Source organism: Corynebacterium lehmanniae, from assembly GCF_043161975.1.
GTDB lineage: Bacteria > Actinomycetota > Actinomycetes > Mycobacteriales > Mycobacteriaceae > Corynebacterium > Corynebacterium lehmanniae.
This window is the reverse complement of the sequence record NZ_CP170998.1, coordinates 626,281-852,581: the sequence shown is the minus strand read 5'-3', so window position 1 is coordinate 852,581 and position 226,301 is coordinate 626,281. Positions and strand designations below refer to the sequence as shown.

At 65.9% G+C, this 226,301-nt stretch carries 211 protein-coding genes, 8 tRNA genes and 2 pseudogenes (2 of these 221 only partly in view); 75 read left to right on the top strand and 146 right to left on the bottom strand.

Annotation, left to right across the window (positions count from 1 at the left end; genetic code table 11):
- The 8 genes in view from ACF3NP_RS04085 to dop are tightly spaced (at most 35 nt apart) and all read right to left on the bottom strand, a layout consistent with a single transcriptional unit that may run on beyond the window.
- Positions 1–632 carry the start of a DEAD/DEAH box helicase gene (locus tag ACF3NP_RS04085; RefSeq protein WP_181888417.1) on the bottom strand. It extends 2,131 nt beyond the left edge of the window, so only the first 632 of its 2,763 coding nucleotides appear in the window; its start codon is at positions 630–632; its stop codon lies off the left edge, out of view.
- 5 nt (positions 633–637) lie between these two features.
- Positions 638–1,648 (bottom strand): twin-arginine translocase subunit TatC, encoded by a 1,011-nt coding sequence (gene tatC, locus ACF3NP_RS04080; protein ID WP_236883401.1) that lies wholly within the window; start codon positions 1,646–1,648, stop codon positions 638–640.
- A 9-nt stretch (positions 1,649–1,657) separates the two neighbouring features.
- Complete coding sequence (tatA, locus tag ACF3NP_RS04075) at positions 1,658–1,921, bottom strand: Sec-independent protein translocase subunit TatA (protein ID WP_181888418.1); 264 nt, start codon at positions 1,919–1,921, stop codon at positions 1,658–1,660.
- A 35-nt stretch (positions 1,922–1,956) separates the two neighbouring features.
- Positions 1,957–2,901, bottom strand: a complete 945-nt coding sequence (locus ACF3NP_RS04070; RefSeq protein ID WP_181888419.1) for a helix-turn-helix transcriptional regulator — start codon at positions 2,899–2,901, stop codon at positions 1,957–1,959.
- Positions 2,901–3,872: a helix-turn-helix transcriptional regulator gene (locus ACF3NP_RS04065; protein WP_338026575.1), complete on the bottom strand. Its 972-nt coding sequence runs from the start codon at positions 3,870–3,872 to the stop codon at positions 2,901–2,903. The genes ACF3NP_RS04070 and ACF3NP_RS04065 overlap by 1 nt, the downstream gene beginning before the upstream one ends.
- Before the next feature lie 6 nt (positions 3,873–3,878).
- Entirely contained in the window at positions 3,879–5,246 is a 1,368-nt protein-coding gene (pafA, locus tag ACF3NP_RS04060; protein WP_181889582.1) for a Pup--protein ligase, read from the bottom strand.
- A gap of 28 nt (positions 5,247–5,274) precedes the next feature.
- Entirely contained in the window at positions 5,275–5,466 is a 192-nt protein-coding gene (locus ACF3NP_RS04055; protein WP_181888420.1) for a ubiquitin-like protein Pup, read from the bottom strand.
- Between the two features lie 10 nt (positions 5,467–5,476).
- On the bottom strand, positions 5,477–6,976 hold the full coding sequence (gene dop, locus ACF3NP_RS04050) for a depupylase/deamidase Dop (protein WP_181888421.1): 1,500 nt from the start codon (positions 6,974–6,976) through the stop codon (positions 5,477–5,479).
- Positions 6,977–7,042: 66 nt separating this feature from the next.
- On the opposite strand from dop, the gene ACF3NP_RS04045 reads away from it, so the two are divergent.
- Entirely contained in the window at positions 7,043–8,527 is a 1,485-nt protein-coding gene (locus tag ACF3NP_RS04045) for a peptide MFS transporter (protein ID WP_181888422.1), read from the top strand.
- A gap of 104 nt (positions 8,528–8,631) precedes the next feature.
- On the opposite strand, the gene pdxS is transcribed toward ACF3NP_RS04045, so the two are convergent.
- On the bottom strand, positions 8,632–9,507 hold the full coding sequence (gene pdxS, locus ACF3NP_RS04040; RefSeq protein WP_181888423.1) for a pyridoxal 5'-phosphate synthase lyase subunit PdxS: 876 nt from the start codon (positions 9,505–9,507) through the stop codon (positions 8,632–8,634).
- A 70-nt stretch (positions 9,508–9,577) separates the two neighbouring features.
- Here pdxS and pdxR point away from each other — a divergent pair, with 70 nt between their 5' ends.
- Positions 9,578–10,948 (top strand): MocR-like pyridoxine biosynthesis transcription factor PdxR, encoded by a 1,371-nt coding sequence (gene pdxR, locus ACF3NP_RS04035; RefSeq protein WP_181888424.1) that lies wholly within the window; start codon positions 9,578–9,580, stop codon positions 10,946–10,948.
- 19 nt (positions 10,949–10,967) lie between these two features.
- The gene (locus ACF3NP_RS04030) at positions 10,968–11,990 is read left to right on the top strand and encodes an NAD(P)/FAD-dependent oxidoreductase (protein ID WP_392398986.1); all 1,023 of its coding nucleotides are present in this window, start codon (positions 10,968–10,970) and stop codon (positions 11,988–11,990) included.
- 19 nt (positions 11,991–12,009) lie between these two features.
- On the opposite strand, the gene arc is transcribed toward ACF3NP_RS04030, so the two are convergent.
- Genes arc through ACF3NP_RS04015 form a run of 3 tightly spaced genes read right to left on the bottom strand, consistent with a single transcriptional unit; the run spans position 12,010 to position 15,608 of the window.
- A complete protein-coding gene (gene arc, locus ACF3NP_RS04025) occupies positions 12,010–13,530 on the bottom strand; it encodes a proteasome ATPase (RefSeq protein ID WP_181888426.1) in 1,521 nt (506 codons plus the stop codon).
- A gap of 29 nt (positions 13,531–13,559) precedes the next feature.
- Positions 13,560–14,393: a tRNA (adenine-N1)-methyltransferase gene (locus ACF3NP_RS04020; RefSeq protein ID WP_063936707.1), complete on the bottom strand. Its 834-nt coding sequence runs from the start codon at positions 14,391–14,393 to the stop codon at positions 13,560–13,562.
- Positions 14,394–14,408: 15 nt separating this feature from the next.
- Complete coding sequence (locus ACF3NP_RS04015; protein ID WP_181888427.1) at positions 14,409–15,608, bottom strand: M18 family aminopeptidase; 1,200 nt, start codon at positions 15,606–15,608, stop codon at positions 14,409–14,411.
- Between the two features lie 26 nt (positions 15,609–15,634).
- Here ACF3NP_RS04015 and ACF3NP_RS04010 point away from each other — a divergent pair, with 26 nt between their 5' ends.
- Positions 15,635–16,483: a RecB family exonuclease gene (locus ACF3NP_RS04010; RefSeq protein ID WP_181888428.1), complete on the top strand. Its 849-nt coding sequence runs from the start codon at positions 15,635–15,637 to the stop codon at positions 16,481–16,483.
- Here the strand turns inward: ACF3NP_RS04010 and ACF3NP_RS04005 are convergent.
- From ACF3NP_RS04005 to ACF3NP_RS03975, 7 genes are all read right to left on the bottom strand, one after another.
- Positions 16,480–18,147: a formate--tetrahydrofolate ligase gene (locus ACF3NP_RS04005; RefSeq protein ID WP_181888429.1), complete on the bottom strand. Its 1,668-nt coding sequence runs from the start codon at positions 18,145–18,147 to the stop codon at positions 16,480–16,482. The two genes, ACF3NP_RS04010 and ACF3NP_RS04005, sit on opposite strands and share 4 nt — an antisense overlap.
- Before the next feature lie 5 nt (positions 18,148–18,152).
- Positions 18,153–19,463, bottom strand: coding sequence for an anaerobic C4-dicarboxylate transporter family protein (locus ACF3NP_RS04000; RefSeq protein ID WP_181888430.1), 1,311 nt, complete (start codon positions 19,461–19,463; stop codon positions 18,153–18,155).
- A gap of 111 nt (positions 19,464–19,574) precedes the next feature.
- Complete coding sequence (aspA, locus tag ACF3NP_RS03995; RefSeq protein WP_181888431.1) at positions 19,575–21,014, bottom strand: aspartate ammonia-lyase; 1,440 nt, start codon at positions 21,012–21,014, stop codon at positions 19,575–19,577.
- 54 nt (positions 21,015–21,068) lie between these two features.
- Complete coding sequence (locus ACF3NP_RS03990; protein ID WP_272899112.1) at positions 21,069–21,737, bottom strand: HAD family hydrolase; 669 nt, start codon at positions 21,735–21,737, stop codon at positions 21,069–21,071.
- Positions 21,730–22,128 carry a hypothetical protein gene (locus ACF3NP_RS03985; RefSeq protein ID WP_005296305.1) on the bottom strand — a complete coding sequence of 133 codons (399 nt, stop codon included), beginning with the start codon at positions 22,126–22,128 and terminating at the stop codon, positions 21,730–21,732. Before ACF3NP_RS03985 ends, ACF3NP_RS03990 begins: the two co-directional genes overlap by 8 nt.
- 23 nt (positions 22,129–22,151) lie before the next feature.
- On the bottom strand, positions 22,152–23,366 hold the full coding sequence (gene mshC, locus ACF3NP_RS03980) for a cysteine--1-D-myo-inosityl 2-amino-2-deoxy-alpha-D-glucopyranoside ligase (RefSeq protein ID WP_181888432.1): 1,215 nt from the start codon (positions 23,364–23,366) through the stop codon (positions 22,152–22,154).
- A gap of 16 nt (positions 23,367–23,382) precedes the next feature.
- Positions 23,383–24,228 carry an undecaprenyl-diphosphate phosphatase gene (locus tag ACF3NP_RS03975; protein ID WP_181888433.1) on the bottom strand — a complete coding sequence of 282 codons (846 nt, stop codon included), beginning with the start codon at positions 24,226–24,228 and terminating at the stop codon, positions 23,383–23,385.
- A 70-nt stretch (positions 24,229–24,298) separates the two neighbouring features.
- On the opposite strand from ACF3NP_RS03975, the gene ACF3NP_RS03970 reads away from it, so the two are divergent.
- Together ACF3NP_RS03970 and ACF3NP_RS03965 are read left to right on the top strand one after the other, a co-directional pair.
- Positions 24,299–25,351 (top strand): YncE family protein, encoded by a 1,053-nt coding sequence (locus ACF3NP_RS03970; RefSeq protein WP_131771928.1) that lies wholly within the window; start codon positions 24,299–24,301, stop codon positions 25,349–25,351.
- 41 nt (positions 25,352–25,392) lie between these two features.
- Positions 25,393–26,442, top strand: a complete 1,050-nt coding sequence (locus ACF3NP_RS03965) for a quinone-dependent dihydroorotate dehydrogenase (protein WP_202032151.1) — start codon at positions 25,393–25,395, stop codon at positions 26,440–26,442.
- Here ACF3NP_RS03965 and ACF3NP_RS03960 read toward each other — a convergent pair.
- The 4 genes from ACF3NP_RS03960 to tetA are packed head-to-tail and all read right to left on the bottom strand — an operon-like array spanning position 26,439 to position 30,729.
- Positions 26,439–26,795 (bottom strand): hypothetical protein, encoded by a 357-nt coding sequence (locus tag ACF3NP_RS03960; RefSeq protein ID WP_392398985.1) that lies wholly within the window; start codon positions 26,793–26,795, stop codon positions 26,439–26,441. The two genes, ACF3NP_RS03965 and ACF3NP_RS03960, sit on opposite strands and share 4 nt — an antisense overlap.
- Before the next feature lie 10 nt (positions 26,796–26,805).
- Entirely contained in the window at positions 26,806–27,339 is a 534-nt protein-coding gene (locus ACF3NP_RS03955; RefSeq protein WP_070432493.1) for a YbhB/YbcL family Raf kinase inhibitor-like protein, read from the bottom strand.
- 21 nt (positions 27,340–27,360) lie between these two features.
- Positions 27,361–29,166, bottom strand: a complete 1,806-nt coding sequence (locus tag ACF3NP_RS03950) for an ABC transporter ATP-binding protein (RefSeq protein ID WP_181888437.1) — start codon at positions 29,164–29,166, stop codon at positions 27,361–27,363.
- A complete protein-coding gene (tetA, locus tag ACF3NP_RS03945) occupies positions 29,167–30,729 on the bottom strand; it encodes a tetracycline efflux ABC transporter TetAB subunit A (protein WP_392398984.1) in 1,563 nt (520 codons plus the stop codon). It lies immediately after the preceding gene.
- A gap of 108 nt (positions 30,730–30,837) precedes the next feature.
- On the opposite strand from tetA, the gene ACF3NP_RS03940 reads away from it, so the two are divergent.
- Positions 30,838–30,926 (top strand) — tRNA-Leu (locus tag ACF3NP_RS03940).
- 194 nt (positions 30,927–31,120) lie between these two features.
- On the opposite strand, the gene ACF3NP_RS03935 is transcribed toward ACF3NP_RS03940, so the two are convergent.
- The gene (locus tag ACF3NP_RS03935) at positions 31,121–31,705 is read right to left on the bottom strand and encodes a hypothetical protein (protein ID WP_181888438.1); all 585 of its coding nucleotides are present in this window, start codon (positions 31,703–31,705) and stop codon (positions 31,121–31,123) included.
- A 71-nt stretch (positions 31,706–31,776) separates the two neighbouring features.
- On the opposite strand from ACF3NP_RS03935, the gene ACF3NP_RS03930 reads away from it, so the two are divergent.
- Both ACF3NP_RS03930 and ACF3NP_RS03925 read left to right on the top strand, forming a co-directional pair.
- Complete coding sequence (locus ACF3NP_RS03930) at positions 31,777–32,472, top strand: TVP38/TMEM64 family protein (protein ID WP_181195005.1); 696 nt, start codon at positions 31,777–31,779, stop codon at positions 32,470–32,472.
- A 176-nt stretch (positions 32,473–32,648) separates the two neighbouring features.
- The gene (locus tag ACF3NP_RS03925) at positions 32,649–33,218 is read left to right on the top strand and encodes a MarR family transcriptional regulator (RefSeq protein WP_181888440.1); all 570 of its coding nucleotides are present in this window, start codon (positions 32,649–32,651) and stop codon (positions 33,216–33,218) included.
- Here ACF3NP_RS03925 and ACF3NP_RS03920 read toward each other — a convergent pair.
- Genes ACF3NP_RS03920 through ACF3NP_RS03910 form a run of 3 tightly spaced genes read right to left on the bottom strand, consistent with a single transcriptional unit; the run spans position 33,190 to position 35,771 of the window.
- Positions 33,190–34,479, bottom strand: coding sequence for an SPFH domain-containing protein (locus tag ACF3NP_RS03920; RefSeq protein ID WP_181888441.1), 1,290 nt, complete (start codon positions 34,477–34,479; stop codon positions 33,190–33,192). The genes ACF3NP_RS03925 and ACF3NP_RS03920 overlap by 29 nt on opposite strands.
- On the bottom strand, positions 34,480–34,908 hold the full coding sequence (locus ACF3NP_RS03915) for an NfeD family protein (RefSeq protein ID WP_181888442.1): 429 nt from the start codon (positions 34,906–34,908) through the stop codon (positions 34,480–34,482).
- A 20-nt stretch (positions 34,909–34,928) separates the two neighbouring features.
- The gene (locus tag ACF3NP_RS03910; protein ID WP_181888443.1) at positions 34,929–35,771 is read right to left on the bottom strand and encodes a DUF3097 domain-containing protein; all 843 of its coding nucleotides are present in this window, start codon (positions 35,769–35,771) and stop codon (positions 34,929–34,931) included.
- Between the two features lie 40 nt (positions 35,772–35,811).
- On the opposite strand from ACF3NP_RS03910, the gene ACF3NP_RS03905 reads away from it, so the two are divergent.
- Positions 35,812–36,564, top strand: coding sequence for a hypothetical protein (locus tag ACF3NP_RS03905; protein ID WP_181888444.1), 753 nt, complete (start codon positions 35,812–35,814; stop codon positions 36,562–36,564).
- Here the strand turns inward: ACF3NP_RS03905 and ACF3NP_RS03900 are convergent.
- The 3 genes from ACF3NP_RS03900 to ACF3NP_RS03890 all read right to left on the bottom strand — a co-directional run bounded on the left by ACF3NP_RS03900 (position 36,561) and on the right by ACF3NP_RS03890 (position 40,330).
- Complete coding sequence (locus ACF3NP_RS03900) at positions 36,561–37,598, bottom strand: ferrochelatase (RefSeq protein WP_392398983.1); 1,038 nt, start codon at positions 37,596–37,598, stop codon at positions 36,561–36,563. The two genes, ACF3NP_RS03905 and ACF3NP_RS03900, sit on opposite strands and share 4 nt — an antisense overlap.
- Before the next feature lie 18 nt (positions 37,599–37,616).
- Positions 37,617–39,317, bottom strand: coding sequence for a DIP1281 family NlpC/P60 protein (locus ACF3NP_RS03895; RefSeq protein ID WP_392398982.1), 1,701 nt, complete (start codon positions 39,315–39,317; stop codon positions 37,617–37,619).
- Positions 39,318–39,865: 548 nt separating this feature from the next.
- Positions 39,866–40,330 carry an Rv1476 family membrane protein gene (locus ACF3NP_RS03890; protein WP_181888447.1) on the bottom strand — a complete coding sequence of 155 codons (465 nt, stop codon included), beginning with the start codon at positions 40,328–40,330 and terminating at the stop codon, positions 39,866–39,868.
- A gap of 209 nt (positions 40,331–40,539) precedes the next feature.
- Between ACF3NP_RS03890 and acnA the strand changes: the two genes are divergently transcribed.
- From acnA to ACF3NP_RS03875, 3 genes are all read left to right on the top strand, one after another.
- Entirely contained in the window at positions 40,540–43,317 is a 2,778-nt protein-coding gene (acnA, locus tag ACF3NP_RS03885) for an aconitate hydratase AcnA (RefSeq protein ID WP_181888448.1), read from the top strand.
- 92 nt (positions 43,318–43,409) lie between these two features.
- On the top strand, positions 43,410–43,961 hold the full coding sequence (locus ACF3NP_RS03880; RefSeq protein WP_181888449.1) for a TetR/AcrR family transcriptional regulator: 552 nt from the start codon (positions 43,410–43,412) through the stop codon (positions 43,959–43,961).
- A gap of 37 nt (positions 43,962–43,998) precedes the next feature.
- On the top strand, positions 43,999–44,721 hold the full coding sequence (locus ACF3NP_RS03875; RefSeq protein ID WP_181888450.1) for a glutamine amidotransferase-related protein: 723 nt from the start codon (positions 43,999–44,001) through the stop codon (positions 44,719–44,721).
- Here the strand turns inward: ACF3NP_RS03875 and ACF3NP_RS03870 are convergent.
- A complete protein-coding gene (locus ACF3NP_RS03870; RefSeq protein ID WP_181888451.1) occupies positions 44,718–45,386 on the bottom strand; it encodes an NAD(P)H-binding protein in 669 nt (222 codons plus the stop codon). The two genes, ACF3NP_RS03875 and ACF3NP_RS03870, sit on opposite strands and share 4 nt — an antisense overlap.
- 41 nt (positions 45,387–45,427) lie before the next feature.
- On the opposite strand from ACF3NP_RS03870, the gene ACF3NP_RS03865 reads away from it, so the two are divergent.
- Together ACF3NP_RS03865 and ACF3NP_RS03860 are read left to right on the top strand one after the other, a co-directional pair.
- Complete coding sequence (locus tag ACF3NP_RS03865) at positions 45,428–45,697, top strand: ACT domain-containing protein (RefSeq protein ID WP_181888452.1); 270 nt, start codon at positions 45,428–45,430, stop codon at positions 45,695–45,697.
- 9 nt (positions 45,698–45,706) lie between these two features.
- Complete coding sequence (locus ACF3NP_RS03860) at positions 45,707–47,071, top strand: PFL family protein (RefSeq protein WP_181888453.1); 1,365 nt, start codon at positions 45,707–45,709, stop codon at positions 47,069–47,071.
- On the opposite strand, the gene ACF3NP_RS03855 is transcribed toward ACF3NP_RS03860, so the two are convergent.
- The 3 genes from ACF3NP_RS03855 to ACF3NP_RS03845 form a co-directional block, all read right to left on the bottom strand.
- Complete coding sequence (locus ACF3NP_RS03855) at positions 47,068–47,313, bottom strand: PLDc N-terminal domain-containing protein (protein WP_181888454.1); 246 nt, start codon at positions 47,311–47,313, stop codon at positions 47,068–47,070. The genes ACF3NP_RS03860 and ACF3NP_RS03855 overlap by 4 nt on opposite strands.
- Before the next feature lie 256 nt (positions 47,314–47,569).
- Positions 47,570–47,866: a hypothetical protein gene (locus tag ACF3NP_RS03850; RefSeq protein ID WP_148363845.1), complete on the bottom strand. Its 297-nt coding sequence runs from the start codon at positions 47,864–47,866 to the stop codon at positions 47,570–47,572.
- 73 nt (positions 47,867–47,939) lie between these two features.
- Positions 47,940–48,353 carry a hypothetical protein gene (locus tag ACF3NP_RS03845; protein WP_181888455.1) on the bottom strand — a complete coding sequence of 138 codons (414 nt, stop codon included), beginning with the start codon at positions 48,351–48,353 and terminating at the stop codon, positions 47,940–47,942.
- Positions 48,354–48,581: 228 nt separating this feature from the next.
- On the opposite strand from ACF3NP_RS03845, the gene ACF3NP_RS03840 reads away from it, so the two are divergent.
- The gene (locus tag ACF3NP_RS03840; RefSeq protein WP_181888456.1) at positions 48,582–49,274 is read left to right on the top strand and encodes a hypothetical protein; all 693 of its coding nucleotides are present in this window, start codon (positions 48,582–48,584) and stop codon (positions 49,272–49,274) included.
- 128 nt (positions 49,275–49,402) lie between these two features.
- Entirely contained in the window at positions 49,403–51,004 is a 1,602-nt protein-coding gene (locus ACF3NP_RS03835; RefSeq protein ID WP_181888457.1) for an HNH endonuclease signature motif containing protein, read from the top strand.
- 24 nt (positions 51,005–51,028) lie between these two features.
- Here the strand turns inward: ACF3NP_RS03835 and ACF3NP_RS03830 are convergent, their stop codons facing one another.
- The 8 genes from ACF3NP_RS03830 to ACF3NP_RS03795 all read right to left on the bottom strand — a co-directional run bounded on the left by ACF3NP_RS03830 (position 51,029) and on the right by ACF3NP_RS03795 (position 58,964).
- The gene (locus ACF3NP_RS03830) at positions 51,029–52,657 is read right to left on the bottom strand and encodes an ABC-F family ATP-binding cassette domain-containing protein (RefSeq protein ID WP_181888458.1); all 1,629 of its coding nucleotides are present in this window, start codon (positions 52,655–52,657) and stop codon (positions 51,029–51,031) included.
- A gap of 207 nt (positions 52,658–52,864) precedes the next feature.
- Complete coding sequence (locus tag ACF3NP_RS03825; RefSeq protein ID WP_181888459.1) at positions 52,865–53,239, bottom strand: metal-sulfur cluster assembly factor; 375 nt, start codon at positions 53,237–53,239, stop codon at positions 52,865–52,867.
- Between the two features lie 2 nt (positions 53,240–53,241).
- The gene (sufU, locus tag ACF3NP_RS03820; protein WP_181888460.1) at positions 53,242–53,709 is read right to left on the bottom strand and encodes a Fe-S cluster assembly sulfur transfer protein SufU; all 468 of its coding nucleotides are present in this window, start codon (positions 53,707–53,709) and stop codon (positions 53,242–53,244) included.
- Positions 53,706–54,938 carry a cysteine desulfurase gene (locus ACF3NP_RS03815; RefSeq protein ID WP_181888461.1) on the bottom strand — a complete coding sequence of 411 codons (1,233 nt, stop codon included), beginning with the start codon at positions 54,936–54,938 and terminating at the stop codon, positions 53,706–53,708. The genes sufU and ACF3NP_RS03815 overlap by 4 nt, the downstream gene beginning before the upstream one ends.
- Positions 54,938–55,693 (bottom strand): Fe-S cluster assembly ATPase SufC, encoded by a 756-nt coding sequence (gene sufC / locus ACF3NP_RS03810; protein WP_181888462.1) that lies wholly within the window; start codon positions 55,691–55,693, stop codon positions 54,938–54,940. Before sufC ends, ACF3NP_RS03815 begins: the two co-directional genes overlap by 1 nt.
- Positions 55,694–55,705: 12 nt before the next feature.
- A complete protein-coding gene (gene sufD / locus ACF3NP_RS03805) occupies positions 55,706–56,869 on the bottom strand; it encodes a Fe-S cluster assembly protein SufD (protein ID WP_181888463.1) in 1,164 nt (387 codons plus the stop codon).
- Positions 56,870–58,276: a Fe-S cluster assembly protein SufB gene (gene sufB / locus ACF3NP_RS03800; protein ID WP_181889585.1), complete on the bottom strand. Its 1,407-nt coding sequence runs from the start codon at positions 58,274–58,276 to the stop codon at positions 56,870–56,872.
- A gap of 31 nt (positions 58,277–58,307) precedes the next feature.
- Positions 58,308–58,964: a helix-turn-helix transcriptional regulator gene (locus tag ACF3NP_RS03795; RefSeq protein ID WP_181889586.1), complete on the bottom strand. Its 657-nt coding sequence runs from the start codon at positions 58,962–58,964 to the stop codon at positions 58,308–58,310.
- A gap of 197 nt (positions 58,965–59,161) precedes the next feature.
- Between ACF3NP_RS03795 and mptB the strand changes: the two genes are divergently transcribed.
- The 5 genes from mptB (at position 59,162) to ACF3NP_RS03770 (ending at position 64,517) form a co-directional block, all read left to right on the top strand.
- Positions 59,162–60,874 carry a polyprenol phosphomannose-dependent alpha 1,6 mannosyltransferase MptB gene (mptB, locus tag ACF3NP_RS03790; RefSeq protein ID WP_370642059.1) on the top strand — a complete coding sequence of 571 codons (1,713 nt, stop codon included), beginning with the start codon at positions 59,162–59,164 and terminating at the stop codon, positions 60,872–60,874.
- Entirely contained in the window at positions 60,867–61,793 is a 927-nt protein-coding gene (locus ACF3NP_RS03785; protein WP_181888464.1) for an ABC transporter ATP-binding protein, read from the top strand. The genes mptB and ACF3NP_RS03785 overlap by 8 nt, the downstream gene beginning before the upstream one ends.
- The gene (locus ACF3NP_RS03780; protein ID WP_181888465.1) at positions 61,793–62,557 is read left to right on the top strand and encodes an ABC transporter permease; all 765 of its coding nucleotides are present in this window, start codon (positions 61,793–61,795) and stop codon (positions 62,555–62,557) included. The genes ACF3NP_RS03785 and ACF3NP_RS03780 overlap by 1 nt, the downstream gene beginning before the upstream one ends.
- A 135-nt stretch (positions 62,558–62,692) precedes the next feature.
- A complete protein-coding gene (locus ACF3NP_RS03775) occupies positions 62,693–63,556 on the top strand; it encodes a COX15/CtaA family protein (RefSeq protein WP_181889588.1) in 864 nt (287 codons plus the stop codon).
- A 1-nt stretch (position 63,557) separates the two neighbouring features.
- Positions 63,558–64,517 carry a quinone oxidoreductase family protein gene (locus tag ACF3NP_RS03770; RefSeq protein WP_181888466.1) on the top strand — a complete coding sequence of 320 codons (960 nt, stop codon included), beginning with the start codon at positions 63,558–63,560 and terminating at the stop codon, positions 64,515–64,517.
- On the opposite strand, the gene ACF3NP_RS03765 is transcribed toward ACF3NP_RS03770, so the two are convergent.
- On the bottom strand, positions 64,514–65,428 hold the full coding sequence (locus ACF3NP_RS03765; protein ID WP_181888467.1) for a heme o synthase: 915 nt from the start codon (positions 65,426–65,428) through the stop codon (positions 64,514–64,516). The two genes, ACF3NP_RS03770 and ACF3NP_RS03765, sit on opposite strands and share 4 nt — an antisense overlap.
- Positions 65,429–65,587: 159 nt before the next feature.
- Between ACF3NP_RS03765 and tkt the strand changes: the two genes are divergently transcribed.
- Genes tkt through pgl form a run of 5 tightly spaced genes read left to right on the top strand, consistent with a single transcriptional unit; the run spans position 65,588 to position 72,020 of the window.
- The gene (tkt, locus tag ACF3NP_RS03760; RefSeq protein WP_181888468.1) at positions 65,588–67,759 is read left to right on the top strand and encodes a transketolase; all 2,172 of its coding nucleotides are present in this window, start codon (positions 65,588–65,590) and stop codon (positions 67,757–67,759) included.
- 9 nt (positions 67,760–67,768) lie between these two features.
- On the top strand, positions 67,769–68,860 hold the full coding sequence (gene tal, locus ACF3NP_RS03755; protein WP_392398981.1) for a transaldolase: 1,092 nt from the start codon (positions 67,769–67,771) through the stop codon (positions 68,858–68,860).
- 1 nt (position 68,861) lies between these two features.
- Positions 68,862–70,400, top strand: a complete 1,539-nt coding sequence (gene zwf / locus ACF3NP_RS03750) for a glucose-6-phosphate dehydrogenase (RefSeq protein WP_392398980.1) — start codon at positions 68,862–68,864, stop codon at positions 70,398–70,400.
- A 17-nt stretch (positions 70,401–70,417) separates the two neighbouring features.
- Positions 70,418–71,347, top strand: coding sequence for a glucose-6-phosphate dehydrogenase assembly protein OpcA (locus tag ACF3NP_RS03745; protein WP_392398979.1), 930 nt, complete (start codon positions 70,418–70,420; stop codon positions 71,345–71,347).
- Positions 71,337–72,020: a 6-phosphogluconolactonase gene (pgl, locus tag ACF3NP_RS03740; RefSeq protein WP_392398978.1), complete on the top strand. Its 684-nt coding sequence runs from the start codon at positions 71,337–71,339 to the stop codon at positions 72,018–72,020. The genes ACF3NP_RS03745 and pgl overlap by 11 nt, the downstream gene beginning before the upstream one ends.
- Positions 72,021–72,032: 12 nt before the next feature.
- On the opposite strand, the gene secG is transcribed toward pgl, so the two are convergent.
- From secG to ACF3NP_RS03650, 18 genes are all read right to left on the bottom strand, one after another.
- Complete coding sequence (gene secG, locus ACF3NP_RS03735) at positions 72,033–72,269, bottom strand: preprotein translocase subunit SecG (protein ID WP_070473991.1); 237 nt, start codon at positions 72,267–72,269, stop codon at positions 72,033–72,035.
- Positions 72,270–72,350: 81 nt separating this feature from the next.
- Positions 72,351–73,124: a triose-phosphate isomerase gene (tpiA, locus tag ACF3NP_RS03730; RefSeq protein ID WP_269509770.1), complete on the bottom strand. Its 774-nt coding sequence runs from the start codon at positions 73,122–73,124 to the stop codon at positions 72,351–72,353.
- A gap of 14 nt (positions 73,125–73,138) precedes the next feature.
- On the bottom strand, positions 73,139–74,350 hold the full coding sequence (locus ACF3NP_RS03725; RefSeq protein WP_181888476.1) for a phosphoglycerate kinase: 1,212 nt from the start codon (positions 74,348–74,350) through the stop codon (positions 73,139–73,141).
- A gap of 90 nt (positions 74,351–74,440) precedes the next feature.
- Positions 74,441–75,451 (bottom strand): type I glyceraldehyde-3-phosphate dehydrogenase, encoded by a 1,011-nt coding sequence (gene gap / locus ACF3NP_RS03720; RefSeq protein ID WP_269951920.1) that lies wholly within the window; start codon positions 75,449–75,451, stop codon positions 74,441–74,443.
- A gap of 239 nt (positions 75,452–75,690) precedes the next feature.
- A complete protein-coding gene (whiA, locus tag ACF3NP_RS03715) occupies positions 75,691–76,659 on the bottom strand; it encodes a DNA-binding protein WhiA (protein ID WP_239306434.1) in 969 nt (322 codons plus the stop codon).
- Positions 76,660–76,709: 50 nt separating this feature from the next.
- Positions 76,710–77,633 carry a gluconeogenesis factor YvcK family protein gene (locus ACF3NP_RS03710; protein ID WP_239406319.1) on the bottom strand — a complete coding sequence of 308 codons (924 nt, stop codon included), beginning with the start codon at positions 77,631–77,633 and terminating at the stop codon, positions 76,710–76,712.
- Positions 77,634–77,709: 76 nt separating this feature from the next.
- Positions 77,710–78,621, bottom strand: coding sequence for an RNase adapter RapZ (gene rapZ / locus ACF3NP_RS03705; protein WP_239355801.1), 912 nt, complete (start codon positions 78,619–78,621; stop codon positions 77,710–77,712).
- A 54-nt stretch (positions 78,622–78,675) separates the two neighbouring features.
- Positions 78,676–80,736, bottom strand: a complete 2,061-nt coding sequence (gene uvrC / locus ACF3NP_RS03700; RefSeq protein ID WP_392398977.1) for an excinuclease ABC subunit UvrC — start codon at positions 80,734–80,736, stop codon at positions 78,676–78,678.
- Between the two features lie 3 nt (positions 80,737–80,739).
- Complete coding sequence (locus tag ACF3NP_RS03695; protein ID WP_181888481.1) at positions 80,740–81,282, bottom strand: PH domain-containing protein; 543 nt, start codon at positions 81,280–81,282, stop codon at positions 80,740–80,742.
- Positions 81,283–81,359: 77 nt separating this feature from the next.
- On the bottom strand, positions 81,360–81,845 hold the full coding sequence (gene ribH, locus ACF3NP_RS03690; protein WP_181888482.1) for a 6,7-dimethyl-8-ribityllumazine synthase: 486 nt from the start codon (positions 81,843–81,845) through the stop codon (positions 81,360–81,362).
- A gap of 22 nt (positions 81,846–81,867) precedes the next feature.
- The gene (locus ACF3NP_RS03685) at positions 81,868–83,133 is read right to left on the bottom strand and encodes a bifunctional 3,4-dihydroxy-2-butanone-4-phosphate synthase/GTP cyclohydrolase II (protein ID WP_181888483.1); all 1,266 of its coding nucleotides are present in this window, start codon (positions 83,131–83,133) and stop codon (positions 81,868–81,870) included.
- 11 nt (positions 83,134–83,144) lie between these two features.
- Positions 83,145–83,732 (bottom strand): riboflavin synthase, encoded by a 588-nt coding sequence (locus ACF3NP_RS03680; RefSeq protein ID WP_181888484.1) that lies wholly within the window; start codon positions 83,730–83,732, stop codon positions 83,145–83,147.
- Entirely contained in the window at positions 83,713–84,711 is a 999-nt protein-coding gene (ribD, locus tag ACF3NP_RS03675) for a bifunctional diaminohydroxyphosphoribosylaminopyrimidine deaminase/5-amino-6-(5-phosphoribosylamino)uracil reductase RibD (RefSeq protein ID WP_392398976.1), read from the bottom strand. Before ribD ends, ACF3NP_RS03680 begins: the two co-directional genes overlap by 20 nt.
- Entirely contained in the window at positions 84,708–85,370 is a 663-nt protein-coding gene (rpe, locus tag ACF3NP_RS03670) for a ribulose-phosphate 3-epimerase (protein WP_181888485.1), read from the bottom strand. The genes ribD and rpe overlap by 4 nt, the downstream gene beginning before the upstream one ends.
- Positions 85,371–85,375: 5 nt before the next feature.
- The gene (locus ACF3NP_RS03665) at positions 85,376–86,854 is read right to left on the bottom strand and encodes a transcription antitermination factor NusB (RefSeq protein ID WP_181888486.1); all 1,479 of its coding nucleotides are present in this window, start codon (positions 86,852–86,854) and stop codon (positions 85,376–85,378) included.
- On the bottom strand, positions 86,851–87,780 hold the full coding sequence (fmt, locus tag ACF3NP_RS03660; RefSeq protein WP_181888487.1) for a methionyl-tRNA formyltransferase: 930 nt from the start codon (positions 87,778–87,780) through the stop codon (positions 86,851–86,853). The genes ACF3NP_RS03665 and fmt overlap by 4 nt, the downstream gene beginning before the upstream one ends.
- A gap of 13 nt (positions 87,781–87,793) precedes the next feature.
- Positions 87,794–88,285, bottom strand: coding sequence for a peptide deformylase (def, locus tag ACF3NP_RS03655; protein ID WP_181888488.1), 492 nt, complete (start codon positions 88,283–88,285; stop codon positions 87,794–87,796).
- Positions 88,286–88,313: 28 nt separating this feature from the next.
- Complete coding sequence (locus tag ACF3NP_RS03650; protein WP_181888489.1) at positions 88,314–90,323, bottom strand: primosomal protein N'; 2,010 nt, start codon at positions 90,321–90,323, stop codon at positions 88,314–88,316.
- A 134-nt stretch (positions 90,324–90,457) separates the two neighbouring features.
- On the opposite strand from ACF3NP_RS03650, the gene ACF3NP_RS03645 reads away from it, so the two are divergent.
- From ACF3NP_RS03645 to ACF3NP_RS03635, 3 genes are read left to right on the top strand one after another with little or no spacing between them, the layout of a single operon-like run.
- Positions 90,458–91,441, top strand: coding sequence for a polysaccharide deacetylase family protein (locus ACF3NP_RS03645; RefSeq protein ID WP_181888490.1), 984 nt, complete (start codon positions 90,458–90,460; stop codon positions 91,439–91,441).
- A gap of 17 nt (positions 91,442–91,458) precedes the next feature.
- Positions 91,459–91,818: a hypothetical protein gene (locus tag ACF3NP_RS03640; protein ID WP_181888491.1), complete on the top strand. Its 360-nt coding sequence runs from the start codon at positions 91,459–91,461 to the stop codon at positions 91,816–91,818.
- A gap of 3 nt (positions 91,819–91,821) precedes the next feature.
- Positions 91,822–92,673, top strand: a complete 852-nt coding sequence (locus ACF3NP_RS03635) for a hypothetical protein (RefSeq protein WP_181888492.1) — start codon at positions 91,822–91,824, stop codon at positions 92,671–92,673.
- Here the strand turns inward: ACF3NP_RS03635 and metK are convergent.
- From metK to pyrR, 11 genes are all read right to left on the bottom strand, one after another.
- Positions 92,670–93,887: a methionine adenosyltransferase gene (gene metK / locus ACF3NP_RS03630; protein WP_181888493.1), complete on the bottom strand. Its 1,218-nt coding sequence runs from the start codon at positions 93,885–93,887 to the stop codon at positions 92,670–92,672. The two genes, ACF3NP_RS03635 and metK, sit on opposite strands and share 4 nt — an antisense overlap.
- A gap of 122 nt (positions 93,888–94,009) precedes the next feature.
- Complete coding sequence (gene coaBC, locus ACF3NP_RS03625; protein ID WP_181888494.1) at positions 94,010–95,245, bottom strand: bifunctional phosphopantothenoylcysteine decarboxylase/phosphopantothenate--cysteine ligase CoaBC; 1,236 nt, start codon at positions 95,243–95,245, stop codon at positions 94,010–94,012.
- 100 nt (positions 95,246–95,345) lie between these two features.
- Positions 95,346–95,642, bottom strand: coding sequence for a DNA-directed RNA polymerase subunit omega (gene rpoZ / locus ACF3NP_RS03620; RefSeq protein WP_202032159.1), 297 nt, complete (start codon positions 95,640–95,642; stop codon positions 95,346–95,348).
- Between the two features lie 35 nt (positions 95,643–95,677).
- A complete protein-coding gene (gene gmk / locus ACF3NP_RS03615; RefSeq protein WP_181888496.1) occupies positions 95,678–96,265 on the bottom strand; it encodes a guanylate kinase in 588 nt (195 codons plus the stop codon).
- A 2-nt stretch (positions 96,266–96,267) separates the two neighbouring features.
- On the bottom strand, positions 96,268–96,591 hold the full coding sequence (mihF, locus tag ACF3NP_RS03610; RefSeq protein WP_181888497.1) for an integration host factor, actinobacterial type: 324 nt from the start codon (positions 96,589–96,591) through the stop codon (positions 96,268–96,270).
- Between the two features lie 223 nt (positions 96,592–96,814).
- On the bottom strand, positions 96,815–97,642 hold the full coding sequence (gene pyrF / locus ACF3NP_RS03605; protein ID WP_181888498.1) for an orotidine-5'-phosphate decarboxylase: 828 nt from the start codon (positions 97,640–97,642) through the stop codon (positions 96,815–96,817).
- Complete coding sequence (carB, locus tag ACF3NP_RS03600) at positions 97,642–100,998, bottom strand: carbamoyl-phosphate synthase large subunit (protein WP_392398975.1); 3,357 nt, start codon at positions 100,996–100,998, stop codon at positions 97,642–97,644. The genes pyrF and carB overlap by 1 nt, the downstream gene beginning before the upstream one ends.
- Before the next feature lie 23 nt (positions 100,999–101,021).
- The gene (locus tag ACF3NP_RS03595; RefSeq protein WP_181888500.1) at positions 101,022–101,492 is read right to left on the bottom strand and encodes a carbamoyl-phosphate synthase domain-containing protein; all 471 of its coding nucleotides are present in this window, start codon (positions 101,490–101,492) and stop codon (positions 101,022–101,024) included.
- Positions 101,493–101,495: 3 nt separating this feature from the next.
- Positions 101,496–102,779, bottom strand: a complete 1,284-nt coding sequence (locus tag ACF3NP_RS03590; protein ID WP_392398974.1) for a dihydroorotase — start codon at positions 102,777–102,779, stop codon at positions 101,496–101,498.
- Positions 102,776–103,726, bottom strand: coding sequence for an aspartate carbamoyltransferase catalytic subunit (locus ACF3NP_RS03585; protein WP_181888502.1), 951 nt, complete (start codon positions 103,724–103,726; stop codon positions 102,776–102,778). The genes ACF3NP_RS03590 and ACF3NP_RS03585 overlap by 4 nt, the downstream gene beginning before the upstream one ends.
- Complete coding sequence (gene pyrR / locus ACF3NP_RS03580; protein WP_181888503.1) at positions 103,727–104,287, bottom strand: bifunctional pyr operon transcriptional regulator/uracil phosphoribosyltransferase PyrR; 561 nt, start codon at positions 104,285–104,287, stop codon at positions 103,727–103,729.
- A 130-nt stretch (positions 104,288–104,417) separates the two neighbouring features.
- Between pyrR and ACF3NP_RS03575 the strand changes: the two genes are divergently transcribed.
- Genes ACF3NP_RS03575 through ACF3NP_RS03565 form a run of 3 tightly spaced genes read left to right on the top strand, consistent with a single transcriptional unit; the run spans position 104,418 to position 106,731 of the window.
- Entirely contained in the window at positions 104,418–105,749 is a 1,332-nt protein-coding gene (locus ACF3NP_RS03575) for a TIGR01777 family oxidoreductase (protein ID WP_181888504.1), read from the top strand.
- Positions 105,746–106,228: a YbjN domain-containing protein gene (locus ACF3NP_RS03570; RefSeq protein WP_181888505.1), complete on the top strand. Its 483-nt coding sequence runs from the start codon at positions 105,746–105,748 to the stop codon at positions 106,226–106,228. The genes ACF3NP_RS03575 and ACF3NP_RS03570 overlap by 4 nt, the downstream gene beginning before the upstream one ends.
- Entirely contained in the window at positions 106,228–106,731 is a 504-nt protein-coding gene (locus tag ACF3NP_RS03565) for a YbjN domain-containing protein (RefSeq protein WP_181888506.1), read from the top strand. The genes ACF3NP_RS03570 and ACF3NP_RS03565 overlap by 1 nt, the downstream gene beginning before the upstream one ends.
- Here the strand turns inward: ACF3NP_RS03565 and ACF3NP_RS03560 are convergent.
- The 16 genes and pseudogenes from ACF3NP_RS03560 to aspS form a co-directional block, all read right to left on the bottom strand.
- Positions 106,728–107,570 (bottom strand): PPK2 family polyphosphate kinase, encoded by an 843-nt coding sequence (locus ACF3NP_RS03560; protein WP_181888507.1) that lies wholly within the window; start codon positions 107,568–107,570, stop codon positions 106,728–106,730. The genes ACF3NP_RS03565 and ACF3NP_RS03560 overlap by 4 nt on opposite strands.
- Positions 107,571–107,808: 238 nt before the next feature.
- Positions 107,809–108,315: pseudogene (nusB, locus tag ACF3NP_RS03555) on the bottom strand (transcription antitermination factor NusB); the annotation flags it as partial.
- Complete coding sequence (efp, locus tag ACF3NP_RS03550) at positions 108,315–108,878, bottom strand: elongation factor P (RefSeq protein ID WP_181888509.1); 564 nt, start codon at positions 108,876–108,878, stop codon at positions 108,315–108,317. The gene efp and the pseudogene nusB, both read right to left, overlap by 1 nt.
- Before the next feature lie 51 nt (positions 108,879–108,929).
- The gene (locus tag ACF3NP_RS03545) at positions 108,930–110,021 is read right to left on the bottom strand and encodes an aminopeptidase P family protein (protein ID WP_181888510.1); all 1,092 of its coding nucleotides are present in this window, start codon (positions 110,019–110,021) and stop codon (positions 108,930–108,932) included.
- The gene (gene aroQ, locus ACF3NP_RS03540) at positions 110,021–110,455 is read right to left on the bottom strand and encodes a type II 3-dehydroquinate dehydratase (protein WP_181888511.1); all 435 of its coding nucleotides are present in this window, start codon (positions 110,453–110,455) and stop codon (positions 110,021–110,023) included. The genes ACF3NP_RS03545 and aroQ overlap by 1 nt, the downstream gene beginning before the upstream one ends.
- A gap of 2 nt (positions 110,456–110,457) precedes the next feature.
- A complete protein-coding gene (gene aroB / locus ACF3NP_RS03535; RefSeq protein WP_181888512.1) occupies positions 110,458–111,510 on the bottom strand; it encodes a 3-dehydroquinate synthase in 1,053 nt (350 codons plus the stop codon).
- A 24-nt stretch (positions 111,511–111,534) separates the two neighbouring features.
- Entirely contained in the window at positions 111,535–112,014 is a 480-nt protein-coding gene (locus ACF3NP_RS03530) for a shikimate kinase (RefSeq protein WP_236883491.1), read from the bottom strand.
- Between the two features lie 191 nt (positions 112,015–112,205).
- Positions 112,206–113,429 carry a chorismate synthase gene (gene aroC, locus ACF3NP_RS03525; protein ID WP_181888514.1) on the bottom strand — a complete coding sequence of 408 codons (1,224 nt, stop codon included), beginning with the start codon at positions 113,427–113,429 and terminating at the stop codon, positions 112,206–112,208.
- A 37-nt stretch (positions 113,430–113,466) separates the two neighbouring features.
- Positions 113,467–113,892 carry a prepilin peptidase gene (locus ACF3NP_RS03520; RefSeq protein ID WP_181888515.1) on the bottom strand — a complete coding sequence of 142 codons (426 nt, stop codon included), beginning with the start codon at positions 113,890–113,892 and terminating at the stop codon, positions 113,467–113,469.
- A 10-nt stretch (positions 113,893–113,902) separates the two neighbouring features.
- Positions 113,903–114,721 carry a shikimate dehydrogenase gene (locus ACF3NP_RS03515; protein ID WP_392398973.1) on the bottom strand — a complete coding sequence of 273 codons (819 nt, stop codon included), beginning with the start codon at positions 114,719–114,721 and terminating at the stop codon, positions 113,903–113,905.
- A 3-nt stretch (positions 114,722–114,724) separates the two neighbouring features.
- Positions 114,725–115,852 carry an endolytic transglycosylase MltG gene (mltG, locus tag ACF3NP_RS03510; protein WP_392399128.1) on the bottom strand — a complete coding sequence of 376 codons (1,128 nt, stop codon included), beginning with the start codon at positions 115,850–115,852 and terminating at the stop codon, positions 114,725–114,727.
- 23 nt (positions 115,853–115,875) lie between these two features.
- On the bottom strand, positions 115,876–116,364 hold the full coding sequence (gene ruvX, locus ACF3NP_RS03505) for a Holliday junction resolvase RuvX (protein ID WP_181888518.1): 489 nt from the start codon (positions 116,362–116,364) through the stop codon (positions 115,876–115,878).
- Positions 116,365–116,510: 146 nt separating this feature from the next.
- Positions 116,511–119,174: an alanine--tRNA ligase gene (alaS, locus tag ACF3NP_RS03500; protein WP_181888519.1), complete on the bottom strand. Its 2,664-nt coding sequence runs from the start codon at positions 119,172–119,174 to the stop codon at positions 116,511–116,513.
- A gap of 73 nt (positions 119,175–119,247) precedes the next feature.
- Positions 119,248–120,609 carry a replication-associated recombination protein A gene (locus tag ACF3NP_RS03495; protein ID WP_269509656.1) on the bottom strand — a complete coding sequence of 454 codons (1,362 nt, stop codon included), beginning with the start codon at positions 120,607–120,609 and terminating at the stop codon, positions 119,248–119,250.
- Between the two features lie 11 nt (positions 120,610–120,620).
- Positions 120,621–121,883, bottom strand: coding sequence for a phosphotransferase (locus ACF3NP_RS03490; protein ID WP_181888520.1), 1,263 nt, complete (start codon positions 121,881–121,883; stop codon positions 120,621–120,623).
- 7 nt (positions 121,884–121,890) lie between these two features.
- Positions 121,891–123,711, bottom strand: a complete 1,821-nt coding sequence (aspS, locus tag ACF3NP_RS03485; protein ID WP_181888521.1) for an aspartate--tRNA ligase — start codon at positions 123,709–123,711, stop codon at positions 121,891–121,893.
- A gap of 157 nt (positions 123,712–123,868) precedes the next feature.
- Between aspS and ypfJ the strand changes: the two genes are divergently transcribed.
- From ypfJ to ACF3NP_RS03470, 3 genes are read left to right on the top strand one after another with little or no spacing between them, the layout of a single operon-like run.
- A complete protein-coding gene (gene ypfJ, locus ACF3NP_RS03480; protein ID WP_181888522.1) occupies positions 123,869–124,792 on the top strand; it encodes a KPN_02809 family neutral zinc metallopeptidase in 924 nt (307 codons plus the stop codon).
- Positions 124,793–124,845: 53 nt separating this feature from the next.
- Complete coding sequence (locus tag ACF3NP_RS03475) at positions 124,846–125,568, top strand: CBS domain-containing protein (protein WP_181888523.1); 723 nt, start codon at positions 124,846–124,848, stop codon at positions 125,566–125,568.
- Positions 125,569–125,622: 54 nt separating this feature from the next.
- Complete coding sequence (locus ACF3NP_RS03470) at positions 125,623–127,017, top strand: L-serine ammonia-lyase (protein ID WP_181888524.1); 1,395 nt, start codon at positions 125,623–125,625, stop codon at positions 127,015–127,017.
- Between the two features lie 3 nt (positions 127,018–127,020).
- On the opposite strand, the gene hisS is transcribed toward ACF3NP_RS03470, so the two are convergent.
- Together hisS and ACF3NP_RS03460 are read right to left on the bottom strand one after the other, a co-directional pair.
- A complete protein-coding gene (hisS, locus tag ACF3NP_RS03465; RefSeq protein ID WP_181888525.1) occupies positions 127,021–128,307 on the bottom strand; it encodes a histidine--tRNA ligase in 1,287 nt (428 codons plus the stop codon).
- A 47-nt stretch (positions 128,308–128,354) separates the two neighbouring features.
- Positions 128,355–128,990 (bottom strand): MBL fold metallo-hydrolase, encoded by a 636-nt coding sequence (locus tag ACF3NP_RS03460; protein ID WP_181888526.1) that lies wholly within the window; start codon positions 128,988–128,990, stop codon positions 128,355–128,357.
- Between the two features lie 105 nt (positions 128,991–129,095).
- On the opposite strand from ACF3NP_RS03460, the gene ACF3NP_RS03455 reads away from it, so the two are divergent.
- A complete protein-coding gene (locus ACF3NP_RS03455; protein WP_181888527.1) occupies positions 129,096–130,055 on the top strand; it encodes a peptidylprolyl isomerase in 960 nt (319 codons plus the stop codon).
- 142 nt (positions 130,056–130,197) lie between these two features.
- A complete protein-coding gene (locus ACF3NP_RS03450) occupies positions 130,198–130,497 on the top strand; it encodes a hypothetical protein (RefSeq protein WP_070843972.1) in 300 nt (99 codons plus the stop codon).
- A 225-nt stretch (positions 130,498–130,722) separates the two neighbouring features.
- On the opposite strand, the gene ACF3NP_RS03445 is transcribed toward ACF3NP_RS03450, so the two are convergent.
- The 20 genes and pseudogenes from ACF3NP_RS03445 to ACF3NP_RS03350 all read right to left on the bottom strand — a co-directional run bounded on the left by ACF3NP_RS03445 (position 130,723) and on the right by ACF3NP_RS03350 (position 152,743).
- Positions 130,723–132,975: a 5'-nucleotidase C-terminal domain-containing protein gene (locus tag ACF3NP_RS03445; RefSeq protein WP_181888528.1), complete on the bottom strand. Its 2,253-nt coding sequence runs from the start codon at positions 132,973–132,975 to the stop codon at positions 130,723–130,725.
- 185 nt (positions 132,976–133,160) lie between these two features.
- A complete protein-coding gene (locus tag ACF3NP_RS03440) occupies positions 133,161–135,437 on the bottom strand; it encodes a RelA/SpoT family protein (RefSeq protein WP_181888529.1) in 2,277 nt (758 codons plus the stop codon).
- Between the two features lie 47 nt (positions 135,438–135,484).
- Entirely contained in the window at positions 135,485–136,060 is a 576-nt protein-coding gene (locus tag ACF3NP_RS03435) for an adenine phosphoribosyltransferase (RefSeq protein ID WP_181888530.1), read from the bottom strand.
- 16 nt (positions 136,061–136,076) lie between these two features.
- Positions 136,077–137,699 carry an ABC transporter substrate-binding protein gene (locus ACF3NP_RS03430; RefSeq protein WP_181888531.1) on the bottom strand — a complete coding sequence of 541 codons (1,623 nt, stop codon included), beginning with the start codon at positions 137,697–137,699 and terminating at the stop codon, positions 136,077–136,079.
- Between the two features lie 14 nt (positions 137,700–137,713).
- A complete protein-coding gene (secF, locus tag ACF3NP_RS03425; protein WP_181888532.1) occupies positions 137,714–138,904 on the bottom strand; it encodes a protein translocase subunit SecF in 1,191 nt (396 codons plus the stop codon).
- 2 nt (positions 138,905–138,906) lie between these two features.
- Positions 138,907–140,832 carry a protein translocase subunit SecD gene (gene secD, locus ACF3NP_RS03420; RefSeq protein WP_338026580.1) on the bottom strand — a complete coding sequence of 642 codons (1,926 nt, stop codon included), beginning with the start codon at positions 140,830–140,832 and terminating at the stop codon, positions 138,907–138,909.
- A gap of 157 nt (positions 140,833–140,989) precedes the next feature.
- On the bottom strand, positions 140,990–142,066 hold the full coding sequence (gene ruvB / locus ACF3NP_RS03415) for a Holliday junction branch migration DNA helicase RuvB (RefSeq protein ID WP_181888534.1): 1,077 nt from the start codon (positions 142,064–142,066) through the stop codon (positions 140,990–140,992).
- A 10-nt stretch (positions 142,067–142,076) separates the two neighbouring features.
- Complete coding sequence (gene ruvA, locus ACF3NP_RS03410; protein ID WP_181888535.1) at positions 142,077–142,691, bottom strand: Holliday junction branch migration protein RuvA; 615 nt, start codon at positions 142,689–142,691, stop codon at positions 142,077–142,079.
- Positions 142,688–143,221 carry a crossover junction endodeoxyribonuclease RuvC gene (gene ruvC / locus ACF3NP_RS03405; RefSeq protein WP_181888536.1) on the bottom strand — a complete coding sequence of 178 codons (534 nt, stop codon included), beginning with the start codon at positions 143,219–143,221 and terminating at the stop codon, positions 142,688–142,690. The genes ruvA and ruvC overlap by 4 nt, the downstream gene beginning before the upstream one ends.
- A 101-nt stretch (positions 143,222–143,322) precedes the next feature.
- Entirely contained in the window at positions 143,323–144,075 is a 753-nt protein-coding gene (locus tag ACF3NP_RS03400) for a YebC/PmpR family DNA-binding transcriptional regulator (RefSeq protein ID WP_181888537.1), read from the bottom strand.
- 66 nt (positions 144,076–144,141) lie between these two features.
- On the bottom strand, positions 144,142–144,597 hold the full coding sequence (locus ACF3NP_RS03395) for a hypothetical protein (RefSeq protein WP_181888538.1): 456 nt from the start codon (positions 144,595–144,597) through the stop codon (positions 144,142–144,144).
- Complete coding sequence (locus ACF3NP_RS03390; protein ID WP_181889592.1) at positions 144,594–145,682, bottom strand: glycosyltransferase; 1,089 nt, start codon at positions 145,680–145,682, stop codon at positions 144,594–144,596. Before ACF3NP_RS03390 ends, ACF3NP_RS03395 begins: the two co-directional genes overlap by 4 nt.
- A gap of 5 nt (positions 145,683–145,687) precedes the next feature.
- Positions 145,688–146,631, bottom strand: a pseudogene (locus ACF3NP_RS03385) (phosphatidylinositol mannoside acyltransferase).
- Entirely contained in the window at positions 146,632–147,267 is a 636-nt protein-coding gene (pgsA, locus tag ACF3NP_RS03380) for a phosphatidylinositol phosphate synthase (protein WP_181888540.1), read from the bottom strand.
- A complete protein-coding gene (locus tag ACF3NP_RS03375; RefSeq protein WP_236883403.1) occupies positions 147,260–147,868 on the bottom strand; it encodes an HIT family protein in 609 nt (202 codons plus the stop codon). The genes pgsA and ACF3NP_RS03375 overlap by 8 nt, the downstream gene beginning before the upstream one ends.
- The gene (gene thrS / locus ACF3NP_RS03370; protein WP_181888541.1) at positions 147,852–149,906 is read right to left on the bottom strand and encodes a threonine--tRNA ligase; all 2,055 of its coding nucleotides are present in this window, start codon (positions 149,904–149,906) and stop codon (positions 147,852–147,854) included. Before thrS ends, ACF3NP_RS03375 begins: the two co-directional genes overlap by 17 nt.
- 109 nt (positions 149,907–150,015) lie before the next feature.
- On the bottom strand, positions 150,016–151,233 hold the full coding sequence (locus tag ACF3NP_RS03365; protein WP_181888542.1) for a Dyp-type peroxidase: 1,218 nt from the start codon (positions 151,231–151,233) through the stop codon (positions 150,016–150,018).
- 13 nt (positions 151,234–151,246) lie between these two features.
- Complete coding sequence (locus ACF3NP_RS03360) at positions 151,247–151,831, bottom strand: copper chaperone PCu(A)C (RefSeq protein ID WP_269509625.1); 585 nt, start codon at positions 151,829–151,831, stop codon at positions 151,247–151,249.
- Between the two features lie 9 nt (positions 151,832–151,840).
- A complete protein-coding gene (locus ACF3NP_RS03355; RefSeq protein ID WP_181888544.1) occupies positions 151,841–152,413 on the bottom strand; it encodes a copper resistance CopC family protein in 573 nt (190 codons plus the stop codon).
- Between the two features lie 258 nt (positions 152,414–152,671).
- A tRNA-Val gene (locus ACF3NP_RS03350) sits at positions 152,672–152,743 on the bottom strand.
- A gap of 236 nt (positions 152,744–152,979) precedes the next feature.
- Between ACF3NP_RS03350 and ACF3NP_RS03345 the strand changes: the two genes are divergently transcribed.
- The 6 genes from ACF3NP_RS03345 (at position 152,980) to ACF3NP_RS03320 (ending at position 153,573) form a co-directional block, all read left to right on the top strand.
- Positions 152,980–153,055: transfer RNA gene (locus tag ACF3NP_RS03345), tRNA-Gly, on the top strand.
- A gap of 19 nt (positions 153,056–153,074) precedes the next feature.
- Positions 153,075–153,146 (top strand) — tRNA-Val (locus ACF3NP_RS03340).
- Between the two features lie 35 nt (positions 153,147–153,181).
- A tRNA-Gly gene (locus ACF3NP_RS03335) sits at positions 153,182–153,257 on the top strand.
- A 44-nt stretch (positions 153,258–153,301) separates the two neighbouring features.
- Positions 153,302–153,375: transfer RNA gene (locus ACF3NP_RS03330), tRNA-Cys, on the top strand.
- Between the two features lie 15 nt (positions 153,376–153,390).
- Positions 153,391–153,462, top strand: a tRNA-Val gene (locus ACF3NP_RS03325).
- Positions 153,463–153,497: 35 nt separating this feature from the next.
- Positions 153,498–153,573, top strand: a tRNA-Gly gene (locus tag ACF3NP_RS03320).
- Positions 153,574–153,616: 43 nt separating this feature from the next.
- Here ACF3NP_RS03320 and ACF3NP_RS03315 read toward each other — a convergent pair.
- The gene (locus ACF3NP_RS03315) at positions 153,617–154,591 is read right to left on the bottom strand and encodes an asparagine synthase C-terminal domain-containing protein (protein WP_181888545.1); all 975 of its coding nucleotides are present in this window, start codon (positions 154,589–154,591) and stop codon (positions 153,617–153,619) included.
- A gap of 2 nt (positions 154,592–154,593) precedes the next feature.
- Positions 154,594–156,054 carry a hypothetical protein gene (locus ACF3NP_RS03310; protein WP_392398972.1) on the bottom strand — a complete coding sequence of 487 codons (1,461 nt, stop codon included), beginning with the start codon at positions 156,052–156,054 and terminating at the stop codon, positions 154,594–154,596.
- 114 nt (positions 156,055–156,168) lie between these two features.
- On the opposite strand from ACF3NP_RS03310, the gene ACF3NP_RS03305 reads away from it, so the two are divergent.
- Genes ACF3NP_RS03305 through msrB form a run of 3 tightly spaced genes read left to right on the top strand, consistent with a single transcriptional unit; the run spans position 156,169 to position 158,505 of the window.
- Complete coding sequence (locus ACF3NP_RS03305; RefSeq protein ID WP_236883404.1) at positions 156,169–156,831, top strand: pyrimidine reductase family protein; 663 nt, start codon at positions 156,169–156,171, stop codon at positions 156,829–156,831.
- Between the two features lie 28 nt (positions 156,832–156,859).
- Positions 156,860–158,107 (top strand): glycosyltransferase family 87 protein, encoded by a 1,248-nt coding sequence (locus ACF3NP_RS03300; protein WP_338026581.1) that lies wholly within the window; start codon positions 156,860–156,862, stop codon positions 158,105–158,107.
- Positions 158,104–158,505 carry a peptide-methionine (R)-S-oxide reductase MsrB gene (gene msrB / locus ACF3NP_RS03295; protein WP_181888548.1) on the top strand — a complete coding sequence of 134 codons (402 nt, stop codon included), beginning with the start codon at positions 158,104–158,106 and terminating at the stop codon, positions 158,503–158,505. The genes ACF3NP_RS03300 and msrB overlap by 4 nt, the downstream gene beginning before the upstream one ends.
- A 54-nt stretch (positions 158,506–158,559) precedes the next feature.
- Here the strand turns inward: msrB and hemQ are convergent, their stop codons facing one another.
- Complete coding sequence (gene hemQ, locus ACF3NP_RS03290) at positions 158,560–159,261, bottom strand: hydrogen peroxide-dependent heme synthase (RefSeq protein ID WP_181888549.1); 702 nt, start codon at positions 159,259–159,261, stop codon at positions 158,560–158,562.
- 150 nt (positions 159,262–159,411) lie between these two features.
- Here hemQ and ACF3NP_RS03285 point away from each other — a divergent pair, with 150 nt between their 5' ends.
- Complete coding sequence (locus ACF3NP_RS03285) at positions 159,412–160,026, top strand: DUF3000 domain-containing protein (RefSeq protein ID WP_236883496.1); 615 nt, start codon at positions 159,412–159,414, stop codon at positions 160,024–160,026.
- Positions 160,027–160,038: 12 nt separating this feature from the next.
- The gene (locus ACF3NP_RS03280) at positions 160,039–161,244 is read left to right on the top strand and encodes an HRDC domain-containing protein (RefSeq protein ID WP_181888550.1); all 1,206 of its coding nucleotides are present in this window, start codon (positions 160,039–160,041) and stop codon (positions 161,242–161,244) included.
- 7 nt (positions 161,245–161,251) lie between these two features.
- Here ACF3NP_RS03280 and dxs read toward each other — a convergent pair whose 3' ends face one another.
- From dxs to dut, 4 genes are all read right to left on the bottom strand, one after another.
- Positions 161,252–163,177 (bottom strand): 1-deoxy-D-xylulose-5-phosphate synthase, encoded by a 1,926-nt coding sequence (dxs, locus tag ACF3NP_RS03275; protein WP_392398971.1) that lies wholly within the window; start codon positions 163,175–163,177, stop codon positions 161,252–161,254.
- A 106-nt stretch (positions 163,178–163,283) separates the two neighbouring features.
- Complete coding sequence (locus ACF3NP_RS03270) at positions 163,284–164,546, bottom strand: class I SAM-dependent RNA methyltransferase (RefSeq protein WP_392398970.1); 1,263 nt, start codon at positions 164,544–164,546, stop codon at positions 163,284–163,286.
- Positions 164,547–165,548 (bottom strand): DUF3710 domain-containing protein, encoded by a 1,002-nt coding sequence (locus ACF3NP_RS03265; RefSeq protein ID WP_181888552.1) that lies wholly within the window; start codon positions 165,546–165,548, stop codon positions 164,547–164,549.
- A 75-nt stretch (positions 165,549–165,623) separates the two neighbouring features.
- Positions 165,624–166,019, bottom strand: a complete 396-nt coding sequence (dut, locus tag ACF3NP_RS03260; RefSeq protein WP_181888553.1) for a dUTP diphosphatase — start codon at positions 166,017–166,019, stop codon at positions 165,624–165,626.
- A 207-nt stretch (positions 166,020–166,226) separates the two neighbouring features.
- On the opposite strand from dut, the gene ACF3NP_RS03255 reads away from it, so the two are divergent.
- Complete coding sequence (locus tag ACF3NP_RS03255; protein ID WP_239306938.1) at positions 166,227–166,769, top strand: DUF3093 domain-containing protein; 543 nt, start codon at positions 166,227–166,229, stop codon at positions 166,767–166,769.
- An 81-nt stretch (positions 166,770–166,850) separates the two neighbouring features.
- On the opposite strand, the gene ACF3NP_RS03250 is transcribed toward ACF3NP_RS03255, so the two are convergent.
- Positions 166,851–167,144: a DUF4193 domain-containing protein gene (locus tag ACF3NP_RS03250; RefSeq protein WP_181888555.1), complete on the bottom strand. Its 294-nt coding sequence runs from the start codon at positions 167,142–167,144 to the stop codon at positions 166,851–166,853.
- Positions 167,145–167,321: 177 nt separating this feature from the next.
- On the opposite strand from ACF3NP_RS03250, the gene ppgK reads away from it, so the two are divergent.
- Positions 167,322–168,080: a polyphosphate--glucose phosphotransferase gene (gene ppgK, locus ACF3NP_RS03245; RefSeq protein WP_181888556.1), complete on the top strand. Its 759-nt coding sequence runs from the start codon at positions 167,322–167,324 to the stop codon at positions 168,078–168,080.
- Positions 168,081–168,284: 204 nt separating this feature from the next.
- Entirely contained in the window at positions 168,285–169,757 is a 1,473-nt protein-coding gene (locus tag ACF3NP_RS03240; protein WP_392398969.1) for an RNA polymerase sigma factor, read from the top strand.
- Positions 169,758–169,835: 78 nt separating this feature from the next.
- Here the strand turns inward: ACF3NP_RS03240 and ACF3NP_RS03235 are convergent, their stop codons facing one another.
- Genes ACF3NP_RS03235 through ACF3NP_RS03225 form a run of 3 tightly spaced genes read right to left on the bottom strand, consistent with a single transcriptional unit; the run spans position 169,836 to position 172,531 of the window.
- Positions 169,836–170,465 (bottom strand): DUF4190 domain-containing protein, encoded by a 630-nt coding sequence (locus tag ACF3NP_RS03235; RefSeq protein ID WP_181888558.1) that lies wholly within the window; start codon positions 170,463–170,465, stop codon positions 169,836–169,838.
- Positions 170,466–170,513: 48 nt separating this feature from the next.
- Positions 170,514–172,280, bottom strand: a complete 1,767-nt coding sequence (locus ACF3NP_RS03230) for a DEAD/DEAH box helicase family protein (RefSeq protein WP_181888559.1) — start codon at positions 172,278–172,280, stop codon at positions 170,514–170,516.
- On the bottom strand, positions 172,277–172,531 hold the full coding sequence (locus ACF3NP_RS03225) for a DUF3039 domain-containing protein (protein WP_063936916.1): 255 nt from the start codon (positions 172,529–172,531) through the stop codon (positions 172,277–172,279). The genes ACF3NP_RS03230 and ACF3NP_RS03225 overlap by 4 nt, the downstream gene beginning before the upstream one ends.
- A gap of 51 nt (positions 172,532–172,582) precedes the next feature.
- On the opposite strand from ACF3NP_RS03225, the gene ACF3NP_RS03220 reads away from it, so the two are divergent.
- The 6 genes from ACF3NP_RS03220 (at position 172,583) to galE (ending at position 177,985) form a co-directional block, all read left to right on the top strand.
- On the top strand, positions 172,583–173,008 hold the full coding sequence (locus ACF3NP_RS03220; RefSeq protein WP_181888560.1) for a DUF3099 domain-containing protein: 426 nt from the start codon (positions 172,583–172,585) through the stop codon (positions 173,006–173,008).
- A 26-nt stretch (positions 173,009–173,034) separates the two neighbouring features.
- The gene (locus tag ACF3NP_RS03215) at positions 173,035–174,594 is read left to right on the top strand and encodes a DUF7782 domain-containing protein (protein ID WP_181888561.1); all 1,560 of its coding nucleotides are present in this window, start codon (positions 173,035–173,037) and stop codon (positions 174,592–174,594) included.
- A 16-nt stretch (positions 174,595–174,610) separates the two neighbouring features.
- On the top strand, positions 174,611–175,045 hold the full coding sequence (gene dtd, locus ACF3NP_RS03210; protein ID WP_181888562.1) for a D-aminoacyl-tRNA deacylase: 435 nt from the start codon (positions 174,611–174,613) through the stop codon (positions 175,043–175,045).
- Positions 175,046–175,158: 113 nt separating this feature from the next.
- Entirely contained in the window at positions 175,159–176,160 is a 1,002-nt protein-coding gene (locus ACF3NP_RS03205) for a sigma-70 family RNA polymerase sigma factor (protein ID WP_181888563.1), read from the top strand.
- A gap of 137 nt (positions 176,161–176,297) precedes the next feature.
- Positions 176,298–176,975: an iron dependent repressor, metal binding and dimerization domain protein gene (locus ACF3NP_RS03200; RefSeq protein WP_181888564.1), complete on the top strand. Its 678-nt coding sequence runs from the start codon at positions 176,298–176,300 to the stop codon at positions 176,973–176,975.
- Positions 176,976–176,995: 20 nt separating this feature from the next.
- Positions 176,996–177,985: a UDP-glucose 4-epimerase GalE gene (gene galE / locus ACF3NP_RS03195; RefSeq protein ID WP_181888565.1), complete on the top strand. Its 990-nt coding sequence runs from the start codon at positions 176,996–176,998 to the stop codon at positions 177,983–177,985.
- Between the two features lie 108 nt (positions 177,986–178,093).
- On the opposite strand, the gene ACF3NP_RS03190 is transcribed toward galE, so the two are convergent.
- Positions 178,094–179,179, bottom strand: a complete 1,086-nt coding sequence (locus tag ACF3NP_RS03190) for a DUF4192 domain-containing protein (protein ID WP_392398968.1) — start codon at positions 179,177–179,179, stop codon at positions 178,094–178,096.
- Positions 179,180–179,362: 183 nt separating this feature from the next.
- Between ACF3NP_RS03190 and ACF3NP_RS03185 the strand changes: the two genes are divergently transcribed.
- From ACF3NP_RS03185 to ACF3NP_RS03170, 4 genes are all read left to right on the top strand, one after another.
- Complete coding sequence (locus ACF3NP_RS03185; protein WP_392398967.1) at positions 179,363–180,418, top strand: PAC2 family protein; 1,056 nt, start codon at positions 179,363–179,365, stop codon at positions 180,416–180,418.
- Positions 180,419–180,451: 33 nt separating this feature from the next.
- On the top strand, positions 180,452–182,992 hold the full coding sequence (locus ACF3NP_RS03180; RefSeq protein ID WP_181889597.1) for a DEAD/DEAH box helicase: 2,541 nt from the start codon (positions 180,452–180,454) through the stop codon (positions 182,990–182,992).
- A 98-nt stretch (positions 182,993–183,090) separates the two neighbouring features.
- A complete protein-coding gene (locus ACF3NP_RS03175; protein WP_392398966.1) occupies positions 183,091–184,338 on the top strand; it encodes an NAD(P)/FAD-dependent oxidoreductase in 1,248 nt (415 codons plus the stop codon).
- A gap of 147 nt (positions 184,339–184,485) precedes the next feature.
- Entirely contained in the window at positions 184,486–187,917 is a 3,432-nt protein-coding gene (locus ACF3NP_RS03170) for a bifunctional proline dehydrogenase/L-glutamate gamma-semialdehyde dehydrogenase (protein WP_181888569.1), read from the top strand.
- 210 nt (positions 187,918–188,127) lie between these two features.
- Here ACF3NP_RS03170 and ACF3NP_RS03165 read toward each other — a convergent pair whose 3' ends face one another.
- From ACF3NP_RS03165 to ACF3NP_RS03125, 9 genes are all read right to left on the bottom strand, one after another.
- Complete coding sequence (locus ACF3NP_RS03165; protein ID WP_392398965.1) at positions 188,128–189,372, bottom strand: hypothetical protein; 1,245 nt, start codon at positions 189,370–189,372, stop codon at positions 188,128–188,130.
- Positions 189,373–189,541: 169 nt separating this feature from the next.
- Positions 189,542–190,309, bottom strand: a complete 768-nt coding sequence (locus ACF3NP_RS03160; protein WP_181889901.1) for an ATP-binding protein — start codon at positions 190,307–190,309, stop codon at positions 189,542–189,544.
- Positions 190,306–190,995, bottom strand: a complete 690-nt coding sequence (locus tag ACF3NP_RS03155; protein ID WP_236883592.1) for a Mu transposase domain-containing protein — start codon at positions 190,993–190,995, stop codon at positions 190,306–190,308. The genes ACF3NP_RS03160 and ACF3NP_RS03155 overlap by 4 nt, the downstream gene beginning before the upstream one ends.
- A gap of 38 nt (positions 190,996–191,033) precedes the next feature.
- Positions 191,034–192,383 carry an IS256 family transposase gene (locus ACF3NP_RS03150; RefSeq protein ID WP_181889902.1) on the bottom strand — a complete coding sequence of 450 codons (1,350 nt, stop codon included), beginning with the start codon at positions 192,381–192,383 and terminating at the stop codon, positions 191,034–191,036.
- A gap of 22 nt (positions 192,384–192,405) precedes the next feature.
- Positions 192,406–193,398 carry an IS21 family transposase gene (istA, locus tag ACF3NP_RS03145; RefSeq protein ID WP_236883593.1) on the bottom strand — a complete coding sequence of 331 codons (993 nt, stop codon included), beginning with the start codon at positions 193,396–193,398 and terminating at the stop codon, positions 192,406–192,408.
- A gap of 100 nt (positions 193,399–193,498) precedes the next feature.
- Positions 193,499–193,972 carry an FtsX-like permease family protein gene (locus ACF3NP_RS03140; protein WP_392398964.1) on the bottom strand — a complete coding sequence of 158 codons (474 nt, stop codon included), beginning with the start codon at positions 193,970–193,972 and terminating at the stop codon, positions 193,499–193,501.
- A 3-nt stretch (positions 193,973–193,975) separates the two neighbouring features.
- Positions 193,976–194,617, bottom strand: a complete 642-nt coding sequence (locus ACF3NP_RS03135; protein ID WP_392399127.1) for an ATP-binding cassette domain-containing protein — start codon at positions 194,615–194,617, stop codon at positions 193,976–193,978.
- A gap of 258 nt (positions 194,618–194,875) precedes the next feature.
- Positions 194,876–195,400: a carboxymuconolactone decarboxylase family protein gene (locus ACF3NP_RS03130; protein ID WP_181888572.1), complete on the bottom strand. Its 525-nt coding sequence runs from the start codon at positions 195,398–195,400 to the stop codon at positions 194,876–194,878.
- Positions 195,401–195,440: 40 nt separating this feature from the next.
- Positions 195,441–196,037 (bottom strand): peroxiredoxin, encoded by a 597-nt coding sequence (locus ACF3NP_RS03125; protein WP_181888573.1) that lies wholly within the window; start codon positions 196,035–196,037, stop codon positions 195,441–195,443.
- A 117-nt stretch (positions 196,038–196,154) separates the two neighbouring features.
- On the opposite strand from ACF3NP_RS03125, the gene ACF3NP_RS03120 reads away from it, so the two are divergent.
- Positions 196,155–197,111 (top strand): hydrogen peroxide-inducible genes activator, encoded by a 957-nt coding sequence (locus ACF3NP_RS03120; RefSeq protein ID WP_181888574.1) that lies wholly within the window; start codon positions 196,155–196,157, stop codon positions 197,109–197,111.
- A 15-nt stretch (positions 197,112–197,126) separates the two neighbouring features.
- Positions 197,127–201,092: an ATP-dependent RNA helicase HrpA gene (hrpA, locus tag ACF3NP_RS03115; RefSeq protein ID WP_181888575.1), complete on the top strand. Its 3,966-nt coding sequence runs from the start codon at positions 197,127–197,129 to the stop codon at positions 201,090–201,092.
- A 15-nt stretch (positions 201,093–201,107) separates the two neighbouring features.
- Here hrpA and nrdR read toward each other — a convergent pair whose 3' ends face one another.
- Both nrdR and ACF3NP_RS03105 read right to left on the bottom strand, forming a co-directional pair.
- A complete protein-coding gene (nrdR, locus tag ACF3NP_RS03110) occupies positions 201,108–201,566 on the bottom strand; it encodes a transcriptional regulator NrdR (RefSeq protein ID WP_034998765.1) in 459 nt (152 codons plus the stop codon).
- A gap of 56 nt (positions 201,567–201,622) precedes the next feature.
- On the bottom strand, positions 201,623–202,003 hold the full coding sequence (locus ACF3NP_RS03105; protein ID WP_181888576.1) for a hypothetical protein: 381 nt from the start codon (positions 202,001–202,003) through the stop codon (positions 201,623–201,625).
- 210 nt (positions 202,004–202,213) lie between these two features.
- On the opposite strand from ACF3NP_RS03105, the gene lexA reads away from it, so the two are divergent.
- From lexA to ACF3NP_RS03090, 3 genes are all read left to right on the top strand, one after another.
- A complete protein-coding gene (gene lexA, locus ACF3NP_RS03100; RefSeq protein ID WP_181888577.1) occupies positions 202,214–202,894 on the top strand; it encodes a transcriptional repressor LexA in 681 nt (226 codons plus the stop codon).
- Positions 202,895–202,965: 71 nt separating this feature from the next.
- On the top strand, positions 202,966–203,754 hold the full coding sequence (locus tag ACF3NP_RS03095; RefSeq protein WP_181888578.1) for a DeoR/GlpR family DNA-binding transcription regulator: 789 nt from the start codon (positions 202,966–202,968) through the stop codon (positions 203,752–203,754).
- A 133-nt stretch (positions 203,755–203,887) separates the two neighbouring features.
- Positions 203,888–204,157: an HPr family phosphocarrier protein gene (locus ACF3NP_RS03090; protein WP_181888579.1), complete on the top strand. Its 270-nt coding sequence runs from the start codon at positions 203,888–203,890 to the stop codon at positions 204,155–204,157.
- Between the two features lie 77 nt (positions 204,158–204,234).
- Here ACF3NP_RS03090 and ACF3NP_RS03085 read toward each other — a convergent pair whose 3' ends face one another.
- Positions 204,235–205,545: a solute carrier family 23 protein gene (locus ACF3NP_RS03085; protein WP_181888580.1), complete on the bottom strand. Its 1,311-nt coding sequence runs from the start codon at positions 205,543–205,545 to the stop codon at positions 204,235–204,237.
- 99 nt (positions 205,546–205,644) lie between these two features.
- On the opposite strand from ACF3NP_RS03085, the gene nagB reads away from it, so the two are divergent.
- Positions 205,645–206,370, top strand: coding sequence for a glucosamine-6-phosphate deaminase (gene nagB, locus ACF3NP_RS03080; protein WP_181888581.1), 726 nt, complete (start codon positions 205,645–205,647; stop codon positions 206,368–206,370).
- Here the strand turns inward: nagB and hflX are convergent, their stop codons facing one another.
- Positions 206,371–207,906, bottom strand: a complete 1,536-nt coding sequence (hflX, locus tag ACF3NP_RS03075; protein ID WP_181888582.1) for a GTPase HflX — start codon at positions 207,904–207,906, stop codon at positions 206,371–206,373.
- A 70-nt stretch (positions 207,907–207,976) separates the two neighbouring features.
- Between hflX and ACF3NP_RS03070 the strand changes: the two genes are divergently transcribed.
- A complete protein-coding gene (locus tag ACF3NP_RS03070; RefSeq protein ID WP_181888583.1) occupies positions 207,977–208,729 on the top strand; it encodes a hypothetical protein in 753 nt (250 codons plus the stop codon).
- Between the two features lie 19 nt (positions 208,730–208,748).
- Complete coding sequence (locus ACF3NP_RS03065) at positions 208,749–209,264, top strand: hypothetical protein (protein WP_181888584.1); 516 nt, start codon at positions 208,749–208,751, stop codon at positions 209,262–209,264.
- 9 nt (positions 209,265–209,273) lie between these two features.
- On the opposite strand, the gene dapF is transcribed toward ACF3NP_RS03065, so the two are convergent.
- From dapF to ACF3NP_RS03050, 3 genes are read right to left on the bottom strand one after another with little or no spacing between them, the layout of a single operon-like run.
- A complete protein-coding gene (gene dapF, locus ACF3NP_RS03060; RefSeq protein WP_181888585.1) occupies positions 209,274–210,083 on the bottom strand; it encodes a diaminopimelate epimerase in 810 nt (269 codons plus the stop codon).
- Positions 210,080–210,979 (bottom strand): tRNA (adenosine(37)-N6)-dimethylallyltransferase MiaA, encoded by a 900-nt coding sequence (gene miaA, locus ACF3NP_RS03055; protein ID WP_181888586.1) that lies wholly within the window; start codon positions 210,977–210,979, stop codon positions 210,080–210,082. Before miaA ends, dapF begins: the two co-directional genes overlap by 4 nt.
- Positions 210,976–211,542 carry a hypothetical protein gene (locus ACF3NP_RS03050; RefSeq protein WP_181888587.1) on the bottom strand — a complete coding sequence of 189 codons (567 nt, stop codon included), beginning with the start codon at positions 211,540–211,542 and terminating at the stop codon, positions 210,976–210,978. Before ACF3NP_RS03050 ends, miaA begins: the two co-directional genes overlap by 4 nt.
- Before the next feature lie 127 nt (positions 211,543–211,669).
- Here ACF3NP_RS03050 and ACF3NP_RS03045 point away from each other — a divergent pair, with 127 nt between their 5' ends.
- The gene (locus tag ACF3NP_RS03045) at positions 211,670–213,031 is read left to right on the top strand and encodes a DUF349 domain-containing protein (RefSeq protein ID WP_181888588.1); all 1,362 of its coding nucleotides are present in this window, start codon (positions 211,670–211,672) and stop codon (positions 213,029–213,031) included.
- A gap of 13 nt (positions 213,032–213,044) precedes the next feature.
- Positions 213,045–214,124 (top strand): GNAT family N-acetyltransferase, encoded by a 1,080-nt coding sequence (locus tag ACF3NP_RS03040; RefSeq protein ID WP_181888589.1) that lies wholly within the window; start codon positions 213,045–213,047, stop codon positions 214,122–214,124.
- A 140-nt stretch (positions 214,125–214,264) separates the two neighbouring features.
- Here the strand turns inward: ACF3NP_RS03040 and ACF3NP_RS03035 are convergent, their stop codons facing one another.
- From ACF3NP_RS03035 to ACF3NP_RS03005, 7 genes are all read right to left on the bottom strand, one after another.
- Positions 214,265–214,879, bottom strand: coding sequence for an Rv2732c family membrane protein (locus ACF3NP_RS03035; protein ID WP_181888590.1), 615 nt, complete (start codon positions 214,877–214,879; stop codon positions 214,265–214,267).
- A gap of 17 nt (positions 214,880–214,896) precedes the next feature.
- Positions 214,897–216,354: a tRNA (N6-isopentenyl adenosine(37)-C2)-methylthiotransferase MiaB gene (gene miaB / locus ACF3NP_RS03030; RefSeq protein WP_236883500.1), complete on the bottom strand. Its 1,458-nt coding sequence runs from the start codon at positions 216,352–216,354 to the stop codon at positions 214,897–214,899.
- A 93-nt stretch (positions 216,355–216,447) separates the two neighbouring features.
- Positions 216,448–217,596, bottom strand: a complete 1,149-nt coding sequence (locus ACF3NP_RS03025) for an aminotransferase class I/II-fold pyridoxal phosphate-dependent enzyme (RefSeq protein ID WP_181888592.1) — start codon at positions 217,594–217,596, stop codon at positions 216,448–216,450.
- A complete protein-coding gene (locus ACF3NP_RS03020) occupies positions 217,593–218,309 on the bottom strand; it encodes a 6-carboxyhexanoate--CoA ligase (RefSeq protein ID WP_181888593.1) in 717 nt (238 codons plus the stop codon). Before ACF3NP_RS03020 ends, ACF3NP_RS03025 begins: the two co-directional genes overlap by 4 nt.
- A 47-nt stretch (positions 218,310–218,356) precedes the next feature.
- Positions 218,357–218,938, bottom strand: a complete 582-nt coding sequence (gene recX, locus ACF3NP_RS03015) for a recombination regulator RecX (RefSeq protein ID WP_181888594.1) — start codon at positions 218,936–218,938, stop codon at positions 218,357–218,359.
- A complete protein-coding gene (gene recA / locus ACF3NP_RS03010) occupies positions 218,939–220,066 on the bottom strand; it encodes a recombinase RecA (protein ID WP_181888595.1) in 1,128 nt (375 codons plus the stop codon). It abuts the gene before it with no gap.
- A gap of 229 nt (positions 220,067–220,295) precedes the next feature.
- The gene (locus ACF3NP_RS03005) at positions 220,296–220,511 is read right to left on the bottom strand and encodes a DUF3046 domain-containing protein (RefSeq protein WP_063936922.1); all 216 of its coding nucleotides are present in this window, start codon (positions 220,509–220,511) and stop codon (positions 220,296–220,298) included.
- A 43-nt stretch (positions 220,512–220,554) separates the two neighbouring features.
- On the opposite strand from ACF3NP_RS03005, the gene ACF3NP_RS03000 reads away from it, so the two are divergent.
- The 3 genes from ACF3NP_RS03000 to ACF3NP_RS02990 are packed head-to-tail and all read left to right on the top strand — an operon-like array spanning position 220,555 to position 222,418.
- A complete protein-coding gene (locus ACF3NP_RS03000; RefSeq protein ID WP_181888596.1) occupies positions 220,555–221,121 on the top strand; it encodes a biotin transporter BioY in 567 nt (188 codons plus the stop codon).
- Between the two features lie 5 nt (positions 221,122–221,126).
- On the top strand, positions 221,127–221,816 hold the full coding sequence (locus tag ACF3NP_RS02995) for an energy-coupling factor ABC transporter ATP-binding protein (RefSeq protein WP_181888597.1): 690 nt from the start codon (positions 221,127–221,129) through the stop codon (positions 221,814–221,816).
- The gene (locus ACF3NP_RS02990) at positions 221,813–222,418 is read left to right on the top strand and encodes an energy-coupling factor transporter transmembrane component T family protein (RefSeq protein WP_181888598.1); all 606 of its coding nucleotides are present in this window, start codon (positions 221,813–221,815) and stop codon (positions 222,416–222,418) included. The genes ACF3NP_RS02995 and ACF3NP_RS02990 overlap by 4 nt, the downstream gene beginning before the upstream one ends.
- Before the next feature lie 76 nt (positions 222,419–222,494).
- Here the strand turns inward: ACF3NP_RS02990 and ACF3NP_RS02985 are convergent, their stop codons facing one another.
- On the bottom strand, positions 222,495–226,301 hold the 3' portion of the coding sequence (locus ACF3NP_RS02985) for a lamin tail domain-containing protein (RefSeq protein WP_392398963.1). It continues 1,020 nt past the right edge of the window; only the last 3,807 of its 4,827 coding nucleotides appear in the window; the start codon falls outside the window, past its right edge — the gene reads right to left on this strand; the stop codon is at positions 222,495–222,497.

Here is a 226,301-nt window from a genome sequence, read left to right as displayed (position 1 = left end):
GGGAACATCTTGCGGCCGACCATCATGTACTGGCTCAGCGGCACCGGCCGGTGCTCGGAGACGATGACTTCGGTGTCGCCTCGCACCGCGTCGAGCCACTCGCCGAACTCCTCGGAGTTGGACACGGTGGCGGACAGGCCGATCAGGCTCACGGAATCGTCGAGGTTGAGGATGATCTCCTCCCACACCGCACCCCGGTCGCGGTCCGCCAGGTAGTGGATCTCGTCCATCACCACGTGCGTGAGCCGGTCCAGCTGGGGCGACTCCGCGTACAGCATGTTGCGTAAGACCTCGGTGGTCATCACCACGATCTCGGCGGAACCGTTAATGCTGGTGTCGCCGGTGAGCAGGCCCACCGCGTCCTCGCCGTGCGCTGCAACCAGGTCGTGGTACTTCTGGTTGCTCAGCGCCTTGATCGGCGTGGTGTAGAAGCACTTCGTGCCGCGGTTAAGAGCGAGCGCGACAGCGAACTCGCCGACGATGGTCTTGCCCGACCCGGTGGGCGCGCACACCAGCACGCCGCGGTCCTGCTCCACCGCCTGGCAGGCCTGGAGCTGGAAGTCGTCGAGAGCAAATGGCTTCGCCTCGGCGAATTCCCGCAGAAACGATGTACCAGGATCGGGGGAAAGCATGCCCCCTACAGTACGTCCCTGAAATCTGCTCCGCCCGCGTAGCCCCGCGGCGAGGAATTCTGCTGGCGCTCCGGCGCGCGCTGCACCGGCGCCGGGTGCGCAATCGGCTCCGCACCGATGCTGCTGGCGGGACCGACGGACGTCGGCGCCTCAATCGGGCCGGAGGCTTCCTCGTCGTCCAGATCCATCCAGTCGGGGCGCTCGCGCTTCTGCTTGCGGTCGTTCCAGCGACAGAACTGGAAGGCCATCTCCACCAGCAGACAAATGGAGATAGCCAGCGCCACCATGGAAAACGGGTCCTGGCCCGGCGTCATCACCGCAGCAAAAATGAAAATGCCCACGATGATCACGCGCCGTTTGCCTTTGACATGTTCGTAACGCAGCACACCCAACAGGTTGAGCATAATGATGATCAGTGGCACCTCGAAGCTGACGCCGAAGATGACGACGAGCGCGAGGAGGAAGTTGTAGTACTCCCCGCCTGTCAGCGCGGCGACCTGGAACTCGCTACCGATGGTCATCAGCACGTACAAACCCTGATCTAGCACAAAGTACGCCAGCAGCGCGCCGGAGACGAACAGCACCACCGCGATGGTGACGAAGCTGAACGTGTAGCGGCGCTCGTTTTTGTGCAGGCCCGGGGTGATGAAGTTCCAGATCTGCATCAGCCACACCGGTGAGGCGAGGACAAGCCCGGCGAGCGCGCCGACTTTCAGACGCAGCATGAACATCTCAAATGGGCTGGTGGCCAGCAGGCGGCACTCGCCGTCGCCGGTGAAATCCGCCCGGAGCTCGGACGGCAGGTTGCAGTAGGGGCCGCGGATGATCTCGCCCAGCGGCATCATGCGCGGCGGGGCGGCTTGGTACCAGATGAACCCGATGATGGTGCCCACCACAATGGCAGCGAGCGAAATGATGACGCGGCGGCGCAGCTCCTGGAGGTGCTCCACCAGCGACATCTCGCCGGTCGGGTTCTTCGGTCTCTTCGGCCTCTTGGGGGTTTTCGTGCGTGCCATCAGGCGGACTTAGCGCGGATTGTTCTCCGGGCGCTCCCAGAAGTCCGCCTCCTGGGCAGCGCTGCGGGTCTCCTGCGTCGGCGCGGCGTCGATTTGACGCTGCTGCGCCGGGGTTTCCGCCCCGTCTTCGTTGCGCATCTCCTTGACCTCGGACTTGAAGATGCGTGCGGAGCGACCCATGGAACGCGCTAGGTCCGGCAACTTGTTTGCGCCGAACAGCAGCAGCACGACGAAGATGACGATAATGAGCTCGGTCCATCCAATATTTGGCATGGGTTGTCCTTTCCGAAAACGGTCTAACGCGCAGATTAGTCTAACGCGTCGAGCCCGCGTTGCACGCGGGACGTGGCCTCGTCCGCGAGAGATGCGGGTTCGACGATGCGCACCCGGTCCGCCTGGCTCAGGCAGAAGCGCACCAGCCAGTCGTCGCTGCCGTAGCGCATCGTGGCGGGGATCCACTCCCTTGGCGCGCCAGCATGCTCCGGGGCATTGTCCAGCTCGATCTCCCAGTAGTCAGCCAGCCAAGTCGCGTCCGGGTGGATCAGCAACTTCGCTTGTGCTCGATCGGCCATGCCGAACGGGTCCGCTGGGTCAAAGTCAGTGTCGAAGTCGGTGGCGGCCGAGGGGGCGTCGAGAAGCTCGGCGCTTTGGATCCTGTCCAAGCGGAACGTACGCATCTCGCCGTGCTGCGCGGCGTGGAGGTAGGTCGCCCCGGATTGGTGGAACAGGCTCGCGGGGTCAATTTCGCGCTCGGTGACTGTGTCCGAAGACGCAGAGAAATACGTGATGCGCAGCTTGCGCTTGGTCGCCAGCGCTTCGGCGACGGTGCCGGCGACACCCGCCTCACCGGTGTGTTCCGCGTCGCCGACCGCCTGCGACTTGGTCACCGCGCGGATCTTCTCGGCGGCGGTGCGCACGGCGCGGCCGTCCACGAGCCCCGGCATGGTCTCCAGGGAATCCAGCAGGATCAACAGCGCGCTGGCTTCCGCGGGCGACAGGCGCAGCGGCGTGGTCATCCCCTGGTCGTCTTTGATGTTGACGCCCTTCCAGGAGTATTCCAGGTCGATCATCTCGCCCGGTCCGGTGCCCACGCCGGAGAGGAACAGCAGCTCGAAATCGTCGCGCACCTGCATCGGGTCTGCGCCCAGGTCGCGGGCGATTTCCATCGGGGTCAGCCCCGGGTGGTTCGAGGAATAGGCCAGCAGGTTGAGCAGGCGCACGACGCGCTCTTGGCGCTTGAAGTCCACAGCCATTAGTTCTCCCCTTCCAGCGCGGTGCGCAGCAGCTTCACGACGTCCTCACGGACCTCCACTGGCTCCACCGCGAGCACGTTTCCGGCGAGGCTGGCGATGGTGCGCACGGCCCAGTCGCGGTCCACGCCGCGCAGCGTGATGGTGTCGGCGGCGGTGTCGCCTCCGTCCGCCTCCCCTTCCGTGCCGACTTTGGAGGTACGGGAGCCGCGCTGGGCGAGTTCCTCGCCGGTGCCGTGGGTGACGGTAACGGTGGCGTCGATAAGCTCGCCGCGAAGCGTTTCCTCCACCAGTGCCTGCAGGTCGCCCGCACGTTCGTGGAACGCGTCCGAGTGGCGCACTTTCTTCAGCTTGGAGATCTTTTTGAGGCGGAACACGCGCACGTCGTCGCGGTCGATGTCGTAGCCGACGAAGTAGGCGCGGTTGTTCAAGGACACCACGCCCCACGGGTCGGCGACGCGGCGCTCCGGGTCCTTGCCGGGGGCGCGGACGAAGTCGAAGGAGATGCGCTGCTTGGCCTGCACGCACTTCACGATGGCGCGCAGCGTGTCGGGGCGCAGCTGGAAGATGTCGTTGGACACGTTCATCAGCGCTGGCGCGTCCATGGAGCGCGTCGCTCCGGACGCGGCGAGCTTGGTCCAGCCGGAGCGTGCGAATTCGCCGAGCGAACCCGGCTTGCTCAGGTCCGCGGCGAGGCCCACCACGGAGGCCTCCTCGGCGGTGAGGTCCACGGCCGGCAACTCGTAGAGGTCCTTGACCACCCACACTTCGCCGTCCTGGTAGCGCGCGGGCACGCCGAGGTCGCGCAGCTCGCGCACGTCGCGCTCAATGAGGTGGGTGGCGGCGTCGCGGGTGCGGCCGCCGTAACCGTCCACGTGTTTTTGCACCCAGCTGACGTCGCGTTTTGCGGGCGAGGCCAGCAAGGCAAACGTGAGCCCGACCTGGCGCACGACCATGTCGTTGTCGTTGGCCACCGCGACCTACCCTTCTTCGGTTTCCTGCGCCCGCACCCAGCTGATCAGGTCGGCTGCGGCGTCGTCCGTGGTGGCGAACGGGTCCTGCAGCTCCACCGTGCGGGGTTCCGGGCGGTTGACCTTCAAGTGCACCCAGTCGACATTATGCGCAAGGCCACGCTCGCGCACGGCGGAAAGGAACTTCCCGCGGATGGCGGCGCGCGTCGTCGCCGGCGGGTTGTCCACCGCCTGCTCAATGGCCGCGTCCTCGATCCAGCGCGCTGCCAGCCCCTTGCGTTCCAGCACGTAGAACAAGCCGCGATCGGGGTTGATGTCGTGGTAGGTCAGGTCGATCTGGGCGAGCTTCGGGTGGTCCCAGCCGCAGCCGAGGCGGTCCTTGAACTGGGTGAGCAGCTTGCGCTTGATCACCCAGTCAATCTCCGTGTCCACGCCCGAGAAATCCTGCGTGGCAATGGCGTCGAGCACGCGGCCCCACAGGTCCACCACCCGCGCCATCTCCTCGTTCGGCGTGCCCTCGTCCGGACGCTGCTTCAGCCAGCGCTTCGCGGCTTCGAGGGTGCGCTGCTGCACCTCGAGCGCGGTAACGGTGCCGCCCGCTGCAAGGGTGAGTTCGGTGGCGCCCGTGGGGTCGGCGGCGATGTCACGGATGTGCGCGATCGGGTCCGCAAGCTCCATGTCCGGCAGGTCGAAGCCGGCCTCCAGCATCTCGATGACCAGCAGCATCGAGCCGACCTTCAGCGCGAACGTAGGCTCGGACATGTTGGAATCGCCCACGATGACGTGCATGCGGCGGAAGCGGTGTGAATCCCCGTGCGGCTCGTCGCGGGTGTTGATGATCGGCCGGGTGCGCGTGGTGGCCGAGGACACGCCCTCCCACACCTGGTCCGCGCGCTGGGAGATGACGAACTTGTCCCCCGCGATCTTTCCCGCGCCGCAGATCAGCTGGCGCGTGATCAGGAATGGCAGCAGTTGCTGGCCGAAAGATTTCAACGCGAGCTCGCGACTGATCAGGTAGTTCTCGTGCGCGCCGTAGGAGTTCCCGCGCGAATCCACGTTGTTTTTGAACAGGTAGGTCGAACCCGCGAAGCCGTCGTTACGCAGCGCCTCATCGCACTGCTGCGACAACCGGTGGAAGATCCGCTCCCCCGCCTTGTCGTAGGCCAGAAGCTGGCTCAGCGAGTCGCATTCCGCGGTCGCGTACTCCGGGTGCGAACCCACATCCAGATACAAACGCGAAGCGTTAGCGGTGAAGACGTTGGAGCTGCGGTGCCGCGCAACCACCGGGCGAAACAGGTAGCGCGCCACCTCCTCGGGCGTGAGTACCTGCCGCGAGCCGTCGTAGGCGGACACTCCGAACTCTGTTTCCACGCCCATCACGCGGCGCGGGTAGCTGGTTGCCAGCTTACTGCCCGCCCTTCTGCACGAACGACTTCACAAACTCCTCCGAGTTGGAGTCCAGCAGCGCGTCAATCTCGTCGAGCAGGTCGTCGGTGCCGGAGGTGTTGATCTGGGCCTGGCCGGCAGATTCCGCGGAGACGTCCTCGCCGTGGTTGTCCCCGCCGCCACCGGAAGCGTGTGTCTGTTGCGTAGCCATAGATGCAACCTTAGCGCTCTGGAGCCAGCCCCAGGCCGGAAAGCAGCTCGCGAGTTGTCGCAGACGTTTCAATCAGCTCGCCCACGTCCGCCCTGGTGTGGCTGCCCAGCAGGTCCAGCGGCACCCGGTAGAGCTGCCCGTCCACGGTGAACAGCATGGACTGCCAGTTCGAGGCTGTTAGGTCCTCGGCGAACTTTTCGCCCGCGCGACCCCGGAAGTACGCGCGGGTGTCCTCCGGCGGGTGGACCGCAGCTTCTGCGATCTTCTCCGCGCTGACCATCGTGCGCATCGCTCCCTTGCGCACCAGCGCGTGGTACAGGGAGCTTTCGGGGTCGATGTCCGCGTACTGCAAATCAATCGCCTGCAGCTTGGCCTGGGTCGCCCCGCGCTGCTCAAACCTGCGCACCAGCGCCCACTTCGCCGTCCAATCCAGCCGGTCGGCGGTGGACAGCGGGTCGCGCTCAAGGTCGTCGAGGACCTCGCCCCACAGTTGGAGCACTTGCTTATCGACGTCGCTCCGCCCCTCACACCTTCTCCTGTATTCACGGAGGATGGAGATCGCGGTCAACCTTTGGCCGTCGAGAAGCTCGAGCTCATGTGTGAGCGTGGGATCGTGGCTGACCGCCTTGATTTCCTCGACCGGGTTTTTCAGTCGCAGGTCCGAGAAATCCACACCGGCCTCGATGGCGTCGAGCACCAGCGAGGTCATGCCGAGTTTGAGGAAGTTGGAGAACTGGCTCATGTTCGCGTCACCCACGATGACGTGCAGGCGGCGGAAGTCCTCCTCCGGTGCGTGCGGCTCGTCGCGCGTGTTGACGATGCCGCGGTTGAGCGTGGTCTCCAGCGAAACCTCCTGCTCGAAGTAGTCCGCGCGCTGCGAGATCTGGAAGCCCGGTGTCTCCGACTCCTGGCCGATGCCCACGCGTCCCGCGCCGATGATGACCTGGCGGGTGACGAAGAACGGGATCAGCGCCTGGGTGAGGTTTTCGAAGTTGGTGTGGCGCGAGTACAGGTAATTCTCGTGGCTGCCGTAGGAGCGGCCCTTGCCGTCGACGTTGTTCTTGTAGAACTTCAGCGGCGGGCACGGTTCGTGCTTGGCCAGCACGGAAACCTGCTGCTCCCACAGCTCGCGGATGCACGCGGCGGCGTCATTGAGGACGATGTCGCCGGCGGCGTCGTAGACCATCGCGTCAAACGCGTTCGAGCACTCCGGACTGGAGTATTCCGGGTGCCCGTGGTCGACGTAGTAGCGCGCGCCATTGGTGGTGACCACGTTGGCCACCCCGATCGCGTTCGCGTCCACAACCGGCACGCTGCGGTAGCGCTGCAGGTCGAAGCCGCGGGCATCCTTCAGCGGGGCCTCCTCCGCATAGTCCCAGCGGGTGCGGGCCTGGGTGCGCAGCGCCGCGTACGCAACCACCGCGTGCGTGGAGGTGACCAGCGGGCTGATTTGCGGGTTGTCCGGGCAGGTGATGCCATACTCCGTCTCGGTTCCCAAGTAACGCGTCATAGATGTCGAGCCTACAGGCGTGTCCGTGTTTGGAAGATAATACGATCAGACGTATTTTATTTAGCTATGACTTCCGCAACACAGCCCGGTGCGGCCGCGCCGCAGACCGAGCGCAAGTTCTTCGGCCAACCCTGGGGGCTGGCCAACCTCTTCGGCATTGAACTGTGGGAGCGCTTCAGCTTCTACGGCATGCAGGCGCTGTTGGCCTACTATATGTACTACTCGACGACCGAAGGTGGCCTCGGCATCGACAAATCCACCGCGCTGAGCCTGGTCGGCGCCTATGGCGGCTTCGTGTACATGATGGCGCTCGTCGCCTCCTTCGTCGGCGACCGCCTCCTCGGCGCGGAACGCACCCTGTTCTACTCGGCAATCCTGGTCATGATCGGCCACATCGTGCTCGCTCTCGTGCCGGGCGCCGCCGGCCTGGCCATTGGTCTGGTGTGTGTGGGCATCGGCTCCGGCGGCGTGAAGACGGCGACCCAGGTGGTTCTCGGCGACCTGTACACCCGCGAGGACCCGCGCCGCGACGCAGGCTTTTCCATCTTCTACATGTCTGTCAACATCGGCGGACTGCTCGGCCCCGCGATTACGGGCCGGGTGTGGGGCATGGCCGGCTTCCACTGGGGCTTCGGCCTCGCCGCCATCGGCATGGCCATCGGTCTGGTGCAGTACACGCTCATGCGCAAGTCCACCATCGGCGCCGCCGGCTCCGAGGTGCCCAACCCGCTGCCGCGCTCGAAGTGGGCTCCGGTTGGTTTCGGTGCGCTGGCAGTCGTGGCAATCGTCGTCGGGTTGCTCACCACCGGCATTCTGCCGCTGGACATGCTGAGCTGGGTCGTTTTCGCCATCGCCCTTGCTGCGACGGTCATCCTGCTGTGGGAGATGTTCGCGTCCGACAAGGTCACCGCCCACGAGAAGTCGCGCCTGACCGGCTACATTCCGCTGCTCGCGGGCTCCGTGGCGTTTTTTGCCATCTTCCAGTCGCAGTTCACCGTGGTGGCGCTGTACACCGACCAGCGCGCGAACCTGGACTTCTTCTGGACTGAGCTCGAGCCCGCGCAGGTGCAGTCCTTCAACCCGCTGTTCATCATCATCTTCGCCCCGATCTTCGCCGCCATGTGGACGAAACTCGGCGAGCGCCAGTGGGCGTCTGCGACCAAGTTCGGCGTGGCCAACATCATCATCGGCCTGTCGCTGTTCATCTTCCTGCCGTACGTGGGCAAGGGCGAGAACTCCACCCCGCTCGCAGTGCTGGTGCTGATCCTGTTCCTGTTCACCATGGGTGAACTCCTGCTGTCGCCGGTCGGCAACTCGCTGGCCACCAAGGTCGCCCCGGTGGCGTTCAAGTCGCGCCTGTTCGCGGTGTGGCTGATGTCGGTGTCCATGGGCACCGCGCTGTCTGGCGTGCTCGGCTCGCTGTACAACCCGGACGACGCGGCCGCGGAGCGCATCTTCTTCCTCACGCTGTCCGCGATCACTATCGTGCTCGGGTTGGTCCTCATCGCGATCAGCCGTTGGGTCGTGCGCAAGTTCGGGGACGTGCGCTAGGCGGAGCTGACGTCGCAAAGCTAAAGCTCGTTACTCGCACCTCGTTATTCGCCTCTCAGAGGAGACTAATGAGGTGAGGTAACGAGCTTTACGCGTTTAATGCCCTACCAGCCGCGCTCGGCCAGGCGGTGCGGCGCCGGAAGGTCAGCGACGTTGATGCCCACCATCGCCTCGCCCAGGCCGCGGGAAGCCTCGGTGACCACTGCGATGTCGTTCCAGTTCTTCGTGGCCTTGACCACGGCCTTCGCGCGGGCCTCAGGGTTACCGGACTTGAAGATGCCGGAGCCGACGAACACACCGTCCGCGCCGAGCTCCATCATGAACGCGGCGTCCGCCGGGGTGGACACGCCGCCGGCGACCAGCAGCGGCACCGGCAACTTGCCGTTTTCCGCCACCTGCGCCACCAGCTCGTACGGCGCCTGCAGTTCTTTGGCGGCGACGTAGAGCTCGTCGCGGTTGTTGGCCCAAATGGCCTGCAGCGCTGCGATCTCACTGGTGATCTTGCGGATGTGCTTGGTGGCCTCGGAAACGTCGCCGGTGCCGGCCTCGCCCTTGGAACGGATCATGGACGCGCCCTCGTTGATGCGGCGCAGCGCCTCGCCGAGGTTGGTCGCGCCGCAGACGAACGGCACGGAAAAGCCACGCTTGTCGATGTGGTTCACGTAGTCCGCGGGGCTGAGCACCTCGGATTCATCGATGTAGTCCACACCCAGGTGCTCGAGGATCTTCGCCTCCACCGCGTGGCCGATACGCGCCTTGGCCATGACCGGGATGTCGACGGTCTCGATGATGCCCTCGATCAGGTCCGGATCCGACATGCGGGCCACGCCGCCCTGCGCGCGGATGTCGGCCGGCACGCGCTCAAGCGCCATGACGGCGGATGCGCCGGCGTCCTCGGCGATCTTGGCCTGCTCGGGCGTGACCACGTCCATGATCACGCCACCGATGAATTTCTGGTTCAGCTGTTCTACATCAGACATACCGCTTAGTCTTCCCCGGCAACTGGTAGATTCCAAGTGCCAGTTCTATTTAGTTTCTTTGGACCAGTTGATGCTGCTGCACATCTCCCGCGACCGCCCAACGCCCATCCCCGCGCAGATCGCCGCGGGCATCCGCGACGCTGTCGCCAGCGGGGCGCTCTCACCTAACGACGCCATCCCGTCCACTCGAGCCCTCGCCGAGAAGCTCGGCGTGTCCCGCGGCAGCGTGGTCACCGCGTACGACCAGCTCGAAGGTGAGGGCTACCTTCTGACCAGCCAGGGCGCCCCGACGCGGATCCACCCGGACCTCACCGTCGCGGCGCCGTTACCCCAACCCACCGCCGGCACGCCTGCCCGCACAACCCTGAAGGCCCGAATCTCGCTCAAGCCCTCGCCCGGCAGCGCGGGCACCATCCGCCCCGCAACCTGGCGTAAGGCGTGGCGCGAGGCCGCAGCGGAACCCAGCAACGCGGTGGACAAGTCCGGTGAGCCGGAGCTGCGCCACGCCGTTGCCGAGCACCTCCGCCTCGCCCGAAGCATGCGCGTGTCCCCGGACCAGATCGTGGTCACCGGCGGCTCACGCGAGGGGCTCATGTGCATCCTGACTGCTCTCGGCCCTAGCCTGCGGGTCGGCGTGGAAGACCCCGGGCACCCGGGACTGCGTCGCGTGATCCCGCTCGCCGGCCACGAGATCGTGGAATGCGCAACCGACACCGACGGCGTCGTAGTGGGCGCACTCCCCGACTCCCTCGACGCCCTACTGGTCACCCCCTCGCACCTCTACCCCTTCGGCGGCGCCATGCCCGCAGCCCGTCGTGTGGAGCTGCTCGAGTGGGCCGCGCGCACCGACACCGTGGTAATCGAAGACGACTTCAACACCGAGCTGCGCTACCGCATCTCACCGCAGCCAGCGCTGTCCTCGCTGGCCACCCGCGCGGACGTGCTCACCCTCGGCACGTTTTCCACGCTGCTCTCCCGCGAGCTCGCCGCCGGCTACGTCGTCGCCTCGCCAGCGACCGCCGAGGCTTTGCGCGAGGTCCGCAGCGTCCTCGGCATGCCGGTCTCCTCCGTCACCCAGCGGGCCATCGCGCACTTGCTTAACGACGGCGTCGCCCGCCTCGCATCCCGCGCCGTCCACCGTGGATTAGCGCAGCGACGCGAGGTCTTGAACGAGCGACTAGTCCCGCTGTTCGATGGCGCCCGACTCGCGCCCGGCGACGGCGCGGACCTCACGGTGCGCTTCAGAACCCGAGAAGAGCGGGACGAGTTTGAAACGCGTCTGCTTGAGGCCGGTATCGAATCCGGGCACGAATCCACCTTGTGGACCAACAGCGGAGACGGCTTAGTGCTGAGCTTTGCTCACCTCAACTCCGGCGATTTCGATGTTGCTGTCGACACAGTTGCGCAGACGCTCGCTACCCTGGGCCGAGCCCAGACGTGAAGCGAAAGAGGGAACGGATATGGACGAGACCAACTACCTACTGAACTCACCTGCAAATGCACGGGCGCTGCGCGAGCGTCTCGTTCGTCTTGAAGGCAACGTCGCCGAGCGCAAGGAACTCGCATCCGACGCAACAAGCTTTGCGGGTCAACACTTTGATGTCGTTGTCGTCGGAGGCGGATTCGCCGGGACCGCGGCAGCGATCAATCTCGCGCGAGCGAACAGGAAGGTATGCCTCGTGGACGCGGGAGAGCCTAGGAACCGCAACAGTGAGCACATGCATGGCGTGATCGGCCTCGACGCAGCGAATCCCTCCGCACTTCTTGCCCGCGGCCACGCCGAGTTCGTGTCGTACGGGGGTCTACTTATCGACGGACGCGTAGAAAGCCTAGAGCACATGGCCACGGGCGATTGGTCCGTGAAGCTCGCGATAGGCGAAGCTTCCACAGCTTCGCAGGTGCTGGTTGCAACCGGAATCACGGATGTGCTTCCCGACGTCCCTGGGTTGAGCGAGATGTGGGGAACCCAAGTCTTTCACTGCCCCTACTGCCACGGGCACGAAGTCAACAGCAAGAACCTCGGTGTCGTCGGAGGCAAGAATCCAGGGTTCACCACCAGGATCGCAACGTTGCTGACCAAGTGGGCGGCGAGCGTCACGCTGCACGTCAACGGGATGGACCTGAGCCCAGAACAGCGCGAACGCCTTGAACAGTGCGGGGTAGCTCTCGTCGTCGATGACGTATCGCGAGTATCGCCAGTCACTGACGACGACCACGCCGTCGAGATCACCACTGGCTCCGGGCCGATTCGCTATGAAGCCTGCTTCACTGGTCCGGAGTTCAAGCCGAACGACGAACTCCTCCGGGGAGCTGGATGCACTGTTGCAGACGGCTGGGTCGAGGTTGAGGGAGGAAAGACCTCGCAGCCTGGACTGTGGGCGGTCGGCAACGTCGTCAGCTCGCCGGATCAGGTCTCTCAAGCGCTCGGATCGGGTGCCGCCGTGGCTATCGCCATCGACCAGCATCTCTTCGACCAGCGCTAAACGAAGGTCAGCGCCGTTCCTAACCGATAACCTCCGCGGCTAAGACGCGTTTTCCGTGGCGGCCGGTGATGCGCGCCCACTCGTCCGGGTTGGCGGTGTTCGGCATGTCCTCGCTCTCGTCCTGCTCGGCGCGGACAGCCTGGCGCAGGTGCTCCTCGGTCAGACCCGCGGTAGATACGCCCGAGAGGTGGTCCTTGATCGCCAACTTCTTGGCGCGGTCCACCACGTTGGCGATCATCGCGCCGGAGACGAAGTGGTAGTAGTGCAGGGTTTCGGCGGAGCCGTCGACAAGCTCTAAGCGCACATAGGGGCGCGGGGCGAACATGGCGTCGGCGGTGGCGTCGATAAGCAGCTCGCGCGGGGACGCGAGCGGGACCTCGTCGGTGATGTAGCGCGCGAGGATGTCTTTGGCCTCGTCCTTGTTGGGGCGGGAGACGCGGATTTTGATGTCCAGGCGGCCCGGGCGCAAAATCGCCGGGTCTATGAGTTCCTCGCGGTTGGTCGCGCCGATGACGATGACGTTGGCGATGTCCTCCACGCCGTCGATTTCGGTGAGCAGCTGCGGCACCACCGTGGTCTCCATGTCGGAAGATACGCCGGAGCCGCGGGTGCGGAAGATGGACTCCATCTCGTCGAAGAAGACGATCACCGGGTTGCCTCCGGCGGCCAGTTCCCGGGCGCGCTCGAAGATCAGGCGGATGCGGCGCTCGGTTTCGCCGACGAACTTGTTTAAAAGCTCGGGGCCTTTGACGTTGATGAAGTGCGCCTGTCCCCCGTCGCCGATGCGCTGCGACAGCGAATTCGCCACCGCCTTGGCGATGAGCGTCTTGCCGCAGCCGGGCGGGCCGTACAGCAGCAGGCCCTTCGGCGGGCGTAGGTCGTAGGCCTGGTAGAGCTCCGGATGGGAAAACGGCAGCTCCACCGAATCCTGGATGGTCTCGATCTGGGAGCTCAAACCGCCGATGTCGGCGTAGGTGACATCCGGGACCTCATCCAACGACAGCTGATTGACCTCGGTTTTCGCGATGCGCTCAAACGCGTAGCCGGCAGAGGAGTTGACCAGCACCGTGTCGCCGGCGCGGGCGGATTCGCGCAGCGGCTCGGCGAGCATGACGATCGATTCAGCGCCCTGCTGGTCCGCCACAATCGCGCGGTCCCCGCCGACGCGCTCGACCATGGTGGCCAACTGCCCGGTCGGATCGAACCCGCATGTCTCCACCACGATCGTGCCTTCGCCCAGTCGCACCAGCGTGCCGGGAACAAGCTTGGATGGATCCACCAGCGGCGACACCTTCAGCCGCATCCGGCGGCCGGTGGTGTGCACCTCCGCCTCCCCGTCGCGGGGCGCGGGTGCGAGGAAAATCCCGTACGTCGATGCCGGCTCGTTGAGTTCCTCGACCTTCGCGTACAAGTCGTTGAGCTTGTCGCGGCTGACCTTCAGCAGCTCAGCGAGCTTCTCGTTGCGCGACCCGAGATCGCGGTTCTTCCGCTTGAGCTCGCGCAGCTCCGGTCCGAAAGCATCGTCGTGGATTTCAGGCATGCGTTCGAGCCTACATAGGAGCGGGAGGCTTATCGACGAGCTTTGCGCTGCGGCCGCGGCGGCGTCACCCCGTCCGCAAGCCGGCGCGTCCACACGAGGAATGCCGTGTGGGCGTTCATGCGGTGCTCCGGGCGCGTGGCAAGGCCGTCGACTTTCCACTCGCGCAGCAGGGTTTCCCACGCGCGCGGCTCGGTGAAGCACTTCGCCTCGCGGATGGCCTCCATGATGTTCATCAGCTGCGGCACGGTAGCCACGTAGGTCATGAACACGCCGCCCGGGATGAGCACGTTTTTCACGGTGTCGATGAAGTGCCACGGCTCCACCATGTCCAAAATGACGCGGTCGACCTGCCCATCCAGGTCCTCCGGGGTGACCTCGCCGAAGTCGCCGAGACGCGGGGTCCACCACTCGGGCTCGCCGCCGAAGTAGTCGGCGACGTTGTCTTTGGCGAAGGCCAGGTGGTCGTCGCGGATCTCGTAGGAGTAGACGTGGCCCTCCGGGCCCACGGCGCGCAGCAGCGACATGGTCAGCGCGCCGGAGCCTGCGCCCGCCTCGAGCACCCGCGCGCCCATGAAGATGTCGCCCTCGACCAGGATCTGGGCAGCGTCCTTCGGGTAGATCACCGCGGCGCCGCGGGGCATGGACAGCACGTGGTCCACCAGCAGGTGGCGGAAGCACAGGTAGTCGGAGCCGAGCGTCGACTTCACCACGGTGCCCTCATCGGCGCCGATGATGTCGTCGTGGCTGACTATGCCTTTGTGCGAGTGGAACTGCCCGCCCTCTTTGAGCTCGATGGTGAAGTGGCGGCGCTTCGCGTCTGTGAGCTGCACCTTGTCGCCTGGCTGGAACGGTCCCGAATACATGGCGGTAAGTATGCCCTACTGCGCGGCCGCATAAAAAGCCGTCAGCGCGCGCACGAAGTAGTCCATGTCGTCCACGCCGCACAGCTCGCGCGCCGAGTGCATGGACAACAGCGGCACGCCGACGTCCACCGTCGGCAGGCCCAGGCGTGTCGACGAAATCGGCCCGATGGTGGACCCGCACGGCACCGCATTGTTGCCCACGAACGTCTGGTGCGGCACGCCCGCCGCACGGCAGGCCAGGATCCACTCCGTCTCCGTGGCGGCGTTGGAGGCGTAACGCTGGTTCGCGTTGATCTTCAGCACCGGACCCTTGTTCACCAGCGGGTGGTGTGTGGGGTCGTGCTTGCCCGGGTAATTCGGGTGCACGGCGTGGGCCGCGTCGGCGGAGACTTGGATGGAACCCGCGATGATCTCGGCCGGGTCGCCGAAGCCTTGCGCCACCTTGGTCAGCACACGCTCCAGCAGCGGGCCTCCGGCGCCGGCGGTGGATGCGGAGCCGACCTCCTCGTGGTTGAAGGCCGCCAGCACCAGGATGTCCTCGGCGTCGTCCTTCGCCGCGAGCATCGCTTCCATGGAGGCCCACACGCTGGTGAGGTTGTCCAAGCGGCCGGCTGCCAGCAGGTCGCCGATGACCTCGCCGCGCTGGGCGTCCGCAGTGATGAGCTCGTGCGCCACCACGTCCCCGGCGCTGATGCCTGCGGACTCCGCCGCGAGCTCCAGCAGCGGGCGGTCCACGCCCAGGATGGGCTGGGTGTGCACCTGACGGTCGATCTCCGGCACGTCGCCGCGATACAGGTGAATGGCCAAATTCGGCACGCGCGCGACCGGGCCCGTGTTGACCAGGTGCTCGGTGCGGTCCGTGGTGACCACGCGGCCGGCGAACGTGAGGTCGCGGTCGAACCAGCTGGCCAGAATCGGCCCACCGTAGACCTCCACCGCAACCTGGCGGAAGCCTTCGCGCACCACGTCCGGGTCCGGCTTGGCCATCAGCCCCGGCGAATCGGTGTGGGAGCCGACCACCCGGAAACGCGGGCGGGCATTTTCGGGTACCCACCAGGCAACCACGGCGCCGTCGCGCACGATGAGGTGGCCGCCGGGGGCGTGTGCGTCGTCGTCAAGCGAAAAGCCCTCCGCCTGCAACCTTGAGGCGACGTTGCTCGCGGCGTGGAATGCGGAGGGACTCTCGGCGATGAAATCGATGAACGGCTGTGTCATGGCTCCACTCTATGATGTTGGGCACCATGTCTGATGCCAGCACTCCCCCACGCCCACTAGCCATCTCGCCCTCGCGCGCCTCCGACTACAAGCGCTGCCCGCTGCAATACCGACTGCGCGCCATCGATAGGATCCCGGAGCCGTCCTCGGAAGCGCAGGTCAAAGGCACGCTGGTGCACGCCGTGCTGGAGGAGATGTTCGCCTGGCCGCGCGAGGAGCGTACATACCCGGCGGCGGTGAAGCGGCTGAAGCCGAACTGGGAGAAGATGCGCGAAGAGGATCCCACTTGTGCGGAGCCGGTGAAGGACGAGTACCAGTTGCTTGTGGACGCCCGCACGTTGCTGCGCGGCTACTTCACCATGGAAAACCCGCTGGGCTTCGACGCGCACGCCCAAGAAATGCCAGTGGACTTCACGCTGCCGAACGGGGTGCCGGTCCGCGGATTCATCGACCGTGTGGATATCGCCCCCACCGGGGAGGTGCGCGTGGTCGACTACAAAACCGGCAAGAAGCCGCTGCCGCGCTACTCCGAAGACGCGCAGTTCCAAATGCGCTTTTACGCGCTGGTGTACTGGCGCATGTTCGGCGTTGTGCCCACGCAGCTGAAGCTGATGTATCTGAAGGTGATGGACTCGATGATCCTCGCCCCCTCGCGCGAGGAGCTGGAGTACTTCGAGCGGGACTTGGCGGAGCTGTGGTGGAAGATCGAGGCCGACGGTAAATCAGGCAACTTCCGCCCGCAGCAGTCCAAGCTGTGCGGGTGGTGCGCCTTCCAGCACCTGTGCCCGGTCTTCGGCGGCACTCCCCCAGCCTACCCCGGGTGGCCGGGGTCGCGGGCGGAGGCGCGTAGCGACGGCGGCGCCCCCGAGGCCTAGAACAGGCCGGAGACCACGCCGTCGGCGTCGACGTCGATGTTGTTGGCGGCCGGCTGCTTGGGCAGGCCCGGCATGGTCATCACGTCGCCGGTGAGCACGAGCACGAAACCGGCGCCGGTGCGCGGGACGATGTTGCGCACGTGCAGCGTGTGGCCCTCCGGTGCGCCGAGCTGGGTCGGGTCGTCCGAGAAGGAGTACTGCGTCTTGGAGATGCACACCGGCAGATTGTCAAAGCCGTTGTCTTTGAGCGTCTGCAGGTCCTTCAGCGCCGCGGCCGAGTACTGCACGTCGGCGGCGCGGTAGATCTCCTTGGCGATGGTCTCGATGGACGCCTCCACGCCTTCGGCCGGATCGTAGAGCGGGTGCGAGGTGCCCTCGGTGAGGTTGTCCAGCAGAGTCTGAGCGAGCTCGAGCGCACCGTCGCCGCCCTTGGCCCACACGTCCGCCTCAGCCAGCGCGATGCCGTTAGCCTTGGCCCAGTTCTTCAGGAAGTCCAGCTCGGCCTCGGAATCGGTGGAGAAACGGTTGAGCGCAACCACCGGGGTCACGCCGAACTTGCGCACGTTTTCCACGTGGCGCTCGAGGTTGACAATGCCCTCCTCCAGCGCGGCGACGTTCTCGTTCGAAAGCTCCGCCTTGGCCACGCCAGCGTTGTGCTTGATGGAGCGCACCGTGGCCACGATGACGGCGCCGGCGACGTCGAGCTCGCCGTAGCGTGCCTTGATGTCGAAGAACTTCTCCGCGCCCAGGTCGGAGCCGAAGCCGGCTTCCGTGAGCACGATGTCCGCGTACTGCTGGGCGGTGCGGGTGGCAATCAGGGTGTTGCAGCCGTGGGCGATGTTGGCGAACGGCCCGCCGTGGATGAACGCCGGGGTACCGCCGAGGGTCTGCACGAGGTTCGGGTTGACAGCGTCCTTGAGCAGCGCGGCCATCGCGCCCTGGGCGCCGAGGTCGCCGGCGGTGACCGGCTTCTTGTCGTAGGTCAGGCCGATGGTGATGTCGGCCAGGCGCTGCTTGAGGTCATCCAGGTCCGTGGCCAGACCCAGAATCGCCATGATCTCGGAGGCGGCGGTGATGGTGAAGCCGGTCTCCGCCGGCACACCGTGCGCCGGGCCGCCCAGGCCGGTGACCACGTTGCGCAGCGCGCGGTCGTTGACGTCCAGGCAGCGCTGCCAGGTCACCCGCCGCGGGTCGATGCCGAGGGCGTTTCCCTGGTGGATGTGGTTGTCGATGAGCGCGGCCAGCGTGTTGTTGGCGCTGGTGATCGCGTGGAAATCGCCGGTGAAGTGCAGGTTGATCTGCTCCATCGGTACCACCTGGGAGTATCCGCCGCCCGCGGCGCCGCCCTTGATGCCCATCACCGGGCCGAGCGACGGCTCGCGCAGCGCGACCATGGCGTTCTTGCCCAGCTTCGCCAGCGCGTCCGTCAGGCCGATCAGCGTGGTGGACTTGCCCTCGCCCGCAGGCGTCGGCGAGACACCGGTGACCACGACGAGCTTGCCCGGCGTGTTCCCCGGGTTCTGGGCGATGTCCACCTTGGCCATGTGCTTGCCGTACGGGATCAGCGCATCGTCGGACACACCTGCCTTCGCGGCGATCTCCGTGATTGGGGCGAGCGAGTGGGCCTGGGCAATTTCGACGTCAGTCAACGGTTGTGCAGTCATGCACCTCACACTACAACGGCGCCGATGGCATAACCCAGAATCACGCTGACAAAGATGCACACCACACCCGGAACGAGGAACGGGTGGTTAAACACATACTTGCCAATGCGGGTGGAGCCGGTGTCGTCCATCTCTACCGCGGCGAGCAGCGTCGGGTACGTCGGCAGCACGAACAGCGCGGAGACGGCCGGGAAGGCGGCGAGCGCGGTCAGCGGGCTCACGCCAATCGCCAGCGCCGCCGGGATGAGCGCCTTGGCCGTCGCGGCCTGCGAGTACAAAAGCGATGCGGCGACGAAGAGCACGACCGCGAGCAGCCACGGCTTCGCGGTGAGCACGTCGCCGGCGATGCTTTGGATGTCTTCGATGTAGTAGTTGATAAACGTCGTGCCCAGCCAGGCCACGCCGAGTACGCACACGCAGGCGGACATGCCGGAGCGGAACACCTGGGTGTTTAAGATCTCCGCCGCTGTCGTGCGCGTGACCAGCACGATGGCGGCCGCGGCGCCAAGCATGATGGCCATGATCGCTTCGTTGCGCGGGATGGTCGGGTCCGCAATCAGCCCAACCTGCTCCGAGATCAGCGTGGCGTAGACCATCACGATCACGATCGCGGCGAGGAAGATGCCCACCGAGGCCTTTGCGCCTTGGGGCGGGACGTAGTGCTCGCGCGATGCGGGCTTTGCGACGAGACCGTCGGCCACCCGCTGGCGGTAGACCGGATCATCCTCCAGCTCCGCGCCGGACTTGTTGGCAATCCACGCCATGGGGAAGATCGCGAAGAACGTCGCCGGGATCATTACCGCCAGCAGCTGGAGGTAGCCCACCCCGAGTGGCTCGAGCGCGGACGCCATGAACACCACTGCGGCGGAAATCGGCGAGGCGACGATGGCCATCTGCGAGGCAATCACCGCAGCCGACAGCGGGCGCGAGGGCCGCACCTTGCCTTCCTTTGCCACCTCGACGATGACGGGCATCGTGGAAAAGGCGGTGTGGCCGGTGCCGGCGAGCACCGTCATCAGCCAGGTGACAATCGGGGCGTAGACCGTGATGCGCTTCGGGTTGCGCCGCAGGAAGCGCTCGGCCAGGTCCACCAGGTAGTCCATGCCTCCGGCGAGCTGCATCGCGGAAATCGCGGCGATGACGCACATGATGATGCCGATGACATCGAATGGGATGGCCTCTGCACTGACCGGCATCCCGGTTGCGCCGAGCAGCAGCACCCCGAGACCGCCGGCGAAGCCGATGGCGATAGAGCCCATCCGAGCGCCCACCACAATCGCCCCAAGGAGGATGATGATGTGGACGGCGAGTAACACGGCGGGCTCCTTCAGACAGTTATTAGGTCATCCCATTATCTGTCCGAAGGAGCCCGAAATGAAAATGCAGCCGGTGTGATGTTGCCTACCCGGCTGCGCTAAGCGCTGAGCCTAGGCCTCCAGGCCCGGCTCGTCGTCGACGTAGAGCTTGCCCCGGTACTCGGGGTGCATGAGGTTTTCCTTGCTCAGCAGCTTCTTCAGGTCCTCTTCCTCGATGAGCCCCTTCTCCAGCACCAAGTCGTAGACGCTCTTGCCGGTCTCCGCCGCCTCGCGGCCGATGAGGTCGCCGTTGTGGTGGCCGATCACCGGGTTGAGGTAGGTGATAATCCCGATGGAGTTGGTCACGTACGCCTCGCACACATCTTGGTTGGCAGTGATGCCGGTGACGCACTTCTCGCGAAGGGTCTTCGCCGCGTTGGCGAGCAGACTGATGGACTCGAACAGGGACTGGCCGATCACCGGCTCCATCACGTTGAGCTGAAGCTGGCCCGCCTCGGAGGCCATGGAGATGGTCACGTCGTTGCCGAAGACCTTGAAGCAGACCTGGTTGACCACCTCGGGGATCACCGGGTTGACCTTCGCCGGCATGATCGAGGAACCCGCCTGCCGCTCCGGCAGGTTGATTTCGTTCAGACCAGCGCGCGGGCCGGAAGACAGCAGGCGCAGGTCGTTGCAGATCTTCGACAGCTTCATCGCGGCGCGCTTGATAGCGCTGTGCATCATCACGTAACCGCCGGTGTCAGAGGTCGCCTCGATCAGGTCCGGCGACGCCTGGATGTCCAGACCGGTGACCTCGCGCAGCGCGGAGACCACCTGGTCACGGTAGCCGCTCGGGGTGTTGATGCCGGTGCCGATGGCGGTGGCACCGAGGTTGACCTCCAGCAGCGAGTCGGCCGCGCCGCTGATGGTGCGCTGCTCCTCGGCGAGGTTGGCGCCGAAGGCGGTGAACTCCTGGCCCAGGGTCATCGGGACGGCGTCTTGCAGCTGAGTGCGGCCCATCTTGATGATGTCGGCGAACTCGTCGCCCTTCGCACGCAGCGCCTTCTGCAGCTCGTCGAGCTCCTCCAGCAGCCCCTGCACCGCGTAGTACACGCCGAGACGGAAACCGGTCGGGTACGCGTCGTTAGTGGACTGCGACATGTTGACGTCGTCGTTCGGGTTGATCACCGAGTAGTCGCCCTTTTCGCGGCCGATCAGTTCGAGCGCGAGGTTGGCCACCACTTCGTTGGTGTTCATGTTCAGCGATGTGCCGGCGCCGCCCTGGAAGACGTCGATCGGGAACTGGTCCATGCACACGCCCTCGTCCAGGATCTTGTCGCAGGCCGCGATGATGGCCTCGGACTTGTCCTTGGGCAGGGCGTGCAGGCGGCGGTTCGCCATCGCGGTGGCTTTCTTCACCTGCACCATGCCGCGAATGAACTCCGGTACGTCGTTGACGGTGCTGCCGGAGATCTGGAAATTATCCTTGGCGCGCTGGGCGTGGATGCCGTAGTAGACGTCGGCGGGGACCTCGGCGGTGCCGAGGAGGTCTTCTTCAGTACGAGTGCTCATGAGCGCCACTATACGTAGCAAGAAGCTTCTCGACGGGCGCTGCGTACCCCCGTTTTATGCCTGTCGAGCTGCAGAAAACCAACCGTCCACGTCATCGGCACCCGCGCCGACGAAATTGTCCGGGTCGAACTTCATCACACCCGCGGGTACCTCGCCGGCCAGGCCCAGCACCGCGCAGCCGGCGGCGGCACCTGCGGACATGCCGTGCCAAGAGTCTTCCACCACCAAGCACTCCCCCGGTTCTGCGCCCGCGCGCCGGGCTGCCTCGAGGTACATGTCCGGAGCCGGCTTGGAGCGCTTCACCTCGTCGCCGGTAATCGTGCCGGCGAAAAACTCACGGCTGATCGCGTCAATGCACGGATCCGCCACCACCCGTTCCGTGTTGGTGCAGATGAACATCGGCGTGCCCCGCCGCGCGAGCGACTCGAGCACGCCGCCGATGCCGGGGTTGAGCTCGATGCCGTCGGCGAACAGCTCCGCCATGCGGTCGAACATCCAGGTGCGGTAGCGCTCCAGGTCGCCGTCTTTAAGCTCGTAGCCCGCCCACTCGGCCACCACGCTCAAGGTGTTGGGGAAGCTGCCGCCGATGGTTCTAGCGCGCACCTCCGGGGTGAGCGGGCGGCCTAGCAGCTCGCCGAGCTCGAAGGTGGCCTTACCCCACAGCGGTTCGGTGTCGATGAGGGTGCCGTCCATGTCCCAGAGGACGGCCTTCGGCCTACTCAAGTTCCGGAAGCTCGTTGAGAGCCTCGTCCGTGGCGCCGGTGGCGGCCGCCGCACGGAACACCAAGGTCTCGATGTCGGCCTTCTCCTCCGGTTCAAGCACCGCGTTGGCGTGCTTTTCGTTGAACTCCTCGAGGTTCTCGTAGAACGGCGCCACGACCTTCACCAGCGCGTCGCCCTCAGGGTCGTCGCCAAGCAGATCGAGGGCGTCAAGGAACATCTCAAGCCGCTTCTTCAAATCCGGCAGCACCGCCGGGTCGAAAGGCTCTTCCCACAGGTCCTTGTCCTCGTCCTGCAGGTAGGAACCGGTGGCGAAGGTGTTCAGGTCGTCGATGAATTCGTCTACCTCGGGCTGAAACTGGGCCCGAATCGAGTTGTCCGCAGCTGCGCTCATGGGCCCATTGTGCGTGAGGCGCGCTAAATGCGCACCCCGAGCAGCCCGTCGAGGGCGGTGGCGATGATCTGGTTGCAGTCGCCGGCTGCGCCGTCGAGAAGCGAAAGTGCCTCCGGGGTGTTCAGATCGTCCGCAAGAATCGCGCGAAGCTTATCGACGACTTCCGTCGCCTCCGCCTCAGAAACCTCGCCGGCGAGCTGCTCGCGCCAACGCGTAAGGCGCTCCTCGGCCTCGGCCAGGATCGCGTCGGAGAAGTCCCGGTCCTCGCGGTAGTGGCCCGCAAAGACAGCCAGGCGGATCGCCGACGGGTCGTGGCCTGCCTCCGAGAGCTTGTGCACGAACACGAGGTTGCCCAGGGACTTGGACATCTTCACACCGTCGAGGGCGATCATGCCGGCGTGGACGTAGTGCCCGGCCATGCGCTCGACCTTTAGCGCGGCCTCAGCGTGGGCCGCGGAGAACTCGTGGTGCGGAAACGCCAGGTCAGACCCGCCGCCCTGGATGGCGAAGTGGCTGCCCAGGCGGTTGGTGGCAATCGCGGAGCACTCGACGTGCCAGCCCGGACGGCCCGGGCCGAACGGTGAGTCCCAGGCGGGCTCGCCCTCGCGGTGGCCGCGCCAGATCAGCGCGTCCAGCGGATCGCGCTTGCCCTCTCGATCCGGGTCGCCGCCACGTTCCGCGAAGTACTCCTCCATGGTGGCGCGGTCCAGGTTGGACTCGTAGCCGAACTGCTCGGTGGCGTCGATGGAGGCGTAAATGTCGCCCTGGTCGAGCTCGTAGGCGGCGCCGGCGTCGAGAAGCTGCTGCACCATCGCGATCACCTCGTCGACTGACTCCATCGCGCCGATGTAGTCGCGCGGCGGGATCACGGACAGGATCTCCATGTCGCTGCGGAACAGGTTGATCTGGCTGGTGCCGAGTTCGCGCCAGTCCACGCCGTCGCGCTCGGCGCGCTCGAACAGCGGGTCGTCCACGTCGGTGATGTTCTGCGCGTAGTGGACCTTGTGGCCGTTGGCGAGCAGCTGGCGCTGCGCCAGGTCGAAGGTGAGGTAGGTCGCGGCGTGGCCGAGGTGGGTGGAGTCGTACGGGGTAATGCCGCAGACGTACATCCCCACCTCCCCGTTCGCATCCGGGGTGGTGTCTACTTCCTTGACGCGCTGATCGGCGGTGTCGAAGAGCTTCAGCGGCACCGGGGTGCCAGCGACTGCGGGTACGGACGGGTCGGGCCATGCATGCATGCGGACAACCCTACAACTAGGCGGCCATCACGCCAGTGCCGAGCAGCGCCATCACGAGAAGGCCCAGCGGAATGCGGTAGGCGGCGAACCACGCGAACGAGTGGTTGGACACGAATTTCAGCAGCCAGGCAATGGAGATGTAGCCGACCACAAACCCGATGCCGGAGCCGACGAGCAGCTGCAGCCCGCTTGCCGCCTGGCCCGCCTGGGGGTCGAAGGCGTCCGGCAGCGAGAACAGCCCGGAGGCCAGTACTGCCGGGATGGCCAGCAGGAAGGAAAAACGGGTGGCAACCTCGCGGTCGAGGTTGAGGAACAAACCGCCGGAGATGGTGCCGCCGGAGCGCGACACACCCGGGATGAGCGCCAGGCACTGCCACAGGCCCATCAGAACCGCGTCTTTCATGGTCAGTTCTTCGAAGCCGCGGGTCTTTTTGCCGCGGCGCTCGGCCAGGATGAACACCAGTGAGAACAGGATCAGCACTGTGGCGGTGATCCAGAGGTTGCGGAAGTTCTCGCGGATTAAGTCCTTGAGCAGCACGCCCGCAAGACCGACGGGGATGGTGCCGGCGATGACCATCCAGCCCATGCGGTAGTCGAAACCGCGCTTGGACTTGTCCGCGAGGCCGGCGAACCAGGCGGTGAGGATGCGCCAGATGTCTTTGGCAAAGAACACCAGCACGGCCAGCTCCGTGCCCAGCTGGATCACAGCGGTGAAGCTGGCGCCGGCGTCTTCGCCCCAAAACAGTTGGGAGACGATGCGCAGGTGGCCCGAGGAAGACACGGGCAGAAACTCGGTGAGGCCCTGGACAATGGACAGGACGATCACCTGAACCCAGGACATTGTGGTGGCGGGATCAGTCATGGCGAAAGACACTACCCCGCCTACTTAGCCATCGCGGTGCGCGACGGGCGCGTTGCTAGGCTTTGACCTTGTGAATGCTCGTTTGTTTGCCCCCAGTTCCCGCCTCCGCTTTGCCGCAGTTTCCGGTGCCGTCTCGGCTGCCCTGGCGCTGAGCGCCTGCGGCGCGTCTCCTTCCGCCAAGATCGAGGAAGCCGGCGGTGAGGCGGCTGCGAACATGGGCAGCGCAGAGCCTGTGCAGTCCCCGCAGTCGTCGGACCCGGCGGGCGCGGTGGTGGACTTCGAGCCAGTGAGCGATGTGGACGTCACGAACGGCCGCATCGGCGTCCGCACGGAAAACGCGCTGACGATCGGCACGCTCGAGGAGATCCAGCAAGGCAAGGCCGCCCGCCACGAGCTGGACCAATCCTGCGGCGAGGCATCCGCCAACGCCGGCACCTTCGCGCTTGCCTGCGCGGGCGAGATCAAGCTCTTCGGCGACCGGGAGGAGACTATCGCCACGGATAAGCCGGTCACGGTGGCCACGGTGGCGTCGACAGGCGAGGTGCTCGCAGGCAGCGACACTGAGCGCAAGGTGTGGGTCTTCGACGGCGGAGAGCTGAAAGACACCATCGACGTCGCACGCGAGACCGATCAGCTCCAAGCGGTGCAGGTGGACGGCCAGCGCGACTCCGTGGTGCGAACCAACCGCTTCGACACCACCATCCAGGACATCGACTGGAACGGCTCGCGCCAAGGCGGCACCCTGCGCGTCGGCCTGGGAGTGGGCAAGGTGCGCGGCGGCGAGCACGGCCTGGTGCTGGCTGCGGATTCCACCGGCAACCAGCTCCACGTCTACACCACCGACGACATCATCCGCCTCCAGCAGTCCGCGCCGGTGCCGGAAGGACCCTGGGATGCCGCGTGGGACCCCGCGCAGCGCCTCGCATGGGTCAGCTCGCTGGCCAGCAACACCGCCACCGGCTACGACATCTCCCAGGGCATTCCGGTGAAGCGCAAGCACTTCGCCACCGTCGCAGATGCCCAGAGCATCATTACGCTTGACGACGGCACCGTGGTCGCCGCCTCCGCATCCGGCGACGGCATCCAGATCGTCTCCCCCGCCGACCAGACCGAGAGCAACTAGGAGATTCACCCGTGACGCTCTACGACCGCGCACTCAAGCTCATGTTCCTGCTGCCGCCGGAGCGCATCCACGGCATCATCAGCGGCGCCCTGCAGACGCTGCACCTGGCCACCCCTGTCAACCGTGTTATGGAAAAGGCCGTGCGCGTGCACGACCCGGTGCTGCGCCAGACCGTTTTCGGCGTGGATTTTCCCGCCCCGCTGGGGCTGGCGGCCGGCTTTGACAAGAACGCCGAGGCGATCGACGCGTGGGGCGCGATCGGTTTCGGTTACGCCGAGATGGGCACCGTGACCCCGAAGTCCCAGCCGGGCAACCCCACTCCCCGCCTGTTCCGCCTGCCGGAGGACAAGGCGATTTTGAACCGCATGGGCTTCAACAACAAGGGCGCGCTCGTGGTCGCCGACAACCTCCGCGCGCGGCGCTCCCGCGACGTGGTGGGCATCAACATCGGCAAGAACAAGACCTCCGAGGATGCCGTGGCGGACTACCGCGCCACCGCGACGCTTCTGGGCCAGCTTGCGGACTACCTGGTGGTCAACGTCTCCTCCCCCAACACGCCGGGCCTGCGCGACCTGCAGGCGGTGGAGGAACTCCGCCCGATTTTGGAAGTGGTGAAGAAGTCCACCACCACCCCGGTGCTGGTGAAAATCGCGCCGGACCTTTCCGACGAGGACGTCGACGCCGTGGCCGACCTCGCCGTGGAGCTGGACTTGGCCGGCATCGTGGCCACCAACACGACCATTTCCCGCGACGGGCTGAACACGCCGGCCTCCAAGGTGGAAAGAATGGGCGCAGGCGGCATCAGCGGCGCTCCGTTGGAGAAGCGTTCGCTCGAGGTGCTCAAGCGCCTCCACGAGCGAGTCGGCGACAAGCTGGTGCTCGTCAGCGTCGGCGGTATCTCCACGCCCGAGCAGGCGTGGGAGCGCATCGCCGCGGGCGCGAGCCTGCTGCAGGGCTACACGCCGTTCATCTACGGCGGGTTGGGCTGGATCCGCGGCATCCACCGCGGGATCGCCACGCAGATCAAAGCCCACGGCCTGGACTCGATTGAGCAGGCCGTGGGCAGCGGGCTGGAGTGGAAAGCGCTCTAAGCGTGTCCGGCTGCGCTGCGGCGCAGCACCACCGCGCAGAGTCCGGCGGCGAGCGCCCAGCCGATCAGCCAGAACGGCGTGGTGGCCATCAGCTCGGTGTCGGGCGCGATGAAGCCGAGCCCGATGAGCACCACGGCCACGATTAGCGCGCCGACCTGGGTGCGTGAGCCTTCCTGCTTGGTGTTGTAGGTGGCGAAGGCGCCGACGATGGCCACCGCCGCGATGACGGAGAGCACCTGCGGGGTGACGGGGAACGCGGCGTCGCCTCGAAGCAGCGCCAGCACGGCGTAGAGCACGAGCACGAGTGCGATGCCCATGAACGCGCCGCCGACGCGGAGTTGCACTGGAACCATTCGGCGAATCTTACTGGTTTTCGTACCAGCCCCAGATGATTGCTCGGCCGAGCGAGTGGAAGTTCAGGTTGAAGCCGAGCTGGGTGGGGTTGGCAATCTCGTCTGCGGGCAGCTCCGTGTCCACCGCGTGGACGGCGAACAGGTAGCGGTGCGGGCCGTGGCCGGCCGGCGGGTTCGCACCGTAGTAGCCCTTAACCCCGCTGTCGCCGGTGAGCACCACCGCGCCGACACCGAGGTCGTCCTTCGCGCCTGCTCCGGCTGGCAGCTCGGTAACGTCCGCGGGGATGTTGAACGCGGACCAGTGCCAGAAACCAGAGGCGGTCGGCGCGTCCGGGTCGAAGCAGGTCACCGCAAAGGTCTTGGTGCCCTCCGGGGCGCCGGACCAGGAAAGCTGCGGGCTGGTGGCGTTGTCGCCGGCAAGCGTGTCGGCGAGGCGCTCGCCGTCGACGATGTCCTCGGACGTGATGTCGAAGGACGGCACGTCCGCCAGCGGGGCGTACGGGTCGGGGCCGGGGAAACGGTCGGAAACATAATTTGCAGTCATGTCCCCATTCCTACCGGAGAGTTAGTGACCGCCGCCACTCCACGCAGCGAACAGTTGCGCGTATCTCCCGTCGGCGGCGACGAGTTCGGTGTGGGTGCCGTCCTCGATGATGCGCCCGGCGTCCATGACCAGGATCCGGTCCGCGGCCGCCGCCTGGTCTAGGCGGTGCGCCACCACCAGTGCCGTGGTGTCTGCGGTGATCCGCGCGGCGGCGTCCTCCAGCGCGTTGGTGGCGTCGCTGCCAGCTTCTGCCGTCGCCTCGTCCAGGATGAGCACCTTCGGGCCTGAGAGCGCCACGCGTGCGAGCGCGAGCTGCTGCTCCACCTCCGGGGGCAGCTCCTCCGCGCCTGCGCCGACGGCGGTGTCCAGCCCCTTCGGGAACAGGCGCGCGAACTGGGTGCCTTCAGGGTCGAGCCCGACACTTGCCAGCGCCCGCAGCAGGTCCGCGTCGGTCGCATCCTGTGCGGCCATCGAGAGGTCCTCGCGCAGGGTGCCGGCGAACAGGTGGACGTCCTGGGTGAGCAGGGTGACGTTCTTGGCGGTCCACGTGTCGCTGACCTGCGAGGTATCTACTGCGCCTACCCGGATGCACCCAGACGTGGGCTCCACCAGCCCCGCAATGAGCGCGGCGAGCGTGGACTTGCCGGCGCCCGAAGTCCCCACCAGTGCGGTAGTTGTTCCCGCCTCGAGCGTGACAGAGAGGTCCTCCAGCACGTTGGCGCCGCCCGGGTAGGCAAACGAGACGTGGTCGACTTCCACGTCCACCGGCTCCGCCAGATCCTCCGGAACGGCCGTAGCTTCACGCCCGTCCGCGAGCTTGGCCAGGCTCACCGCGCGGCCCACTGCGGTGGCCGCGCTCTGCAGCTCGCCGACGAAGAACAGGGCGTTGAACACCGTGACCTCGGCGCGGATGACCATGAACACGGCGGCACTCGCCTGGCCCGGGCTGACGGCACCGGCCGTCGCGAGCCACGCGCCGACGCCAAGCGTGAGCAGCACCCACGCGGCGAAAGCGACCTGGCCGATGCCTGTGAGCCGGATGAACCAGGGCACACGGTCCATCTCCGCCTCCACCGCGCCCCACGAGGTCCGCCGCATCCGTGCCAACGCCCAGCGCTCCAAGTCGAAGGCGCGCAGCGTGGGCAGGCCCCGGACGGTATCCAGCAGCACCGCGTTGCGACGCGCCTCCGCCACGCTCACCGCGTTGGAGGCATCCGGGATGGCGCGGACCACCGCGCGGGCGAACGGGTACGTGCAGATGCAGATCAAAAGCAGGATCAAGGCGAAGCGGACGTCGATAAGCAAAAGCCCGATAAACGTGATCGGAAAGACGAACACGGTGGTGAGCACGCGCGAGCCGATGGCGGTGATGGTTTGGACGACGTCGTCGATGTCCTTGGTCATGCGTGTGATCACGTTGCCGGTGCCGAGCTCCATCACCCGCGGCACAGGTGCGCGCAGGATCGCGTCGAGGCAGCGACGGCGCAAGTCGATGGACGCGCGGGCGACCTTGAGGCCCACCACGTAGTTACCGAGGGCGCGCAGGAATATCTCGACGAGCATGCAGGCCAACGCCAGTCCAACAGTCCACACAAAGGCGCGGGTGCCGGTGCCCAGTAGCGGCACCTCGCCTCCGGTGAGCGGGTCGACGCTGCGCCCGAACAGGTTCGACTGCGTGGTGTACACGGCGACGATGAGCGCCTGGATGAGCAGCAGACCCGCCCACCAGCGTCTGTCCAGCGCGTTGGGCAGCGCCGAGAGGTACGCGAAGGTCTCCTTCACACTTGCGGGTGCGACCGCGTCTGTGCGTGCGTAATCGGGCGCCATCTACGCCACCTCCAATTCGGTTCCAGCGTGCTGCCACGCGGCGTTTCCGGTGATGACCACGGTGGTTTTGTCTGCTCTGAGCGCGGCGACGGCTGCCACGACGTCCGCCTGTGTCACGGAATCGAGCCCCGTGGTCGGGTCGTCCAGGATGAGCACCTCCGGGTCGGCGGCGAGCGCCCTGGCAAGCGCGACGCGCTGGCGCTGCCCGCCGGAAAGGTTCAGGCCGGCCTCCCCCAGCGGCGCGTCCGGCAACTCGCCTGCTTCGTTGATACCGCCGAGCCTGCGGAGGATGTCTTGGCAGTGGGCGGCGGCGAGCGCCTGCTTGACGACGTCCTCCGGCACATCCCCGCGCGGGTTCACGTTGTCTGCGATGGTGCCCTCAAACACGTTGACGGTGTGCGGCGGGAACAGCACGTCTGCGCGCTGCGCCCACGCGGCGGCGGTGGCGTAGGAACGCTCCGCCGGCTCGAGAATCCACAGCCCCGCGCCTGGGACCGGTGTGTCTGTTAGCTCGGGCCCCGCGGTGTCGTCGCCCGCGTGGTGCAGCTGCTCGATGCGCTGGCCACTCGCGACGGCCCTGCCCCACCCGCTGGCCAGGTCGCCGAACGCTAAGCCCGCCATGGTCAACGCAGGCTGCACCAACAGTGCCACGGATGTCAGCTGCCCCGGGGTGATCTCCCCGCGCAGCGTCATCCACGCGCTCAAGCCCACGATGCCAAGGTTGCACAGCCACGCCACGCAAAACCTGGCGAAACCGAGCCACACCTCCACACGCAGGTGCGTGAGCATCAAGCGCTTCGCCTTCGCCGTTTCGGCGTGAAAACGTGTTGCCACGGTTGCACCCGCGCCTAGGCCTTTGACGGTGCGAATGCCTTGCGACGCATCCGTGGCCAAGCCAGCGACATCCGCCTCCGCGGCGCGACGCTTCAACGACACCCGCGTCACCGGCCCCGCGGTCCACGCGGCGAACAGAGCGATGATCAGCGCGCTGGCCGGGATGGCCAGTGAGATCCACGGGGAGACCGACCACATCGCCACCATCGCGCAGACCGCGTAGCCGATGGCCATGAGCGGAAACGACAGCAGCTCGCGGTAGCGGCCGACGGTGTTCGCGTCCGCGTCGATGGTGTTGAGTACGGTGCCGGGGCTCATCGCTCCCGCCCCGCGGCGCAGCACGCCCGAGGACAGGTGCTGCTGCGCGTTGTGGGTCACGCGGCGCACCGAGGCTGTGGCCAGGCCGTCGCCGGTGGCCTCGCCGATGAATTGGATGATGAAGATGCCGACCAGCACCGCGAAGAGCCACCATGCGTTGAACTTTTCTTCCCCCACCAGGCCGTCCACGATCATGCCCACCACCACCGGCACAAACGCGGCGATGCCGGAGCCGATGAGGTAGCTCAGAATGTGCAGCACCAGCACGCCCGGGTAGGCGCCAACCATGTCCCTGACCACGCGGTTCCCGCTGCTCCAGCGCGCCGGGTGGAGCCGCGCCGGATCGTCCGCTGGTGGGACGGGCGGGACGAACCAGCTGTACGTCTTCATTCTGCGCGGCGGTGGGATCATTCTGGAAAATCTAGCAAATATTCAGGGTTGTACTGGCGATTTGGCGGTTCATTCGCCCCGCCCTATAGTTATGCGAGTGCCCAGCCGAGAGGCTGAAAATCACCCTAAGCCCGGGTGGCGGAATGGCAGACGCGCTAGCTTGAGGTGCTAGTGTCCTATTAACGGACGTGGGGGTTCAAGTCCCCCTCCGGGCACCACCGGAACACCCCGACGCAGATCTTGCGGCGGGGTGATTTTAATTTTTCCGCCCACAGCTACGTCCAGCCGGGCCCGTTCATCGAGCCGATCGATCCCCCACCGAAGATGCCCAGCAGCATATTGGCAAACTCACTCATCCCTGGCGTCTCCGATTCGGGTGCGGAGACCAGCCCGGGTACCGCGACTGCAGTGCTCAGTTTTGCTCATCCGGCATCATCACCTTTGTCTGTGCAGCTGGGCGACGGTTCTCGGTTCCGCGGTTGAGCACCACAATGAGCAGGAAAAACCCAACGGCGAAGGCGATTACCACTGCGGCCCAGATGTACCCGAACAGCGGGGTTTCCCAAAGCAGGTGGGCCACATGAACCATGAGTTTGTGTGGAGCAGCGACCAACACGGCGGCGAGCACCACCGCTGCTATGTACGGCCAGGGCTTGCTGGAACGCGCAGTGAGATACGCCCAGGACATGGCCAAGAAAGAGATGGCAGGTCCGTAAATCCCGATGACGATAGCGTAACCGGCAGGCTCCCCTTTCAGTATTGGGAGGATCCACGGAGACGCGACTGCCACAACGACGAACCCGCAGGACACCGCTGTGCGTACGGCGCCGCCCGTCGATGCCCGCGCAGCCGCTATGCACCCGACGACGAGCGCAGTGCCATAAAACACCAGTGACAGCACCATCGGCCCATAGGTCACCCCGATTCCAAGAAATGTCAATATCAGTGAAAGTAGAAACAGGCCGACGGACGATGCATAGCGTTGATTTGAGCTCATGAGCCCCCCTCCTCAAGTTGGTTCCAGGCTACAGCCCGATCCTCCTCAAGTTGGTTCCAGGCTACAGCCCGATGGAAGATAGCGTGGTGAATCGTTTGCGGAAGGCACCCCGGAACCGGATCGCACTCATCGTTGCGGCCGGCGCGTTGTTCGTCGCAGCATGGATGCTTCTCGACGTTCCCCCGCTTTCGACCTTGCGCACCTGGTCCGATCAGACCGGTGCCTGGTTCCCCGTCCTGTTCTGGCTGCTGTACGTGCTGATCACCCAGTTCCCCATCCCGCGGACCCTGATGACGGTTTCCGCCGGCATCCTGTTCGGCACCGCCCGTGGGATCCTCATCGCGCTGACGGCGACGACGGTCAGCGCAATCATCTCGCTACTCATCGTCCGTACGCTGCTGCGGGATTGGGTGGAGCCGCGCCTGACGCACCCGGCCGTGGAGAACATCAACCGGCGACTCGAGGAACGCGGGTGGTTGGCCATCTTGAGCTTGCGCATGATCGCGGCCGTGCCGTTTTCCATCATGAACTACGCCGCCGCGCTCACCCGCGTACCGGTGATGCCGTTCGCGTTGGCGACGTTGGTGGGTTCCGCCCCGGGCACGATCCTGGTCACCCTGTTCGGCGACACGCTCACCGGCGAGGCGGACCCGGTGTTCGTGGCCATTATGGCGGTGCTCGCCGTCGTTGGCGTCGCTGGGCTGGTGCTGGACGCTCGCATGCCGACCCGCTCACCTGATCGTCTAGCAACCACTGATCCCCGCTAGACGAACAGCCCGCTATCGACACTCGCATTCAATATCACCTGGGAAAATGTCGAGCTCAACTCCGAATCGTCTAGCAAACTGAAGCAAACCGCTAGACGATCCGGCTGTAGGGCCTGGCCCCACCGTCTACGTGTCGGAGTCAAGCCCCAAGGGTAGACCGGAGTACGCTACGGCCTATGATTGCCGTGCATGCGAGGTACCGGGGCCGCGAGAAGGCCCGCGCCGCCGTGGTTGAGCGCTCCGCTGAGGCGCTCAGTGGCCTGCCCGGTGTTGCAGGCTTCGAGGTGCTCGGGGTGGAAGACATCCGCTCGAAGGTCGAGGACGCCGAAGCTGCGCTGAACCTGATCATGGCGCTGCTTTCGGACGGCAACTGGGCCATCGGGCTCGGCATCAGCGACGGCGAGGGCTCCACGCGCGACGCTTCTGCCACCGCGACGAAAGCTGTCGGAACGAGGGCGGGCCAGGTGCGGGTGATCGTCGATAGGCAACAAGCGACGACTGAGGCCGCGGACATCGCGGCGACCTTCGCGCTGATGGCGCACGTGCTGCACAAGCGCACCTACGAGGGGCGCGAGGCGACATCGCTGGTGCGGCGCGGCATGAACCAAAATGAGGCCGCCGCAACCCTGGGCATCTCCAAACAGGCGATGAGCCAGCGGTTGCAGGCGGCCGGGTGGCCCGCGGAGCAGGCCGGGTGGCAGCTAGCGCTGAATTTGATTACTCGGGCTGCTGGTCAGGGCGAGTAACGGGGCGCGAGACCGGCTCGGACACGTCAGTGTCGCGGCCGAAATCCTGCTCGAAGCCGGTGCGCTCCGGCTCGCCCGCGGTGATCTCGCGGCGGGTGGCGCCGCTGGGTTCCGGCTTGATCGAATCCTGCGCTGACCCCTGTGCCGCATCCTGGGTCGGATCCGGGTCGTCGACGTGCTTGTTGGCCACCGCGCGCGCCTCGGCGAGAGCCTTTGCCAGCTCCGGGTCGGTGGAAGTGTCGAACCAGCGGTCGGTGTTGTCCGCCTGGGCCATCTCCCGGTCGCGGTCGTTCGGGGACTCGGACTCGTAGCGGAACACGCCGTCGTCGTCCTTGTTGGCGAAGGCGCGGGCGAACTGCTGCAGGGAGTCGCCGAACTGGGACGGGATCATCCACATCGTCGCCGCGTCGTTGTTCGCGATCTTCGGCAGCTGCTCCAGGTACTGGTACGCCAGCAACTCCGGGGTCACGCCGGAAGACTTGATGGCGGCGTTGACCTTCTGGATCGCGCGGGCCTCACCCTGCGCGGCCAGGTACTTGGCGGCGCGCTCACCCTCGGCGCGCAGCATCATCGCCTGACGCTCCGCCTCAGCCGCGAGGATGGCCGCGTGCTTCTCGCCCTCCGCGGAGAGGATGCGCGCCTGCTTCTCACCCTCTGCGGTCTTGATGTCGGACTCGCGCTTACCTTCAGCAGTGAGAATCATGGCGCGCTTTTCGCGGTCCGCCTTCATCTGCATCTCCATGGACTGCTGGATGGACGGCGGCGGATCAATCGCCTTCAGCTCCACTCGGCTGATGCGAAGGCCCCACTTGGCGGTGGCCGCGTCCAGCTCGCCGCGCAGGCGGCGGTTGATGGTCTCGCGCGAGGTCAGCGTCTCCTCGAGCGTCATGCCGCCGACGACGTCGCGCAGCGTTGCCACGGAAATCTGCTCCACGCCCACGAGGTAGTTGTCCACGCCGTAGATGGCCTTGGCCGGGTCGTTGATCTGGAACGTGACCACCGTGTCGATCGCCACGGTCAGGTTGTCCTGGGTGATCACGGCCTGTGGCGGGAAGGACACCACGCGCTCACGGGTGTCCACGCGCTCGCGCACGCGGTCAATGTAGGGCACGAGGAACGTCAGCCCGCCGGACGCGGTGCGGGTGTAGCGGCCGAGGCGCTCAATAACCGCCGCTTCCCCCTGCGGGATCAGCTTGATAGACGCGGTGAGAACTGCCACCACCAGCGCGATGATGACGAAGAATGTGATAAACCCTCCCATTTAGGGCTCCTTCCACACGACAGCGACGGGGCCGTCAATATCGTAAACGGTCACGCGGGATCCCGCCGGGATGGTTTCCGCCGGGTCGAGGCCGCGGGCGGACCACAGGGAGCCGTCGAGACGCACCTGGCCGTTACCGCCCACGATGTCCTCGACGACCTCGGCCGTGCTGCCCACGAGCGCCCGCGGCGAGTCGTCCAACACCAGCGGCTTTTCCATCCGGCGGCGCAGCGGCGGGCGCAGGAAGAACCAGAACAGCGCGGACGAGGCGGCGAACACAGTGACTTCCGCCCACATGGGCACGCCTGCGAGCGCCACGAGCGCGGTGGTCAGGGCGCCCGCGCCGAGCATGAGCAGCGTCAGCTCGCCCACGGTCAGTTCCAGCAGCGCCAACAGCGCCGCGGCCAAAAACCAAAGCAAAGGTCCCACGTGTTTTACCTTACATCTGTCTAGAGGTCGTGTTTCGACAATTCGGGGTTGGTGACGAAGTCCACCAGCCGCTCAACTGCCCCGATGAGCGTGGAATCGAGGTCGCGGAAGGTGCTCACCGAGGACGACACGTGGCGCCACCCCTCCTTCGGGTCCGACCATCCGAGGCGGCGGCACACGCCCGTCTTCCAGTCCTCGCCGTAGGGCACCTCCGGCCACGCGGGGATGCCCACGCTCGCGGGCTTCACCGCCGCCCAGATGTCGATGTAGGGGTGGCCGGTGACCAGCACGTGCGGGCCGACGTGTTCCACCAGCCGGGATTCCTTCGTGCCCTCAATCAGGTGGTCCGCCAGCACCCCGATGCGCCGGCCGGGGCCGGGCTGGAACTCATGCAGTCGCTCCTGCAGGTTGTCCAGGCCCTCGAGGTACTCCACCACCACGCCTTCGACGCGTAGGTCGTGGCCCCACACCTGCTCCACAATCGCAGCGTCATGGATACCCTCGACCCAGATACGCGACGGCATGGCCACTTTCGCCTGCGCGTTCTCCACCTTGCGCGAGCCCGAGTTGGACCGCTTCGGCCCCTCGTCGCGCGGCGCGACGTAGCGGGTCAGCGTCACCCGCTGGCCTTCCACCATGAACGCGCCGGGGAGCATTTTGAACAGGCGCTGCGTGCCGTAGCGGTCCTCCAGGCGCACGAAGTCGCCGTCGTAGGTGCGCTCGAACCCGACGACGGCGCCGACAAAATCGTTGCCCACGATCTCCACGATAATGCCGGGTTCCGCCGGCATCTCCGGGTAGCTCGGGCGCTTACTACGCACGTGTCCGCTGAAAATGTCTCCGCTGTACCGGCTATCTCGCATAATGCGTCCGCATTGTATCGGCCCCGTTACACTGGCCCGGATGCACACGCGCGCCGAAGTCTATTCACCCCTGCAAAACACCGCCGTCTGGCTGGCGGCCTGGCTCTACAACGTCGAATCCGCCGACGACACCGTCGACGCGCTCACGGACCTCGGAGGCGCACATTCGTACGGCAGCCTGCCTATGGTGCATTTGCTTCACGACGTCCGCTCCGCCGCCGACCTTTCCACCCCCGGCCCCGCAGTCAGACTCGTCCTTTGGGGCCCGGGCCAGGCGCCGCGGCTTCGGGCAGGCTCGCCCGCGATGGAGGCGCTGACGCAGGCCGGGGCGCTGGTCGTGCGCGGTGCCGGCATGCACCACATCCTGGTGCCGGAGTATTCGGGCAGCGGCGTGAACTGGCGCTGGTTCGAGGACCCGGAGCCGCTGCCCGAGCCGGAGTGGCTCTCGCCTGGCGAGGCCGACCAGCTGCTGTCGCGCGCGACCGAGCAGGCGGCGGTGCTGATCGAGGCCGCAGGCGGGACCCGCAAGGAGCTGCCGAACCCGCGGCTTGCAGTGGGCACGCTCGCGGACTTCTACGACACCCCGGGCCTGCCCGCCGGCGTCACGCCGCGCGCGGCGAAACTGTTCGCGCGGGCAGACCGCGTGGCCGCGACGATTGAGACGGTGACCGACCGCCTGGGCGACCACTCCTTCGACCCCCAGCTTTTCGCCCTGTGGCGCCACGTCCGCTCCGCCCGCATGGCCGGTGTGGCCGATGCGGTGGTGGACTACCAGCGCGAGTGGTCGCGTTAGCGCTGCGGGCGCTTCGCCGGAGCGCAGCAGCCTTCCTTGCACGGCGCGCCGTTGACGGTGCAGCCCTGCACCGAGACCGAAGACAAGGTTTTAGGCTTGACATTCGCGCCAACAGCCTCGGCGATTTCGACCACCATCCCTGCGAACGCGGGCTCGAGCCCGACGGTCGGGGTACGCTCTAAGGTCACGCCCATCTCCTCGCACGCCTGCTTCAGCTCGGTGTCGAGGTCCCAGACCACCTCCATGTGGTCGGTGATGAACCCGATGGGCACGCAGATGAGGTGCTCCATGCCGTCGGCCTTGAGCTCCTGGGCGCGGTCCACCACGTCCGGTTCCAGCCACGGCGTCGCGGGGTTTCCGGAGCGCGACTGCCACACCACTTCAAAGCTGTCTACGCCTGCGTGCTTTGCGACGAGCTCCGCCGCCTCCGCAACCTGCCTCGAGTACAGGTGCTGGTCTGCCGGCCCGCCGGAGTTCTCGTCTGCTGCGGTGGGCACACTATGCGCGGTGAACAGCACGCGGGTGTCGCCGGTCGCCTTCTCTACGGCCGCGCGTAGTCCGGCGGCGACAAGCTCGACGAACGTCGGGTGCCCGTAGAACTGCCACAGCTTCGTGTAGGTGATCTCCGGCGTGACCTCTCGGATGCGCTGGATGTCCTCGTCGTACTGGCGGCAGGCGGAGTAACCGCCCCAGGCGCTGGTGGCGAAGACGAGGACGTTCCTGTGGCCGTCGTCAAGCAATTGCTTGGCTGCCTCCTCGGCGAACGGGTGCCAGTTGCGGTTGCCGAAGTAGACAGGCAGGTCGATGCCGCGCGCCGAAAGCTCGGCCTCGATGTTGGCGATGAGCTCGCGGTTCTGCGCGTTGATGGGGCTGACACCGCCGAAGTGGAAGTAGTGCTCGCCGACCGCCGCAAGACGCTCGCGGGGGATGCCGCGGCCGCGCGTGACGTTCTCGAGAAAAGGAATAACCTCGTCCTCTCCCTCGGGGCCGCCGAAGGAAAGAACGAGGAGTGCGTCGTAGTCGTTGAGAGCCATGCCCTCGAGCTTATCCCGCTAGAGCAGGCGCACCGCGTTCGGAGCCATGCCGGACCAACGCACCGGAGCAATGGTGACGTTCTGGCCGGACTGCGGCGCCTCGATCATGGTGCCGTCGCCGAGGTAGATGGCCACGTGCTGGTTGCCGCCCGGGCCCCAGAACAGCAGGTCACCACGCTGGGCCTCGCTGGCCGGGATCTGCGTGCCACGCTGGTACTGGTAGCCGGTGTAGTGCGGCAGCGCCACGCCGGCGGCCGCGAACGCGTAGAGCACCAGGCCGGAGCAGTCGAAGCCGGACACCGAACCGCCGTTGACGCCGGTGGTCGGGCCGTTGGCGTCGCCGCCGCCCCACACGTACGGGGTGCCGATAGCGGACTGTGCACGCGCGATCACGGTCTCCACCTGGGAGGAGTTCGACACCGCGGCGACAGACTTCTGTGTCTTGGCGGAGACATCAGCAGCCGTCTCAACCTCGGGCAGCACAGTGGACAGGGAATCCGCAGAGTCCGCAGTTTCCGTGGTGTCGGAAGTCTGCTCGACCGTGCCCAGCGCACCGTTCAGCCCATCCGCGAAGGCGGTGACCAGCTCGACGGCATCCGTGTTGGAGCTGTCGAAGGAGCCGTGGTTGGCCGCCACGCCGCCGACCATCGCGATGCCGGCCGCGACGGCGCCGACCTTGGCGATCGTGTCGCTGTCCAGCGCTGGCAGGCCGGCCTGGGACGACAGCGCGGCGATGTCGCTTGCAGAGGAGGTCTGCGCAACAGTGCGCACCGCGTCCACCACGACCTCGCGGCTGGGCTCCGGGGCCTCCGGGGCGTCGTTGGACACGCGCTTGCGCACCAGGTCCACGACCTCTTCGGGCACCTCGTAGGTGGTGTCGCCCTTGGACACGGTCAAGGTGGCCGCGTACGGGTCGGCAGCGATGGCGTTGTCGGGGGCAGCTTCAGCAGCCTCGGCCGACGCAGCATTATCTGCAGACGGGGTTTCTGCGGTTTCAGCCTGCGCCGGGCGCTGCTGCTCCAGGTCCTTCTGCGCGCTATCGAGCTGGGACTGGGCGGCGTCGCGCTCAGCGACGGAGGCTTCGAGCGCGGCGCGGTTTGCGTCGAGAAGCTCGCGCGCGTTTGCCTCGGCCTGCTTCGCCTCGGCCTCGGAAGCGTCGGCGAGCTCGCTCGCCTCGCGCAGCGTGGCCTCCTCATTCGCCGCCTCGGCACGCGCCTGCTCCGCCTCGGCGAGCTTGGCGCGCTTCTCCTCCGAGCGCTGGCGCAGGAAGAACGAGCGGTCGAGCACGTCGCGCTGCGTGTCCTTGCCGCTGACGGCGACGAGCGCGTCACCCGGGCTCGCGCCGCGGTACTGCGAACGGCTCAGCTCGTCGAGCTCGGCGCGTAGGACGTCGACACGCTCCTGGGCTTCGTCGAGACGTCGCTTCGCCTCGTCCTTGCCGCGGCGGGCCTGCTCGGCCTTGACCTGCGCATCGTGCAGGTCCACCAGGGACTGGTTGACGGACTCCTGCAGGCCGCCGAGGTCGAGGTTGAGCGAGTCCACGTTAGCTTGCGCACGGGACACAGCGGTCACGAGTTCGCCCATTGCAGAGGTGGAACTCTGACCGGTGGCGGCCGGGCTGACTAGGCCCGCCGCCAAAGAAACAGTTGCGGCACACGCGGCGGCACCGAGCACATTTCGCGCACGACCAAACCGGGTGCCCCTTTGTGGATTTGCCACGAAGGTGCTCCTCACACCGCCCGTCGCGCACACTTCAGCGGCACTCGGGCGATCAAGAAAACCCGAGGCTTCAAAGCGCAGGCGAAAACCGTGACTAGCGGTTCCACGAGCGGTCTAGATGTTGACTACTGACGCGGCAGCGCGAATCCCGGCTGGCACAGCTCTGCCCTGGAACCTGGTACTCGGCGTGCTTCCCCACATGCCCGAACCTTCGCGGGCGCTTGACTAGAGCGCCCTAACGGTGCCATTGCGTTGCGTGTGACAACCATCGACCCGCGAGCCGATACGGGAACCATACGTCAAGGCAACAAACTTGTATCCCTTTCGTTACAAACAATCTCGCGAGTCAAGGCCATTCACATGATTCACACACGCCTCACCAGCGCAAACTGCAACGGCAGAGCGTTACGTGACGTTTGTCACACTGCCTGGATCACGCTCGTAAAAGTTGACCAAACTGATGAAAACGTGGAATCTGACCTGCGGGTTTCCGGGGTGCGCGTCAACTTTTGCGAGCGAGCGCGTCAAGGCAGCAAGCTTGTCGACGACTACCCGCGGCGGGCGGAGAACGCAGCCGCCGCAGCTACCGCGGCAAGGACGACGAGCACGGCCGCGACCACCAGCGGCCAGTTCAACGAGAACCCGTTGGCAGCGTCGGCGAAGGCGTGGACGCCGGCGACGTAATCCGGTTCGGCGACCATCGCCCGCTCACCGCGCTCCACCTGCGCGCGGGTCAAGGAGTCGCTCACCCCGACGGCGACCTGCGGGGTGCGCACCAGCACTGTGTCGAGACCGGTTTCGGCGGCGGCGTCCTGCGCCAAGTCGCGAAGGTCCGCGATCACCGGCGGGGTCTGCTCGAGCACGATCATCCCCGCGGGGTCGAGGCTGGCGTCGGCGAGAGCGGCTTGCAGTGCCGGACCCAGCTCCGCGTTGACCGGATTGTCGGTGCCGAACGCCACCGAGGACGAGGCGAGCTGAGAGACAAGTTCTTCCAGCGTGGCTTCGGTCTGCATCGGCCTTGCTCCTCGGGTTTCCGGGCGATCTATACGGTCGGTTTTGCAGTGTAACGGTGGGGGCCGGAGGTGCGTCGATAGGCGTAATGCGAAAACATAACGAGCGTACTGTTAATATGGGCGCGGAACTATGGAAGGTCGCTTAAACTGATGGCTTGACCATAGGGTCGCTAACCCCTGATTTGATACGACGAGAATTGGAGCTCACCGTGGCAGAAAGCAAGAACTCGTTCGGTGCCAAGAAGACGCTCGAGGTCGGCGGAAAGTCCTACGACTACTTCGCACTCGACGCCGTCGAAGGCATGGAGAAACTCCCCTACTCCCTCAAGGTGCTGGGGGAGAACCTCCTGCGCACCGAGGACGGCAAGAACGTCACCGAGGACCACATCAAGGCCATCGCGAACTGGGACCCCTCGGCAGAGCCGAGCGTGGAAATTCAGTTCACCCCGGCCCGCGTCCTCATGCAGGACTTCACCGGCGTGCCGTGCGTGGTCGACCTTGCAACCATGCGTGAGGCCGTGAGCACCCTCGGCGGCAACCCGGACCAGGTCAACCCGCTGAACCCGGCCGAGATGGTCATCGACCACTCCGTGATCATCGAGGCATTCGGCTCCGAGAACGCCATCGACAAGAACGTCGAGATCGAGTACCAGCGCAACGAGGAGCGCTACCAGTTCCTGCGCTGGGGTGCAGAGAACTTCTCCAACTTCCGCGTCGTCCCGCCGGGAACCGGCATTGTCCACCAGGTCAACATCGAGTACCTCTCCCGCGTCGTCTTCGACAACGAGGGCCTGGCCTACCCGGACACCTGCATTGGCACCGACTCCCACACCACCATGGAAAACGGCCTGGGCATCCTGGGCTGGGGCGTCGGCGGCATCGAGGCTGAGGCCGCAATGCTGGGCCAGCCGGTCTCCATGCTCATCCCGCGCGTCGTGGGCTTCAAGCTCACCGGCGAGATCCCGACCGGCGTGACCGCAACCGACGTCGTGCTCACCATCACCGAGATGCTGCGCGAGCACGGCGTTGTGCAGAAGTTCGTCGAGTTCTACGGCAACGGCGTCAAGGAAATCCCGCTGGCGAACCGCGCCACCATCGGCAACATGTCCCCGGAGTTCGGCTCCACCTGCGCGATCTTCCCGATCGACGAGGAGACCATCAACTACCTGCACCTGACCGGTCGCTCCCAGGAGGACATCGACCGTGTCGAGGCGTACGCCAAGGCGCAGGGCATGTGGCTGGAGCAGGACGCCGAGGAGGCCGAGTACTCCGAGTACCTCGAACTGGACCTGTCCACCGTCGTCCCGTCCATCGCCGGCCCGAAGCGCCCGCAGGACCGCATTCTGCTGTCCGAGTCCAAGAACACCTTCCGCAAGCAGCTGCCGGACTACAACACCGCAGGCGAGGGCACTGAAGAGCCGGTTCGCGCCGAGAAGGTCGACGCCGTCTCCTACAACGAGTCCTGGGCCGCCAACGGCGAGTCCGCCGCTGAGGGCGCAGAGGGCCGCGCTTCCAAGCCGGTCATCGTCGAGTCCCCGAAGGGCGGCGAGTACACCCTGGACCACGGCTTCGTGGCCATCGCTGCCGTGACCTCCTGCACCAACACCTCCAACCCGTCCGTCATGGTCGGCGCCGCCCTGCTGGCACGCAAGGCCGCCGAGAAGGGCCTGAAGGCCAAGCCGTGGGTCAAGACCATCATGGCTCCGGGCTCCCAGGTCGTGGACGGCTACTACGAGCGCGCTGACCTGTGGAAGGACCTGGAGGCCGTCGGCTTCTACCTCTCCGGCTTCGGCTGCGCATCCTGCATCGGCAACTCCGGCCCGCTGCCGGCCGAGGTTTCCGACGCCGTCAACGAGTTCGACCTCACCGCAACCGCCGTGCTGTCCGGCAACCGCAACTTCGAGGGCCGCATCTCCCCGGACGTGAAGATGAACTACCTCGCGTCCCCGCTGCTGGTCATCGCATACGCCATCGCCGGCACCATGGACTTCGACTTCGAGACCCAGCCGCTGGGCCAGGACACCGACGGCAACGACGTTTTCCTCAAGGACGTCTGGCCGTCCACCGAAGAGATCGAAGAGACCATCGCAGGCACCATCTCCCGCGAGATGTACGAGGCCGACTACGCCGACGTGTTCAAGGGCGACGAGCAGTGGCAGGGTCTGGACATCCCGACCGGCAAGACCTTCGACTGGAACGAGGACTCCACCTACATCCGCAAGGCGCCGTACTTCGACGGCATGCCGGAGGAGCCGGAGGCAGTCCAGGACATCGAGGGCGCACGCGTGCTGGCCAAGCTGGGCGACTCGGTGACCACCGACCACATCTCGCCGGCTTCCTCCATCAAGCCGGGCACCCCGGCCGCGAACTACCTGGACGCCAACGGTGTCGAGCGCAAGGACTACAACTCCTTCGGCTCCCGCCGCGGCAACCACGAGGTCATGGTCCGCGGCACCTTCGCCAACATCCGCCTGCGCAACCAGCTGGTGGACGAGCAGGGCGGCTACACGCGCGACTTCACCCAGGAGGGCGCACCGCAGGCCTACATCTACGACGCCGCGATGAACTACGCCGAGAAGAACATCCCGCTGGTGGTCATCGCCGGCAAGGAGTACGGCACCGGTTCCTCCCGCGACTGGGCTGCGAAGGGCACCAACCTGCTGGGCGTGAAGGCCGTCATCGCCGAGTCCTTCGAGCGCATCCACCGCTCGAACCTCATCGGCATGGGCGTGCTGCCGCTGCAGTTCCCGGAGGGCCAGTCCCACGAGTCCCTCGGCCTGGACGGCACCGAAACCTTCACCCTGACCGGCATCACCGAGTTCAACAACGGTGAGATCCCGGCGACGGTCCACGTCAAGGCTGAGAAGGACGGCGCCGACGCCGTCGAGTTCGACGCAGTGGTCCGCGTGGATACACCGGGTGAGGCGGAGTACTTCCGCCACGGCGGCATCCTGCAGTACGTGCTGCGCCAGATGGTCAAGAGCTAACAGGCTTTCGGCCGTCGTTTCAGGGGCCCCGCACGCCGCGGGGCCCCTTCCCCATTTTTCTTTCACTATCTGGAGCCCGAAGGAGCCCCCTCATGCCGATTGTCAGCGACGAAGAGCTGCAGCGCCGCCGCGGCGAGATCATCGATGCCGCACGCGCCTGCTTCGCACACTACGGCTACGAGGGGGCCACCGTGGCCCGCCTGGAAGAGGCCACCGGCAAGACCCGGGGCGCGATCTTCCACCACTTCGGCGACAAGGAAACACTGTTTCTCGCCATCGCCGAGGCGGACGCAGAAAGGCAGGCCCAGGTGGTCAGCGAACGTGGTTTGGTGGAGGTCATGCGCGGCATGCTCGTGGACCGCAGCTCCAACGACTGGTTCACCACCCGCGCCGAGATCCTGCGCAAGCTGCGCACCGACCCCGAATTCGAGGCGCGTTGGCGCGAGCACCAGGAGGTGCTTGACCGTGCGGTCCGCGAGCGCTTGGAGTCCAACAAGCAGATGCGTGACGACGTCCCCGTCGCCGTGGTCCAGACCTACCTGGAGACAGTGCTCGAGGGCTTCATCACCAAGCTCGCCTCCGGCGAGCCAGTGGAGCGGCTCGAGGAAATGCTCGACGTGGTAGAGCAGTCAGTCCGCGGGTAATTCCGAAAAATAGACTAAGCGGTATAGAATTGCCGCTATGTCAAAGCTGCTTTTCCTCTCACTTCGCAACGGCGAAATTGGGCCGGACGTCGCCCACGCCGAGTACCACGACGCCCTGCGCGCCACGGGCTTGAGCGAAGTGGACATGGAACTGCGCGTCATCGACTCCCCCGACTCCGAGCTCGGCCCCCTCGACCCCGTCAGCGGCATCATCGTCGGCGGCTGCTCGCTGAACGTGACCAACCCCGAGCGCGACGCGTGGCACAAGCGTATCGACGACATCCTGTCCGCCACCGTCGAATCGGGCAAGCCCGTCTTCTTCGTCTGCTTCGGCATCTCTTGGCTGGTGGACCACCTCGGCGGCGAGGTCGGACGCACCCACCCCGAGCCGTCCGGCCCGACCACCGTGAACGTGGTGGCCGAGGATGCGCTCGCCGGCCCCAGCGGCACGTTCACCGCGCTGACGGGGCACACCGAGAACCCGGTGCGCGTGCCAGATTCTGTCACCGTGGTGGCCACCGCGCCCGACGGGATGGTGCAGATGGTCCGCTACACCGACCGGGTGTGGGCCACCCAGTTCCACGCCGAGATGGACGCCGACGCCATGCGCACCCGCATGGACTTCTTCCACGACTACGGCTACTTCCCCGCCGAGGAGTACGCGCGCATCGTCGCCGACCTGCCCAACCACGACGTGAGCCGGGCGAACGGGCTGCTGCGCACCTTCGCCCGGCTCTGCACCGAGGGCCAGTTCGACTAGATCTCGGAGACCTTCGCCTCTCCGCCCTCGAAGTCCAGCGGGTTGCGGTCGAACGGCTCGCCGCGGCCGACCGATTCCACGATCACATCCGCCACGAGCTCGCGCGGGGTTTCCGACGAGGGGTCCCTTTGGTCGTCGAGAAGCGCGATGCCCTCCGACGGATCATCCGTGAGGCGGGTAGGGCCGAGGATCTGATACGGCAAGTCAGAGGCGAGCAGCCGCTTGTCGACGGCCTTCTTCGCCTCGACGTAGGCGTACCACGCCCCGCCGTCGTCCTCCGTGGTGGCCTCGGCGGCGCCCGCGTAGGAGACCATGACGGTAAACGGTGCGAACTCGCCGAGCTCCTCGAGCGCGTCGATCATCGCCATCGCCGCGTCGCGGTCCACGGCAAAGGTGCGCTCGGCGGAGCCGCCGCCGGCGCCCGCGGACCACACGACCACGTCGAACGGGGTGAGCAGGCGGGCCCAATCTTCCTCGTCGAGGGTGGTCAGGTCGCGGACGATGGCGGTCGCGCCGTCGTCGACAAGCTGTTGCACATGATCGGGGTTGCGCACGAGCGCGCTGACGCTGTGGCCAGCTGCGACGAGCTTGGGGACGGAATGGCGCGAGACGTTGCCGCCCGCACCGAGAACGAGAACGTGTTGAGATTGCTTAGGTGTTTCCATAACGCCCACCGTAACGCTATTTCTGCGCCTATACTTTGCGCATGCACGCAATTATTACGACCACTGGTAAGGACCGCCCCGGCGTCATCGCCGCAGTTGCTAAGACCGCCGCGGACGAGGGGCTGAACATCCTCGATGTCTCCCAGACCATCATGGACGACTACTTCACCATGATCATGCGAGTCGCGCTGCCCGATGGCGAGGTGGACATGGGCGCGCTGCAGGAGGCGTTCGACGCCGCCGGTAAGCCGCTCGGCATGGTCGTGCGCATCCAGTCCGAGGCCCTGTTCAGCGCCATCAACGACATCTAAGGGGCGGCTATGAATTTCGAGTTTTCAGACGCGCGGTTCCTCGACGTCATCCGCATGATCGAGGACTACCGCCTGGACATCCGCACCGTGACGATGGGCATTTCGCTCATCGGCTGCACCCGCCCCACGATGGAAGCCACCGCGCACGCGGTGTACGACCGCGTGATGGAACGCGCGCGTGACCTGGTGCCGGTGTGCGAGGGCATCGAGCGCGAACTGGGCATCCCGATCGTGAACAAGCGCATCTCCGTCACCCCCGTCGCGCTGGTTGCGGCGGGCGCGGACGGCAACCCGGTCGAGATTGCCCGGGCGCTGGACCGCGCGGCCGGCGAACTCGGCGTCAACTTCGTCGGCGGCTACTCCGCGCTGGTGGAAAAAGGCGGCACGACCGCTGATAAGCGCCTGATCAATTCCATTCCGGAGGCGCTAAGCGAAACCGGCAACGTGTGTAGCTCGGTCAACGTGGCGTCGTCACGCGCCGGCATCAACATGAACGCCGTGGCCAAGATGGGCGAGATTGTCAAAGAGGCCGCGGAGGCGACCGCGGACCGCTCCTCCATCGCCTGCGCCAAGCTGGTCGTCTTCGCCAACGCCGTGGGCGACAACCCGTTCATGGCCGGCGCGTTCCACGGCATTGAGGAGCCGGACACGGTGATCTCGGTCGGTGTGTCTGGTCCAGGTGTGGTGGACAACGCGATCACCCCGCTGAAGGGGGCGAGCCTGAACGAGGTCGCCGAGGAGATTAAGAAGGCCGCGTTCAAGATCACTCGCGCGGGTCAGCTCGTGGGGACGATGGCTGCGGAGCGCCTCGGCGTGCCGTTTGGCATCGTGGACCTCTCGCTCGCGCCGACGGCGGAGATGGGCGATTCTGTGGCGCACGTACTCGAGCGCATGGGCCTGGACCAGGTGGGCACGCACGGGACTACTGCTGCGTTGGCACTGCTCAACGACGCCGTGAAGAAGGGCGGCATGATGGCCTGCTCCCGCGTCGGCGGCCTGTCCGGCTCGTTCATCCCGGTCTCCGAGGACAAGGGCATGATCGACGCGGTTCATAGCGGCGCGATCTCCATGGACAAGCTCGAGGCGATGACCTCGATCTGCTCCGTGGGCTTCGACATGATCGCCATCCCCGGCGACACTTCAGCGGAGCTCATCGCAGGCATGATTGCCGACGAAGCCGCGATCGGCGTGATGAACCACAAGACCACCGCCTCGCGCCTGATCCCGGTGCCCGGGACCAAGCCCGGCGACGAGGTGAATTTCGGCGGCCTGCTCGGCTACGCACCGGTCATTCCGGTGAACACGGTGGGGAACGACGAGTTCATCCACCGCGGCGGGTTCATCCCCGCGCCGGTGCACGGGTTCAGGAACTAACGCTTCTTTCCGAACGCGAACCAGGCGACCCATCCCAGGGTGTTGACTGCGCCGATCACCGGGGTCCACAGCCACTTCGGGCCGCGCACTCGCTTTGAGTTGGTGCGCGCCAGGTCGCGCAGCGCGAAAGCCTTACCAGCGGTGTCGATGGTGGCGAGCACGCCGGCAATGGTCTTCTGGTCGGAAGAAAGGCCGTTCCAGGCGTCCTTGATGGTGTCGATGATGTCGTTGTTTCTTGCCATATTGCGAGTGTAGCGGGCTGCTTTCGGGGTCCACGCTTCGTCCGTCGATAAGCAAGATGCTCACTATAGTGGACAAACTCTTGTGCGGTTTATGTTTCGGTTTATACGTTCGCGGAAACGAAACTTCCGAACCGAAGGAGGCCGCAAATGCAACGTCGTAAAATTCTGCACATCATTACCGAACGCGTTAACTGCGAACCCCGCGGGATCACAGTCGATTCAAACACTATGCAGTTCGAGTGGATTCTCGGTGACATCATCCTTTCTGGATATATTCCATAGAATTGAATCTATTTTTTTCAGGGGTTGAGGTAAGGAACATCTCTACAAAACCAGAGCCCTGGAGCATTTCGTCCCACTCGATAGATTCTTCATTTTTACTTAAATCAGGGAATCTTCCCCAAAGACGAACAACTTTTCCTTCGTGAAGTCCAGGGTTAAAGAGATCGAAGTGGTACCAGAGCTGATTTTCGGGGGAGCCGCTGTTTCTTCCCGCTTGGATGCCGACTCCTGCTAAAATTGTTTCCTCTGGAAGTATGGTGTCTTGAAACATTTGGGTGGATATATTTTTCAAAAACTTGATTTCATCAGTCGTGATAGAAATAAATTGATTGATGACTATTCTCCTAGCGGTAGAAAGCAGTGATTATTCCGACAGGTCGGCCGTCTCCGCTCACGGGATCTACTCGCTCTGTGGCAACAACCGTCATAACTCTTCCATTGATTGGGTAAGAGCATTCTTTCTTGCCATTTCCTGCATTTAAGCCGCCTTTGCAGTCGGGGGCGTTATGTAAAACTGTGTCAATCTCTGTAGTGGCTGGAACGAAACCGCCGTGACTGTCCTTGATCTGAGAAAGCCCAAAACCAACACTGCCGGGCTCATCTCCCTGCCCTACGCGGAGTGGAAGATCCTCGCCTTTCGGGCCAATGATTGTTTGGCTAATAGTCCAGTCAATTGGCTGAGCGGCCACTGCAGTGGGGGAAACAAGTAACCCGATAAATGCCACCAAAGTGGCGGATAAAAATTTCTTTACTTTCACGGGCAACACCCTTCAAAAATATCTGGAAGATATGCGACGGGAGAGAATAAACCTTTGGCGCTGATGTTGGGGTCAAGTGAGACATGAATCAAAAAGGAAACCCTGTCTCATTAATTATGATGGTTTAGCTCTCCGTTTCCCGCAAGACCTTTTGTGAATATATAAATTAATTTATTCAGAATCGACACCTCAGATCCTTTTCGGGGGCTGGAGCAGGCACTTACTTGGGTGTTCCACTGGAACTCAACGCCATTCGGCGCGAACGTCATTGGCAAGCTTCTTGATGTCCACAGCGAAGAATATTTGACGTTGGATTACGCTCGAGGTGAGGTGACCCCGCAGGTCAGTGGGATGCCGAAGATGCGCAGCGCGCTAACCCCAGACGACGTGTATCCCTTATTCGAGCTGGTCTGGGCCAAAAATGAGCCAGACCCATACGGAGAGACGCCGAAGTTTCCGAAGCTCTCGGCGGTGCGGCTCATTTGCGAACGCAGTGGAGAGCTCGCCTCCGGCATTGACGTCTTCTACCCAGTGGGCGGTGAAGATGCCATAGAGAAGTTCCTACCCCGAGTTCGTTGGGGCCAGACAGTCGATTCACTCTTCTCCGACCTCTGGCACTTCGGAGAGCTGAACGACTTGGTGAAACCGTTTCAATGCCTGAAAATCGGAAACGAGTACGCGACTACGACACCGCCACCGCGCGAGGTTGACTGCCCGATGGTCACCGTTGATGTCCCCAACGAGTCGCTCCGGCTAAGTAAGGCCGACGGCGAGTTGCTGATGATTGTGGACCTCACCGATGAGGCCGTTGAGCGGATGTTGGCCGAATTTAGGCGGCTAGTGGACCCCTGGGCGCAGCCTCGGATGCCCGTCGGTTCTCATCCCGACTATGAGCCCTGGGCTGGCGCTGTGCCATTCTGAAAAATGTGATCCTAGTAACAGTTTTTCTCCTTATGTGTTCGATGGTGGACATAGATCCTGTTTATGTCGGGGCGGCTTGTAGGTTAATCGTAAACCCATTCGATTAGGCAACTTGAAAGGAGGGCGAAATGACCGTTGAACTGCGAAAGCACGTCGACACAATCATTCATGCCCTCCTGGCCATGAAGGACCTGTGTGCAGACCCCGATGCGGTCGAGTTCGAGGAGGTTCGGGAGGATTTCGAGCGCCTCGAAGCAATATTCAACGTGAAGGCTACGCTCGACGCGCTTTTCGCGTACGTGTGCGAGCGTGACGACGCCGGGCGCGTCGTCGGCTCAAAGCACGCCAATCAGTACCTTCAAAAGAAGCTCGGGTTGGAGCCCAAGGACGCTTACGACCGTCTCGCCCGAGGCCGGGACTACTACGGTGAGCCCGAGGTTGAAGAGGAGCAGGTCACCGACCTGTTCGATACCGATTGTGAGGAAACCCCCGCGGATCCGGCGGCGGAGGCAGAGCGGGAGGAAGCGACCCGCGAGGCTGCTCGAGCGGCTGCCCGCGAAGAGGCGCGGCGCAAGCAAGAAGAAGCCCGCCGTGCCGCCGAGCGAGTGAACGCCGAGAAACAGCGCGTGATCCGCCAAGAGCTAGACAAGCTTGTCGGGGATGCGAAGGGAGCGCGTGCCCGTCTCCAGGCGGACGCGCTCGCGGAGGCTCCTCGACGTTCCGTGAAAGATTTGCGCGCCACCGTGCGCCGCTGGGTCGAGCGCGAGAACCGCAAGCACGTCGAGCCTACGAACCCGAACGCGGGCATGGAAAACCGCGGGCTGCACATCGGCGCCCAGCGCGCAGACGGGACATGCCGGATAACTATCGATGCCGTGGCCTCTGATTCAGCGCTGTTCAAAGCGCTGAGCGATAAGGGGTTGGTGCCCAACTCGAACCTCCCCGAGGGTGTCGAGGATTACCGCACGCCGTCGCAACGCAGGTACGACCAGTTCTCCGAGGTACTCAAGCATTACGACGCCTGCGCGAAACCAACCGGCGGCGGGTGCGCATCCGTGGTTGTGTCGGTGACGCTGGACGAACTGGCGGAGGCCGGGCCGACCACCAAGTTCGCCACCAACACCGGAATCGAGCTCGACGCCTTCGACCTCGTGCGTTTGGGCATGGATGGAACGTCCGACTTCGTGCTGACTGTCGACGACGCAACGTCGTTGCCGTTGAACCTCTACCGGACGCGGCGATTGGCGTCGCTTGCGCAGCGGATCACGTTGCTGGCGGTGCAGGGCGTGTGCGCCTGGACCGGCTGCACCGCCCCGCTCACAGAGACGGAGATCCACCACATCACATCGTGGCTGCAAGGCGGCGACACCAACATCGATAACCTCACAGCGCTGTGTCGGACCCACCATCGCTGCAACAACGACTTCAAAGACCACAGAAACAACACCAGTCACATGGATGTGGACCCGGCGACGGGTCGGGCCGGGGTGAAGGAACCCGGGTGCGCAACCTTACAGTTCAACCATGCAGATGCGGCCGAGCATTCGGCGGTCAACAGGATACGAAAGAGACACCGGCAGCGGAATCGAGCAATCGTGCCCGATCCGGGTGGCGGTACGGCCTCATCAGAAACCCGAGTACCACCAGAACCGCCGGATCCACCTCCCCCACGGGAGCCGGTGGAACCCCCGCCATGGGCGAAGGGGCAAGACCCGTACCCGCCGTTCTAGATGCGCCCGAGCAGGTCGGGAAGTTTAGGCGAGCTCGACGATCTCCATGTACTCGTCGCTCCACATGTCCTCGTCGCCTTCGGGCATGATGATGACCCGCTCCGGCTCAAGCGCGCGCACCGCGCCCGGGTCGTGGGTGACCAGGACGACGGCACCCGTGTAGGTCTTGAGCGCGTCGAGGACCTGCTCGCGGGATTGGGGGTCGAGGTTGTTGGTGGGCTCGTCGAGGAGCAGCACGTTCGCGCGCGAGGAGACGAGAGTCGCCAGCGCTAGGCGGGTCTTCTCGCCGCCCGAGAGCGTGCCCGCGGGCTGCTCCAGCTTGTCGCCCGAGAACATGAAGGCGCCGAGCAGGCCGCGCAGGTCCTGCTGGCCTGCATCGGGGCAGGCCTCGATGGTGTTCTCCCAGACGCTCTTGTCACCGTCGATGGTGTCGTGCTCCTGGGCGAAGTAGCCGATCTTCAGCCCGTGGCCCGAGACCACGCCGCCCTCGCCGTCGGTGCGCTCCACCCCGGCGAGCAGCTTGAGCAGGGTGGTCTTGCCGGCGCCGTTGGTGCCCAGCACGACCACGCGCGAGCCCTTGTCCACCGCTAGGTCGACGCCCGCGAAGACCTCGAGGGAGCCGTACATCTTGGTCAAACCCTTGCCGAACAGCGGGGTCTTGCCGCACGGCGCCGGCTCCGGGAAGGAGATGGAGGCGACCTTGTCGGCCACCCGGACCTCGTCGAGCTCCCCCATCATGCGCTCGGCGCGCGCCATCATCTGCTTCGCGGCCGAGGCCTTCGTGGCCTTCGCGCCCAACTTCGCGGCCTGCTTCTGCAGGGCTGAGGCCTTCTTCTCGGCGTTGGCGCGCTCGCGGCGGCGCCGGGCCTCGTCGAGGGCGCGGGCATCCTTGTACTTGGAAAAGCCCATGTTGTACACGTCGGCCTCGGCGCGCACCGCGTCCAAGAACCAGACCTTGTTGCACACCGCGTCGAGCAGCTCGACGTCGTGGGAGATCATGATCAGCCCGCCCTCGTGCTTGGACAGGAAGTTGCGCAGCCAGGAGATGGAATCGGCGTCGAGGTGGTTGGTCGGCTCGTCGAGAAGCAGGGTGGTCTGGGACTTGCCCGAACCTTGGCGCGAAGCGAACAGGATCTGGGCGAGCTCCACGCGGCGGCGCTGGCCGCCCGACAGGGTCTTCAGCTGCTGGTCCAGGATGCGCTCCGGCAGCCCCAGGTTGTCGCAGATCTGCGCTGCCTCCGCGTTCGCCTCGTAGCCGCCGAGCGCCTGGTAGCGCTCCTCAAGGCGGGAAAACTTCGCGATGGCCTTGTCGCGCTCCTCCCCGTCCGTCTCCTCCATCAGCTTCTGCTGCTTGGCCATCGAGCGCTGGATCTGGTCCAGGCCGCGGGCCGAGAGCACGCGGTCGCGGGCGGTCTGCTCGATGTCGCCCTCCTTGGAGTCCTGCGGGAGGTAGCCGATCTCGCCCGAGCGGGTCACCGAGCCGCCGTAGGGTTCGGTCTCCCCCGCCAGGATGCGCATCGTGGTGGTCTTGCCGGCACCGTTGCGGCCGACCAGGCCGATGCGGTCGCCGGGTTGGACGCGGAGGTGCTGGCCGGGGGCGTCGAGAAGTGTGCGCGCGCCGACGCGGACCTCGAGATCATTGGTGACAATCACGGGGAAACTGTATCAACAGCCCCCAAATCGAGATCTACTTCTTCGAGGCGGAGCGCACGACCCACCAAATGAGCGCTAACGGGAGCAAGAGCAGTCCGCCAGTGCCGAGTATGATCAGGACCTCACTGAGAGCCAAGTTCATAATAACCTCCTCGAAATGTGAATTCCCCCTCAGGGTAACAACCTGGGGGGAATTCAAGAGGTGCTCTACACCGCGAACCCGAGGGCGCGAAGCTGCTCGCGGCCCTCTTCGGTGATGAACTGCGGGCCCCACGGCGGCATCCAGACCCAGTTGATCTCCAAGTCGTCCACTGCCGTGTTGTTCACGACCGACAGGGTGGCCTGCTCCTCGATCACGTCGGTGAGCGGGCACGCCGGCGACGTCAGCGTCATATTGATCACCGCGACGGTTTTGCCCTCGCGCTCCTCGATCCAGGTGTCGTAGACCAAGCCGAGGTCGACGACGTTGATACCCAGCTCCGGGTCGATCACGTCGTGGAGGTACTCCTCCACCTCGCCGATGAGCTTGAGCTGCTCCTCGGTCTGCTGTGGGCGCTCCGCCTGCTTGTCCGGTTCAGTCATAGCTACTCCTTCTCTTCCGGGGCGTCCGATTCTCCCAAGGCGTCCGACGTCGCCGCCTGGAACGCCTTCCACCCCAGCAGCGCACACTTCACGCGCGCCGGGAACTTGGCTACACCGGCGAACGCCACGCCGTCGCCGATCTTGGATGCATCGCCCTCGACGGTGCCACGCGAGGTGATCATCTCGTCGAAGGCGGCGAGCTTCGACATCGCCTCGTCGACAGGCAGCCCGATGACCTCCTCGGCCATCACCGAGGTGGAGGCCTGGGAAATCGAGCAGCCCTCGGCGTCGTAGGAGACGTCCTCGACAGTCGAGCCGTCCTCCGACAGGTGCACGCGCAGCGTCAGCTCGTCGCCGCACGACGGGTTGACGTGGTGCACCTCCGCCTCGTACGGCTCGCGCAGCCCCGCGTGCTGCGGGTTCTTGTAGTGGTCCAGGATGACTTCCTGGTACATGGATTCGAGGTTCATCGCGCGAAAAACTCCTTCGCTTTGCTAATCGACGACACCAAGGTATCAACCTCATCCAGCGTGTTGTACAGGTAGAAGCTCGCCCTGGACGTGGACTGCATGTCCAGGCCACGGTGCAGCGGCCACGCGCAGTGGTGGCCCGTGCGGATGGCAACGCCCTCGGAATCGAGCACCTGGCCCAGGTCGTGCGGGTGCACGCCCTCGACCGTAAAGGCGATCGCGCCGCCGCGGTTGTCGGCGGTGAGCGGGCCGGCGATCCGGAGGCCGTCGATACGCTGCATTTGCTCCAGGGCGTAGGCGGTGAGCTCGCGCTCGTGCGCGGCGATGTCTTCCATGCCGATTTCGGTGAGGAAGCGCACCGCCTCACCGAGCCCCACGACCTGCGAGGTCATCTGGGTGCCGGCCTCGAACCGCTGCGGCGCCGGCGCGTAGGTTGAGCCCTCCATGCGCACGACCTCGATCATGGAGCCGCCCGTGAGGAACGGCGGCAGCTCGTTGAGGTGCTTCGAGTACAGCGCGCCCACGCCGGACGGGCCGCACATCTTGTGCCCGGAAAACGCCGCGAAGTCGACGTCGAGGGCGTGGAAGTCCACCGGCATGTGCGGCACCGACTGGCAGGCGTCCAGCACAGTCAGGGCGCCAACCGCCTTAGCGCGGCGCACCATCTCGGCCACGTCGGCGTGCGCGCCGGTGACGTTGGACTGGTGGGTAAACGCCACCACCTTGACGGTGTCGTCGAGCTCGAGCGAATCGAGGTCGATCCGGCCGTCCTCGGTCATCGTGTACCACTTCAGCGTCGCTCCGGTGCGGCGCGCGAGCTCCTGCCACGGCACGAGGTTGGCGTGGTGCTCGAGCTCCGTGACCACGATGGTGTCGCCCTCGCCCACGGAGAACGAGCCGGCGCGGGAATCGCCCAGCACGTACGCGACCAGGTTCAGCGCCTCGGTGGCGTTCTTCGTGAACGCGATCTCGTCGCCCCTGGCGCCCACGAACGCGGCGATGGCCGAGCGTGCGGACTCGTAGGCGTCGGTGGCCTCCTCCGCCAGCTCGTAGGAGCCGCGGTGCACGGGCGCATTGCAGCCGAGCACGAAGTCGCGCTCGGCATCCCACACGCGCTGCGGACGCTGCGACGTCGCCCCCGAATCCAGGTACACCAGCGGCTTGCCGCCGCGCACGGTGCGAGACAGGATCGGGAACTCCTTGCGGATGGCTGTTACGTCGAGCGCCATTAGATGAACTTCTCGTAGCCCTCGGCCTCGAGCTGGTCGGCGAGGGATGCATCGCCGGTCTGCACGATCTTGCCGTCGGCAAAGACGTGGATGAAGTCGGGCTTGACGTAGTTCAGGATACGCTTGTAGTGCGTAATCATGAGCACGCCGCCGCCGGTCTCGTCCTGGTAGCGGTTGATGCCCTCGGAGACGATACGCAGCGCGTCGACATCCAGGCCGGAGTCGGTCTCGTCCATGACCGCGAACTTCGGCTTCATCAGCGCGAGCTGCATGACCTCGTGGCGCTTCTTCTCGCCGCCGGAAAAGCCCTCGTTGACGGAGCGCTCGGAGAAGGAGGCGTCCATCTGCAGCGCCTCGCGGGCGGCATTGAGCTCGCCGACCCACTCGCGCAGCTTCGGGGCCTCGCCGCGCACCGCGGTGACTGCGGAACGCATGAAGTTCGAGGAGGACACGCCCGGCACCTCAACCGGGTACTGCATGGCCAGGAAGAGGCCGGCGCGGGCGCGCTCGTCGATTTCCATGTCGAGGACGTTCTCGCCGTCGAGAAGCACCTCGCCCTCGGTGACCTCGTACTTCGGGTGGCCCGCCAGCGTGTAGGCCAGGGTGGACTTGCCGGAGCCGTTCGGGCCCATGATCGCGTGGGTCTCGCCGCCCTTGATGGTCAGGTTGACGCCCTTGAGGATCGGCTTCGGCTCCTGCCCTTCCTCGGTGGGCAGGACGTTGGCGTGCAGGTTCTTGATTTCCAGGGTGGACATGTATTGCTCCTTTTAGTTTTCGTTGCGCTCGAGCTCGCCGGCGACGCGGGCGATGAGTTCTTCGCGGATCGACTCGACGGGGATCTGGTTGAGGACCTCGTTGAAGAAGCCGCGGATGATCAGGCGGGTGGCGTCTTCCTCGCGGATGCCGCGGGAGCGCAGGTAGAACAGCTGGTCATCGTCGAAGCGGCCGACGGTTGCGGCGTGGCCTGCGCCGGCGATCTCGCCGGTTTCGATCTCCAGGTTCGGGATGGCGTCGGCGCGTGCGCCGTCGGTGAGCACCAGGTTGCGGTTGGTCTCGTAGGTGTCGGTGCCCTTCGCTTCGGCGCGGATGAGCACGTCGCCCACCCAGCAGGTGCGGGCTTCCGGAAGCCTGGAGGCCTTGTCGCCCTGCAGCGCGCCCTTGTACAGCACGTTGGAGCGGCAATTCGGCACCGCGTGGTCCACCAGCAGGCGGTTCTCGATGTACTGGCCCGCGTCGGCGAAGTACACGCCGGTCAGCTCGGCGTCGCCGCCCGGCGCCTCAAAGGCAAGGCGCGGGGTGATGCGGACGATCTCGCCACCGAAGGTGGCCACGTGGTGGCGCAGGGTTGCATCGCGCTTCACGACGATCGACTGCTGGCCCACATGCACCGCATCCAGTTCCCAGTCGGCGTCCACCACGGCGTTGACGCGGGAGCCCTCGCCGATGACCCAGTTGACGTTGTCGGCGTGGGTGCCGGAGCCCGCGTAGCGCACCACAACGGTGGCGGAAGAGTTCGCGCCGGTCTCGACCACGACGGTGCCAAAGGTGGTCTTGTCGGCGCCCGCGCCGGTGATGGTCACGGTGATCGGCTCGGTCAGCTCCGCGTTCGCCGGCACCGAGATCAGGGTCGCGTTCTCGGAGGAGGTCCACGCCTGGGCGGCGACACGGTCGACGGGGGCGCCGGCGGCGGTCACGCGCTCGTCGTCAAGCGAAACCTGCTCGACTGCGACCTCGCTGGGACCCTCCACCGCAATCTGCGCCTCGGCCTGCGGGGCGAACTCGCCGTTGTGCAGGCCGCGCAGGCGGCGCAGGGAGATGAAGCGCCAGACCTCGTCGCGGCCGCCCGGGACCTCGAAGTCCTCCACGTTGAAGGAGGAAAACAGGTCGCCCTTGTTGTTGTGCGTGGTGGCGTTTTTGACGGTTTCGGCCATTTAGCCCACCGATCCTTCCATTTGCAGCTCGATGAGGCGGTTCAGCTCGAGGGCGTACTCCATGGGCAGCTCCTTGGCGATCGGCTCGACGAAGCCGCGCACGATCATGGCCATGGCCTCTTCCTCGGCGATGCCGCGGGACATGAGGTAGAACAGCTGGTCCTCGGAGACCTTGGACACTTTCGCCTCGTGGCCCAGGGTCACGCGGTCGTTGCGGATGTCGTTGTACGGGTAGGTGTCCGAGCGCGAGATGTCGTCCACCAGCAGCGCGTCGCACTCCACGTTGGACGCAGAGTCGTGGGCGTTGGCGTTGATCTGCACCAGGCCCCGGTAGGCCGCGCGGCCGCCGCCGCGGGCGACGGACTTGGACACGATGGACGAGGAGGTGTGCGGCGCCATATGCGTCATCTTCGCGCCGGTGTCCTGGAACTGGCCCTCGCCAGCGAACGCAACGGAGAGCACCTCGCCGCGGGCGTGCTCGCCGGTCATCCACACGGCCGGGTACTTCATGGTCACCTTGGAGCCGATGTTGCCGTCGACCCACTCCATGGTCGCGCCCTCTTCAGCCTTCGCACGCTTGGTGACCAGGTTGTAGACGTTGCTGGACCAGTTCTGGATGGTGGTGTAGCGGCAGCGGCCGCCCTTCTTCACGATGATCTCCACCACCGCGGAGTGCAGCGAGTCCGACTTGTAGATCGGGGCGGTGCAGCCCTCGACGTAGTGCACGTAGGCGTCCTCGTCGACGATGATGAGGGTGCGCTCGAACTGGCCCATGTTCTCCGTGTTGATGCGGAAGTAGGCCTGCAGCGGGATGTCCACGTGGACCCCCGGCGGGACGTAGATGAAGGAGCCGCCGGACCACACGGCGGTGTTCAGCGCCGAGAACTTGTTGTCGCCGGCCGGGATGACGGAGCCGAAGTACTCCTTGAACAGGTCCTCGTGCTCGCGCAGGGCCGTGTCGGTGTCGACGAAGATGACGCCCTTTTCCTCCAGGTCCTCGCGGATCTGGTGGTAGACCACCTCGGACTCGTACTGCGCGGCCACACCTGCGACGAGGCGCTGCTTCTCCGCCTCCGGGATGCCCAGCTTGTCGTAGGTGTTCTTGATGTCCTCCGGCAGGTCGTCCCAGCTGGCGGCCTGCTCCTCGGTGGAGCGGACGTAATACTTGATGTTGTCGAAGTCGATGTCGGACAAGTCCGCGCCCCAGGTAGGCATCGGCTTTTTGTCGAAGATCTCCAACGCCTTCACGCGCTGGTTGAGCATCCATTCCGGCTCGTTTTTGATGCCGGAGATGTCGCGCACGACCTCTTCGTTCAGGCCGCGGCGCGCGGAGGCGCCGGCGACGTCAGAGTCGTGCCAGCCGTAGTTGTAGGCGCCGATCGACTCGATGATCTCGTCGTCGTTCATCGGCTTCTCAAGGCCTGGTGTGGGCTTCACTTCAGTCATTGTCAGCCGCTCCTTTCGTTGCTGTTCCCGCCGGGCGCGTCCGGGTGCGCGCCGCAGCAAGGGGGATGTTAGTTGTGCAGATTCCGTCGCCGTCGGAGATGAGGGCGAGCGGCTGCACATGCGTATCGACGATCCGCGCCACCGCCTCCCTTTCCGCCTCGCAGAATTCCGGGTGCGCCGCGGCGACGGCGGACACCGGGCAGTGGTGCTGGCAGATCTGGATGCCGGCGTCGGTGCGGTGGACGCTCGGGGCGTAGCCGTGCCTTTCCAGCGCGGCGGCGACGCGGCGCGCCGTCGACTCGGCATCTTCCGCCGGTTCCACGTCGCCGAGGATCTTCTCCACGCGAGCGCGGGCGAAGTCGCGCACCGCGTCTTCGCCCCCGATCTGCTGGATCAGTTCCACGGCGTCGAGCGCGAGACCGTCGTAATGCGAACCGAAGCGCTCCCGGCCCGCGGCGGTGAGCTGGAAGTGCTTGGCCGGACGGCCGCGCCCCTGCTCCTCGCCCGCGACGGCGCGCGGTGCGCAAGGCTCGGCCAGCTGCTCCTCGACGAGCTTGTCCACGTGCCTGCGCACGCCGGCCGCCGAGAGGTCGAGCTCTTCCGCGATGTCGCTGGCCGCTACCGGCCCCCGCTTGAGCAGGACCGACATCACCTGCGAGCGCGTGTCGCCGCCAGCGCGGGACGCGTCCGCAGGAGCGGGGTTGTGGGTTTCCACTGTATCCACGATGGCACCACCTTTCGCTCGATGTGGTCTGGGTCGCTGCCTTTTCACAACACTAGTGTGTTGTAAATATTCCTGCCGCACCGGGTGGGCCCGTGTCGGGGCGCGCCTTAGACTGTTCAACCGTGACTGCACCCGACCGCCCGCACGGCTCCCGACGCGCCCGCCGCGCCCCGCGCGTGAACGTGGCCAGCGAGCTGCCGCGCTTCGGGCGACCCGGGTCCCGCTCGACGCTGCTGCACGACCCGGCCTCGCCTGCGCACAGCGCACCCACAAGCGCGGCTGTGCGGGCCCGCGAGCGCGGCCGTTTCGCCGCGCTGCGCTGGGCAGGGGCCGCCGGAGCGTTCCTGATCGGTTTCGCGGGCATCGGCGGCGGCGCCCTGCCGGTGGTGGAAAACCCGTGGCAGAATTTCCCCTTCGGCGCGGAGATGGGGCGCATGATGCTCGCCTCCAACGCGCTTGTGCTCATCGGCGTCGGCGTGCTGGTGGCGGCGTGGCTGGCCATGGCCCCGTTCGTCGGGGCGTCGCCAGGCGCGGCGCGCGGGGCGCGGGTGAGCAACCCGGAGATGCTGCGCACTTTCATCGCCTGGGTGGTCCCACTTATCGCCACCGCGCCGCTTTTCACCCAGGACATCTACTCCTACCTGGCCAACGGCAGCATCGTGCGCCAGGGGCTCGACCCGTACTCCTCCGGCCCCGTCGAGCTGCTGGGGGTGGAGCACCACCTCGCCCGCTCCGTGCCGTTCATTTGGGCGCACTCGCCTAGCCCGTACGGACCGGTGGCGCTGGGGACCGCGGCGGTGATCTCGCACATCACTGGCGACTCGATCTTCTGGGGCGTGCTCGCCCACCGCGCCGTGTCTGTCGCTGGCATCCTCGCCGCGGCCTGGGCCGTGCTCGCGCTGGCGAAGCGCTGCGGTGTGACCGGCCCGGCCGCTTTGTGGCTGGGCATCCTCAACCCGTTGACGGTGCTGCACATGGTCGGCGGCATCCACAACGAGGCCATCATGATGGGCCTGCTGCTCGTCGGCCTGGAGGTGGGGCTGCGCGGCATCGACCGGCTCGAGAGCAACCGCCGCTCCGGCTGGGCGCTGCTCGCTGCCTCTGCCGCCCTGATCAGCTGCGCCGGCATGGTGAAGGTGATCGGCTTTTTGGCCCTCGGGTTCACCGGCATGGCGCTGGCCCGCCACCTGCGCACCCGCCCGCAGCGCCAGCGCAGCGGCCCCCGCGCCATCGCGACCTCCGCCGCCCTGCACGCGACCATGCTGGCGGCCACCGCCATCGCGGTCTCGCTGGCCTCCGGCATCGGCCTGGGCTGGGTCACCGGCCAAGGCGGCGCCGCCCAGATCCGCAGCTGGCTGTCTCTGACCACCGACATCGGCGTCGCCGGAGGCTTCCTCGGCATGAACCTGGGGCTCGGCGACCACACGGACGCGATGCTCAGCGTGACCCGCTGGGCGGGGCTAACGGTCGCGGCGGCGTTTGCGCTGCGCATGCTGTGGGCCACCTACCGCGGCACCATCCACCCGGTAGGCGGGCTCGGCGTGTCCACCTTCGTGCTGGTGGTGCTGTTTCCCGTCGTGCACCCCTGGTACCCGCTGTGGGCCGTGCTTCCGCTCGCGGCGTGGGCGAACCGCTTTACCTTCCGCGCCTCTGTGGCCGGGTACTCGGCGCTGGTGAGCTTCCTCGTCCTCCCTCGCGGGCTCCGTCTCCAGGCGGGCGCCGTCGCCACGATTTACGGCTCCGCCGTCGTCGGCTTCATCCTCCTGGCGGCGTGCGTAGCGCTCGCGCTTCGGGTGTGGCGGCGCAGGAGGTCTACACTCATCACCCATGAGTGATCACGCGCTGGTCGTCGAAAGCGTTATCAAGCGATTCGGCGAGAAAACGGCGGTTGACGGGCTCTCTTTCACAGCGCGGCGCGGCGAGCTGCTCGCGCTTCTGGGCCCCAACGGAGCCGGCAAAACCACCACCATCGAGATGTGCGAGGGCTTCACCAAACCCACCTCCGGGTCGATCCGGGTGCTCGGCATGGACCCGGTCGCGCATCCGCAGAAGGTGCGCGACCGCATCGGCATCATGCTCCAGGGCGGCGGCTCCTACGCCGGCGTCTCCGTCGAGGAGATGCTCAACCTCGCCGCCAGCTACAACAAGCACCCCCACGACCCGCGCTGGCTCATGGAGCTAGTCGGCCTCCAGGGAGCGGCGAAGACTACCTACCGGCGCCTCTCGGGCGGCCAGCAGCAGCGCCTGTCGCTGGCGCTGGCCCTGATCGGCCGCCCCGAGCTGATCTTCTTGGACGAGCCCACCGCGGGCCTGGACGCCCAGTCACGCATGGCGGTGTGGGACATCATCTCGGCGCTGAAGCGCGACGGGGTGAGCGTCCTGCTCACCACCCACCTCATGGACGAGGCCGAAAGCCTCGCGGACGACGTGGTCATCATCGACCACGGCACCGTCGTCGCCCAGGGCTCCCCGGAGGAGCTCACCAGCCACGAGGAGTTTCCGGTGCTTTCTTTCGACACTGCAGAGGCCTTCGAGGTGCACAAGCTTAACGACGAGCTCACGCCCGCCGGCCTCACCGTCGAGGAGATCCGGCCCCGCAGTTACCGGATCAAGGGCTCGGGCTCGCCGGAGGTCGTCGAGAAGCTGGCGCGCGAGGCCGCACGCCAAGGTGTGCTGATCCGCGAGCTGAGCGTGTCCCACCGCAACTTGGAGGACGTGTTTTTGGACATCACAGGAAGGGAGCTGAGGAGCTAATGAAAAAGCTCACCCCCGGCATTTTCGCCCCGGCGCCGCAGCGGGCGTCCTTCGGCCGGATGGCCGCGGCCCAGGGGCGCATCGAGGCGAAGCTGATGCTGCGCCACGGCGAGCAGCTCCTGGTCAACGTGCTGATCCCGGCGGCGATCCTGCTGGCGGCCCACTTCGCCCCGATTTTGGGCGACAACACCGACTCGGGTGTGCTGGTGCCCATGGTTTTCGCCGTGGCCGCCACCGGTGCGGGCTTTACCGGCCAGGCCATCGCCGTCGCCTTCGACCGCCGCTACGGGGCCTTGAAGCGCACCGGCGCGTCCGGGGTGCCGCCCTGGACCATCATCGTGGGCAAGATCCTCGGCGTGCTGGCTACGGTGGTGGTGCAGCTGGTGGTGCTCGGCGCAATCGCCCTGGCGTTGGGGTGGCGCGTGACCCCCGCCGGCGCCGCGTTCGGGCTGGCCACCCTCCTGTGTGGCGTGGCCGCGTTCACCGCGCTGGGGCTGCTGATGGGCGGCACCCTGCGCGCCGAGCTGGTGCTGGCGCTTGCGAACCTGATCTGGCTGGTGCTCATGGGCATCCTCGGCTGGGTGGGCTACTCCGGCGACATCGCGCACGCCGGGTGGTGGAACGCGGTGCCCACCGTGGCGCTGGCAGGCGCGCTGGTGCAAGCGCTGTCTTTGCAGGTCAACTGGGTGGCGTGGGCCTCACTCGCCGCCTGGGGGGTCGCCGCGGTGACCGCGGCCGTGCGCTTGTTCCGCTTTGACGGCTAGGCGCGATACACTCACCACGATCAACATCGTCCGAAAGTTGGAGAAACAGTGACCGCAACCACAGCCGAGACCCGCCCGAACTCCTGGAGGGAGGCCTGGCGCGACCCGTCACTGAAGCTGCAGCGCACCCTCGCGATGGTGCTGCTGCTGTGCCAGGGCGGCATCACCGTCACCGGCTCGCTCGTGCGCGTGACCGGCTCCGGCCTCGGCTGCGACACCTGGCCGCTGTGCCACGAGGGCTCGCTCGTGCCGGTCGCCGGCGCGGCGCCCTGGATCCACCAAGCCATCGAGTTCGGCAACCGCACCCTGACCTTCGTGGTCGCCGCGGCCGCCGGCCTCGTGCTGTACGCCGTGATCCGCGCCGGGCGCCGCAAGGACATCAAGACCCTGGCCTGGATCTCCCTGCTCGGCGTGGTCGTGCAGGCCGTCATCGGCGGCATCTCCGTGCGACTGGACCTGCGCTGGTGGTCCGTGGCGGTGCACTTCCTGCCGTCGATGGTGCTCGTATTCGTCGCTGCGATGCTCTACATGCGCATCGCCGAGCCCGACAACTCCGCCCCCACCCGCCGCTACCCCGGCTCGGCGCAGACGTGGACGCTCATCGCCGCCGCGGCGCTGTGCCTCGTGCTCATCACCGGCACCATGGTCACCGGCTCCGGCCCGCACTCGGGCGACGCGGGCGCGGGCATGGATGGCCGCCTCGAGATGGACACGCGCGTGCTCGCATACGTGCACGCGGCGTGCATGTACCTCTACCTCATCGCCACGATCATCACCACGGTGCTGCTGCGCAACTCCGGCGCGCCGGAGGACGCAAAGCGCACCGCATACGTGCTCATCGCCATGATTCTGGTGCAATGGGCCATCGGCGTGATCCAGTTCCGCATGGGGGTTCCGCGCTGGACAATCCCGGCGCATATCGCCATGTCGTCGACGGTGGTTGCATTCAGCGGGTTCCTTTTTGCACACGGGAAGCGCAGGTTGCCTACGCTCGTGTGACATGAAAGCAATCGTTGTCACATCCCACGGCGGCCCGGAAGTCCTCGAGTACAAGGACGCCGAGCCGCCACAGCCGTCTGAGGGGCAGTTGCTTGTCGACGTCACGTACGCCGGCATCAACTACATCGACACCTACTACCGCTCCGGAACCTACCCCTCCAACCCGCCGTACATCCCCGGCACGGAGGGCTGCGGCCGCGTGGTGGAAGATCCCAAGGGCGAGATCGCGCCCGGCACCCTCGTAGCCTGGCACGCCGCCCCCGGCTCCTACGCCGAGCAGGTGGCGGTGGACCGCAACCGGCTGGTCGCCGTGCCGGAGGGCGTCGATCCTGCGGTGGCGGCCTCGATGCTGCTGCAGGGCATGACCTCGCACTACCTCCTCCACGGCGTGCGCGAGACGAAGCCGGGCGACACCATGGTGGTCACCGCCGGCGCCGGCGGCGTGGGGCTGATCCTGACCCAGATGGCGGCCGCCGAGGAGGCGACCGTGTACTCGGTGGTCTCCAGCGACGAGAAAGAAAAGCTCGCCTACGAGGCGGGCGCGACCAAGGTGTTCCGCTACGGCGAGGACCTAGCCGAGCAGATCAAGGCCGAGAACGGCGGCGGCGGCGTGGACGTGGTCTACGACGGCGTCGGCCAAGACACCTTCGAGATGTGCCTCAACGTCACCCGCCCGCGCGGGCTGGTCTGCTCGTTCGGCTCCGCCTCCGGCGACGTCGAGCCGTTCAAGATCCAGGAGCTCAACGCCCACGGCGCGCTGTTTCTCACCCGCCCGTCGCTGAAGCACTACGTGGCCACGGACGACGAGTTCCTCATGCGCGCCCAGGCCGTGGCCCGGGCGGTAGAAGAGGGCACGGTGAAAATCCGCATCCACCCGCCCTACGAGCTGAAAAACGCCCGCCAGGCCCACGAGGACCTGCAGGCGCGAAAGACCACCGGCTCGGTTGTGCTGAAGGTTTAGAACAGCAGCTGGCCGACGGTCTCCCAGCCGAGCACTGCGTCGAAGGACAGGCCCAGAAACAGCGCGGCGAGGTAGTTGTTGGAGAGGATGAACAGCTTCAGCGGCTTGACGTTCTCGTCGCGCACGATGCCCTGGTGCAGCTTGGTCGCCATGACCAAGAACGCCGCACCCGAGGCGATCGCGATTACCAGGTAGATCCAGGACGCGGCCGGCACCAGCAGCAGCGAGACGGCCACGGTGAGCCAGGAGTAGATCACGATCTGGCGGGAGGTTTCTTCCGCAGTCGCCACCACCGGCAGCATGGGCACGTTGGCGCGGGCGTAGTCGTCCTTGTACTTCATGGCCAGCGCCCAGGTGTGCGGCGGGGTCCAGAAGAAGATGATCAAAAACAGCACGATGGCCTGCCACCAGTTGTCGGCGGAACCGTCGTGGACGTTGTCGCGGATCACGGCCCAGCCCACCATCACGGGCATGCAGCCGGCCGCACCGCCCCAGATCACGTTTTGCCAGGTGCGGCGCTTCAGCCACTTCGTGTAGATGAAGATGTAGAAGAAGTTGGTCAGGAGGATGAAAAACGCCGCCAGCCAGGAGTTGCACAGCACCCCGAGCCAGAGCACGGACAGCACGAGCATCACCCAGGCGAACACGGCCGCCTTCTGTTTGGTCACCGAGTGCCGCACCAGCGGACGGGCGCGGGTGCGGCCCATCTTCTGGTCGATGTCGTAGTCCGCGACCATGTTGAAGGTGTTCGCGGCCGCGGCTCCCATCCAGCCGCCGAGCAGCGTGCCCAGCACGAGCCAGAGGTGCACCTCGCCGCGGTGCGCCTGCAGCATCGCGGGGATCGCGGCGACCAAGAGAAGTTCAATGACCCTCGGCTTCGTCAACGCGAAATATGCCTTGATGGTCTCCAACAACTCTCTCCTTTTTGTACCGCCGTCGGGCGCGGGCAATCATACCTTCGGACGATGGTAGCCCCAACCAACGCGAGTCAACGAATCGAGGATGGGGTGGGACCGGAGGCGTCGATAAGCGATATGCTTTTGTGCGACCTTAAAGAAAGCGAGGACCCCATGACGCTGCCCCCGAAACTGCAGGCAATGACCGAGCGCAACTACCCGCAGGATTGGACCGAGACCGACACCCGCGCCGTTGACACGGCCAGGGTGCTCGCCGCCGACGCGGTGGAAAACTGCGGTTCCGGACACCCTGGCACCGCCATGAGCCTCGCGCCACTGGCCTACACCCTGTTCCAGCGCGTGATGGACGTGGACCCGACCGACAAGGATTGGGTGGGCCGCGACCGCTTCGTGCTGTCCAACGGCCACTCCTCGCTCACGCAGTATGTGCAGCTGTACCTCGGCGGCTTCGGCCTGGAGCTGCAGGACCTGAAGGACCTGCGCACCTGGGGTTCGAAGACCCCGGGCCACCCGGAGTACAACCACACCGAACACATCGAGATCACCACCGGCCCGCTCGGCCAGGGCCTCGCTTCCGCAGTGGGCATGGCGATGGCTTCTCGACGTGAACGTGGCCTGTTCGACCCCGACGCCCCCGCCGGCGAGTCGCCCTTCGACCACTACATCTACGTCGTCGCCGGCGACGGCTGCCTGCAGGAGGGTGTGACCGCCGAGGCGTCCTCGCTCGCCGGCACCCAGCAGCTGGGCAACCTCATCCTGTTCTGGGACGACAACCGCATCTCCATCGAGGACGACACCCAAATCGCGTTCACTGAGGACGTGCTCAAGCGTTACGACGCCTACGGCTGGCAGACGCTTACCGTCGAATCCGGCGAGGACGTCGCCGCCATCGAGGCCGCCGTGGCCGAGGCGAAGGCGGAGCCGACCAAGCCGACGATCATCCGCGTGAAAACCGTGATCGGCTACCCGGCCCCGAACCTGATGAACACCGGCGCCATCCACGGCGCGGCACTCGGCGCCGACGAGGTCGCCGCGGTCAAGGAGGCGCTCGGCTTCGACCCGGCGGTGAACTTCCCGGAAGAGGATGAGGTGATCGCTCACACCCGCAAGCTGCGCGAGCGCGCCGCAGAGAAGCGGGCCGTCTGGGACGAGAAGTTCAACGCCTGGGCCGAGGCGAACCCTGAGCGCAAGGCGCTGCTGGACCGCCTCACAGCCCGCGAGCTGCCGACGGATTGGAAGAAGGACTTCCCCACCTGGGAGCCGGACGCGAAGGGTGTGGCCACCCGCAAGGCGTCCGCGGCCGCGATCCAGGCCGCCGCGGCCGCGCTGCCTGAGCTGTGGGGCGGCTCCGCCGACCTGGCAGGGTCCAACAACACCCTGATCGAGGGCGAGAGGTCCTTCGGCCCGCGCTCCATTTCCACCGAGATGTTCTCCGCCGACCCCTACGGCCGCAACCTGCACTTCGGCATCCGCGAGCACGCCATGGGCGCGGTGATGAACGGCATCGCCCTGCACGGCGGCACCCGCGTCTACGGCGGCACCTTCCTCATCTTCTCCGAGTACCTCTACCCCGCCATCCGTGTCGCCGCCTTGTCCGGCATCGACGGCTACTACGTGTTCACCCACGACTCCATCGGGCTTGGCGAGGACGGCCCGACCCACCAGCCGGTGGAGACCCTCGCCGCCCTGCGCGCCATCCCGGATGTCGCCGTGATCCGGCCGGCGGACGCGAACGAGACCTCGGCCGCCTGGATCGCCGCGCTCGAGGCGAAGGAGCAGCCGAAGGCGCTGGCGCTGTCCCGCCAGAACCTGCCCGTGCTCGAGGGCACCAAGGAGAAGGCCTTCGACGGCGTGGCCCGCGGCGCCTACGTGCTGGTCGAAGAATCCGCCGACACCCCGGACGTGATCCTCATGGCCTCCGGCTCCGAGGTGCAGTACGCCGTCGAGGCCGCCAAGGTCCTCGAGTCCGAGGGCACCGCCACCCGCGTGGTGTCCGTGCCGTCCATGGACTGGTTCATGGAGCAGGACGATGCCTACATCGACTCCGTGCTGCCGCGCGATGTCAAGGCCCGCGTGTCCGTCGAGGCCGCGACCTCCATGCCGTGGTTCCGCTTCCTCGGCGAATACGGCCGCGCGGTGTCCCTGGAGCACTTCGGCGCCTCCGCGCCGGGTGCGGAGCTGTTCGAGCGCTTCGGCTTCACCACCGACAACGTCGTTCGCACCGGCCGCGAGACCCTCGAGTGCGTGCGCGAGGAGCGCAGCGTGGCGACGAGCGTGCGCGTCGGCGACACCGAGGCTGAGCCGACCCGCGGCGACGGAAAGTAGGGTTGCGGCATGACTGCTATCGACGATCTGTACCAGGCCGGCACCTCCACCTGGCTCGACGACCTCTCCCGCGAGCGCATCGCCACCGGCAACCTCGCCGAGGTGAAGGACGCGAAGTCCATCGTGGGTGTGACCACGAACCCGGCGATCTTCGCCGCTGCCATGGGTTCCGGCAACCACTACGACGAGCAGCTCGCCGAGCTGAAGCAGGCTGGCACCACCGCCGACGCCGCTGTCTACGCCATGAGCGTCAAGGATGTGCAGGACGCCTGCGACCTCTTCCGCGACACCTACGAGGCCACCGGCGGCAAGGACGGCCGCGTCTCCATCGAGGTGGACCCGCGCTTCGCCGCCGACGAGCAAAAGACCATCGCGCAGGCCCGCGAGCTGTGGCAGCTGGTGGACCGCGACAACCTCATGATCAAGATCCCGGCGACCGACGAGTCGCTGCCCGCCGTCACCGCCGCACTGGCCGAGGGCATCTCCGTCAACGTCACCCTGATCTTCTCCGTGGAGCGCTACCAGCAAGTCATCGACGCCTACAAGGACGGCATCCGCAAGGCCGCCGCCAACGGCCACGATGTCAGCCGCATCCACTCGGTGGCGTCGTTCTTCGTCTCCCGCATGGACACCGAGGTGGACAAGCGCCTGGGGGCCATCGGCACCGACGAAGCGCTGGCGCTGCGCGGCAAGGCGGGCATCGCCAACGCGCGGTTGGCGTATGCGCTGTTTGAGCGTGAGTTCGGCGGCGCTGACGTCGATAAGCTTCCTGCGAACGCGAACGCCCAGCGCCCCCTGTGGGCGTCGACCGGTGTGAAGAACCCGGCCTACCCTGCGACGATGTACGTCACCGAGCTCGCCGGCCCGCAGACCGTGAACACGATGCCGGAGAAGACGCTCGACGCTGTGCTTCGCGACGGCGGCGTGCACGGCGACACCCTCACCGGCACCGAAGCCGTCTCCCGCGAGACCTTCGCGGCGCTGCGGAGCGTGGGCATCGACCTCGACGACGTGGTCGCAGTGCTGGAGCGCGAAGGCGTGGAGAAGTTCGTGGACGCGTGGCAGGAGCTGCTCGATTCCATGACTGCTAGGCTCGCCTAACGTGACTTCACCGCACCAGCAGTGGACCAACCCGCTGCGCTCCCCCGCCGACAAACGCCTCCCCCAGATCGCCGGGCCCTCCGGCATGGTGATCTTCGGGGTCACCGGCGACCTCGCCCGCAAGAAGCTGCTGCCGGCGGTCTACGATTTGGCCAACCGCGGCCTTCTGCCGGGCGGGTTCACGCTGGTCGGCTACGGGCGGCGCGACTGGTCCAAGGCCGACTTCGAGGCGTACGTGCGCAAAGCTGTCGACGAAGGCGCGCGCACCGAGTTCCACGAGAACGTGTGGCAGCGCCTCGCCGAGGGCCTCGAGTTCGTCCAGGGCAACTTCGACGACGACGACGCCTTCGACCGCCTCGCCGCCACCTGCAAGCGCAGCGACAAGCAGCGCGGCACCGCCGGCAACTGGGCCTACTACCTGTCCGTGCCGCCGGAGTTTTTCGCCGAGGTGGTCCACCAGCTGGACCGCTCCGGCATGGCCCACGAGGGCGAAAACCAGTGGCGCCGCGTGATCATTGAAAAGCCGTTCGGCCACGACCTCACCTCCGCCAAAGAGCTCAACGAGGTCGTCGGCGCGGTGTTCGACGAGCGGTCCGTGTTCCGCATCGACCACTACCTGGGCAAGGAAACGGTGCAGAACATCCTGGCGCTGCGCTTTTCCAACCAGATGTTTGAGCCGGTGTGGAACTCCCACTACATCGACCACGTGCAGATCACCATGGCCGAGGACATCGGCCTGGGCGGGCGCGCCAGCTACTACGACGGCATCGGCGCCGCCCGCGACGTGATCCAGAACCACCTGATCCAGCTGCTCGCCCTGGTTGCCATGGAGGAGCCGACCTCGTTCTCCCCCGGCCAGCTGCGCGCCGAGAAACTCAAGGTGCTGCGCGCCACCTCCGCGGTGGGCCCGTTCGGCAAGACCACCGCCCGCGGGCAGTACACCGCCGGGTGGCAGGGCTCCAAGAAGGTCGTGGGCCTGCGCGAGGAGGAAGGGTTCGACCCGAATTCCACCACCGAGACGTTTGCCGCCTGCACCCTGCAGATCGATTCGCGCCGCTGGGCCGGCGTGCCGTTCTACCTGCGCACCGGCAAGCGGCTGGGCCGCCGCGTCACCGAAATCGCGCTGGTGTTCAAGCACCCTCCCTACCAACCGTTCTCCCAGGGGCAGACGGACCTGCTCACAAACAACGCCGTGGTCATCCGCGTCCAGCCGGACGAGGGCGTGCTCATGCGCTTCGGCTCCAAGGTCCCCGGCCCCGGCATGGAGCTGCGCGACGTGAACATGGACTTCGCCTACTCCGAGGCATTCACCGAGCAGTCCCCCGAGGCCTACGAACGCCTCATCCTGGACGCGCTGCTCGACGAGTCCAGCCTGTTTCCCACCAACTCCGAGGTGGAGCGCAGCTGGGAGATCCTGGATCCGGTACTGGATTACTGGGCCGAGCAAGGCAGCCCCGACGATTACGCCGCCGGCACCTGGGGGCCGGCCTCCGCCGAGCGCATGCTGTCGAAAGACGGCCGGGCTTGGCGGCGTCCATAAGCAAGAAAGGCTCGAGCATGATCACCGAACTGCCGGACACCACCACCAAAGCCATCGCCGCCGAGCTCTCCCACGCACGGGAGCGCCACTCACTGGCCACCGGGCGCGTGCTCACCCTGCTGGTGGCCATCGACGACGCGCGCGACGACAGCATCGACGAGACACTCGCCACCCTGCGCGACGCCTCCTTCGAGCACCCCGCCCGCGTGCTGGTGCTCATTTCCGGCGACCCGGAAGCCGAAACCCGCCTCGACGCGCAAGTGCTGGTGGCCACCGACGCCGGCGCCTCCGAGGTGGTGGTCATGCGCCTGTACGGCGAGCTGACTGGCCACATGGGCGCGGTGGTCACGCCGCTGCTGCTGCCGGACACCCCGGTGGTGGCGTGCTGGCCGCAGAAGGCGCCGAAGCACCCGTCCGGCACGCAGCTGGGCCGCATCGCCCAGCGACGCATCACGAACCTGCGCCGCGGCACGAACGGCGTGACGCTGAAGCAGCTCACGGACGGCTACGAGCACGGCGATTCGGACATGATGTGGTCGCGCATCACGCCGTGGCGCGGCATCGTCGCCTCCGCCCTGGACCGCCACCCCGGCAAGCACGTTCATTCCGCCGAGATCGCGGGCGCCGCCGGGGACCCAAGCGTGGACCTCGCCGCCGGCTGGCTCGCCTCCAGCCTGGGCGTGGACGTGACACGCTGCGCCGGCGAGGCGGCCGGCGACTTCCCCATCGCCCGCTTGGTGCTGCACTGCGACGGTGGCGACGTGGGGGTAGCGGTCCAGGACAGCCACACCGTGCGTATCTCCGCCCCCGGCAACGCCGATTCGTTCGTGGCCATGGGCGAGCGCACCGAGGCCGAAAGCCTCGCCGAGGACCTGCGCCACCTCGGCCCGGACACCACCTACGAGCGCGCGCTGCGCGGACTTCAAGGAGTACACAATGAGCTTTAAGGATCTTGCATCGCTTCTCGACGCCGCGACCTCCCGGTTCACCGCCCTCATGTCCGATGTCCACGCGGAGGGCCGCACCGCACGCGTGGTGCTCACCGGCGGCACCGCCGGCATCGCCCTGCTGGAGCGCCTCGCCGACGAGGACATCGACTGGTCGCGCGTGGAGGTCTTCTTCGGCGACGAGCGCAACGTGCCGGCTGACCACCCCGACTCCAACGAGGGGCAGGCCCGCGCGGCGCTGCTGTCCAAGGTGGACATCCCGGAGGAGAACATCCACGGCTACGGCCTCGACGGCGGCCCGATGGACGCCGCGGTGCAGCGCTACCGCGAGCTTATCGACGACGACGGCTTCGACCTCCACCTTTTGGGCATGGGCGGCGAGGGCCACATCAACTCCCTGTTCCCCCACACCGACGCGGTGCGCGAGCGCGACGCGATGGTCGTGGCGGTGACGGACTCGCCGAAGCCGCCCGCCGAGCGCGCCACCCTGACGCTGCCGGCGGTGCAGTCCGCCGACCGGGTGTGGCTGCTGGTCTCTGGCGCGGAGAAGGCGGAGGCGGCGAGCCACGCCTCCGACGGGGCCGGGGCCGCCGACGACTGGCCGGTCGCCGGCGCTATTGGGCGTAAAGAAACGGTCCTGTTCGCCACGAAGGACGCAACAGGACCGTTCTAGTTCGGCGGGTGCTTAGACCGCGTAGGTCTGAATCAGATTCAGGCCGATGATGCAGAGGATCCAGATCAGGGCCAGCAGCACGGTGACGCGGTCGAGGTTCTTCTCCACCGTGGTCGAACCGGACAGGTTGGCCTGGACGCCGCCGCCGAACAGGCTGGACAGGCCGCCGCCCTTGCCCTTGTGGAGCAGGACGAAGACGGTCATGAGGATCGCGGCGATCACCAGCACAATCTCAAGGGCTAAAGCCATGTGTGCGACACCTTTCAAAATGGGCGATGGTGCAAACTCCCGATGAGCTTACACCACCGCTCGAACAATCCCGGCAGCGACTTACATCACCGCGTTGGCGGCCGCCGCGGCGAGCTTGGCAAAGTCCTGCCCGTCCAGGGAGGCGCCGCCGACCAGGCCGCCGTCCACGTCCGGCTGCGAGATGATCTCGGCGACCGTGTCGGCCTTGACGGAGCCGCCGTAGAGGATGCGGATCGCGTCGGCGACGGAGTCGTCGCTAAGCTCGCGCACGAGCTCGCGGATGCCGTGGCAGACCTCCTGGGCATCCTCGGCCGAGGCGACCTTGCCGGTGCCGATCGCCCAGACCGGCTCGTAGGCGATGACGGCCTTGGACAGGTCCACTCCGGCGAGCGACTCGCGCGCCTGCTTCACGACGAATTCCACGTGCTCGCCCGCCTCGCGCACCTCGAGCGGCTCGCCCACGCAGACGATCGGTGCGATGCCGTGCTCAATGGCCTTGGCAGCCTTCGCGGCGACCTGCTCGTTGGTCTCGCCGTGGTACTCGCGGCGCTCCGAGTGGCCGACGACCACCCAGGAGCACCCCAGCTTCTCCAGCATGGACGCGGAAATGTCGCCGGTGTAGGCGCCGTTGTCGTGCTCGGAGACGTCCTGGGCACCGTAGGTGATCTTGAGCTTGTCGCCCTCCACCAGGGTCTGAATGGAGCGCAGGTCCGTGAACGGGACCGTCAGCGCGATGTCGACGTACTCGTAGCCGTCCTTCGGAAACGCGAAGGCGAGCTTTTGGGCACTCTGGATGGCCTCGAGGTGGTCGTGGTTCATCTTCCAGTTGCCCGCGATAAGTGGCGTGCGTGCCATGGGTTGCAAACCTCCTAGTTCAGAACAGATACGCCCGGCAGTTCCTTGCCCTCGATCAGCTCGAGGGAGGCGCCGCCGCCGGTGGAGATGTGGCTGAAGCCGCCCTCGTCAAGGCCGAGGGTGCGCACCGACGCCGCGGAGTCGCCGCCGCCGACCACGGTGAAGGAGCCGTTCTCCTTCGTCGCCGCGATCATGGCCTCGGCGACGGCCTTGGTGCCGTCGGCGAAGTTCGGGAACTCGAACACACCCATCGGCCCGTTCCAGAACACGGTCTTGGAGTCCTTGATGGCCTCGGCGTAGTTCTTGGCGGTTTCGGGTCCGATGTCCAGGCCCATCCAGCCCTCCGGGATCTCGTCCAGGCCGACGATCTTCTTCTCGGTGTCCTTGTCGAACTCCGCGCCGGCAGCGACGTCCACAGGCAGCAGCAGCTTGTCGCCGAAGCGCTCAATGAGCTCCTTGCAGGTGTCCACCATGTCCTCCTGCAGCAGCGACTTCTGCACGTTGTGGCCCTGGGCGGCGAGGAAGGTGTAGCACATGCCGCCGCCGATGATGATCTTGTCGGCCTTCTCCGCCAGCGCCTCGATCACGCCCAGCTTGTCGGAGACCTTGGAGCCGCCCAGCACCACCACGTACGGGTGCTGCGGGTTGTCCTTGACAGAAGACAGGGTCTCCACCTCCTTGTCCACGAGGTAGCCGGCGTAGGCCGGGAGCTTCTTCGCCACGTCGAAAACGGAGGCCTGCGCGCGGTGCACAACGCCGAAGCCGTCGGAGACGAACGCGCCGTTGTCGGCCGCAAGCGCGGCGAGCTCCTCGGCGAAAGCGGTGCGCTCCGCCTCGTCCTTGGAGGTCTCGCGCGCGTCGAAGCGGACGTTTTCGAGCAGGAGGATCTCGCCCTCGGTCAGGCCGTTGGCGCGCTCGTGGGCGTCCTCGCCGGAGACGTCGCCGGCGAGCGGGACGAACTGGCCCAGGCGCTCAGACAGCGCCTCCGCCACCGGCGCGAGGGAGAACTTCGGGTTGACCTCGCCCTTCGGGCGGCCCAGGTGCGCCATGACGATCACCTTCGCGCCGCCGTCCAGCAGCGCCTTCAGGGTGGGCAGGGAGGCGTCGATGCGGCCGGCGTCGGTGATGTTGCCGTTGTCGTCCAGGGGGACGTTGAAGTCGGACCGGACCAGGACGTGGCGGCCGTCCACGCCTTCGTCGAGAAGCTGCTGCAAGTTCTTGGTCATAGGTGTCTCCTTTGCTCTGTGAACACTCACCATCGTATGAAAAACGGGTCCGCCGTGCCGGAAGCACCGCAGACCCGCAACTCAAGCTCCTTAGAGCTTGTCCGCCACGAACTTGGTCAGGCGGATGTACTGGGAGGTGTAGGACCACTCGTTGTCGTACCACGAAATGATCTTGACCATGTTGCCGTCAATCACGCGGGTCATGCCGGCGTCGAAGATCGCGCCGTGGGAGTTGCCGATGATGTCGGAGGAGACGATCGGGTCCTCGGTGTAGAGCAGCGCCTGGCCGAACTCGGCGTCCTCGGCGGCCTTCTTTACCGCTGCGTTAACCTCCTCGACCGTGGCCTCCTTGCCCAGGGTGACGGTGAGGTCGGTGGCGGAACCGGTGATGGTGGGCACGCGCATGGCGAAGCCGTCAAGCTTGCCCTCCAGGTTCGGCAGCACCAGCGCAACGGCCTTTGCGGCGCCGGTGGTGGTGGGCACGATGTTCTGGGCGGCGGCGCGGGCGCGGCGCAGGTCCTTGTGCGGCGCGTCCTGGAGGCGCTGGTCGCCGGTGTAGGCGTGCACGGTGGTCATCAGGCCGCGCTCGATGCCGAACGCCTCGTCGAGCACCTTCGCCACCGGCGCGAGAGAGTTGGTGGTGCAGGATGCGGCGGAGATGACGTCCTCGGAGCCGGTGTAGTCGGCGTGGTTGACGCCCCAGACGTAGGTGCCGTCGACTTCCTTGCCCGGTGCGGAGATGATGACCTTCCTCGCGCCAGCGTCGATGTGCGCCTTGGCATCCGGGCCCTTGCGGAAGACGCCGGTGCACTCGAGCACGATGTCCACGTCGGAGTCGCCCCAGGCGAGGTTGGCTGGGTCCTTCTCCGCAGAGACCTCGATGCGGCGGCCGTCGATGGTGATGGAGTCGTCGTCGTGCTCAATGTCGTGGTTGAACTGGCCGTACGCTGTGTCGTACTTCATCAGGTGCGCCAGGGTCTCGTTGTCGGTGAGATCGTTGATCTTCACCACTTCGAGCTCGCCCTTGTACTCGTCCTCGATGATGCGCAGCGCTGCGCGGCCGATGCGGCCGAAACCGTTGATGCCAATGCGGGTAGTCACAGTCAACACTCCTCGTGCTCGTGGTCTGTCGGTCCACCCCCGAGTGTAATGAGCAGGTCCCCTACCTGCAGATAACGTTTTGCTTAACGACGAAACCAGGGGTAGCAACAGCAATTGCCACCCGCCCCGGATGTTGGTTTATGCCCGTTTCCACGTCTCAGGGGGAGCCATTTCCGCCGCTTCCACCCCCGACTCCGGCCGCGCAGCACCCACTGTGAAGTATGTCACCCGTGCAGGTTTTAGGTGGTCGGGCTCCCGTGCGTGTCCTCCACGCCCAGTTCCGAGGCGCGCTTGTCTGCGAGCGAGAGCAGGCGCCGGATGCGTCCAGCCACCGCGTCCTTGGTCATCTGCGGGTCCGCCAGGCGCCCCAGCTCCTCCAGGGAAGCGTGGCGGTGCTCCACGCGCAGGTAGCCGGCTTCGGCGAGGTGCTCGGGGACGTCGTCGCCGAGGATCTCCATGGCGCGCTCCACGCGGGCCGCCGCCGCGGCCGCCGCCTGCGCCGAGCGGCGGGTGTTCGCGTCGTCGAACGTGGCGAGCCTGCTGTTCGCCTTCGCCTTGACTGCGCGGGATTCGCGCTTCGTGTCCCATTCGATGCGGGTTGCCGGCGCGCCCATGCGGCTGAGCAGGATGCCGATCGCCTCGCCGTCGCGCAAGGTCACCCGCTCGACGCCGCGGGTCTCGCGGGTCTTCGCCGTCAGGCCCAGGCGCCGGGCGAGCCCGACCAGTGCCAGCGCGGCTTCCTGGCCCGGGCAGGCGACCTCGAGGGTGGCGGTCCGGCCCGGTTCAGCCAGTCGCCCGCGCGCGAGAAAGGCCCCGCGCCACGCGGCCTCGACACCGGCCATGTCGCCGGAAATGACCTGCCGCGGCATCCCCACGACCGGGTGGCCGGACGCGGTGACGAGCTTCAAGCGGCGGATGACGTCCGCCGCGCCGTCATCGACGCGCACCTCGTACCGCGACTCGCGGTTGCCTGAAGACGGCGCAAGTAGCTCCACACTCGCCTCCACCGCGCACAAATCGGCCACCGTGCTGGCTAAGCGCCGCGCGACCGCTTCTTCCTCAAAATCTGCGACGATGGCCACCCCGCCCTCCGCCGGCTGGATCTCCCCGCCGAACCGGATCAGCGCGGCCGCTTCCGCGGCGCGCGCCTCCAGCCCGCCGCCGGTGGCGCGCAGGAGTTCGTCCTTGACCTTGGCCGTGAGCGCCACCGGCGCCTCCCCTCGTTTACGTGTGTTGCAGCTTGGAACCGCCCAGCATTCTATCGTGCCGGGCGCAGCGCCTTGAGGGCAGATGCCAATTGCTTCGGGTCGTGGCGGTTCAGCGGTGCGCCCACGGCGTCCACCTCGCGCAGCGGGGCGAAGGCGACCTCTGCGTCCAAACGAGCGGCGGCGCGGGCGATGTTGTCGCGCTCGCCGTCGGAGGTGGCGGTGCGCTCATCGGCGAGGAAGTAGTCCACGTGCAGCTGCGGGGCGTGCTGGGAGAACACGTGGATGTGACGTTCTGTGGTGAACCCGTGGGTCTCCCCCGCCTCCGGCGAGAGGTTCAGGATCACCGCGACGGTCGCCGAGGTCTCATTGAGCGCCTGGGCGATGTCGGGCACGAGGATGTGCGGGATCACCGAGGAGAACCAGGAGCCGGGCCCGATGGTCACCATGTCCGCGTCCATGATCGCCTGCACCGCCGCCTCACTCGCGGCTGGCTGCGCCGGGGTGAGGCGCACACGCCGCACCGCCCCGGGGGTGGTGGCCACCGCCACCTGGCCGCGCACGGAGCGCAGCACGCGCGGGTCGTCGTCCAGGCCCGCCACGTCCGCCTCGATGTCCAGCGGCTGCGGGCACACCGGGATGACGCGGCCGGCGGATCCGGTCCAGGCGGCCACCTGATCCAGGGCGGCCTGGGTGTCGCCGAGGCGCTCGGCCAGCCCGGTGATCAACAGGTTGCCCAGCGCGTGGCCGGCCATGGCGCCGTGCCCGCCGAAGCGGTGCTGCAGGGTCTCGCGCCACTGCGCGCCGTCCTCGCCTTCGGCTGTCAGGGCCGCCAGCGCCATTCGCAGATCCCCGGGCGGGACGATCTCCATCTCGCGGCGCAAGCGCCCGGACGATCCACCGTCGTCCGCCACGGTGACCACCGCGTTGATCGTGGACGCGCCGGCTTCGCGCGCGGCGGTAAGCGTCTGGTACAAGCCGTGCCCTCCCCCGAGGCACGTGAACGACGTATGGCTCAATTGTCCCTTCTTTCTGATGGCCTAACCGGCTCGCTTAGTGGCGCTCAAGATCGCGGTGGATCACATTGACATCCACCTGCCCCTGCTGGCGCAGACGCTTTCCGACGGCCTCCGCCACCGCCACTGAGCGGTGGTGCCCGCCCGTGCAGCCGATGCCGACGGTGATGAAGTCCTTGCCCTCGTGGCGGTAGCCGCCCAGGGTGCTAGAGAGCAGGTCGACGAAGTTGTCCACGTACTCGCGGGCACCGTCCTGGCTCAACACGTAGTCAGAAACCGCCTTGTCCACGCCGCGGAACTCCCGGAGCCCCTCCACCCAGTACGGGTTTGGCAGGAAACGAACGTCAAGCACAATATCAGCGTCGCGCGGCGAGCCGTGCTTGAACCCGAAGGATTCGATGGTGACGTGTTGCCGGCCCACCGGCAGCTCGCCGACGGAAGCCTCCACCGCGCGGCGCAGGTCGTGCACCGACAGGTTCGAGGTGTCGATGATGACGTCCGCGGACGCGCGCAGCTCCTCCATCTCTTCGCGCTCGCGCTCGATGCCGGACTGCAGCGTCCCGTCGCCCTGCAGCGGGTGGGTGCGGCGCACCGAGTCGAAGCGGCGGATCAGCACGTCGTCGCGCGCCTCCAGGAACAGGACGAACGGCTGGTGGTCGCGGTCCCGGATCGCCGCGATGGTCTCCATGAGGGACCCGTTGAATTTCGCCGCGCGGATGTCGGTGACCACCGCGAGGCGCTCCACCGGGGAATCGTCCGCGGCGGCCAGGTCCACCAGCTCCAGAATCAGCTGCGGCGGCAGGTTCTGGGAGACGAAAAAGCCCTTGTCCTCAAAGACCTTCGCTGCCGTGGACAGGCCGCCGCCCGACAGGCCCGTGATGATCACAGGGCGCATCGGGGTCGCGGAATCTTCCTGGGGCAATGCGTGTGCGGAGGATGTCGTGGACATAAGGAACATCCTAGACAAGGAGGGGGCGACGTGCCGTCGATTAGCAACCCGCTTCTACTGGTGCAGATGCTGGTAGATGGTCTCCGCGAGCTTCGGGCCCACACCCTTGACCTGCTGGATCTCCTCCACCGTCGCTTCCTTGATCTTCTTCACGGAGCCGAAGTGCTTAACCAGGTCCGTGCGCCGGGCCGGCCCCAGCCCCGGCACCGCGTCCAGCGCCGAGGCGCGCATCCGCTTGGAGCGCTGCTGGCGGTGGTACGTGATGGCGAACCGGTGCGCCTCGTCGCGGATCTGCTGCAGCAGGTACATGCCCTCGGAGTTGCGGGGCAGGATGATCGGCTCGTCGTCGTCCGGCACCCACACCTCCTCAAGGCGCTTGGCTAGCCCGATGAGCTGCACGTCCACGATGCCCAGCTCGTCGAACACCGCCTGCGCTGCGGTGACCTGGGGCTTGCCGCCGTCGACGATGAACAGCTGCGGCGGGTAGGCGAACCGCTTCGCGCCGGTGGACTCGTCCGCCTCGTCCGCGAAGGTCTGCTCCTCCGCGACCTCGTCCGGGTTAGCCAGCTTGTCCTCGTTGTAGCGCTTGAAGCGGCGCCGGGTCACCTCGGCGATGGAGCCGACGTCGTCGGAGCGGCCGTCGCCGGCGGCCTCCTTGATGCGGTAGCGGCGGTAGTCGTTCTTCTTGGGCAAACCGTCCTCGAACACCACAAGCGACGCCACCACGTCGGTGCCCTGGATGTGGGAAATATCGGTGCACTCGATGCGCAGCGGCGCCTCGTCCATCCCGAGGGCGTCCTGGATGTCCTGCAGCGCCTGGGAGCGGGCGGTGAGATCGCCGACGCGCTTGAGCTTGTGCTGGTGCAGCGCCTCCGAGGCGTTCTTGTGCACCGTCTCCATCAGCGCGCGCTTGTCGCCGCGCTGCGGCACGCGGATCTCCACCGGGCCGCCGCGCAGCTCCGCGAGCAGCTCGGTGACCTCTGGCAGTTCCGCCGGCAGCGTCTCCACAAGGATTTCGCGCGGCACCGGCATCGGCGCCTCCGCCTTGGCGCGGGACTCCTGGTCCACGCCGCGGCGGCGCACCTTCTGCGCCTCGATCGTGCGGTCTTCCTCCTGCTCCTGGCGGACCCGCTCCACCGCGTCGGAGTAGTACTGCACAAGGAAGTTCTGCATCAGCGTCGGCAAGGTCGGGTCTTTCTGCCCCTCTTCCAGCCGCTCGGCGGCGCCGGGCTCATCGCCGGTCTTTTCCACCACCCAGCCGCGCTGGGCCCGGATGCGCCCGTCGCGCACGTTGAAGATCTGCACCGCCGCTTCGAGCTCGTCGGTGTCGAAAGCGATGACGTCGGCGTCAGTGTTTTGCCCTAAGACGACCGTCTGGCGTTCCATGACCTTGTTCACGGCGCCCAAGTCGTCGCGAAGCCTGGCCGCCTTCTCAAACTCCAGGTTCTCACTAGCTTCCTGCATCTGTGCGGTGATGCCGCGCACGAGCTGGTCGGTACGCCCCGACATGAAGCCCAAGAAGCCCTGCACGATCTCGTCGTACTCGGCCTCGTCCACGCGCCCCACGCACGGGGCGGCGCACTTGTCGATGTAGCCGAGCAGGCACGGCCGCCCCAGCGACTCGTGGCGGTTGAACACACCGTTCGAGCAGGTCCGGATCGGAAACACGCGCGTGAGCAGGTCCAGTGTTTCGCGCACCGCCCACGCGTGAGAGTAGGGCCCGAAGTAGCGCACCCCCTTGCGCTTCGGGCCGCGGTAGAAGAACGCGCGCGGGTAGCGCTCCTTCACGCTCACCGCGAGCATGGGGTAGGTCTTGTCGTCGCGGTACATGACGTTGAACCACGGGTCGAAGCGCTTGATCCAGGTGTACTCCAGCTGCAGCGCCTCCACCTCGGAGGCCACCACAGTCCACTCCACGGACGCGCCGGTGTAGACCATCTGGCGGGTGCGCGGGTGCAGCGTGTGCGGCGGCTGGAAGTAGTTGTTCAGGCGCGCGCGCAGGCTTTTCGCCTTGCCCACGTAGATGACGCGGCCGTCGCGGTCGCGGAACTTGTACACCCCGGGGTCGGTCGGAATCGTGCCCGGCGCCGGGCGGTAGCTTTGCGGGTCCGCCAACGCTTAGTCCTGCGGCATGTACTTGGCTTCGAGCGCGCGGAAGTCATCCACGGCCTTCAAGGCGTCTTCCTTGTCACCGGACTGGATCGCCCATAGCGGCACGTACTCGAATTCCGGCAGCTCAAGGCGCGCCATGCGCGAGCCTTTGGGGAAGCTCAGCCCGTAGATCACGGCCCACGGGTAATAGCGGGTGCCGATGATGTTGCGCACCTGCACGCCGTCCTCGTTCGCGCGCACCCGCGGTCGGGTCAGCGCGATCCAGGACAGCACGGAGATGATCAGGCCGACGCCGATGAAGGCGAACTTGTCCAGGTCGGTGATGGACACGCCGGTGAATTCGGCGTCCACGGCCCAGGACATGAACACGTGCACCGCCATGACCACAACGATCCAGCCGACGGCGACCTTGCGCAGAAACTTCGAGGACAGCTCCAGCTCCCACGGTTTCGTGGTGGTGGTGGCGTGCGGGTCGAGCGCGTTGAGGTAGGCAATCTCGTCCCGGCCCGAAAGTCCCGTGGGGTTGTGCTGTTCAGCCTGATCAGCCACTGCCGTTACTCCTTACAAGCGCTCGAGCATGTTGCGTGGCAGCGTCCCAAAGGCCGCCCCACGCCCTCCGGGCTACCTTAGCCCTTCAACGGCAGAGCGCGAACTTTGCGCAGCTCCGCGGCTGTACCGGCGGCGGCGCGCATGGCCTCGGCACCCTTGTCTTCCTTGGCGTCCTCGCCACCGGCGCGCTCGTAGGCCTGGTCCTCGTCGTCGACGGTGAGCACGCCGTTGCCCACCGGAGTCTGCTCATCCAACGCCACGCGGGTCAGCCCTGCGGTCACGGAGTCGCACACGTACTGGAAGTGGGCGGTTTCGCCGCGGATGACGCAGCCGAGGGCCACCACGGCGTCGTAACGCTTAGCGCACGCCTGGACCACCACCGGCAGCTCGAGGGCGCCGGCGACGGCGTACTCCTCCACCTTCACGCCGAGCTCCCGGGCCTCATCCCGCGCGCCGGCGCGCAGCAGGTCGACGATCTTGTCGTTCCACCGGGTGTAAACCACGGCGATGGTCATGCCCTCCGCCTGTATGGAATAGTCCTCGGGTGCTCCACTCGATGCCACTTGCAGCTCCTTTTGGGTCCGTTTAGGTTGCGTACCCCGGATGGGCGTGGAGCCATTCGGCCACACCAGGTAGGTCGTGGCCCATCCGGTCGCGCTTGGTGCGCAGGTACTTGATGTTGTCGTGTGTGGGAACGATCTCGATCCTACTGCGGCGCGCCACCGCAGGGCCGTAACCCGCCAGCGCGTCGGACTTGTCCGGGTTGTTGGTGAGCAGCTCGAAGGTGCCCACCCCCAGATCCGCCAGGATCTGCCCGGCCGCGGAGTACTCCCGCGCGTCCGCCGGCAGGCCCTGCTCCAGGTTGGCGTCCACGGTGTCCAGACCCGCGTCCTGCAGCCTGTAGGCCTGCAGCTTCGCCATGAGTCCAATGCCGCGGCCCTCGTGCCCGCGCAGGTACACCACCACGCCGCGCCCCGCTTTTCGGATGCGCCGCATGGATTCGCGCAGCTGCGGGCCGCAGTCGCAGCGCGTGGAGCCGAACACGTCGCCGGTGAGGCATTCGGAGTGCACCCGCACCAGCACATCTGTTGCTTCCCGCAGCTTCTCGACGCCTCCGGCAACCAACGCCACATGCTCCACCCCGGAAACAGTGTCGCGGTAGCCCACGGCGGTGAACTCGCCGTACTCGGTGGGAAGTTTCGCCGCGGTGACGCGCTCGACGGTGCGTTCGTGATGGCGGCGGTATTCGGCCAGCTGCTCGATGGAGATCATGGGCAGCCCGTGCGTGTTGGCGAAGCGGCGCAGCTCGTCGAAACGCGCCATGTCGGTGGGGTCGTCCTCGGAGACGATCTCGCACAGCGCGCCCACCGGGGTCTTGCCCGCCAGCCGCGCCAGGTCCACGGCCGCCTCCGTGTGGCCGGGGCGTTCCAGCACGCCGCCGGCCTTGGCGCGCAGGGGCACCACGTGGCCGGGGCGGGTAAACGACGAGGCGTTGGCGGAGCCGTCTGCAAGCAAGGCGATCGTCGTCGCGCGCGAGCGCGCGGAGATGCCGGTGGTACCGGTGGCCGCGTCCACGGTGACGGCGTAGGCGGTGCCGTGCAGGTCCTGGTTGTTGGCCACCATCGGCGGCAGCTCGAGTGCGGTGGCGCGCTCATCCGGCATCGAAACACAGATGTAGCCGGAGGTGTGGCACACCATGAACGCGACGAGCTCCGGGGTGGCGTCCTCGGCGGCGAAGATGAGGTCGCCCTCGTTCTCGCGGTCCTCACTGTCCACCACAACAACGGCCTTGCCAGCGCGAATGGCGGCGATAGCCTCCTCGACCGTATTCAAGGAGTTAGGGGAAGTCATACCGTCCAAGCCTATCCCTGCACCATCTTCTCAACGTATTTGGCCACGATGTCCACCTCGAGGTTCACCGGGTCGCCTGGGGCGAGCGCGCCAGCGGTGGTCTCGCGCAACGTGGTGGGGATCAGCGAGACCTCGAAGTAGCCCTCGCCCACCGCTGAAACGGTCAACGAGGTGCCGTTGACCGCGATGGAGCCCTTCTCCACCACGTAGCGCTCAAGCTGCTTTGGCAGCGTGAAGCGCACCACCTCCCAGTGCTCCGACGGGGTGCGCGAGACCACCTCGGCCACACCGTCGACGTGGCCCTGGACGATGTGGCCGCCCATCCGCTGGCCCGCGGCAAGCGCCCGTTCCAGGTTCACCTCGGAGCCGGCCTCGTAGGTGCTGAGCCGGGAACGGTCCATGGTCTCGCGCATCACGTCCGCGGTGAAGGTGCCGTTCGCGTTGTCCACCACCGTCAGGCACACCCCGTCCACGGCAATCGAGTCGCCGGGGGCGGCGTCCTCGGTGACCTTGGGGGCGCGCACGGCGATCCGGACGGCGTCGTCAAGCAGCTTCAGCTCCTCCACCACACCGATTTCCTCAACGAGTCCCGTAAACATCTCTCTCCATTTCTATGAACACATCGCCTCCCACCGGCCGCACGAGGGTGGTGCGGAAGCGGCGGGCGTCGGCGATGGTGCCGGCGATCGCGCGGTCGAGCACCCCGCGGCCGGCGCCGAGAAGCGCGGGCGCGATGTAGGCCTGCACCGCGTCCACCAGATCCAGCTCGAGAAAGCTCGCGGCGAGCGTCGCGCCGCCTTCGACCAGCACGTCGCGCGCACCGGTTGCCCACAGCGCTTCTAATGCCTCCTCGGGTGTGGCGTACTGCTCGAAGCCCAAGCGGGTGAGGTTGCCCTCGGGCACCTCGCGCGTGCCGACGACCACGCGGCGCGGCTGGTGCCCGCGCAGCGTGCCGTCCGGGAAGCGCGCGGTCAGCGACGGGTCGTCCGCGATCGCGGTGCCGGTGCCGACGATGATGGCGTCGAGCTTCGCGCGGTCCTCGTGCGCCAGCTCGCGGGCTTCATCGCCGGTGATCCACTTGCTCGTGCCGTCCGTCGCGGCGGTGAAGCCGTCGAGCGTGGAGGCGAACTTCAGCGTCACGCTCGGACGGTTGTGGCGCACCGAGCGCAGCCACGGCTGCAACGCCGCGATCCGCACCGGCTGGAAGTCCACCTCGACGCCGTGGGAGCGCAGGTACTCGGCCCCGCCGGCGGCCGTCTCGTTCGGGTCGGCGGTGAAGTACACCACCCGTCTAATCCCCGCCTCCACCAATGCCTGCGAGCAGGGGCCGGTGCGGCCGGTGTGGTTGCACGGCTCCAGGGTCACCACGGCGGTCGCGCCCCGGGCGCGCTCGCCCGCGTCTCGCAGGGCGTTGATTTCCGCGTGCGGTCCGCCTGCGGGCGAGGTTGCGCCGGTGGCGATGAGTTCACCGGAGGCGTCGATAAGCGCGCAGCCCACCGGCGGGTTCGGCGAGGTGGTGCCGCGGACGGATTCGCCCGCCTCGATGGCGGCGGCGATGGCGCCGAGCTCCGCCGTCACCCTCGCGCGGCCTCGCGGGCGAGCTCGCGCAGGCGCTCCACCGCCTCACCCGGGTTGTCGGCGCCGAAGACCGCGGAGCCGGCCACGAACGCGTCCACGCCGGCCTCCGCAGCCTGCGCGATGGTGGCGTTTGCGATGCCGCCGTCGATGCCGATGATGGTGTCCAGGCTGGCCTCCGCGATGCGGTCGCGCAGCACCATGACCTTGCTTAAGACCTCCGGCATGAACTTCTGCCCGCCGAAGCCGGGCTCCACGCTCATGACCATGACCTGGTCGAAGTGCTCCAGATCGTCCAGGTACGGCTCAATCGCGGTGCCGGGCTTGATGGCAAAACCGGACTGCACGCCCAGCTCGCGGCACTGCCTCGCGGCCGCGACGTGGTCGACGGTGGCCTCAACGTGGAACACCAGCCGGTCGCCGCCAGCTTGGACGTAGGTTTCGAACCAGCGCTCCGGCTCCTCGATCATCAGGTGCATGTCCAGGAACTGGTCGGTCACCCCGTTTACCGCCTTTGTCACGTCCGGCCCGAAGGAGAGGTTGGGCACGAAGTGGCCGTCCATGATGTCCACGTGAATCAGGTCCGCGTTGGGAACCTTGCGCACGTCCTCGCCGAGGGCGGCGTAGTTCGCGGCCAGAATTGATGGGGCGATCTGAATCATGGGTCCTACCCTAGCTTTTTGCGCAGCACCGCGAAGAACATTGCGTCGGTGCCGTGGCGGTGCGGCCACATCTGCACGCTCGGCCCCTCGCCCACGTCCTCCATGCCGGCGGCCCACTCGCGGGCGTCGAGCTCATCCACATCGCCTTTCGCCAATTGCTTCTCGACGATCCTCCGGGTCTCCCGCACATCCGGCGAGCACGTGGAGTAGACCACCACCCCGCCCGGCTTGGCCAGGTTCACGGCGGATTGGAGCAGCTCTTCCTGCAGCTGGTTCAGCTCCGCGATGTCGCCTTCGGACTTCGTCCAGCGCGCCTCCGGGCGCCGCCGCAGCGCGCCGAGGCCAGAGCAGGGCGCGTCGACAAGGATGCGGTCGTAGCCGGGTTCGAGTTTGGAGTCGCGCCCGTCCGCGGTGTGGACCGTCACCGGCAGGCCGCGCACCGTCTTGGTGATCAGCTCCGCGCGGTGCGGGCTGACTTCGACGGCGTCGACCGTGGCGGCGTCGATAGCCGCGATGGCCCCGATGAGCGCGGCCTTGCCGCCGGGACCCGCGCAAAGGTCAAGCCAACGGCCTTGATCCTGCTCGACGGGGACCTCGGTGACGGCACGCGCGATGATCTGCGAGCCCTCGTCCTGCACCGCGGCAAGCCCCTCGCGCACCGGCTCGAGCTGGCCCGGATCCCCCTCCGGCAGGTACACCGCGTACGGCGAGTACTTGCCCTGCTCGCCGCCCGTGGACAGTGCAAGTTCTTCCGCGGAGATCTCGCCGGGGCGCGCCACCAGGTGCACGACCGGGCGGGCCGAGTCCGCCTCGAGCGCGGCTTCCAGCTCGTCGCGCTTGTCACCGAGCGCCTCCGCGAAGGAGCGCGCGATCCACTCCGGGTGGGCGTGGGTGAAGGCCAGCGCGCCCAGCTCGTTGTCCGGGGCGAGGGTGCGCAGCCACTCGTCGGCGGGCGTGCGGCCGATGGAGCGCAGCACGCCGTTCGCGAAACCTTTCGCCTTCTCATGGCCCGCAGCCTCGACGAGCCGCACCGAGGTGTCCACCGCGGCGTGGTCGCCCACCCGGGTGTAGAGCAGCTGGTAGGCGCCCAGGCGCAGCGCGGCGAGCACCTCGGGCGCGATGCGCTCGAGCTCGCGCGATGAGTTTTTCGCGATCACCGCGTCGAGTACCCCGAGGCTGCGCAGCGTGCCGTAGGCCACCTCGGTGGCAAAGGCGGCGTCGCGTCCGGTGATCTTCCGCTCGCGCAGGATGCCGGGCAGGGTGAGGTTGGCAAACGCGCCGTCGCGGGCGACGCGCAGCACCACCTCGAAGGCCGCCTCGCGCGCCGGGTCGCCGATGCTGGCCGGGCGGCCCTTCACCGTGTAGCGCTGGCGCCCGCCGCCCTGCTTGCGCGGCTGCTGCTTTGCCCTGCTGCCTTGCTGCCGGTTGCGTGCAGGTTTGTCCTCTCGACGCCCCGCGGACCGCGACCTGAAACCTCCGCTCACTCGAACACCACTCCTTCTTTCGCCTCCGGGTTGAGTCCGCGGGCCCAGTCCGCCGCATTCATCATCTTCTTGCCCGGCGGCTGGATCGTGCCCAGGCGAACGTCGCCGCCGGCGGTGCCCACGAGCACCTCGTTTTTGCCAAACGCGGCCTCGCCCGGGGCGAGCGCGCCCTCCCCGGTCGGGGTGACTGGGCCGAGCTTGAAGCGGTCGTCCCCGCGCATCGTCCACGCACCCGGGGCCGGGGTGTGGGCGCGGATGCCGCGGTCGATCACGGCGGCCGGCTGCGTCCAGTCCACCCGGGCGTCCGCCGGGGCGATCTTGTGGGCGTAGGTGCCCTCTTCCGGCTGCGGCGTCGGTGCAGCGGTACCGGCCTCGAGCGCACCCATGGTCTCAACCAGCAGGTCCGCACCCGCGTAGGCGAGGCGCTCCAGCAGCTCGCCGCTGGTTTCTGCCTCGCCGATGACGGTTTCCAGCGTGTCCAAGATGTCACCGGTGTCCAGGCCCTCGTCGATGCGGAAGGTGGTGGCTCCGGTGACCGCGTCACCGGCCGCGATCGCCGCCTGCACCGGCGCCGCCCCGCGCCACTTAGGCAGCAGCGAGAAGTGCAGGTTCACCCAGCCGTGTGCGGGGATGTCCAGCATGTCCGCCGGGATGAGGTTGCCGTAGGCCACCACCGGGATCGCGTCGGGGGCCAGCTCCTTCAGTTGGTCCCGGATGGCGTCGTCGCGCGTGAGACTCTCCGGGGTGAGCACCTCAATGCCGTGCTCGAGAGCGAGCGCCTTGACTGGCGACGGGTGCAGCGTGCGCCCACGGCCGCGGCGCGCGTCGGGGCGGGTGAGCACCGCGACGACCTCGTGGTCGGACGCGATGAGCCGCTCGAGCGCCGCAGCGGCGGGTTCGGGTGTGCCGGCGAATACGAGTCGCATACAAACGTTCTCCTTAGCTCCAGTCGGCGGCCCGGATCGCCGCCATCGCTTCCTTGCGCTGCTCCGGTGCCATCCTGCGCATGAACATCACGCCGTCCAGGTGGTCCGCCTCGTGCTGGATGCAGCGCGCCAAAAGCCCGGTGCCGCGCAGCGCGATCGGGCGGCCGAAGCAGTCCTGGCCGCGGACAATGACCGTCTTGTGGCGGGTGACCTCGCCTCGCACGTCCGGCACCGAGAGGCAGCCTTCGACGCCGGTCTGCATCTCATCGCCCAAGGGTTCCCACACGGGGTTGACGATGTGCCCGCGCATGCCCTGGCAGTCGAAGACGAAAATCCGGCGCGTAAGCCCGATCTGGTTCGCGGCCAGGCCGACTCCGCCGGCGTGGTCCATGGTTTCCAGCATGTCGGCGACCAGCCGCTCCAAGGCGGCGTCGAAAACAGTGACCTCTGCCGCAGCGGTGTTGAGCACTGGGTCGCCGAACAGGCGGATGTCGCGGATAGCCATGGGGCCAAAGTGTAGTAGCGCGACCCCGCTAGCCGATGTCCACCGGGTTGACCTGGATGCGCAGCGGCAGGTCCTGCTTCGCCGTCGTCCACGCCACCGCGCCGGCACGCAGGGCCTTGCCCAGCGCGGTGCGCCCGGCAAGCGGGGTGCGCACCAAGATCCGCTGCGCGGGCCCGAGCGCCTCCCGGTTCCACTCGCCCGGCAGCCGCACCCCGGGCGGCAGGTCCACCGGGCCGAGCAGCTCGGCGTGCTCGGGCAGCTCAGTGCGGGCGAAGAATTCCTCCAACCCGTCGCGTGGGGCGTCCACAACCGCCACGTGCACCGCCGGCGGGAAGCGGGCCTCGCGCCGCAAGGAAAGCTCCAAAGCTGCGAACCCGGGCGCGTCCCACCGGATCAGGTGCTGCACCACGGGCAGGGAGGGCTCGGCCACCACGACCACTTCCCCGCCTGCGCTGTGCGGCTGCACCAGCGTGGCCGCCCCCATCCACTTGGCAAAGGTGTCTTCCACCGCGCGCAGGTCGGGCCGCTGCATCAGCGCCCAGGCGTCCAGAAGCACCGCCGCGCCGTAGCCGCCGTCAACGTGCGGCTCCGCACCCGGCGTGGCCACCACCAGCGCCGGGCCCGCCGGCACCTGCGCGCGCACGTTGTCGCCGCCCGAGGTGATCACCTTGTACTTGGCAAAGGCGCGGCCGAGCTCCTCGGCGGTGCGCTCGGTGCCCAGCACCACCGCGCGCAGCCTGCGCGAGCCGCACGTCGGGCACACGTGCGCCGGGTCCATCCGGCCGCACCACCGGCAGGTCGGCGCCGCGGCCTCGCCGCCCGAGGGCAGCCCGAGCGGCCCGTTGCACCACCTGCACCGCGCCGGTGTGCGGCACTGCCCGCACGCCAGCGACTGGATGTAGCCGGTGCGCGGCACCTGGAACAGCACCGGGGTGCCACGCTCGAGCGCCTTCGCCGCCGCCTGGAACGCCGACGACGGCAGACGCGCCTGTTTCGCGCGCGGGTCGCGCTCCATTGCAAAGTCCGAATCCCCCGCCGCGTGGATGTACGGCGAGCGGGTGCGCAGGCTCTGTCGCGGGGCGACCAGCTCGTGCATCCACCCGGATTCCACCAGCAGCTGCGCCTCCGCGGTGCGCGCGTGCCCGCCGATGACCAGCGAGCACCCCTCCTTCGCCGCGCGGGTAGTCAGCACCTCGCGGGCGTGCACGTACGGCGCGCGCGGATCCACCAGGTTGTCGTCGCCGTCGAACATCAGCGCCGCAAAGCGCAGGTTTTTCACCGGGGCGAACGCCGCCGAGCGCGTGCCCACCACGATCCGGCCCTGCCCGTGCAGCACCGATAGGTAGCGCGAGTACCGCGCCTGCGGGCCCTGCGAGGCCGTCAGCGTAGTCACCTGGCGCGCCCCCAGGATCTCCTTCAGCGCCGCCTCGCACGCGTCCACGTCCTTCTGGTCCGGCACCACGATCAGCGCGCTCGCCCCGTCCAGCGCCACCTTCGCCGCCAGCGACGCCAGTGCCGCGGCCCAGCTGTCTCCCGGTGCGACCTGCCAGGCCGCCCGCGCAATCTTGCCGGCGACCACCGCGTCCACGAACGACTCGCCAAAGGTGTAGGCGGTCCACGCCGACAAGTCCGGCTCCCCGGCCTCCCCCAGCTCCTCCCAGGGCGTGGAAGTGTCCGTCTCCTCCGCCTTCGCGTGGCGCGCCGGGATAGCAGAACGGTAGATGTCGGACCGCACGCCTGCGTAACGGTCCGCCAGCACGTCGATAAGCTCCCGCGTCCTCGCCGGGGCCACAACCTCCGGCGAGATGACGCGCTCGATGAAGCGCAGCGACCCCTCGTGCCGCGAAGAAGATGCGCGCTCGAGCACCACGGCATCCACGAGCCGGCCCGCAAACCGCACCCGCACCCGCACCCCGGGCTGCACCGCGTCCGCCTCCTGCGAGGGCACGAGGTAGTCGAACGGCCTGTCCAGATGCGCCAGCCCGAGCATGGGCAACACGCGCGCGATTGGGGCTTCTGCGGCGGGCGTGTCAGACATGACCCCGGATTCTAAACCACCGTCCGACACCGCCTTGCCCGCGAGCGTTCCAATCCCCCAGCCCGGTCTTTTATGGAGTACTAATAAGACTGAAAGTTTTCCCCTTACGCGCGTTTGAAAGACCCCGCCACCCCATGAAACGCCTGCTCACAGCAGTCACCTCTGCCACACTCCTCGCCGCTGCAACACTGGCCCCGTCCCCCGCCTCCGCGGATGTGTCCAAGGTCACGCAGCTCGCCCTGCCGCAGGACGCAAAGATCATCTCCGGCGACAGCTTCGGCCCCATCCTCGTGCAGGGAGCTGGGTTGCCTATCGACGGCAGCTCCGCCTTCATCGCCGGCTCCTCCGACCGCGCCCGCATCGCCGTCGAGGACGGCTGGCGCCGCGCCTACAACGGTCTTCCCGGGCAGGTGAAGCAGGCCGTGCCGCCGCACCTGCGCCCGCCCGAGCCAGCGAAACCGGCCGATGTCACCGTCGCGCCCGCGCAGGAGCCCGCGCCGTCGCCGGTGCCGCCCAAGTGCTACAACTGCGTCGCCATCACCTACGACGACGGCCCGGTCCCCGGCAGCACCGAGCGCCTGCTGGACATCCTCAAGCGCAAGGGCGTGCACGCGACCTTCTTCGTGGTGGGCCGAAACGCCAACGCGAACCCGCAGGTCCTGCGGCGGATCCGCGACGAGGGCCACACCATCGGCAACCACTCTTATTCCCACCCGGACCTGGCCAGGCAGTCCGATGGCGCCATTGCCGCCCAGTTGGACGACACGGACGCCGCGCTGCAGAAGCAGGCCGGCCTCGACCCGCACTGGTTGCGCCCGCCCTACGGCTCCCACGACCCGCGCGTGGCGTCCGCCGCGGGTGCCCGCGGCATGGCGCTGGCCGTGTGGGACGTGGACACCGCCGACTGGCAGCACCGCAACCCCGCCACCACCTGCAAGCGGGCGGTGGACGGCGCACGCGAGGGCTCCATCATCCTCATGCACGACATCCACCAGCCAACCGTCGACGCGGCGGAGTGCGTCATCGACGGCCTGCGCGCCAAGGGGCTCAATCCCGTTGGCCTGGACGAGATGATCAAACGACCCGAGGCGGGCCACGTCTACACGCGCGCGGATTAGTTCCTATACTCTTGCCCGTGACTGAACAGCAGGACAACGGCGGCCGCCACGGATGGGTCAAAGCCATCCCCTACGCCATGCTCGCCGCCTACGCGCTCGGGCCCCTGCTGCTCATCCCGTTGGTGGGTAACCCGTGGGTGATGGTCGGGTTCATCTTCGCAGTGGCGATCATCGCCGGGCTTATCGACGGCATCGCCTTCCGCCCCACTTTGTCCCTGCCCCTTTTGACCGGGGTGGGCTTCTGGATCTCCAAGGCCCTGTACTTCAACGACGGCACGTTCATCTACTCCATCGCGGTGACGCTCGCCTGCGCGGCAGCGATGTGGGTGGGGTCGTTGGTGGGCGGCAGCTCGTCGAGAAGCAAGGCGGAGGCGTAGCCGATGGAAACCTGGAGCCTCAACCACCCCGAATACGGCCTGATCGAGGTCCGCGTCGGTTTCGACCGCGACTTCGCCGCCGAGGATCCCAGCTGGCCCGGCGACGAGGCGGACAAACCCGGCGCCCTGGCGACGGCGGAGAGCTCCCTCAAAGAGCGGATCAAACTGTGGACGAAAAACCCCACCGAGCGCATGGAGGTGCGCGTCAACGGCGAGGTGCAGCACCGCTACAACGACGTCGCAAGCGCCCGGCTGCCGCTGTTCGGCGACGGCCCGAAAGGCGGGCTGGAAACGCCGACGGGGCTCGGCACCGACCGCAAGAAACCGCACCTGAAGCTTCGGGTCAGTAGTTTCGACGAGCTGCTCAGCGTGGAGTTTCGCGAAGGCGACACGGTGGTGGAGTTCGACCCGCCCGCCGGCTCCCGCGGCGCGCACAGGCGCGAAACCATGCAGTCCAGCGAGCTCAAGCGCACCCTCATCCCCATGGCGGAAGGGCTGGGCAAGGGCGGCTGGGCGCTCGCGGTGCTCGTGCTCGGCCCGATCATCTCGAGGTTCATCGGCTGGCTAGTTGGGTTTTTGCCCGACTGGGACCTGCCCGACTGGCAGCTGCCGCACATGGACCTGCCGGTGCCGTCGCTGCCACATTTCAACCTGCCGATGCCAGACATCGACCTGCCGGAGTTCCCCGAGGTTCCCGAGTGGGCGCTGTGGCTGCTCGAGTACTCGAAGATCTGGGTGCCGGTGGTCATCGGCATCGTCGTCGGCGTGGTCGCGCTGCGCAACCACCGGCGTTCCGAGCAAGAAAAAGCCGCCTGGCAGGAACACCAGGCGGACAAGACACCGGAGACGGACTAGACGCCGGCGGCGCCCTTCAAGTCGTCGACCTTGTCGGTGCGCTCCCACGGCACGTCGATGTCCGTGCGGCCGAAGTGGCCGTACGCGGCGGTTTGCGCGTAGATCGGGCGCTTGAGGTCCAGCTCGCGGATGATCGCCTCGGGGCGCAGGTCGAAGACCTTCTCCACCGCCTGCTGGATGCTCTCGTCCGTCTGGCCCTCCGCGGCGGTGCCGAACGTCTCCACGTACAGCCCCACCGGGTTCGCGCGTCCGATGGCGTAGGCCACCTGCACCTCGACGCGCTCCGCTAGGCCCGCGGCGACAATATTCTTGGCCACCCAGCGCATCGCGTACGCGCCGGAACGGTCCACCTTTGAGGGGTCCTTGCCGGAAAACGCGCCGCCGCCGTGGCGAGCCATGCCGCCGTAGGTGTCCACGATGATCTTGCGGCCGGTCAGGCCGGCGTCGCTCATGGGGCCACCCTGGATGAAGGAGCCGGACGGGTTGACCAGAACCTTGGTGTCCTCGCGGTAGTACTGCTCCAGGTTTGCGTCCTTGAGCACCCAGTTGATCACGTGCTCGCGAAGCGCCGCCTCCAGCGCCTCGCCGGTGAAGTCCGGGTCGTGCTGGGTGGAGATGACGATCGTGTCGATGAACGCCGGGGTCTGGCCGTCGTAGGCGAAGGTCACCTGGGTCTTGCCGTCCGGGCGCAGCCCCTCGACGATGCCCTCGTGGCGCACCTGGGACAGGCGGCGGGCCAGGCGGTGCGCCGTGGAGATCGGCAGCGGCATATACTCCGGTGTCTCGTTGGTGGCGTAGCCGAACATCAGGCCCTGGTCGCCCGCGCCGGTCTGGTCGTCCTCGCCGGTGGAGGTGTTCTCGCGGACCTCCTGGGACGTCACCACGGAATCGTGGATCTCCGAGGACTGGTCGCCGATGGCGATGTTCACGCCGCAGCTGCGGCCGTCGAAGCCGACCTCAGAAGAGTCGAACCCGATCTCCACCAGCTTCTCGCGCACGATTCGCGCGATGTTGGAGTAGGCGGAAGTGCGCACCTCCCCCGCCACATGCACCTGGCCGGTCGTGGCGAGGGTCTCCACGGCCACCTTCGCGTCCGGGTCCTGAGCAAGCATGTCGTCCAGGATCGAGTCCGAAATCGCGTCGCAGATCTTGTCGGGGTGGCCCTCGGTGACCGATTCGCTTGTGAACAAGCGGAAGTACGTATCAGTGGACAAAGCAGTCTTTCCTTAGCGTCTATGCGAACGGGTAGCGTTCCGGCGGCGTCCAACGGCTGAAACGGGAACGGCACGTCGTGAAGTGATGCCCACGATAGACCAAGCTGTCTAAATGTGCAATGTCACTGCGAGAGTCGCTCGACGGCGTCCCAGATCCGGGCCGCGACCTCGTGCTTGGTGCCGTCGGGAATCTCCTCTTCGCGGCCGTCTGCGCTAAGCAGCCAGCCTCGGTTGCGGGCCTGGCCGAACACGCCGCCGCCGGCCACGGAGTTGAGCATGAGCATGTCCGCGCCCTTGCGCTTGAGCTTGGCGCGGCCATTTTCGAACTCGTTGTCCGTCTCTGCGGCGAAGCCGATGATGGTCGCGGCGGTCTCCCCCGCCTCCCGCATCTGGACCAAGCCCTTGAGGATGTCCGGGTTTTCGGTGAGGCGGATCGTGGACAGCGCGTCATCGGCTTTGCCCTTCTTCAGCTTCGTGCTCGCTTCTGCTTCTGGACGGAAATCCGCCACGGCAGCAGCCATAATCACCACGTCGGCCTCCGGCGCTCGTTCCGCCATCGCCTGTTGCATTTCGCGGGTGGAGCCGACCTTGATCACCTCCGCGCCCGACGGCGGATCCAGCGCATCGGTCGCCCCCGCCACTATGGTCACCTTCGCGCCTCGTTGCGCGGCGACGTCGCCGAGCGCGTAGCCCTGCTTGCCGGAGGACCGGTTGCCGATGTAGCGCACCGGGTCAATGTTCTCCTGGGTGCCGCCCGCGCTGATCAGCACGCGCTTGCCCGCAAGGGTCGGGGCGAATGTGCTAGTGCGCAGCACCGTGCGAGCGAGTTCGGCGATCACGTCCGGTTCCAGCAAACGCCCGGGCCCGGTGTCTTTGCCAGTGAGACGCCCGTGCGCGGGTTCAAGCACCGTGATACCCCGCTCGCGCAGCGTGGCGACGTTCGCCTGCGTGGCCGGGTTGAGCCACATCTCGGTGTGCATCGCGGGGGCAAGCACCACCGGGCACGTGGCGACGAGGATGGTCGAGGTGAGCAGGTCGTCCGCACGCCCCGCGGCGGCCCGAGCCATGAAGTCCGCGGTCGCTGGCGCCACGACGATCAGGTCGGCCTCCTGCCCCACCCGCACGTGCTGCACCTCGTCGACGCGGGTGAACACTCCGGTGTCCACCGGGTTGCCGCTCAACGCCTCGAACGTCGCCGCACCCACGAAATTGAGCGCGTTCTGCGTGGGGATCACCCGAACCTCATCACCCGCCTCTTTGAAGTTCCGGACAAGATGGCAGGCCTTGTACGCGGCGATACCGCCGGAGACTCCTACGACAACACGCAGCGGATGGGACGAGTGTGGGGCTTCGCTCATGAGCCCCAAGCATACAAAACCGCCGCCGCCCAGCATGATTCCTGGGCGGCGGCGGACACCTGCAGAGCGCTAGCACAGCGCACTGGCAATGGGGCGAGGCTTACTGGCCTTCCTCGTGCTCGAGCAGTCCTGCCTCGATCTCGCGCAGCGCGATCGACAACGGCTTCTCGCCCGGCTCTGGAGAGACCAGCGGGCCCACGAACTCGAAGACGCCGTCCTCGGAGTTCTGGTAGAAGCTGTTGATCTGGCGGGCACGCTTCGCTGCGAAGATGACGAGCGCGTACTTCGACGACACCTTGGTCAAAAGCTCGTCGGTCGGGGGCGCCGTAATGCCCTCCGGAGTGTCGTAAACGTTCTCCTGCTGGGTGGTTTCCTCAGCAGCGGACGTCTCGGACAAATCCTTGGTTGTGTTGCTCACGTGTAACCCACTCGCTAACTGTTGTTGGAAGATGTGCCTTGAAGAATGCCGGCGATGGTGGCCACTGCCGTGTCCACGTTGTCGTTGACCACCACGACATCGAACTCGCCCTGGGCGTCGAGCTCCTCGCGGGCGGTGGCGAGCCTGCGCTCGATCACCTCCGGGGTCTCGGTGCCGCGCCCGGTGAGCCGCTGGACAAGAATGTCCCACGACGGCGGCGCCAAAAACACGGTCTGCGCTTCTGGCAGCAGGCGCTTGATGTTCCGTGCACCTGCGAGGTCAACTTCGACGAGGACGGGACGGCCCGCATCCATGGCTTCCTGCACCGGCCCGGCGGGTGTGCCGGAGCGCTGCAGCCCTCCGTGGATGTCGGCCCACTCCAGCATCTCTCCGCGGTCGATGCGGCCCTGGAAGTGCTCCGGGGTGACAAAGAAGTAGTCTTTCCCGTCCACCTCACCCGGGCGCGGAGCGCGGGTGGTCATGGACACCGAGAAGTACAAATCCGGTACGGCACTGCGAAGGCCGCTCACCACCGTCGACTTACCCACCGCGGACGGGCCGGCCAACACGACCAGCTGTCCGCGGGGAGCCACCTCAGACACGACTAGTTCTCTTCGTAGCCGAAGCGCTCGAGCAGCGCGCGACGCTGACGGTCACCGAGGCCGCGCAGACGACGGGTCTGAGCGATCTCCAGCTCCTCCATGATCTCGCGGGCCTTGACCTTGCCCACCTTCGGCATTGCCTCGAGGAGTGCGGAGACCTTGGTCTTGCCGATGATCTCGTCGGTGTCAGCCTTGTTCAGGACGTCCTTGAGCGTGGTCTCGCCGCGCTTGAGGGATGCCTTCAGCTCAGCACGCGCCTTACGGGCCTCTGCTGCCTTCTCAAGTGCTGCCTTGCGCTGCTCATCGGTCAACTGTGGAAGTGCCACGGGTTCCTCCATGTAATAGTTACGAACAATTGTCCAGTCCGACATGTGCCGGATCCGGGGCGCACTCCTCCGAATGTCATCGGTGCAATTCGCCACGTTCGGCACAGTCTAACACTGCTTTATTCTGCAACGGTTCCGCGGAGCGCGTTGTACACCGCATTTCTCCACGTCACCGTGCGACGGGACTAAACTACCAGGGATTTTGCTGGGCAGTTAATAGACCCTAGCCTTTCGCCTGTTTCCCCAGGTCAGATACGCGTTTGCGCAGCTCAGCCACATCCGGACCAGCAGTGAGCACCGAACGCGAAACACTCGGGAAAACCAGGTGTCCAATTTCACCCGCGATGGCTTCCGCATCGGCCATCGTCGCTCCCTGCGCGCCCACTCCGGGCATCAGCACCGGGGCGTTCAGGCCGTCGAGCACCGGCGGGGTTTGCACGGTCGCGCCGACGACCACGCCGACGTGCCCGATGTATTCAGGATCGTCGGCACGGTTGTACTGCGCGCACTCGTCGACCATCCACTGCGAGAGCATCTTGCCGTCGATCGTGCCGGTTTGCAGCGCCACCGCCTCCGGATTGGAGTTGGCGGCCATGACAAACACGCCCTTGCCGTGCTGCGCAGCCAATTCGATTGCCGGGTCGAGCGATCCGACGCCGAGGTACGGGGTCACAGTCAGCGCGTCCGTCTCCAGCGGAGCACCGGGCGCAAGCCAGGCTGACGCGTATCCCGCCATCGTGGAGCCGATATCGCCGCGCTTCGCGTCGGCGATCACCAAGGTGCCGCTCTCGCGCAGCCGGGCGAGCGTGTTCTCGAGCACCGCGAATCCGGCTGCGCCGAAGCGCTCGAAAAACGCCACCTGCGGCTTGACTACCGCGGCGTGGCCCGCGAAGGCCTCCACACACGTCTCCGAGAACGCGCGCAGGCCCTCGACAGTGTTGTCCAGCCCCCACTGCTCGAGCAGCACGGCGTGCGGGTCAATGCCCACGCATAGACGGCCGTGCTCCTGCCCGGCCGCCACAAGGCGCTGGCTGAAGGTCTGCGCAGCCACTACTTCGCCTCTGCTTTGCCGTGCTCGAGCTCCTGCAGGCTAGTCACCGAGATTTCGTTGGCGCGGATAGCCTCGATGCCCTGCACCGCCGCGGTGACGCCCTGCACGGTGGTCATGATGGCCACGTCGGCGACGACGGCAGCCGCGCGGATGTCGTAGCCGTCGTGGCGCGCGCCAGCGGAACCTGCCGGGGTGTTGAGCACCAGGTCGATCTCGCCGTCGAGGATGCGGTCCACGATGGATTTGCCCTCGGCACCCTCACGGACCTGGGACCCCTTGAGCACAACCTCGCACTCGATGCCGTTGCGGCGCAGCATCTGGGCGGTACCCTCCGTGGCCAGCACCTTAAAGCCCATGGTGGACAGCCGCTGGATCGGGAAGATGAGGGTGCGCTTGTCGCGGTTGGCCAGCGAGACAAACACGGTGCCTTCGGTGGGCAGCTCGCCGAACGCGGCGGCCTCCGCCTTCGCGTACGCCACGCCAAACGACGGCGCCAGGCCCATGACCTCGCCGGTGGACTTCATCTCCGGGCCGAGGATGGTGTCCAGCAGCGCGCCGTCCGGGCGGCGGAAGCGGGTAAACGGCAGCACGGCTTCCTTCACCGCGATCGGGTGCTCCATCGGCAGCGAGCCGCCGTCGTAGTCGGACGGGATCAACCCCTCCGAACGCAGCTGGGCAATCGTAGTGCCCATCATGACGCGCGCGGCCGCCTTGGCCAGGTGCACGCCGGTGGCCTTGGACACAAACGGCACGGTGCGCGATGCGCGCGGGTTGGCCTCGATGACGTAGAGGATGTCGTCCTTGAGCGCGAACTGCACGTTCATCAGGCCCTTCACGCCGATACCGTGCGCGAGCGCCGCCGCGGAACGGCGGACGTTGGCGATGTCATCCGGGCCCAGCGTCATCGGCGGCAGCGCACACGCGGAGTCGCCGGAGTGGATGCCAGCTTCCTCGATGTGCTCCATCACGCCGCCGAGGTAGACGTCCGTGCCGTCGCAGAGCACGTCGACGTCGATCTCGATGGCGTTGTCCAGGAAGCGGTCCACCAGCACCGGGTGGTCCGGGGACAGTTCGGTGGCGCGCTCGATGTAATCGCGGAGGTTGTCCTCGTCGTAGACGATCTCCATGCCGCGCCCGCCCAGCACGTAGGAGGGGCGCACCAGCACCGGGTAGCCAATGCGGTCCGCCACCTCGCGCGCACCCTCGAAGGTGGTTGCGGTGCCGTAAGCCGGGGCCGGCAGGTTCGCCGCGTCGAGCACCTTGCCGAACTCGCCGCGGTCCTCCGCCATGTCGATGGCCTTGGGGGAGGTGCCAACCACGGGCACGCCGGCGTCCTCAAGCTGCTGCGCCAGCCCCAGCGGAGTCTGGCCGCCCAGCTGGACGATCACGCCGGCGACGGTGCCGGTGGCGGCCTCGGCGCGGTAGATCTCCATGACGTCCTCGAACGTCAGCGGCTCAAAGTAGAGGCGGTCCGCCGTATCGTAGTCGGTGGAGACAGTCTCCGGGTTGCAGTTGACCATCACCGTCTCGTATCCCACACGCGACAGCTCAAGCGCCGCGTGCACGCACGAGTAGTCGAACTCGATGCCCTGGCCGATGCGGTTCGGGCCCGAGCCGAGGATGATCACCTTCTCCTTCCCGCTGTCGCTCGAGGAAGAAACAACCTCATTTTCCGCGTCCGGGTCGAGCTCGTAGGCGGAGTACAGGTACGGCACCTTGGCGTCGAATTGGCCCGCGCAGGTATCCACGGTCTTAAAGGTCGGGGCAATCCCCAGCGACCAGCGCAGCTGGCGCACCCCGCACTCCCCCGCCAGCTCCGGGCGAAGCGCGGCGATCTGGGCGTCGGACAGGCCGAACGCCTTCGCCTCACGCAAAAGCTCGGCATCGAGCACCGGGGCGTCGACAAGCTGCTGCCTGAAGTCAATGAGCGCGACGAGCTCCTCCAGGAACCACGGGTCGATGCCGGAGGCCTCGTAGACCTCCTCGACGCTCGCGCCCAGGCGCAGCGCAAGCTCTACGTCGTAGAGACGCTTGTCGGTGGGCACCTTCAGGTCCTCGAGCACCGCGGCGGCGTCGGTTGCGCGCTCGTCGGCGAAGTACTCGTCCGGCTTGGTCCAGAAACCGTTCGGCTTGTCCTCCATCGAACGCATAACCTTGTTCAGGCCCTGGATGTAGTTGCGGCCGATGCCCATCGCCTCGCCCACAGCCTTCATGGACGTGCCCAGGGTCTCGTCGGAGCCAGGGAACTTCTCAAAGGCGAAACGCGGCATCTTCACGATGACGTAGTCGAGCGTCGGCTCCGCAAGCGCGGTGGTTTCGCCGCCGGTCATGTCGTTCGGGATTTCGTCGAGCGTGTAGCCGATGGCCAGCAGGGTGGCCACCTTGGCAATCGGGTAGCCGGTGGCCTTGGACGCCAGCGCCGAGGACCGCGACACGCGCGGGTTCATCTCGATGATGATCATTCGGCCGTCTTTGGGGTTGATGGCGAACTGGATGTTGCAGCCGCCCGTTTTCACGCCGACCTCGCGGATGATGGCCTTGCCCTGCTCGATCATGGCGGTGACCTCGGGCTCGGTCATCGTCAGCACCGGCGCCACGGTGACCGAGTCGCCGGTGTGCACACCCATCGCATCCACGTTCTCAATGGTGGCGATGGCGATGCAGTTATCCGCGGAGTCGCGGATGAGCTCCAGCTCGATTTCCTTCCAGCCCAGGATGGATTCCTCGATCAGCACGTTCGCCTCCGGCGAAGCCACCAGGCCGTCGCCGGCGATGCGGTGCAAATCATCCATGTCGTACGCCAGGCCGGAGCCGAGCCCGCCCATGGTGAACGAGGGGCGCACCACACACGGGAACCCCAGCTCCGCGACGGTCTCCTCCACCTCTTCCATGGTGAAGCAGACGCGGGAGCGGGCGGATTCGCCGCCAATCTTGTCCACGATGTCCTTGAATTTCTGGCGGTCCTCGCCGCGCTCGATGGCGTCGATGTCCGCGCCGATGAGCTCCACGCCGTGCTTTTCCAGAATGCCGAGGCGGTCCAGCTTGATCGCCGTGTTCAGCGCAGTCTGGCCGCCGAGGGTGGGCAAAATAGCGTCGACCGGGTGGCCCTGCTCGGCTTCGCGGGCGAGGATGCGATCGATGTAGCCGGGCTCAATCGGTTCCACGTAGGTGTGGTCGGCAAACTCGGGGTCGGTCATGATCGTCGCCGGGTTCGAGTTGACCAGCGTCACCCGCAGGCCTTCGTCCTTGAGCACGCGGCACGCCTGGGTGCCGGAATAGTCGAACTCGCAGGCTTGGCCGATCACGATCGGGCCGGAGCCGATGACCAGGACGTGGTTCAAATCGTTACGCTTCATGTCTGTATCTCCTGGTCTTTCTCTTAGGCTTCTTGGCTTTCGACGGTGACCTGGCCCCGCACCATCTTTCCCTCGCGGGCAGCGGCGGCCAGGTGTCGGACGAGCTTGCGGGTGTCCACGCCCCACAGCCCGGTAATCCCCTGCGCCTCGAGCTCTTCGGCGAGGGTGCGCTGGGCGTTGTGGTTGGAAGCGATGCGCGCGAGGTCGCGCACGATGACTGCTGCGGCGGTGATGTCGGTGCTGCCGGATGCGCCCTCGCCGGTCCAGCCGACGTTGCCCACCTGCGGGGTGGCGAAGACGAGGATCTGGCCGGCGCGCTCGGCTTCGCACAGCTCGCGCTCGTAGCCGAACATGTCGGTGGTGAAAGCGACCTCGCCGGCGACTTCGTTCTCTGCAGGCATCGCGCCGAAGATGAAGCCGGGGAAGGCGGAGCCGTCGTCAAGCACGAGCGTTGCGCGCGTGCGCTGGGGTTGTGTGGTGGTGTTTTCAGACATGGTTTACGCCTTCTTCGAGTCGTAGGTTTGGGTGCCGCGCAGCCAGGTGCCAACCACGCGGGCGGAAAATTCGATGCCTTCGTACGGGGTGTTCGAGGCCTTGGACGCCATCTCATCGCCGTGGGCGGTCCACGGCGACTCCGGGTCCACCAGGACGAGGTTGGCCGGCTCGCCGACGTTGATCGGGCGGCCCTGGTCTTTCAGGCGCAGGATCTCGGCCGGCCGCTCGCTCATGACCTTGGCCACGAAGCGCCAATCGGCCAGCCCCGGCTCGACGAAGATGCGGTGGACCACGGCAAGGGAGGTCTCCAGGCCGAGCATGCCGGGCTTGGCGTTCTCGAACTCCACGCACTTGTCTTCGGAGCCGTGCGGGGCGTGGTCGGTGGCGACCACGTCGACGGTGCCGTCGAGAAGCGCCTGCTTGAGTGCCTCAGCGTCGCGCGCCTCGCGCAGCGGCGGGTTCACGCGGAACAGGCCGTCGTAGGTGGCGAGCTTCTCGTCGGTGAGCATGAGGTGGTGCGGGGTGACCTCGGCGGTGACGTCGATGCCCTGGTTCTTGGCAAAGCGCAAAAGCTCCACGGTGCCCTCGGTGGAGGCGTGGCACAGGTGGTAGCGGCCGCCGTAGTCGCGGGTCATGATCGCGTCGCGCGCCACAATGGACTCCTCCGCCACGCGCGGCCAACCGCGCAGCCCCAGGCGCGCGGCCTGCTCGCCCTCGTGGGCGACAGAGCCTTCAGTCATGCGGTGGTCCTCGGCGTGCTGCGCGAGCACCACGTCGTGCGCCTTGGCATACTCGATGGCCCGGCGCATCAGCTGAGGGTCGTTGACGCACTTGCCGTCGTCGGAGAACATGCGCACGCCGCTGCGGGACATAAGCCCGATCTCGGTGAGCTGCTCGCCCTTCAGCCCCTGGGAGATGGAGCCGACCGGGTAGACATCGCACTTGCCGTACTCCTGGCCCTTCGCCCACACCGCCTCGGCGAGGAACGGCTGGTCTATCACCGGGGAGGTGTTCGCCATGGTGAACACGGCGGTAAAACCGCCCTTGGCCGCGGCGTCGGAGCCGGTGGCGATGGTCTCGGTGTCCTCGCGGCCGGGCTCGCGCAGGTGCACGTGCATGTCCACCAGGCCCGGCAGCAGCACGTTGCCCCCGCAGTCCATGACCTCGTCCGCGTCGTCAAAGGGGTTCTCCCCGACCGCGTCGATCACGCCGTCGGCGACGTCGATGAGAATGTTGGTCACGTCCTCGCCGTACGGGCGGACGTTGTTCAAAGCGAGCGTGGTCACTTGCTGGCTCCTTCCTCATTGCCGCCCTGCTCTCCTGAGCTGGCGAGCAGCGTAAACAGCACGGCCATGCGGGTGTAGACACCGTTGGAGACCTGGCCCAGCACCACGGCGTTGTCGCGGTCCGCGACGTCGAAGTTGATTTCCATGCCGCGCAGCATTGGACCCGGGTGCATGATCAGCGCCGAGTCCTTCATGCGGTTCGCGCGGTCCTTGCTCAGCCCGTAGAGGGTGGCGTACTCGCGGTGCGACGGGAAGAAGCCGCCGTGCATGCGCTCAGCCTGCACGCGCAGCATCATCACCACGTCCGCCTGCTCGACCTCCGCGTCGAAGTCGTGCGACACGCGCGCCGGCCAGTACTGCACGCCGGTGGGCAGAAGCGTCGGCGGGGCCACCAGCACAACCTCTGCGCCGAGGGTGTGCAGCAGGTCCACGTTGGAGCGCGCCACGCGCGAGTGCAGGATGTCGCCGACGATGAGCACGGTCTTGCCGGCCACGTCGCCGATGTGCTGGCGCATAGTCACCGCGTCCAAAAGCGCCTGGGTGGGGTGCTGGTGCTGGCCGTCGCCTGCGTTGATGATGCTGGTCTCCGGCAGCCACGTGCGCAGAAGCTGGGATGCGCCCGAGGCCGGGTGGCGCATGATGATCGCGTCCGCGCCGATGGCCTCGAGGGTCGCCGCGGTGTCTTTGAGCGACTCGCCCTTCTTCACCGACGACGAGGACGCGGACAGGTTGATCACGTCCGCGCTCATCCACTTGCCCGCGGTCTCAAACGACGAGCGGGTGCGGGTGGAGTTTTCGTAGAACAGCGTCATCACGGTGCGGCCGCGCAGGGTGGGCAGCTTCTTTATCTCGCGGCCGTCCAGGGCTTCGCGAAAACGGTCCGCTTCGTCCATCAGGCCGACAATTTCCTCGCGGGTAAGGTCCGCGATGTCGATCAGGTGCTTCATTTACGCCTCCCTAGCCAGCGTGACCCGGTCCTCGGCATCGAGCGGCGTCAGCGAGACGGTGACGTCCTCGTCCTTCGAGGTGGGGATGTTTTTGCCCACGTAGTCTGCGCGGATGGGCAGTTCTCTGTGGCCGCGGTCCACCAGCACCGCCAGCTGGATGGCTGCGGGGCGGCCGATGTCGCGCAAGGAATCCAGCGCCGCGCGGATGGTGCGGCCGGAGTACAAAACGTCGTCGACAAGGATGACCACTGCCCCGTCAATGTCCACCGGGATGTTGGTGGGCCGCAGGGCGCGGTGGGGGCGGTTGCGCAGGTCGTCGCGGTAGAGCGTCACGTCCAGGCTGCCCACGGGGATTGCCACCCCGGAAAATTCTTCAACGGCCTCTGCGATGCGCTGCGCCAACGGCACTCCCCCGGACGGAATTCCCAGCAGCACAACCTGCGGACTGGTCTCATCGTCCAACGCCGTTTTTTCGATGATCTGGTGCGCGATGCGTGCAACAGTGCGGCCGACATCTTGAGCGTTCAGCAACTCAACGGTCGACCGTTCGTTCTCACTCATCGAACCTCCTTCCCCGCCTCACAGTGCGGAATTTAAAGGATTTCGAACCGGCCCCGCCTACCGGGGCCGTGTGTAGTCTTGGGACCGCGTTTCACCTTAGCACCTGCATGTATAAACCGGGAAGGATTCCATGGGCATCCACGCTGAGTACACCCTCCCCTTCGACCGCGGCACCGTCTGGCGCTGGCACACCCGCCCAGGCGCAGTCACCCGCCTTACCCCCGGATTCCTGCCGATGCGGGTGGCAAGCGAAGCGGCGTCGATACGCAGCGGCACCACAGTATTCCGCCTCCCCGCGGGCCAAAAGTGGGTCGCGCGCCACCTCTCCGACGGCTACGTCGCGGGCCACCAGTTCACCGACATCGCCGCGAACCAGCCGGTGCGCGCGACTACTGGTTGGCGCCACGTGCACCGCTTCGAGGACGCGGGCGAGGGCACATTGCTTATCGACGACGTCAGTGCCCGCATCCCAGAAGCCGCGCTCCGCCCCGCCTGGGCTTATCGCCAACGCCAGTTGGTGGAGGACCTGCGGTTCATCGCTTCCCTGCCTCACGCCGCCCCGAAGACGGTGGCCATGACCGGCTCCAGCGGCCTCGTCGGCACCCACCTGCGCGCGCAGCTAACCACCGCCGGGCACACCGTGATCCCGCTGGTGCGAGGCACAGCGGGCCCCGGCGAGCGGCACTGGGACATGGACAACCCGGCAGCTGACCTGCTAGCCGGCGTGGACGGGGTGATCCACCTCGCAGGCGAGACCATCATGGGCCGGTTCACCGAAGAAAAGAAGCGCAGCATCCGCGACTCGCGCGTGGAGCCCACCCGCAGACTCGCCCGCCTCGCCGCGGACTCGGGAGTGGAGGTCTTCGTCGGCGCCTCGGCGGTGGGGTACTACGGGACAGATGCTGGCAGCGTTCCACGCGCCGAGGCTGACGGGCCCGGCGAGGGGTTCTTGGCCGAGGTCTGCGACGCCTGGGAGCACGCCGCCAATGTCGACGGGATGCGCAGCGTGCACATCCGCACCGGGCTGGCGCTGTCCAGCGCTGGCGGGCTGTTGCCGGTGCTCAAGGCCAGCGTCAACGCGGGGCTCACCGCGCAGTTCGGCCGCGGCGATTTCTGGATGAGCTGGGTGGCGCTGGACGATCTGACCGATTTCTACGTGCGCGCCCTGCTGGACGAGACGGTCTCCGGGCCCGTCAACGCCACTGCGCCAGAGCCGGTGACCAACGCCGAAATGTCTTCCACCCTCGCTCGCCTGCTGCACCGGCCGGACGTATTTTCCATCCCGACGTTCGGCCCGAAACTGCTGCTGGGCGAAGAGGGCGCGCACGAGCTCGCGCTGGCGGACCAACGCGTCCTGCCCACCGTGGCCGCCGAACACGGCTGGCGGCTGCGCTACCCCACCCTCGACGCAGCCCTGCGCCACGAGTTGGGCCGCGAGCAGCTGCTAGTCTCGCAGGCGTGACTACAGATCAAACCGAAGAGCCCGTCCAGCCGAGCGAGCACCCCGAACGCAACGTGACCGAGCAGGTCACGCCCGAGGCCGTCGCCGCGATCTTCGAGGAAGAAAACCTCGAGTACCGCATCGAAGACCAGCTGGTGCGTTCCGGCTTCATTAACGCCGCCATTGCGGTCGTCATCGATGGCGATCACCTCGTGTTCGAGGCGCTGTGGCGCGGCGAGTTCCCCCGCGAGATGGCGCCGAAGGTGCTCTACGCGTGCAACGAGCACAACCAGACGCACTTCGCGCCCACCCTGCGTTTCTTCGAACGCGGCGAGGACCAGCTGGCCATCAGCGCCATCCGCGCGATGCGCATCGCCGAGGGTGCGTCGTTCAACCAGCTCGGCGCGTTCATCGCCAGCTCCATCGACACCACGTTGCAGGCCTTCGACTTTTTGAAGAACACTTTCCCCACCGTTGTCACCTGGGAGGAGCCGCAGTAATGAGCAACGCAACGCTCGTGACCATCGACCGCGTGATCAAGGCCATGGCCGGCCACGACGTGGAGGTCTCCGACGACCCCTCGGGCCGCGCGGGCCACGCCAACGTCAACGGCTACAATCTGCTGTTCGTGCTGCTGGATTCCGTGCTCATCGTCCGCGCGGACTCCGTCACCGACACCCCAGCCGACACGCCTGACGCCACGTTGTACCTGGCGGCGAACCAGGTCAACAGCTCCTACCTGGACGCGCGCGCCCTCGTGGTCAACCGCACCGAGAACCTCGTCGTGCGCACCGAAGCTGAGGTCCAGGTCGGTGCAGGGCTCGCAGACGACCAGCTTTCCAATTCGCTCAAGGCCGCCGTCGACGGCGTGCTGGCCACCCAGGACGCGATGCGCGCCCTGGTCGGCGAGATTCAGAAGCAGGCCGAGGCCGCCGGCGTCGCCCCGGCTGACGGCGAGACCGACTCCCCGGCCGAGCCCGACCCCACCGACTCCGCCGACTAGGAGTTCGCCAGACGCTCCAGCTCAACCTCGGGATCGAAATCGGCGGCAGGCCACTCGAGGTTGAGCGACTTGAGCGCATCGAAAAGCAATGCCTTGACCACCGTGCGGCAGTACTTCTTGTTGTCGGACGGGATGCAGTACCACGGCGCGACCTCTGTGGACGTGCGCGTCATGGCGATCTGATAGGCGGCCATGAACTGGCTCCACAGCTTGCGGTCCTCGATGTCGCTCGGGTTGTACTTCCAGTGCTTGTCCGCCCGCTCGATGCGCTTTTTCAGGTTCTCAGCCTGGAACTCGCGCGAGATGTGCGGCATCACCTTGATGATCTTCGTGCCACGCGACGCGAGCTCGTTCTCGAATTCCACGATCGCGCCGTAGCGGCGCTCGATCTCCTCCGGCGGCGCCATCTGCTTCACGCGCTGCACCAGCACGTCCTCGTAGTGCGAGCGGTCGAACACCGCGATCTGCCCCGGCTTGGGCAGGTGCGGGGTGAAGCGCCACAAGAAATCGTGGGCGGCTTCCTCCTCCGTCGGGCGCCCGAATCCCTGGACGCGCACGCCCTGCAGGTCCATGGTCGCCCCGATGACGTTGCGGACCATGCCGCCCTTGCCGGAGGTGTCCATGCCCTGCAGCACCAGCAGGATCGAACCGGCGTCCTCGTTGCCGGCGCGTCCGTTGGCGAAGAGCATCTCCTGCAGCTCATCTAGGTCGCCGTCATAGTCGTGGAACGCGTCGTCCACGTCCGAGACGCCCGGTGTCGCAGCTGGGTCCACGTCCGCGAGCTGGAAATCGGGTCCCACGAAAAACTGCTTGGCTTCCTCAACGGTGAGCTTCGACATGTCGCTTCCTTTCGGTGGTGTTCGGTCTGGAAGTCGAGTAAAGGAGGTCGAGTACGCCGCTCAATGGGCGTGTACTCGACCTCCTCTACTCGACTTTCTGCCGGGCCCAGTACTAGCCGCGGGTCCCGTCCGTCGCCGGTTCCCCGGCCTCCAAGTCTTCGGTGGACTCGGCGATCTCGTGCGCCGTGGCTGCGTCGGTGTCCTCCGCCTGCTCCAGCCCGGAGTCCTCTGAGTGCTCATCGGTGGGGGCACTCTCGTCCTCTACCGGGTAGGCGTCTTCCGCGCCCTCGCCGGCAAACGGCGAGTTGGACGCTGCGCGCTGGGCGATGCCGTCGAGCACGACGTTAATGTACGGCGCTGCCTGGGCCCCGGAGTACTCCGCGGCCATCTCCACCCCCTCGGCGATGGAGATCGGCGCGTCCACCTCGTCGTTGAACAGAATCTCCCACGCCGCAACGCGCAGGATCTGACGGTCCACGGCGGGCAGGCGGAACAGCTCCCAGTCCTCGGAGAGGTGGCGCTCAATAGCGTCGTCGAGGTCGTCCAGCTTCTCCGCCGCGCCCGCGACGATGGTGCGGGTGTAGTCCGCCACCGGCGCGACTGCGTTGAGCGGGTCCTGGGACAGCTGCGCGCGATCCTCCACGATCGCCACAGGATCGATGTCGCGGGTCTCCGCCTCGAAAAGGATGTCTACTGCCCGGCGGCGCGCACGGTAACGCGCGCCGTGTCGTTTGTAAACGGGCATTAGTTGTTCACGCGAGACAGGTACTCGCCGGTGCGGGTGTCCACCTTGACCACGTTGCCGGTCTCCAGGAACAACGGCACCTGGATCTCAGCGCCGGTCTCCAGGGTTGCCGGCTTGGTGCCGCCGGTGGAGCGGTCGCCCTGCAGGCCCGGCTCGGTCTGCTCGATCTTCAGATCCACAGAGATCGGCAGCTCGGCGAACAGCGCCTCGCCCTCGTGGAAGGAAACCTGCACGCGCATGTTCTCCAGCAGGAAGCGAGCGGCATCGCCGAACTTGTCTGCCGGCAGCTCGTACTGCTCGAACGTCTTGTCGTCCATGACAACGTAGTTGGTGCCGTCGTTGTACAGGTAGGTCATGTCGCGGCGGTCAACGGTTGCGGTCTCCACCTTCACACCAGCGTTCCAGGTCTTGTCCACGGTCTTGCCGGTGACAACGTCCTTGAGCTTGGTGCGCACGAACGCCGGGCCCTTGCCGGGCTTGACGTGCTGGAACTCGATGATCTGCTGCAGCTTGCCTTCGTTCTTCAGCACCAGGCCGTTCTTGAAATCGGCGGTAGTTGCCATGGTAAGTACCTTCCTCCTGGGAGTATCGGGGCGTGTGCAAACACAGCAATGTTACAGCACTGTCAGTTCCTTGGTGTACTCCGTGATCACCTTCGGCGCCGCCGAGGTGATGATGAGCGTGTCCTCAATACGCACGCCGGCCTTGCCCGGGATGTAGATGCCGGGCTCGATGGTCAAGGTCATACCCTCCTCGAGCACGCCGGAACCGGTCTTTGCCGCGCTGGGAGCCTCGTGCACGTCCAGCCCCACGCCGTGGCCCGTGGAGTGCACGAAGTACTCGCCGTATCCGGCCTCCTCGATCACGTCGCGGCAGGCCTTGTCCACGTCCACAAGCTTCGTCCCCGGCACCGCCGCTTTCACTCCCGCGAGCTGGGAGGCGAGGGTGACCTCGTAGATCTCGCGCTCAAGGGTGCCGATCTCCCCGATCGCGAACGTGCGGGTCATATCCGAGTTGAAGCCGAGGCGGTGCATGCCGAAGTCGGTGGTGACCAGATCGCCCTCCGCGATCACGCGGTCGCCGGCGCTGTGGTGCGGCTTCGCCGAGTTCGGCCCGGATGCGACGATGGTGTCGAAGCTGACGCGCTCCGCGCCGAGCACGCGCATGCGGTATTCAAGGTCCGCCGCCACTTCCCGCTCGGTGCGGCCGGCGCGCAGCTCGCCGGCGTCCAACAGCCCCTCGAGTGCCTCAACCGTCAGCTCCGCAGCCTCCGTCAAGCGCGTGAGTTCCAGGTTGTCCTTGATCAGACGGATCTCCTCGATCACCCCGCTCACCGGCACGAGCGTGACCCCCTCGGGGCACGCCTCGCGCAACTTCTCCAGCTGGGCAACCGAAACGTAGTCGGCCTCGAAGCCAACGCGGTGGCCCTCGGCGGCCTTGGACAGCATGGCCACGCCGACGTTGCGCTCGATGGTGGCCGCAATGTCCGGCACTTCCTCGCCGATCTGGGTGGTGTAGCGCCCGTCGGTGGCAATTGCGGCGGTGCGGTCCTTCGACACCAGCATCGCGCCGTTCGACCCGGAGAAGCCAGACAGGTAGCGCACGTGGGTCAGGTGGGTGACCAGCATGTCGTCGATGCGGCGCTCCGCCAGCTTCGTGGACAGTTTGCGGCGACGGTCCTCAAAACGGGTGTCTGCCAATGCCATTAGAGCCTCCTTGCGTAGTACTCGAGCGCGAGCCGGTAGCCGTCCACCCCCAACCCCGCAATGACGCCTTCGGCGATCGGCGAAAGGTAGGAGTGCGCCCGAAACGGCTCGCGCGCGTGCACGTTGGAAATGTGCACCTCGATAAAGCCGTGGTGATCTTTCAGTTCTACCAGCGCGTCGCGCAGCGCGACTGAGGTATGGGTAAATCCGCCGGGATTAATCACCACGGCCCACCCGTTGTCCGCCGCCTCGTGCACCCAGTCGATCAGCTCGCCCTCGTGGTTGGACTGGCGGCACTCCACCTCCACGCCGAGCTCGCCGCCGCGCTCACACAATTGCTTCTCGACGTCCGCCAGCGTCACCGACCCGTAGATCTCCGGCTGCCGCTTGCCCAGCCTGTTCAAGTTTGGCCCGTTGAGCACCAGAATCTTCATCGCTACTCCGAAATCGCCTCGTACGCCGCGCGCATCTCTTCCACCGTCGCGTCCTCCAGCCGGGTGGCCGAGCCCAACCCGTCGAGGACGACGAAGCGGATACGCCCGTCGCGGTTCTTCTTGTCCAGCAGCATTGCGTCGTGCAGCTCGTCGAACGCGCCCGCCTCGTAACGGGTGGGAAGGCCCGCCTTTGTCAGGATTTCTTCGTGGAGGGCGACCAACGGGGCGTCGATAAGCTTCCTGCCCAATGACAGGTGGGCGACGAACATCATGCCCACCGCAACCGCGTTGCCGTGGCGCCAGGTGTAGTTCTCGCGGCGTTCAATGGCGTGGCCGAGGGTGTGGCCGTAGTTGAGAATCTCGCGCAGGCCGGACTCCTTGAGGTCCTGCCCGACAACATTCGCCTTCACCGCCACGGAACGGCGCACCAGCTCCGGCCAGTGGTGCTCGGCGCCGTCCTGGTAGAGCTCCAAAATGCGCGGGTCCGCAATAAAGCCGGTTTTGATCAGCTCGGCGGAGCCTGAGACCACTTCCGCCTCAGGAAGGGTGTCGATGCGGGCGAGGTCGATAAACACGCTGTCCGGCTCGTGGAACGCCCCGACGAGATTCTTGCCCGCCGCCGTGTTGATGCCGGTCTTGCCGCCGACGGCCGCATCCACCATGGCCAGAAGCGTGGTAGGCACCTGCACGACCTTGATGCCGCGCATCCACGTCGCCGCGGCGAAGCCAGCGAGATCCGTCACTGCGCCGCCGCCGAGGCCGACAACGACGTCCTGGCGGGAAAAGCTGTGCGCGCCGAGGGTGTCCCACAGACTGGAAAGCACAGCCAGGTCCTTGCCTGCTTCCGCATCCGGCACGCACACCGCCACCGGCTCCACACCGGCGGACTCAAGCTGCTGCGCAAACTCGCTTGCGGCATCAGCCAGCGGCACCTGGTGCACGACGAGTGCGCGGCGCGCGCCGACCTGTGCGACGCGCTGAGCCGCCTGGCCCAGGTTGCCGCGCCCGATATTGACCGCGTACGGGCTTTGCCCCGTCACCTCAACTACAGCCATGCGCCTCGCCTTTCTCCCGCAGGGCTAATCCACGTCAATGAACCCGAGGACTTCCGCCACCACACGCTGCGGTGGGCGCTCGTCCGTGCGCACGCGGAAGCTGGAGACCTCCCGGTAGAAGGACTCTCGCTGCTCCAAAAGGTCCCGGTAGCGCTGTTCGCGGTCCTCGCCGTCGAGCACCGGACGCGACGCATCCTCCGCCGTGCGGCGAATTCCTTCCTCGGCGGTGACGTCGATCCACACCACGGTGTGGCGCTGCAGGAGCGTGCGCACCTCTTCGGTGACAATCGCGCCGCCGCCGAGGCTGACCACCCCGCCGGTGGCGAGCGCGCGGGCCACGTAGCCCACCTCGAGCTCGCGGAAGGCGTCTTCGCCGAGCTCCGAGTACAACTCGCCGCAGGCCTTGCCCTCGCCCTGCTCCATGAGGAGATCGGAGTCCACGATGGGCAGGTTCAGTGCGCTGGCGATCCGCCGGCCGATCGTCGACTTGCCCGCTCCCGGCATGCCCACCAGCACAACACGCGGCGCGGAGTGCACCAATGCAGGCGCCGCAGTGACGAGTTCGGTCGCACTCGGCGCATCGTTCTCGTCGAACGGTGTTGCGCTGTCCGCGCCATCAGCGCGCGCGGCTTCCGGAGCGAGACCGTGCACCAAATCGTTGACAATATCTGCCGGGGATGCCCCGGCCGGAGTGGTCATGCCAAATCCTCCTCTCGGGCGAACGCGAGCCGGTCCGCCGCGTACGCGCGGTACGCCTCCACGTTGCGTCGAACCTCATCCACAGTATCGCCGCCGAACTTCTCCGACACTGCTTGCGCGAGCACCAGCGCCACCATCGCCTCAGCGACGACACCACCAGCGGGCACCGCGCACACGTCCGAACGCTGGTGAATGCCGGTGGCGGCTTCCCCGGTGGACATGTCCACGGTCTTCAGCGCGCGCGGGACAGTCGAAATCGGCTTCATGGCCGCACGCACACGCAACTGCTCGCCGTTGGTCATGCCGCCCTCGAGGCCGCCGGCACGGTTCGTGGAACGTGTCACGCCGCCCTGCCCGCGCACCATCTCGTCGTGCGCCTGCGAACCCCGGCGGCGGGCCTCCTCGAAACCGTCGCCGACCTCGACACCCTTCACAGACTGGATGCCCATCAGCGCGCCAGCCAGGCGCGCGTCAAGGCGGCGTTCGCCGGAGACGTGCGAGCCCAGGCCGACCGGCAAACCGTCCACGATGACCTCGACAACGCCGCCGAGGGTGTCCCCGTCCTTCTTCGCAGCCTCGATGCGGGCGACCATGTCCGCCTCCGCTTCTTTGTCGTAGGCGCGGACCGGGGAGGCGTCGATAGCCTCAATGTCCTCGACGCTCGGGTGCGGCCCTGCGTACGGGGCGGACTCGCCGATGGAGATCACGTGCGAGAACACCTCCACACCGAGGGTTTCGCGCAGGAAGCTACGGGCCACAGTCGCAGCCGCCACGCGCGCCGCGGTCTCGCGCGCGGACGAGCGCTCGAGCACCGGACGGGCGGAGTCGAAGCCGTACTTGATCATGCCCGCGAAGTCTGCGTGGCCCGGGCGCGGGCGGGTCAGCGACGCGCCGCGCCCGGACGACATGGCCTTCGCCACCTCCGGATCCTCCATGTCCACGGGTTCCGCGGACATGATCGTGGTCCACTTCGGCCACTCGGTGTTGCCGATCTGAATGGTGATGGGGCTGCCGATGGAGGTCCCGTGGACCACGCCGGTGAGAAGCGTAAGCTCATCGGCCTCGAACTTCATGCGTGCTCCACGCCCGTATCCGAGCCGGCGGCGCGCCAGCTGGTGGGCGATGTCTTCCTTGCGCACCGGCAATCCAGCCGGCGCGTTTTCCACTAACGCAATGAGGGCTTGGCCGTGCGACTCCCCGGCCGTTGTCCAACGAAGCATGGCGACATTCTTGCACAAGCCCCGCCAAATTCGGCCCTCAAACCCCCGAATACATACACAAAAAAGGAAACAGCGCCCATCCGGCTCCAAGCATCGACGGCCCGTGCGGCACCGCGCGCATCCCCGTAACGACAGCGACAGCAACACTGAGCAGGCCCGATAGCCCAATCGCCGCGACGACGCCGAGGGGCCCTCCCACGGCCGCGCAAGCCACCCCGAGCGGTACCGCGAGCTTGACGTCTCCCCCGCCAATTCCGCGGCCCACGAGAAGGTACAGCGCCGGCCACACCAGCCCCCACGCCAACGGCGGGTGCCACACGCACGCGATGGCAGCCGCCACCGCAGGCGGGACAGTCAACGGGTCCGGCAACCTGCGCTCGCGGATGTCGTAGGCCCCCAGCAGCGCCGACCACCCGAGAAAAACCACCCCTGCCGCAAACGCGGCGTATCCCCCGATCCCCATGCCCGCGAGGTTAGTGGGACTGCTCCCAGTGGCGCAACAGCGCCTCACGCATCGCCTCGCGCGGAGCGTCAACGCCGGTGAACTGCTCGAACTGGGCGTAGGACTGCCCCGCCAGCATGGACAACCCGCCCACCACCGGGTAGCCGTTCGAAGCGGCACGAATCGCTAGCGGGGTCGGCCACGGGTTGTAGATCACGTCGAACACCGGAGCGTGCCCGAGCTGTTCAGCGTGCTGCTCCAGCACATCCGCGGGCACAGTGGACGCGACGACATCGGCCTGCAGCGCCACGCTCTCCAAGTCAGCGTCGTAGGTGCAGAAGGACACATCTATCCCCTGCGCCAGCTCCACATACTCAGCAGCACGGTCCGAACGGTTGACCACCGTGACCTGTTCGCAGCCGAGCTCGCGCAGCGCCCACATCACCGCCCGTGCGGTGCCGCCGGCGCCGACAAGCACGGCGCGCTTCGGAAGGGTGTGCCCCAACATCTCCCTCAACGCCACTAGGGCGCCCTCGCAATCGGTGTTGTCGGCGCGCCAGTGGCCGTCGACACGCGTGAGTGTGTTCGCGGAACCGATCTGTTGCGCGCGCTCAGTCACCTCGTCCGCAAAATCCAGCGCCGCAAACTTGCACGGCATGGTCACCGAGAAGCCGCGGTAGGTCTCGCCGGATTCCCGCACGACCCGGGAAAGCTCCTCTGCCTGGCAGAGAATCCTGGTATATTCCCAGCCCTCAAGGCCCGCCGCCTCGTACCCGGCGCCATGCAGCACCGGAGACAGCGAGTGCGCGATGGGCGAGCCGAGGACCGCTGCGCGGTGGGTGATCTCCATGAGCTAGCGCTGCGAGTCCAGCACGCCGGAGTCCACCGCACGCTGGGTGTCGTTGAGGTGCTGCTCGAAGGTGTCGTTGAAGATGGTCGTGCCGTCTTTGTCCACGGTGACGAAGAACAGCCAGTTGCCCTCGGCCGGGTGCTCCATCGCCTCGATGGCCTCGATCGACGGAGAGGCGATCGGGGTCTGCGGCAGACCGTCCATGGCGTAGGTGTTCCACGGGGTCACCCGACCACGGTCCTCGTCGGTCGTGGCGACCTCGACGGACGGCAGGCCGTAGTTGACCGTGGAGTCGAACTCCAGGCGCATCGGCTCATCCAGACGGTTGAGGATCACTCGCGCGACCTTGTCGAACTCGCCGGCCGGAGCCTCGCGCTCAACCAGCGACGCCGCCGTGAGCAATTCGTACGGGGTCAGGCCGACAGCCTTTGCGCGGCCGACAATGTCGGTGGATTCGTACTGCTTGGCGGACCGGGTGATCAGGTCAGTCAGGATCTCCTCCGCGCTCGCGTGCGGATCAATGACGTACTCGCCCGGAGCGATCAGGCCCTCAAGACGCTTCGCGTCGCCTGCGCGTCCGGCCACCGTTTCTCGCGCCCACTCGGGCACACCGAGGGCTTCCGGATCTGCATCCGCCGCAACCTTGTTCAGATCCTCCAGATTCACGCAATCAGATGCTGGCTTCTCGCCGCACGCGGCCTGCTGAATCATGGTGAGGATGCCCAGGCGCTTCTGCCCGCCGAGGATGTTGATGTCCATCAAGGTCGCGCCGCCGTAGACCTGCAGCGGCGTGACGCGTTGCTGCGGGTCGAGCAGCGCGTCCACGGCGGACTCGGCGCTCATCTCCCCCTGCAGGCGGTAGAAACCGGGCTGGATGTTGTCGGCGTTTTGGTTGTTCGCCGCAGCAGTCTGGAATGCGTTGTCGGAGGCGACGATGCCGCGCTCTTCAAGCTCCGGGCCGAGCGCGGACAGGCTTGCGCCCTCCTTGATCTGCACTACCTGCTCCTCGCCGTTGCCCGTGCCCTCGTAATCCGACACGTTGTTGCCGCGGGCGATGGCGATCCAGGCGATCAAGCCGATGATCAGCAGGAGCGAAGCAACCAGCACTGCGGTGCTGCGTGTGCGCCGCATGGCGGCCTGTCGTGGGGTCACGGTTAAATCTCCTTGAGGTAGTTCTTGCGGCCGTCCAGCCATGATTGCAGAATCTCCACCGCCGCCGCCTGGTCGATCACGGCGCGCGCGTCCTTTTCGCGCACGCCTGAAGCTCGCAGCGCGTGCGTGGCGGCGACCGTGGTCAGTCGCTCGTCCGCCATTTTCACCGGCACGTCGCTGCGCCGCTTGATGCGGAACGCGATTTCTTTCGCGTGCTTGACGCTCTTGGAGCCGTCGCCGTTGAGGTTCGACGGCAGTCCGACAACGACCTCCACGGCGTCGAGCTCGTCGATAAGCTCAAGCAAACGCTCGATGTCTTCGCCGTCGCGGTCCTTGAACCCGGTGACCCGGCGGACCGTTTCCACCGGGGTGGCAAGCGTCGCGTCCTTGTCGGAGGAGGCCACGCCGATGCGGACGGTGCCCACATCAATGCCGATGCGGCGGCCCTGCCCCGGGTCGTCAACCCCCGGGGTGTCTGGCTGCACCTTCATCCGTGTGTCCTTTCCACCTTCGACGGCTACGTAAACAACAGACCGGTTACCGGCGGGGCGGTTAACTGGCCTTAGTTAAACCTAACCGTTTCCTGTGGAACCGGCGGGGCGCTTCTTCGGCGTGTCACGCATTACAGCGCTGGTTGTCAGGCGAGCGACTCACGCACTGCGCGCAGCGCGTCCTCGATTCCGGCCGGGTTTGCACCGGTGCCCTGCGCCAGGTCCGGCTTTCCGCCGCCCTTGCCGTCGACGTACTGGCCGATCAGCTTGACCAGGTCACCGGCCTTCACGCCGGACTGAACGGCCTGCGGCGTCGCGGCTGCGGCCAGCGACACCTTGCCGTCCACCTGGGACAGCAGCACGATCACTGCGTCTTCTGCCTGCAGCTTGCCCCGCAGGTCGTTGGCGATCGTGCGCAGGTCGCCGGTGGTGATGCCTTCGGGCAGCTGCTTTGCGACGACTCGGTGCACGCCGAGCGTCTGCGCCTCATCCGCCAGGTTTGCGGTGGACGCCAGAAGCTGCTGACGGTGCAGGTTCTCAATCTCCTTCTCGGCCGCGCGCAGGCGCTCGGTCAACTGGGCGATTCGGTCCGGCAGCTCCTCGGTCGGGGCCTTCAGCTCCGCAGCCAGGCCGGACGCAAGCGCGGCCTCCTTGGACAGGAACTTGAAGGAGTCCATGCCGGAGTACGCCTCGATGCGGCGGGCGCCGGAGCCGACGGAGGATTCGCCGAGGACGGCCACCGGGCCGATCTGCGAGGCGTGCTCGACGTGAGTGCCGCCGCACAGCTCAATGGAGAACGGCCCGCCGATCTCCACCACGCGCACGGTGTCGCCGTAGCTCTCGCCGAACAGCGCCATCGCGCCCATTTCTTTCGCATGGTCGAGAGAGGTTTCAATCGTGTTGACTGCGAAGTCCGCGTCCACCGCCTGGTTGGTGATGGTGGCGATTTCCTCGAGCTGCGCGTCCGTGAGCTGGTCGGTGTAGTTGAAGTCGAAGCGCAGGTAACCCGGCTTGTTCAAGGAACCAGCCTGGACTGCGGTGGGGCCGAGCACCTGGCGGATCGCGGCGTGGATCAGGTGGGTCGCGGAGTGCGCCTGGCGAGCGCCGTGGCGCCACGCCTCGTCCACCTCGGCGGTGACGGTGGAGCCCAGATCGAGCCCGCCGTTTTGCACCGTGGCCTTGTGCAGCCACAGTTTCTTGCCCACTCGCTGCACGTCGTTGACGTTGAGGATGGTGTCGCCCATGAGCAGGCGGCCGCGGTCGGCCATCTGGCCGCCGGATTCGGCGTACATCGGGGTCACATCCAGGATGACCTCGACCTCGTCGCCTTGGGCGACCTCGCCGACCTTCTCGCCGCCGCGCACCAGGCCGATCACCTTCGCGTCGTGGGTGAGCTGGTCGTAGCCCACGAACTCGGTCGGGTTGGCGTCCACCCATTCGCGGTAGAGCGACTCGTCCACATTGCGGTGCTTCTTCGCCTTGTTGTCGGCCTTGGCGCGCTCGCGCTGCTCCTGCATGGCGGCGTTGAAGGCGTCCATGTCCACGTCCAGGCCAGCCTCGCGGGCCATCTCCACGGTCAGGTCGATCGGGAAACCGTAGGTGTCGTGCAGCTCGAAGGCTTGCGCGCCCGGCAGGACCTTGGCGCCGGATGCGGAGACGGCGGAGGCGGCTTCGTCGAAACGCGAGGTGCCCGCCTCAAGTGTCTTGGAGAACGCCTTCTCCTCGGCTACCGCCACGCGCAAGATGCGCTCGCGGTTGTCGTCGATCTCCGGGAACGACGGGGTCATCGTGTCCATGATGGTGTTCATCAGCGTCTCCATGACCGGGCCGGTCGCTCCCAGCAGGCGCGCGGAGCGGATGATGCGGCGCAGCAGGCGGCGCAGGATGTAGCCGCGGCCCTCGTTGGACGGGGTCACGCCGTCGAGGATGATCATCATGCCGGTACGTGCGTGGTCGGCGACGACGCGGAAGCGCACGTCGTCGTCCTTGTTGCCGGCGTCGTACTTCGCGCCAGTCAGCTCCACGGCAGCGTCGATGACGGGGCGCAAAAGGTCGGTCTCGTAGACGTTGTCCACGCCCTGCAGGATGCAAGCGACGCGCTCGATGCCCATGCCGGTATCGATGTTCTTCTGCGGCAGCTCACCGACGATATCGAAGTTGCCTTTCTTGTCGCCCTCGCCGCGGATGGACTCCATGAACACGAGGTTCCAGATCTCCATGTAGCGGTTGTCGTCGGCGACCGGGCCGCCCTCGACGCCGTATTCCGGGCCGCGGTCGTAGTAGATCTCCGAGCACGGGCCGCAGGGGCCGGGGATACCCATGGACCAGAAGTTGTCTTCCATGCCCATGCGCTGGATGCGCTCCTCCGGAATGCCGATCTTGTCGCGCCAGATCGAGGCGGCCTCATCGTCGTCCAAGTAGACGGTCACCCACAGGCGCTCCGGGTCCAGGCCCAGCCCGCCGTCCTCGACAGCGCCGGTGAGCAGGGTCCAGGCGTGCGTGATCGCGCCTTCCTTGAAGTACTGGCCGAAGGAGAAGTTGCCGGCCATCTGGAAAAACGTGTTGTGGCGGGTGGTGATGCCCACTTCCTCGATGTCCAGGGTGCGCACGCACTTCTGGATGGATGTGGCGGTGCCGTTTGCGAAATCCGGAGTCTGGTCGCCCAAAAAGTACGGCTTGAACGGCACCATGCCGGCGTTGACGAACAGCAGCGTCGGATCGTCCAGAATCAGCGGAGCGCTGGGCACCGGGGTGTGTCCCGCCTCGACGAAGTGGTTGGTGAACCGCTCTCGGATCTCATGGGTCTGCACGCGTGATTGTCCTTTCAGCAGCGCCGGTTTTTATCCGCGCTTACTCTACCCCGCGCCTCGACGCCGCCAGGTGTCACCGCCCGCGGACGAGGTCCCTCAGCCGCCCGATGTAGTCCTTGATGCGCCGCTCCGCCCCGTGGTCGGTGGGTTCGTAGTACACGGCGTCTTCGAGGCCGTCGGGCATGTACTGCTGCTTCACGACGCCCAAAGGATCATCATGCGGATAGACATAGCCCACCGCATTGCCCATGGCCTTCGCCCCTTCGTAGTGCCCGTCACGCAGGTGCGCCGGCACCGGCGGGGCGTGTCCCGCGCGCACGTCCGCCAAGGCCCGGTCGATCGACTGGATCACCGAGGGCGACTTCGGTGCCGTGGCCAAATGAATCGTCGCCTGCGCGAGCGCCAGCCTGCCTTCCGGCATGCCGATGAACTGCACTGCGTTCGCCGCCGCGTTGGCGGTCTGCAGCGCGGTCGGGTCCGCCATGCCGATATCTTCGGATGCGTGGATGACAAGGCGCCGGGCGATAAACCGTGGGTCCTCCCCCGCCTCGATCATCCGCGCGAGATAGTGCAGTGCGGCATCCACGTCGGAGCCGCGGATGGATTTGATGAACGCGCTGACGATGTCGTAGTGCTGATCGCCGTCGCGGTCGTAGCGCACTACCGCACGGTTGACGTTTTCCTTGACAGTGTCGACGGTGATTGTCTCCCCCGGCTGCACCGCTTCGGCCGCGGCCTCCAAGTAGGTCAGCGCGCGGCGTGCATCGCCGCCGGCGAGGAGGACAAGTTGGTCCCGTGCGGCGTCGTCAAGCTTGAATGCGCCGTTGAATCCGCGCTCGTCCGCCATCGCCCGGTCGAGCACCCTGCCCAAGTCCTCCGCATCGAGGGACTCCAGCTTCAGCAGCAGCGAGCGCGACAAAAGCGGCGCAACCACGCTGAAGCTCGGGTTTTCCGTGGTCGCCGCGACAAGCAGCACGGTGCGGTTTTCCACGGCGGCGAGCAGCGCATCCTGCTGCGTCTTGGAAAAACGGTGCACCTCGTCGATGAACAGCACCGTCTTCTCCCCGCGGATCAGGTCGCGGCGCGCCTCGTCGATGACGGCACGCACCTCTTTCACGCCAGAAGACAGCGCCGAGAGCGCGACGAAGTTCTGCCCCATCGCAGACGCGATCAACGAGGCGATCGTGGTCTTGCCGGTCCCCGGCGGGCCGTAGAGGATCACGGAGGCGGCCCCGGAGCCGTCGATAAGCCTGCGCAACGGTTTGCCCTCACTGAGCAGGTGGCGCTGGCCCGCGATCTCGTCGAGGGTCCGCGGCCGCATGCGCGCGGCCAACGGCGCGGACGCCCCCGCCTCAAAAAAGGCAGTCCCGCGGTTGCCGGAATCGCCGCGGCTGTTGTTGCCGCCTGCGGCAGCGAATAGTCCCTCTTGTTCCACGCGCACCTCTCTTAGCGCAAGCGCTCAGCCAGCGTTTGCGCGAACTCGCTTATCGTGCGGTACGCGGGGTCCTTGCCGGTGCCCGCGAACGCGGCGAGGGACTCGAACGTCTCGCGCAAGTCCCGGCGCACCAGCGCCTCATCGGCGGTAAACGGCCCCTGCGAGTGCGGCCGCAGCACATCTCCGGCGTAGTCCGCAGAGTGTTCTTCGGTTTCGGCGCTCGCTTCCAACGGACCCAGGTCGGACACGTCAAGGCCAGCGGCCTCGAAGTCCTCCTTGAGCTTGGCGTCGTGTTCCACCAACTCGGCTGGGCTCACCGGATCCAGCATGGCCACGCTACTCATCGCCCAGCCGATGAGCCCCGCAGTAATCCGCGCCTGCAACGTATCCGGGTGCTCCACGCTCGGCCAGATGCCGCGCACCTCGCTCACCCACGCGTCGATGAACGCCTCGGTGGCGGCGGCGTTGAACGGCTGCGCCGCAAGAAACACCGGGAAGCGGGCAACCACAAACGCCACATCGAACGTGACGTCCCTGTAACCCGCCCACTCGTAGTCCAGGAAATGGAACGAGTTGCCGGTTTGGATGATGTTGTCCGGCGTCAAGTCGAACGGGGTGAACGCACGCATCCCGCCGCGCAGTAGCCGGGTAAGCACGTTCGTGGCGGCGAAGCGGACCTCGCCAGGAATGTCGATTCCAGCCCGCTCCAGGAACTCCACGCCGATACGGATGCGGTGCGACAGCAGGCGGTCACGCAAAAGCTGCAGGTTCGCCGAGTTCTTCCGCGAACGCGTCATGCGCTGAAACAGCACGTTGAACGCGTCTTCATCGTCCGCGGTACCGGCGTGCATTTTGCCCAGCGCGCGGCCAAGGCGGCGCAGGAGATCCACGTGGGTTTCCGGGTCCGCGTCCTGCAGCAGGTCCGCGAGCGTGCGGCCGTCACCCAGATCCGAAATGATCAGGATGCGCTGCGCGGTGTCGTAGCCCAGCAGCACCGGGCCCGGGCGCACTTCCTCGCTTAACGACGTGGCGAACTGGTACGCCACCGTCTCGCGCAGAAACGCCGCATCCGCCAGCTCGTCGCCGGTAGCCGGCGAGTGCTTCACCACCACCGAGCGGTGCTGGAAAAACGGGTTGTTCACAACACGTGCCCGGAACACGTCCGCAAGCCCTGAGCCGTCGAGCCTTTCGACGTCGACAAGCTGCTGCTCGCCGCCGTAGCGCTTGGTCAGTATGTCGGCGGCTGCGCGGATGATCTCCTGCGTATCGCCCATCGCTGGCCTACTTTTCGTCGCCGGCCCCGGCCTCGCCGCCCTGTGCTTCGGCGTCCTTCTTCGGCTTGAAGTCCACGCCGGTCTCCTTGCGCTGCTCCGCCGGGATCGGCGCCGGAGCATCCGTCAGCGGATCGACGCCGCCGCCCGACTTCGGGAAGGCGATGACGTCGCGGATGGACTCGAAGCCGCCGAGTAGGGACACGATGCGGTCCCAGCCGAAGGCGATGCCGCCGTGCGGCGGGGCACCGTACTGGAAGGCGTCCAGCAGGAAGCCGAACTTCTCGTCTGCTTCCTCGTCGGTGATGCCCATGACCTCGAACACGCGCTTCTGCACGTCGTGCTCGTGGATACGGATGGAGCCGCCGCCGATCTCGTTGCCGTTACAGACAATGTCGTAGGCGTACGCGAGCGCCTCGCCCGGGTTCTCCTCGAAGTTGTCCAGGTACTCCGGCTTCGGGGAGGTGAAAGCGTGGTGGACGGCGGTCCACTTGGAGTGGCCGAGAGCGACATCGCCGGAGGCCGTCGCATCCGCGGCCGGCTCGAACAGCGGCGCGTCGACGACCCAGGTGAACGCCCAGTCGCCGTCCTTGATCAGGTCCAGCTTGCGGGCGATCTCGCCGCGGGCTGCGCCCAGCAGCGCGCGGGACGCCTTCGTCTCACCTGCCGCGAAGAAGATGCAGTCGCCCGGCTTTGCGCCCACGTGCGCGGCAATGCCGGCCTTCTCCTCGTCGGTGATGTTCTTGGCCACCGGACCGGTCAGCTCGCCGTCCTCCTGCACGAGGATGTACGCCAGGCCCTTCGCGCCGCGCTGCTTCGCCCACTCCTGCCACGCGTCGAGCTGGCGACGCGGCTGGGAAGCGCCACCGTCCATGACCACAGCGCCAACGTACTCGGCCTTGAACACGCGGAAGGTGGTGTCCTTGAAGAACTCGGTGCACTCCACCAGCGGGATGTCGAAGCGCAGGTCCGGCTTGTCGGAGCCGTACTTCTCCATCGCTTCCTTGTAGGTCATGCGCGGGATGGGCGTCTGGATGTCGTAGCCGATCAGCTTCCACAACTCGACCAAGATCTCCTCGGCGAGCTTGATGATGTCGTCTTGGTCCACGAAGCTGGCCTCAACGTCCAGCTGGGTGAACTCCGGCTGGCGGTCCGCGCGGAAATCCTCGTCGCGGTAGCAGCGCGCCAGCTGGTAGTAGCGCTCCATGCCCGCCACCATGAGCAGCTGCTTGAACAACTGTGGCGACTGCGGCAGGGCGTACCAGGAGCCCGGCTTCAAACGAGCCGGCACCAAAAAGTCGCGTGCGCCCTCCGGGGTGGAACGGGTCAGCGTCGGCGTTTCAATCTCAGTGAAGTCGTGGCTGTCCAGCACGCGGCGGGCAGCCTGGTTCACCTTCGCGCGAAGACGAATCGCCCTCGCCTGGCGCTCGCGGCGCAAGTCCAGGTAGCGGTAGCGCAGGCGGGCTTCCTCGCCGACCTCGCTGGAGGAAGCGTCCTCGATCTGGAACGGCAGGGCCGCGGCCTTGTTGAGCACCTTCAAGTCGGTGACGTTGACCTCAATCTCGCCGGAGGCCAAATTCGGGTTGGCGGACCCCTCCGGGCGCGGCTCGACGGTGCCGGTGACCTGGATGACGTACTCGCTGCGCAGGTCGTGCGCAGCCTCGGCCACCTCGGACTCGCGGAAGACCACCTGGGCCAAGCCAGAGCGATCGCGCAGGTCGATAAAGATCACGCCGCCATGGTCGCGACGACGGGCCACCCAGCCGGTGAGCGTGACAGTTTGGCCGTCCAGTTCTTTATTCAGGTTCCCCGCAAGGTGAGTGCGCAGCAAGGTATCCACGTCCTTCCACGTGATGGCAAATCTAACCTGTAAAAGTTTACCCGCCGTCTCGTCGCAGTGCGCCCGGCCCCTCTCGCTGATGGGGCGACACAGGCGCCAACCGACCCAGATCCCACACGTGCCCTAGTTATTTGGCACAATTCTGGCCATGACTTTCAGAGGCGATTACGCACAGGGCCAAGGCGGCAACGTCAATACCAGCTCCGGCGGCGGCCGCGGAGGCGGCGGCTTAGGCAACGGCGCGATGATGTTGCTGCCGCTCCTGCTGCGCGGAGGCGGCGGCGGAACCATCATTTTGGTCCTGCTGGCGCTGCTGTACTTCAGCGGCGCGTTTGACGGCATTCTCGGCGGAGGGGGCGACTCCCAGTCGCAGTCCCAGGGCGAATACTCCCTGGAGCACTGCCAGGAAGCAGGTTCCTCCAACGAGTACGACGACTGCCGGGCAGCCGCAACGATGGGATCGCTAAACGCCATCTGGGCCGACGTGCTGCCCGCCCAGTCAGACACCCAGTTCACCAAACCGGAAATGACCATCTTCAAGGGCAGCGTGAACTCCGGTTGCGGTTACGCCAGCTCGGACACCGGACCGTTCTACTGCCCGCAGGACAAAACCGCCTATCTGGACGTGAGCTTCTTCGACCAGCTGTCGCAGCTCGGCGGCTCTAACGGGCCGCTGGCGCAGGAGTACGCCACCGCGCACGAGTACGGCCACCACATCCAGAACCTTGAGGGCACCCTGGGCCTAAGCGACTACAAGAATCCGGGCCAGGATTCCGCCGCGGTGGCAATCGAGCTGCAGGCCGACTGCTACGCGGGCCTGTGGGCGCACCACGCCTCCAAGGGTGACAACGCCGCTCTGGAGCCGATCACCGACGAGCAGCTGCAGCAGGCTCTGCAGTCCGCGCAGTCCATCGGCGACGACAACATTCAGAAGCGCTCCGGCGGCGAGGTCGATCCGGACGCGTGGACCCACGGCTCCTCCGAGCAGCGCATGCAGGCGTTCAAGTCCGGCTACGAATCCGGCCAGATGTCGTCCTGCGACACGCTCAACCGCGGCGTGTACAAGAGCTAAACCGCCTCTGTTCCGCACCGCTTTCGAAACGGCACGGCGCTACAGTGGCCGGCATGAGCAATGCTGAGCCCAACCGCGCCGTGCCGTTTCTTGCTGCGTTCAACTCCATCGAGAAGTTCTTGCGCAGTGAACTCGATGCCAAACGGTCCGATTCGTTTTCCTGGATGGCCAGGCTGGCGGCGAAGAAGGGAGTCATCACGCTCGAGCAGTCTGAGACGCTGCAGGAGTTCGCGGATCTGCGCAACGCGATCAGCCACGGCGAGTACGACAACCTGCGCCCGATCGCCGAGCCGCTGCCGGAAACTGTCGCTGAGATCGAGCGGATCCGGGATTCCCTGCTCGCCCCGACGCTGGCCTTAGACGTCATTGAGCACCAGCAGGTGGTCACCTTCTCCCCCGACACCGACATCCACGAGCCGTTGGACATCATCGCCTCGCAAGGCCTCGCCCAGTTCCCGGTCTACGACGGTGGCGAGTGCGTCGGTTTGCTCACCACCAACGCGATTGCGCGGTGGCTGGCGGCGGAGCTGCGTGACGACGACACGATTGCGGCAGGCACCGTGGCCGAGGTGCTCGAGCACAGCGGCAAATTGGACCAGCCGATTTTTCTGCCGCGCACCGTCACCGCCGCAGCCGCGGTCGAGGCGCTGAGCACACCGCTTGCCTCCGGCGCGGTCCCCCGCCTCGCCATCATCACAGAGCACGGAAAGCCCACTCAGAAGCCGCTGTCGGTGCTGGGTGCGACCGGCATTCCGGCCCTCGCCCAGGAAGCGTAAAACACCGCTTTTCCTGTGGCGCCGCGCACCTTTTCGTGCTGTAGTATCCCCGGCATGTCTGCAAACTTTGTGAGCGTTGTCGACCTGTTCAGTATTGGTATCGGCCCCTCGTCGTCCCACACTGTGGGCCCGATGCGCGCGGCCCAAGCATTCATTGACAAACTCGACACCTACCCAGCCAAGGTGCTGGTTGAATTGCGCGGCTCCCTGGCAGCCACCGGCGTCGGCCACGGCACCGACCGCGCTGCCCTCTTGGGCCTAGTCGGCTACACCCCCACCACCACGTCTGCCGATATTGCGCCGAAGCCGGGTGAGCCGATTCCCTCCACCGGCACCGTTTCCGGGCCCATCGGCACCGTTGAATACGAGCTCAGGTTCGACCCTGCTCCTGTCGCCGCACACCCGAACTGCCTCATTTTCGACGCGTGGGATGCAGACGGCAACGTGCTCGCAGAGCGCGAGGACTACTACTCCGTCGGCGGCGGGTTTATTCAGGACCGCTGGGAGATGGAAGCGCACCGCGACGAATCCGGCGTCGCGGCAGCGCGCGACATCCCGTCTGTGCCTTACCCCTTCGACACCGCGGCCGAACTCATGCAGCGTTGCGACGAGACCGGCCTGACCATCGCGGAGATCATGCGCGCGAACGAGGAGTCCATCCACGGCAGCGAGAAGCTCGACGCCCACCTGGACGCGGTGTGGAACGTGATGCAGGAATGCGTCGCACACGGCTTGAAGACGGATGGCACGCTGCCCGGCGGGTTGAACGTCAAGCGGCGAGCGAACCGCCTCCACCGCCTGCTCACCGCCGAATACCAAGCTTCCACTGCGCGCGGGCTGGACGCGATGGAGTGGGTCAACCTCTACGCCTTGGCTGTCAACGAGGAAAACGCCGCGCACGGCCAGGTTGTCACCGCGCCAACGAACGGCGCGGCCGGCATCATCCCCGCGGTGATGCACTACTGCCGCGACTTCACCGACGATTTCACCGTAGAGCGCGCCCGCGAATTTTTGCTCACTGCCGGCGCGGTCGGCTCGATCATCAAAACCAACGCGTCGATTTCCGGCGCCGAGGTCGGTTGCCAGGGCGAGGTCGGCTCCGCGTCTTCCATGGCTGCCGCAGGCATGTGCGCCGCCCTCGGAGGCACGCCTGCCCAGGTGGAAAACGCCGCCGAGATTGCCCTCGAGCACAACCTGGGGCTGACCTGCGACCCCGTCGGCGGCCTCGTGCAGGTGCCCTGCATCGAGCGCAACGCCATCGGCGGCGTGAAGGCCATCAACGCGGCGCGCCTGGCCAAGCTGGGCGACGGCACCAACATCGTCACCCTCGATGACGTGGTGGAGACCATGGCCGCCACCGGCCGCGACATGATGACGCAGTACAAGGAGACGTCCATGGGCGGCCTGGCGGTGCAGCTAGGCCTGCCGGTGAACATCACCGAATGCTAGTAACTAGGCTCCCGTGACCGCCTGAGTCACCGCCTGAACAGAGAGCTCCACGGACTCCTGCGAGTGTTCCGCGAGGTTCTTCACCGCCACCTCGCCGGCTTCCAGCTCGCGCTCGCCGAGCACGAGCGCGTACCTCGCACCGGCGCGGTCGGCGCCCTTCATCGAGCCCTTGAGTCCGCGCTGCCCGTAGGACATGTCGGCGGACACGCCGGCGGCGCGGAGCTCGTCGATAAGTTTGCTCATCTTCACGCGAGCCTCGTCGCCGATCGCGATGCCGAAGACGTCCACGCGGTGGGCCGCCTCGTCCAACTCCACGCCTTCTGCCTCAAGCGCGAGCACGGCGCGGTCCACGCCGAGGCCGTAGCCGATGCCGGACAGGTCCGGGCCGCCGATCTGGGCCATAAGACCGTCGTAGCGGCCGCCGCCGCCGATGCCGGACTGCGCGCCCAGGCCGTCGTGGACGAACTCGAAGGTGGTCTTGGTGTAGTAGTCCAGGCCGCGCACCATGCGTGGATTGATCACGTACGGCACGCCGAAGCTGTCCAGCGCCGCGGTGACGGCCTCGAAGTGGGCGCGGCACTCGTCGCAGAGGTGGTCCAGCATCAGCGGCGCATCCGCGGTCATCTCGCGGACCTCTTCGCGCTTGTCGTCCAACACACGCAGCGGATTGAGCTCTGCGCGCTTGCGGGTCTCCTCATCCAACGGCAGGTCGAAGAGGAACTCCTGCAGCTTCTCCCGGTACGCCGGGCGGCAATTCCTGTCGCCGAGGCTGGTCAGCTCCAGACGGAACCCGCTTAAGCCGATGGCGCGGTAGCTGCGGTCCGCCAGCGCGATGACCTCAGCGTCCAGCAACGGATCGTCCATGCCGATGGCCTCAACGCCCACCTGCTGCAGCTGGCGGTACCGGCCGGCCTGGGGGCGCTCGTAGCGGAAGAACGGGCCGTAGTAGTTCAGCTTCACCGGCAGGTAGCCGCGGTCCATGTTGTGCTCGATGAAGGAGCGCATCACGCCTGCGGTGCCCTCCGGGCGCAGCGTGACGGAACGGCCGCCGCGGTCCTCGAAGGTGTACATCTCCTTGCTCACCACGTCCGTGGACTCGCCCACACCGCGGGCAAACAGCGTCGTGTCCTCGAACACCGGCAACTCAATGTGCTGGTAGCCGGCGATGCGCGCCTGGCGGGCGAACTCGTCGCGCACATGGATAAACGCCGCCGATTGCGGCGGCACGTAGTCCGGCACGCCTTTCGGGGCGGAAAGCTTCTGAAACTGGTCGTTCTTGTTCTCGCTCACACCGCGCAAGTCTAGTGCAGGCAACCTCGCCCGGGACGAGTGCCCGATTAGCGGTCGGCGTTGGCCTGGCGCAGGTACGGGTTGGTTGCGCGCTCCTGTGCAACGGTCGTGGCGGGACCGTGGCCGGGCAGCACCTGCAGCTCGTCGTCCAAGTCCCACACCGGCCCGCGGAGGCTCTCCTGCATCTGCGCCGGGTCCGAGTCCGGCAGGTCCGTGCGGCCAATCGATCCGCGGAACAGCACGTCGCCGGAAAAAACCACCTCGTCCGCAACCAGCATCACGCAGCCCGGCGAGTGCCCCGGTGCGTGCACGATCCGCAGGTCCACTCCTGCCACGGTCAGCGTCTGCCCGTCCTCAAGTGGCGTCGGATTGTCGATTGGGGGCATGGCGGAGGCGTCGTAAAGCTGGCGCGCCTGCTCGCTCACCCCCTCGCCGCGCAGCAGCATGAACGCGTCCGCTGGGTGGACAAACGTCTCCACCCCGAACGCGGCGGCGTCGCGGATGTGGTCGATGTGGCCGTGCGTGAGCACCACCGCCTCCACGTTCAGCCCCTGCTCCTGCGCCATCTGGCTCACCGCTTCATGCGCGCCCAGCCCCGGATCGATCACAAACGCGCGATCCCCGTTGGCAACGACATAGCAGTTGGTTTGAAAAGGTCCTGCTGCGAAACCGGCGATTCTCATGCTGGCCACTATAACGGTGCTGATAGGCTTTCTAGCCGTTCAAGGGCGGATGCTTATCGACGTCTACTCCGCCCATCCCGACAAATTGGCGAGGTGTAAACCCCAGTGGCATCGAACGAAAAGCGCGGCAAGGAAGCCCTGTCCCACCTGAAAAGCGAGCTGGATTCGCGCGACCGCAAGGAGAAGTCCCGCCCGTGGTCGGTGGCGGCGATCTCCGCGGCCGTCATCGCGCTGATCGGCGGCGGCATCTACTTCGCGGCCAACAACGACAGCGGCGAGGACCTCGCCGCCTCCGAATCCACCGCCGCGTCCGAGGCCACCACCGAGGAGCAGGAGCCGTTCGACTCGTCGAAGTTCGAGCCGATCGCCACCAAGCGCGAGCAGGCGCTGCCGGCGACTGTGAACTGCACTTACAACGAGGCTGACGAGCAGGGCGGCGACGGCGTTGGCACCCCGAAGACCGACGGCGTGTCCACCGAGGGCACCCTCACCGTCGAGCTGGACACCAACCAGGGCCCGATCGGCATGGAGCTGGACCGTGCGGCCTCCCCGTGCACCGTCAACGCCGTCGAGTACCTCGCCGAGGAAGGCTTCTACAACGACACTGTCTGCCACCGCCTGACCACCGGCGACGGCCTGAAGGTGCTCCAGTGCGGCGACCGCGCCGGCACCGGCGCCGGCGGCCCGGGCTTCCAGTTCGCAAACGAGCTGCCCACCGACCAGGCACTCGAGGGCATCGACCTGTCTGAGGCGGGCATCCCAGAAGGCGCGTCCGAGGAAGAGATGATGCAGGCCAAGACGATGATGCTGCAGCAGAACAGCCAGCCGCAGCGTTACGACCGCGGCACCATCGCTATGGCGAACGCCGGCGTGGACACCAACGGCTCCCAGTTCTTCCTCAACTACGGCGACTCCGTGCTGCCGCCGCTGTACACCTACTTCGGCCACATCGACGACGAAGGCCTTTCCACCTTGGACAAGATTGCCGAGGCCGGCGTCGAGGGCGGCGAACAGGACGGCGCCCCGGCAGACGAGGTCCGTATCAAGAAGGCGACCGTGAAGTAGCAGCGGGCAGTAACGCTTCAGCCCGTTGAAGCGACGTAGCTCTGGGAATCGCCTCAGAGCTTACTGTCCTAGGTAGCGCTCTACCAGCGCACCCGATAGCATTCCGAGAAGCACACACATTTTTACGAGTGAGGAAAATTCGATGAAGCTTCGCACCAGCCTTGCAGCGGCAGCAACCGCCACCGCGGTCATGGTTTCTGGCGCCGCAGTCGCCGACGCAGCTCCGACGGTCAACGACACCGCAGAGAGCAAGTCCAAGGACTCCGGCGGCAAGGACTCCGACAAGAGGACCATCAAGGACAGCCTGTCCTCCTCGAGTGAAGAGGGCTCCTCTATCGAGGACATGAGCCCGGAGGAGCTGAAGAGCTGGATCGCCGTGGTCACCGCGATCATCGGCATGCTCACCCAGGTGCTGTCCATCGCGTCTAAGTTCGCGCGTTAGAGCCACCGCGTTCTCGCACGGGGCACACTCGCGCCGCTGCGCAAAACACAACCGGCTACCTACTACCGGCTACCAGCGAAAATTTCCGTTGGTAACCGGCTCTAGGTAGCCGGTTCTTTTCGTTCCAGCCCCACGACCGCGCCAACGGCGACGCCGCCGCTCCCCCTCGCGGGAAACGGCGGCGTTGTCGCGTGCAGCCTCTATCAGGTCAGGATCGTGCTCGTCCTACTTGTTGTTGTTCAGCAGCGCGATCGGGCCAAGCACGGAGTCAATCGGGAACGCCAGCGCCAGCGGCAGCACGAGAGCCAGGACAGCGGCGATGATGCCGAGAATGACGCCAATCGGAGCGTCGGAGGAGGAAGAAGCGGAGCTTTGCTCCTCGGTCGGCTTCTGCTCCTCGGTCGGCTTCTCTTCCGGAGCCGGCTTCTGCTCCTCGGTCGGCTTCTGCTCCTCGGTCGGCTTCTCTTCCGGAGCCGGCTTCTGCTCCTCGGTCGGCTTCTCTTCCGGAGCCGGCTTTTCAGCCTCGGCAACAGTTACCGGCAAGGACACCTTGGTGCCTTTGTCGGTGGTGATCTCCAGGGTCTGCTCGCCGGACACGCCCGCCGGGATCTCCAGCTCAATCTTTGCGCGGCCCTGCTCGCCTAAGCCCTTGTCGGCGTCGGTGACCGCGTTGTCGACGTCGGCGGTAGCCGTTGCCTCGCCCACCTTCGCGGTGACGGTCTCAGCCTGCGCCTCGCCCTCGGAGGAGTAGCTCAGGGAGGTCAGCTCGATGGTGTTCTTCTGGCCAGCCTTCAGACCGCCCTCCGGGAGCACCACGCCGACGTCCTTTTGGCCCTCACGGACCTGGGCGTCGCCGGTCTGCAGGTAGTCCACAAATGCCTGCAGATCGTTGTAGCCCACATCGTTGCGGTCGCGGACTTCGTCAGCGTTGATCAGGGCGTCGCCACCGTCGAGCAGGAAGGTCGACGCTGCAACGGTGTAGTCCTTCTCCGGATCCACGGACTCGCCGTTGATCTGGATGTCCAGGATGCGGTTGCCACGCTCAGCGTTCGGGTTGTACGTGTAGGACACGTTGTCGGACAGGCCCATGTCCAGACGCGGGCGACCCGACTTTGCTGCAACCTCCGGGGTCTGCCACTGATTCTCCAACGCTTCCTTGATGGCGGCGCCGGACAGCTTGGCAACAGCGATGTTGTTGCCGAACGGCTGGACGGTGGCGGCCTGTTCGTAGGTCACATCGCCCTTGGTCAGGTCCGCACGAACACCGCCGGCGTTCATCACACCGAAGTCGATCTCGGTGTCGAGGAATGCGGAAAGCGCAGCGACGGCGGACTGCGCCAGCATGTTGTTCGCGGTGGACTCGGTGCCGCGGTTGGAGCCTGGCTTATCCTCCGGATTGGAGCCACGCTTGAAGTCGGCGGCGATGTTGGCGACGACCTTCTGGCCGAGCTCGCTGGCAATCTTGTCTGCCTCTGCAACGATCTTCTCAACCTCGGCATCAGGGGTGATGCCGAGCTCCTCGAGCTGCGACGCCTCGATCTGGCGACCGTCGACCTCGACGAGCTTCTTCTCGGCCTTATCGTAGGTGAAAGCAATATCGGTGACGACCTTGCCGTACTCGTGGGACTGCGCGTACGGAACCTTGCCGTCGCGGTCGAGCTCCAGGCGCTTGATGTGGTCATCGCCACCGAATACGAAATCGACGTACTTCGCGTCGAGCTTCGGTGCGCTGGTGTGGGCCGGATCGTGAATCAGAGCGATGACGAGGTCAGCCTTGCCGGACTCCTTGAGCTTCTTGGCCTCGACGTTGACCTGCTCGGCGGAATCCGTGAACTTCACACCCGCAACGTTGGCCGGGCTGGACTTTTCCGGGGTGAGGTTGGAGGTCGTGCCCACCAGGGCAACCTTCACGCCCTCCTTCTCCACGATGGTGTACGGCTTCACCGGTTGCTCGCCATCAACGAAGATGTTCGCGCCGAGCTGCTTGTCATTGGTGCCCGGAACGATGCGGTCGATCAGGTCCTGGTAGCCCTTATCGAACTCGTGGTTGCCCACAGCGGAGCCGTCGGTGCCGATGGCTTTGATGAAGTCCATCGTGTACTTGTCGTCGGAGATGAAGGAAACGAACGCCGAGCCACCCTGGTTGTCACCGGAGGTGGTGACGATGGTGTTCGGGTTCTGCTCACGCAGGTAGTTCATGATGCCCGCGACATTGGCGGCACCCATCTCGTCGCCGGCCTTCGGGGTGATTTCCTTGACTTCCTTGCCATTCTCGTCGAGGACCGGGTTGCCTGCGGCGTCCTTCACCGTGGTCGTGGACGGGTTGTACTTCAGGCGACCGTGGAAGTCGGTGATGTTGGCAACGTTGATGGTGACCTGGTCAGCCTCAGCTGCTGCAGCGAACGGTGCTGCGGTGAGCACCACAGCGGTCGTGGTGGTTGCGGCGATCAGGGCGCCAGCGCGACGGAAATCAAACACGGGAGACTCCTCGGTGTCGGGGGATGGTGTCCTTCCCTTTTATCCCTGATTCCTCCACTCCGCAGCGCAACTTCCCGCCACTCGCCGCTCTGCGCTGGGAAAATAACCTCGCGTCCACCAACATTTCATCTATTGGACACCTTAAGGTCGGCTCAGAGGAGGGCGTGGGCAACCGTTGGACGTCGTTAGGCAGTCACGCGATAGACGTCGAAGACTCCCTCAATGTTGCGGATCTGGTTCATGATGGAACCGAGCTGCTTGATGTCGGAGACCTCGATGGTCAAACGGATCGTGGCGATGCGGTCGTCGCCCGCCTGGGACGACATTGCCAAAATTGGCAGTTTCGCCTCCGAGAGCACCCCGGTGGTCTCGGTGAGCAGGCCGTTGCGGTCCAGCGCCTCCAGCTGGATGGTGGCTCGCGACGCGCTCTTGTGCGAGCGTTGGTTCGCCCACTCGACGTCCACCAGGCGCTCCGGCTCGTCCTTGAGCTTGTTGGCGTTCGTGCAATCCGTCCGGTGCACCGACACTCCCCCGCCGCGGGTGACAAAACCGAAGATGGCGTCGCCGGGCACCGGCTGGCAGCACTTGGCCAGCTTCGCCATCACATCCGGGCTGCCCTCCACCAGAATCGCGGGGCCGTCGCCGCTGGCCTGCGGGCGCACCAGCGCCGACATCGGGGTGCGCGCGGTGAGCGCATCGACGGCATCGTCATCGCCGCCGAACATGTCCATGAGCAGGTGCGCGACGTGCTGGGAGGAAACATTGCCAGCACCGATAGCGGTGTACAGCGCGTCCACGTCCTGGTAGTGCAGCCGCGTGGCCACCTGCCGCATCGACTCGTTGGTGAACAGGCGGTGCATGGGCAGCCCGCCGCGCTGCACTTCTGCGGCGAGCGCGTCGCGGCCTGCCTCAAGCTGTTCTTCGCGGCGCTCCTTGGCAAACCACTGGCGGATCTTCGCTTTTGCGCGCGGGGAGACAACGAAGTCCTGCCAGTCGCGCGACGGGCCCGCGTTCTGGTCCTTGGAGGTGAAAATCTCCACCCGGTCGCCGGACTTGAGCTCGGTTTCCAGCGTGACCAGCTTGCCGTTGACTTTGGCGCCGATGCAGCGGTGGCCGACCTCGGTGTGCACCGCATACGCGAAGTCCACCGGCGTGGACCCCGCAGGCAGGTCCACCACGTCGCCCTTCGGGGTGAAGGCGAAGATCTGCTGGCTGGTCAGGTCGTAGCGCAGAGAATCCAGAAACTCGTTCGGGTCCGCGGCTTCCTTCTGCCAGTCCAGCAGCTGGCGCATCCACGCCATCTGGTCCACCTCGGACTGGTCGCCCTTGTGCGAGCCCTTCGTCTCCTTGTAGCGCCAGTGCGCCGCAACACCGAACTCAGCGTTGTAGTGCATCTCGTGGGTGCGCACCTGCACCTCGAGCGGGCGGCCCGTCTGCGTCATCACAGTCGTGTGCAGCGACTGGTACACACCGAAACGCGGGTTGGAGATGTAGTCCTTGAACCGGCCCGGCATCACGGAGTACAGGGAGTGGACCACGCCGATGGCCGCGTAGCAATCGTTGACGGTGTCCACCAGCACGCGCATGCCAACCAGGTCGAAGATCTCGTTGAAGTCGTGGCCCCGCACGGACATCTTCTGGTAGATGGACCAGTAGTGCTTCGGGCGGCCCATCACCTCGGCTGTGATGCCGTTGGATGCGAGCTCGCGCTGCAGCACCTCGGTGATCTCCCGCAGCGCCCTGTCGCGCGACGGCGCATGGTCCGCAACCATGCGAACGATCTCCTCGTACTTCTTCGGCTGCAGGATGGCAAAGGCCAAGTCTTCCAGTTCCCACTTCACGCTGGCCATGCCCAAGCGGTGCGCCAGCGGGGCGATGACGTCAAGTGTTTCCTGCGCCTTCTTCGCCTGCTTCTCCGGCGGCAAAAAGCGCATCGTGCGCATGTTGTGCAGGCGGTCCGCCACCTTGATCACCAGCACGCGCGGATCTTCCGCCATAGCAACGATCATCTTGCGGATCGTCTCCGCCTCCGCCGCCGCACCGAGGGCGACCTTGTCCAGCTTGGTTACGCCGTTGACCAGCTTGGCTACCTCGGGCCCGAAGTCGCGGGTGAGGTCGTCCAACGAGTAATCGGTGTCCTCCACCGTGTCGTGTAAAAGCGCCGCCACCAGCGTGGTGGTGTCCATGCCAATTTCGGCACAGATGGTCGCAACCGCCAGCGGGTGCGTGATGTACGGATCGCCCGACTTGCGGAACACGCCCTCGTGCAGGCGCTCCGCGGTGGAGTAGGCGCGGTCGAGCAGCTCCGCGTCCGCCTTCGGGTGGAACTTGCGGTGAAGCGACAGCAGCGGGTCCAGCACTGGGTTTGTCTTGGAGCGGCTGTTGCCCGTCAACGAGCGCGCTAGCCGGGCAGACATGCTGCGCACGGAGGGGCCTGTCCTCTTCACCGGCTTGTCAGTCATTCCCAGCCTCCGATTCCAGAACTACTCCAGCGACTAAAAGCGTAATCCTACGCCTTCTCGGGGTGCTCTTCGCCGAGGACCACCAGCGGAGCGTCGCCAAGCTTGCTGCGCCCGCCGAGGCCCGCCACCTCAAGAACGACCACATAGCCTGCGACGGTGCCTCCGGCGCGCTCGATCAGGTCGCGGGCGGCGACGAGGGTGCCGCCGGTGGCCAGCACGTCGTCCACAAGCACGATGCTCTTGCCGCTGATGTCCACGCCGTCCGCCGGAATCTCCAGTGCGGCCGAGCTGTATTCGGTGGTGTACTCCTGCGTGATCACCGGCGGCGGCAGCTTGCCCTTCTTGCGGATGGCCAAGATGCCGGTGCCGAGCTCATACGCCACAGCAGAGCCGAGCAGGAACCCGCGCGCGTCCAAACCGCCGACGAGGTCCGCGCCAAGCTTGCGGCTGGCGGTGGCCATTTCCGCGATGACGATGTTCAGCGCCGCCGGGTCCGCGAGCACCGGTGTGAGGTCTTCGAACAGGACTCCCTCTTCCGGGAAGTCCTGCACCTGGCGGATCTTGTCCTTCAGCGCGTCTCGGGCGGTGGCGTAGCGGTTGCCGTCGATAGGTGTGGGGGCCATTGGTTGAATTCTCCTGTTAGTTTTCGGCCGGGGTTGTCTCTGAATTCAGCTGCCACCGGTCCATGTTCCAGCCGATGCCGGCAAGACCCGTGTACGGCACCACGTTACGCACTGCACCGTCCACCGCGAAGGTGCGGGGCTGTGCGGCCAGCGGAATGGACGGCAGCTGCTTCCATAGGTGACCTTCCTGCGCGCGCAGGGCGCCGAGTTCCTGGGCGCGGTTGTTCGCGGACGGGAACTCCCGCATCGGGTCCGTGGCGTGCAAGATCACATCGGCGGCACCGTCGGTCCAGGTCTCGGTGCCCCATTCGTCGTACTCCGCCCGAGGCAAGTCCGCAAGCGTTTTACCGCCCTCGGTCACGTCAGTGACCGTGATACCGGCGGGCTCGCAGGTGCGGCGGATGGACTCCACCATGGCGGCGAACCGCGCATCCGGGTAGGGGTAGCCGATGCGAATCTCTGTGCCCGAAAGCGCAGACGCGGCTTCGATGTCCACGTCGAGATTGGGGGCTGCGACGTCGTTGAGGCGCGCCGCCAGTGGGTCAGCGTGCTGCAGCACGTGCAGCGGTGCGACGGGCACGTCGAGGCCGGCGACACCGCTGGATGCCTTAGCGACGGCACGCGGGTCCACGCACTTGGCAAACGCCTGGCGGTTCTCGGGGATCGCCCACATGCCGATCTCCGGGAACGTCAACGCCTCAGTCAGCTCGCCGATCTGGGTGTCAACGCTGAGCCGGTTGCCTTCGGCGTTGACGTTGTGCCATGCCGGGGAGGTCTCGCGCAGATCGCCGATGCGCAGCGCCTCGTCCGCCGCCAGTTCTCCGGAGTCAGCGGACCCGGGCCAGACAACCATTTCTGAAGTCTGCGGCGCGTCGCCGTAATAGTGCTCGTTAGCGACTAGCGTCACCTCACCGCGCTCTCCTACCTCAGCGATCTTGAAGGGGCCGAAGGACACCTGCAGATCGGGGTCGAACTCGGAGAGGCTGAAGCCGTGGCGCCACACATTGGCAATTGGTTTGAGCAGGGAGAAATCGCCAGACTGCAAGTCGTGGTCCAGCTCCTCAACGCTCTTGTCCAGCTTCGCGGCCACGGCGTGGGCTGGCAGCACCGTGCCGGCGTCGAACAATCCGCGCCAGCGTGCGCCCCGCTTCTCTTTGAACGTCAAAGTGAATTCTTTGGCGCCTGGGGTGCACGACAGCGCTTCCGTGTCGTCGAAAAGCGGCATGTGCGATCCGAACATGCCCGGATAATGCCCGGCTGTGAACGTGAGCAAGTAGTCGGAACAAGTCACCGGCGTGCCGTCGGAAAAGACCGCGGCGTCGGACAAGGTGTAGATCACCTTGCGCTGATCGCTCGGCAGCACCTGGGTGGTGACCAAATCCGTGTTCGGGATCATCTGCCCGCTCGGGCCCGGCACGTACACACCCGGGTACAAACGACCAGATAGCACCTCAGCCATGTCGGTGGCGCCCTCGAGCGTGCCGGCATTTGTGGTGCGCAGTTCACCGAGCACCTGGTAGCCGAACAGCTTCTTCGACTGGTTGTCGTCGTTGTCTGCCGTGCCGCACCCTGCGAGCGAGGCATAACCGATCGCCGCGGCGGCAACCGCGGCTAGTCCCCGTATGAAACGTCCTGCCATGTGCGTGCCGCCGTCTACCGCCCGGGACGCCAGGTTGCGGATCCGGCGGTACCGTCAGTTGCGGCGTCGGTGCGCCGCACTGGCGTGGCCACCTGGCGCTTCTCGTGGGCGACCTCCTCGGTCGTCGCTTCCTCCAACTCGCTGGTTCCGCGGGCGCGGTAGCGCTCCACTGCGGCGTTGTGCTCCTTGTACTTCTTCTTCCGGTTCACCAGGCTCACCAGCAGCGGCGTAGCCAGGAACAGCGAGGAGAAGATGCCCTCGATCACGCCGATGAGCTGGATCAGCGCCAGGTCCTTCAGCGTGCCCACGCCAAGCATCCACACCGCCACGACCATCAGCGCCACGATCGGCAGCGCCGAGATCACGGAGGTGGAGATGGAACGCATCACCGTCTGGTTCACGGCCAGGTTTGCCTCTTCGGCGTAGGTGGAGCGCCGCGAATCTAGCACGCCCGAGGTGTTCTCGCGCACCTTGTCAAACACGATGACGGTGTCGTACAGGGAGAAGGTCAGCACCGTGAGCAGGCCGATGATCATCGCCGGCGTGACTTCTAGGCCGAACAGGGCGTAGAAGCCGGCGATCAGGACACCGTCCACGACGAGCGCGGCCATGGCGGCGGCCGCCATTTCACGCTGCAGGCGGACAGCCACGTACACGGCAGCGGCGACCATGAACACCGCCATCGCCAGCAGCATGCGGTTCGTAATGGTTGAACCCCAAGACTCCGACACCGTGGAGTCGCCGATGGCGTCGGCGCTGGGCTCGCCGGTGTGGTCTTCAACCTGGTACTCGTCGAAGATTGCCTGGCGTGCGGCGTCGATCTGTTCCTGGCTGAGGTGCTCGGAGTTGATCTCCAGGGTGCGTGTGTCGCCGGCGCCCACGATCTGGGTCAGTTCCGGAGTTACGCCAGTGGCGTCGACGAAGGTCTCCTCCACTTGCTCGGCGACGAGGTCGCCGGCCGGCATGGTCATCTTGGTGCCGCCTTCGAAATCGATGCCCATGTTGAATCCACGCAGCAGCATTGCCAGCAGCGAAATCACCACAAGCACGAACGTGATGCCGTACCAGAGCTTGCGGCGTCCCACGAAGTCGATGGCGCCGGAGCCGTCGTAGAGCGTCTCCGCGGAGCGCTTCGCCTTCACGGGGGCGGCGGTGCCCGCCGCGTCAGTGGAGGTGTGTGTCGATGTTGCCTTGGTGCTCGACATGTCTAGATCTCCTCATTCGTTGCGGCCGGTTCGAGCTCATGCTTTTCGACGCCATCCTGCTCCCCGACGCCACGGGTTTCCGCACGCCGTGCTTCTGCAGTCTTGAACGCCTTGCCCATGCCGTTGACGGACGGCTTGGACCAGAACTTGCTGCGCGACGCGATGATCAGCAGCGGCGCGGTGACAAGGAAGGTCACAACCAGGTCGAAGACGGTGGTCAGGCCCATGGTGAAGGCGAAGCCCTTCACGTCGCCGACAGCCAGGAAGTAGATGATGACCGCGGCGATCAATGTGACCATGTTGCCGGTGACGACCGTGTCCTTCGCGCGCTGCCAACCGGATGCGGAGGCGGAGCGGAACGTCTTGCCCTTGCGCACCTCATCCTTAATGCGCTCGTAGATGACGATGAACGAGTCGGCGGTTGCGCCGATGCCGATGACAAGGCCGGCGATGCCGGACAGGTCCAGCGAGTAGCCGATCCAGCGGCCCAGCAGCACCAGCGTGCCGTAGACGAGCGCGCCTGAGGCAACCAGCGAGGCCAGGGAGATCAGGCCGTAGAGGCGGTAGTAGGCGAAGACGAACAGCGCCACCAGGATCAGGCCCACCAGGCCGGAGTACAGACCGGCCTTCAGGGATGCCTGGCCAAGTGACGGCGGCACGGACAGTGCGGTGCCGCCCGGCTCGCCGTTTTCACCGGCGAAGGACAGCGGTAGCGCGCCGTAGCGCAGGTTGTTGGCAAGGCTTTCAGCCTCTTCCTGAGTGAAGTTGCCGGTGATGGACGTTGCGTTGCCGACCGGGGTCGCGCCCTGGATCACCGGCGCGGAAATCACCTGGGAGTCCAGAGTGATGGCGATCTGCTTCTGCAGCATCTCGCTGGTCAGGCGTGCCCACGTCTCGGAACCGTTGGGCTCGCCCGCCTGGCTGAAGGCGAAGCTGATTTCCATTTGGCTGGACTGCGGGTTGAAGCCGCCGGTGATCGCGCGGTTGGTGTCGATCTGCTCGCCGGTCAGGCGCGGTCCGTCTGGATCGGTGACACCGTCGAGCAAGGGAACCTCGTCGAGAAGCAGCGCCTGGCCCGAAGTCGGGTCACAGGAAACGAGCGGAAGGTCCGCCTTGTCGGAACCGGCGAGCGGGTCGGTGATCTGGCCCATGCAGCGCGCGGACATGAGCGTCAGGGCCGCGAACTGCTCCGTCGGATCAGTGGACTGGCGGGTGCGGCGCAGCATGTCCGTCGTTTCCTGGCGGCGCTCCGCCGCCTCCACCGGGCCGTCCGGCTCCGGCAGCGGCTCGGCGCTCAGCTGCGGGACGTCCTTCGGCGCGGCAGGCTCTTCCTCTTCCTTCGGCGCGGCGTCCTTGCCCTCGCCGTTTGGATCCTGCGGATTTTCGGCAGCCTTTTCGTTCTCCTTCTCCGCCGCCTCCTTGCGGGCCGCGATCTGGGTGAGCACTGCCTGGCCCTCTTGCGGGGTGAAAATGCCGTACTCGACCCACTCGTTGGTCATGTCCAGGATGACATCGTCGACCTTTGTGCTGTCCGCCGCCGGCGGGTCGAGCACCGGACGGAAGAACAGCTGGGAAGTCTGGCCGATGTTGCGGATCTCAGCGGTGTCGTCGCCGGCTGCCTCGATGACAATCGTGTTGCCGTCCACGACCACGGACGCGCCGGAGACACCCATGCCGTTGACACGGTTTTCAAGGATCTTGCGGGCGTCCTGCAACTGCTCGTTGGTCGGTTCCTCGCCCTGCGGGACTAGGGTCACGCGCGTGCCGCCCTGCAGGTCGATGCCGAGCTTCGGCTCAGCGGATTTGCTTCCGGTGAAAAAGACTAGGGCGTAGACGCCGATGACAATGAGGGCGAAAAGCGCGAGTAGCCGGGCAGGCCAGCGCTTCTTCCCCTTCACTTCGCGGGACCGCCGAGTGCTGTTGGACACTGAGCTGACTCCTCTGCTTTCCGAGCTCCAATTTTTCTCCTCCACCTGGCCCCAAAACACCCATGAAGCGGCATGAGTGAACAGCGTGCCGGTGAAGACACAACGGAACATGCTACGGCATAGCCCCGCAAAACCAGCAGTCCGGTCCGTGTCAGCCTTAATAGAGCGACATTTGGCCCGGTGCGTCCGGCGGCGCCTGCAGCCCCAGGTGCTCCCACGCCGCCGCCGTGGCCACCCGCCCACGCCCGGTGCGCGACATCAGGCCGGCGCGCACGAGGTAGGGCTCGCACACCTCTTCAATAGTGCCCGGCTCCTCACCGACCGCGATGGCGAGCGTGCCCACTCCCACCGGTCCCCCGCCGTGGCCGCGGATCAGCGCGTCCAGCACCGCCCTATCCAGCCGGTCAAGGCCGAGCTCGTCCACGTCGAACACGCTCAGCGCCGAGCGCGCGGCACCAAGGTCGACGTGTCCGTCGCCGTGCACATCCGCGAAATCGCGCACGCGCCGCAGCAGGCGGTTAGCGATGCGCGGCGTGCCGCGGGAGCGCGAGGCAATCTCCACCGCGGCGTCGGTGTCAATGCCGACCCCCAAGATTTGCGCGGCGCGGCTGACCACCTTGGTCAGGTCCTCCACGTCGTAGAACTCCATTTGCGCGGTAAAGCCGAAGCGGTCACGCAAAGGACCGGTGAGCATGCCGGCGCGGGTGGTGGCGCCGACGAGGGTAAACGGCGGAATCTCCAGCGGGATCGACGTCGCACCGGGGCCTTTGCCGACGATGACGTCGATGCGGAAATCCTCCATCGCCATGTAGAGCATTTCCTCAGCCGGGCGGGCGATGCGGTGGATTTCGTCGATGAAAAGCACGTCGCCTTCCATCAGATTGGACAGCATTGCCGCGAGGTCACCCGCGCGCTCGAGGGCCGGGCCAGATGTCATCCGCAGGGAGGTGCCCAGCTCTTGCGCGACGATCATGGCCATGGTCGTCTTGCCCAGGCCGGGCGGGCCGGACAGCAGAATGTGGTCCGGGGTCACACCGCGGCTTCGCGCGCCCGCGAGCACGAGGTTGAGCTGCTCGCGCACCTTCGGCTGGCCGATAAATTCGTTGATCGACTTTGGGCGCAGCGAACGCTCAATGTCGTGCTCGTCTGCTTGCGCATGCGCGTCTACTGGCGACGGCGGCTTCGCCGCGAACCCGTCCGGCAGTTCAAACTCTGTCTTCTCCACGTCGGACACGGCTGCCTCCCTACTTCTTGCCCAGCTGGCTCAGCGCCTGGCGCAGCAACGCGGACGCGTCTTCGTCCGGGTTCTCCTGCACCAGCGCATCCACCACCGGCCTTGCCGATCGCTCCTGGAAGCCCAGCCCGACGAGAGCCTCGACCACCTGCTCGGAGACCAGCGAAGTGCCCTTTGCGGCAGTGGCGGGTCCGCCGGCAGCTGCAGCGTCGCCCGCCGGCACGAAAGCCTCCACCTTGTCCTTGAGCTCTAGGGCAATGCGCTCCGCCATCTTCTTGCCCACACCGGGGATGGATTGAATCGCCTTCACGTCCCCGGACGCGATATGGGAGGACAACTCCCCCGGTTCGAAGACAGAAAGGGCGGCAAGTGCGAGCTTGGGGCCCAGCCCGGAGACGGTCTGCAGCTTGTGGAACATCTCGCGGGTGTCCGTGTCACCGAAGCCGTAGAGGGTCACGCCGTCGTCCTTGACCACCATGGACGTCATCACCCGGCATGTCTCGCCCCGGGTGAGACGTCCGAGCGTCTGGGGTGCGGCCAAGAAGCGGTAGCCCACGCCGGAGCACTCGATCACTGCGTGGTCGAGCCCGATGGTGAGCACTTCGCCGTTGAGAGAATCAATCATTGGTTCGCCGCTTTCATGGTCAACTGGTTGGTTCGTGCGATCAAGGGGGCGCGCCAGCAATGACACACCGCGATGGCCAGCGCGTCTGCCGCATCCGCGGGTTTCGGCGCCTCGGACAGTCCGAGAATGCGGGTGATCATCGCAGTCATCTGCTTCTTGTCCGCCCTGCCGTTGCCGGAGATGGCTTTCTTTACCTCGGACGGGGTGTACATGTGCACCGGGATCCCGCGCTCCGCGGCGGCGAGCACCATCACGCCCACAGCGTGGGCGGTGTGCATGACCGTGGAGACGTTCCCCCGCTCGAAAATGCGCTCCATGGCGATGACGTCTGGCTGGTAGTCGTCGATCCACTCGCCTACGGCGCGGGAGAGGCGCAAAAGACGCTCCGCGAGTTCCGCGGTAGACGGGGTGCGCACGACGCCGACGGCGACGGGGATGATTTGGCGGCCACGTCCCGCCTGCACCACGGAAAGACCGCACCGCGTCAAGCCAGGGTCGATGCCCATGACCCGCAGACCCTCCAGCGACATTGCCTCTCCTTTCCGCACATGTGACACATATGTTCTACCACAGTAGACACAGCAAACGCCCGCGCCACAGTCAGCGGCACGGGCGTTTACGCGAATCGGATCTAGTCCTCGAGCTGCGCGGCCACTTCGTCGGAGATGCTCATGTTGGTGTAGACATTTTGCACATCGTCGGAGTCTTCGAGGGCGTCGATGATGCGCATCATCTTCTTCGCGCTCTCAGCGTCAACCTCGACCTCAACGTCGGCACGGAACTCCTGCCCGGCGTCTTCGATCTCAATGCCCTCGCCGCCGAGCGCCTCGCGCACCGCCGGCAGGTCGGTCGGCTTGCAGGTGATCTCGAATTCATCGCCGAGGTCGTTGACTTCCTCAGCTCCGGCGTCGAGCACCGCCATGAGCACGTCGTCCTCGCTGAGCTCACCCTTCTGGATGGTCACCACACCAGTGCGCTCGAACATGTAGCCGACAGAACCGGACTCGCCCAGGTTGCCGCCGTTCTTGGTCATAGCGGTGCGCACCTCGGTGGCCGCGCGGTTGCGGTTGTCCGTCAGGCACTCGATGAGCACGGCGACGCCGTTGACGCCGTACCCCTCGTACATCACGGTCTCCCAGTTCGCGCCGCCGGCTTCCTCACCGGAGCCGCGCTTGCGGGCGCGCTCGATGTTGTCGCCCGGCACCGAGGCCTTCTTGGCCTTGCGGATCATGTCGTCCAAGGTGGGGTTCGCGGCCGGGTCGCCGCCGCCGGTTCGTGCTGCGACCTCGATGTCCTTAATCATCTTCGCCCACAACTTCGACCGCTTCGCGTCGTTTGCGGCCTTCTTGTGCTTCGTGGTTGCCCACTTTGAGTGGCCCGACATAACGCACCCCTTTTCCTCGGTTGACGTGTAACAGACGGTATTATACGCACCGCCTCAATCAAGCTCTTACCGGTCACCTCGCGCAAACTGTGGCAATGCCGCCGTGCCTCCGAGGCGGAAGATGCTTACCGACGGCCGAAGGCGCAGCGCACGCGTATCCGCCACAGCGTCGTCGTAGAACCGCGTCGCCAGCTCAACCCGGATGTCCGCGTCACTGAGCGCGCCCGGCGCCTCCTTGCCTGCGATCCGCTCGGCCACCTGGGCCGAGAGTTGCTCCTCCTGCGTAAGACGTGTGTGTATGTCCTGCGGTGTCATCCTGACGTGCTCCGCATCTTCCGCGGCGGAACGAAGCTCGGGGTAGATGGCAGCGATGACAGCGCAGCGCCGGTCCAGCGCCGCCTGCAAGGCGTCGCGCGAACGGTCGAGCCGGATGTGCAGCCGGTTGAGCCGCTGCGCCGTGTTGTAGGCCCACGCAGCCAGCAGCGTCACCACCACCGCCACGGCGATCCACACCAAAGTCATAGCCACCCTTCCACCCCGACCTTCTCCCCGATCGACACAACCTCGTACACCGCCAGCACCTGACGTGCCACAACCGACCAGTCGAAGTCTTCGGCCCGCTTCACGCCGCGGGCGGCGAGGTCAGCGCGGAGCGGGGCGTCGTCGATAAGCAACTGCAACTGCTGCGCGAGCGCCGACACATCGCTGGGAGGAAACAACACCCCCGAACCCTCGCCGCAGACCGCGGCGAACGCCGGAATGTCGCTGGCCACGACGGCGCAGCCGGCGGCCATCGCCTCCACGAGCACGATCCCGAAGGATTCACCGCCGAGGTTCGGCGCGACGAAGATGTCGGCGCGACCGAGGATCTTAGCCTTCTCCGCCTCGGGGACCAGGCCCGTAAATTCGACGCCCTCGACCTCGCGGGGCGCGCCAGCTCCAATAACCGTGACCCGGGGCTTTTGCGGAAGCTGGTCCACAGCCTGCAAAAACACCTCCAGGCCCTTGCGGGGCTCGTCCAATCGCCCCAGGAAGACCACTTCTGGCCTTGCCTGGTTTCCCGAAGCGCGCCGCGCCTTTTTAAACCGGGCGGTGTCCACGCCGTTGGGGATGATCACGGGGTCGGTGCCCACCTGCTGCGACTGCCAGCGCCACGCCTCCTCGCTGACCGCAATACCGGCTCGGATCTTTTCCAGACTGCCGCGCAGCGCGGGCAACGCAAGTTTGAGTGCGTACGAGGAATCCGCCGAGGCGTGGTACGTGGCCACGATCGGGCCGGTGGCCATGCGCAGCGCGGCCATGGAGTAGCTCGGCGAGTTCGGCTCATGCACGTGCAGGATGTCGAAGTTTCCGCGCTCGACGAACTGGCGCGTGGTGCGGCGCACCTGAGGGCCGAAGGACAGCCGCGCGACCGAGCCGTTGTAGCGCACCGGCACGGCGATACCGCCGCGGGTCACCCACTCCGGAAGGTCGACGCTGTCGGAGGCCGGTCCGAGTACCTCGGTGTGGTGGCCCATTGTGCGCAGCTGGGCGGCAAGGTCAAGCACGTGGGCTTGAACGCCGCCCGGCACGTTGAAGGAATACGGGCACACCAGACCAATCCGCACCTCGGCTACCTCCTCCGTTTGGGATGCTCGCGCGACCGCCGCTCCAGCTCCCTGCGACGGCTCGGCTGCGGCCTGTCTGAGGGCCATAACGGCTGCAGCATATGCCAGTCCGTCGGATGGGCGGCGATGTTTTCTGCAAACTGGTCGGCCACCCGCTGCGCCGTGTCCTCGAGCGTTGCCGCCTCCACCGGGGCGGAGATACTGAAGCCCCAGCCGGGATTGCGCCACGTGCCCGTGAACCAGGAGTGGGCCACAAGCAGCGTCGCGCCGGTGTCCCGCGCTAGCTTGGCCGGGCCCGCCGGAAAAGTCGTTTCCTCGCCGAAGAACGTCACCGGCACCCCGTGGCGCGAGAAGTCCCGCTCCCCCAGCAGGCACACGATCCCGCCGTCTAACAGCACTTCCTTCAGCCGCTCGAACGGGGCTGCTCGCCCCCTGTCAGCGGCACCACCTCGAAGCCGAGCGACTCCCGGAACTTAACGAAGGCGTCAAACAGCGCTTCGGGCTCGAGCCGTTCGGCGACGGTGGTGAACCCTCCATAGTTTTCAGCCAGCCACGTTCCCGCCATGTCCCAGTTGCCGGTGTGCGGCAGCGTGAGCACGACGCCTTTGACGCGCGCCACGGCGGCGTCGAGGTGTTCGCGGCCGACCACCCCGGCAGAAAGCGCAGCGTTCAACCCCGGGTCGCCCACCATTCGCGGCAGGCGGAAGGCCTCCAGCCAGTAGCGCGCGTAGGAGCGCGTAGCGTCGCGCACCAACTCCCGCGTGACGTTTTCCGGCCCCACCACGCGGGTGAGGTTGCGCCGCAGCATCTCCATGCCCGCGCCGTCGCCAGAGGCCCGGTCAGCGGCCCACTGCGCGGCCCGCGCGGTCAGTCGCTGCGGAAGCGCGCCGACGATTATCCAGCCGGCGATGTAGCCCGCGGCGACAATTCGCTCCCGCACGGAAGCCATTTACGCTCCCGCCGGCGGCGCAATCTTCGCGTCCGCTCCCCTGTCGCGCCCGGCGAACATCAGGCGCTGGACCACAGTGATCACGGACCCGATCAGCAGGATCCACAGCGAAACCACCACGGCGTTTGGCACGCCGAAGCCTTCTAGCGCGATGCCGCCGAGGCCCAGGATCAACCGTTCAGGGCGTTCGATCAGGCCGCCGACGATCTTCAACCCGCCGGCCTCGCCGCGCGCCTTGATGTAGCTGATCGTCTGCGAGAGCACGATGACCGCCAGGCACACCGCCACGTTGACGGGCGCGGCGTCCGCGACGTAGATCAGCCACATCGCGATCGCGCCGAACAGCGCGCCGTCGGTAAGCCTGTCGCAGCTCGCGTCTAGCGTCGCGCCGAATGCGGTGCCCCCGCCGCGCAGTCTGGCCATCGTGCCGTCGACCATGTCGAAGGCGGCGAAGAGCAGGCTGAGCACCGCCGCCCACACCAGGTGGCCGGTGGGGATGAGCACCATCGCTGTCAGCATGGTCAGCACGGTGCCCGCAACAGTTGTTGCGTTCGGCGTCAGTCCGATCTTCAGCAGCCCCTTCGCCACCGGCTCAACCACCACAGTGGCGGGTTTGCGTCCATGCACGCTAAGCATCGCGTTCACCTGCTTCCATCTCGTGGACTTCGCGCCAGCCTTCGGCAAGCAGCGCCCGTGTTTCCCGCAGCAGTTGCGGCAGCACCTTGGTGCCGCCGATGACGGTCATGAAGTTCGCGTCGCCCGCCCAGCGCGGCACCACGTGCAGGTGCAGGTGGTCGCCCACCGACCCGCCCGAGGCCTTGCCCAGGTTGAGCCCGACGTTGATCGCCTCCGGCTTAGACACTCGCTTGAGTGTTTTCACCGCATGCTTCGCAAACGCCATCAGCTCGGCTGTCTCCGCGTCGGTGAGTTCTTCCAGCTCAGCGACCTTGCGGTACGGCACCACCATCAGGTGCCCGGCGTTGTACGGGTACAGGTTGCACACCGCGTACACCGTCTCCCCGCGCGCGACGATCAGGCCGTCCTCGTCGCTCATCTCCGGGATGTCGAGGAAGGGATCGCCTGTGCTTCTCGACGATCCTTCGGCCTCCCCCGTCTCCTCCCCCGCCGGCATCTGGGTGATGTAGCTGGAGCGGTACGGTGCCCACAGACGGGCAAGTCGGTCCGGGTCGCCCACGCCGGTATCGACGTAGGTCTCCCCGTTAGTTGCCGGCTGCAACGGTGTCCTCGCTCGGTTGGTCGTTGCGCTTGGCGGTGATCCAGTCCGTGATCAGCTCGACCGCGCGATCGACCGGCACGCCGTTGATCTGGCTGCCGTCGAGGAAGCGGAAGCTCACCGCGTTCGCCTCCACGTCGCGCTCGCCGGCGAGGAGCATGAACGGCACCTTGGAGGTGGTGTGGGTGCGGATCTTCTTCTGCATGCGGTCGTCCGAGTGGTCCACCTCGGCGCGGATGCCGCGCTCGCGCAGAGCACCGATGACACCGTCGAGGTGGTCCGCAAACGCGTCGGCCACCGGAATGCCCACCACCTGGTGCGGCGCCAGCCAGGCCGGGAAAGCGCCGGCGTAGTGCTCGAGCAGCACGCCGAAGAATCGCTCGATGGAGCCGAAGAGTGCGCGGTGGATCATCACCGGGCGCTTCTTCGAGCCGTCCGAGGCGGTGTACGTCAGGTCGAAGCGCTCGGGCAGGTTGAAGTCCAGCTGCACCGTGGACATCTGCCAGGTGCGGCCGATGGCGTCGCGCGCCTGCACGGAAATCTTCGGGCCGTAGAACGCGGCGCCCGCCGGGTCCGGAACGAGCTCCAGGCCGGACTTCTTCGCCACGGATTCCAGGATGCTGGTGGAGCGCTCCCAGATCTCGTCGTCGCCGATGTACTTGTTCGGGTCCTTGGTGGAAAGCTCCAGGTAGAAGTCGTCCAGTCCGTAGTCCTGCAGCAGGGAGATGATGAACTCCAGCACGCTGGTCAGCTCTTCTTCGAGCTGCTCCTCGGTGCAGTAAATGTGGGCGTCGTCCTGCGTGAAGCCGCGGGCGCGGGTCAGGCCGTGGACCACACCGGACTTCTCGTAGCGGTAGACGGTGCCGAACTCGAACAGGCGCAGCGGCAGCTCGCGGTAAGAACGCCCGCGCGAGTCGAAGATGAGGTTGTGCATCGGGCAGTTCATCGGCTTGGTGTAGTAGTCCACCGGCTGCTTGGTCACGTTGCCGTCTTCGTCGACCTCGCCATCGAGCTTCATCGGCGGGAACATGCCGTCGGCGTACCAGTCCAGGTGGCCCGACTTCTTAAACAGGTCGCCCTTGGTCACGTGGGGGGTGTTGACAAAGGAGTAGCCGGCGGCGACGTGGCGCTCGCGCGAGTGCTGCTCCATGGTCATGCGCACGATGCCGCCGTCCGGGTGGAACACCGGCAGGCCGGAACCGACCTCGTCCGGGAAGGAGAACAGGTCCAGCTCGTTGCCCAGGCGGCGGTGGTCGCGCTTTTCCGCCTCCTCGAGCATGGTCATGTACTCTTCGAGCTTTTCCTTGGACTCCCAAGCGGTGCCGTAGACGCGCTGCAGGCCGGCGTTGTTCTGGTCGCCGCGCCAATAGGCGGCGGACGAGCGGGTCAGCGCGAACGCCGGGATGTACTTCGTGGTGGGCACGTGCGGGCCGCGGCACAGGTCGTGCCACTCCACCTCGTTCGTACGCGGGTTGACGTTGTCGTAGTGCGTCAGCTCTCCGGCGCCGACCTCGGTGGCCTCGTCGGAGTCAGGGTCGACGTTGCCCTTGTCGTTGATCAGCTCGAGCTTGTACGGCTCGTCCTTGAGGTCTTCCGCGGCCTCCTCCGCGGAGGCGTAGACGCCGCGGACGAACTTCTGGCCCTGCTTGATGATCTTCTTCATGCGCTTTTCCAGCGTCTTCAGATCGTCGGGCGTGAACGGCTCCGCAACGTCGAAGTCGTAGTAGAAGCCGTCGTTGATGGCCGGACCGATGCCCAGCTTGGTGCCGGGAAACTCGGCCTGCACGGCCTGGGCGAGCACGTGGGCGCAGGAGTGGCGGATCACGGAGCGGCCGAGCTCAGTGTTTGCCGGCACCGGTGTGAACGTCGCGGTGGCCTCGGGGACGTGCGAGAGGTCTTTCAGCTCGCCCGCTTCGTCCTGGACGCACACGACGGCGTCCTCCCCTTTGTTCGGCAGGTTCAGCTCCCGCATGGCGGCGCCGACGGCGGTGCCGGCGGGAACCTCGAACGGTGCGAACTCGACTGCTGCTTCGGTAGACATATCTGTCGTGCGCTCCTTTGCGCGTCACTGGGCTGCGTCATACCTGGACGCCGCCCATCTTCTACGTTCTCTCCCGACGGCGCAGGTGGCGCGCCGGACGCCAGGGATTCTACCCCCGGGTGCCCGAAAGTACTGTTTCGCCCCAGTACGCGTCGCCGCGTGCCTCCCCACCGGGCTCCCGTGTGCCCGGCGGGATCCAGTACACAGCGGACCCGATGTGCGTGGTCCACTCGTTGAGCCGGTCCACCTCCAACAGTCGTTGCAGCACAGGCGTGAACTGCACGTCCGGGTCCTGTTGGTAGGCCAAGAAGATCAGGCCTGCGTCAGACAGCTCGCCGGGCGCCGGCGGCAGCGAGTAGTTGTACGGTCTGCGCAAGAACTTCTGCTCCGGGTGGTCCGCAGGCGGCATGGCGCGCGCCATGTGGGAGTTCTTGTCGATGACGGGCAGCCCGTATTCGTCCAACGCCTCCATGTCCGGCGCATCGAACTCGTCTTCGCCGGTCAGCGGAGCGCCGTCGGAAAGCTTTCGCCCCACTGCAACCTCGCGGGAGGTGCGGTCCAGCCGCTCCCAGTCGTCGAGGTCCATCGCGATGCGGCGCACCACGAGCGACGACGAGCCGTCGTCCGCGAAGACCTGCTCGGCGTACTCCTCGTCCGTGCGCGGGTTGACCGTGCCGTCCACCTGGCCGAAGAGGTTGCGCGGCGTCTGGCCTTTGGGGATGGAGCCGAACGCGTGCATGAACCCCTGCTGCAGCCAGGCGGTTTCCACGTAGTCCATGCCGGCGCGTGACATGTGGCGCAGCGCCCAGGCGCACATCACCGGGTCGTCGGAGCAGATCTGCAGCACCAGATCGGTCTGGCCCCATTCCGGCCGCAGCTCTTCGCGCGGCATCGCGGGGATGTCGTGCAGCCACTTCGGCTTGGCTTCCGGCGCCGCAAGATCAAAGATGCGCTCGCCGAACCCGCAGGTGATGGTGAGGTTGGCGGGCCACTGCACCATCTCCGGCTCCAAGCTGGACAGAGGGTTGCGGCCGACGGTCAGCTCGCGGGCGTCCTCCGTCCACAGGCGCATCAGCCTGACGACGCCCGCAGCGTCCACCCCATCCCTGAGGTTGAACCCGACCAGGTTGAGCGACGCCTGCGTCGGCGTCTGGATGCCAGCCTGGTGCGCGCCGTCGAAGGCGACGGATGCCTCCGTCAGCGGTTCGGTGTTCGGATCGGAGTTGCTCGGCTCGTTGTCGCACCCTGCAAGCAGCATGCCTGTCGACGCCACCCCGGCCACACCAGCCGTCCCCGCCAAAAACCCCCGCCGGCTCACACCCGGCATGACGCATCCTCCTCTAGTGCTTGTGTTCAGCGTGGTCGGCATGCTCGGCGTGGTCGGCGTGCTCGCCGAGGTCGCCGTAGCTTTCGTCGCCAGACAGCATGGTGCGCACGGCAACATCGGACACGGTCGCGGTCGCGCCGCCTTCCAGCAGCAGGGTCACATCGATGGTGTCGCCTGCCTCGATGGCCGGCGCGTAGCCCATCACCATGAAGTGGTCGCCGCCCGGTGCCAGCTCGTGGGTGCCGCCCGCGGGGATGTCGAAACCGCCGTCCTTTTGACGCATCATCCCGTCGACAACCTCGTGGATCTGGTAGTCCGCCTCGCCGAGCGAGGTGGTGAATCCCACCACAGTGATGTCTTTGTCAGTGTTGTTGTGCAGGGTGCCGAAGATAGAGGTCATGTCGCTGCCATCTGCGGCATCCTTCGCGGCTTTAGCCCGGACAGCTCCGCTTTCCAACGTGACCGCGTTACCCGTCAGGTCCGCGGCCGGGGCAGTGCTCGCGGAATTGCCGGTGGGATCCTCCGAGGCAGCTTCGTCGCTGCAGCCGGCAAGCACCAGAGCGGCCGCCGCGGTGAGGGCGGCAATTCGCTTGTTCACGGGCATCGCCTACTTCTGCGTATCCGGGTCGGCTTCGGAGATTCGGCGGCTCTTGGCCAGCGCACCGAAGCCGGCACCGGCGACGACCAGCACGCCCGCCAGCGCGAGCAGCACCTTCATGGTGGTGCTCATGCCGTCTGCCGCGTCAACGACCGGATCCTTGCTCGCGTCCGCGGTCGCCTCGCCAGACGGGTTGAAGCTGAACGAGGTCATCCCCTTCGTCGAGTGACCGTCGGAGGACACGATCTGGTAGCCGACCTTGTAGTCGCCCGCCTGCGCATCCAGGTCTGCCGGAAGGTCGAGGGTGACAAACCGGCCGTCGATCTCTGGCTCGCCCGAGTAGACAACCTCGGACTGCCCGTTGACCTCGCGGGAAAGCGCCACAGTGTTGAAGCCGTCCTGGATCTCCCCGGAAAACTCGAGCGTCACAGCATCGGGGAACTCGCTGACCACACTTTTGTCCTCAGGGTCCGAGCCAATCACGGAATCGTGTGCGAAAGCCGGAGCTGCCGCAACCAACGTCGCAGTGGCCGCTGCGGCAGCGACCGCGCCACCTCGTGTGAATGCTGCCGGGATGAGCATGGTGCCTCCTCAAATAGAACCAACGCGCCGACTGGCGCTAAGAGCACTAGTCGTATCCAGATCCACGTTAGTTCCCGTCACACCCGCCCCAAAACTATGAACCGGGCAACCCAACCCAAACGACGATATCGGCGATTACCGTCGAGGCCGAGACGCGACCTGGGCTTTTCCACGGGCCGGACCCGCAAATGCCGATATCGTCGTTTAGTGGGCAAACGCAAAGCGCCCCAGGCTGTTTCCAACCTGGGGCTTTCTCTGTGGTCCTAGCTGGGATCGAACCAGCGACCTTTCCGGTGTGAACGGAACGCTCTTCCACTGAGCCATAGGACCGAACGAGGAATGAGATTACACGCCGCACCCGAAAGTACCGAATCGGCTGGTCATTGGCGGTAACAGGGATTGCCGACAGCGGGGGCGTCGACAAGCGAATGCACCGCGGGCCAAATTGCACCAACGTAATTCACGCTTATCCCCCTCAAAATGGCCGTGACATGGCGATTTGTAACAGCGGGCGGTATGCGGATAAGGTTTGTTCTCGCGTTCAACGCGGACAGCGCGGAACGCATGCGGATGTAGCGCAGTTGGTAGCGCATCACCTTGCCAAGGTGAGGGTCGCGAGTTCGAGTCTCGTCATCCGCTCCAGTTCCCCAGAGGAACATGGGCGCGATTAGCTCAGCGGTAGAGCACTACCTCGACACGGTAGGGGTCACTGGTTCGATCCCAGTATCGCGCACAGAGGGTTTACGCCCTCGTCAACTGAATAGCAATGCGGATGTAGCGCAGTTGGTAGCGCATCACCTTGCCAAGGTGAGGGTCGCGAGTTCGAGTCTCGTCATCCGCTCCAAGTACTTCGGGGTTTAAAGCCGAATACTTCGGAGGTAACTCCACGGTGGATTGGTCGAGTGGTTAGGCAACGGTCTGCAAAACCGTGTACACGGGTTCGATTCCCGTATCCACCTCCAAGCTGCAATAGCCTTGCGCGATTAGCTCAGCGGTAGAGCACTACCTCGACACGGTAGGGGTCACTGGTTCGATCCCAGTATCGCGCACAGAGGGTTTACGCCCTCGTCAACTGAATAGCAATGCGGATGTAGCGCAGTTGGTAGCGCATCACCTTGCCAAGGTGAGGGTCGCGAGTTCGAGTCTCGTCATCCGCTCCATTTCAACAAAAAGGGGTCCACCCTCTCGGTGGGCCCCTTTTTGCTATTCGCGCTCCCCTGCCTCCAAGCGTTGCAGATACAGCCGGGCAACGGTGAAACCCAGCGGCTCGTCCAGCGGCGACGAGTACGTGCGCTGCCCGAAGTCGCGCGCAAGCTGGCGGCGGGCGGCATCCACAATGGCGCCAACGAGCCCGGAGGACACCTGCATCGGGTTCTTCGGCGCGAACGCCACTTCTTCCGGCACTCCCCGATCCACCGCGAGCTTGCGGAAGATGTACTTGTCGTGGCCACTATCATCGGGCTGCACCAGCGACGGGTGGATGCGCTGTGCGAGCTCAACCGCCGCGTGGGTCTGCCAGATCTGGACGTGCCGCTCGGGATCCTCCAAGAGCCGCTCGTAGAAGTCCGGCACAAAACGTTCGCGCTTGAAGCTCTTAGCGACGTTTGCCCGCAGCGCCGCATCCCACGCGTCCACGAGGCTCTCCCCCGCCGCGGGAGCCACCGTGTGCCCGCCCATGAACAGCGCGTCGGCCCCGGCTCCGGAAAGCAGTACGCCTTCGGCGCCGTGGTCGTGCGAAGCGCCGTCGATAGCCTTCAGCACGGCACCCGCCGAGATCTCCCACGGCTCCGGGAACTCGAGAGCCCGCACGACCCGCGCGAGAAGCCGCTCAAACTCTTCGTCGGTGGGGCGAACAATCACGTGCTCGAGGCCGCATTGCTTTGCGACGGCTGCCGCCCTCCCCACTTCCTGGTCCTCCGTGTGCTGGCTGTAGGTCACGGCCAACGTGCCCGGCGCGACCTCGGCCACGTAGGTGGCCAGCAGGATGGAATCGATGCCGCCGGAGAGTTGGAGCACGGGCCGCCCCGCGTTGCGGGCGACGGCGGCGGTGACGCGTGCGCGGAGGTAGTGGTCAATCGCGGCGGACGCTTCGCCGGCGTCCGAGATGTCGTAGGGCCCCTTCTTGAGCTGCTGTTCGTCTGCAACGTATTCGAGCGCTGCCCCAGTGATGTCGTGCATAGCTACGGTGTCCTTTCGCGGTAGCCGTCGGAAAGCTGCGTACCGGTGCGTCGTTGCTCGCCGGAGGCGCTATCTAGGAACGGTGCCAGCTGATAGTTGGTGTTTCTCATCCGCTCGATGTCGCGCTCAAGCTCGCTGATCCGCTGCTGGAGCTCGGCTGTCTTTCGTGGGCGCCGTAGCGAGAATTTCTGGGGCTTCGTGCGGACCTCTTTGGGTCCCTCGCGGCCTTCGCGCACCCGGAATACGGTGTTGCGCACCAAGAGGAAGAAACCGACCATGATGAACGCCATCATGCCGATCAATCCGATGCGTTCGAAAGTGGAGATGCTGTCGATGCCCAGCACGCTGATGTTGGTGATCAATAACCCCATCAGTGCAGCGAACAAGGACAGCACTTCCACGGATTTCCACACCAGCTGGTTCGACTCTGACTCGAGCTGGCGAGACAGTGCCTGTACTTTCTCGTCCACGGAAGCTACCTGCCGCTCGACGGCACTGCGGATGGCCGTTTGCACCTGCCACTCGGTGGAGACCAGCAGCCGGTAGTTCTTGTACTCCTCGTGCCGGGCAAGCTGTTGCGGGTCCAGTACCCGGATTGCCATGTCGAGGGATTCCACGGCGCGCCGGTAGCAGTAGTTCTGGTCTTCCAACAGCGTCGGGTCGGCTCTGAGTGTCTGCTCCAGTTCGAGCGCTTGGGTCGCGGTCGGCCCAGTTTCGAAATCCCACTGCGTTGCCGCGGCGATTCTGCGGTAGGCCTCCCCCATCCGGTAGTACGCGTTGCCGTCCTTGGGGTCCGACTTGACCAGGGATTCAGCCAGAATCAGCATCTCCACCCCGTAGAAGCGGAACGGAAACAGCCACAGGCCGTGCAGCAGGAGGTGGCGAAGCTTGACCGGCACACGGTCCAGGTGCCGCGAGAGGTTCGTCGGACTTTCCGGGTCTAGGCCGATGGAGGAAAAGAGCTCGGACGGGACAATCCGCTTGCCGGCGCTAAGTTGCGCAAACGTGAGGTAGATGCCGTTGAGGTCGTACGGACCGACCTGCAGTGGAGCGTCGTCTGCGCGGCTGAGCACTTCAAAAATGCCGTCGTAGTTGAAGTCGAACCTGTACAGCTGCAGCTCAATCAGCGCAGTTGCCAAATACAGCAGGCGCGGTTGCTCCACACTGCGGTGTCGACGTACGCGCTGCGGCTCGTGCGCCCCAAGTCCCCGCTCCCAGGCTTGCCAACAAACGTCGGTGACCATATTCAAGAACGGCTCGAACCAGACCATCTCAGTTGCTCTGTCCGCAGTCGACGCGAACGCGGCCTGCGCGGATGCCGCGAGGTTGTCTTTCCAGTGGCTTGTATCCGAGCGGTCGAACAGGAGCGAATAGAACTCGGATGCTTCCGAGTCCGCAATCCAGCCATTCCGTGCAGCGACGGCTGCCGCGTCGAGGTCAAAATGGTTTCCGGTAGGTTGCACAACATCCCCTTCAACAGACTGGAAGCAAGTGTAATGAACGAGCGACCTCAATCCCTTGATCCGGAACTTCTCATCGGTCCGGTTAAGCCGCCCGGAACGCGAGAGACTCGCCTTATGGGAATCGCGGCGCTGACCGGAGCTGCCGCAAGCAAGGGAACTTCTTCCGGCTTGGGCAACGACACCGATTTCGCGCTGCTGAACGCACTGCGCATCTGGTCAGATGCGGTGCTCGTCGGTGCCGAGACCGCGCGCAAAGAGAACTACTTCGGCGTGCGTACCACCGCACAGCAGCGCGAGGCTCGGCGCGGACGGGGACAAGCGGAAGTTCCGCCGATTGTCGTGGTGACCAAGAGCCTGAAGTTCGACACTGCAACGCAGCTGTTTACGGACACACGTACGCCGCCGTTGTTCGCTGTACCCGCAAGCGTTCTGGGCGATACGGAGGTGTCTGAACGCGCGCGGGAGATCGAGCAGGCGGGTGGCGTGATTGTGCCCGTGGAGGGCGAAGACGTCTCCGCAGTCGTGGCCGCACTGCACGCTCGGGGGTTCGCCCGCATCGTCTGCGAGGGCGGCCCCAGCTTAAACACCCAACTCATCGGTGCCAGCGAAGTAGATGTATTCCACTACACCGTCAGCCCGCGCGCGGTGCAGCCGTCTGAACTACGCCTGTTCGGTGAAGCAGACACACCTTCAGACCACGCTTTCATCCTCGAGGCGGCGCACGCCACAAGCGACTCCGTGCTCTTCCTGCGCTACCGGAGCGTGCGCGAAGGGTAGCCGCACCGTGGCAGGTACGGTTAGGCGCGTGATTGCTACCCCACCGCCTCGAAGCGCCCCCGAAGAGCCTGCACCGGGTTCGACTGCAGTGCAGGCCCAGCCCGCCGACGAGCGCGCGGGCCTCGCGCCCGCGATCGCCGCTGCCGCCTGGCCTGTCGCGGTGCTTCTGGTGCTCCACCGGCTGTTCATCCTCGCGCGCGCGGGCTCGGTGACGGACGACTTCACCACCGTGTGGTCCGCAGCGCGCCGTTTTGTGGAACGCGTCCCCGTGTACAACGAGGTCTACAGCCACGTCAATCCGCACTACCTGTACAACCCGGGCGCGACCCTGCTGCTGTCGCCGCTGGGGCTGATTTCCGACATAAACCTGGCCCGTCCGCTGTTCATCGCCGTCAACGCCGCGTGCATCATCGCCGCTTTAGCGTGGCTGACCAAGCTTGCAGGCCGCCCGCTTTCCGGGCCGACGTTTCCCGTCGCCGTTGCGCTGGCGTTTTGCACCGAAGCCGTGACCAACACGCTGGTGTTTTCCAACATCAACGGCATACTCCTGCTCGCGCTGGTGGCCTTTATCGCGCTCTTGCTTGCCCGCCGCGACATCGCCGCCGGTGTGGTACTGGGGTTGGCTATCTTGGTCAAGCCGATGTTCGCTCCGCTGCTGGTGCTGCCGCTGCTGCAGCTGCGCTGGCGCCCCGCGCTCGGCGCTATCGGCGTCCCGGTGGTGATGAACCTCATCGCGTGGCCGTTCACGCCCGGCGCCCGCGACTACCTCGACGTGGTGGTGCCGTATCTGAAGGTCACGCGCGACTATGCCAACTCTTCCCTGTCCGGTTTCGCCGTCTATTTCGGCATGCCCCGCTGGGCCCATGCGCTGCTGTTCCTCCTCCTCGCCGCTGCGGTCGCCGGAGCGGTGCTCGGTCTTGTGCGTGTGCGCCACAGCCAGGAGCTGCTGTATCTGGCCGTTGGCTCCGGGGTGCTGCTCGCGGGAGTGTGCCTGTTGTCCTCCCTGGGCCAGGCGTACTACTCCATGATGCTGTTTCCCGCCCTGTTTACGGTCTTCCACCCGGACAGCCCGCTGCGCAGCTGGCCCGCTTGGCTCGGCGCCGCGCTGTGCCTGTCCCCCTTGAATTGGTCCAGCCCACTGCACCCGTTGACCGGCAGCTGGCTCAACACCTTCTTGCCCACTGCCGGGTGGGCCGTGTTTATTGTCGCGTGTGCGGCGTGGGTATTGTTGAGGCCAACCTTGCGGCGCACTCCGACGGAAAGGATTCGGCGATGACGGATTTCAAGGACTTTACCGACGCGCAGTGGCGCGAGAAGCTCACGGCCGAGGAGTACCACGTCCTGCGGGAGGCTGGCACCGAGCGTCCGGGCATCGGCGAGTACACGGACACCACCACCGAGGGTGTGTACCGCTGCCGCGCGTGCGGCGCTGAGCTGTTCCGCTCCACTGAGAAGTTTGACGCCCACTGCGGCTGGCCCGCGTTCTTCTCCCCGCTGGCGGGCGACGCCATCATCGAGCGCGAGGACACCTCCCTCGGCATGGTGCGCACTGAGGTGCTGTGCGCGAACTGTCACTCCCACCTGGGCCACGTGTTCGCCGGCGAGGGTTTCGACACCCCCACCGACCTGCGCTACTGCATCAACTCGATCTCGCTGACGCTCGACGAAGCATAGAAAAGGCGCCGTCAAAGCAATTGCTTTACGACGCCACCTTCGGTCTACCCACGCCTAGGGCAGCACCGAAATAATTTCGCCGATGTCGCCGACACGGCGGCCCGTCTGGAACGGGATCTCCTCGCGGACGTGCAGGCGGGCCTCGGTGTAGCGCATGGTCTTCATCAACGCCTCGATGCGCTCGAGCGTCGGCGCCTCGAAGGCGAGCATCCACTCGTAATCGCCGAGCGTGAAGGCCTCGACGGTGTTGGCGCGCACATCCGCGAAATCGCGGGCCGCCATGCCGTGCTCCGCGAGGATGCGGCGGCGCTCCTGCGGGTCCATCACGTACCAGTCGTATGAGCGCACGAACGGGTAGACCGTGATCCAGTCCCCCGGCTCCTCGCCCATGATGAAGCTGGGGAGGTGGGACTTGTTGAACTCCGCAGGGCGGTGCAGACCGTTGCCGATCCAGCTCAGCTCCACCTTCTGCCCGAACGCGGTTTCGCGGCGGAAGTCCGCGAGCGCCTTCTGCAGGTGCTCGAACTCCTCGGCGTGCCACCAAATCATGAAGTCGGCGTCGGCGCGGATCCCGGTGTTGTCGTAGATGCCGCGGACAGTGACCACGCCTTCCTGCTCAAGGTTGGTGAAAAAGGCGCGAGCTTCGTCGATAAGCTCGCTGCGCTCGGCGCCAAGAGCACCAGGAACTGCGCGGAACACCGCAAACTGCAAAAACCGCTGCGTGGCGTTGAGTTTGTCAAAGTCGAGCTTGGCCATGTCTTGCCCCTTTCCTGCCGCAAGGCAGATCAAACAAAAGTCGGAGAACATTCTACGCCGTAGGTTCTGCCGCTCACGGCGCGCCTCCCCCAACGGCGCCGGTTGCTGGATACGTTTGACCCTGTGATGAAACCGGACACCACCTCCCCCATGTCCGCCGGCGGCGCGGGCAGCAACAGGGACGACCACGGCAACAGCGATTCCTGGCCCGCAGAGTTCAGCGCGGCCGTCGAATCCATGCACGCGGCGCGCCTGCGCCCAGAGATCACCCTGGGCACCATCCGCCCGCCACAGCGCCCCGCGCCGTTCAGCCACGCCGTTGGCCTCGAAGTCGCGCACGCTGACGAGGAAAACGTCCCGGTGGACTCTGAAGGCGACGCGTTCGGACGCCTAATCCTGCTGCACTCCCCCGCCGCTGAAGAGGCGTGGGAAGGCACCATGCGTCTGGTGGCCTACATTCAGGCCGACATGGACGACGCCGTGGCCTCCGACCCGCTTCTGCCTGACGTGGCCTGGCAGTGGCTCAACGAGTCGCTCGCAGAAACCGGTGCACGCCACACCAACCTCGGTGGCACGGTGACCTCGACCGCTTCGGTGCGGTTCGGCGAGATCGGCGGGCCGCCGCGCGCCTACCAGCTGGAGATGCGCGCCTCCTGGACCGCGGAGGGCACCGACCTCCAGCACCACGTGGAAGCTTTTTCCAAGGTGCTCGCCCACGTGGCAGGTTTACCGCCGGAAGGTGTGGCCCAGCTCAGCTCGCGCTAATATCTTTTCTTGATGAGTGCCCGGCTGGACTACCGCCTTGTAGACACGCCCGCCGCCTTCCATGAGGCGGCGGGCGCACTCGCGCACGGTCGCGGCCCGTTCGCCGTGGATACCGAACGCGCCTCCTCATTCCGCTACGGCGACCGCGCATTTCTCGTGCAAGTAGCGCGCCGAGGCGCGGGAACGTTCCTCATCGCCCCCGAAGGCCACCGAGACGAGGTCCGCGAGATCTTCGCCCCTGTGCTCGGCGGCCAGGAGTGGATCATCCACGCCGCGAGCGAAGACCTGCGCAGCCTGGCGCTGCTCGGGCTCCACCCCGGCGTGCTTTTCGATACTGAGCTCGCGTCGCGCCTAGTCGGCTACGACCGGCCGAACCTCGCCGCGATGGTCGAGCGTTTCGTCGGAGTTGAACTGGAGAAAGGCCACGGGCACGAGGATTGGTCCCGCACGCCGCTTCCCAAATCGTGGCAGGACTACGCCGCGCTGGATGTGGAGTACCTCAACGAGCTCGCTGAGGCCCTCACCGAGGTGCTGGACGCCGAAGGCAAACTCCGCTGGGCCTTCGAGGAGTTCGCGCACCTCATCTCCGTCTACTCGCTTACCCCGCGCCCTGTGAAGTCATGGCGCGACATGAAGGGCATCTCCTCCCTGCGCGACCAATCCGGCCTCCAAGTGGCGCGCGAACTATGGCACGCACGCGAGGAAATCAGCGAACAGCGGGACATCGCTCCAGGGCGCCTGCTGCCCAACCGGGCGCTGCTCGATATCGCCCTCGCTGAGCCGGATTCACCCCGCGGCCTGGCACGGGCCGTCGGAGGGAAGGGAATGCCCTCCCGGGAGGTTCGGCGCTGGCTCGGCGTGGTGGAACGCGCACTGGCGGCTGACCCCGCCACGTGGCCGCGTCGCAAAGACCCGCGCGCAAACGGCACGCCATCGAAGTCCGGGTGGGAGCGCCACTACCCAGAATCGTGGCAAATGCTGCAGCTGTGCCGCGAAGACATCGCCGCCAGCGCAGAAGACTTGGACATTCGCCCCGACATTTTGCTCACACCGGCAATTTTGCGCGAGACGGTGTGGAACGCACCTGACAACGGGCCGGCTTGGGACACCCACCAAGCAGCCTCGGCCCTAAAGAAGGCGGGGGCACGGCCGTGGCAGGTGGAACTTACGGCGCCAATTTTGGCCGCAGCCCACGCAGAGATGCTCGAACTGGTCTAGCGCTGACCTAATTTTCGGGATCCGCCAGGCTGGCCGCCCACTCGCGCACCTGCGCTGCAGCGGAGGCGGGATCAAGGCCGTACTCCTGCAGGATCTCGCCACGCGAAGCGTGCAACGGGAAGATGTCCGGGAATGCGAGCTGCCGCACCGGGGTATCCACTTCCGCAGCCGCGAGCGCCTCGGCAACAGCGGATCCCACGCCGCCGCGGACCACGCCGTCTTCGTACACCACCACCAGGTCAGCTTCCGCAGCCAATTCCAGCACGTCCGAGGAGACGGGGATGACCCAGCGCGGGTCAACCACGGTTGCCCGGATGCCGTCGGCAAGCACCGCTTCTGCGACCTCGAGGCCGTACTTCGCAAACGCACCGACAGCGACGATGAGCACGTCGATGTCGTCCTCGGTGCCCTCTCCGTCGAGGCGCGACAGCACGTCCGTGCCGCCGGAAAGTCGCTCCAACGCGTCAATATCTGCGCCGACAGCGCCCTTTGGGAAGCGGACGACCGTCGGGCCGTCATCGACAGCGATTGCCTCGGAGAACTCCTCCCGCAATCGGGCGGCGTCGCGCGGCGCCGCGATGCGGATGCCCGGCACAATGGAGGCGATTGCCATATCCCAGACACCGTTGTGGCTGGCGCCGTCAGACCCGGTCACACCCGCGCGGTCGAGCACCAGCGTCACAGGCTGGTTAATCAGCCCCACATCCATCAGCAGCTGGTCGAACGCCCGGTTCAAAAACGTCGAGTACACCGCAACGACTGGGTGCAGGCCGCCGAGGGCCATGCCGGAGGCGGATGCGACGGCGTGCTGCTCCGCGATACCGACGTCGAAGAAGCGGTCCGGGAACTGCTCCGCAAAAGGCTGCAGGCCGGTCGGGCCCGCCATCGCCGCGGTAATGGCCACAATGTCGTCTCGCTCATGGCCGGCGCGCAGCAACTCCTTGGTGAACACGGAGGTCCAGCCCGGCTCAGAGGAGGCGAGAGACCGTCCAGTCACCGGGTCAATCACACCCGTGGAGTGCATCTGGTCCGCCACGTTGTTCACGGCCGGCGCGAACCCGTGGCCCTTCTCAGTGACAACGTGCACGATCAGCGGGCCCTCGTAGCGCTTGGCGTACTTGAACGCGTTGAGCAGGCTCTTAATGTCGTGCCCTTCCACCGGGCCGACGTACTTCATGCCCAGCTCCGGGAACATTTCGGTGGGCAGCACCTGGTACTTCACGCCCTCTTTGAGCGCGTGCAGCGCGTCAAAGGTGCGCTCGCCCACCCAGCCCATGGACTTCAGCGTCTTCTTGCCGGACTCCATCACTTCGTCGTACGCCGGCTGCATGCGAAGCGCCGCAAGCTGGTCGCGCAGCTTGGTCAGGTTGTTGGCGAACCCGCCGATGGTCGGCGAGTAGGACCGGCCGTTGTCGTTGACCACGATGACGACATTGCGGTTGGCCGCCGCGATGTTGTTCAGCGCCTCCCAGCACATGCCGCCGGTCAGCGCGCCGTCACCCACAACGGCGACAACGTTGTCGCCGTCCCGTCCCATCAACGCCTTCGCCTTTGCAAGGCCGTCCGCGTAGGACAGCGACGCGCTGGCGTGCGAAGACTTGGTCCAATCGTGCTCCGACTCCGCGCGCGCGGTGTAGCCGGAAAGCCCGCCCTTCTTGCGCAGCGTGTCGAACTGCCCGCCGCGCCCAGTGAGGATCTTGTGCACGTACGACTGGTGGGACGTGTCCCAAATAATCGGGTCGTTCGGTGAATCGAAGATGTAGTGCAGCGCAATGGTCATCTCCACAACACCCAGGTTTGGGCCGAGGTGCCCGCCGGTGGCGGAGACCTTCTGGATCAGCATCTGACGGATCTCATCCGCAAGATCATCGAGCTGCGCAGGAGAAAGCTTGCGGACATCCGCTGGCGTCGCAATATGCTCGAGCAGTGCCACAGTCCTGTCGTACTCCTTCGCCGTATCGGGCGCGCCCCGAATGGGCGCAGCTGCCGTTTCGTTCACGCTAGTTTACACGCTGGCTTTTAGACGAATTCTCGTCCCGCTACACCGCTTCAAGCACCGCGATCACTTCGAAGTGGTGGGTGTTCGGGAATGCGTCGATAAGCTTCATCTGCTTCACCGCGTAGCCGTGTTCGCCAAAACCCGCCAGGTCGCGAGCGAATGTGGCCGGGTCGCAGCCGACGTGGATGATGCGCTCGGGTGCCGCCAGCGCAATTGCACGGACCACCTCCGCGCCCGCGCCTGCGCGCGGCGGGTCCAGCACAACCAAACCCGGCGGTCGCTCCAGCTCGCCCACGACCGCCGCCGCATCGCCGTGGTGGACGCGCACATCGCAGGCGTCCGCGACCTGCTGGCGGCGGGAGGTTGCTGCGCTGGAGTAGTCCACCGACTCGATTCGGCCGCCGCCGAGCGCCTCGCTCATCGACGGCACGAACGCGCCGACACCGCCATAGAGGTCCCAGCCCACGCGGTTGGTGTACTCCCCCGCACCCCACTGCGCGATCACGTCCGAGTACGCCTCAGGGGCGCGCAGGTGCGCCTGCCAAAACGCAGTTGGTGGAAAGACGAAGTCGAACCCGCGCACGCGCTCCACCAGCTCACCTGGACCTTCAAGCACGCGCTCGACGCGCTCCACGCGGCGGCCGCGTTGCGCAGCCTGGGTCTCCACTACGTGGCGGGTGCCGTCGGCATCAACCGCAACGACAAGCTCGGCGCCGGGGGTGAACTTCTCGGCCTGTTCGCCCACGATGCCGTCAAGCAAGCCCGGCACCGGCTGGGTGCACGTCACTCCTGCGACAACGTCGGTGGAACGCGCCCGCCGCATGCCGGCGTTGCCCTGGCTGTCCACGCCAAGCCGGACGCGGGTGCGCCACCCGGTGACCGGCTGGAGCTGGACCGCCTCCACTGCACCAAGGTCGAGCGCGTCAAGCACCCCGAAGCGGGAAGAAAGCGCTCCAAGTTGTCCAAGCAGCACCTCGCGCTTGAACTCCAGCTGCGCATCTGCCTCGATATGGGAAAAGTCGCAGCACCCCGCGCCTGCGGCCGCCGCGGGGCAGGTGGGATCGACTCGGTGCGGCGACGGCTCAAGTACAGCGGTGGTCTCCGCGCGGGCCCAACGCTTCTTCACCTTCGTCAGCGTCGCCTCCACCGTGTCGTCGGGGATTGCGCCGCGGACGAACACCACGCGGCCGTCGGGCGCGTCGGCAATGCCTTCACCGCCGTGAGCCATGGCCCGGACATGCAAGCGCACCGGCTCCCCGACCGCGAGAGCGGGCGAGCCGGTGCCGTGCTGAAGCTCCGCCACTTACTCGGCAGCAGACGGGGTGTCGCCGCCTGCCTTCGTGCTGCCGCCGGCTGCGCGGCGCTCGCGCAGCTCCTGCAGCTGCTTCTGGTTCTCCGCGTTTTGGGCGATGATTTGCTTCAGCGCGTCGCTCAGGGCGTTCGGGTTACCCTCCGCCGGAGCCTGCGCGGACGCCTGACCCTGACGCGCCTTGGCCTCAGCCGCTGCCTGCACCTGCTGCGCCAGCTGCGCAGGAAGGACTACCTGCAGGGAGTTGCCGGCCAAAATCGGGTCCTCGCCGCGGTAGACGAAGGAGCGCGCGATGGTCTCGCGGCCGATCTCAGCGAGCTGGTCTTCAGACCCGGTCGGTGCTGCCAAGGTCACGCGGTAGAGCCAGCGCGGGCCCTCCACACCGATAATGCGGATGACGCCGTTTGTGCCGGTGCCCACGATCTCCTGGCCCCACGGGCCCTGCTGGATCTCCACCGGCATGCCTTCGGCGCGCATGCCCGCGATGATCTCCTCCGAGGATTCCTCCCACAGGCCGCCGGTGCGCGGCGCGGCGAATGCCACCGGGGTGATGCGGCCGTAGCGGGTGACTACGTGGACCATCTTGGGGCCCTGTTCGCCCATCTCCACCTGCACCTGGGATTCCTTCGGCAGCGGGACGCGGATGGAACCGAGGTTCAGGGTGACGTTGGAAAAGTCCGAGAAGTCGAAGTCCTCGATGTCCACGTTGTCGCCGTCGAACGGGCCGGTGGAGCCGCCGACCGGGTCGTAGTCCGTCAGCGCCTCCACACCAGCTGCGGCGGAAGCGACAGGTGCGGACGCGGGGGCAGCTTCCGGCTTTTCAACGGGCTTGTCGACGGGCTGTTCAGCGGGCGCAGCTTCCTCAGCCGCCTCGATCTTCGGCGCCGCCTCAGGCTCGGCCGCGGGCTGGTCCTGCTTCGGCTCGAGCGGCGAGGACGCTACAGGATTCTCCTGCTTCTGCTTCTTCTTTTTCTTGCCAAACGGCCAAAATGCCATCGGTGGTCACTCCCTAAATTGGTGGTCGCAGTTGAGTGTAATTCTTGTGTTTGCGGTTACTGACTGTAGCCCGTGCTAGTGCGTGCCGGTCGAGCCGTACCCGCCCGCGCCGCGCTGTGTTTCGTCCAGCGCCTCAACCTCGGTGAAATCCACCAATTCCACGCGCTGAATCACCAGCTGCGCGATCCGCATGCCGCGGGTGATCTCGATCGGCTGGGATCGGTCGGTGTTGAGCAGGCAGACCTTCAACTCTCCGCGGTAGCCCGCGTCGATCGTGCCGGGCGTGTTGACGATGCTCAACCCGTGCTTGGCGGCCATGCCGGAGCGCGGGTGGATCAGGCCGACCGTTCCCACCGGCAGCGCGATTGCCACACCGGTGGCCACCAGCGCCCGCTCCCCCGGCTGCAACACCAGATCTTCTGTGGAATACAGGTCCGCGCCGGCGTCCTCCGGATGTGCCCGCATCGGCATTGGCAGCTCCGGATCAAGGCGCTTGACTGGAATCGGCGGGAGCGGATCGCCACCGTAGGTGCTGTACGTGCTGTTTTGATTCTCCACCCGCCCCACACTACGTCAGTGCCGCTCCGGCAGCGCTACTTCGTCGGGGCACTGCGCCGGGCTCCCCCGTTGCTGCCGCGCAAGTATGTCCCTGCGTTTGCCCCGCCTATTGTGGAATGCGTGAGTGAGACCGCTTCGACCCCTTCAAACCCCGGCTCCGAGAATGCAGCACCGGCTGCGACGGCACCTCAGGCAAAGGTGTTGTACACGGAGCGCCAGTGGGTGCCTTGGTATTGGTGGGCTGCCCTCGCCGGGCTCGCTCTGCTGCTCGCCGGGCAGTTGGGCCTCAACCGCAACGTGTGGTGGTTCGCAGTTCCGCTAGTGCTGTTCACTGCCCTGTTCGCGTGGTTTTTGTTCTGGCTGTCGCGCACCACAGTCTCCGTTGAACAGGATCCGGACGGCACGCGCTGGCTGCTCGTCGACGACGCGAACCTGCCCAACACAGTAGTTTCACGCTCGATGGTGGTGCCGGGTTCCGCCCGCCAGAATGCGTTGGGGCGCCAGCTGGATCCGGCGGCGTATTTGGTCTCGCGCCCCTGGGTCAGCGAACACGTGCTGATCGTCTTGGACGACCCGGAGGACCCCACCCCGTACTGGCTGGTCTCCTCGAAGAACCCCGAAGCGGTGCTGGCGGCCTTCGCGCCAGGCACTACCGCCGGGTAGCCCGGAGCGTCACAGCAGACAACAAAGGGCGGCGCCATCTGTCGGGATGGGGCCGCCCTTTAGCCGTCGATAAGCAGCTGCCTACTCGCAGTCGAGGCAGATCTTGGAACCGTCTTCCTCGGTGTAGGCGAGGCGCTTGTTCTTCTGTACGAGGAAGCAGGACGCGCAGGTGAACTCGTCGTCCTGGCGCGGCTTGACCTCGACGTTGAGTTCTTCGCCGGAGAGGTCCTGGGTCGGAGGCTCCACCGGTTCCACGATCTCGCCATCGTCGTCCATGCTGCTGCCAGCTACTTCAGCAGCCTTGAGACCTTCCAAGGAATCGGTCTCAATCTCGTCGTCCATGCGGCGGCGAGGCGCGTCGTAATCGGTGGCCATGGTGTGTGTCCTCCAGCTCAGCGTGGTCGCCCCGGGAGGGGCCTGAATGTCGTTATTTGAGCGGAATACTAGGTCAAACACATAGCCCTGTCATCTTTCCTGCTCAGAAGCAGAAAACTTCAGTCGCGATGCGCAGTAGCAAGGCGGAACTGCCGTGACGTTTGTACACTTCACTGCATGACAGAACAGGCCCTAGGTTTCGGCGTTGATGTGGGCGGCTCCGGCGTGAAGGGGGCCGTAGTGGATCTGCGCACCGGCGAATTCGTGAGCGAACGCGTGAAGATTGCTACGCCGCAGCCGGCAACGCCGGAAGCGGTGGCCGAAGTGGTCGCGCAAATTGTCCGGCAGTGCGATTGGGACGGCCCCGTCGGGGTCACCCTCCCCTCCGTGGTGACGCAGCAGGTCGCGCGCACCGCTGCCAACATCGATGAATCGTGGGTGGGCACCAATGTGCACGACCTGTTCACCCAAGCGCTGGGCCGCGATGCCGTCTCTGTGCTCAACGACGCGGACGCGGCCGGCATCGCCGAGGTGGCCTTCGGCGATGAGGCCGCCCGCAAGGGGGCAGTCATCTTCCTCACCTTCGGCACCGGCATCGGGTCGGCGTTTCTCATGGACGGCACGGTGTTCCCCAACACCGAACTCGGGCACATGCTTATCGACGGCACCGAGGCAGAGCACCTCGCCTCCTCCGCGGCAAAAGACCGGGAGGAGTTGAGCTACAAGAAGTGGGCCAAACGTGTGGATAAGGTGCTCCACGAGTACGACCGGTTGTTCAACCCGGCCGCGTTCATCGTCGGCGGCGGGATTTCCCGCCATTCCGAAAAGTGGGTCCCATTGCTCACGGTGGACACCCCGGTTGTTCCAGCAGCGTTGCGCAACCGTGCAGGAATCGTGGGGGCAGCGATGGCCGCCCAGAACCATGTCGCACCGTAGACCAGCCTGAAGGTTGTTGTACGGTGGTTGCCGTTAAACGGTCAGTCCGCGGGGGAAGGAATACTCCGCTCGGACGACTGTTAATATTGGCGTTCTGAAAATTTCGGGACGCATACGTACCCTGGATTGCCAGTGGTAAGGTCCGATTGACTCGAAAGGGCGTACGTGGTAGCCAGCCAAGCTTCAAGCAACAGTGCCGACGACGTGACTGCGGTTTCGTCCGACGGCGGCGCAGGCAGCGTTGCCAAGTCCAGCGCGAAAAAGACAGCCAAGAAAGCTGCGAAGAAAACCGCGAAGAAGACCGCCAAAAAGACGGTGAAGAAGGCAGCTAAGAAGACTGCGAAGAAGACCGCAAAAAAGTCTGCCAAGAAAACTGCCAAGAAGACGACGGCGAAGAAAGCCACAGCAAAGAAGGCGACCAAGGCCGCGAAAAGCGCCGCGGGCGATGCCGACGAGCTGGACGACGAGCTTCAGTCCGTCACCGGCGGCGCGGACGAATTGGACGATCAGGATTCCGACCGCGATGACGCGGATTACGATGCGGAGATCGGCGACGATGACGATGCCTTCGACGAGGATATCGACGGTGCTCTCGGCGACGACAGCGAGGATGACGACGACCTCGGCGAAGACGGCGACGATGACGAGGACGAAGAAGACGAGGACGAGGGCTCCTCTGTCTGGGACATCGAGGAATCTGCCGCGCTGCGCCAGGCGCGCAAGGATGCGCAGCTGACCGCCTCGGCCGACTCGGTGCGCGCCTACCTCAAGCAGATCGGCAAGGTTGCCCTGCTCGATGCTGAGCAGGAGGTGTCCCTGGCCAAGCGCATCGAGGCTGGGCTGTACGCGCAGTACCGCCTCGACGAGATGGCGCGCGCCGCCGCGGAGGGCGACAAGGACGCCAAGCTCACCCCGGCGGTGAAGCGCGATCTGCGCGCAGTGGCGCGCGACGGCCGGAAGGCGAAGAACCACCTGCTGGAGGCGAACCTTCGTCTGGTGGTCTCCCTTGCGAAGCGCTACACCGGCCGCGGCATGGCTTTCTTGGACCTGATCCAGGAGGGCAACCTGGGTCTGATCCGTGCCGTAGAGAAGTTCGACTACTCCAAGGGCTACAAGTTCTCCACCTACGCCACCTGGTGGATCCGCCAGGCCATCACCCGTGCGATGGCGGACCAGGCGCGCACCATCCGTATCCCGGTGCACATGGTCGAGGTCATCAACAAGCTCGGCCGTATCCAGCGCGAGCTGCTGCAGGATCTCGGACGCGAGCCCACGCCGCTTGAGCTGGCGAAGGAAATGGACATTACCGAGGAGAAGGTCCTCGAGATCCAGCAGTACGCCCGCGAGCCGATCTCCCTCGACCAGACCATCGGCGACGAGGGCGACAGCCAGCTCGGCGACTTCATCGAGGACTCCGAGGCTGTCGTGGCGGTGGACGCGGTGTCCTTCACCCTGCTGCAGGACCAATTGCAGGACGTGCTGCACACCCTGTCCGAGCGCGAGGCAGGCGTTGTGCGCCTGCGCTTCGGGCTTACCGACGGCATGCCGCGCACCCTCGACGAGATCGGCCAGGTTTACGGCGTGACTCGAGAGCGCATCCGCCAGATCGAGTCCAAGACCATGTCGAAGCTGCGCCACCCGTCCCGTTCGCAGGTGCTGCGCGACTACCTGGACTAACAGCCTGGTTTTGGCCCGAAACGCGTAAACGCCCCGACCGCTCGTGGTCGGGGCGTTAGCCGTCGAAAAGCAAAGTGCTTAGTTGTTCAGGCTCTTTTCAATCTCGTCCTCGATGCAGGACTGGTACTGCTCGTTATCGCCCTGGAACTGCTCGCACGCCTCCATGACTCCGTCGTCCAGCAGCTGCTTCGCCACAGAGATGCCGAAGATGAGCATCAGCGCGGACAGGATGGTGGCGATGGCACCCATGACGATGCCGGAGATCGCCATGCCCTTGCGGGAGCCCGGGCCGATGATGGAGTTGGCCTTCTTCACGCCGACGATGCCCAGGATCAGCGCAATCACGCCGAGGATGAGGCCCGGGAAAAGGAAGAGCAGGCCCAGCAAGGACAGGATGCCCAGGATCATCGCTGCGAGGGCGACACCGTTGTTCTGCTGGGGCGGTGCTGCCTCGTAGCCGTACGACGTCGGCGGCTGGTTGTAGTTGCTGCCGGCCATGCCGTAACCGGCGTGGCCAGGCTCGCCGCGGGTGTAGTCCGGCTGCAGCTGCTCGGGGGCGGTGTAGTCGCCATAGTTGGAAACGCCCTCCGGGTGGCCGCCAGCAGGGTTGGTGCCGTACTGGCCGCCACCGTAGGGGTTTTCACCGTACGGGTTCTGGCCGTTCGGATTTTGACCGTTCGGGTTCTGGCCGTTGTAAGGGGTGCTCATCACAATTCCTTTCGTTTCATTGCGGTGCACGCCACCCTACCGGTGGGGCTACCAGTCTCGCAGGAAGGCGATGCGCTCGCGCAGCTGCTCGGCGTTGCACAGCGCGGTGGGCGGCCCGCCGCAGGCTTTGCGCACCTCCGTGTGGATCGCGCCGTGGGGCCGGCCGGTCTTCCCGGCGGCGATGGCCACACGGGCGTTGAGCTCCTTGCGCAGCGCGGGGATTTCGTCCGCGGCGGTTGTGGCGTTAGAGGCAGCTGCCGCTTCCTCTGCCGGGACGGGCTTCTTCACCGGCTCGCCAAGCACCTCCGCACGCTCGCGGGCCTTGCGCTCCTCTGCCCTGCGCGCCCGCTCCTCGGCGTCGCGGGCATCCAGTTGGTCGCTTTGCCGCTTGGCCAACAACGTTCGCACCTGGTCGGCGTCGAGCAGGCCGGGCAGGCCGAGGAAGTCCTGCTCTTCGGCGGAGCCTGCTTGGGTGGGCGTGCCGTAAGTCGAGCCGTCGAAAATCAGCGAGTCCAGCTCGGCGGACGCGCCGATGGATTCGTAGGACGGCATGTCGTCCGGCTCGGTCTGCGTGCGGTTTGCTTGATCCAGCAGCTCGTCGGACCAGCCGGATTCTCGGTGAGGTTTGCCCAGGACGTGGTCGCGCGAGACCTCCATCTCCTCCGCCAGTCGCAGCAGCACCGGCACGGAGGGCAGGAAGACCGAGGCGGACTCGCCCGGCATGCGCGAGCGCACAAAACGGCCGATCGCCTGCGCGAAGAACAGCGGAGTGGACGCTGAGGTGGCGTAGACGCCAACTGACAGGCGCGGCACGTCCACGCCCTCGGAGACCATGCGCACCGCCACCATCCACTCGTCGCGGGAGGCGGAGAACTCGTCGATACGCTCCGACGCTCCCGGCTCGTCGGACAGCACCACAGTGACCGGGGTGTTGGACAATGTCCCCAGGATCTTCGCGTAGGCGCGGGCGGTGGTCTTGTTCGTGGCAATGACCAACCCGCCGGCGTCCGGCATGTTGGCGCGGATCTTCATCAACCTGGTGTGCGCCGCGGAGAGCACAGCCGCGATCCAGTCGCCCTTCGGGTCCAACGCGGTGCGCCAGGCGCGGGTGGTTTGCTCGGCGTTGAGCGGCTCGCCAAGGCGGGCGGAATACTCCTCGCCCGCCGAGTCCTTCCATTGCGCCTCACCCGAGTACGCGAGGAAGACCACGGGGCGCACCACGCCGTCGGCAAGCGCATGCGAGTAGCCGTAGGTGTAATCGGCCTCCGAGACCAAGTGCCCTTCGCCGTCTTCGACGTAGCGCACGAACGGGATCTGCGAGTCGTCGGAACGAAACGGTGTGCCGGTCAGCGCAAGTCGGTGCTCCACATCGTTGTACGCCTCGTAGACGCCGTCGCCCCAACTCTTGGAATCGCCGGCGTGGTGGATCTCGTCCAAGATCACCAGCGTGCGGCGGGCAGAAGCCACAGCGTGGTGCTTGAAGGGGTGCATGCCCACCTGCGCGTAGGTGACCACGATGCCGTCGTAGGAGGCGTTGACCGCGGACGAGTTGGTGAAGTTCGGGTCCAACGACAGCCCGAAGCGCTTCGCCGCGTCGGACCACTGGTGCTTCAGGTGCTCCGTGGGCACCACCACGATGATACGCTGGACAGTCTTGTCCTCTTTCAGGCGAGAGGCCAGGGTGAGCGCGAAGGTGGTTTTGCCCGCGCCAGGGGTTGCCACGGCCATGAAGTCGCGCGGCTTGTCGCGGAGAAACGAATCAAGGGCCTCCTGCTGCCATTTGCGCAGCTGGGGCCCAGAAGTCGCGGCGGTCACTTGCGGCGCAGCCCCTTGTAGATCCGCTCGCAGTCAGGGCAAACCGGGGACCCGGGCTTGGCCTGCTTTTTCACCGGGAAGGTCTCGCCGCACAGCGCCACCACCATTTTTCCGGAGATGGCGGAATCGACGATCTGGTCCTTCTTCACGTAGTGGAAGAACTTGGGGGTGCCGTCGTCCGTGGTCGACGAGGTGTCTTCCCTGAGGTCCGGGCGCTCGAGCGTCTTCGTCGTCGTATTCACGGCAACCATCATGCCCCAATTTGGGCGAGAGGTTAAGCCGGAGGGCTAACCTCAGAGTTCATGAGCGCCAACGACCACACATCCACCGGGCGCGCCTCCCGCCACTCACGCCGGGGCAGGAGATCCCGCGCGCTGATCACGGACGCTTCCTACACCCCGGAGCAAAACAGGCAGTCGCGCGAGAAGCAGTACGCCGTCTTGCAGGGGTTGCGCCTGCCGTTCATCGTCGCGGCGGTGGCCGCGGCGTGGGCGAACTGGTGGGTGCTCGCCGGCATTTTGTTCGTGGTGTCTGTCCCGCTGCCGTGGATCGCCGTCGTGCGCGGCAACGCGCAGGGCGAGGTCCGGGATACCCGTCAGAAGAATGTGTACAAGCCGGCGGTGGCGCGCCAGGAGCAGCAGATGCTGGCGCAGCAGCAACGCACGGCGCTGGATTCGGCGGAGAAGGACCGGTCTAGCTCCCCCGCTATCATCGACCACGACGAATAGCCCCCTCGCACCGCAGGAGTTTTTGCGTGACTGCCCCAGATGATCTCTCCCCTCACCTTCCCGCAGTTGCCCAGGCGCTTGCCGCAGAACTCGACGCGGCGGGTTTCAGCGCCGACGGCGTCGCGGCCCACCTCGGCCCGGAGGCGACCGAGGCGCTCTACCGCCGTGAGCCGGGTGTCGTTCTGGCGGCGTGTTCCGACGACGCGCGCTTGTCGCGCCTGATCCGGTTCTTCCTGCTGCGCCGCCCCGCCACAGCGGAGGCGTTGAGCGACATGCTCACCCCGAAACTTGCGCTTTCGCTTATCGACGACCACCTGGTCCTGCCCGTCGCCGACTCGTCCACGTACCGCATCGCCGTTGACGTGCGCCCCCACGTGGTGGCCGGCAAGCCGAGGCTGGTGCTCTCCGACCTCGACGCGTCCATGACGGACCACGTCCCGGGCCGCGACCACGTCCTCGGCGTCGGCTCGGCGTCGCTGTCGCTGCTGTCCGCGACACCGTGCACTCCGGTGGATTCGGTGCTGGATTTGGGCACCGGCTCCGGCATCCAGGCGCTCGCGCAGGCGGACGCCGCCACGCGCGTGGTGGCCACGGACGTCCACGCCCGCGCGCTGCAGTTCGCCGAGGCGACCATGCGGGCGAACGGGGTGGACAACGTGGAGTTGCGCGAGGGCGCATGGTTCGAGCCGGTGCAAGGCGAGAGATTCGACCGCATCGTGGCCAACCCGCCGTTTGTGGTGGGGCTACCGGAGGTGGGGCATGTCTACCGCGATTCTGGTTTGGACCTCGACGGCGCAACTGAGCTGGTGCTCGGCCAGGCGCCGGAGCACCTCGCCGAGGGCGGCCGCGCGTTCATCCTTGGTTCGTGGGTGCATGTGCTCGACCAGTCCTGGCAGGCCAGGGTCGCGTCCTGGCTGCCGTCCCACGGCGTGAGCGCCTGGGTGCTGCAGCGCGATGTGGTCGATCCCGGCATGTACGTCTCCACGTGGCTGCGCGACGAATCCATCGATCCGCGCTCTGACGAGGGCGTCGCGCGCACCGTGCAGTGGCTGGACCACTTTGCCGACAACGACGTCCACGCAGTGGGCTTCGGCTGGATCCTCCTGGAAGACATCGGCGACGCTCCCAGCGAGATCACCTGCGAGGAACTGTCCCAGCCGTTCACAGACCCGCTCGGCCCGGAAGCGGAAGAGTACTTCACCCGCACCGCCTGGCTGCGCGGCAAGGACCGCGACGACGTCCTCGACGCGAACTATGTGGTCCGGCCGACGGTAGCGCTGGAAGACATCAAGCTCGCCGACACCGAGCTCGGGATGGGGTTCGCCGATGAAACACTGCGCATCACCCGCACCGACGGGCCGCGGTTTTCCCACACCATCGACGCTGGCATCCTCTCGCTGATCTCGGGACTGCACCCGAACGGACTGCCGTTACGGGACGTTGTCAGCCTGTACGCGGCATCGCGCGGGCTGGGGCAACCGGAGGACGTCGACAAACTTGAAGCGGATGCGGCGGGCGCTGTGGTTGACCTTGTGCGCCACGGGCTGATCCTTCCCGCTGAAATTGCGCAATTGACTCACCTTTAAACAGAACGGAGCAGCAATGAAAGCAGTACTCACGCGTGTGACAAGCGCGTCCGTGACCGTGGACGGCGAGACCGTCGGTGCGATCGACTGTCCCGACACCGGCGGGATCCTCGCTCTCGTCGGCGCGGGCCGCGAGGACGCGGACGATGCGTGGGAGACGGTTGCGCGCAAGATCGCGGAACTGCGCATTCTCGACGGCGAACGGTCGGTGGAGGATGCTGACGCTCCGGTGCTGCTGGTCAGCCAGTTCACGTTGATGGGCCGCACGGCGAAAGGACGGCGCCCGTCCTGGAGCGACGCTGCACCTGGCGACGTCGCGGAACCGGTGATCGGCAATATTGCCGAGGCACTGCGCTCGCGCGGCATCCACGTCGAGGAAGGCCGATTTGGTGCGCATATGCAGGTCGAAAGCGTCAACGACGGTCCCTTCACCGTGATCGTCGAAGCGTGACCTGAATATATTTCCCGCGGGCGGGAACACTGGGCGACAGCTGAACGTTGCCCATCTAGACTGCCCAGCTGTCCCACCCAGCTTTTCCACCTAGTCCGAGGAGGCGTTGCCACATGACCCAACCGGATCACGCTGCACAGGGAACCAAGGAATCCGAAGAGACCGTCGACCGCGGTAGCCGGAGGAACCAGACAAACGACAACCCTTCTGCGGACCTTGTTCGCGTCTACCTCAACGGCATCGGCAAGACTGCCCTCCTCAACGCTGAGGAGGAGGTCGAACTCGCCCAGCAGATCGAGGTCGGCTTGTACGCGCAGCGCCTTTTGGACGATCCGGAGGTGAAGCTCACCCGCGCGAAGAAGCGCGACCTGAAGATTCTGGCGAAGGAAGGCCGCAAGGCGCGCGCCCACCTGCTGGAAGCCAACCTGCGCCTCGTGGTGTCGCTGGCGAAGCGCTACACCGGCCGCGGCATGCCGCTTCTGGACCTGATCCAGGAAGGCAACCTGGGCCTGATCCGCGCGATGGAGAAGTTCGACTACTCCAAGGGCTTCAAATTCTCCACCTACGCCACGTGGTGGATCCGCCAGGCGATCACGCGAGGCATGGCGGACCAGTCCCGCACGATCCGCCTCCCAGTCCATCTGGTGGAGCAGGTGAACAAGCTGTCCCGCATCCGCCGTGAGATGTACCAGTCCCTGGGCCGCGAGCCCACGAACGAGGAGCTGGCGGAGGAATCCGGCATCGAGGAATCCAAGATTGAGATGCTGCTGCGCCAGTCGCGTGACCCGGTGAGCTTGGACATGCCGGTCGGTGCCGACGAGGAGGCGCCGCTGGGCGACTTCATCGAAGACGCCGAGGCCACCGATGCCGAGGACGCGGTGGTGACCACCCTGCGCCACGACGATATCGAGGACATCATTAACGGCCTCGAGCAGCGCGAGCAGGACGTCATCCGCATGCGCTACGGCTTGACCGACGGCGTGCCGCGCACCCTGGACCAGATCGGCCGCCAGTTCGGCCTGTCGCGCGAGCGCGTCCGCCAGATCGAACGCGAAGTGATGGCGAAGCTGCGCGCCGGCGAGCGTGCCGACCGCCTGCGCGATTACGCGCTCTAAGCTGCCGCAGTCAGCACACGTTTACAGCCCAGCGCCCCGCATGAGGTTCACCGGTACCGCCGCGGGTGCTGGGCTACAGTGTTGCCACATGGTTTTTGGACCCCGAGCCAGCACCGCGATTGGAAGGGAGCATCACAGTGCGTGACCTCGTTGACACCACAGAGATGTATCTGCGCACCGTCTACGAACTGGAAGAGGAAGGCATTACGCCGCTGCGCGCGCGAATCGCGGAACGCCTCGAGCAATCCGGCCCCACCGTCTCGCAGACGGTGGCTCGCATGGAGCGCGACGGACTGATCGTGGTCGAGCACGACCGCTCCCTGTCGCTGACCGATGAGGGGCGCCGGCGCGCCACCGCCGTGATGCGCAAGCACCGTCTTGCAGAGCGCCTGCTTACGGACGTGCTGAAGCTGGACCTCGCCCAGGTCCACGAGGAGGCGTGCCGGTGGGAGCACGTCATGAGCGAAGATGTGGAGCGCCGCGTCGTCGCGGTGCTGGACAACGCGGACCGCTCCCCCTTCGGCAACCCAATCCCCGCACTCGACGAGCTCGGCGCAGCCGCCAGCACCGCCGACCAAGCGGGCACCCGCGCCAGCGACCTCCGGCTCAAGGAACCTGTGCGCGCAAAGGTGGTGCAGATCAGCGAGATCCTGCAGGACGGCGCACTGCCAAGGGCCGCCGGCCAATTGGTGGGCCAGACGGTGGAACTGCAGCCGCTGGAAGACGGCGCACTGGAGGTGTCCACAGATAAGGGTGAGACTTTCGTTCTCACCGCGGATGTCTCGCATGCCCTTCGCGTGGAGCGCGAAGACTAGCCAGCACGGAAAGGACTGCCATGAAGCTTGTTGTCACCGGCGGCGCCGGCTACGTGGGCAGCGTATGCGCTGCCACCCTGCTCGAAGCGGGACACGAAGTGATCGTCGTGGACGATCTGTCCACCGGCAACCGTTACGCCGTTCCGGAAGGCGCCACGTTTGTCGAAGGTGAGATCCGCGACGTCATCGACGATGTGCTCGCCGCAGACGGCGCCGCACCGGTGGACGGCGTGCTGCATTTTGCGGCGAGGTCCCTTGTCGGCGAGTCCATGGAGGACCCCGCCAAGTACTGGCACGGCAACCTCGACGTTTCGCTGGCTCTGCTCGATGCGATGCGCCGCCACGGTGCGAATTCGCTGGTCTTTTCCTCCACTGCCGCCACCTACGGAGAACCTGACGTGGTGCCGATTACGGAGGACGCTCCCACCCGGCCGACCAACCCGTACGGCGCGACGAAGTTGGCCATCGATGACGCCATCACCTCTTACTGCAACGCCTACGGCCTTGGCGCAACCAGCCTGCGCTACTTCAACGTCGCCGGCGCGTACAACGGCATCGGCGAAAACCACATCACGGAGACGCACCTGATCCCCATCGTGCTGCAGGTGGCAATGGGCTACCGCGACAAGATCATGATGTACGGCGACGACTGGCCCACGAAGGATGGCACGTGCGTGCGCGATTACATCCATATCCGGGACCTCGCAGACGCGCACGTGCTCGCGCTTGAAGCCAACTCCCCCGGCACGCACCAGATCTACAACTTGGGCTCCGGCGACGGGTACTCCGTTCGCGAGGTGGTCGAGGTTTGCCGCGAGGTCACCGGCCACCCAATCCCGGCGGAGGTGGCGCCGCGCCGTGCAGGCGACCCGGCGACGCTGATCGCGTCCTCGGAGAAGATCCGCGACGCCCTCGGATGGAACCCGACGCGGACGCAGCTGCGCACCATCGTCGAAGACGCCTGGGAGTTCACCCGCCAGCTCGGGGACCGGTCGCATTCCGCACGCTAGACGCGCATTACCCCTCGAGCTCGCTCCAGGTGTCTAGGCACCCCTGGCGACACAGCTCGAGTAGTGAATGGCCCTGCCCGATGTCCAACACGCCGCCCAACAACGCGGTCAAGTTGTGCCCCGGCAGCTCCCCTCTGCACACTCCAGCGCCGCGCTGGCCCAACCGATGAGTCCCTGCGACAAGGCGATCATGGCCCACAGGCACAGCGCGTTCGCCCTGATTTCCCCGCGGAAATTGCGCGCGATGGTCAACAGCACCGCTCCGGCCGCCCGCGGGCGTTCCAGCGCGTCGAGAATGAGGAAGTCGCGCAATCTACTTCCAGACAGCATGGCGGCGAACAGCTCGACGTCGTCCTGGCTGGTAAACACGTCGTCGATAATGAGGCTGCCGTCGATGTCGATCAGCCCCGCGTTCGGTGCGGCGGCGTAGACGCTACATGCTCTTTTGATCTGGACCCGCGCGGCTTTCGGAGCCATCTTCACCAGTTGGAACAATTCAGCGCCGCGCGTGTACGCGGCGGGCGCGAGAGCCTCCCCTGTCTCCACATCAGGCTCGAAGACCGGGGCAAAGTGGGAGAACACTTCGCCCTTGTGCAGCTCCGGCAGCACTCCGTGGTCGATCAACGGGCGCATCGGTTCTGCCGCTGCCACCGAGGTCACCGTGCCTTGTTCGTAGCCCGCGCTCCATTCCCAGACTGCACTGGCGGTGTCCGGGTCGGGTCCGAACACCAACTGGTAGTGCGTGCCGTCGGCGATTTCGGAGACGATCCAGCAGGCTTCGACGATCTCGCCGAATGCGTCCGCCGCCATTCGCAACCCTTCCGCAGCCACCGCAACCATTTGGGACTCCGGCACCCGAGTGACAATTACGGCAAAGGTGGCCACATGTCGGGCGAGAGGGATGCGTTGCAGTGCGCGTTGAATACTCTCGGTGCTTCCCACGTCGGCGTCGAGGTAGGCCCCGATTTCCAAGGTCGGTGAAGCTCCCGGTGGGCTGTACGCGTTGATGAGCACCACTGCCTCGTTTGGGAAGTAGCCGAGCGCGGCCGGGATGGAGGCGATGAGTTGTGCCGGCGAGCGGAGCAACTGCGCGCTCGGGTACGGCGAGATCGGGCTGGTCGGATGGTTTGTTTCGTGCGGTTGTGGCTGAATATCCATAACTGTTAGACGCTCGAAGGGGCGCACCGGTTCCATGCGGGAGCGAAGTTTTCTTCACACCTCTTCGTACGCAACCCTTAAGGCCGTGGGTGCCAACTTCCGGTTGCGGGTCGGGCACAATGGAATACTCCGCGACGCCAACCGTTGTGTGGGTGGAGCACGAAAGCCGGGAAGGCGAGCAATTTCAGGAGGCCGAAGACCATGACGCAGGAACGTCGTATGTACGAACTTGAGTACCCCGCGCCGCAGGTGAGCGGGGAGGCAAACAACGGCCCTGCCCTTATTGTCGCGATGCACGGCTACGCCGATGCGGGCCACGCCATTGAGTCCGCGGCCGACCACTTGAAGGCCGCGCTGGAGTCGCGCACAGTGGCGACGTTTAGCAACGACGAGCTGATCGATTACCGCTCCCGCCGGCCGACGGTGACGTTGTCGCACGCCGAAATCACCGATGTTGCGGACCTGCAACTAGATATGCGCGTCGTTCGCGACGAGAAGGGCCAGTCCTTCCTTCTCCTCTCCGGCCCGGAGCCGGACCTGCACTGGGAGGCTTTTAGTAGTGCGGTGGCGGATCTCGCGGACCGGTTTGGCGTAAGCAAGACCATCTGCCTTTATGCGGCTCCGATGGGTGCTCCGCACACCCGCCCGCTGGTGGTTTCCGCCCACGGCAACGACCGCGAGTTGGTCGGCTCCATGTTCACATTCGACGGCATGGTCAGCGTGCCTGGTTCCGCTTCGGTCTTTATCGAGCGGGAACTGCACAAGCGCGGCCGCCCGGTCGCCGGCTACACCGCGCACGTGCCGCACTACGTAGCGGCTTCGCCGTACCCTCACGCGACGTTCCAGCTGCTGCAGTCCGTGGAGGATTCCACCAAGCTGCAGTTCCCGCTGCGTTCCCTGGAGGCGGATATGCGCCGGGTGTCGCAGCAGCTGGCGGAGCAGACGCATAACTCGGACGAGATCACGAATGTGGTGCAGGCCCTGGAGGAGCACTACGACCGGGAGATGCAGGAGTACCGCGACCGCCACCCGCAGGCGATGATGCCGGGCGAGGCACAGATGCCTAGCGGCGAGGAGATCAGCGAGGCGTTTGAGAACTACCTCACCGCCATCGAGGACCGGGACCGCAACGAGCAGCGCAGCCTCCCCCACAGCGAGGAGACGGATCAGCGCCTGCGCGACCATTTCTTCATCGATCCTTCGGCTCCCGAGCGTTCGCTTGACGACGACCAAGGGGATTCCGACGGGGACGGCTACGGCGACGACCCCCGTTAGCGTGTCGGCCGGTCGGCTACGGTGAATGCTGTGATGCTGACCGATTTGCTTGAAGACATTGCGCAGGCCCCCGAATCGCTGTTCGAGGACGCCGTGTGGGACTCGTTCAATTCGTGGACGACATCCCGCGGCATCTCGCTGTATCCGGCGCAGGAGGAGGCGTCGCTCGCGCTGCTTGCGGGCGACAACGTCATCTTGGCCACCCCGACCGGCTCGGGGAAGTCGATGGTAGCCAACGCCGCGCACTTCATCGCGATGGCGCGCGGCCAGCGCACGTTTTACACCGCACCGATTAAGGCGCTGGTGAGCGAGAAGTTTTTCGCGCTGTGCGAGATTTTCGGCGCGGAGAACGTCGGCATGATGACGGGTGACGCGTCCGTGAACTCGAACGCTCCGATCATCGCTGCCACCGCCGAGATCGTGGCCAACATCGCGCTGCGCGAAGGCAAGGACGCCCGGATCGACCAGGTGGTGATGGACGAGTTCCACTACTACTCGGAGCCGGAGCGCGGCTGGGCGTGGCAAGTACCGCTGCTGGAGCTGCCGAAGGCGCAGTTCCTTCTCATGTCCGCCACGTTGGGCGACACCGCCTGGCTGGAGAAGGACCTCACTGAGCGCACGGGCCGCAAGACCACGTACGTCGGCGGCGCGGAGCGCCCGGTGCCTTTGGACTTCCACTACGTGTTCTCCCCGGTGCACGAGACCATCGAGGGGCTGCTCGAAGACAACAAGGCGCCAATTTACGTGGTGCACTTTTCCCAGCGCGAGGCCACGGAGCGGGCGCAGGCGCTGACGAGCATGAACATCATCACGCCTGAGGAGAAGCAGCGCATCGCGGACGAGATCGGGGACTTCCGCTTTACGACGACCTTCGGCAAAACCCTGTCCAAACTGGTGCGCCGCGGCATCGGTGTGCACCACGCGGGCATGCTGCCGAAGTACCGCCGTCTGGTGGAGCGGCTCTCCCAGACCGGACTGCTAAAAGTCATCTGCGGCACCGACACCCTGGGCGTAGGCATTAACGTGCCGATCCGCACGGTGCTGATCACCGGCCTGGCCAAGTTCGACGGCACCCGCCAGCGCATCTTGAAGTCCCGCGAGTTCCACCAGATCGCCGGGCGTGCCGGACGTGCGGGCTACGACACCGAGGGCACAGTCGTGGTCGAGGCCCCGGAGCACGAGATCGAGAACGTGAAGCTGCGTCGCAAGGCAGGCGACGACCCGAAGAAGCTGAAGAAGATCCGCAAAAAGGCGGCACGCGACGGCGAGGTCAGCTGGTCCGAGAACACCTTCGAGCGTCTTAAGGTGGCCGAGCCGGAGGAGCTGACCAGCCAGTTCAAGGTGTCTAACTCGATGCTGCTCAATGTCGTCGCCCGCCCAGGCGACGGTTACGAGCACATGCGCCATCTGCTGCGCACGAACCACGACCCGCGGGCGAAACAGAACCGCGACATCATCCAGGCGGTCAACCTGTTCCGCGGGCTGATCAACGCCGGGGTCGTCGAGCGCACGCCGGATTCTCCCGCGTACCGGCCATACACCCTGACCCAGGAGCTGGACCGCGATTTCGCGCTGAACCAGCCGCTGTCCCCTTTCGCGCTGGCGTTTCTCACGTTGCTGGACCCGGAGTCGGAGACCTACACGCTGGACGTGATTTCCGCGTTCGAGGCGATTTTGGACGACCCGCGCCAGCTGCTGCAGGCCCAGCAAACCGCCGCCCGCGGCGAGGAGATCGCGGCGCTGAAAGCCGAGGGCGTGGACTACACCGAGCGCATGGCGATCATCGAGGACGTGACCTACCCCAAACCGCTCGCCGACGAGCTGGACGAGGCCTTCGACACGTTTACCCAGGGCAACCCCTGGGCCAAAGAATTCGAACTGTCGCCGAAGTCCGTGGTGCGCGACATGATCGAACACGCGATGACGTTCTCGGACCTCATTGCCACCTACGGGCTGGCCCGCTCCGAGGGCGTGGTGCTGCGCTACCTCACCGACGCGTGGCGCACCCTGTCCTACTCCATCCCGGACGCGTACATGAACGAGGAGCTGGAGGACATCGTCGTCTGGCTCGGCGAGTTGATCAGGCAGGTGGATTCCTCGCTCATCGACGAGTGGGCGCACATGACTGGAGACGACCAGCCGGTGAGCCAGGACACCATCGACCGCGAGCTCGCCTTCGGCGTGGAGGACCCCACGGCGCTTACTGCGAACCGCCGTGCCTTCACCATCATGGTGCGCAACTACTTCTTCCGCCTAGTGGAGCTGTTCGCCTACGAGAAGGAGGACCAGCTAGCGGAGATGCTGGACTACCTGGAACCGGATGCGCGTGTGGACTGGCCGGCGGCGATGGACGACTACTTCGACGAGTACGCCGATGTGGACTTGGGCCCCGACGCGCGCGGGCCGGAGTTTTTCCGCCTTGCGGACACCACGGGCCGGTTCTGGGAGGTCTCGCAGATCATCAAGGACCCGGAGGGCGACAACGCCTTCCAGTTACACGGCACTGTCGATCTGGATGCCTCCGATGAGGCCGGTGAAGTGCGGCTTTCCGCCTTGGTGGTCAAAGGGGGGTAACCGAAGGGACGTCGATAGGCGAAATGCGGGGCGGCGACGGATGCGCTGCGGTACATTGCCCTCAACACAATCGATTTTATTTGTGAGGAGGACCATAAATGACCCGCACGATCGTCGTGGGCGCCGGCATGACCGGCCTTTCCACCGCGTGGCATCTTCAGGAGTACGGCCATGAGGTGGAGGTGCTCGAGCGCATCGACGTCGCCGCCGGTTCGTCTTGGGGCAACGCCGGCTGGCTGGCGCCGGGCAAGACCATTCCCCTGTCGAACTCGAGCCTGTGGGCGTACGGTCCGACCGCACTGTTTGATAAGCACGCCGCGCTCGATGTGCCGGTGCGCATCGACCCGAAGCTGTGGCGTTTCTGCGCCAACTTCATGGCGCACGCCACCGGCCGCGCCTGGGACAAGACGATGGCGGGCCTGACCAAGGCCGATCTCGGCGCGCTCGCGGCCTTCGACGAGCTCGAGGCCGGCGGCGTGAAGGCGACCACCCACGAAGGCCCGTTCATCATCGGTTTCGAAAACGAGAAGAAGGCCAGCGGCTTCCTCAAGGAGGTCGAGGGCGCCCAGCGCCACGGCCAGGAGATCCCGTTCGAGCAGATCACGCTTGACGACGCCCGCACGGACGCCCCGATGCTCACCGACAAGGTGGGTGCGACGTACCGCATGGGCGGCCAGCGCTTCATCGAGCCGGGCCCGTACTGCCAGGCAATCGCGAACTCCATCGTGGAGCGCGGCGGCAAGGTCACCACCGGCGTGGAGGTCGTGGAGGTCAGCTCCACCCGCAAGCCGGCCGTGAAGCTGGCCACCGGCGAGTGGCTGCACGCTGACAACGTCGTGTTGGCCACCGGCGCGTGGCTGCCGAAACTGGCCAAGGACCTCGGCGTGACCACGCTGATTCAGGCGGGCCGCGGCTACTCCTTCTCCGTGGAGACCGCAGAGCCGGCAACTTGCCTGGTGTACCTTCCGGACCCGAAGATCGCCTGCACCCCGTACCAGGGCCGCTTCCGCATCGCCGGCACGATGGAGTTCCGTGGCCCGGACGAGCCGTTCCAGCCTGGCCGAATCGCGTCCATGATCCACACCACCAAGCCGTTCTTCCGTGGCATCGATTGGGAGGACCGCCAAGACGAGTGGGTCGGCTCCCGCCCGGTGACCCCGGACGGCCTGCCGCTGGTGGGCGCGACCAAGGTACCGAACGTGTACACCAACGGCGGCCACGGCATGTGGGGCATCATCCTCGGCCCGCTGTCCGGCAAGATGCTGGCCAAGCAGATCGAGACCGGCGAGGTGGACGAGACCATCGCGCCGTTTGACCCGTTGCGCGGCCCCTTCGGCGGCCTTTAACCCCGCCTCCCCTAGCCCCGGAAACCGGTGTTTTCCGGGGCTTTTTCATGCCCGCAGAGAATCTTTGACAAATCAGTGGCCTGCGTCGTACATATGCATTAGTTTGAGGGTTGTCACATAGGACTGTTTTAGTGGTAAGGAACACATATGCCGAACTTGCTCACCAACCAGCTTCCGCCCGAGAACACCGCTGACCTCGATCATGTGGTCGACGCGGCCGTGACCCGCGCGTACCACTGGATGGAAGCGACCGCCGACGCCGATGCGGACGACGCCCAGACACAGCAGCTCGCCGAGATGCTTCGCGACGACAACGGTGTCCGCTTCACCATGGACTTCGTCGACCGCGTGATGCGCCCCGAAGACAACCGCGTGGCCGCGAACGCGTTGCGCGCAATCACCAGGGGCGTCGACGCGTCCTTCCTCGGCCGCATCAACGCCCTGCTCGTCGGTGCCGGTGCTTTCGTCGGCCCGTTCTTGCCGTTTGTGGTTGTCCCGGCGGCGCGCATGCGTCTGCGTCAGCTGGTCGGCCACCTCGTGCTCGACGCGGAGTCGGACGCGCTGAACAACCTGCTCGACAATGCGGAAAAGCGCGGCGAGCAGCTCAACCTCAACTTGCTGGGCGAGGCCGTGCTCGGCGAGAAGGAGGCGACGGACCGCGCCGAGCGCACCCTGAACCTGATCAAGAACCCTCGCGTGACCTACGTGTCCGTCAAGGCCTCATCCATGGTTTCCCAGCTCAACCATTGGGACTACAACGAGTGCGTCCGCCTGGTCAAAGACCGCATCCGCCCGCTCTACCGCGCCGCGCGCGACCGCAGCCCCCAGGTGTTCATCAACATGGACATGGAGGAGTACCACGACCTCCACCTCACGCTCGACGTGTTCACCCAGCTGCTCAGCGAGGACGAGTTCAAGGACTACCAGGGCGGCATCGTGCTGCAGGCGTACCTGCCCGACACGCTCGGCGCGCTGGAGTACCTCGCAGACTTTGCAAAAATGCGCGTGGCCGACGGCGGCTCCAAGATCAAGATCCGCCTGGTCAAGGGCGCGAACCTGTCCATGGAGCGCCACCACGCAGAGGTCAAGGGTTGGGCGCAGGCACCGTACCTGACCAAAGACGAGGTGGACGCGAACTACTACCGCCTGCTCGACTTCATCGTGCGCCCCGAGTACGCCGACAGCGTCGCCATCGGCATCGCTTCCCACAACTTGTTCACCTCCGCGCTCGCCTACGAGCTGGCGCAGCGCCGCGGTGTCGCCGGCATGCTCGACTCGGAGATGCTGCAGGGCATGTCGCCGGCGCAGCAGCAGATCGTGCGCGAGGCTTACGGCCGCCAGATCCTCTACACCCCCGTCGTGCGCAAGGACGACTTCGACGTTGCGGTGAGCTATCTCGTGCGCCGCCTCGAGGAGAACGCGGCGCCGCAGAACTTCCTGCACGCCCTCTTCGCCCCCAAGACCGCAAAGCGCGACCCGATCAGGGAGCAGGAGGGCGTCTTCCGCTGGGCGGTGGACAACCGCTGGGGCGTGCACAACGGGCCGAACCGGGACCAGGACCGCACCAACGAGACCGGACGCCAGGTCGCCACGGACGCTGGGACCACCGGCCGTTTCTTCAACGAACCGGACACGGACCCGGCGCTCGAAGCCAACCGCGCGTGGGCAATCGAGCACCTGACAAACCCGCCAGCTGTGGACACCGGTGAGGAACTCACGGACCCAACCGTCATCGCCGACCACATCTCCCGCGCCCAGGAAGCCCAGAAGGCTTGGGGCGCGCTCTCCGCGCACGAGCGCGCCGACGTCCTCGACGCGATCGGCGACGAGATTGCGCGACGACGCGGCGACTTTGTCGCGGTCGCCGCGCACGAGGCCGGCAAGACGGTGGACCAGTCTGACCCGGAGATCTCCGAGGCGATCGATTTCTGCACCTACTACGCCGACAGCGCCCGCCACCTCGACGAGATTGCCGCGGACTTCGAGCCGAACACACTCACCGTGGTCGTCCCGCCGTGGAACTTCCCGGTAGCCATCCCCACCGGTGGCGTGATGGCGTCGCTGGCCGCAGGCTCCGCCGTGATCCTCAAGCCGGCACCGCAGGTGACGCAGTGCGCCAAGCTCATCACGGATTGCATCCAGGCGGTCTTCGCCGACAAGGGCATTAACGCCGACACCGTGCAGTACGTGCGCGCGGACGAGGGCGAAGCCGGCAAGGCCCTGCTTACCGACGATGCCGTGGACGCCATCATCCTCACCGGCGCATCCGAAACCGCGCAGCTGTTCAAGTCCTGGAACCCGAAGCTCAACGTCATGGCGGAAACCTCCGGCAAAAACGCCATCATCATCACCCCGTCCGCCGACCCGGACCTCGCGGTCAACGACCTGTACCTGTCGGCGTTCGGCCACTCAGGCCAGAAGTGTTCCGCGGCCTCGCTGGCCATCCTCGTCGGCTCCGCCGGCGAGTCCGACCGGTTGATCAACCAGCTGCTCGACGCAGCCTCCACCCTCGTGGTGGGCCCGGGCACCGACCTGTCCACCACCATGAACGGGCTGATAGAAGCCCCAGGCGAGAAGCTGGAGCGCGGCCTGACCACCCTGGAGCCGGGCGAGAAATGGCTGCTGAAACCCCGCAAACTCGACGAGGAGGGCAAGTTCTGGTCCCCCGGCATCCGCGACGGCGTGAAGCCGGGATCCTGGTACCACCAGAACGAGTGCTTCGGTCCGGTGCTGGGCATCATGCACGCCAAGGACTTGGAGGAGGCGATCGAGTGGCAAAACTCCACCGGCTTCGGCCTCACCGCCGGCATCCACACCCTCGACGGCGAGGAAATCACTACGTGGCTCGACCGCGTCGAGGCCGGCAACGTCTACGTCAACCGCGGCATCACCGGCGCGATCGTGCAACGCCAGCCGTTCGGCGGCTGGAAGAAGTCCTCCGTGGGCCCCGGCGCGAAGGCGGGCGGGCCGAACTACGTCGCGCAGATGGGCACGTGGCGGGAGCGGGCGGAGCTGGCGCCGTCGTTAGGCGTGAGCATCTCGGCGAGGGTGCAGGAGCTTCTCGACGCTTTCCGTGCCAACGTCAGCGACGAGGATTTCGGGTGGCTTTCCCGCGCCGCCGAGTACGACCAGCGCGCGTGGGATAGCGAGTTCGGCCGCGGCCACGACCACTCCGGCCTGCGCTCCGAGGCCAACATCTTCCGCTACCGCAGCACCTTGGAGCCGGTGGTGGTCTACGTCGGCGAGGGCTACCAGCTGCGCGAGGTGTACCGCCAGCTGCTCGCCGCCGCGATCACCGGTACTGAGGTGCGTGTGGTCGCCCCGGACGCGATCGCGCGCGAGCTCGAGGCAGCCGATGTCGAAGTCGACGCGCACGCCGTCACCGGCACGCCTGACCGCATCCGCGTGGTGGGACGCGCGCCTGAGGAGCTCTACGGAGATGTCGCCACGGCGGTGTTCGACGGGCCCGTGCTCATCGACGGGCGCCGCGAGCTCCTTCCCTACCTGCTAGAGCAGTCCGTCTCCGCGACGCTGCACCGCTTCGGCGTGATCCACGATCCGGCTGGCATCCGGAACTGAGACCCGCGATTCTGTGGCGGGCTCTGAGTTCGAGGAGTTCATCGACCTGGTCGCTGATCCTGAGGATCCGAAGGATCTGTTCTCGCTGACCACCAACGTGCTCAGCCCGCTCTAAACCGGCCCTTCCGGTTTTAGAGTGCGTTGATGTTGTCCAGTAGTTGCCCGGAGTGGAAACCGGAAGAGCCTCTTTAGGCGCCGGCACGCCAGTGTCTAGGGCGCATCTGCGCCACGCTCGTCCTTGTCTGGAGTTGGCAAGAAGGCAGTCGCACTCGTGCCTAAGAAGACAAGGACAAAGAGCACCCATAGCCCTGGGGGAAGGTAAGGCAGCAGCGCCCCCGGGCACCCCGAGACTGCGACATGGACGGCGACCGTGTACCAGATGCCCACTAGGAGCGCTGTCAGCATGGCAACACAGTACGGAAAGAGGATTGCCCAGAACTCTGCTCGTTGGATCGCGTCTTGGGTACGGCCCAGAAGACGCAGTGGTGAGAAGAACGCATGCAAATTGGCCCGCTTGCCCATCACAGAGACCGCGAGGACCAGGCAGATCGCCAGCAAAGTGTAGGCCGCGGTGGGGACGAAGCCGGCGGTTCCGTCGCCGTGAGGCCCGTACATGATCTGGCTATCCATATCCACATGCCGTACCCAATCCTGCGCGGACTCCACCCGGAGATGATCCGGTGCGCTAGCCGATTCTGCGACCACGGGAAGCCCCCATTCCGGTTTGACCGGAGACTCGCTAGAAATACCGGAGAACGGGACCATGAAGTCTGGGTAGAAGGGGCTGTGAGCCTTCACCGGCGCCGCGGGCGAGAGTAGCTGCCCTATCACGTGGTCATTCGATCCGGCCAGAGAATAGTCATTCGCCTTCTCCATCGGTACGGAGGTCTCCCCCGCGGATTCGAAGTCCGAAGGCTGCCAGTAGACCACCCCACGGCAGTCGTCGCCGATCTCCTCACATACACCGTCTGCTTCCTGCGCTTCCAGTAGGCGAAGATCTTGGCCAACGACGACTGGGACCGGTTGGAAATTCTGGGAGCCTACGTAATTTGCCGCCCATAACGCGGTCTGTGCACCTGTGAAGCCTGCCAGCGGAATGGCTACGAGCGCGGTAGCAAGCCCCACCCTCGAGGTCGTCCCGACGGTTTCGGAGGAGCGGATGCCTAGCGCGGGTGCCGACCATCCGCTCACCTTTTTGATCGCCGCGGCTGCCCAGCGAGCTAGCACCCGGGCGAAGGTGGCGGCAAGTGTAACAGCGAGGAACGGCAAGGTGAAGACGAAAATCAACACGACAGGCCCTGGCGGAGTCGTCACCATGCACCAGATACCCGCGGCAACATTGACCACTGCGAGCACTAAGCCAACCAGCCCCACCAAGGATTTGGACTTACCTACTGTCGCCGCTCCCCGATCCCCGGTTTTGGCTAGCACCTTGTCGACGTTGAGAATCCCCACGCCGAGGAGGTACAGGGGGACTAAGACCAGCAGTGACGACCAGGCAACGTCAATGGGCGAGCCCCAGTGATCTGGCTGTTTAGAAGATCGGAATGGTAGCGGTGTGGTGAGTTTGTGGTAGCGCCTGAGTGGGGATCCGGTAGCGGTCCCGGCTCAGGCGTTTTGTGTGTTACTGGTTAGTTTCCAATCTCATGTTTGGTCCTTCGAGGGTGATGATTTCGGCGCCGGCGATGAGTCGGTTGAGGATGGATTCGGCGATGACTGCGTCCGGGATGGATCTGTACCAGTCTTGCGGGGTGAACTGTGAGGTCACGATTGTTGATCGGTTGCCTTCTCGTTCGGAGAGAATGTTGAAGAGCAGGTGTGCGGTGGCGGCGTCGACTGGGGTGGTGAGGAAGTCGTCGAGGACTAACACGTCGACGCTGATCAACTCGCGGGTGAGTTTGAGCCGGGCTGGGTCGTCGAGTGGCATCACTGCGAAGTGCGCGGCAAGCATGTCGGTGCGGTAGAACCTGGCGGAGTAGTCGTTGCGGCATGCTGCGGTGATCAGTGCTTGGGCGAGGTAGGTCTTGCCGACTGAGGATTTGCCCAAGATGACTATGTTTTGGCCCAGGTGGCACCATTGTCCGTGAGCGAGTCGGCTGACTTGTTCTGGGTTGATGTTGCGGTCAGGTGCGTAGACGACGTCTTCGAGGCAGGCATCGGGGTTTGGCGATCGTGATGCCTTGAGCAGTTTGTTGATGCGGCGTTCGCGTCTGGCCGCGACTTCTTTGTCGAGTGCGTAGAGCACCTTTTGGGAGAAGGTCCACGTGTCGAAGGCTGGGTCGTTGGCGATGTCGATGACGCTTTTGCCGAAGGCTGTCATGCGCATTGCTGTGAAGTCCGCGAGGACGGATTCGTCGAGGAAACGCTCTTGAGGCGGGGTCGGTGGGGTCATGGCGTTGTGGTTCCTTTCTTGATGAGGTTGTCCAGGCTGAACTGTGCTGCGCCACCGAGGTAGGCGCCGCTGGTGTCGCGTGTGGCAGCGGCGGGTGCGTGGGCCGGATGCCCAGGTGTGGCCGGTGCCGGTTGGTCGAAGCCGTGTGGTCGGGTTGCGGCTTCTTTGCGTACGGCGGCCATCATGTTTTTGACCGCGGTGTAGGACACCGCCCGGCGGGTCCCGTCGCAGGAGAGCAGACGCTGGCATGCTTCTTCCAGCACGGGCTTGTTGGCGTGTTTGCCCATTGACAGCACGTTCCTGCACGATTGGTACGCCTGGGCCGGGATTGCTTTCGCCGTGATCATTTCCTCGATGACGGTGCGTGTCGCCGGGCCGATTTTTTGGGCTTCGCGCAGGAAGTAATCGCTCGTCCACAGGCCCTGGGTGTGATCCATGTTCGCCGGTATGTGGTCGGCATCGGTGACATACGCCCCGCGGGTGTGGGAAAGCGTGTGGGTTGTCACGGCACGGCCACCATCGAAGACCGTGAGCACTTGCCCGGTGATGCGCACATCGACAGTGCGGCCAACGAGCTGGTGCGGCACGGAGTACCGCACGCTGGCTACGGTGATGTGGAAATCTGGGGCGATCTTGGCGCGTTTCCACTCGGTGCGCTGCCACGGGGTGTCGGGAAGTGCTGTCAAAAGGAGAGTGTCCGATTCTTTGTGTGCGGGGGCTTGGTTTACAAGTAGTCCGCGAATCGGTCGGGGTAAGCCACGGCTAGTTGGTTGATGGCTTGTTTCCACCCGGTGGCTTTCGCTCCTTCAATATAGCCGTTGCACTCAACGTCGCGCTTCACTTTCTTCGCTCGCTGCGCAGCGCGCTTGTCTTCGATATTGCAGATCATCAACCACAGCGTCTTCAGCGCCGCCGTATCGTTCGGGAACTGGCCCCTGTTGCGGGTAGCTTTCCGCAGTTCAGCATTCAGCGACTCGATCGAATTCGTGGTGTAGAGCACCCGGCGTGCCGCCGGCGGAAACTGCAGAAACGGCACGAACCGCTCCCAAGCGTCGCGCCAAACTTTGACCGACTGCGGGTATTTCCGGCCCAGTTCACTGGCCTCGAACGCATCCAAGCTGGCACGGGCGGTGTCCTCGTTAGTGGCCGTGTAGACCTCGCGTAGCGCACGGGAGACGCCTTTGCGGTCCTGATACGACACCCACCGGTTCGCAGCCCGAATCAGGTGCACAATGCAGGTCTGCACCATGGAATTCGGCCAGGTTGCCTCCACAGCTTCCGGCAGGCCTTTGAGCCCGTCGCAGCACACAATGAACACGTCCTGGACACCGCGGTTGGCCAGGTCCGCGCACACCGATGCCCAGAATGCGGCACCTTCATTTTCAGCGATCCACAATCCCAGGATGTGCTTGATGCCGTCCATGTCGACACCAACCGCCATATAGCAGGACTTGTTGACCACGCGGTGCCCGTCACGGATTTTCACGCGTAGCGCGTCGAGGAAGATCACCGGGTAAAACTCGTCGAGCTGACGGTTTTGCCAGATCATGACCTCCTCTAGCACCGCATCGGTAATGGTGCTGATCGTATCCGGACTCATATCCACCCCCAGGGTGGTCGCGAGGTGGTGCTGAATATCGCGCACTGTCATCCCGCCGGCGTATAGCGAGACGATCATGTCATCGAGCTCTGTGAGCCGGCGTGCGCCCTTGGGCACCATCCGGGGAGTAAACGTGCCGGCACGATCCCTGGGCACGGTCACTTCCACCGCGCCGTACCCGGAGTTGACGGTTTTGGTGTACGACCCGTTGCGGTGATTGTTCGCCTGTGCGGTTGCCACTTGGGCTTTGGTCTTGCGGTCGGAATGGCTATAGCCCAAGTGCGCATCCATCTCCGCCTGCAGACCAGCGTTGATCGATGCCTGTAGCAGGCCTTTGACCAGCTCGCTTGCATCATCAGCCGAGGTCGACAGCTCGCTGATCAAGCTGGCGAGCTCAGGATTTTCCATCAGCTTCTCGCTGATCTCATTGACCCTTGCCGGGTCATGGTTTTTCTTCGGTGACACCGTAGTCATTATCGGTGAAACTCCTTCTAGATCAGAGCCTCACACACAAACTTCCTGACACCCTCGTCAAAAGGTGTCTTTCATGCGCATCGAAAATGTCTTTGCGGCTTGACTGCTGGTGACGAAACGGCACCGCCTGGTTGATCTGGTCAACCAACTGCTGAATTCGCGAGTTGAGTTCGTCAAGGTCGACGCACTGGTGACCATCGAGTGCGTGGATGACCTTGTGGGTGACGATCTTGACTGCGGCTTCGACATTGGCTTTGTCTTTCGGCCGTTTCGACCTCGTGGGCAGCGCTGCGGTGTTGTAATGCTCCAAAAACTGCTCGTAGGTGTCGTTGACCTTGCGGTTTCGATCCGCCGCGCTGATCGCGTTCGACGCAGTCGAGGCATTATCCGGCACCACAACCTCAGGCACGCCCCCGAAGTAGGCGAACGCGTGGTGGTGGGCATCAAGCCAGGAATGCTGGCGCTCATCCGGACATGCGAGGGCAAAAATCATCCCTGAATACGGCATTGAGGCGACAAACACGCTGACCTTCACCCCCGGTGCGCCATAAGGGTCGAACAGGCGCATCTTGGTGCCTGCCCAATCCACCTGCATGGTGTGCCCCGGTGTATGGGTGATGCGTGCGGTCAAACCGGCCGCATCGACATGAGACGCCACCAACTGGCGAAACCGGTCGTAGCTGTAATGGAGCTGGCCGGGTAAAGCAGGTGTGGTGGTGTAGCGAGCCCACAGCACTTGCAGTGTCTGCTTGTTACGCCCCGTGCGGGCTTTGACCACCGCATCGAAATCGATAGGGACGAACTCGCCCTGGCCTGTGCTGCGCCCATCTACGAATAACTCGTCGAGCTCATCATCCGTCAACGCCAACACCTGGTCGATAGTGCGAATCCCGAGGGATCGAAGCACCTGGTTCGACCGGGAAATCGCGCGGTGGGAGCATCCCAGCTGTTGTTCAATCTGGCGGTACGAACGCTGCTGCACAAGCAGCTTCATCACCGCCCGGTAATCCGTCATCAGCGGACTCCTTCCGGTAACCGGCTACACCCCTGTGGTGCAACCACCCGAAAGCATCACCCGCCACCGCCAACCCCGCTACCGGAAACCCACTGAACCGCTACCCGAAAGTCACCACACCGCTACCAACTAGCCGGTCGCAACAATCTGGCAGCTGCTTGTTGAGCCCTAGCAGAATCACCTTGAAAAGCGGCGTCGCTAACAACCGTCCCAACACGACCGCCGAAGCGCTTGCCAGAAGCGCCAGGCACGCCCCTTGCAGGAGCAGGTGCCTGGTGAAAAACGCCCTGCCTATGCCGAGAATCCGCAGCGCTTGCACGGTATTTCGGTGGTCCGCGATAGAATTCTTATGCGCCAACCGGATCCCGGCGAATGCCGGGATGATCGCAATCAGGCTCATATTCGTCACGCCGGCCTTGAAGTCGCTGCTTCCGCCAGTCGAGAATGCGACGTAAAGGATGGTGCCGACGAGCATGCCTATTACTACCGCAGCCAGTACGATTGCCCCGATGAAGGGGCGCGCCGTCACCGACAGCTCTCTCCGGTAGGCGGCGGTGGGAGTCATGGTCTTCATGGGCTATGCCCCCATCTGCAGCAGCGTTTTTGCCTGCCCGTCGAAAAGCTCACGGTGGGAGCAATAGACCACTATCGCTCCCCGCTTCGCCGACTGGCGCAACAAGTCCTCGACCACGGCGACATTCGCTCCATCAAGCGCGCTGACGGGCTCATCCATGAGCACCAAGTCCGGTTGGGAAGCTAGTGCCTGGGCCACCGCAACGCGCTGGCGTTGACCCCCGGATAGCTCCTCCGGCAGGGCTTCTGCGAAAGGCTGCATGCCCAACGTGCCAAGCAGCTCTTCCCTGCCCTGGGCGTCGAGGCCCCGTCCGGCGACGTGAACTGCCAGCTCGAGGTTCTCCCGGCAGCTGAGGCTAGGCAGGAGGGTCGGTGCCTGTGGTGCGTACCCGACGTGCTTGGCCCGCCACGAGGTTAGCTTCTTGGCCGCGCCCTTTCCGAACCGTTTACCGTCGATGGTTACCCTGCCTTCACTGGGTGAGCGCAGACCGGCTAACAGATCCAGAACCGTGGATTTACCGCTTCCCGATGGGCCCCGGACTTCGTAGATGCCAGGCCGTGACAACGACAGCGCGGCATCCCGCAGAATATATGGCCCATATTTCGAGTATCGAAAAGAGATTTTATTCCAAACTATTGCGACCATCACAGTTCCCATCTTGTTAGAGGGCATACGTTATCCGAGCACCAAGACACTATCGGCAATTGCACGAACACGTTTATCGTGAGTGACAATTACCCAAGTACTGGTGCTGCGATCCACTCCGGACAACTACAGGACAACATCAACGCACTCTAAAACCGGAAGGGTCTCTAAACCGCCCCGCTAAACGACGAAACCTCCGGCAGCCCCCGCTTCGTGCGGGTTCTTGCCGGAGGTCGTGCCGTCATCAAGCGTAAATGCTTAGCGGGCGTCCTCGATGGTGATTGCCTGGGCCACAGCCTGGACAACGCCGGCGACCTTGACGGCCTCCCAGACCTGCTCCTTGGTCACACCCTCCTCGCGGACGGTGTTGGCGTGCGCCACGGCGCAGTGCTCGCAGCCGTTGATGGTGGAAACAGCGAGCGACCACAGCTCGAAATCGGCCTTTTCCACGCCCGGCTTCGAGATGATGTTCATGCGCAGGCCGAACTTCACGTTGGCGTAATCGTCGCCGAGCCAGCCCTTGGCGCGGTAGGCGACGTTGTTCATCGCCATGACGGTGGCGGCGCCGTACGCGGCCTCCACAGCCTCCTCGGAGAGGTGCTCCTTGGCTTCCTCAGCGATCTCTGCGATGACCTTCGCGTTGCGGGTCGCTGCCGCGGAGGCGAGCAGGGTACCCCAGAGCTGCTGCTCGCTGAGCTCGGTGGAGCGGGTCAGCGAACCGAGGTTGAGCTTCTGGTCCTTCGCGTACTCGGGCAGTGCGCCGCGCAGGTTCTCAATCGACATCATGTTCTCCTTTGCCGGACGGGTTTGACTGAAAAAGGGTTTACTTCAGGGACTCCTGGACCACGGCCATCTTGTCGATGTTCTTGGTCGGGTCGTTCTTCTGCCAATCGCAGGCGCAGACCTCTTCGGACTGCAGCGCGTCGAGCACGCGCAGAACCTCGTCGACGTTGCGGCCGACAGCGTCCGGGGTGACGGAGACGAACTGGATGATGCCGTCCGGGTCGATGATGAAGGTTGCGCGGTCGCACACGCCGTCAGCGTTCTCGACGCCGAGCGCGCGGATCAGGTCGTGGCGGACGTCAGCGAACATCGGGAACGGGATGTCCAGCAGGTCCTCGTGGGTCGCGCGCCAGTTGAAGTGGGAGTACTCGTTGTCGGTGGAGCCGCCGAGCACCTGGGTGTCGCGGTCCTCGAACTCCTCGTTGAGCTTGCCGAATGCGGCGATCTCGGTCGGGCAGACGAAGGTGAAGTCCTTCGGGTAGAAGAAGACGATCTTCCACTTGCCCTCGTACTTGTCCAGCGACACGTTCTCGAAGTAGTCGTCCGGGGAAGACGCGTTAGCGTCCTTCAGGTTGCCGCCCTTCAGCGCGACAAGGTCGAACTCCGGGAAACGCTCTCCAACGGTCATGATCGGCATAGAAATTCCTCCAAAGAAACTGGTCATAGGTGTTTTTCAACGGACAGCAACCAGTATGACACAGAACGCGCCCGCTTTCAACGTAAAAACCTATGAACTTCGTGTAGGTTCATAGGCATGGCTAATCGAGAGTATAAACCGACGCTCGCTCAGCTCCGGACGTTTGTCACCGTCGCCGAGCAAAAGCACTTCGTCTCCGCGGCGAACAAGCTCGGCATCTCACAGCCGTCCCTCTCACAGGCGCTCGCCGCCTTGGAGGCCGGCCTGGGCATCCAACTCATCGAGCGCTCCACCCGGCGCGTCATCGTCACCCCCACCGGCGAGGAGCTCCTCCCCTATGCGAAGGCGACACTGGAAGCTGCCGACGCGTTCGTGGCGCAATCCCGCGGCGCACTCGGAGCACTGGCCGGGCCGCTGAACCTCGGCGTGATCCCCACTATCGCCCCGTACATCCTGCCGACGCTGCTGAAGCTCATCGAGGAGGAGTACCCGGACTTGGAGCCGCGCATTGTGGAAAACCAGACCGAGGAGCTGCTGCAGCGGCTTCGCGACGGGCAGATCGACGTCGCAGTGCTCGCCACCCCAACCGGCGCCACCGGGGTGTCGGAAATCCCGCTCTACGACGAAACCTTCGCGGTGATCACTTCCCCCGACCATCCCGTGGCCGGCAGAGGAGACCTCGATCTGAACGCGCTGCACGACCTCGATCTGCTGTTGCTGGACGACGGGCACTGCCTGCGCGATCAAATCGTGGAGCTGTGCAAGATCGCGGAGGTCAACCGCTCCCCCGGCGCACAGTCAGCCACCCGCGCGGCGTCGCTGACCACGGTGGTGCAGCTGGTGGTGGCCGGACTCGGCTCCACGCTGGTACCCGTCTCCGCCTTGTCCACCGAGTGCGCGCGCCCCGGCATCGCCGTTTCCGCCTTCGGCCCGGGCGTGGACGCGAAACGCACCGTCGGGCTCGCAATGCGGGCGTCGTCTCGTCGCCGTCCGGAGTTCGAGCAGCTCGGCGAGTTAGTCTCCCGCGCCTTCAAGGAAGCGACGGAATCGAGCCGTAAGCTGCTGCCGCGCTAGACTCACGCTCTGGTTATGAATGAGCACGCATCCCCTACCTCACCTCCCACGAAGCCGCAGCTGTATAAGGCGCTCGACGGCGTCCCGATCGCTGACGTGCGCAGGTTCCGCCGGCGCCTGAAGAAGGCCAACTCGCCCGAAGCCCTGGCGGCGATTGGCGCGGACGTGGACAAGGCGGCAGCTGCCGTCGCTAAGCGTGATGCCCTCATCCCCGAGATCACCTACCCGGAGCACCTGCCGGTGTCCGCGCGGCGCGAGGACATCATGGAGCTGGTGCGCGACAACCAGGTCGTGGTGATCGCGGGCGAGACCGGCTCCGGCAAAACCACCCAGATCCCGAAGATGCTGCTGGAGCTGGGCCGCGGCCGCCGAGGCCTGATCGGGCACACACAGCCGCGCAGGCTCGCCGCACGCACCGTGGCGGAGCGCATCGCCGACGAGCTGGGCCAGGACATCGGCGAGTCCGTCGGCTACGCTATCCGCTTCGACGACCGGGTCTCCGAATCCACGGCGGTGAAGCTGATGACGGACGGCATCCTGCTCGCGGAGATGCAGCGCGACCGGTTCCTGAACGCCTACGACACGATCATCATCGACGAGGCGCACGAGCGCTCGCTGAACATCGACTTCCTTCTCGGATATTTGAAGCGGCTGCTGCCGAAGCGTCCGGATCTGAAGGTGATCGTCACCTCCGCAACCATCGACCCGGAAGCGTTTGCGAAGCACTTTGCCGACGCCGAGGGCAACCCCGCCCCCATCATCGAGGTATCTGGCCGCACCTACCCGGTGGAGATCCGCTACCGCCCGCTGGTGGAGCAGGTGCAGGCAAAAGACGGCTCCGTCAAGGAGATCGACACCGACATGATCGACGGTGTGGTCGACGCCTGCAAGGAGCTCATGGGCGAAGGCAAAGGCGACATCTTGTGCTTTTTCGCCTCCGAGCGCGACATCCGCGACTGCATGGAGGCCATTGAGAAGCAGCACTGGCGCGGCGTGGAGGTCGTGCCTTTGTTCGGCCGCCTATCGAATGCGGAGCAGCACCGGGTGTTCTCCCCGCACTCCGGCCGGCGCATCGTGTTGTCCACCAACATCGCGGAGACCTCGCTGACGGTGCCGGGGATCCACTACGTGGTGGACACCGGCCTGGCGCGCATTTCGCGCTATTCCACGCGCACCAAGGTGCAGCGCCTGCCCATCGAGGAGATCTCCCAGGCCTCCGCCAACCAGCGCTCCGGACGCTCCGGCCGTATCGCCGACGGTGTGGCCATCCGCCTGTACTCCGAGGACAACTTCGAGGCGCGCCCCGAGTTCACCGACCCGGAGATCCTGCGCACCAACCTGGCCTCCGTGGTGCTGCAGATGATCTCCCTGCGCCTCGGCGACATCAACGACTTCCCCTTCATCCAGCCGCCGGATAAGAAGGCCGTGCGCGACGGCCTGCTGCTCCTGCACGAGCTCGGCGCGATCTCGGACAAGGAACGCGACGGCGCACCCGTGCTCACCGCGGTGGGGCGCGACATCGCGCGCATCCCGGTGGACCCGAAGATGGCGCGCATGCTGGTGGAGGCCAACCGACTCGGCGTGCTCGACGACGTCACCGTGATCGTGGCCAGCATGACCATCCAGGACGTGCGCGAGCGCCCTCTGGAATACCAGGCCCAGGCCGACCAGGCCCACGCCCGGTTCAAGGACGCGACATCGGACTTCCTGTCCTCGCTCAAGCTGTGGGACTACATCGGCGACTCGCGCGACGAGCTATCCGGCAACGCCTTCCGCAAGCGCATGAAGCGCGAGTTTTTGCACTACATGCGCATCCGCGAATGGTTCGACCTGGTGCGCCAGCTTCGCGACGTGGAGCGCCAGCTGGGCTGGTCCCGAGCCGAGAACGTCGCCGGCGAGCGCGACGCCGACGCGATCCACAAGTCGCTGCTCACGGGCCTGTTGTCCAACATCGGCGCCCGAGACGGCAACTCGAAGGAGTTCCAGGGTGCGCGCGGGACGCGGTTCTTGGTCTTCCCCGGGTCGTCGCTAAGCAAAAAGCCCCCGGAGTTCCTCATGGCCGCCGAGCTGGTGGAGACCTCGCGCCTGTGGGCGCGCGACGTGGCAAAGATCGAGCCCGCCTGGGTGGAGGCTGCCGCGGGCGAGCTGATGAAGCACAGCTACTCCGAGCCTGTGTGGTCGCGGAAGCGCTCGGCCGCGATGGTGCACCAAAAGTCCATGCTCTACGGCGTGACCATCGTGCGCGACCGGCTTGTGCCTTACCACCGCGTGGATGCCGAGGGCGCGCGCAACATGTTCATCCGCCACGCCCTGCTCGAGGGCGATTGGAACCGCCACCACCACTTCATCGACCACAACGAAGCCCTGCTCGCCGAAGCCGCTGAGGTAGAGGAAAAGGTGCGCCGCCGCGGATTGGTGGTGGACGAGGACACCCTGTTCGAGTTCTACGACTCACGGCTTCCCCAGAGCGTGACCACCGCCCGCCACTTCGACTCCTGGTGGAAAAAGAAGCGGGCCGAGGACAAGCACTACTTGGACTTCGACCCCGCGGCACTTCTCGACGACGAAGGCGTGGATTCCTCCTCCGCCGCCTTCCCCGAGATCTGGCGCCAGGGCTCCATCGACTACGCGCTGCGCTACAAGTTCGAGCCGGGCGATCCTTTCGACGGCGTCACCGTGCACGTGCCGGTGCCGCTTCTGGCCAACCTGCGGCCCGACGGCTTTGACTGGCTGGTGCCGGGACTGCGTTCGGAGCTTGCCGCGGAGTACATCCGTACGCTGCCGAAGGCGCTGCGCAAGACCGTGGTGCCGGCACCAGACTTCGCCGAGCGCGCCCTCGACGCGATCCGCGCGCAGCAGGACGCCGGCGGCGTCAGCGAGCGCGAGCTGCGGGAAACACAGTTTGCCGAGGCACTTGCGGAGGCGCTTAGAAGCGTCGGCGGGCGCGGCATCAACGGTGCCGACTTCACCCCTTCTGCGCTGCCCGAGCATCTGAAAGTGACCTTCGCCGCGATTGACCGCCGCGGCAAAGTGGTCGACCACGACACGGACCTCGGTGCGTTGAAGCGCCGCCAGGCCGGCAAGATCAAGTCCTCCGTGTCCAAGGCCGGCCGCACATCTGAATCGGATGCGGTGGCGAAGTGGACTTCCGACTCCCTCGGCGCGGTGCCGGAGACGGTAACCACCACTATCGACGGCAACGAGGTCGACGCCTACCCGGCACTCGAAGCCACCAAGGACGGCGTGAAGGTCACCGTGCATCCGACGAAGGCCGCCGCGGACGCCTCGATGGTCACGGCGACGCTGACGCTGCTGCTGCGGGAGATCACGGTCAACGCGGGGCAGATGACCAAGGGGCTGCCGCTGCGGCAGAAGGTGGCGGTGGACCGCTACCCGCACGGCGGCGCCGATGGGCTTGTGGAGGACGCCCGCGTCGCTGTGATCCGCGACCTGATGTTCTCCTCCGGCGGGCCGGTGCGCTCCCCCGAGGAGTTCGACGCGCTGGTGGGCGAAATCCGGCCCCAGGTCGCAGGAGGTGTGCGCCGTGTGGTGGTCACGTTGGCGCCGGCACTCGCGGAGTACGCGAACATTGCAGCGGAGCTGCGGCAGTGGGAAGGCCCAGCTATCGACGACATGACGTCGCAGCTGCAGTTCTTCCTGCCGAAGCACGCGGTGACTGTCCACGGCATCGGCCACTTGCAGCATTTGCCCCGCTACATCGACGCGATGCGGATCCGGTTGGAGGACATGCGCCTAGATCCGGACCGCGACGCCGACCGGCAGTCCGTGATTGATTCGGTGAAGGCTTACTTGGCGCAGCGTATGAAGTCCTTGCCTGCGGGCCGGACAAAGACCAAGGCCTACAAGGACATCTTGTGGCTGATTGAGGAGCTGCGGGTGAGCCTGTTTGCGCAGCGGCTGGGCACGCCGAGACCGGTGAGCCAGCGTCGCATTGAGAAGAAGATTGACGCGCTGCGTTAGCGCCGTGGCCGCAGGCTAGAAGTCTTCGCGGTCGCGGCGGCGCATGAGCCGGATTTCGGATTCGAAGTCGTCCGCACTCTCGAACGACTTGTACACGGACGCGAAGCGCAGGTACGCCACCTCGTCGAGGGCACGCAGCGGTTCGAGGACGGCCAGACCGATCTCGTGGGCGGGCACCTGCGAGCTGCCCTGCGCGCGCACAGTCTCTTCCACTTCTTGGGCCAGACGCTTCAATGCGTCGTCGGTGACATCGCGGCCCTGGCATGCTCTGCGCACGCCGACGATGAGTTTGTCGCGGTCGAACGGTTCGCTCACGCCGTTGCGTTTCACAACAGTGAGGACGGCCTTTTCCACTGTGGTGAAACGCCCCCCGCACTCGGTGCACTCTCTGCGGCGGCGAATTGCTGAGCCGGCTTCGACCAGCCGCGAGTCAGTCACACGAGATTGCTCGTTGTGGCAAAAAGGACAAAACATGGTCTTCCACCCCCAGAGTTTTCAAGGCTTGGCGTAGCCGTGAGTCTACGCCCTGCCTAGCGCGCAGTTGCCGCCACAGCCGAATGAGCCGCCTGGCCGCTGGACATGGACGAAGGATCCTCTGTTTGCGCCGAGAAAACACCGCCGAATGCCGAACCGATAAGCAGCGCCGCAGTCATGCACACGCCGAGCAGGAGCGTATCGCGCGTCTCGTGCCGTGTTTCGAACGCGTTCACATTGGAGGAACCGTCAAGACTCCCCTTGGCAGATGAGCGAGCATCCGTTCGATGAGAGCCGGAAATCGCTCGAACACCGGCGCCGCCTGTTCGACGCTTCGGCGCGGAATCAACATCCCAGACTTCTGCCGGAGGGACCACAGATGCGGCTCCGGTGCGTCCAACTAATGTGTTGTGTACTGGATTGATTGCAACTGACATGGTGTGTCTCCCTTCTTTCTGCGGCACACTCTACGTTCGGCACCGACACGCTCGAACGTTCTAACGTTCATTTGTTCGAATACGCTTACGTGTTCGATTTATAGCATCACGTTCGATACGTGTCCACCCAATGCTTGCGCCCATCGAACATGAGTGCCCTATCTGGTAGGTTCGTAGGCGCACAACGCCACCGAGTCCAAGGAGAACGTCATGGCACGAAAGAAGTCCGATCCAGGCAACCCGGATTACAACGCGCTGTCAGACCGCCAGCGCCGGATCCTCCAGGTCATCCAAGACGCTGTGGTCCTGCGTGGCTACCCGCCGAGCATCCGCGAGATCGGTGACGCGGCCGGGCTGCAGTCCACCTCATCTGTCGCATACCAGCTCAAAGAGCTGGAGAAGAAGGGATTCCTCCGCCGCGACCCGAACAAGCCCCGCGCCGTGGACTTGCGCCAAATGCCGGAAGCCGGCCGAAAGAAGCGCAAGCCGCAAGAGGCGAAGCCGGAAGATTCTGGCAATGCCCGCTACGTGCCGGTAGTCGGACAGATTGCCGCGGGTGCCCCGATCCTCGCCGAGGAAAACGTGGACACCTACTACCCCCTGCCCGAGGAGCTGCTCGGTGACGGCGATGTGTTCATGCTCAAGGTCGTCGGCGAATCCATGCGCGACGCCGGCATCCTCGACGGCGACTGGGTGGTTGTCCGCTCCCAGCCGAACGCCGAGGAGGGCGAGTTCGTCGCGGCGTTGCTCGACGGTGAGGCGACGGTCAAGGAGTTCCATCGCGACTCCACCGGTGTGTGGCTGTTGCCCCACAACGATGCCTTCGAGCCGATTAAGGGCGACGAAGCGGAGATCATGGGGCGTGTCATCTCGGTGTTCCGTACGCTGTAGTCGGTGCGTTTGCATCGAGCAGCCGCAGCCCCACAGACCGGAAATCACATAGCGACAAGCGCAGGAGATCGATGTACGCCGAGGAGCGTAGACGCCAAATCGCGTCTTTGACCGCAGTTGAAGGCCGCGTCAACGTCACTGAGTTGGCGCAGCGCTTCGACGTCACCGCGGAGACCATCCGCCGTGACCTTTCGGCATTGCACGACGAAGGCGCTGTGCACCGCGTCCACGGCGGCGCGGTGGCGAGCCAGTCTTACCGCTCGACGGAAATTCCGCTGGATACGCGTCAGCGCGCCTCCCTTGCCGCTAAAGCCGCGATTGCGGAAACCGCGCTGCAGTTCGTGCCGGATGCGCAAAGTTGCACCATCTTTTTGGACTCGGGCACGACGATCAGCAGCCTGGGCAAGCGTCTGGCGGAGACCCGCGGGGACCGGGAGTACTCGGTGGTGACCAACTCCATCCCCACTGCATTGGAGCTGAGCGATTCCGGATTGCACGATGTGCAGCTTCTCGGCGGCTCAGTCCGGCCGATCAGTCAGGCAGTCGTCGGCAGTACCGCGCTTCGCACCCTCGCTCTGTTGCGCGCCGACGTGGCGTTCGTGGGCACCAACGCGTTGTCCATCGGCCACGGCCTGTCCACTGTGGACGCCAAGGAGGCGGCGGTGAAGGCCGCGATGGTCACCAACGCCCGCAGGGTTGTCGTGTTGTGCGACTCCACGAAGCTGGGCAACGACTATGTGGTCAGCTTCGCGCCGCTTACGGACGTCGACGTGGTGATCACCGACGCCGAAGCGCCCTCCGCGTTCGTGGACGAACTGCGCTCGCACGGTATCGAGGTCGTGCTCGCGCAACCCCAGTAACCCTCGGGGCGCCACCCGACGTCTTCCACAGGGGCGTTCTTTGACTTTCTGCGCGAAAATGGTGGCACCTTCGCATGCATGCGACCTACACTCGTTGCAGACCTGAATGAAAAACAACGGAAAGGACACCCGAATGGCTTCCAAGACTGTGAAGGTCGGTTCCACCGTCGGGCTGCACGCTCGCCCGGCCACGGTGATCGCAGATGCTGCCGGCGAGTACGACGACGAGATCCTGCTGACGCTTGTCGGCGGCGACGAGGACGACGAGACCGATGCCGCATCCTCGCTGATGATCATGGCGATGGGCGCGGAGCACGGCGACGAGGTCACTGTCACTTCCGACAACGCCGATGCCGTGGAGAAGATTGCGGCGCTGATCGAGCAGAACCTCGACGAGGAGTAAGCGCTTTTCGCTTTACGACGAGCTAACGCCCGGGCACACGTCGCCCGGGCGTTTTCGCGTGCAGCAAGTACCGGACGCTAGAACGTCGACGGCTTCGGCACCTCGAAGTCCTTGCGGTACTGCCCCTCCCCCAAGGTGTCGTACGCCCAACGCATCAGCGGGTAGATCACGATGATGCCGACGGAGCCCAGCGCGATGCCTTCCAGCGTTACAGCGCCCACATCGAGAGTGAGGTTGCCGATGCCCACAATCAGCGCGACCGCGGCCGCGGTGAGGTTCGCGGGATCGGTGAAGTCCACCTTGTTGTCCTGCCAGATACGCACGCCCAGCATGCCGATGAGCCCGTAGAGCACCAGGCACGCGCCGCCGAGCACGCCGGCGGGGATGGTGAAGATCACGGCACCGAACTTCGGGATGAACGCCAGCACAATCGCAAACGCGGCGGCGACCCAATACGCTGCGGTGGAGTACACCTTCGTCGCCGCCATCACGCCAATGTTCTCGGCGTAGGTGGTGGTGCCGGACCCGCCGAAGCCGCCGGCGAGCGTGGTGGCGATACCGTCGCCGATCAGCGCGCGACCCTGCATGTCGTCGAGGTTGCGTCCAGTCATCTCGGATACGGCCTTGACGTGGCCGACGTTCTCCGCGATCAGCACGACCAGCACCGGCAGGGTCACCAGCACGGCGGAGACGTGGAACTCCGGGCGGTGGAACTGCGGCAGGCCGATCCACGGGGCGTCGGCGATCGTTTGCAGTGCGTCCTCACCCAAGCCGCCCGTCAAGGCCGCGAACAGCCAGCCGACGAGCACGCCGATGAGGATGGATAGACGCGAGAGCAGGCCGCGGGTGGCCACGGTGACCACCACAACCGTCAGCAGCGTTACCGCCGCGACCCAGGGTTGGGTTTCCACGTTCGACACCGCGGTCGGCGCCAGGTTGAAGCCGATGAGCGCGACGATGGCGCCGGTGACCACGGGCGGCATCACCGCGTCGATGACGCGTTTGCCCGCCCATTCAACGACGATGCCGACAAGGATGAGCGCCACACCGGTCAGCAGCACCCCGCCCAGCTGCGCGCCGACGCCATACTGCTGCGAAGCCGTCAGCGGAGCGATAAAGGCGAAGGACGAACCCAGGTAGCTGGGCACTTTATTGCGGGTGATCAGCAAGAAGATGATGGTGCCCAGGCCGGAGAACAGCAGCGTGGTGTTCACCGGGAATCCGGTCAGGGTGGGCACCAGCAGTGTGGCTCCGAACATTGCAACCACGTGCTGCATGCCGATGCCGATGGTGCGCGGCCAGCTCAGCCGCTCGTCCGGGGCGACAACAGCCCCGGGGCGCACTGTGCGCCCGTCTCCGTGAATGGTCCAGCCGAAAGTGTTAGTCACGAAATGCCATTATCACCCCTCCACTGATTTTTCCTGTGCCGGGGGTGCCTGGCGGGCAAAGTAGATAGCTCTCAGTGTGGCCTTGCTATTTTGAGCACCATGGAAATCATTGTGCGCCCCACCGCCGAAGAAGTAGGCGTGTCCGCAGCCGACATCATCGAACCGTTCGTGCGAAGCGGCGCGACCCTCGGCCTGGCCACGGGTTCGACCCCGACCCCCACGTACATGGAGTTGATCCGCCGCCACCGCGAGGAAGGCTTGAGCTTCGCGCAGTGCGACGCGTTCCTCCTGGACGAGTACGTCGGCCTGGAACGCTCCGACGAGCAGTCTTACTACGCCACCATCCGCCGAGAATTCACCAGCCATGTCGACATCGACGATGCAAAGGTGCAGTCTCTCGACGGCCTGTCGGCGGACACCGAGGCTGAAACCCGCAGCTACGAGCAGCGCATCGCAGCCGCCGGCGGCGTGGACGTGCAAATCCTCGGTGTGGGCGCCAACGGCCATATCGCGTTCAACGAGCCGCCCAGCGCCCTTGATTCGCGCACGCGCGAAATCAACCTGCACCCCACCACGGTGGCGGACAACGCCCGCTTCTTCGACAACGAGGACCAGGTGCCGCGCAAGGCCCTGACCCAGGGCGTGGGCACCATCATGGAGGCGCACACCATCGTGCTCATCGCCACCGGCCCGAACAAGGCCGACGCGGTCAAGGCGCTGGTGGAGGGACCGGTGTCCCCGGGCTGCCCGGCGTCGGTGCTGCAGAACCACCCGCGCACCACGGTCATCCTCGACGATGATGCCGCGGCGAAGCTCAACCGATAGCTAGCTGACTACGAACTCCGCGTACTGCTCGGCCAGGACGCGGGGCAATCGGACGTCGATACGCGTGCCTGCCTCCTCGTATTCCTCCGAGCGCACCGTGCCCTCGTCGTGGACGCGGCTGACCACGTCGCCGCGGGTGTAGGGCACCACCATGGTCACGTGCGCGTCAACGGAGTTGAGGTGCTGCTCGATGCGCGCCTCAAGCTCCTCAATCCCCTCGCCGGTCAGCGCGGAGACGAACACTGCCGTGCGGCCGGTTTTTTCAAACGCGTGGCGCAGCTCGGCCAGCACCAGCGGGTCGGCCTCGTCGATCTTGTTGACCACCACGATCTCCGGGGGCATTTCCTCGCCGGAATCGCGGGTGACCTCGGCGAGCACCTCGTTGACGGCCTCGATCTGCTTCAGCGGGAACGCATCCGAACCGTCCACGACGTGCAGCAAAAGGTCGGCGCCGGCGACCTCTTCAAGCGTGGACTTGAACGCCTCAACCAACTGCGTGGGCAGGTGGCGCACAAACCCGACAGTGTCGGTGAGCACCACGTTGCGCCCGTCCGCGAGCTTCGCCTTGCGTGTGGACGGGTCCAGGGTGGCAAACAGCGCGTCCTCCACCAGCACGCCGGCACCCGTCATCGCGTTGATCAGCGAGGACTTGCCCGCGTTGGTGTAGCCGGCAATCGCGATCTTCGGGATGGTGGAGCGCTGGCGCTGCGCGCGCTTGACCTCGCGCGCCGTGGTCATGTCGCGCAGCTGGTGGCGCAGCTTCGCCATCTCGGTGCGCAGGCGGCGGCGGTCCGCCTCAATACGCGTCTCACCGGGGCCACGCAAGCCCACGCCGCCGTTGGAGCCGGCGCGGCCGCCAGCCTGGCGCGACAGGTTGCCGCCCCAACCGCGGGTGCGGCTGTACAGGTACTCCATCTGCGCGAGGCTCACCTGGGCTTTGCCCTCTTTGCTCTTCGCGTGCTGGGCGAAGATGTCCAAGATAAGCATGGTGCGGTCGATCACCTTGATCTTTAGCGCTTCCTCAAGCGCGATCATCTGCGACGGCGAGAGCTCGCCGTCGAAAATCACTGTATCCGCGCCGGTGGCCTGCACGATCTCGCGCAGCTCCGCCACCTTGCCTGAGCCGATGTAGGTGCCCGGGTCCGGCTTGTCGCGCTTCTGGTACAGCATGTCCAGCACGTCGGCGCCAGCAGTTTTCGCCAGCGCCGCCAGCTCCCACATGCTCGCCTCCATCTCCGCAGTGGTTCCCTCAGTCCACGCGCCGACGAGGAGCACTTCCTCCAGGCGGAGCTTGCGGTACTCAACCTCGTACCCGTCGGTCTGTTCTTCAGAGCGGAGTTCGGTGGCTCCGGTAACGCTGCGGAACGCGTTGCGGTCGGCGAGGTCCAGCGCACCGACCGTGGGTTCCGCACCGGGCTGTGGCTCGTTGTGGCGAAACGCCTGTCGCAGCAGCTCGTCGTGGGTGCGCTGCTCGGGCGTCAGTTCGTCTTCAAGCAAAAAGCGATCTTTCCTGTGTGTTGAATCTGTCACTGCCATATCTACCCGATTAAACGCGGCAAGGCCCAGGATTCTTCCCGGTTGGGGCGATTGACTAGAATCTACGGCCATGAGCACAGCAGTCAGCACCGATCTTTCCGCACTCGGCTTGAGCTTTAACAAGTGGCAGGACGCGGTCGAAGCCGCGATCGCCACCGACCGCCTCGCCGTCGTCGGCGAAGTCCGGGGAGGCCAGCTGATCCAGTACACCGACCCGTCTGGCGCGCAGCTGAACATCCTGGCTGTGGAGCCGTTCGCCACCTTCGCGGGCTTCGAGTCGGTCACCCGCACTTATGCGCACATCACGCCGCTTAACGACGTCGTCGCGCTTGCCGATGTGGTCGACCCCCGCGGCAACGCCATGGCGTCGCTGACAGTGAACCTCGCGCAGGAGCCGCTGCTTGTGGACGATCCCGCGCTCGAGTGGCAGGAACTGTCCGTCACAGCCCTGGGCCTGGCGGTGGACCGCTACGAATCCACCGAGGCCTACCTGGCCCTGCACCCGGGCGCCGTTGTCGGCACCGTAGCTTCCCCCGGCGCCGAGGCCGTGGCAAGCGGCAGCGCCACCACCCCGGATGCGAGCGCCGAGTTTTCGGCCCGCGTGCTAGAGGCGGAGTACCGCACCTCCGCGCTGACCGGCCAGCGCTTCATCCACGTCTCCGTCGATGCGGCGTTCCCGTTCGACGTGTGCCTGCCCGACGGCGAGCTGCCCGCACGCGATTCCGTGATCGCGGGCACCGCCGTGATGGCCGGCTCCATTCCGACGCCTTCCGGCAGCGGCTGCGGGGGCTGCGGCGGATCCTGCGGGTGCGGCGGCCACTAGCCGTTACAGGGGCTTCCCGATGAGCTCACCGAACAGGGATCTCTCAAGAGCGCTGATCGGCGCACTCGTGCTCGCTGCCGTTGTGCTGCTGGTGTTCACGCTCAAACTGCCGGGTCTAATGCTGTCGGCTCTGCTGATCATCGGGGCAATCTTGCTCGTGCGACGCGTGCAGATTGACCCGGAGGTGCTGGCGATCCGATCGTCGCTGCAGTATGCGCGCGACGACATCGCCGAGGTGCTCGACGCCTACGAGCTGCTGCAGCACGGTGCGTCCGCTTCCGACATCGCGGACCGCACGTTGCACTACCCTGCCCTGGCCAACCCGGATAACTCGGTGCCGCAAGTCAACGAGTTTCTCCTGCGGGCTTCTTCAGCCCGCCGCTTTTTGGAGCGCATCGACGGCTACCTGGAGTCCACCTCCACCGACAAGGCGCAGTTGGAGCGCATCCTGACTGTCGCCGACGAGCGCGCCTTCGAACTGCAGGAGGCCTGGGACGACGCACGCCGGGCCGCGAAAGACATCGGCCCGGCGTAGGTCTTCGGCTTACAGCTCGTCCGCCAGCTCCCCGCGGAACACGATCGTGGACGGGCCGGTCATCGTGGCCTCGCCGCCGTCAAGCACGACCTCAACGGCCCCGCCCGGGACGTTGACGATCACGGAGCCGTTTTCGATGCCCGCGTCCGCAAGAGCCGCCTGCGCGGCGGCGACGGTACCGGTGCCGCAGGAGCGGGTCTCGCCCACGCCGCGCTCCCACACGCGCATGTGCACGCCTCCCTGATCCAGCTCCGTGAGCACCTCCACGTTCACCCCCTTGGGGAAGAACTCTGGGTCGAACTCCGGAGCCGTAAACTCCATGTCCGCAAGATCCGAAGAAGTCATACCCGGGATCACGCACGCCAAGTGCGGGTTGCCCACGTCCACGCCGATGCCGGCGAACTGGGCCTCCCCCATGGACGCGGTGGAGACGCCGGTGACCTCAACGCGGCCCATGCCCACAGACACAATCGCATCGGCACAGTCGGCAGAGATCACCCGGATGTGCTTGACGCCGGCGCGGGTATCCACGTCGAACTCGGTGGCGTCCTCCAGCCCCTCGGCCACCAGCACGTGGGCGAACGCGCGGATGCCGTTGCCGCACATCTCCGCGACGGTGCCGTCGGCGTTGCGGTAGTCCATGAACCACATGCCGTCTGTTCCCCCGCGGCGCACCACGCGCAGCAACCCGTCTCCGCCGACGCCGGCGCGACGGTCGCAGAGGAAGGCGACCTGCTCCGGGGTCACGTCGAGGGTGTCCTCAACGTCGATGAGGACGACGAAGTCGTTTTCGGTGGCGTGCGCTTTGATAAATTTCACGCCAGCGAGTCTAACGCGGCGCCCACAACGTCCGCGCCGGCCGCGTCCAGCCACACGGTTCGCGGGTCGCGGTTAAACCAGGAGCGCTGGCGGCGCACGTACCGGCGCGTGCCGGTGATCGTCTGCGCCACGGCCTCGTCTTCGGTGAGCTCGCCGTCGAGCATCGCCAGCACCTGCGCGTAGCCGATCGCGCGGCCGGCGGTGGATTCTCGCACGAGGCCGGCGTCCACCAGGCCACGTGTTTCGTCGATAAGCCCCTGCTCAAACATCATGCGCGTGCGCAGCTCGATGCGCGGGTTCAACCACTCGGCGTTCGTGCGCAGCCCCAGGATGCGCGTGCCCCAGCGGGGTGCTGCGTTCTTCGGCGGCTGCGACGCCTGGAACGGTTTGCCGGTCAGCTCGATAACCTCGAGGGCGCGCACGGTGCGGCGCGGGTCCTTGTCCTCGATGGTGCGGGCGGCAGCCGGGTCCACCTCGGCCAGCTCCGCGTGCAGCGCGTCCACGCCGATCTCGGCCAAGCGTTCCTCGTACTTCGCGCGCACGGTGGGGTCGGTGGGCGGGAACGACCAGGCGTCGATAAGCGATTGCACGTACAGCATCGAACCGCCCACCAGCACCGGCATCTTGCCGCGCGACATGATTTCTTCCACCGTCGCCACCGCGAGCGACTGGTACTCAGCCACCGAGGCGGTGCGCGTGACCTCCCAGATGTCCAGCAGGTGGTGCGGGATGCCCTCGCGCTCCTCCACGGGAAGCTTCGCGGTGCCGATGTCCATGCCTTTGTACAGCTGCATGGAGTCCACGTTGACCACTTCGCCGTCGAACTCGTGCGCCAGCGCGATGCCTAGCGCGGACTTGCCGCTGGCGGTCGGGCCCACTACTGCGATCGGTTTCATACGCTCCACTCCGCTACGTAGCGCCCCACGCCCAGGGTGTCGTCGTGGTCCAGCAATGTCGCCTTATGTGGCCGCAGCGCCGCCAGTTCGTGCCACAACGCGGGTTCGAGCAATTGCTTATCGACGACCTCCGGTTGCCCACCGTCCAGCCACCCGCACAGACGCCGGTGGTACTCCGGCGCGCCGTCGACCAGCGCGAGCGGGGCTCGCGGTGTCAGCCCGGCCGGGCCGTCTAGCACCACCACGGTCACCACGTCCGGGTCGGGGGTGCCGATCTCCCCGCGGACCTCGCGTACCTCCGGGTCCCCCAGTGCGAACCGTGCGACCAGCTCGCCCAGGTGGTTGCCCGCGCGCACGGTGATCTCCGGCCCACCCCAGGCGGTGAAGGACCCAGTGTGGGCGGTGTACCAGCGCTCATCCTGCGAGCAGACAATGTCGATGGCCCTGCCACCGGCGGTTTCTGCGAGCGCGCGGACGGCCTGTAGGAGGCGTTGCGAAGCGGCGTCGCTAGGCGAAAGCGCGAGTGCCGGCGATCCCGGCACGATCCAGAGGTTGGGTCTCACGCGCACAACCCTACCCAGCGCCCCGTTTGCTCCCCGCAGGGCGTGAAGTGCCGGTAATATCGCACGCATTGCGCAAGGCAGCCGCGACGCGCGGCACAGTGCGGCCAGGTCAAAGGCCGCGGAAAGGATGTCCACCATGACCGATTCGAACTCCACTCCGACCCCGGGCACCAAGGCGCCGTCGCCGGCAGCGATGGCGAAGAAGCCAGGGCCGCGCCCAGGGGCAGCGGCAAAGACCGTCACCCCGGCTCCCCTGCCGGCGCGCGAGCCGTCGGACCCGTCCAAGTTCGGTCGCGTTGACGACGAGGGCAACGTCTTTCTCACACGCGGCGGCGAGGAGCGTCAGATCGGCTCCTGGCAGGCGGGCACGCCCGCAGAAGGCCTGGCACACTACGGCCAGCGCTACGACGACCTGGTCACCGAGGTGGAGCTCATCGAGACGCGCCTGCGCGCCCACCCTGAGGACGCTGATGCGCTGCGCAAGTCCGCAGAGGCACTCAAGGCATCGCTTGCGGACGCGGCCGTGATCGGCGACATCGACGCCGTGGAGGCGCGTCTGGACAAGGCGATCGACGCTACCGATACCGCGCGCGAGAAGGCGAAGGAGCAGAAGGCGCAGCGCCGTCAACAAGCAATTGCCCTCAAGGAAGCGCTGGCTGCTGAGGCCGAGGACCTGGCGGAAAACTCCACGGAGTGGAAGGCCGCGGGCGACCGCATCCGCGCGATCTTGGAGGAGTGGCGCGGTATCCGCGGCATCGACCGCGCAACCGACGACGAGCTGTGGAAGCGCTACTCGCGCGCCCGCGACAGCTTCAACCGCCGCCGTGGCTCCCACTTCGCCGAGCTGGACCGCAACCGCGCGCAGGCTAGGAAGACCAAGGAAGAGCTGGTCGAGCGCGCCGAGGCGCTGAAGGACTCCACCGACTGGGGCCACACCGCCCGCGCCTACCGCGACCTGATGACGGAGTGGAAGGCCGCCGGCCGCGCCCCGCGCGAGGTGGACGACAAGCTGTGGGAGCGCTTCCGCGCGGCCCAGGACCACTTCTTCGAGGCCCGCAACGCCGTCAACGCAGAGCGCGACCGCGAATTCGAGGCCAACGCCGAGGCGAAGGACGCGCTGATTTCCGAGTACGACTCGCTGATCGACCCCGCAAAGGGCCTCGGCGCGGCGAAGGCGAAGCTGCGCGAGCTGCAGGACAAGTGGGACGAGATCGGCTTTGTCCCGCGCGGGCGCGTGCGCGAGTTCGAGGACAAGATCGGCCGCATCGAGCAGCGCGTGTCCGAGGCGGAGGATTCCCGCTGGCGCAAGACCGACCCGGCGCAGCAGGACAAGGTCAACCAGTTCCAGGTCAAGGCCGACGACTTTATCAAGCAGGCCGAGGCCGCCGAGGCCAAGGGCGACGCCACTAAGGCCGCTTCCCTGCGCGAGCAGGCGAAGCAGTGGCAGGAGTTCGCCGACGTCGCCGCCAAGGCCGTCAACGAGGGCTAGTAAGTTAGCGCGAGTGCTCCACCCCCACCTTTTCGCCCCCCGACCCGACCACGGCGATGATGCCGAGGCCGTGGTCGGGGGCTACGCCTTTTCCGCCACGTTGGCCATCCAGGACATCACGGGTCTTGCCACCTCCGGCGTGTCCGCGGCCCACATTGCCAAGCGCCTCGAGCCCTCCGCCGAGTCCGAGGCCATGCTGTTCGGCTTAGTTTCAACGCAGCACCTGCGGCCGGTCACCGACCTGGGTTACCCGGAGCTGTTCGCCGAAGACCTCGACTTCCTCGACGCCTGGCTGTTCGTCTCCCTGCCCCTACTGGAGGACCGCGGGGTGATCGAGGCGAACTTCACCTTCGACTCCGAGCTCGCGCCCCTTCCGGGCGAGCCCATCCCCGACGCGCCGTGGGAAAGCGCGCTGAAGCTTCTCGACGACCTATCGGCCCGCCTTTCCCGCCACACCCGTCAACTGTGGGTGACCCACGCCCTCGAGGCCGATGAGCCGCCGCACGTACGGGGCTACGGCTACCAGGCAGCGTTCCGGGAGGACCAGGGCACGTTTTCCGTCTCCGCGATTGAGGGGTTGCCTGATGCTGCGGATGCCGAGTTCGCGGTGGTCCAGGGCCCCGGCTTCTCAGCGCGGCGAAACGCTGCGCCTGGCGAACTGGAGCAGTTCTCCCGTTTGCTCACCTCGGCCTCGCGCGACTACCCCCGCGGCGAGCTGGTCATGGACACCATCGAGTGGGACCTCGCCCGCATTCAGGACGCCGGTGCCAGGTTGCAGGACCGTGGCGGCTCCCAGCTCACTGGCCTGGCATATGTCAACGACGAGTGCGTCGGTCTTTGCGAGGTTGTCCGGTACTTTTCGGACGACCCGAAAGTTTGCGAACTCGGTTTGATCTACCTGCTTCCCGAGCACCGCGGCCGCGGCATCGGCTCCGCACTGCTGCGCGCGTCGCTCACGCGCGCCAAAGAGACCTGGGAGGACCTGGAGACGGTCTACTGCTCCTACCCCGCCGACTCCCCCGCGGCGAACGCGATCATGAGGGGCCTTGACGCGGAGGTGGTTTCCTCCACCACCGCGTGGCAGAAACCGTAGGCAGTGCGCTCCTTGTAAATGCCGATATCGGCGTTTACAAGGTGAGCCGCCACAAAAGCCCAGGTCGCGGGTCGGCGGTCGCGCTACATGCCGATATCGGCTTTTGCGGGCTGGGGACCGGCGGCGCGGGGTTGTACCTGTTAGTCCAACGTCTTGCGGTGTCGCTCTGCTGCGCGGGCACGGCGGTCGTCGATAAGCAAAGGGTTCTCCTGCTCCCTCGTCGCGGCGCGCTGCGCGAGTGCAACCTCATCCTTGCCTTGCGCCTCGGCGCGCTGCTTAGCGACGGCCGCCTGCTCCTCGTTGCGCGACAGGATCAGCGGGAAGACCGTGAACACCACGATCACCACCGCGAGCAGGACCAGGTAGTAGCCGGGGCCACGGCTGATACCGGAGGCGTTGGAGTTGCGCAGCCACATGCCGAGCACGGAGTAGACCAGCGAGACGGTTGTGACCATCCACGCGGGAACCGCGAGTGCGAAGCGCTGCGTGGCAACTGCGAGCGTGGTCAGGACACCGACGCCGATGAGCGAGATCCACGCGAAGATGTACTCCGTGACCGCGGTCTGGGCGTCCTTCGCCGCGTCAGTGGCAGCGAGCACCTGCCATAGCGACGCCCCGCCGACGAACGGTAGGAACAGCGCCACCACGTAGATGGCCACCGCGGCGGCGAGCACCCAGCGTTTTGCGCCCATGTCCACGGTGGATGCGGCTTTCTTCTCCGCGCGGGCAAGGGATTCGGTGTTGGGCTGCGTCATGTCGCCCAACTGTAGCCCTAGCTACCGCAGCAGGCGGAATCTGCTGGAGCGGCGGCGGGCTGGCCAATCGTCGGCAGGCCAAGGCCCACACCGATGGGCGCGGTGGTGGGCACCTCTCCCCGCTCAGAGTTGTCGCCGGCCTTGGTGCGGCGGTGCTCGTGGATGCCGGAATCCGCGATCAGGTAGTGCGGCTTCGCGTCGGTGATGGTGACGGTGACGATATCGCCCGGGCGGACCTCACCGTCGATGTTGCCCTCGAGCGCGAAGTGCACCAGGCGGCCGTCGCGGGCGCGGCCGGACATGCGATGGGTGCGGTCGTTCTTGCGGCCGTCTTCTTGGACGAGGAGTTCCTGTTGCGTGCCGACGAGCTTCGCGTTCTCCTCCGCGCTGATGCGCTCCTGCAATGCGTGGAGGCGTTCGAAGCGCTCCTGGACCACAGCCTTGGGGATCTGCTGCTCCATCTCCGCCGCCGGGGTGCCGGGGCGCGGCGAGTACTGGAAGGTAAACGCGGAGGTGAAGCGGGCCTTCTCAACCACGTCGAGGGTGGCCTGGAAATCCTCTTCGGTCTCGCCAGGGAAACCGACGATGATGTCGGTGGTGATCGCGGCGTGCGGCAGCTTCTCGCGTACCTCGTCCAGGATGGCCAGGAACTTCTTGGAGCGGTAGGACCGGCGCATGTCCTTGAGCACCTTGTCGGAGCCGGACTGCAGCGGCATGTGCAGCTGCGGGCACACGTTCGGGGTCTCCGCCATCGCGTCGATGACGTCGGAGGTGAACTCCGCCGGGTGCGGGGAGGTAAAACGTACGCGCTCCAAGCCCTCGATGTCGCCGCAGGCGCGCAGCAGCTTGGAGAAGGCAGAACGGTCGCGCTCCATGTCCTCGTCGACGAAGTTCACGCCGTACGAGTTCACGTTCTGCCCCAGCAGGGTCACCTCGGAGACACCCTGATCCACCAGCGCCTTAACCTCGGCGAGGATCTCGCCCGGGCGGCGGTCCACCTCCTTGCCGCGCAGGCTGGGCACGATGCAGAACGTGCAGGTGTTGTTGCAGCCCACCGAGATGGACACCCAGCCGGCGTAGGCGGATTCGCGCTTGGCGGGCAGCACGGACGGGAAGACCTCGAGGGCCTCCACGATCTCCACCTGGGCCTCATCCTCCACACGCGCCCGGTCGAGCAACGCCGGCAGCGCAGAGATGTTGTGGGTGCCAAAGACAGCGTCTACCCACGGCGCCTTTTCAATGACGGTGTCGCGGTCCTTCTGCGCCAGGCACCCGCCGACGGCGATCTGCATGCCGGGGTGGTCGGCCTTGACGTTCTTCAGCTGTCCGAGCGAGCCGTAGAGGCGCTTGTCAGCGTTCTCGCGCACCGCGCAGGTGTTGAAGACCACCAGGTCGGGCTCCTCGCCGGCATCGGCCGCGACGTAGCCCGCGTCTTCGAGCATGCCGGAAAGACGCTCGGAGTCGTGCACGTTCATCTGGCAGCCGAACGTGCGCACCTCGTAGGTGCGGGGATTGCTGTTTTGGGTGGTGCTCGCCGTAGTCACGGCGAGACAGTCTAACCAGGTGAGCTACAACCGCGAAATGACGTCTGCCAGCCCGTCGATCTGCGCGTCGGTGTGGGTGGCCATCACCGTCACCCGCAGCATCGCAGCACCGCGCGGGACGGTTGGCCAGCGGATGGCGGGCACGAAATACCCGGCCTCGCGGAGTGCGGCCGACGCGTTGACTGCCTGCGTCTCGTCGCCGATGGGCACCGGGATGATCGGACTTTGCCACTCGCCCATCCCGAGGTGGCCGGCCAGACGGCGGATGTTGCGGTGCAGCGCAGGCACCGGACTGTCTTCGCCCTCAAGCACGCCGATGGCCGCCGAAACGGCCGCGCACGTGGCCGGCGTGGACGAAGTGGAGTAGACGAAGGTGCGGGCCTTCTGCCGCAGCAGCGCAGCCACTGGTGCGGAGGCAGCCACTGCCCCGCCTTCGACGCCGAGCGCCTTTGATGAGGTGGCTACGAGGATGTCCGGATGGTCGTCGACAAGCGAAAAGTGCTCCGTGATGCCGCGGCCCGTCGCGCCGAGGGTGCCGGTGCCGTGCGCGTCGTCGACCATGAGGGCGGCGCCGCGGGCGTGGCAGACTGCGAGGAGTTCGGGGACGGGCGCGAGGGTGCCGTCCATGGAAAACAACCCGTCGGTGACCACGATTGCTTCTCCGGAATGGCCTCGCAACAGCTCGTCGACGTGCGCCGGGTCGCGGTGGCTGTACACGCGCACCGTGGCACCCTGCGCCTTGGCCAGGCGGCAGCCGTCGATGATGCTGGCGTGATTGCGCTCGTCCGAGACGATGAGCGTGCCCGGGCCGGCGAGCGCCTGCAGCACGCCGGCATTCGCCATGAACCCGGCGGAGAAGAACACGGAGTCCTCGTAACCGAGGAATCGGGCGAAATCGTGCTCAACTTGCGCGTGCAGGTCCGTGGTGCCGGTGGTCAGGCGCGATCCGCCGGGGCCCGCGCCGAAGCGGTTGAGCGCGTCAGCGGCTGCTCTGGTGACGGCGGGGTGTTCGGCCAGCCCCAGGTAGTTCGAGGAGCTGAACAGCACGTACTCGCGCCCATCGATGGTGGCTACCGGGGTCTGGCCAGTGCGAAAGATTGCGGGGGTGCGCTCAAGGCCTTGGCTGCGCCAGGTGTCGCTCTGTTGCTTGGCGGCGCTATCGAGCCAGCTCATTTGGCCTCCCCAACCAGCACGGGGGTGTGCTCGAGGTAGTCAATCAGGTCCGCAGGGTCGTCGGTGTCCACGACAAACAGGCGCCCGCCCATTTCGGAGCCGACCGGCTTCATGTTGGGCACGCGCAGGTACCCCATCTCTCTGGAGGCCACATAGCCGGTGGTGTAGTCCGGATCGTCCGAGAAGCAGACCTCGGCGAGCATAGCCGGGTGGTGCGCCACCTTGGAAGCGAGCACGAGCGCATCGGTCACGCGGGTTTTGCCGGAGTGCGTCTCTGGGCGCTCCCCTGTGGCGGTGGCGGCGTCCATGGAGGTCACCCGCACGCCGCGGGCGTGATCCGGTTCGAGGCGTGCACCGGTTGTCGCGTGGAAGAGGATGGCCCCGCGCATGTCGCGCACGCCGGTGAGCAGCTCCCATGCTTCGGCGGCGTGCGGGGTCAGCGGGGCGAGCGCGTCGATCACGGTCTCGCGGGCCTCTGCCGGGTCTGCGCAGTGCGCCTCCCTGATTGGCAACGCCGGGATATGTGCCACTTCGCCGTCGATGGCGGTCACCGTCACTGTGATTGAATCCGGCTTTCCCTTGCCGTGGGCCAACGCGCGAGTGCCCATCGCGGCGCACACGTCTGGAACCTCGCGCTCCTCCACGATGCGCTCGGCGCCGGAGATGTGGGAGCCGAGCGCGCTGGAGCGCATCTTCACGCTGAACAAAGCCATGCGGTTAAGTCTAGGAGACCGCCTTGAACACCGTTCAGTGTTTCGGTCTACTCCTCGCACTCTGCGATGCGCGCGTCCAGTTCCTCGCGGGCGATACGAAGCGCCATTCCCTGGTTGAAGCCGCGCCGGGCCAACGCGCCAACGACGCGGCGCAGGTGCTTGTCGTACTCGGCGCGGTCTACAGGAGCCGCTTTGACCTTCCGCGCGGACTTCTCCGCAACCGCGCGCGCGGTGTGCTCCTCGTCTTCGTCGGAGATCTGCTCCAGGGCTGCGGCGCGGTCCGCTCCCCCAACGCCCTTGTCGCGCAGCTCCATATCCAACGCGCGGGCGGACTTGCCGCGACGGGCGGCGCGCTGGCGCACCCACTCGTGGGCGAACTGCGCGTCGTTGATAAGGCCGGAGCCGGCAAGATCGTCGAGGACTTCGTCTACAAGCTGCGGCTCGAACTCGGCCTTGATCAGCCGCTCGCGTAGCTCCGCGCGGGAGCGCGCACGCTGATCAAGCAGGCCGAGCGCCCGCTTGCGCACGGGAGCCAGGGCCTCCTCGTGTGTCCGGTCGAAAAGACCGGTGCCCGGCTCGTAGGCGTCAAGCACCGCCTGGAGCCGGGCAACCTTGTCCGCGTCCGCCAACTACTTCTCCGCGGTTGCGGGTGCCGCCACGTCGTCCTCGTCATCGAAGTCGATGTTCGGCACCATATCCACCGGCTCGTCCGTCAGCTCGTCGGACGCGTTGGCGTACTTGCCCACGCCGAGTGCGCGGAAGATCTTGTCCTCGATCTCGTTGGCCAACTCCGGGTTCTCCTTGAGGAAGATGCGGGCCTTCTCCTTGCCCTGGCCCAGCTGGTCGCCCTCGTAGGTGAACCAGGAGCCGGACTTTTTCACGATGCCGTTTTCCACACCCATGTCGATGATGGAACTCTCACGCGAGATGCCCTCGCCGTACATGATGTCGAACTCGGCGATCTTGAACGGCGGGGAAACCTTGTTCTTCACCACCTTCATCTTGGTGCGGTTGCCAATGGAGTCCTGGCCGTCCTTCAGCGTCTGAATGCGGCGGACATCGCAACGCACGGATGCGTAGAACTTCAGCGCCTTACCGCCGGTGGTGGTCTCCGGCGAGCCGAACATCACGCCGATCTTCTCGCGCAGCTGGTTAATGAAGATGGCAGTGGTGCCGGAGTTGTACAGCGCACCGGTCATCTTGCGCAGCGCCTGGGACATCAGGCGGGCCTGCAGGCCGACGTGGCTGTCGCCCATTTCGCCCTCGATCTCCGCCTTCGGGGTCAATGCGGCCACCGAGTCGATCACAATCATGTCGATCGCGCCCGAGCGCACCAGCATGTCCGCAATCTCGAGCGCCTGCTCGCCGGTGTCCGGCTGGGACACCAGCAGGTTGTCGGTGTCCACGCCGAGCTTGCGCGCGTAGTCCGGGTCGAGGGCGTGTTCCGCGTCGATAAACGCCGCGATGCCGCCGCCGCGCTGCGCCTCCGCAATCGCATGCAGCGCCACGGTGGTCTTACCGGAAGATTCCGGCCCGTAGATCTCCACGATTCGTCCGCGCGGCCAACCACCAATGCCGAGCGCGACGTCGATGGCGGTGTTGCCGGAAGAGATGGACTGGATCGGCGGGCGGTTCTCATCGCCCAAGCGCATGACAGCGCCCTTGCCGTAGTCCTTCTCAATCATTGCCAGCGCTGCATCGAGCGCATTCTTGCGGTCGTTGCCGGCCGAAGCCGCGGACTTCTTCTTCGTTGCCATGTGGTGTTTCTACCTCCAAGTATTCGGCGGCGCTGGGCGCGTCGCGTGCACAGTTTCTTAGTTAGACGTATCGCCATACCGCTTCGGTTCCATTGAACTCAAAGAAATTTTCCAAGCGGAAACACGGCACACTGTAGAACGCGACGGCGACACGCCAGAGAATACACGCAAACGTGTTCGAAATTCAACGACACGCCGGGGCAGCGGAGCCGTCGATAAGCAACGGCTCCTAGGTGCCCGGGCGATCGACCCCGAGGCGGCGCTCCTCCGGGACATCGAACGCGTCGCAAAGCCCGCGCCACGCGTCGCGCGGATCCACACCGGCATCGATGAGCTGCGCAGACGTCTGCTCAAACCCGGGCAGCACCTGGGTCTGGATGATCCACTGCGCACGCTCCGAGCCGAACTCGTCCTGCACAAGCTGGTGAAACTCCGTCAAACGCATGCGCCCGACAGTACACGCCACCCGTCGCGGTACACTCCCGCGCATGAAGAAAAACTCTACAGCGCAGGATATCGCGCTAATCGCGGTCTTCGCCGCCATCGTCATCGTGCTGGGCTTCGTGTCCATCCCCGTCGGCGCGGCCGGCGTGCCCATTGTGCTGCAGAACGCCGCCGTGATCCTTGCGGGCCTCGTGCTGGGGTGGCGCCGCGGGTTCTCCGCCGCGGCGATCTTCCTGCTGGTGGGCCTCGCGCTGCCGGTGCTCGCGGGCGGCCGCACGGTCATCTCCGCTCTCGGTGGTCCGACCGTGGGCTACCTGGTCGGCTACCTTGTCTCCGCCGCCGTCGCCGGCGCGGTCGCGTACACCGCACCGTTCCGCTCGAACAAAACGGCGAGCATCGGAATCCTCATCCTCGCCGGCTACCTGGCCCTGTTTTTCCAGTACCTCTGCGGCGTGTTCGGCCTGATGTGGCGCGCTGACATGAGCTTCGGCGCAGCCTGGGCGGCGCAGGTGCCGTTCCTGCTGCCGGACGCCGGCAAGGTCGCGCTCATGATCGCCATCGCGTTCGCCGTGCACCAAGCGTTCCCGGATCTGCGCGGGGCCCGTAAGTAAACGCCATGCCCCTCATCGAGTTTCGCAGCGCTGCCGTCGCGTATGACGGCGAGCAGATCCTCGCGCCGCTCACCGTGAGCCTGTCGGAGCAGCGCATCGGCATCATCGGCTCCAACGGCTCCGGCAAATCCACCACCGTGCGCCTGATCAACGGCCTCATCGAGCCGACATCGGGGCAAGTGCTTTACGACGGGCTCACGCCCGACAAACGCGGCAAAGACATCCGCAAACGCGTCGGATTTGTCTTCTCCGACGCCGAATCCCAAATTGTCATGCCGCGCGTTTCCGACGACGTGGCGTTTTCCCTGCGCCGCTTCAAACTGCCGCGCGAGGAGGTCAAACGACGCGTAACAGAAGCGCTCGAGCGCTTCGATCTAGCCGACCGCGCCGAGAACTCCCCGCACACCCTCTCCGGCGGCGAGAAGCAGATGCTCGCGCTGGCCTCCGTGCTGGTGATCGAGCCGGACACGATCATCGCCGACGAGCCCACCACTCTGCTAGACCTGCGCAACCGCCGCCGCATCGTGCGCGAGCTGATGTCGCTGGACCAGCAGCTGATCGTGGTCACCCACGACCTGGAAATGCTGCGCGGATTCGACCGCGTTCTGGTCATCGACGACGGAGCCTTGGCCTACGACGGCGGCCCCGACGCGGCAATCGCCTTCTACACCGACCTGATGGATGCGAAGCCGTGATCCGCGAACTGCCCCTCGGCGTATACGTGCCGGGGACGACTCTGCTGCACCGCACGGGTGCAGCGCTGAAATTCGTGTTGCTCGTGGCATTCATCATCGGCGTCACCGCGTTGCCGACGCAGCCATGGCACGCTGTGGCCGCCCTCGCGTTCGTGTTGGCGCTCTACGTATGGGCACGGATCCCCGCCCGCGTAGCGTGGCGCCAGCTAGTGCCGTTGGTGCCCGTGCTGGCTTTCTTCGGCGCGTTCATGGTGTGGCAAAACGGCGTTGCCTCTGCGCTCACACTGCTGGTCGGGCTGCTTGCCACCATTGCTGCGGCAAACCTGTTGACGCTGACCACCCCGGTCGAGGAACTCCTCACCGCGCTGGACCGCGCCCTGTCCCCCTTCGGTCGCGCGGGCGAACTGATCTCTTTGACCATCGCGCTCACGATCCGGCTTATCCCCCTCACCCTCGCCACGGCGAACGAGGTGCTCGACGCGCGCAAGGCCCGCGGTGTCGGGTTCTCCTTCACCGCATTCGGCATCCCGTTGGTGATTCGGTCTGTGCGCCGCGCGAAGATGATGGGAGAAGCGCTCATGGCCCGCGGAGCCGTTGATTAGCACCTGCTTAACGACGACGTTCCGCCCGGCCCCTGCTGTGAGGGACCGGGCGGAACGCGCTGAGACGGGCTAGCTATTAGTTACTGCTACCTGCGGAGCTACCTTCACCGCCACCACATGCATTGACAATGCTGACGATTGCAAGGACACCAAGTGCCGCCGCTGCCAAGCCGCCCGCGATCATGCCGATCTGCGGATCAACCTGCGGGAGCATCTGCTGCGCCTGATCCCTCAGTGCATGGAGTGAATCCTGAACGCCTGCCGGCAGCGGAAGGTCGACCTGCGATGCAATCCCCAGCGGGATCAGCGCCACAAGCGGAAGCGACCATCCGGTCAGCGCAGCGACGCACTTGCCGTCCAACGACGACCCCTGAGACTCCGCCGGTGCCGTTGCTGTCTGGGTCACCGTGGTGAGCGGGTGCTCGGTCGATGTTTCAGGAGCGGCCTCCACCTCGAAACGGACTTTTTCAACGATCGTAGAGTTTCCGGTCGTCGTCACCACTTCCGCGGTGTAGTTGCCGGGCTTTGCAACCCTGCCCGCAATGACGTTGTCCTCGGGGCGGAACTCGAGGCCCTCCGGCAGGTCGTTAACCTCGACGATTGCCCCATTAGCCGCAGCCACCCGGTAGTACACATTTGTTTCACCCGCAACAATCTTCGTCAGATTCGGAGCGGTACGCGTCGTCGTGACAGGTGCATCAACGTCGACTGCGTCCTGGTCCGATTGAACCGTGGATGTCGGCGTCACAGTCTCGGTCTCCGAGCGACCGGCGACAGTGGTTGTGACTGGGGCTGCGGTAACCGTGGTGGTTTGTGCCGTATTCGTTACTGTCTCCGTCACCGCATCAGCTGTTGCCACCGGCGTGACATCAACTTGCTCCGTCACCGTCGGCGTGACCGTCTCAGCCTTAGCCGAAGACGTCTGCGTCGCAGTCACCGCCGCAGCAGTGGTCACCGGCGTTTCGGTGACCTTCTTCGTCTCCGTGGGCACCACAGTCTTTGTCGCAGCCGTCTCCGTCTGCGTTTCAGTCACCGCCGCAGCAGTGGTCACCGGCGTTTCGGTGACCTTCTTCGTCTCCGTGGGCACCACAGTCTTTGTCGCAGCCGTCTCCGTCTGCGTTTCAGTCACCGCCGCAGCCGTCGTCGTCGGAGTCTCGGTGGCTTTCTTCGTCTCCGTGGGCACCACGGTCTTCGTCGCAGCCGTCTCCGTCTGCGTCGCAGTCACCGCCGCAGCCGTCGTCGTCGGAGTCGTGGTCACCTTCGTCGTCTCCGTGGGCACCACGGTCTTCGTCGCTGCCGTCTCCGTCTGCGTTGCAGTCACCGCCGCAGCCGTCGTCGTCGGAGTCGTGGTCACCTTCTTCGTCTCAGTCGGCGTCACGGTAACCTCCGGCGCGCTCACTGTCGTATACACGACGGTTGCCGCAGCCGTCGTCGTCGGCGTCTCGGTCACCTTCTTCGTCTCCGTCGGTGTCACGGTCTTCGTCGCAGCCGTCTCCGTCTGCGTCGCAGTCACCGCCGCAACCGTCGTCACCGGCGTCTCGGTCACCTTCTTCGTCTCCGTGGGCACCACGGTCTTCGTCGCAGCCGTCTCCGTCTGCGTCGCAGTCACCGCCGCAACCGTCGTCACCGGCGTCTCGGTGACCTTCGTCGTCTCCGTCGGCACCACGGTCTTCGTCGCAGCCGTCTCCGTCTGCGTCGCAGTCACCGCCGCAGCCGTCGTCGTCGGAGTCGTGGTCACCTTCGTCGTCTCCGTGGGCACCACGGTCTTCGTCGCAGCCGTCTCCGTCTGCGTCGCAGTCACCGCCGCAGCCGTCGTCGTCGGAGTCGTGGTCACCTTCTTCGTCTCAGTCGGCGTCACGGTAACCTCCGGCGCGCTCACTGTCGTATACACGACGGTTGCCGCAGCCGTCGTCGTCGGCGTCTCGGTCACCTTCTTCGTCTCCGTCGGTGTCACGGTCTTCGTCGCAGCCGTCTCCGTCTGCGTCGCAGTCACCGCCGCAGCAGTGGTCACCGGCGTTTCGGTGACCTTCGTCGTCTCCGTGGGCACCACGGTCTTCGTCGCAGCCGTCTCCGTCTGCGTCGCAGTCACCGCCGCAGCAGTGGTCACCGGCGTTTCGGTGACCTTCGTCGTCTCCGTGGGCACCACGGTCTTCGTCGCAGCCGTCTCCGTCTGCGTCGCAGTCACCGCCGCAGCAGTGGTCACCGGCGTTTCGGTGACCTTCGTCGTCTCCGTGGGCACCACGGTCTTCGTCGCAGCCGTCTCCGTCTGCGTCGCAGTCACCGCCGCAGCAGTGGTCACCGGCGTTTCGGTGACCTTCGTCGTCTCCGTGGGCACCACGGTCTTCGTCGCAGCCGTCTCCGTCTGCGTCGCAGTCACCGCCGCAGCAGTGGTCACCGGCGTTTCGGTGACCTTCGTCGTCTCCGTGGGCACCACGGTCTTCGTCGCAGCCGTCTCCGTCTGCGTCGCAGTCACCGCCGCAGCCGTCTTCGTCGGAGTCGTGGTCACCGTGGATGTGATCGTCGGCGTCTCAGTGACGGTCGTAGGTTCGGTACTCACCGTGGTTGTCACCGCGGTGTCAGTAGTAGTCACGGTCGGAGTCACAGTCTCGGTGACCGCCGGGACCGTGACGGTTGTCGGAGCAGCGCTCGTAGTGGTGTTGCCCGAAGTCACCGTTGGGGTCGGCTGTTCTGCGGGCGTACAAGACTCCGTCCGCTCTGCTTCTGCAGCGCGCAACGCCAGGCCGTTGTTCGGATCATTTGGAGCATCATCAGACCACAAGAAACGGGTAACCACGGTACGCTGCCCATCGACAGTGCACTCCCCAATCTTCTCGTACGTGCCATAGCCCTCATTTGCAAAGTTTTCCATGAGGACGGGTCGTGCTTGAACCCCAGATACCTCATGCGCGGTTGTACCGTCGAAGGAAACGACTACAGAAAGGCCGTCGCAGGCTTCGTCGCAAAGCACGCGAAGCTCCTTGCTATTCGCGTTGTAATCCAACGCCATGACGCTGCGCAGCTCAGGGTTTTCGTACTTGCCAACCTCTTCGAACTCCCCGTTAGGCTGCAGGCGAACAAAGTGGACGAAGCCCGTGTACTCCACACCCACCGCGTACACATCAAGGTCCGGCAAGTAGGCGATGGCTTCCAAACCAAAGTTCGGTGGTACTTCACCAGTGATTGAATTGAGGTTCCACTCGCCAGTCACCTTGCCCCGGGAAGGGTCAAACTCGAGGATGGACGGGCGGGAGGGGCCAGAACCGTCACGCTCGGTGGCAATGTAGATCTTGCCGTCCTTACCTACGGTCACGCCTTCCGCGTCCGGATTCCCTGCACCATTTTCATAGGTGAGAGTCCATTCGTTCTTCTTGCTGTAGATCTTCTTGTCCTCGTCGTACTCCAGCTCAAACAGGCGCCCCGGGTTGTTGTTCACAATCCAGGCGTTACCGTTGCCGTCGAAATCTACGCCCGAGAAGTTCTCGCCCGCGAATCCGCCGACCGTATTGATTGAGTTGACCTCATCCGGCCACGGTTCACCCTCCGGCCATACGAGTTCCTCAGCGTTCTTTCCGTCCTTTGTCACTTTCGCAAGAGCGACGAGATCACCCTCGCCATCTGGGGTGCGCCCCCAGGAGAAGCGAGTGTGCGACGTCCAGCTCACTTCGTCGAATGGCTTGTTGTCGTCTGGCCTGTACAGACGCGCACTGTCAGCCTCACCAAGCCCGAACCCCTTCGAACCGTCGGGAGTATCGACTTCGGTGTAGAACGAGTAGTACCCGCCCGGTTGGATCACCGTATTCTTCGGGAACACAATCGGTGTGCGCCCCTGTTTGTCGTCTGCAAACTTCCAGCCCGAGATGTCCACCGGCGTATCGCCCGCGTT

Excerpts from the sequence above, each read along its gene's own strand:
- tatC (WP_236883401.1), bottom strand. The coding sequence starts at position 1,648 with ATGGCACGCACGAAAACCCCCAAGAGGCCGAAGAGACCGAAGAACCCG.
- tatA (WP_181888418.1), bottom strand. The coding sequence starts at position 1,921 with ATGCCAAATATTGGATGGACCGAGCTCATTATCGTCATCTTCGTCGTG.
- ACF3NP_RS04070 (WP_181888419.1), bottom strand. The coding sequence starts at position 2,901 with ATGGCTGTGGACTTCAAGCGCCAAGAGCGCGTCGTGCGCCTGCTCAAC.
- pafA (WP_181889582.1), bottom strand. The coding sequence starts at position 5,246 with ATGGGCGTGGAAACAGAGTTCGGAGTGTCCGCCTACGACGGCTCGCGG.
- ACF3NP_RS04055 (WP_181888420.1), bottom strand. The coding sequence starts at position 5,466 with ATGGCTACGCAACAGACACACGCTTCCGGTGGCGGCGGGGACAACCAC.
- dop (WP_181888421.1), bottom strand. The coding sequence starts at position 6,976 with ATGACGCGTTACTTGGGAACCGAGACGGAGTATGGCATCACCTGCCCG.
- ACF3NP_RS04045 (WP_181888422.1), top strand. The coding sequence starts at position 7,043 with ATGACTTCCGCAACACAGCCCGGTGCGGCCGCGCCGCAGACCGAGCGC.
- pdxS (WP_181888423.1), bottom strand. The coding sequence starts at position 9,507 with ATGTCTGATGTAGAACAGCTGAACCAGAAATTCATCGGTGGCGTGATC.
- pdxR (WP_181888424.1), top strand. The coding sequence starts at position 9,578 with ATGCTGCTGCACATCTCCCGCGACCGCCCAACGCCCATCCCCGCGCAG.
- ACF3NP_RS04030 (WP_392398986.1), top strand. The coding sequence starts at position 10,968 with ATGGACGAGACCAACTACCTACTGAACTCACCTGCAAATGCACGGGCG.
- arc (WP_181888426.1), bottom strand. The coding sequence starts at position 13,530 with ATGCCTGAAATCCACGACGATGCTTTCGGACCGGAGCTGCGCGAGCTC.
- ACF3NP_RS04020 (WP_063936707.1), bottom strand. The coding sequence starts at position 14,393 with ATGTATTCGGGACCGTTCCAGCCAGGCGACAAGGTGCAGCTCACAGAC.
- ACF3NP_RS04015 (WP_181888427.1), bottom strand. The coding sequence starts at position 15,608 with ATGACACAGCCGTTCATCGATTTCATCGCCGAGAGTCCCTCCGCATTC.
- ACF3NP_RS04010 (WP_181888428.1), top strand. The coding sequence starts at position 15,635 with ATGTCTGATGCCAGCACTCCCCCACGCCCACTAGCCATCTCGCCCTCG.
- ACF3NP_RS04005 (WP_181888429.1), bottom strand. The coding sequence starts at position 18,147 with ATGACTGCACAACCGTTGACTGACGTCGAAATTGCCCAGGCCCACTCG.
- aspA (WP_181888431.1), bottom strand. The coding sequence starts at position 21,014 with ATGAGCACTCGTACTGAAGAAGACCTCCTCGGCACCGCCGAGGTCCCC.
- ACF3NP_RS03985 (WP_005296305.1), bottom strand. The coding sequence starts at position 22,128 with ATGAGCGCAGCTGCGGACAACTCGATTCGGGCCCAGTTTCAGCCCGAG.
- mshC (WP_181888432.1), bottom strand. The coding sequence starts at position 23,366 with ATGCATGCATGGCCCGACCCGTCCGTACCCGCAGTCGCTGGCACCCCG.
- ACF3NP_RS03975 (WP_181888433.1), bottom strand. The coding sequence starts at position 24,228 with ATGACTGATCCCGCCACCACAATGTCCTGGGTTCAGGTGATCGTCCTG.
- ACF3NP_RS03965 (WP_202032151.1), top strand. The coding sequence starts at position 25,393 with ATGTTCCTGCTGCCGCCGGAGCGCATCCACGGCATCATCAGCGGCGCC.
- ACF3NP_RS03960 (WP_392398985.1), bottom strand. The coding sequence starts at position 26,795 with ATGGTTCCAGTGCAACTCCGCGTCGGCGGCGCGTTCATGGGCATCGCA.
- ACF3NP_RS03955 (WP_070432493.1), bottom strand. The coding sequence starts at position 27,339 with ATGACTGCAAATTATGTTTCCGACCGTTTCCCCGGCCCCGACCCGTAC.
- ACF3NP_RS03950 (WP_181888437.1), bottom strand. The coding sequence starts at position 29,166 with ATGGCGCCCGATTACGCACGCACAGACGCGGTCGCACCCGCAAGTGTG.
- tetA (WP_392398984.1), bottom strand. The coding sequence starts at position 30,729 with ATGATCCCACCGCCGCGCAGAATGAAGACGTACAGCTGGTTCGTCCCG.
- ACF3NP_RS03935 (WP_181888438.1), bottom strand. The coding sequence starts at position 31,705 with ATGAGCTCAAATCAACGCTATGCATCGTCCGTCGGCCTGTTTCTACTT.
- ACF3NP_RS03930 (WP_181195005.1), top strand. The coding sequence starts at position 31,777 with ATGGAAGATAGCGTGGTGAATCGTTTGCGGAAGGCACCCCGGAACCGG.
- ACF3NP_RS03925 (WP_181888440.1), top strand. The coding sequence starts at position 32,649 with ATGATTGCCGTGCATGCGAGGTACCGGGGCCGCGAGAAGGCCCGCGCC.
- ACF3NP_RS03920 (WP_181888441.1), bottom strand. The coding sequence starts at position 34,479 with ATGGGAGGGTTTATCACATTCTTCGTCATCATCGCGCTGGTGGTGGCA.
- ACF3NP_RS03910 (WP_181888443.1), bottom strand. The coding sequence starts at position 35,771 with ATGCGAGATAGCCGGTACAGCGGAGACATTTTCAGCGGACACGTGCGT.
- ACF3NP_RS03905 (WP_181888444.1), top strand. The coding sequence starts at position 35,812 with ATGCACACGCGCGCCGAAGTCTATTCACCCCTGCAAAACACCGCCGTC.
- ACF3NP_RS03900 (WP_392398983.1), bottom strand. The coding sequence starts at position 37,598 with ATGGCTCTCAACGACTACGACGCACTCCTCGTTCTTTCCTTCGGCGGC.
- ACF3NP_RS03890 (WP_181888447.1), bottom strand. The coding sequence starts at position 40,330 with ATGCAGACCGAAGCCACGCTGGAAGAACTTGTCTCTCAGCTCGCCTCG.
- ACF3NP_RS03880 (WP_181888449.1), top strand. The coding sequence starts at position 43,410 with ATGCCGATTGTCAGCGACGAAGAGCTGCAGCGCCGCCGCGGCGAGATC.
- ACF3NP_RS03875 (WP_181888450.1), top strand. The coding sequence starts at position 43,999 with ATGTCAAAGCTGCTTTTCCTCTCACTTCGCAACGGCGAAATTGGGCCG.
- ACF3NP_RS03870 (WP_181888451.1), bottom strand. The coding sequence starts at position 45,386 with ATGGAAACACCTAAGCAATCTCAACACGTTCTCGTTCTCGGTGCGGGC.
- ACF3NP_RS03865 (WP_181888452.1), top strand. The coding sequence starts at position 45,428 with ATGCACGCAATTATTACGACCACTGGTAAGGACCGCCCCGGCGTCATC.
- ACF3NP_RS03860 (WP_181888453.1), top strand. The coding sequence starts at position 45,707 with ATGAATTTCGAGTTTTCAGACGCGCGGTTCCTCGACGTCATCCGCATG.
- ACF3NP_RS03855 (WP_181888454.1), bottom strand. The coding sequence starts at position 47,313 with ATGGCAAGAAACAACGACATCATCGACACCATCAAGGACGCCTGGAAC.
- ACF3NP_RS03850 (WP_148363845.1), bottom strand. The coding sequence starts at position 47,866 with ATGTTTCAAGACACCATACTTCCAGAGGAAACAATTTTAGCAGGAGTC.
- ACF3NP_RS03835 (WP_181888457.1), top strand. The coding sequence starts at position 49,403 with ATGACCGTTGAACTGCGAAAGCACGTCGACACAATCATTCATGCCCTC.
- ACF3NP_RS03825 (WP_181888459.1), bottom strand. The coding sequence starts at position 53,239 with ATGACTGAACCGGACAAGCAGGCGGAGCGCCCACAGCAGACCGAGGAG.
- sufU (WP_181888460.1), bottom strand. The coding sequence starts at position 53,709 with ATGAACCTCGAATCCATGTACCAGGAAGTCATCCTGGACCACTACAAG.
- ACF3NP_RS03815 (WP_181888461.1), bottom strand. The coding sequence starts at position 54,938 with ATGGCGCTCGACGTAACAGCCATCCGCAAGGAGTTCCCGATCCTGTCT.
- sufC (WP_181888462.1), bottom strand. The coding sequence starts at position 55,693 with ATGTCCACCCTGGAAATCAAGAACCTGCACGCCAACGTCCTGCCCACC.
- sufD (WP_181888463.1), bottom strand. The coding sequence starts at position 56,869 with ATGGCCGAAACCGTCAAAAACGCCACCACGCACAACAACAAGGGCGAC.
- sufB (WP_181889585.1), bottom strand. The coding sequence starts at position 58,276 with ATGAACGACGACGAGATCATCGAGTCGATCGGCGCCTACAACTACGGC.
- ACF3NP_RS03795 (WP_181889586.1), bottom strand. The coding sequence starts at position 58,964 with ATGTCGGTCCTGCTCAAGCGGGGGCCGGTAGCGGCCAGCGACATCGCG.
- ACF3NP_RS03785 (WP_181888464.1), top strand. The coding sequence starts at position 60,867 with ATGAGTGATCACGCGCTGGTCGTCGAAAGCGTTATCAAGCGATTCGGC.
- ACF3NP_RS03780 (WP_181888465.1), top strand. The coding sequence starts at position 61,793 with ATGAAAAAGCTCACCCCCGGCATTTTCGCCCCGGCGCCGCAGCGGGCG.
- ACF3NP_RS03775 (WP_181889588.1), top strand. The coding sequence starts at position 62,693 with ATGGTGCTGCTGCTGTGCCAGGGCGGCATCACCGTCACCGGCTCGCTC.
- ACF3NP_RS03770 (WP_181888466.1), top strand. The coding sequence starts at position 63,558 with ATGAAAGCAATCGTTGTCACATCCCACGGCGGCCCGGAAGTCCTCGAG.
- tkt (WP_181888468.1), top strand. The coding sequence starts at position 65,588 with ATGACGCTGCCCCCGAAACTGCAGGCAATGACCGAGCGCAACTACCCG.
- tal (WP_392398981.1), top strand. The coding sequence starts at position 67,769 with ATGACTGCTATCGACGATCTGTACCAGGCCGGCACCTCCACCTGGCTC.
- ACF3NP_RS03745 (WP_392398979.1), top strand. The coding sequence starts at position 70,418 with ATGATCACCGAACTGCCGGACACCACCACCAAAGCCATCGCCGCCGAG.
- pgl (WP_392398978.1), top strand. The coding sequence starts at position 71,337 with ATGAGCTTTAAGGATCTTGCATCGCTTCTCGACGCCGCGACCTCCCGG.
- secG (WP_070473991.1), bottom strand. The coding sequence starts at position 72,269 with ATGGCTTTAGCCCTTGAGATTGTGCTGGTGATCGCCGCGATCCTCATG.
- tpiA (WP_269509770.1), bottom strand. The coding sequence starts at position 73,124 with ATGGCACGCACGCCACTTATCGCGGGCAACTGGAAGATGAACCACGAC.
- ACF3NP_RS03725 (WP_181888476.1), bottom strand. The coding sequence starts at position 74,350 with ATGACCAAGAACTTGCAGCAGCTTCTCGACGAAGGCGTGGACGGCCGC.
- rapZ (WP_239355801.1), bottom strand. The coding sequence starts at position 78,621 with ATGTCCACGACATCCTCCGCACACGCATTGCCCCAGGAAGATTCCGCG.
- ACF3NP_RS03685 (WP_181888483.1), bottom strand. The coding sequence starts at position 83,133 with ATGACTTCCCCTAACTCCTTGAATACGGTCGAGGAGGCTATCGCCGCC.
- ACF3NP_RS03680 (WP_181888484.1), bottom strand. The coding sequence starts at position 83,732 with ATGTTTACGGGACTCGTTGAGGAAATCGGTGTGGTGGAGGAGCTGAAG.
- rpe (WP_181888485.1), bottom strand. The coding sequence starts at position 85,370 with ATGATTCAGATCGCCCCATCAATTCTGGCCGCGAACTACGCCGCCCTC.
- fmt (WP_181888487.1), bottom strand. The coding sequence starts at position 87,780 with ATGCGACTCGTATTCGCCGGCACACCCGAACCCGCCGCTGCGGCGCTC.
- def (WP_181888488.1), bottom strand. The coding sequence starts at position 88,285 with ATGGCTATCCGCGACATCCGCCTGTTCGGCGACCCAGTGCTCAACACC.
- ACF3NP_RS03650 (WP_181888489.1), bottom strand. The coding sequence starts at position 90,323 with ATGTCTGACACGCCCGCCGCAGAAGCCCCAATCGCGCGCGTGTTGCCC.
- ACF3NP_RS03645 (WP_181888490.1), top strand. The coding sequence starts at position 90,458 with ATGAAACGCCTGCTCACAGCAGTCACCTCTGCCACACTCCTCGCCGCT.
- ACF3NP_RS03635 (WP_181888492.1), top strand. The coding sequence starts at position 91,822 with ATGGAAACCTGGAGCCTCAACCACCCCGAATACGGCCTGATCGAGGTC.
- coaBC (WP_181888494.1), bottom strand. The coding sequence starts at position 95,245 with ATGAGCGAAGCCCCACACTCGTCCCATCCGCTGCGTGTTGTCGTAGGA.
- carB (WP_392398975.1), bottom strand. The coding sequence starts at position 100,998 with ATGAAGCGTAACGATTTGAACCACGTCCTGGTCATCGGCTCCGGCCCG.
- ACF3NP_RS03595 (WP_181888500.1), bottom strand. The coding sequence starts at position 101,492 with ATGTCTGAAAACACCACCACACAACCCCAGCGCACGCGCGCAACGCTC.
- ACF3NP_RS03585 (WP_181888502.1), bottom strand. The coding sequence starts at position 103,726 with ATGAAGCACCTGATCGACATCGCGGACCTTACCCGCGAGGAAATTGTC.
- pyrR (WP_181888503.1), bottom strand. The coding sequence starts at position 104,287 with ATGAGTGAGAACGAACGGTCGACCGTTGAGTTGCTGAACGCTCAAGAT.
- ACF3NP_RS03575 (WP_181888504.1), top strand. The coding sequence starts at position 104,418 with ATGGGCATCCACGCTGAGTACACCCTCCCCTTCGACCGCGGCACCGTC.
- ACF3NP_RS03565 (WP_181888506.1), top strand. The coding sequence starts at position 106,228 with ATGAGCAACGCAACGCTCGTGACCATCGACCGCGTGATCAAGGCCATG.
- ACF3NP_RS03560 (WP_181888507.1), bottom strand. The coding sequence starts at position 107,570 with ATGTCGAAGCTCACCGTTGAGGAAGCCAAGCAGTTTTTCGTGGGACCC.
- efp (WP_181888509.1), bottom strand. The coding sequence starts at position 108,878 with ATGGCAACTACCGCCGATTTCAAGAACGGCCTGGTGCTGAAGAACGAA.
- ACF3NP_RS03545 (WP_181888510.1), bottom strand. The coding sequence starts at position 110,021 with ATGGCATTGGCAGACACCCGTTTTGAGGACCGTCGCCGCAAACTGTCC.
- aroQ (WP_181888511.1), bottom strand. The coding sequence starts at position 110,455 with ATGAAGATTCTGGTGCTCAACGGGCCAAACTTGAACAGGCTGGGCAAG.
- aroB (WP_181888512.1), bottom strand. The coding sequence starts at position 111,510 with ATGGCTGTAGTTGAGGTGACGGGGCAAAGCCCGTACGCGGTCAATATC.
- ACF3NP_RS03530 (WP_236883491.1), bottom strand. The coding sequence starts at position 112,014 with ATGCCGGGAGCGGGCAAGTCGACGATCGGCCGGCGGATCGCCAGCGCA.
- aroC (WP_181888514.1), bottom strand. The coding sequence starts at position 113,429 with ATGCTTCGTTGGACAACGGCCGGGGAGTCGCACGGCCAAGCCCTCATT.
- ACF3NP_RS03520 (WP_181888515.1), bottom strand. The coding sequence starts at position 113,892 with ATGGGGATCGGGGGATACGCCGCGTTTGCGGCAGGGGTGGTTTTTCTC.
- ACF3NP_RS03515 (WP_392398973.1), bottom strand. The coding sequence starts at position 114,721 with ATGGAGATCACCCACCGCGCAGCGGTCCTCGGCTCGCCCATCGCGCAC.
- mltG (WP_392399128.1), bottom strand. The coding sequence starts at position 115,852 with ATGCGGCGCACACGCAGCACCGCAGTGCTGGTTGCTTCGCTCCTGCTG.
- ruvX (WP_181888518.1), bottom strand. The coding sequence starts at position 116,364 with ATGAAGGTGCAGCCAGACACCCCGGGGGTTGACGACCCGGGGCAGGGC.
- ACF3NP_RS03490 (WP_181888520.1), bottom strand. The coding sequence starts at position 121,883 with ATGGGCGATACGCAGGAGATCATCCGCGCAGCCGCCGACATACTGACC.
- ypfJ (WP_181888522.1), top strand. The coding sequence starts at position 123,869 with ATGACTTTCAGAGGCGATTACGCACAGGGCCAAGGCGGCAACGTCAAT.
- ACF3NP_RS03475 (WP_181888523.1), top strand. The coding sequence starts at position 124,846 with ATGAGCAATGCTGAGCCCAACCGCGCCGTGCCGTTTCTTGCTGCGTTC.
- ACF3NP_RS03470 (WP_181888524.1), top strand. The coding sequence starts at position 125,623 with ATGTCTGCAAACTTTGTGAGCGTTGTCGACCTGTTCAGTATTGGTATC.
- ACF3NP_RS03460 (WP_181888526.1), bottom strand. The coding sequence starts at position 128,990 with ATGAGAATCGCCGGTTTCGCAGCAGGACCTTTTCAAACCAACTGCTAT.
- ACF3NP_RS03450 (WP_070843972.1), top strand. The coding sequence starts at position 130,198 with ATGAAGCTTCGCACCAGCCTTGCAGCGGCAGCAACCGCCACCGCGGTC.
- ACF3NP_RS03440 (WP_181888529.1), bottom strand. The coding sequence starts at position 135,437 with ATGACTGACAAGCCGGTGAAGAGGACAGGCCCCTCCGTGCGCAGCATG.
- ACF3NP_RS03435 (WP_181888530.1), bottom strand. The coding sequence starts at position 136,060 with ATGGCCCCCACACCTATCGACGGCAACCGCTACGCCACCGCCCGAGAC.
- ACF3NP_RS03430 (WP_181888531.1), bottom strand. The coding sequence starts at position 137,699 with ATGGCAGGACGTTTCATACGGGGACTAGCCGCGGTTGCCGCCGCGGCG.
- secF (WP_181888532.1), bottom strand. The coding sequence starts at position 138,904 with ATGTCGAGCACCAAGGCAACATCGACACACACCTCCACTGACGCGGCG.
- ruvA (WP_181888535.1), bottom strand. The coding sequence starts at position 142,691 with ATGATTGATTCTCTCAACGGCGAAGTGCTCACCATCGGGCTCGACCAC.
- ruvC (WP_181888536.1), bottom strand. The coding sequence starts at position 143,221 with ATGTCGCTGGAGGGTCTGCGGGTCATGGGCATCGACCCTGGCTTGACG.
- ACF3NP_RS03400 (WP_181888537.1), bottom strand. The coding sequence starts at position 144,075 with ATGTCGGGCCACTCAAAGTGGGCAACCACGAAGCACAAGAAGGCCGCA.
- ACF3NP_RS03395 (WP_181888538.1), bottom strand. The coding sequence starts at position 144,597 with ATGACTTTGGTGTGGATCGCCGTGGCGGTGGTGGTGACGCTGCTGGCT.
- pgsA (WP_181888540.1), bottom strand. The coding sequence starts at position 147,267 with ATGCTTAGCGTGCATGGACGCAAACCCGCCACTGTGGTGGTTGAGCCG.
- thrS (WP_181888541.1), bottom strand. The coding sequence starts at position 149,906 with ATGTCTACCGAAGCAGCAGTCGAGTTCGCACCGTTCGAGGTTCCCGCC.
- ACF3NP_RS03365 (WP_181888542.1), bottom strand. The coding sequence starts at position 151,233 with ATGCCGGGTGTGAGCCGGCGGGGGTTTTTGGCGGGGACGGCTGGTGTG.
- ACF3NP_RS03355 (WP_181888544.1), bottom strand. The coding sequence starts at position 152,413 with ATGCTCATCCCGGCAGCATTCACACGAGGTGGCGCGGTCGCTGCCGCA.
- ACF3NP_RS03315 (WP_181888545.1), bottom strand. The coding sequence starts at position 154,591 with ATGCACGACATCACTGGGGCAGCGCTCGAATACGTTGCAGACGAACAG.
- ACF3NP_RS03305 (WP_236883404.1), top strand. The coding sequence starts at position 156,169 with ATGGGAATCGCGGCGCTGACCGGAGCTGCCGCAAGCAAGGGAACTTCT.
- msrB (WP_181888548.1), top strand. The coding sequence starts at position 158,104 with ATGACGGATTTCAAGGACTTTACCGACGCGCAGTGGCGCGAGAAGCTC.
- hemQ (WP_181888549.1), bottom strand. The coding sequence starts at position 159,261 with ATGGCCAAGCTCGACTTTGACAAACTCAACGCCACGCAGCGGTTTTTG.
- ACF3NP_RS03285 (WP_236883496.1), top strand. The coding sequence starts at position 159,412 with ATGTCCGCCGGCGGCGCGGGCAGCAACAGGGACGACCACGGCAACAGC.
- ACF3NP_RS03280 (WP_181888550.1), top strand. The coding sequence starts at position 160,039 with ATGAGTGCCCGGCTGGACTACCGCCTTGTAGACACGCCCGCCGCCTTC.
- ACF3NP_RS03265 (WP_181888552.1), bottom strand. The coding sequence starts at position 165,548 with ATGGCATTTTGGCCGTTTGGCAAGAAAAAGAAGAAGCAGAAGCAGGAG.
- dut (WP_181888553.1), bottom strand. The coding sequence starts at position 166,019 with ATGCCGATGCGGGCACATCCGGAGGACGCCGGCGCGGACCTGTATTCC.
- ACF3NP_RS03250 (WP_181888555.1), bottom strand. The coding sequence starts at position 167,144 with ATGGCCACCGATTACGACGCGCCTCGCCGCCGCATGGACGACGAGATT.
- ppgK (WP_181888556.1), top strand. The coding sequence starts at position 167,322 with ATGACAGAACAGGCCCTAGGTTTCGGCGTTGATGTGGGCGGCTCCGGC.
- ACF3NP_RS03235 (WP_181888558.1), bottom strand. The coding sequence starts at position 170,465 with ATGAGCACCCCTTACAACGGCCAGAACCCGAACGGTCAAAATCCGAAC.
- ACF3NP_RS03225 (WP_063936916.1), bottom strand. The coding sequence starts at position 172,531 with ATGGTTGCCGTGAATACGACGACGAAGACGCTCGAGCGCCCGGACCTC.
- ACF3NP_RS03220 (WP_181888560.1), top strand. The coding sequence starts at position 172,583 with ATGAGCGCCAACGACCACACATCCACCGGGCGCGCCTCCCGCCACTCA.
- dtd (WP_181888562.1), top strand. The coding sequence starts at position 174,611 with ATGAAAGCAGTACTCACGCGTGTGACAAGCGCGTCCGTGACCGTGGAC.
- ACF3NP_RS03205 (WP_181888563.1), top strand. The coding sequence starts at position 175,159 with ATGACCCAACCGGATCACGCTGCACAGGGAACCAAGGAATCCGAAGAG.
- galE (WP_181888565.1), top strand. The coding sequence starts at position 176,996 with ATGAAGCTTGTTGTCACCGGCGGCGCCGGCTACGTGGGCAGCGTATGC.
- ACF3NP_RS03190 (WP_392398968.1), bottom strand. The coding sequence starts at position 179,179 with ATGGAACCGGTGCGCCCCTTCGAGCGTCTAACAGTTATGGATATTCAG.
- ACF3NP_RS03185 (WP_392398967.1), top strand. The coding sequence starts at position 179,363 with ATGTACGAACTTGAGTACCCCGCGCCGCAGGTGAGCGGGGAGGCAAAC.
- ACF3NP_RS03180 (WP_181889597.1), top strand. The coding sequence starts at position 180,452 with ATGCTGACCGATTTGCTTGAAGACATTGCGCAGGCCCCCGAATCGCTG.
- ACF3NP_RS03175 (WP_392398966.1), top strand. The coding sequence starts at position 183,091 with ATGACCCGCACGATCGTCGTGGGCGCCGGCATGACCGGCCTTTCCACC.
- ACF3NP_RS03170 (WP_181888569.1), top strand. The coding sequence starts at position 184,486 with ATGCCGAACTTGCTCACCAACCAGCTTCCGCCCGAGAACACCGCTGAC.
- ACF3NP_RS03160 (WP_181889901.1), bottom strand. The coding sequence starts at position 190,309 with ATGACCCCACCGACCCCGCCTCAAGAGCGTTTCCTCGACGAATCCGTC.
- ACF3NP_RS03150 (WP_181889902.1), bottom strand. The coding sequence starts at position 192,383 with ATGACTACGGTGTCACCGAAGAAAAACCATGACCCGGCAAGGGTCAAT.
- istA (WP_236883593.1), bottom strand. The coding sequence starts at position 193,398 with ATGACGGATTACCGGGCGGTGATGAAGCTGCTTGTGCAGCAGCGTTCG.
- ACF3NP_RS03140 (WP_392398964.1), bottom strand. The coding sequence starts at position 193,972 with ATGAAGACCATGACTCCCACCGCCGCCTACCGGAGAGAGCTGTCGGTG.
- ACF3NP_RS03135 (WP_392399127.1), bottom strand. The coding sequence starts at position 194,617 with ATGGTCGCAATAGTTTGGAATAAAATCTCTTTTCGATACTCGAAATAT.
- ACF3NP_RS03130 (WP_181888572.1), bottom strand. The coding sequence starts at position 195,400 with ATGTCGATTGAGAACCTGCGCGGCGCACTGCCCGAGTACGCGAAGGAC.
- ACF3NP_RS03125 (WP_181888573.1), bottom strand. The coding sequence starts at position 196,037 with ATGCCGATCATGACCGTTGGAGAGCGTTTCCCGGAGTTCGACCTTGTC.
- ACF3NP_RS03120 (WP_181888574.1), top strand. The coding sequence starts at position 196,155 with ATGGCTAATCGAGAGTATAAACCGACGCTCGCTCAGCTCCGGACGTTT.
- hrpA (WP_181888575.1), top strand. The coding sequence starts at position 197,127 with ATGAATGAGCACGCATCCCCTACCTCACCTCCCACGAAGCCGCAGCTG.
- nrdR (WP_034998765.1), bottom strand. The coding sequence starts at position 201,566 with ATGTTTTGTCCTTTTTGCCACAACGAGCAATCTCGTGTGACTGACTCG.
- ACF3NP_RS03105 (WP_181888576.1), bottom strand. The coding sequence starts at position 202,003 with ATGTCAGTTGCAATCAATCCAGTACACAACACATTAGTTGGACGCACC.
- lexA (WP_181888577.1), top strand. The coding sequence starts at position 202,214 with ATGGCACGAAAGAAGTCCGATCCAGGCAACCCGGATTACAACGCGCTG.
- ACF3NP_RS03095 (WP_181888578.1), top strand. The coding sequence starts at position 202,966 with ATGTACGCCGAGGAGCGTAGACGCCAAATCGCGTCTTTGACCGCAGTT.
- ACF3NP_RS03090 (WP_181888579.1), top strand. The coding sequence starts at position 203,888 with ATGGCTTCCAAGACTGTGAAGGTCGGTTCCACCGTCGGGCTGCACGCT.
- nagB (WP_181888581.1), top strand. The coding sequence starts at position 205,645 with ATGGAAATCATTGTGCGCCCCACCGCCGAAGAAGTAGGCGTGTCCGCA.
- hflX (WP_181888582.1), bottom strand. The coding sequence starts at position 207,906 with ATGGCAGTGACAGATTCAACACACAGGAAAGATCGCTTTTTGCTTGAA.
- ACF3NP_RS03070 (WP_181888583.1), top strand. The coding sequence starts at position 207,977 with ATGAGCACAGCAGTCAGCACCGATCTTTCCGCACTCGGCTTGAGCTTT.
- ACF3NP_RS03065 (WP_181888584.1), top strand. The coding sequence starts at position 208,749 with ATGAGCTCACCGAACAGGGATCTCTCAAGAGCGCTGATCGGCGCACTC.
- miaA (WP_181888586.1), bottom strand. The coding sequence starts at position 210,979 with ATGAAACCGATCGCAGTAGTGGGCCCGACCGCCAGCGGCAAGTCCGCG.
- ACF3NP_RS03045 (WP_181888588.1), top strand. The coding sequence starts at position 211,670 with ATGTCCACCATGACCGATTCGAACTCCACTCCGACCCCGGGCACCAAG.
- ACF3NP_RS03035 (WP_181888590.1), bottom strand. The coding sequence starts at position 214,879 with ATGACGCAGCCCAACACCGAATCCCTTGCCCGCGCGGAGAAGAAAGCC.
- miaB (WP_236883500.1), bottom strand. The coding sequence starts at position 216,354 with ATGAACGTGCACGACTCCGAGCGTCTTTCCGGCATGCTCGAAGACGCG.
- ACF3NP_RS03025 (WP_181888592.1), bottom strand. The coding sequence starts at position 217,596 with ATGAGCTGGCTCGATAGCGCCGCCAAGCAACAGAGCGACACCTGGCGC.
- ACF3NP_RS03020 (WP_181888593.1), bottom strand. The coding sequence starts at position 218,309 with ATGGCTTTGTTCAGCGTGAAGATGCGCTCCAGCGCGCTCGGCTCCCAC.
- recA (WP_181888595.1), bottom strand. The coding sequence starts at position 220,066 with ATGGCAACGAAGAAGAAGTCCGCGGCTTCGGCCGGCAACGACCGCAAG.
- ACF3NP_RS03005 (WP_063936922.1), bottom strand. The coding sequence starts at position 220,511 with ATGCGTTTGACGGAGTTTCACCAGCTTGTGCAGGACGAGTTCGGCTCG.
- ACF3NP_RS03000 (WP_181888596.1), top strand. The coding sequence starts at position 220,555 with ATGAAGAAAAACTCTACAGCGCAGGATATCGCGCTAATCGCGGTCTTC.
- ACF3NP_RS02995 (WP_181888597.1), top strand. The coding sequence starts at position 221,127 with ATGCCCCTCATCGAGTTTCGCAGCGCTGCCGTCGCGTATGACGGCGAG.